The sequence below is a fragment of the Campylobacter sp. CFSAN093227 genome (assembly GCF_012897855.1).
Classification (GTDB): domain Bacteria; phylum Campylobacterota; class Campylobacteria; order Campylobacterales; family Campylobacteraceae; genus Campylobacter_D; species Campylobacter_D jejuni.
The window spans coordinates 1,549,577-1,780,262 of sequence record NZ_CP040610.1; the positions used below are offsets into that span (position 1 = coordinate 1,549,577).

The 230,686-nt window shown below is 30.2% G+C and carries 225 protein-coding genes, 10 tRNA genes, 11 pseudogenes and 1 CRISPR repeat array (2 of these 247 cut by a window edge); of the genes and pseudogenes, 105 read left to right on the forward strand and 141 right to left on the reverse strand.

The features are described from left to right. The 14 genes from FBF06_RS08035 to FBF06_RS08100 all read right to left on the reverse strand — a co-directional run. Positions 1-578 carry the start of a DegT/DnrJ/EryC1/StrS family aminotransferase gene (locus FBF06_RS08035; protein ID WP_002901029.1) on the reverse strand. The gene continues 586 nt to the left of window position 1, outside the view, so only the first 578 of its 1,164 coding nucleotides appear in the window; the start codon lies at positions 576-578; its stop codon lies beyond the left edge, outside the window. Next, positions 579-1,610, reverse strand: a complete 1,032-nt coding sequence (locus FBF06_RS08040) for an NAD-dependent epimerase/dehydratase family protein (RefSeq protein ID WP_043011753.1) — start codon at positions 1,608-1,610, stop codon at positions 579-581. Positions 1,611-1,697: 87 nt separating this feature from the next. Beyond that, entirely contained in the window at positions 1,698-2,789 is a 1,092-nt protein-coding gene (locus FBF06_RS08045) for a GDP-L-fucose synthase (RefSeq protein ID WP_168977624.1), read from the reverse strand. A gap of 76 nt (positions 2,790-2,865) precedes the next feature. After that, positions 2,866-4,734, reverse strand: coding sequence for a hypothetical protein (locus tag FBF06_RS08050; RefSeq protein ID WP_002901023.1), 1,869 nt, complete (start codon positions 4,732-4,734; stop codon positions 2,866-2,868). Continuing rightward, positions 4,718-5,992 (reverse strand): hypothetical protein, encoded by a 1,275-nt coding sequence (locus FBF06_RS08055; RefSeq protein WP_168977625.1) that lies wholly within the window; start codon positions 5,990-5,992, stop codon positions 4,718-4,720. Before FBF06_RS08055 ends, FBF06_RS08050 begins: the two co-directional genes overlap by 17 nt. Beyond that, entirely contained in the window at positions 5,977-10,713 is a 4,737-nt protein-coding gene (locus tag FBF06_RS08060; protein WP_168977626.1) for a CDP-glycerol glycerophosphotransferase family protein, read from the reverse strand. The genes FBF06_RS08055 and FBF06_RS08060 overlap by 16 nt, the downstream gene beginning before the upstream one ends. After that, complete coding sequence (locus tag FBF06_RS08065; RefSeq protein ID WP_228762424.1) at positions 10,710-11,678, reverse strand: LicD family protein; 969 nt, start codon at positions 11,676-11,678, stop codon at positions 10,710-10,712. The genes FBF06_RS08060 and FBF06_RS08065 overlap by 4 nt, the downstream gene beginning before the upstream one ends. 215 nt (positions 11,679-11,893) lie before the next feature. Then, a complete protein-coding gene (locus FBF06_RS08070) occupies positions 11,894-12,283 on the reverse strand; it encodes an adenylyltransferase/cytidyltransferase family protein (RefSeq protein WP_002874993.1) in 390 nt (129 codons plus the stop codon). Continuing rightward, entirely contained in the window at positions 12,283-13,230 is a 948-nt protein-coding gene (locus FBF06_RS08075; RefSeq protein ID WP_052782651.1) for a KpsF/GutQ family sugar-phosphate isomerase, read from the reverse strand. The genes FBF06_RS08070 and FBF06_RS08075 overlap by 1 nt, the downstream gene beginning before the upstream one ends. A 9-nt stretch (positions 13,231-13,239) precedes the next feature. Continuing rightward, complete coding sequence (locus tag FBF06_RS08080) at positions 13,240-14,898, reverse strand: polysaccharide biosynthesis/export family protein (RefSeq protein WP_002889970.1); 1,659 nt, start codon at positions 14,896-14,898, stop codon at positions 13,240-13,242. 1 nt (position 14,899) lies between these two features. Beyond that, positions 14,900-16,018, reverse strand: coding sequence for a capsule polysaccharide transporter (locus FBF06_RS08085; RefSeq protein WP_002858848.1), 1,119 nt, complete (start codon positions 16,016-16,018; stop codon positions 14,900-14,902). Next, complete coding sequence (locus tag FBF06_RS08090; protein WP_002781126.1) at positions 16,018-16,680, reverse strand: ABC transporter ATP-binding protein; 663 nt, start codon at positions 16,678-16,680, stop codon at positions 16,018-16,020. Before FBF06_RS08090 ends, FBF06_RS08085 begins: the two co-directional genes overlap by 1 nt. Further along, positions 16,677-17,459 (reverse strand): capsule polysaccharide transporter KpsM, encoded by a 783-nt coding sequence (gene kpsM, locus FBF06_RS08095; protein ID WP_002884796.1) that lies wholly within the window; start codon positions 17,457-17,459, stop codon positions 16,677-16,679. The genes FBF06_RS08090 and kpsM overlap by 4 nt, the downstream gene beginning before the upstream one ends. 71 nt (positions 17,460-17,530) lie before the next feature. Then, complete coding sequence (locus FBF06_RS08100) at positions 17,531-17,938, reverse strand: hypothetical protein (protein ID WP_002781130.1); 408 nt, start codon at positions 17,936-17,938, stop codon at positions 17,531-17,533. Between the two features lie 75 nt (positions 17,939-18,013). Here FBF06_RS08100 and ciaI point away from each other — a divergent pair, with 75 nt between their 5' ends. Genes ciaI through FBF06_RS08115 form a run of 3 tightly spaced genes read left to right on the forward strand, consistent with a single transcriptional unit; the run spans position 18,014 to position 20,018 of the window. After that, on the forward strand, positions 18,014-18,577 hold the full coding sequence (ciaI, locus tag FBF06_RS08105; RefSeq protein ID WP_002826203.1) for an intracellular survival protein CiaI: 564 nt from the start codon (positions 18,014-18,016) through the stop codon (positions 18,575-18,577). A 36-nt stretch (positions 18,578-18,613) separates the two neighbouring features. After that, entirely contained in the window at positions 18,614-19,303 is a 690-nt protein-coding gene (gene dut, locus FBF06_RS08110) for a dUTPase (protein ID WP_002858851.1), read from the forward strand. A gap of 1 nt (position 19,304) precedes the next feature. Beyond that, the gene (locus FBF06_RS08115) at positions 19,305-20,018 is read left to right on the forward strand and encodes an EI24 domain-containing protein (protein ID WP_002819467.1); all 714 of its coding nucleotides are present in this window, start codon (positions 19,305-19,307) and stop codon (positions 20,016-20,018) included. On the opposite strand, the gene tilS is transcribed toward FBF06_RS08115, so the two are convergent. Further along, positions 20,001-20,966, reverse strand: a complete 966-nt coding sequence (tilS, locus tag FBF06_RS08120) for a tRNA lysidine(34) synthetase TilS (RefSeq protein ID WP_002858852.1) — start codon at positions 20,964-20,966, stop codon at positions 20,001-20,003. The two genes, FBF06_RS08115 and tilS, sit on opposite strands and share 18 nt — an antisense overlap. Beyond that, entirely contained in the window at positions 20,956-22,275 is a 1,320-nt protein-coding gene (gene rimO, locus FBF06_RS08125; RefSeq protein ID WP_038401705.1) for a 30S ribosomal protein S12 methylthiotransferase RimO, read from the reverse strand. Before rimO ends, tilS begins: the two co-directional genes overlap by 11 nt. 73 nt (positions 22,276-22,348) lie before the next feature. Between rimO and prfB the strand changes: the two genes are divergently transcribed. Then, positions 22,349-23,446, forward strand: coding sequence for a peptide chain release factor 2 (prfB, locus tag FBF06_RS08130; RefSeq protein WP_002883032.1), 1,098 nt, complete (start codon positions 22,349-22,351; stop codon positions 23,444-23,446). A 157-nt stretch (positions 23,447-23,603) separates the two neighbouring features. Here the strand turns inward: prfB and FBF06_RS09905 are convergent. From FBF06_RS09905 to FBF06_RS08145, 3 genes and pseudogenes are all read right to left on the reverse strand, one after another. Beyond that, positions 23,604-23,919 (reverse strand): annotated as a pseudogene (locus FBF06_RS09905) (hypothetical protein). Between the two features lie 121 nt (positions 23,920-24,040). Then, positions 24,041-25,159 carry a tRNA pseudouridine(13) synthase TruD gene (gene truD, locus FBF06_RS08140; protein ID WP_002869777.1) on the reverse strand — a complete coding sequence of 373 codons (1,119 nt, stop codon included), beginning with the start codon at positions 25,157-25,159 and terminating at the stop codon, positions 24,041-24,043. After that, on the reverse strand, positions 25,128-25,949 hold the full coding sequence (locus tag FBF06_RS08145) for a thiamine-phosphate kinase (protein WP_002887751.1): 822 nt from the start codon (positions 25,947-25,949) through the stop codon (positions 25,128-25,130). Before FBF06_RS08145 ends, truD begins: the two co-directional genes overlap by 32 nt. 86 nt (positions 25,950-26,035) lie before the next feature. On the opposite strand from FBF06_RS08145, the gene FBF06_RS08150 reads away from it, so the two are divergent. From FBF06_RS08150 to FBF06_RS08195, 10 genes are all read left to right on the forward strand, one after another. Continuing rightward, positions 26,036-27,109: a DUF5644 domain-containing protein gene (locus FBF06_RS08150; RefSeq protein ID WP_002872345.1), complete on the forward strand. Its 1,074-nt coding sequence runs from the start codon at positions 26,036-26,038 to the stop codon at positions 27,107-27,109. Next, positions 27,106-27,489 (forward strand): hypothetical protein, encoded by a 384-nt coding sequence (locus tag FBF06_RS08155; RefSeq protein ID WP_002826012.1) that lies wholly within the window; start codon positions 27,106-27,108, stop codon positions 27,487-27,489. The genes FBF06_RS08150 and FBF06_RS08155 overlap by 4 nt, the downstream gene beginning before the upstream one ends. Further along, the gene (rsmD, locus tag FBF06_RS08160; protein ID WP_002869781.1) at positions 27,482-28,165 is read left to right on the forward strand and encodes a 16S rRNA (guanine(966)-N(2))-methyltransferase RsmD; all 684 of its coding nucleotides are present in this window, start codon (positions 27,482-27,484) and stop codon (positions 28,163-28,165) included. Before FBF06_RS08155 ends, rsmD begins: the two co-directional genes overlap by 8 nt. Before the next feature lie 58 nt (positions 28,166-28,223). Next, a complete protein-coding gene (locus tag FBF06_RS08165) occupies positions 28,224-29,270 on the forward strand; it encodes a flagellar basal body P-ring protein FlgI (RefSeq protein ID WP_002826014.1) in 1,047 nt (348 codons plus the stop codon). Then, positions 29,270-29,611, forward strand: a complete 342-nt coding sequence (locus tag FBF06_RS08170) for a hypothetical protein (RefSeq protein WP_002784057.1) — start codon at positions 29,270-29,272, stop codon at positions 29,609-29,611. The genes FBF06_RS08165 and FBF06_RS08170 overlap by 1 nt, the downstream gene beginning before the upstream one ends. Positions 29,612-29,673: 62 nt before the next feature. Beyond that, the gene (flgM, locus tag FBF06_RS08175; protein WP_002792053.1) at positions 29,674-29,871 is read left to right on the forward strand and encodes a flagellar biosynthesis anti-sigma factor FlgM; all 198 of its coding nucleotides are present in this window, start codon (positions 29,674-29,676) and stop codon (positions 29,869-29,871) included. Between the two features lie 42 nt (positions 29,872-29,913). Beyond that, the gene (locus tag FBF06_RS08180; protein WP_002779263.1) at positions 29,914-30,348 is read left to right on the forward strand and encodes a flagellar protein FlgN; all 435 of its coding nucleotides are present in this window, start codon (positions 29,914-29,916) and stop codon (positions 30,346-30,348) included. Positions 30,349-30,357: 9 nt separating this feature from the next. Further along, complete coding sequence (flgK, locus tag FBF06_RS08185) at positions 30,358-32,184, forward strand: flagellar hook-associated protein FlgK (RefSeq protein WP_002860346.1); 1,827 nt, start codon at positions 30,358-30,360, stop codon at positions 32,182-32,184. Between the two features lie 16 nt (positions 32,185-32,200). After that, positions 32,201-32,965, forward strand: a complete 765-nt coding sequence (locus tag FBF06_RS08190) for a TIGR02757 family protein (RefSeq protein ID WP_002918633.1) — start codon at positions 32,201-32,203, stop codon at positions 32,963-32,965. A 3-nt stretch (positions 32,966-32,968) separates the two neighbouring features. Then, a complete protein-coding gene (locus FBF06_RS08195) occupies positions 32,969-33,739 on the forward strand; it encodes a TSUP family transporter (protein WP_004314270.1) in 771 nt (256 codons plus the stop codon). On the opposite strand, the gene FBF06_RS08200 is transcribed toward FBF06_RS08195, so the two are convergent. The 30 genes from FBF06_RS08200 to FBF06_RS08345 all read right to left on the reverse strand — a co-directional run bounded on the left by FBF06_RS08200 (position 33,726) and on the right by FBF06_RS08345 (position 62,219). After that, positions 33,726-34,907 carry a type II secretion system F family protein gene (locus FBF06_RS08200; protein WP_057041182.1) on the reverse strand — a complete coding sequence of 394 codons (1,182 nt, stop codon included), beginning with the start codon at positions 34,905-34,907 and terminating at the stop codon, positions 33,726-33,728. The two genes, FBF06_RS08195 and FBF06_RS08200, sit on opposite strands and share 14 nt — an antisense overlap. After that, the gene (locus FBF06_RS08205) at positions 34,904-36,463 is read right to left on the reverse strand and encodes a GspE/PulE family protein (RefSeq protein WP_032601517.1); all 1,560 of its coding nucleotides are present in this window, start codon (positions 36,461-36,463) and stop codon (positions 34,904-34,906) included. Before FBF06_RS08205 ends, FBF06_RS08200 begins: the two co-directional genes overlap by 4 nt. Next, positions 36,453-37,040 (reverse strand): membrane protein, encoded by a 588-nt coding sequence (locus FBF06_RS08210; RefSeq protein WP_002851370.1) that lies wholly within the window; start codon positions 37,038-37,040, stop codon positions 36,453-36,455. The genes FBF06_RS08205 and FBF06_RS08210 overlap by 11 nt, the downstream gene beginning before the upstream one ends. Positions 37,041-37,043: 3 nt before the next feature. Beyond that, a complete protein-coding gene (locus FBF06_RS08215; protein ID WP_002851464.1) occupies positions 37,044-37,652 on the reverse strand; it encodes an ATP-binding protein in 609 nt (202 codons plus the stop codon). After that, complete coding sequence (gene mshL / locus FBF06_RS08220) at positions 37,645-39,057, reverse strand: pilus (MSHA type) biogenesis protein MshL (RefSeq protein ID WP_002856543.1); 1,413 nt, start codon at positions 39,055-39,057, stop codon at positions 37,645-37,647. Before mshL ends, FBF06_RS08215 begins: the two co-directional genes overlap by 8 nt. After that, positions 39,035-39,346, reverse strand: a complete 312-nt coding sequence (locus FBF06_RS08225) for a hypothetical protein (RefSeq protein WP_002855438.1) — start codon at positions 39,344-39,346, stop codon at positions 39,035-39,037. Before FBF06_RS08225 ends, mshL begins: the two co-directional genes overlap by 23 nt. Positions 39,347-39,369: 23 nt before the next feature. Further along, complete coding sequence (nifJ, locus tag FBF06_RS08230; protein WP_002851382.1) at positions 39,370-42,930, reverse strand: pyruvate:ferredoxin (flavodoxin) oxidoreductase; 3,561 nt, start codon at positions 42,928-42,930, stop codon at positions 39,370-39,372. 93 nt (positions 42,931-43,023) lie between these two features. Continuing rightward, positions 43,024-43,665 (reverse strand): HAD family hydrolase, encoded by a 642-nt coding sequence (locus FBF06_RS08235; protein WP_002855494.1) that lies wholly within the window; start codon positions 43,663-43,665, stop codon positions 43,024-43,026. Further along, positions 43,665-44,624 carry a fibronectin-binding outer membrane protein CadF gene (gene cadF / locus FBF06_RS08240; RefSeq protein WP_002858867.1) on the reverse strand — a complete coding sequence of 320 codons (960 nt, stop codon included), beginning with the start codon at positions 44,622-44,624 and terminating at the stop codon, positions 43,665-43,667. Before cadF ends, FBF06_RS08235 begins: the two co-directional genes overlap by 1 nt. A 124-nt stretch (positions 44,625-44,748) precedes the next feature. After that, on the reverse strand, positions 44,749-45,138 hold the full coding sequence (gene rpsI / locus FBF06_RS08245) for a 30S ribosomal protein S9 (protein WP_002851459.1): 390 nt from the start codon (positions 45,136-45,138) through the stop codon (positions 44,749-44,751). Positions 45,139-45,140: 2 nt separating this feature from the next. Further along, the gene (gene rplM, locus FBF06_RS08250) at positions 45,141-45,566 is read right to left on the reverse strand and encodes a 50S ribosomal protein L13 (protein WP_002779321.1); all 426 of its coding nucleotides are present in this window, start codon (positions 45,564-45,566) and stop codon (positions 45,141-45,143) included. 83 nt (positions 45,567-45,649) lie between these two features. Then, positions 45,650-48,415: a RecB-like helicase gene (locus FBF06_RS08255; RefSeq protein ID WP_004314265.1), complete on the reverse strand. Its 2,766-nt coding sequence runs from the start codon at positions 48,413-48,415 to the stop codon at positions 45,650-45,652. Further along, the gene (locus FBF06_RS08260; protein WP_002923421.1) at positions 48,412-50,778 is read right to left on the reverse strand and encodes a PD-(D/E)XK nuclease family protein; all 2,367 of its coding nucleotides are present in this window, start codon (positions 50,776-50,778) and stop codon (positions 48,412-48,414) included. The genes FBF06_RS08255 and FBF06_RS08260 overlap by 4 nt, the downstream gene beginning before the upstream one ends. Next, on the reverse strand, positions 50,775-51,296 hold the full coding sequence (locus FBF06_RS08265) for a FixH family protein (protein ID WP_002851150.1): 522 nt from the start codon (positions 51,294-51,296) through the stop codon (positions 50,775-50,777). The genes FBF06_RS08260 and FBF06_RS08265 overlap by 4 nt, the downstream gene beginning before the upstream one ends. Next, positions 51,283-51,885 (reverse strand): hypothetical protein, encoded by a 603-nt coding sequence (locus tag FBF06_RS08270; protein ID WP_002851454.1) that lies wholly within the window; start codon positions 51,883-51,885, stop codon positions 51,283-51,285. The genes FBF06_RS08265 and FBF06_RS08270 overlap by 14 nt, the downstream gene beginning before the upstream one ends. Then, positions 51,882-51,983 (reverse strand): hypothetical protein, encoded by a 102-nt coding sequence (locus tag FBF06_RS08275; protein ID WP_002858872.1) that lies wholly within the window; start codon positions 51,981-51,983, stop codon positions 51,882-51,884. The genes FBF06_RS08270 and FBF06_RS08275 overlap by 4 nt, the downstream gene beginning before the upstream one ends. After that, positions 51,980-52,201: a DUF4006 family protein gene (locus FBF06_RS08280; RefSeq protein WP_002858873.1), complete on the reverse strand. Its 222-nt coding sequence runs from the start codon at positions 52,199-52,201 to the stop codon at positions 51,980-51,982. Before FBF06_RS08280 ends, FBF06_RS08275 begins: the two co-directional genes overlap by 4 nt. Further along, complete coding sequence (locus tag FBF06_RS08285; protein WP_002851306.1) at positions 52,198-53,061, reverse strand: cbb3-type cytochrome c oxidase N-terminal domain-containing protein; 864 nt, start codon at positions 53,059-53,061, stop codon at positions 52,198-52,200. The genes FBF06_RS08280 and FBF06_RS08285 overlap by 4 nt, the downstream gene beginning before the upstream one ends. Continuing rightward, positions 53,061-53,324 (reverse strand): cytochrome c oxidase, cbb3-type, CcoQ subunit, encoded by a 264-nt coding sequence (locus FBF06_RS08290; RefSeq protein ID WP_002804842.1) that lies wholly within the window; start codon positions 53,322-53,324, stop codon positions 53,061-53,063. The genes FBF06_RS08285 and FBF06_RS08290 overlap by 1 nt, the downstream gene beginning before the upstream one ends. A 4-nt stretch (positions 53,325-53,328) precedes the next feature. Next, positions 53,329-53,994 carry a cytochrome-c oxidase, cbb3-type subunit II gene (ccoO, locus tag FBF06_RS08295; protein ID WP_002851187.1) on the reverse strand — a complete coding sequence of 222 codons (666 nt, stop codon included), beginning with the start codon at positions 53,992-53,994 and terminating at the stop codon, positions 53,329-53,331. A 12-nt stretch (positions 53,995-54,006) separates the two neighbouring features. After that, a complete protein-coding gene (ccoN, locus tag FBF06_RS08300; protein WP_002860335.1) occupies positions 54,007-55,473 on the reverse strand; it encodes a cytochrome-c oxidase, cbb3-type subunit I in 1,467 nt (488 codons plus the stop codon). Positions 55,474-55,598: 125 nt separating this feature from the next. After that, positions 55,599-56,279, reverse strand: coding sequence for a butyrate response regulator transcription factor BumR (gene bumR, locus FBF06_RS08305; RefSeq protein ID WP_002858876.1), 681 nt, complete (start codon positions 56,277-56,279; stop codon positions 55,599-55,601). 2 nt (positions 56,280-56,281) lie between these two features. Beyond that, positions 56,282-57,493 carry a butyrate sensor histidiine kinase-like phosphatase BumS gene (gene bumS, locus FBF06_RS08310; protein WP_002851243.1) on the reverse strand — a complete coding sequence of 404 codons (1,212 nt, stop codon included), beginning with the start codon at positions 57,491-57,493 and terminating at the stop codon, positions 56,282-56,284. Next, the gene (locus tag FBF06_RS08315) at positions 57,490-58,149 is read right to left on the reverse strand and encodes a sulfite exporter TauE/SafE family protein (RefSeq protein WP_002867237.1); all 660 of its coding nucleotides are present in this window, start codon (positions 58,147-58,149) and stop codon (positions 57,490-57,492) included. The genes bumS and FBF06_RS08315 overlap by 4 nt, the downstream gene beginning before the upstream one ends. Beyond that, positions 58,146-59,264 (reverse strand): glutamine-hydrolyzing carbamoyl-phosphate synthase small subunit, encoded by a 1,119-nt coding sequence (gene carA, locus FBF06_RS08320; RefSeq protein WP_002851156.1) that lies wholly within the window; start codon positions 59,262-59,264, stop codon positions 58,146-58,148. Before carA ends, FBF06_RS08315 begins: the two co-directional genes overlap by 4 nt. Further along, positions 59,264-59,815: a DUF507 family protein gene (locus FBF06_RS08325; protein WP_002851269.1), complete on the reverse strand. Its 552-nt coding sequence runs from the start codon at positions 59,813-59,815 to the stop codon at positions 59,264-59,266. Before FBF06_RS08325 ends, carA begins: the two co-directional genes overlap by 1 nt. Before the next feature lie 92 nt (positions 59,816-59,907). Next, positions 59,908-60,426 (reverse strand): MotE family protein, encoded by a 519-nt coding sequence (locus FBF06_RS08330; protein ID WP_002851265.1) that lies wholly within the window; start codon positions 60,424-60,426, stop codon positions 59,908-59,910. Then, positions 60,419-60,847, reverse strand: a complete 429-nt coding sequence (locus FBF06_RS08335; RefSeq protein WP_002797496.1) for a flagellar export protein FliJ — start codon at positions 60,845-60,847, stop codon at positions 60,419-60,421. The genes FBF06_RS08330 and FBF06_RS08335 overlap by 8 nt, the downstream gene beginning before the upstream one ends. After that, positions 60,844-62,094, reverse strand: coding sequence for an adenylosuccinate synthase (locus FBF06_RS08340; RefSeq protein ID WP_002855302.1), 1,251 nt, complete (start codon positions 62,092-62,094; stop codon positions 60,844-60,846). Before FBF06_RS08340 ends, FBF06_RS08335 begins: the two co-directional genes overlap by 4 nt. A gap of 27 nt (positions 62,095-62,121) precedes the next feature. Next, a tRNA-Sec gene (locus FBF06_RS08345) sits at positions 62,122-62,219 on the reverse strand. Between the two features lie 139 nt (positions 62,220-62,358). On the opposite strand from FBF06_RS08345, the gene yedE reads away from it, so the two are divergent. Next, positions 62,359-63,567 carry a selenium metabolism membrane protein YedE/FdhT gene (gene yedE, locus FBF06_RS08350; protein WP_002851361.1) on the forward strand — a complete coding sequence of 403 codons (1,209 nt, stop codon included), beginning with the start codon at positions 62,359-62,361 and terminating at the stop codon, positions 63,565-63,567. A 3-nt stretch (positions 63,568-63,570) separates the two neighbouring features. Beyond that, positions 63,571-63,798 carry a sulfurtransferase-like selenium metabolism protein YedF gene (gene yedF / locus FBF06_RS08355; RefSeq protein WP_002851188.1) on the forward strand — a complete coding sequence of 76 codons (228 nt, stop codon included), beginning with the start codon at positions 63,571-63,573 and terminating at the stop codon, positions 63,796-63,798. A 15-nt stretch (positions 63,799-63,813) separates the two neighbouring features. On the opposite strand, the gene putP is transcribed toward yedF (FBF06_RS08355), so the two are convergent. From putP to nspC, 13 genes are all read right to left on the reverse strand, one after another. Beyond that, positions 63,814-65,283, reverse strand: coding sequence for a sodium/proline symporter PutP (gene putP, locus FBF06_RS08360; protein WP_211160158.1), 1,470 nt, complete (start codon positions 65,281-65,283; stop codon positions 63,814-63,816). A gap of 17 nt (positions 65,284-65,300) precedes the next feature. After that, positions 65,301-68,789 carry a proline dehydrogenase family protein gene (locus FBF06_RS08365; protein ID WP_052796064.1) on the reverse strand — a complete coding sequence of 1,163 codons (3,489 nt, stop codon included), beginning with the start codon at positions 68,787-68,789 and terminating at the stop codon, positions 65,301-65,303. 130 nt (positions 68,790-68,919) lie between these two features. Continuing rightward, positions 68,920-69,942 (reverse strand): selenide, water dikinase SelD, encoded by a 1,023-nt coding sequence (gene selD / locus FBF06_RS08370; protein WP_079460391.1) that lies wholly within the window; start codon positions 69,940-69,942, stop codon positions 68,920-68,922. Between the two features lie 9 nt (positions 69,943-69,951). After that, positions 69,952-70,524 carry a sulfurtransferase-like selenium metabolism protein YedF gene (gene yedF, locus FBF06_RS08375; RefSeq protein ID WP_052796063.1) on the reverse strand — a complete coding sequence of 191 codons (573 nt, stop codon included), beginning with the start codon at positions 70,522-70,524 and terminating at the stop codon, positions 69,952-69,954. 110 nt (positions 70,525-70,634) lie between these two features. Beyond that, the gene (gene ccaA, locus FBF06_RS08380) at positions 70,635-72,737 is read right to left on the reverse strand and encodes an aspartate chemotaxis receptor CcaA (protein WP_002860695.1); all 2,103 of its coding nucleotides are present in this window, start codon (positions 72,735-72,737) and stop codon (positions 70,635-70,637) included. Between the two features lie 112 nt (positions 72,738-72,849). Further along, positions 72,850-73,587, reverse strand: coding sequence for a winged helix-turn-helix domain-containing protein (locus FBF06_RS08385; protein ID WP_002822570.1), 738 nt, complete (start codon positions 73,585-73,587; stop codon positions 72,850-72,852). Continuing rightward, positions 73,580-74,362 (reverse strand): formate dehydrogenase accessory sulfurtransferase FdhD, encoded by a 783-nt coding sequence (gene fdhD / locus FBF06_RS08390; protein ID WP_002900981.1) that lies wholly within the window; start codon positions 74,360-74,362, stop codon positions 73,580-73,582. Before fdhD ends, FBF06_RS08385 begins: the two co-directional genes overlap by 8 nt. A 166-nt stretch (positions 74,363-74,528) precedes the next feature. Continuing rightward, complete coding sequence (locus FBF06_RS08395) at positions 74,529-75,461, reverse strand: formate dehydrogenase subunit gamma (protein WP_002876033.1); 933 nt, start codon at positions 75,459-75,461, stop codon at positions 74,529-74,531. Then, positions 75,458-76,099: a formate dehydrogenase FDH3 subunit beta gene (gene fdh3B, locus FBF06_RS08400; RefSeq protein WP_002851264.1), complete on the reverse strand. Its 642-nt coding sequence runs from the start codon at positions 76,097-76,099 to the stop codon at positions 75,458-75,460. Before fdh3B ends, FBF06_RS08395 begins: the two co-directional genes overlap by 4 nt. Then, positions 76,096-78,900: a formate dehydrogenase subunit alpha gene (locus FBF06_RS08405; RefSeq protein ID WP_079460614.1), complete on the reverse strand. Its 2,805-nt coding sequence runs from the start codon at positions 78,898-78,900 to the stop codon at positions 76,096-76,098. Before FBF06_RS08405 ends, fdh3B begins: the two co-directional genes overlap by 4 nt. After that, positions 78,900-79,091: a twin-arginine translocation signal domain-containing protein gene (locus FBF06_RS08410; RefSeq protein WP_002851537.1), complete on the reverse strand. Its 192-nt coding sequence runs from the start codon at positions 79,089-79,091 to the stop codon at positions 78,900-78,902. The genes FBF06_RS08405 and FBF06_RS08410 overlap by 1 nt, the downstream gene beginning before the upstream one ends. Beyond that, the gene (locus FBF06_RS08415) at positions 79,066-79,779 is read right to left on the reverse strand and encodes a molecular chaperone TorD family protein (RefSeq protein WP_024088174.1); all 714 of its coding nucleotides are present in this window, start codon (positions 79,777-79,779) and stop codon (positions 79,066-79,068) included. Before FBF06_RS08415 ends, FBF06_RS08410 begins: the two co-directional genes overlap by 26 nt. A 303-nt stretch (positions 79,780-80,082) precedes the next feature. Then, the gene (gene nspC, locus FBF06_RS08420) at positions 80,083-81,231 is read right to left on the reverse strand and encodes a carboxynorspermidine decarboxylase (RefSeq protein WP_100626671.1); all 1,149 of its coding nucleotides are present in this window, start codon (positions 81,229-81,231) and stop codon (positions 80,083-80,085) included. A 123-nt stretch (positions 81,232-81,354) separates the two neighbouring features. On the opposite strand from nspC, the gene cueO reads away from it, so the two are divergent. The 4 genes from cueO to FBF06_RS08440 are packed head-to-tail and all read left to right on the forward strand — an operon-like array spanning position 81,355 to position 84,760. Then, entirely contained in the window at positions 81,355-82,896 is a 1,542-nt protein-coding gene (gene cueO / locus FBF06_RS08425; RefSeq protein WP_002874968.1) for a multicopper oxidase CueO, read from the forward strand. 1 nt (position 82,897) lies between these two features. Further along, on the forward strand, positions 82,898-83,119 hold the full coding sequence (locus FBF06_RS08430) for a MoaD/ThiS family protein (protein ID WP_168977628.1): 222 nt from the start codon (positions 82,898-82,900) through the stop codon (positions 83,117-83,119). After that, positions 83,120-83,566, forward strand: coding sequence for a molybdenum cofactor biosynthesis protein MoaE (locus FBF06_RS08435; RefSeq protein ID WP_052805633.1), 447 nt, complete (start codon positions 83,120-83,122; stop codon positions 83,564-83,566). It begins immediately after the preceding gene. Between the two features lie 3 nt (positions 83,567-83,569). Next, positions 83,570-84,760, forward strand: coding sequence for a molybdopterin molybdotransferase MoeA (locus FBF06_RS08440; RefSeq protein ID WP_002858890.1), 1,191 nt, complete (start codon positions 83,570-83,572; stop codon positions 84,758-84,760). A gap of 119 nt (positions 84,761-84,879) precedes the next feature. Then, positions 84,880-85,113: direct repeats of the CRISPR family, unit length 36 nt; unit sequence GTTTTAGTCCCTTTTTAAATTTCTTTATGGTAAAAT. Positions 85,114-85,257: 144 nt separating this feature from the next. Here the strand turns inward: FBF06_RS08440 and cas2 are convergent. The 3 genes from cas2 to cas9 are packed head-to-tail and all read right to left on the reverse strand — an operon-like array spanning position 85,258 to position 89,523. After that, on the reverse strand, positions 85,258-85,689 hold the full coding sequence (cas2, locus tag FBF06_RS08445; RefSeq protein ID WP_002797817.1) for a CRISPR-associated endonuclease Cas2: 432 nt from the start codon (positions 85,687-85,689) through the stop codon (positions 85,258-85,260). Then, the gene (gene cas1, locus FBF06_RS08450) at positions 85,682-86,572 is read right to left on the reverse strand and encodes a type II CRISPR-associated endonuclease Cas1 (protein ID WP_070318320.1); all 891 of its coding nucleotides are present in this window, start codon (positions 86,570-86,572) and stop codon (positions 85,682-85,684) included. Before cas1 ends, cas2 begins: the two co-directional genes overlap by 8 nt. Continuing rightward, positions 86,569-89,523, reverse strand: a complete 2,955-nt coding sequence (cas9, locus tag FBF06_RS08455) for a type II CRISPR RNA-guided endonuclease Cas9 (protein WP_168977629.1) — start codon at positions 89,521-89,523, stop codon at positions 86,569-86,571. The genes cas1 and cas9 overlap by 4 nt, the downstream gene beginning before the upstream one ends. Before the next feature lie 247 nt (positions 89,524-89,770). Here cas9 and dcuC point away from each other — a divergent pair. Further along, positions 89,771-90,802, forward strand: a pseudogene (gene dcuC, locus FBF06_RS08460) (C4-dicarboxylate transporter DcuC); the annotation flags it as partial. Between the two features lie 491 nt (positions 90,803-91,293). Here the strand turns inward: dcuC and FBF06_RS08465 are convergent. Then, positions 91,294-92,517, reverse strand: coding sequence for a hypothetical protein (locus tag FBF06_RS08465; RefSeq protein WP_032582225.1), 1,224 nt, complete (start codon positions 92,515-92,517; stop codon positions 91,294-91,296). A 210-nt stretch (positions 92,518-92,727) separates the two neighbouring features. After that, entirely contained in the window at positions 92,728-93,717 is a 990-nt protein-coding gene (gene purM, locus FBF06_RS08470; protein ID WP_002909033.1) for a phosphoribosylformylglycinamidine cyclo-ligase, read from the reverse strand. A gap of 60 nt (positions 93,718-93,777) precedes the next feature. Here purM and coaE point away from each other — a divergent pair, with 60 nt between their 5' ends. The 3 genes from coaE to FBF06_RS08485 are packed head-to-tail and all read left to right on the forward strand — an operon-like array spanning position 93,778 to position 95,835. Continuing rightward, positions 93,778-94,383, forward strand: a complete 606-nt coding sequence (coaE, locus tag FBF06_RS08475) for a dephospho-CoA kinase (protein ID WP_002909035.1) — start codon at positions 93,778-93,780, stop codon at positions 94,381-94,383. After that, positions 94,380-95,129, forward strand: a complete 750-nt coding sequence (dapF, locus tag FBF06_RS08480) for a diaminopimelate epimerase (protein ID WP_002867218.1) — start codon at positions 94,380-94,382, stop codon at positions 95,127-95,129. The genes coaE and dapF overlap by 4 nt, the downstream gene beginning before the upstream one ends. Beyond that, positions 95,104-95,835: a glucosaminidase domain-containing protein gene (locus tag FBF06_RS08485; protein WP_002855377.1), complete on the forward strand. Its 732-nt coding sequence runs from the start codon at positions 95,104-95,106 to the stop codon at positions 95,833-95,835. The genes dapF and FBF06_RS08485 overlap by 26 nt, the downstream gene beginning before the upstream one ends. On the opposite strand, the gene FBF06_RS08490 is transcribed toward FBF06_RS08485, so the two are convergent. From FBF06_RS08490 to tupB, 7 genes are all read right to left on the reverse strand, one after another. Further along, positions 95,832-96,869, reverse strand: a complete 1,038-nt coding sequence (locus FBF06_RS08490) for an ATP-binding protein (RefSeq protein ID WP_002860683.1) — start codon at positions 96,867-96,869, stop codon at positions 95,832-95,834. The genes FBF06_RS08485 and FBF06_RS08490 overlap by 4 nt on opposite strands. 64 nt (positions 96,870-96,933) lie before the next feature. Further along, positions 96,934-97,383: a Dps family protein gene (locus FBF06_RS08495; protein WP_002851546.1), complete on the reverse strand. Its 450-nt coding sequence runs from the start codon at positions 97,381-97,383 to the stop codon at positions 96,934-96,936. A 126-nt stretch (positions 97,384-97,509) separates the two neighbouring features. Next, positions 97,510-98,730 (reverse strand): glucose-6-phosphate isomerase, encoded by a 1,221-nt coding sequence (locus FBF06_RS08500; RefSeq protein ID WP_038816767.1) that lies wholly within the window; start codon positions 98,728-98,730, stop codon positions 97,510-97,512. After that, entirely contained in the window at positions 98,724-99,548 is an 825-nt protein-coding gene (gene galU, locus FBF06_RS08505) for a UTP--glucose-1-phosphate uridylyltransferase GalU (protein WP_168977630.1), read from the reverse strand. The genes FBF06_RS08500 and galU overlap by 7 nt, the downstream gene beginning before the upstream one ends. 81 nt (positions 99,549-99,629) lie before the next feature. After that, positions 99,630-101,603 carry an acetate--CoA ligase gene (gene acs / locus FBF06_RS08510; RefSeq protein ID WP_052796057.1) on the reverse strand — a complete coding sequence of 658 codons (1,974 nt, stop codon included), beginning with the start codon at positions 101,601-101,603 and terminating at the stop codon, positions 99,630-99,632. Between the two features lie 138 nt (positions 101,604-101,741). Then, complete coding sequence (gene tupC / locus FBF06_RS08515; protein WP_002855825.1) at positions 101,742-102,737, reverse strand: tungstate ABC transporter ATP-binding protein TupC; 996 nt, start codon at positions 102,735-102,737, stop codon at positions 101,742-101,744. 1 nt (position 102,738) lies between these two features. Then, positions 102,739-103,425: a tungstate ABC transporter permease TupB gene (gene tupB, locus FBF06_RS08520; RefSeq protein WP_002855945.1), complete on the reverse strand. Its 687-nt coding sequence runs from the start codon at positions 103,423-103,425 to the stop codon at positions 102,739-102,741. A gap of 78 nt (positions 103,426-103,503) precedes the next feature. On the opposite strand from tupB, the gene tupA reads away from it, so the two are divergent. From tupA to FBF06_RS08540, 4 genes are all read left to right on the forward strand, one after another. Beyond that, the gene (gene tupA, locus FBF06_RS08525; protein WP_002851335.1) at positions 103,504-104,313 is read left to right on the forward strand and encodes a tungstate ABC transporter substrate-binding protein TupA; all 810 of its coding nucleotides are present in this window, start codon (positions 103,504-103,506) and stop codon (positions 104,311-104,313) included. A 141-nt stretch (positions 104,314-104,454) separates the two neighbouring features. Next, entirely contained in the window at positions 104,455-105,222 is a 768-nt protein-coding gene (locus FBF06_RS08530) for a LamB/YcsF family protein (protein ID WP_002851457.1), read from the forward strand. 9 nt (positions 105,223-105,231) lie between these two features. Continuing rightward, the gene (gene pxpB / locus FBF06_RS08535) at positions 105,232-105,972 is read left to right on the forward strand and encodes a 5-oxoprolinase subunit PxpB (RefSeq protein ID WP_002851148.1); all 741 of its coding nucleotides are present in this window, start codon (positions 105,232-105,234) and stop codon (positions 105,970-105,972) included. Beyond that, complete coding sequence (locus FBF06_RS08540) at positions 105,953-106,918, forward strand: biotin-dependent carboxyltransferase family protein (protein WP_002858255.1); 966 nt, start codon at positions 105,953-105,955, stop codon at positions 106,916-106,918. The genes pxpB and FBF06_RS08540 overlap by 20 nt, the downstream gene beginning before the upstream one ends. On the opposite strand, the gene FBF06_RS08545 is transcribed toward FBF06_RS08540, so the two are convergent. Then, complete coding sequence (locus FBF06_RS08545; RefSeq protein WP_002869215.1) at positions 106,915-107,811, reverse strand: DMT family transporter; 897 nt, start codon at positions 107,809-107,811, stop codon at positions 106,915-106,917. The two genes, FBF06_RS08540 and FBF06_RS08545, sit on opposite strands and share 4 nt — an antisense overlap. A 32-nt stretch (positions 107,812-107,843) precedes the next feature. Beyond that, positions 107,844-108,422 carry an NAD(P)H-dependent oxidoreductase gene (locus tag FBF06_RS08550; protein WP_002860674.1) on the reverse strand — a complete coding sequence of 193 codons (579 nt, stop codon included), beginning with the start codon at positions 108,420-108,422 and terminating at the stop codon, positions 107,844-107,846. Between the two features lie 99 nt (positions 108,423-108,521). On the opposite strand from FBF06_RS08550, the pseudogene FBF06_RS08555 reads away from it, so the two are divergent. Beyond that, positions 108,522-108,862: pseudogene (locus FBF06_RS08555) on the forward strand (helix-turn-helix domain-containing protein). Beyond that, positions 108,863-109,414 carry a hypothetical protein gene (locus FBF06_RS08560; RefSeq protein WP_002873046.1) on the forward strand — a complete coding sequence of 184 codons (552 nt, stop codon included), beginning with the start codon at positions 108,863-108,865 and terminating at the stop codon, positions 109,412-109,414. A 2-nt stretch (positions 109,415-109,416) separates the two neighbouring features. Here FBF06_RS08560 and FBF06_RS08565 read toward each other — a convergent pair whose 3' ends face one another. Beyond that, positions 109,417-110,493: an NAD(P)-dependent alcohol dehydrogenase gene (locus tag FBF06_RS08565; protein ID WP_052775262.1), complete on the reverse strand. Its 1,077-nt coding sequence runs from the start codon at positions 110,491-110,493 to the stop codon at positions 109,417-109,419. 131 nt (positions 110,494-110,624) lie between these two features. On the opposite strand from FBF06_RS08565, the gene FBF06_RS08570 reads away from it, so the two are divergent. The 5 genes and pseudogenes from FBF06_RS08570 (at position 110,625) to FBF06_RS08590 (ending at position 118,461) form a co-directional block, all read left to right on the forward strand. Beyond that, complete coding sequence (locus FBF06_RS08570) at positions 110,625-112,934, forward strand: type I restriction endonuclease subunit R (RefSeq protein ID WP_168977631.1); 2,310 nt, start codon at positions 110,625-110,627, stop codon at positions 112,932-112,934. 11 nt (positions 112,935-112,945) lie between these two features. After that, on the forward strand, positions 112,946-114,613 hold the full coding sequence (locus FBF06_RS08575) for a DUF262 domain-containing protein (protein WP_002884277.1): 1,668 nt from the start codon (positions 112,946-112,948) through the stop codon (positions 114,611-114,613). Next, entirely contained in the window at positions 114,610-115,785 is a 1,176-nt protein-coding gene (locus tag FBF06_RS08580) for a restriction endonuclease subunit S (protein WP_032593121.1), read from the forward strand. The genes FBF06_RS08575 and FBF06_RS08580 overlap by 4 nt, the downstream gene beginning before the upstream one ends. Positions 115,786-115,904: 119 nt before the next feature. After that, positions 115,905-116,976, forward strand: a pseudogene (locus tag FBF06_RS08585) (Fic family protein). Then, positions 116,977-118,461 carry a type I restriction-modification system subunit M gene (locus tag FBF06_RS08590; protein WP_057044053.1) on the forward strand — a complete coding sequence of 495 codons (1,485 nt, stop codon included), beginning with the start codon at positions 116,977-116,979 and terminating at the stop codon, positions 118,459-118,461. It abuts the pseudogene before it with no gap. A gap of 77 nt (positions 118,462-118,538) precedes the next feature. On the opposite strand, the gene FBF06_RS08595 is transcribed toward FBF06_RS08590, so the two are convergent. The 5 genes and pseudogenes from FBF06_RS08595 to FBF06_RS08610 all read right to left on the reverse strand — a co-directional run. Further along, complete coding sequence (locus tag FBF06_RS08595) at positions 118,539-118,922, reverse strand: carboxymuconolactone decarboxylase family protein (protein WP_002867865.1); 384 nt, start codon at positions 118,920-118,922, stop codon at positions 118,539-118,541. Beyond that, the gene (locus tag FBF06_RS10065) at positions 118,879-119,001 is read right to left on the reverse strand and encodes a hypothetical protein (RefSeq protein WP_002867864.1); all 123 of its coding nucleotides are present in this window, start codon (positions 118,999-119,001) and stop codon (positions 118,879-118,881) included. Before FBF06_RS10065 ends, FBF06_RS08595 begins: the two co-directional genes overlap by 44 nt. Positions 119,002-119,108: 107 nt before the next feature. After that, positions 119,109-119,528 (reverse strand): cupin domain-containing protein, encoded by a 420-nt coding sequence (locus FBF06_RS08600; protein ID WP_002901921.1) that lies wholly within the window; start codon positions 119,526-119,528, stop codon positions 119,109-119,111. A gap of 57 nt (positions 119,529-119,585) precedes the next feature. After that, positions 119,586-120,761: an MFS transporter gene (locus FBF06_RS08605; RefSeq protein WP_002924228.1), complete on the reverse strand. Its 1,176-nt coding sequence runs from the start codon at positions 120,759-120,761 to the stop codon at positions 119,586-119,588. A gap of 175 nt (positions 120,762-120,936) precedes the next feature. After that, positions 120,937-121,506: pseudogene (locus FBF06_RS08610) on the reverse strand (NAD(P)-dependent oxidoreductase); the annotation flags it as partial. Here FBF06_RS08610 and FBF06_RS08615 point away from each other — a divergent pair. The 5 genes and pseudogenes from FBF06_RS08615 to acr3 all read left to right on the forward strand — a co-directional run. Beyond that, positions 121,505-121,609 (forward strand): annotated as a pseudogene (locus FBF06_RS08615) (winged helix-turn-helix transcriptional regulator); the annotation flags it as partial. The pseudogenes FBF06_RS08610 and FBF06_RS08615 overlap by 2 nt on opposite strands. 109 nt (positions 121,610-121,718) lie before the next feature. Beyond that, positions 121,719-122,666 carry an organoarsenical efflux permease ArsP gene (arsP, locus tag FBF06_RS08620; protein ID WP_002867862.1) on the forward strand — a complete coding sequence of 316 codons (948 nt, stop codon included), beginning with the start codon at positions 121,719-121,721 and terminating at the stop codon, positions 122,664-122,666. Positions 122,667-122,675: 9 nt separating this feature from the next. Beyond that, positions 122,676-122,993 (forward strand): metalloregulator ArsR/SmtB family transcription factor, encoded by a 318-nt coding sequence (locus FBF06_RS08625; protein WP_002858914.1) that lies wholly within the window; start codon positions 122,676-122,678, stop codon positions 122,991-122,993. Next, positions 122,990-123,412, forward strand: a complete 423-nt coding sequence (locus FBF06_RS08630) for a low molecular weight phosphatase family protein (protein ID WP_002787630.1) — start codon at positions 122,990-122,992, stop codon at positions 123,410-123,412. Before FBF06_RS08625 ends, FBF06_RS08630 begins: the two co-directional genes overlap by 4 nt. Further along, on the forward strand, positions 123,406-124,449 hold the full coding sequence (gene acr3 / locus FBF06_RS08635; RefSeq protein ID WP_002858915.1) for an arsenite efflux transporter Acr3: 1,044 nt from the start codon (positions 123,406-123,408) through the stop codon (positions 124,447-124,449). The genes FBF06_RS08630 and acr3 overlap by 7 nt, the downstream gene beginning before the upstream one ends. Here acr3 and FBF06_RS08640 read toward each other — a convergent pair. Next, positions 124,444-124,872 (reverse strand): annotated as a pseudogene (locus FBF06_RS08640) (MerR family transcriptional regulator). The gene acr3 and the pseudogene FBF06_RS08640 sit on opposite strands and share 6 nt — an antisense overlap. 78 nt (positions 124,873-124,950) lie before the next feature. On the opposite strand from FBF06_RS08640, the gene FBF06_RS08645 reads away from it, so the two are divergent. After that, on the forward strand, positions 124,951-126,939 hold the full coding sequence (locus FBF06_RS08645) for a methyl-accepting chemotaxis protein (RefSeq protein ID WP_168977650.1): 1,989 nt from the start codon (positions 124,951-124,953) through the stop codon (positions 126,937-126,939). Between the two features lie 41 nt (positions 126,940-126,980). Here FBF06_RS08645 and FBF06_RS08650 read toward each other — a convergent pair whose 3' ends face one another. From FBF06_RS08650 to FBF06_RS08750, 21 genes are all read right to left on the reverse strand, one after another. Further along, on the reverse strand, positions 126,981-129,347 hold the full coding sequence (locus tag FBF06_RS08650) for a paralyzed flagella protein PflA (RefSeq protein WP_002934701.1): 2,367 nt from the start codon (positions 129,345-129,347) through the stop codon (positions 126,981-126,983). A 21-nt stretch (positions 129,348-129,368) separates the two neighbouring features. Next, positions 129,369-130,757, reverse strand: a complete 1,389-nt coding sequence (locus tag FBF06_RS08655) for an NADH-quinone oxidoreductase subunit N (protein WP_032584474.1) — start codon at positions 130,755-130,757, stop codon at positions 129,369-129,371. Beyond that, positions 130,747-132,234, reverse strand: a complete 1,488-nt coding sequence (locus FBF06_RS08660) for an NADH-quinone oxidoreductase subunit M (RefSeq protein ID WP_002882849.1) — start codon at positions 132,232-132,234, stop codon at positions 130,747-130,749. Before FBF06_RS08660 ends, FBF06_RS08655 begins: the two co-directional genes overlap by 11 nt. A gap of 1 nt (position 132,235) precedes the next feature. Then, positions 132,236-134,026, reverse strand: a complete 1,791-nt coding sequence (gene nuoL / locus FBF06_RS08665; RefSeq protein ID WP_002860047.1) for an NADH-quinone oxidoreductase subunit L — start codon at positions 134,024-134,026, stop codon at positions 132,236-132,238. Between the two features lies 1 nt (position 134,027). Next, on the reverse strand, positions 134,028-134,324 hold the full coding sequence (gene nuoK, locus FBF06_RS08670; RefSeq protein WP_002858921.1) for an NADH-quinone oxidoreductase subunit NuoK: 297 nt from the start codon (positions 134,322-134,324) through the stop codon (positions 134,028-134,030). After that, positions 134,321-134,839 (reverse strand): NADH-quinone oxidoreductase subunit J, encoded by a 519-nt coding sequence (locus FBF06_RS08675; protein ID WP_032584477.1) that lies wholly within the window; start codon positions 134,837-134,839, stop codon positions 134,321-134,323. Before FBF06_RS08675 ends, nuoK begins: the two co-directional genes overlap by 4 nt. Then, positions 134,836-135,477: an NADH-quinone oxidoreductase subunit NuoI gene (gene nuoI / locus FBF06_RS08680; RefSeq protein ID WP_002888214.1), complete on the reverse strand. Its 642-nt coding sequence runs from the start codon at positions 135,475-135,477 to the stop codon at positions 134,836-134,838. Before nuoI ends, FBF06_RS08675 begins: the two co-directional genes overlap by 4 nt. 9 nt (positions 135,478-135,486) lie before the next feature. Further along, positions 135,487-136,485, reverse strand: a complete 999-nt coding sequence (gene nuoH / locus FBF06_RS08685) for an NADH-quinone oxidoreductase subunit NuoH (protein ID WP_002934705.1) — start codon at positions 136,483-136,485, stop codon at positions 135,487-135,489. Beyond that, positions 136,478-138,940, reverse strand: a complete 2,463-nt coding sequence (locus tag FBF06_RS08690) for an NADH-quinone oxidoreductase subunit G (protein WP_032584482.1) — start codon at positions 138,938-138,940, stop codon at positions 136,478-136,480. Before FBF06_RS08690 ends, nuoH begins: the two co-directional genes overlap by 8 nt. Continuing rightward, positions 138,937-139,629, reverse strand: a complete 693-nt coding sequence (locus FBF06_RS08695; RefSeq protein ID WP_002870002.1) for a hypothetical protein — start codon at positions 139,627-139,629, stop codon at positions 138,937-138,939. The genes FBF06_RS08690 and FBF06_RS08695 overlap by 4 nt, the downstream gene beginning before the upstream one ends. Then, on the reverse strand, positions 139,626-139,853 hold the full coding sequence (locus FBF06_RS08700; RefSeq protein WP_002824979.1) for an NADH-ubiquinone oxidoreductase subunit E family protein: 228 nt from the start codon (positions 139,851-139,853) through the stop codon (positions 139,626-139,628). The genes FBF06_RS08695 and FBF06_RS08700 overlap by 4 nt, the downstream gene beginning before the upstream one ends. Further along, entirely contained in the window at positions 139,850-141,076 is a 1,227-nt protein-coding gene (gene nuoD, locus FBF06_RS08705) for an NADH dehydrogenase (quinone) subunit D (protein WP_052796108.1), read from the reverse strand. Before nuoD ends, FBF06_RS08700 begins: the two co-directional genes overlap by 4 nt. Position 141,077: 1 nt before the next feature. Further along, entirely contained in the window at positions 141,078-141,872 is a 795-nt protein-coding gene (locus FBF06_RS08710) for an NADH-quinone oxidoreductase subunit C (RefSeq protein ID WP_072227233.1), read from the reverse strand. Next, positions 141,869-142,372, reverse strand: coding sequence for an NADH-quinone oxidoreductase subunit B (locus FBF06_RS08715; RefSeq protein ID WP_002824974.1), 504 nt, complete (start codon positions 142,370-142,372; stop codon positions 141,869-141,871). Before FBF06_RS08715 ends, FBF06_RS08710 begins: the two co-directional genes overlap by 4 nt. Next, positions 142,354-142,743 (reverse strand): NAD(P)H-quinone oxidoreductase subunit 3, encoded by a 390-nt coding sequence (locus FBF06_RS08720; protein WP_002824972.1) that lies wholly within the window; start codon positions 142,741-142,743, stop codon positions 142,354-142,356. The genes FBF06_RS08715 and FBF06_RS08720 overlap by 19 nt, the downstream gene beginning before the upstream one ends. A 112-nt stretch (positions 142,744-142,855) precedes the next feature. Further along, positions 142,856-143,521, reverse strand: a complete 666-nt coding sequence (locus tag FBF06_RS08725; RefSeq protein ID WP_002867588.1) for an ATP-binding cassette domain-containing protein — start codon at positions 143,519-143,521, stop codon at positions 142,856-142,858. Beyond that, complete coding sequence (locus FBF06_RS08730) at positions 143,514-144,224, reverse strand: ATP-binding cassette domain-containing protein (protein ID WP_011050003.1); 711 nt, start codon at positions 144,222-144,224, stop codon at positions 143,514-143,516. The genes FBF06_RS08725 and FBF06_RS08730 overlap by 8 nt, the downstream gene beginning before the upstream one ends. Further along, positions 144,221-145,015 carry an ABC transporter permease gene (locus FBF06_RS08735; RefSeq protein WP_079264987.1) on the reverse strand — a complete coding sequence of 265 codons (795 nt, stop codon included), beginning with the start codon at positions 145,013-145,015 and terminating at the stop codon, positions 144,221-144,223. The genes FBF06_RS08730 and FBF06_RS08735 overlap by 4 nt, the downstream gene beginning before the upstream one ends. Beyond that, positions 145,002-145,946: an ABC transporter permease gene (locus tag FBF06_RS08740; protein WP_052796107.1), complete on the reverse strand. Its 945-nt coding sequence runs from the start codon at positions 145,944-145,946 to the stop codon at positions 145,002-145,004. The genes FBF06_RS08735 and FBF06_RS08740 overlap by 14 nt, the downstream gene beginning before the upstream one ends. Then, positions 145,946-147,481: an ABC transporter substrate-binding protein gene (locus FBF06_RS08745; RefSeq protein ID WP_052796111.1), complete on the reverse strand. Its 1,536-nt coding sequence runs from the start codon at positions 147,479-147,481 to the stop codon at positions 145,946-145,948. Before FBF06_RS08745 ends, FBF06_RS08740 begins: the two co-directional genes overlap by 1 nt. Before the next feature lie 104 nt (positions 147,482-147,585). Then, the gene (locus FBF06_RS08750) at positions 147,586-150,363 is read right to left on the reverse strand and encodes an FAD-binding and (Fe-S)-binding domain-containing protein (RefSeq protein ID WP_052796106.1); all 2,778 of its coding nucleotides are present in this window, start codon (positions 150,361-150,363) and stop codon (positions 147,586-147,588) included. Between the two features lie 151 nt (positions 150,364-150,514). On the opposite strand from FBF06_RS08750, the gene cgb reads away from it, so the two are divergent. Continuing rightward, on the forward strand, positions 150,515-150,937 hold the full coding sequence (cgb, locus tag FBF06_RS08755; RefSeq protein ID WP_002858935.1) for a single-domain globin Cgb: 423 nt from the start codon (positions 150,515-150,517) through the stop codon (positions 150,935-150,937). 19 nt (positions 150,938-150,956) lie between these two features. Here cgb and FBF06_RS08760 read toward each other — a convergent pair whose 3' ends face one another. Further along, on the reverse strand, positions 150,957-152,588 hold the full coding sequence (locus tag FBF06_RS08760) for a multidrug ABC transporter permease/ATP-binding protein (RefSeq protein ID WP_002870082.1): 1,632 nt from the start codon (positions 152,586-152,588) through the stop codon (positions 150,957-150,959). A 49-nt stretch (positions 152,589-152,637) separates the two neighbouring features. Further along, entirely contained in the window at positions 152,638-153,933 is a 1,296-nt protein-coding gene (locus tag FBF06_RS08765; protein WP_052788760.1) for an MFS transporter, read from the reverse strand. 87 nt (positions 153,934-154,020) lie between these two features. Here FBF06_RS08765 and FBF06_RS09910 point away from each other — a divergent pair. The 16 genes and pseudogenes from FBF06_RS09910 (at position 154,021) to hisIE (ending at position 165,266) form a co-directional block, all read left to right on the forward strand. Next, positions 154,021-154,817, forward strand: a pseudogene (locus FBF06_RS09910) (MBL fold metallo-hydrolase). A gap of 87 nt (positions 154,818-154,904) precedes the next feature. After that, on the forward strand, positions 154,905-155,123 hold the full coding sequence (gene infA / locus FBF06_RS08780; protein ID WP_002781436.1) for a translation initiation factor IF-1: 219 nt from the start codon (positions 154,905-154,907) through the stop codon (positions 155,121-155,123). A gap of 171 nt (positions 155,124-155,294) precedes the next feature. After that, positions 155,295-155,408: a 50S ribosomal protein L36 gene (gene rpmJ / locus FBF06_RS08785; protein WP_002781429.1), complete on the forward strand. Its 114-nt coding sequence runs from the start codon at positions 155,295-155,297 to the stop codon at positions 155,406-155,408. A 2-nt stretch (positions 155,409-155,410) separates the two neighbouring features. Continuing rightward, complete coding sequence (gene rpsM, locus FBF06_RS08790; RefSeq protein WP_002800121.1) at positions 155,411-155,776, forward strand: 30S ribosomal protein S13; 366 nt, start codon at positions 155,411-155,413, stop codon at positions 155,774-155,776. 9 nt (positions 155,777-155,785) lie between these two features. Beyond that, positions 155,786-156,178 (forward strand): 30S ribosomal protein S11, encoded by a 393-nt coding sequence (gene rpsK / locus FBF06_RS08795; protein ID WP_002779544.1) that lies wholly within the window; start codon positions 155,786-155,788, stop codon positions 156,176-156,178. A gap of 29 nt (positions 156,179-156,207) precedes the next feature. After that, positions 156,208-156,834, forward strand: coding sequence for a 30S ribosomal protein S4 (rpsD, locus tag FBF06_RS08800; RefSeq protein ID WP_002902849.1), 627 nt, complete (start codon positions 156,208-156,210; stop codon positions 156,832-156,834). A gap of 12 nt (positions 156,835-156,846) precedes the next feature. Then, positions 156,847-157,860: a DNA-directed RNA polymerase subunit alpha gene (locus tag FBF06_RS08805; RefSeq protein WP_002855748.1), complete on the forward strand. Its 1,014-nt coding sequence runs from the start codon at positions 156,847-156,849 to the stop codon at positions 157,858-157,860. Positions 157,861-157,863: 3 nt separating this feature from the next. After that, on the forward strand, positions 157,864-158,217 hold the full coding sequence (rplQ, locus tag FBF06_RS08810; RefSeq protein WP_002851332.1) for a 50S ribosomal protein L17: 354 nt from the start codon (positions 157,864-157,866) through the stop codon (positions 158,215-158,217). A gap of 172 nt (positions 158,218-158,389) precedes the next feature. Beyond that, on the forward strand, positions 158,390-159,289 hold the full coding sequence (hisG, locus tag FBF06_RS08815) for an ATP phosphoribosyltransferase (RefSeq protein ID WP_002858407.1): 900 nt from the start codon (positions 158,390-158,392) through the stop codon (positions 159,287-159,289). A 7-nt stretch (positions 159,290-159,296) separates the two neighbouring features. After that, entirely contained in the window at positions 159,297-160,583 is a 1,287-nt protein-coding gene (gene hisD / locus FBF06_RS08820) for a histidinol dehydrogenase (RefSeq protein WP_002860059.1), read from the forward strand. Then, complete coding sequence (gene hisB / locus FBF06_RS08825; RefSeq protein ID WP_002858024.1) at positions 160,580-161,638, forward strand: bifunctional histidinol-phosphatase/imidazoleglycerol-phosphate dehydratase HisB; 1,059 nt, start codon at positions 160,580-160,582, stop codon at positions 161,636-161,638. The genes hisD and hisB overlap by 4 nt, the downstream gene beginning before the upstream one ends. Beyond that, positions 161,635-162,222, forward strand: a complete 588-nt coding sequence (gene hisH, locus FBF06_RS08830; RefSeq protein WP_002851270.1) for an imidazole glycerol phosphate synthase subunit HisH — start codon at positions 161,635-161,637, stop codon at positions 162,220-162,222. The genes hisB and hisH overlap by 4 nt, the downstream gene beginning before the upstream one ends. Beyond that, positions 162,219-162,950, forward strand: a complete 732-nt coding sequence (hisA, locus tag FBF06_RS08835; protein WP_002860060.1) for a 1-(5-phosphoribosyl)-5-[(5-phosphoribosylamino)methylideneamino]imidazole-4-carboxamide isomerase — start codon at positions 162,219-162,221, stop codon at positions 162,948-162,950. The genes hisH and hisA overlap by 4 nt, the downstream gene beginning before the upstream one ends. Beyond that, positions 162,935-163,873, forward strand: a complete 939-nt coding sequence (locus tag FBF06_RS08840) for an HTH domain-containing protein (protein WP_002860061.1) — start codon at positions 162,935-162,937, stop codon at positions 163,871-163,873. Before hisA ends, FBF06_RS08840 begins: the two co-directional genes overlap by 16 nt. Further along, complete coding sequence (gene hisF / locus FBF06_RS08845; protein WP_002860062.1) at positions 163,874-164,641, forward strand: imidazole glycerol phosphate synthase subunit HisF; 768 nt, start codon at positions 163,874-163,876, stop codon at positions 164,639-164,641. It abuts the gene before it with no gap. A gap of 1 nt (position 164,642) precedes the next feature. Then, a complete protein-coding gene (gene hisIE / locus FBF06_RS08850; protein ID WP_002860063.1) occupies positions 164,643-165,266 on the forward strand; it encodes a bifunctional phosphoribosyl-AMP cyclohydrolase/phosphoribosyl-ATP diphosphatase HisIE in 624 nt (207 codons plus the stop codon). Between the two features lie 24 nt (positions 165,267-165,290). Here hisIE and FBF06_RS08855 read toward each other — a convergent pair whose 3' ends face one another. Both FBF06_RS08855 and FBF06_RS08860 read right to left on the reverse strand, forming a co-directional pair. Then, the gene (locus tag FBF06_RS08855; protein ID WP_002851311.1) at positions 165,291-166,451 is read right to left on the reverse strand and encodes a 2,3,4,5-tetrahydropyridine-2,6-carboxylate N-succinyltransferase; all 1,161 of its coding nucleotides are present in this window, start codon (positions 166,449-166,451) and stop codon (positions 165,291-165,293) included. Between the two features lie 25 nt (positions 166,452-166,476). Continuing rightward, positions 166,477-167,583 (reverse strand): Mrp/NBP35 family ATP-binding protein, encoded by a 1,107-nt coding sequence (locus FBF06_RS08860; protein ID WP_002902843.1) that lies wholly within the window; start codon positions 167,581-167,583, stop codon positions 166,477-166,479. Between the two features lie 123 nt (positions 167,584-167,706). On the opposite strand from FBF06_RS08860, the gene FBF06_RS08865 reads away from it, so the two are divergent. The 6 genes from FBF06_RS08865 to prfA all read left to right on the forward strand — a co-directional run bounded on the left by FBF06_RS08865 (position 167,707) and on the right by prfA (position 172,777). After that, positions 167,707-168,822 carry a bifunctional 2-C-methyl-D-erythritol 4-phosphate cytidylyltransferase/2-C-methyl-D-erythritol 2,4-cyclodiphosphate synthase gene (locus FBF06_RS08865; protein WP_002868302.1) on the forward strand — a complete coding sequence of 372 codons (1,116 nt, stop codon included), beginning with the start codon at positions 167,707-167,709 and terminating at the stop codon, positions 168,820-168,822. Beyond that, a complete protein-coding gene (locus FBF06_RS08870) occupies positions 168,819-169,706 on the forward strand; it encodes a response regulator (protein ID WP_002868301.1) in 888 nt (295 codons plus the stop codon). The genes FBF06_RS08865 and FBF06_RS08870 overlap by 4 nt, the downstream gene beginning before the upstream one ends. Next, positions 169,684-170,844, forward strand: coding sequence for a sulfate adenylyltransferase (locus tag FBF06_RS08875; RefSeq protein ID WP_002868300.1), 1,161 nt, complete (start codon positions 169,684-169,686; stop codon positions 170,842-170,844). Before FBF06_RS08870 ends, FBF06_RS08875 begins: the two co-directional genes overlap by 23 nt. Positions 170,845-170,848: 4 nt before the next feature. After that, positions 170,849-171,349 (forward strand): phosphatidylglycerophosphatase A, encoded by a 501-nt coding sequence (locus FBF06_RS08880; protein WP_002851418.1) that lies wholly within the window; start codon positions 170,849-170,851, stop codon positions 171,347-171,349. A 78-nt stretch (positions 171,350-171,427) separates the two neighbouring features. Beyond that, the gene (gene rpsT, locus FBF06_RS08885; protein WP_002856547.1) at positions 171,428-171,691 is read left to right on the forward strand and encodes a 30S ribosomal protein S20; all 264 of its coding nucleotides are present in this window, start codon (positions 171,428-171,430) and stop codon (positions 171,689-171,691) included. 18 nt (positions 171,692-171,709) lie between these two features. Next, positions 171,710-172,777 (forward strand): peptide chain release factor 1, encoded by a 1,068-nt coding sequence (gene prfA / locus FBF06_RS08890; RefSeq protein WP_002860067.1) that lies wholly within the window; start codon positions 171,710-171,712, stop codon positions 172,775-172,777. 13 nt (positions 172,778-172,790) lie between these two features. Here prfA and FBF06_RS08895 read toward each other — a convergent pair whose 3' ends face one another. After that, positions 172,791-173,546, reverse strand: coding sequence for a HugZ family heme oxygenase (locus FBF06_RS08895; RefSeq protein WP_002860068.1), 756 nt, complete (start codon positions 173,544-173,546; stop codon positions 172,791-172,793). A gap of 193 nt (positions 173,547-173,739) precedes the next feature. Here FBF06_RS08895 and FBF06_RS08900 point away from each other — a divergent pair, with 193 nt between their 5' ends. From FBF06_RS08900 to FBF06_RS08915, 4 genes are read left to right on the forward strand one after another with little or no spacing between them, the layout of a single operon-like run. After that, complete coding sequence (locus FBF06_RS08900; protein ID WP_052796102.1) at positions 173,740-175,872, forward strand: TonB-dependent receptor; 2,133 nt, start codon at positions 173,740-173,742, stop codon at positions 175,870-175,872. Continuing rightward, on the forward strand, positions 175,847-176,833 hold the full coding sequence (locus tag FBF06_RS08905; protein ID WP_002856526.1) for an iron ABC transporter permease: 987 nt from the start codon (positions 175,847-175,849) through the stop codon (positions 176,831-176,833). The genes FBF06_RS08900 and FBF06_RS08905 overlap by 26 nt, the downstream gene beginning before the upstream one ends. After that, positions 176,833-177,609, forward strand: a complete 777-nt coding sequence (locus tag FBF06_RS08910) for an ABC transporter ATP-binding protein (RefSeq protein WP_002882736.1) — start codon at positions 176,833-176,835, stop codon at positions 177,607-177,609. Before FBF06_RS08905 ends, FBF06_RS08910 begins: the two co-directional genes overlap by 1 nt. Continuing rightward, entirely contained in the window at positions 177,606-178,412 is an 807-nt protein-coding gene (locus FBF06_RS08915; RefSeq protein ID WP_002882735.1) for an ABC transporter substrate-binding protein, read from the forward strand. Before FBF06_RS08910 ends, FBF06_RS08915 begins: the two co-directional genes overlap by 4 nt. Here the strand turns inward: FBF06_RS08915 and FBF06_RS08920 are convergent. Further along, the gene (locus FBF06_RS08920) at positions 178,409-179,266 is read right to left on the reverse strand and encodes a radical SAM/SPASM domain-containing protein (RefSeq protein ID WP_002882733.1); all 858 of its coding nucleotides are present in this window, start codon (positions 179,264-179,266) and stop codon (positions 178,409-178,411) included. The two genes, FBF06_RS08915 and FBF06_RS08920, sit on opposite strands and share 4 nt — an antisense overlap. A 165-nt stretch (positions 179,267-179,431) precedes the next feature. Here FBF06_RS08920 and FBF06_RS08925 point away from each other — a divergent pair, with 165 nt between their 5' ends. Next, complete coding sequence (locus FBF06_RS08925; protein WP_168977632.1) at positions 179,432-180,691, forward strand: MFS transporter; 1,260 nt, start codon at positions 179,432-179,434, stop codon at positions 180,689-180,691. Here the strand turns inward: FBF06_RS08925 and mutY are convergent. Next, positions 180,677-181,696 (reverse strand): A/G-specific adenine glycosylase, encoded by a 1,020-nt coding sequence (gene mutY, locus FBF06_RS08930; RefSeq protein ID WP_002858960.1) that lies wholly within the window; start codon positions 181,694-181,696, stop codon positions 180,677-180,679. The two genes, FBF06_RS08925 and mutY, sit on opposite strands and share 15 nt — an antisense overlap. 72 nt (positions 181,697-181,768) lie before the next feature. On the opposite strand from mutY, the gene FBF06_RS08935 reads away from it, so the two are divergent. The 7 genes from FBF06_RS08935 to FBF06_RS08965 all read left to right on the forward strand — a co-directional run bounded on the left by FBF06_RS08935 (position 181,769) and on the right by FBF06_RS08965 (position 184,680). Further along, the gene (locus FBF06_RS08935; RefSeq protein WP_002884723.1) at positions 181,769-182,521 is read left to right on the forward strand and encodes a hypothetical protein; all 753 of its coding nucleotides are present in this window, start codon (positions 181,769-181,771) and stop codon (positions 182,519-182,521) included. A gap of 71 nt (positions 182,522-182,592) precedes the next feature. After that, positions 182,593-182,667, forward strand: a tRNA-Gly gene (locus FBF06_RS08940). 9 nt (positions 182,668-182,676) lie between these two features. Next, a tRNA-Leu gene (locus FBF06_RS08945) sits at positions 182,677-182,765 on the forward strand. A gap of 18 nt (positions 182,766-182,783) precedes the next feature. Next, positions 182,784-182,857: transfer RNA gene (locus tag FBF06_RS08950), tRNA-Cys, on the forward strand. 21 nt (positions 182,858-182,878) lie between these two features. Further along, positions 182,879-182,966: transfer RNA gene (locus FBF06_RS08955), tRNA-Ser, on the forward strand. A gap of 231 nt (positions 182,967-183,197) precedes the next feature. Further along, positions 183,198-184,178: a bifunctional diaminohydroxyphosphoribosylaminopyrimidine deaminase/5-amino-6-(5-phosphoribosylamino)uracil reductase RibD gene (gene ribD, locus FBF06_RS08960; RefSeq protein ID WP_002935060.1), complete on the forward strand. Its 981-nt coding sequence runs from the start codon at positions 183,198-183,200 to the stop codon at positions 184,176-184,178. Continuing rightward, positions 184,159-184,680, forward strand: a complete 522-nt coding sequence (locus tag FBF06_RS08965) for a hypothetical protein (protein ID WP_168977633.1) — start codon at positions 184,159-184,161, stop codon at positions 184,678-184,680. Before ribD ends, FBF06_RS08965 begins: the two co-directional genes overlap by 20 nt. Positions 184,681-184,687: 7 nt before the next feature. On the opposite strand, the gene FBF06_RS08970 is transcribed toward FBF06_RS08965, so the two are convergent. From FBF06_RS08970 to FBF06_RS08985, 4 genes and pseudogenes are all read right to left on the reverse strand, one after another. Then, positions 184,688-186,052, reverse strand: coding sequence for an L-serine ammonia-lyase (locus tag FBF06_RS08970; RefSeq protein WP_002892094.1), 1,365 nt, complete (start codon positions 186,050-186,052; stop codon positions 184,688-184,690). A 14-nt stretch (positions 186,053-186,066) separates the two neighbouring features. Beyond that, complete coding sequence (locus tag FBF06_RS08975) at positions 186,067-187,317, reverse strand: serine/threonine protein kinase (RefSeq protein ID WP_052796101.1); 1,251 nt, start codon at positions 187,315-187,317, stop codon at positions 186,067-186,069. 259 nt (positions 187,318-187,576) lie between these two features. Further along, a complete protein-coding gene (locus FBF06_RS08980) occupies positions 187,577-187,993 on the reverse strand; it encodes a PepSY-like domain-containing protein (protein WP_002860079.1) in 417 nt (138 codons plus the stop codon). Between the two features lie 63 nt (positions 187,994-188,056). Beyond that, positions 188,057-188,799, reverse strand: a pseudogene (locus FBF06_RS08985) (DUF4261 domain-containing protein). A gap of 157 nt (positions 188,800-188,956) precedes the next feature. On the opposite strand from FBF06_RS08985, the gene exbB reads away from it, so the two are divergent. The 3 genes and pseudogenes from exbB to FBF06_RS09000 all read left to right on the forward strand — a co-directional run bounded on the left by exbB (position 188,957) and on the right by FBF06_RS09000 (position 190,305). Then, the gene (exbB, locus tag FBF06_RS08990; RefSeq protein ID WP_002901691.1) at positions 188,957-189,382 is read left to right on the forward strand and encodes a TonB-system energizer ExbB; all 426 of its coding nucleotides are present in this window, start codon (positions 188,957-188,959) and stop codon (positions 189,380-189,382) included. After that, complete coding sequence (gene exbD / locus FBF06_RS08995) at positions 189,375-189,764, forward strand: TonB system transport protein ExbD (RefSeq protein ID WP_002901693.1); 390 nt, start codon at positions 189,375-189,377, stop codon at positions 189,762-189,764. Before exbB ends, exbD begins: the two co-directional genes overlap by 8 nt. Further along, positions 189,761-190,305: pseudogene (locus tag FBF06_RS09000) on the forward strand (energy transducer TonB). Before exbD ends, FBF06_RS09000 begins: the two are co-directional and overlap by 4 nt. Before the next feature lie 12 nt (positions 190,306-190,317). On the opposite strand, the gene FBF06_RS09005 reads toward FBF06_RS09000, so the two are convergent. Together FBF06_RS09005 and FBF06_RS09010 are read right to left on the reverse strand one after the other, a co-directional pair. Next, a complete protein-coding gene (locus FBF06_RS09005; RefSeq protein ID WP_002860082.1) occupies positions 190,318-191,187 on the reverse strand; it encodes a hypothetical protein in 870 nt (289 codons plus the stop codon). A gap of 3 nt (positions 191,188-191,190) precedes the next feature. Beyond that, a complete protein-coding gene (locus tag FBF06_RS09010; RefSeq protein ID WP_002804949.1) occupies positions 191,191-191,352 on the reverse strand; it encodes a hypothetical protein in 162 nt (53 codons plus the stop codon). Between the two features lie 94 nt (positions 191,353-191,446). Here FBF06_RS09010 and FBF06_RS09015 point away from each other — a divergent pair, with 94 nt between their 5' ends. Beyond that, positions 191,447-192,430, forward strand: a complete 984-nt coding sequence (locus FBF06_RS09015) for an MnmA/TRMU family protein (RefSeq protein WP_032591106.1) — start codon at positions 191,447-191,449, stop codon at positions 192,428-192,430. Between the two features lie 85 nt (positions 192,431-192,515). Here the strand turns inward: FBF06_RS09015 and aroC are convergent, their stop codons facing one another. The 4 genes from aroC to FBF06_RS09035 are packed head-to-tail and all read right to left on the reverse strand — an operon-like array spanning position 192,516 to position 195,678. Continuing rightward, a complete protein-coding gene (aroC, locus tag FBF06_RS09020) occupies positions 192,516-193,604 on the reverse strand; it encodes a chorismate synthase (protein WP_002901702.1) in 1,089 nt (362 codons plus the stop codon). After that, a complete protein-coding gene (gene rnc, locus FBF06_RS09025) occupies positions 193,604-194,278 on the reverse strand; it encodes a ribonuclease III (RefSeq protein ID WP_002901704.1) in 675 nt (224 codons plus the stop codon). Before rnc ends, aroC begins: the two co-directional genes overlap by 1 nt. Next, the gene (gene rnhA, locus FBF06_RS09030) at positions 194,265-194,705 is read right to left on the reverse strand and encodes a ribonuclease HI (RefSeq protein ID WP_002851277.1); all 441 of its coding nucleotides are present in this window, start codon (positions 194,703-194,705) and stop codon (positions 194,265-194,267) included. Before rnhA ends, rnc begins: the two co-directional genes overlap by 14 nt. Beyond that, positions 194,692-195,678, reverse strand: coding sequence for a CDC27 family protein (locus tag FBF06_RS09035; protein WP_002858970.1), 987 nt, complete (start codon positions 195,676-195,678; stop codon positions 194,692-194,694). The genes rnhA and FBF06_RS09035 overlap by 14 nt, the downstream gene beginning before the upstream one ends. Before the next feature lie 69 nt (positions 195,679-195,747). Here FBF06_RS09035 and dnaG point away from each other — a divergent pair, with 69 nt between their 5' ends. The 13 genes from dnaG to FBF06_RS09100 all read left to right on the forward strand — a co-directional run bounded on the left by dnaG (position 195,748) and on the right by FBF06_RS09100 (position 207,762). Then, positions 195,748-197,565, forward strand: coding sequence for a DNA primase (gene dnaG, locus FBF06_RS09040; RefSeq protein ID WP_002860087.1), 1,818 nt, complete (start codon positions 195,748-195,750; stop codon positions 197,563-197,565). A gap of 81 nt (positions 197,566-197,646) precedes the next feature. Beyond that, positions 197,647-197,919: a NifU family protein gene (locus tag FBF06_RS09045; RefSeq protein WP_002858971.1), complete on the forward strand. Its 273-nt coding sequence runs from the start codon at positions 197,647-197,649 to the stop codon at positions 197,917-197,919. Beyond that, positions 197,906-198,457, forward strand: a complete 552-nt coding sequence (locus tag FBF06_RS09050; RefSeq protein ID WP_002851410.1) for a hypothetical protein — start codon at positions 197,906-197,908, stop codon at positions 198,455-198,457. The genes FBF06_RS09045 and FBF06_RS09050 overlap by 14 nt, the downstream gene beginning before the upstream one ends. Further along, positions 198,441-199,724: a UDP-N-acetylmuramoyl-L-alanyl-D-glutamate--2,6-diaminopimelate ligase gene (locus FBF06_RS09055; protein ID WP_052796099.1), complete on the forward strand. Its 1,284-nt coding sequence runs from the start codon at positions 198,441-198,443 to the stop codon at positions 199,722-199,724. The genes FBF06_RS09050 and FBF06_RS09055 overlap by 17 nt, the downstream gene beginning before the upstream one ends. 3 nt (positions 199,725-199,727) lie before the next feature. Further along, a complete protein-coding gene (locus tag FBF06_RS09060; protein WP_002851172.1) occupies positions 199,728-200,039 on the forward strand; it encodes a YbaB/EbfC family nucleoid-associated protein in 312 nt (103 codons plus the stop codon). Continuing rightward, positions 200,036-201,130: a PDZ domain-containing protein gene (locus FBF06_RS09065; protein ID WP_002858973.1), complete on the forward strand. Its 1,095-nt coding sequence runs from the start codon at positions 200,036-200,038 to the stop codon at positions 201,128-201,130. The genes FBF06_RS09060 and FBF06_RS09065 overlap by 4 nt, the downstream gene beginning before the upstream one ends. Continuing rightward, complete coding sequence (locus FBF06_RS09070; protein WP_002851379.1) at positions 201,127-201,972, forward strand: polyprenyl synthetase family protein; 846 nt, start codon at positions 201,127-201,129, stop codon at positions 201,970-201,972. The genes FBF06_RS09065 and FBF06_RS09070 overlap by 4 nt, the downstream gene beginning before the upstream one ends. Before the next feature lie 9 nt (positions 201,973-201,981). Then, the gene (gene tkt, locus FBF06_RS09075; protein WP_002858974.1) at positions 201,982-203,880 is read left to right on the forward strand and encodes a transketolase; all 1,899 of its coding nucleotides are present in this window, start codon (positions 201,982-201,984) and stop codon (positions 203,878-203,880) included. 1 nt (position 203,881) lies between these two features. Further along, positions 203,882-204,991 (forward strand): ABC transporter permease, encoded by a 1,110-nt coding sequence (locus tag FBF06_RS09080; protein ID WP_002889058.1) that lies wholly within the window; start codon positions 203,882-203,884, stop codon positions 204,989-204,991. After that, positions 204,992-205,714 carry an ATP-binding cassette domain-containing protein gene (locus FBF06_RS09085; RefSeq protein ID WP_002860093.1) on the forward strand — a complete coding sequence of 241 codons (723 nt, stop codon included), beginning with the start codon at positions 204,992-204,994 and terminating at the stop codon, positions 205,712-205,714. 2 nt (positions 205,715-205,716) lie between these two features. Then, a complete protein-coding gene (locus tag FBF06_RS09090) occupies positions 205,717-206,607 on the forward strand; it encodes an MlaD family protein (protein ID WP_002860094.1) in 891 nt (296 codons plus the stop codon). Continuing rightward, positions 206,607-207,206 carry an ABC-type transport auxiliary lipoprotein family protein gene (locus FBF06_RS09095; RefSeq protein WP_002867543.1) on the forward strand — a complete coding sequence of 200 codons (600 nt, stop codon included), beginning with the start codon at positions 206,607-206,609 and terminating at the stop codon, positions 207,204-207,206. Before FBF06_RS09090 ends, FBF06_RS09095 begins: the two co-directional genes overlap by 1 nt. 55 nt (positions 207,207-207,261) lie before the next feature. Beyond that, positions 207,262-207,762, forward strand: a complete 501-nt coding sequence (locus FBF06_RS09100; protein WP_002851413.1) for a flagellar FLiS export co-chaperone — start codon at positions 207,262-207,264, stop codon at positions 207,760-207,762. A 370-nt stretch (positions 207,763-208,132) separates the two neighbouring features. On the opposite strand, the gene map is transcribed toward FBF06_RS09100, so the two are convergent. The 6 genes from map to FBF06_RS09130 all read right to left on the reverse strand — a co-directional run bounded on the left by map (position 208,133) and on the right by FBF06_RS09130 (position 212,752). After that, complete coding sequence (map, locus tag FBF06_RS09105) at positions 208,133-208,891, reverse strand: type I methionyl aminopeptidase (RefSeq protein ID WP_168977634.1); 759 nt, start codon at positions 208,889-208,891, stop codon at positions 208,133-208,135. A 9-nt stretch (positions 208,892-208,900) separates the two neighbouring features. Further along, positions 208,901-209,644: a glutamate racemase gene (gene murI / locus FBF06_RS09110; protein WP_002868283.1), complete on the reverse strand. Its 744-nt coding sequence runs from the start codon at positions 209,642-209,644 to the stop codon at positions 208,901-208,903. Between the two features lies 1 nt (position 209,645). After that, entirely contained in the window at positions 209,646-210,104 is a 459-nt protein-coding gene (locus tag FBF06_RS09115) for a C40 family peptidase (RefSeq protein ID WP_002826385.1), read from the reverse strand. A gap of 8 nt (positions 210,105-210,112) precedes the next feature. Continuing rightward, positions 210,113-211,282 (reverse strand): Na+/H+ antiporter NhaA, encoded by a 1,170-nt coding sequence (gene nhaA / locus FBF06_RS09120; RefSeq protein ID WP_002868282.1) that lies wholly within the window; start codon positions 211,280-211,282, stop codon positions 210,113-210,115. Beyond that, a complete protein-coding gene (gene nhaA / locus FBF06_RS09125; protein ID WP_025398631.1) occupies positions 211,279-212,427 on the reverse strand; it encodes a Na+/H+ antiporter NhaA in 1,149 nt (382 codons plus the stop codon). The genes nhaA (FBF06_RS09120) and nhaA (FBF06_RS09125) overlap by 4 nt, the downstream gene beginning before the upstream one ends. A 142-nt stretch (positions 212,428-212,569) precedes the next feature. Next, entirely contained in the window at positions 212,570-212,752 is a 183-nt protein-coding gene (locus FBF06_RS09130; protein WP_002856010.1) for a YjfB family protein, read from the reverse strand. Positions 212,753-213,074: 322 nt separating this feature from the next. On the opposite strand from FBF06_RS09130, the pseudogene FBF06_RS09915 reads away from it, so the two are divergent. The 9 genes and pseudogenes from FBF06_RS09915 to traF all read left to right on the forward strand — a co-directional run bounded on the left by FBF06_RS09915 (position 213,075) and on the right by traF (position 221,727). Continuing rightward, positions 213,075-213,277 (forward strand): annotated as a pseudogene (locus tag FBF06_RS09915) (hypothetical protein). A 351-nt stretch (positions 213,278-213,628) separates the two neighbouring features. Next, the gene (locus FBF06_RS09140) at positions 213,629-215,719 is read left to right on the forward strand and encodes an FTR1 family protein (RefSeq protein ID WP_038401918.1); all 2,091 of its coding nucleotides are present in this window, start codon (positions 213,629-213,631) and stop codon (positions 215,717-215,719) included. Next, the gene (locus tag FBF06_RS09145) at positions 215,716-216,255 is read left to right on the forward strand and encodes an iron transporter (RefSeq protein WP_002778842.1); all 540 of its coding nucleotides are present in this window, start codon (positions 215,716-215,718) and stop codon (positions 216,253-216,255) included. Before FBF06_RS09140 ends, FBF06_RS09145 begins: the two co-directional genes overlap by 4 nt. 82 nt (positions 216,256-216,337) lie before the next feature. Next, positions 216,338-217,741: a Fe-S-containing protein gene (locus tag FBF06_RS09150; RefSeq protein ID WP_070317264.1), complete on the forward strand. Its 1,404-nt coding sequence runs from the start codon at positions 216,338-216,340 to the stop codon at positions 217,739-217,741. Further along, positions 217,728-219,020 carry an ABC transporter permease gene (locus FBF06_RS09155; RefSeq protein WP_079862243.1) on the forward strand — a complete coding sequence of 431 codons (1,293 nt, stop codon included), beginning with the start codon at positions 217,728-217,730 and terminating at the stop codon, positions 219,018-219,020. Before FBF06_RS09150 ends, FBF06_RS09155 begins: the two co-directional genes overlap by 14 nt. Next, positions 219,010-220,128 carry an FtsX-like permease family protein gene (locus FBF06_RS09160; protein WP_002858987.1) on the forward strand — a complete coding sequence of 373 codons (1,119 nt, stop codon included), beginning with the start codon at positions 219,010-219,012 and terminating at the stop codon, positions 220,126-220,128. The genes FBF06_RS09155 and FBF06_RS09160 overlap by 11 nt, the downstream gene beginning before the upstream one ends. Further along, positions 220,125-220,778 carry an ABC transporter ATP-binding protein gene (locus FBF06_RS09165; protein ID WP_002858988.1) on the forward strand — a complete coding sequence of 218 codons (654 nt, stop codon included), beginning with the start codon at positions 220,125-220,127 and terminating at the stop codon, positions 220,776-220,778. Before FBF06_RS09160 ends, FBF06_RS09165 begins: the two co-directional genes overlap by 4 nt. Further along, positions 220,775-221,263: a TlpA disulfide reductase family protein gene (locus FBF06_RS09170; RefSeq protein WP_002884226.1), complete on the forward strand. Its 489-nt coding sequence runs from the start codon at positions 220,775-220,777 to the stop codon at positions 221,261-221,263. Before FBF06_RS09165 ends, FBF06_RS09170 begins: the two co-directional genes overlap by 4 nt. Continuing rightward, entirely contained in the window at positions 221,224-221,727 is a 504-nt protein-coding gene (gene traF, locus FBF06_RS09175) for a conjugal transfer protein TraF (protein WP_002851157.1), read from the forward strand. Before FBF06_RS09170 ends, traF begins: the two co-directional genes overlap by 40 nt. Before the next feature lie 9 nt (positions 221,728-221,736). Here traF and FBF06_RS09180 read toward each other — a convergent pair whose 3' ends face one another. From FBF06_RS09180 to recA, 12 genes are all read right to left on the reverse strand, one after another. Continuing rightward, entirely contained in the window at positions 221,737-222,174 is a 438-nt protein-coding gene (locus tag FBF06_RS09180; protein ID WP_002858990.1) for a DUF411 domain-containing protein, read from the reverse strand. A 278-nt stretch (positions 222,175-222,452) separates the two neighbouring features. Continuing rightward, positions 222,453-222,854: a hypothetical protein gene (locus tag FBF06_RS09185; RefSeq protein WP_070317262.1), complete on the reverse strand. Its 402-nt coding sequence runs from the start codon at positions 222,852-222,854 to the stop codon at positions 222,453-222,455. Positions 222,855-223,073: 219 nt separating this feature from the next. Next, positions 223,074-223,158, reverse strand: a tRNA-Leu gene (locus FBF06_RS09190). Between the two features lie 4 nt (positions 223,159-223,162). Then, positions 223,163-223,239: transfer RNA gene (locus FBF06_RS09195), tRNA-Arg, on the reverse strand. 14 nt (positions 223,240-223,253) lie between these two features. After that, positions 223,254-223,330 (reverse strand) — tRNA-Arg (locus tag FBF06_RS09200). Positions 223,331-223,333: 3 nt separating this feature from the next. After that, positions 223,334-223,410, reverse strand: a tRNA-His gene (locus tag FBF06_RS09205). Positions 223,411-223,434: 24 nt separating this feature from the next. Continuing rightward, positions 223,435-223,512 (reverse strand) — tRNA-Pro (locus FBF06_RS09210). A gap of 42 nt (positions 223,513-223,554) precedes the next feature. Continuing rightward, positions 223,555-224,403, reverse strand: a complete 849-nt coding sequence (locus tag FBF06_RS09215; RefSeq protein ID WP_002860115.1) for a DNA ligase — start codon at positions 224,401-224,403, stop codon at positions 223,555-223,557. Continuing rightward, on the reverse strand, positions 224,403-225,065 hold the full coding sequence (gene cgpA / locus FBF06_RS09220) for a glycoprotein CgpA (RefSeq protein WP_002851387.1): 663 nt from the start codon (positions 225,063-225,065) through the stop codon (positions 224,403-224,405). The genes FBF06_RS09215 and cgpA overlap by 1 nt, the downstream gene beginning before the upstream one ends. Continuing rightward, entirely contained in the window at positions 225,055-225,258 is a 204-nt protein-coding gene (locus tag FBF06_RS09225) for a hypothetical protein (RefSeq protein WP_002839177.1), read from the reverse strand. Before FBF06_RS09225 ends, cgpA begins: the two co-directional genes overlap by 11 nt. A gap of 65 nt (positions 225,259-225,323) precedes the next feature. Then, positions 225,324-226,568, reverse strand: a complete 1,245-nt coding sequence (gene eno / locus FBF06_RS09230) for a phosphopyruvate hydratase (RefSeq protein ID WP_168977635.1) — start codon at positions 226,566-226,568, stop codon at positions 225,324-225,326. Beyond that, complete coding sequence (gene recA / locus FBF06_RS09235; RefSeq protein WP_002851424.1) at positions 226,568-227,599, reverse strand: recombinase RecA; 1,032 nt, start codon at positions 227,597-227,599, stop codon at positions 226,568-226,570. Before recA ends, eno begins: the two co-directional genes overlap by 1 nt. Before the next feature lie 106 nt (positions 227,600-227,705). On the opposite strand from recA, the gene FBF06_RS09240 reads away from it, so the two are divergent. The 3 genes from FBF06_RS09240 to FBF06_RS09250 are packed head-to-tail and all read left to right on the forward strand — an operon-like array spanning position 227,706 to position 229,620. Continuing rightward, complete coding sequence (locus FBF06_RS09240; protein WP_002860117.1) at positions 227,706-228,566, forward strand: menaquinone biosynthesis family protein; 861 nt, start codon at positions 227,706-227,708, stop codon at positions 228,564-228,566. Between the two features lie 11 nt (positions 228,567-228,577). Beyond that, positions 228,578-228,847, forward strand: a complete 270-nt coding sequence (gene fliQ, locus FBF06_RS09245) for a flagellar biosynthesis protein FliQ (protein ID WP_002851290.1) — start codon at positions 228,578-228,580, stop codon at positions 228,845-228,847. Continuing rightward, entirely contained in the window at positions 228,844-229,620 is a 777-nt protein-coding gene (locus FBF06_RS09250) for a UDP-N-acetylmuramate dehydrogenase (protein ID WP_002867526.1), read from the forward strand. Before fliQ ends, FBF06_RS09250 begins: the two co-directional genes overlap by 4 nt. 23 nt (positions 229,621-229,643) lie before the next feature. Here the strand turns inward: FBF06_RS09250 and FBF06_RS09255 are convergent, their stop codons facing one another. Further along, positions 229,644-230,414 carry a hypothetical protein gene (locus FBF06_RS09255; protein ID WP_074482806.1) on the reverse strand — a complete coding sequence of 257 codons (771 nt, stop codon included), beginning with the start codon at positions 230,412-230,414 and terminating at the stop codon, positions 229,644-229,646. Between the two features lie 40 nt (positions 230,415-230,454). After that, on the reverse strand, positions 230,455-230,686 hold the end of the coding sequence (locus tag FBF06_RS09260) for a 3'(2'),5'-bisphosphate nucleotidase CysQ (protein ID WP_002868269.1). The gene runs 533 nt beyond the window's last position; the window shows 232 of its 765 coding nt (coding positions 534-765); its start codon lies off the right edge, out of view; the stop codon is at positions 230,455-230,457.

Sequence of the window (230,686 nt, forward strand, 5' to 3'; positions counted from 1 at the left end):
TCCATTGTAGCCATATGATGAGAAAAGAATGTTGAAAAAGTTCCCATAATACCAAAAGTTCCAGCTTGCTTACCTTTATACTCTGCACCCATTGATTCACAATTGTCTTCAAGTAAAATAATATCTTTATCTTTTATCATAACTTTAATTGCATCAAAATCATTAGGATTTCCTAGTAAATTTACAATCATGATTATTTTTGTTTTATTGCTAATAGCACTACTTAAAGCATCTAGATCATAATTTAATGTCTCTAAATCTATATCTACAAATTTTAGCTTTAAGCCATACTGATAAAGTGGATAATAAGTAGTACTCCACGATACCGCAGGAACTATAACCTCATCTCCTCTTTTTAATCTGGGATTTTTTGTATAAAACAAAGCTGCAGTTGCAATTAAATTTGCAGTTGAACCCGAGCTTGTCATAACCGCATACTTAGAACCCACAAATTTAGCAAAATCTTTTTCAAATTCAGCTACCTTTTTGCCCATAGTAAACATATCACTTTTGATAACATCTTGTATTGCTTGTAATTCTTTTTCATTCCAAGTTGATGAAGCTAGTGTGTATTTCATTTACTCTCCTTTATTTAAATACCATTGATGCATCATTTGAATTCCTTCTTCTAAGTCAATTTTATGTTTCCAGCCTAAATTTTGCAATCTTGAACTATCTAACATTCTATCCATTGTAGAATCTGGTTTTGCGTTATTAAACACAATTTCACCATTAAATCCAACAATATTTTTAATCAAAAAAGCAAGTTCTTTTATACTTAAAAATTCCCCACTTCCTACATTAAGATGCGGTTCATCAGATGAAACAATATCTTTAAAATCTATATTTTTCATCACATAAATAGAAGCATCGGCTAAATCTTTTGCATGAATAAATTCCCTAATTACACTACCGCTACCCCAAATTTCTACGCTATCTTTACTTACACCAAATTTTTGTAAATATTCCATTGCTTGCTCTAGGGAATTCATTTGCAAATCCTTTAAAACCTCATCAATTTTATCTTCATCTAAAAGTTTTGCTAAATGAAATTTGCGAAGTAAAGCCGGCAAAACTTTTGCTTTTTGTAAATCAAACTCAGTTGTCTCCCCATATAAGTTTGCAAGATATAAAGTGATAAAATTTGTTCCATATTGCAAGTTGTAACTTTCACACATTTTTGTTCCTATAATTTTTGGCAAACCATATGCAACGGCTTTTAAATCTAACTTTCCATCTAATAAATTCTCTTCTTTAATGGGATTTATAGCTTTTTGAGGGTAAGCCCAAGCAGAACCATAAAAAATTAGCTTTTTAACATTATTTTGATAAGATGAATGAATAATATTTGCTTGAAGTACACTATTTTCATAGATTACATCAGCTGGAGTAAAAAGCCCTAAAGTATCAAGCTTGGCAGCACATAAAAAAACATATTCTGGTTTTTCTTTTGCAAAAAAATCAGCCACAGCTTTTTGATCTACTAAATCTAATTCTTTTCTTGTTTTTACGATAATATTATTAAAACCCTCATCTATAAGTGTATTATAAAGAGTTTTTCCTAAAGTGCCACCATGCCCTGCTATATAAATTTTAGAATCTTTAAGCATTGCAAACCCTTTTTGTAGAATTTGCAAAATCATAAATATTATTTGTATAAAAAGATTGAATGTTTGAAAAGATAAAGTATTCAAAGCTTAATCCCCCCCCCATCTAATCGAGCTGTTATTGTTATTCTGAGTTTCTTGATTATTTTTATACCATTCATACATCATGTGAATTCCCTTTTCTAAATCAATTTTATGTTTCCAACCTAAAGAATGAATTTTTGAGCAATCTGTAAATTTCTGCATTGCACCATCTGGGCGATTTAAATTAAAAACTAAATTTCCCTTAAATCCTACTATATTTTTGATTAATTCTGCTAATTCTTTAATAGTGATATTCTTATGTGGGCCTATATTTAAATGAGTGTTGATAATCTCAGTATTACCACCTTTTAAATCTTTAAAATCTATATTATTCATGATAAATAAACAAGCATTTGCTAAATCTTGACTATGTAAAAATTCTCTTGTCGGTTTTCCACTACCCCAAATTTCAACATTATTCTCATCTACACCAAATTTTTTTAAATAATTCTTAGCTTCTTCAATGGAATCAAATTTTAAATCATTTAATAAGTCCTCATATCGTTTTTCATTTAAAAGCTTCGCTAAATGCATTTTTCTTAAAATTCCAGGCAATACATGAGATTTTTCGAGATCAAATTTATCATTACTGCCATATAAATTTGTAGGAGTGATTGCTATAAAATTTGTATTGTATTGCAAATTGTAACTTTCACAAAGCATCAAGCCTGAAATTTTAGCGATTGCGTAAGGTTTGTTAGTATACTCAAGATCTCCACTTAACATTTGATCTTCACTAGTTGGTAATGTTGCATTTTTAGGATAAACTGTAGTTGAAGCTATGAAAAGTAGCTTTTTTACTTTATGCAAATAAGCATTATGAATAACATTGCACTCTATCATTAAATTTTGATAAATAAAATCAGCACGATAAAAAAGATGTGATGAAATACCTCCTATTCTTGCCGCAGCTAAAATAACATATTCTGGCTTTTCTCTCTCAAAAAAATCAGCCACAGCCTTTTGGTTTGTTAAATCGAGCTCAAAGTGAGTTTTAAAAACAAGATTTTTATAACCTTGTTGCTTAAGTTCATTAAGCATAGCACTGCCCACAAGACCACTATGACCCGCTATATAAATTTTAGAATCTTTTTGCATTACTCATTCCCACTCCCATTGAAAAATCTGGAACTTGTATAATTTTTAATTTTTACTATATTAAATTCTATTGCCATTATTTGCCTTTTTTATTTTTATATTCTTTTTTAAGTTTATATAAATCAAACCAAAATTTAATATATCCACCTTTATACCAATTCCTACTTGCTTGTATAAAAGACTTTCCTAGTCTATAAGTAAAACTTTCTTCTATAGTTTCAGAGTGACAATTATAATAATTTTTCGATATTAAATGTCTAGTGCGATACCGATGATGATGCAAACAAACAAGAATTTTTATAGGTATTCCTAATATACCTATAAAAGTTTTAGAATTATGGATTAATATCACTCCTATTTTATAAGATAAATGACCACATGACTTATTAACCATATTATACAATTGACCTTTTTTAGAGTATTCTTCATATTTTAACAAAAAGTCAATACTGCTAGATAGTTTTTCTTCCAGCTCAATATTATTTTTTATTCTTTTGCAATCTAACTTCAATTCTTTAGTAAAATTTGGAGGTATAAAATCTACAAAATAAAAGTTCTTTATAGTATTAGATTCCAAACATATACAATTTATTTTCATTAAAGAACAAAATTGCTGCAAAAGATTATGAGCTGAATTAAAATTAGGAAAATTTTTAAAAAAATCTATGGATTTATTCAAAAAACCATATTTCCATAGTGATAAATAAATTTCCATTGCTCCTCTTCGTCCAGCAGCAAAATTATCGTTAAGTCCACCATATAAACTTTCATGGTGCTTTATCATAAGATCATTTATATATAATTTTTCAAGTTTATCGATTGAAAAATTTATATTATACTCTACATCAGGCCTAACTTTAATAATAAAATCGTATTGAAAATTATTTTCCGCTTCATACTGAACCAATGATTTTAATAATTGATAATTAGAATACCATATTTTCGAAGCATTAATAAATAAATTGTTTCCATCTAAAGGATATTTTTTTAAAAAATCTTCTTGATTTTCTATAATTACTCGTTTAATGTTATTTATATTTTCCAACCTTTCAGCATCGAGCCGAACGGAATATTCTTGATTTAATTTAGAAAAAACATTTGGAAAATATTGTTTTAAATTATTTTTATGCATAATTTCCTGAGGAATAGATTTTAATAATGTTTCATCTAATAATCTTTTAGCCCAATTTCCTCCTGCTCCATTTAAACCTGGCCACAAAAATTTTGAATCCCAAGTAAATAAAAAAACATCAACATCAAACTGAAAACTTTCTATCACTTTTTTTAAATTTAATTCCCACTCTACTCCTCTCATAGCACCACTTATACATAAAGCGATTTTTTTTGGAGATTTTAAATGTTGAGTATGAAAAGTATTAAAATTATAATTTAATAGAAATTTTTCATAATAAACTCTAGCACCGATAGTCATCTTTGTATGAAAATTTTCTTGTAAAATAGTTAATATATTTCTTACTTCATTGCAAAAAAAATCTTTATTTATACAAGAAAAATAATCAATAACTCGTTTAATAAAAAAAGATTGAAAAATTATAAAAAAACTATTTTTAACTACATAAGGTAATAATATTACAATAGATTCTTTTTTTAAACAAAAATTTAAAATCCATTGAGAAATTATATAATTGATACATAATGGAGTGTATTTTTCTTTTTTAATATAATCAATTATTTTTTCATCGTCAAGTGTTTTTATTTCAACTAAAAAATTATAAAACTCGCAAAAATTACCAAAATACATATCATTCCACCAATTTTGTTGTGGTGTATTTTTAAATAATAAAATTAATTCATCTACATTTCCAATCTGATATAAGAAATCTATATACTCTTTAGACTGTTGCTTAGCTAAATCCTCCTTGTAAATATCTTGAATTATATCAAAATTCCATTCTTCAAGTGCATTTTTAATATTTCCTTGCATTTTGTTTAACCTTATTAATATTACGAATTTGGAAGAAAAATTTAATTAATCCTCCTTTATACCAAGATTTACAAGCTTTTATAAACTTTTCTCCAAGTTGATATGTTGTGCTATTTTTTTCTATTATAGCTTCATCATAATCTGTATAATTTTTTAAAGGTAAAGATTTAAATTTAAAATCAACTGTTTTATGGACAATAAAAACAGCCCATAATATAAAAGGTAATTTAATGTAGCCAAAAAAAGAATTATATTTTATTAAAATCCTTCCTAATTTATAAGACAGATGATTATATATTATAAATTTAGCGGAATTAGAATAAATAATATTATCTTTATGATTTAACCCAATTTTTTTTCGCAATTGATAAAGCTGTAAATCTTTAATTTCAATATCTTGCTCTAAACAAATTAATTCCATATTTTGTTTTTTTATCGGAAGAGAATCTAAACTTTTTTGCAAGGATAATTTTTCTTCATTTAGAATTAAAATTTTTTGATTAAGAGCATCTAAATCTGATTTTTTAATATCAACAAACATATATTGATTGATTTGTTGCATTCCAGAACGCCAAGGCCTAAATTCATACTCCCATCTATACTTGATAAATATGTTATATATACTTTCATCCTCTAAATATGCCTTATGTGGATGCTTAACTAAGCCAAAATTACTAAACCATACTAAATCACCTTCATTTGGCATTCTAGAATCCAATAAGCCAAACCTAAAAGCATTGGATGAACAAAAATTTGTTTTAGGTGGCAAAGGAAACTCTCGAAATACGCCTTCCCAACCATTTTGCGGTTTTCGAACGGGATTATAAACCTTAATATACTCATCCAATCTTAAAGGTTTAAAAAACATAATATCAGGTCTTGTATACAAATGATAGTCGTACTTCACGCCACATTCTTTTTCATAATCCAATTTTAAAGAATTTACCTTTTCCAAAGTAACATACATTCCAGATTTATTGCCATCCGAAATAGGGGATTCTATAAGATATTTTTTTGGTTGATAAATTCCTATAATTTCTTCCAAATCATGAATTCCTATCTTTACACCTGTTAATCCTGGATACTTTAAATGAGAATGAGCACTTCCAGTATCAAATTGATCCCATGTGTGTAAAAATATATCTATTTTCCAACCATCTTGCTCATTTGCATCTATAATATTATCAAAAAAACTTTTATAAGTTTGTTCATAAGTTCTTAAAGCACCAAACAAATGAACTGCTAATTTTTTTTCCATGCAATACCTTTTTTTTGTTTTTTCATAGATCTACTAATTTCATTAATTAAAAATAAAAGATTTGAATATTTTTCACATCTTTTTTTTATTTTCATTAAATCAAAACATATATTTTTGTAAATTTTACCCCTAAACAATAACAAAGTTACCAATAAATCATGTTGTATTTTAACTAAATTTTTATCTAAGTATTTTTCTACAATATCATAATGATCATAACGCAAATTTAAATGAATCCAATGAATTATCCAAGCTGTATTGCTAGCATCTTCAAGCATAGCTTTTTCTATAAACTGCAAGGATATTTTAAAATCTTTTTTTAGATCTAAAGATAATTGGTATAATCTAAAAAATGCCATGGATTTATACATAGAATCTAACTGCAATTTATTAATATTTTCTTCAATGATTTGATACTGCTTTTCTTTGGAAAAAATTTCATGAAATGAAATATCTTTTTTGATACCAGAGAAAAAAGAAGGACATTGAGAAAATGCAGATTTCTGCAAAGAAATTCCTGGAGTATAAATCAATTTTGCATAAGAAAGAAAATTCATTTCAAAAAACGCCCTTTCAGTAACATCTAAAAATTCAGAAGCAAACTGATCAGCTAAAATAATTTTTTCATTATTAAAATAATCAATTAATTTTTTGCTAGCAATAATATCTTGACTAAAAATCACAATTTTATAATCTTTAATTTTATTTTTTATAATTTCTATAGCAATTTCATATGGAAAATATTTATCTCCCACAAAAGCATATAAAGAAGCCTTTTTATATGTTGAAGAATAAACTATATCTGCACCTCTGATATGTATTGCTATAAATTCGCCCAATTTACTAGCAGTTTGTTCAGCATATTTAATTATATTTTGATATTTGTTTGAAAATTTTATTTTCTTGTAAATCTCTGCAAAATCTTTATAACATTGTTCTTCATTATAGCCTTCTATCCAATTACTTAATGCTCCACCTTCTATTCCTGGAGCATACCAACCCCATTTTTGCTCGAAAGGACCATTTTTTATATCATTAAAAGTTTTTTTCTCTTGATGAATTCCAAATCCATGATTGCTTGATATATCTTTACAATCATCAATGTAATATTTTTGTATAAATTCTTCACTAAATATATCACTAACTTTACCTAATGCAAATGGAATATGCTTTATAGAATTGAACATTTCATGTGTATTCCCTATCACATCTTCAATCTTTCCCCATTTAAAATAAAATGGCAAATTAGTTTTTTCGGATAACAATAACCCTGCCATCATCGCAAACAGTCTCATACCAAAGCCATCAGGCTTTGCCATAATGATACATGGAGACAATATACACCTGTCATTTTTATACCCTTCGAAACTAACTCCAAAAAGATAATTAAATTTTTCCAAAATAATATTATTATACTCGACAAAGTCAAAATTACAAGTTTGAATAGATTCTTTTAAATATTTTATCATAGCTTTTGACAAACTATCAATATCAGGATTTACCAATAATCCTCCACGTGAATTTAAAACCGATCTATTGCCTGTTATATTTGTTGCTATTATTGGTTTTTTTAACACCAGTGATTCGAGTAAAACCATAGGCTGCCCTTCATGCAATGAACTCAATATAAAACAATCAGCTTTTCTTAAATAAGGATAAGGATTATTTCTATTTCCAAGAAGATATACATTTTTAATATTATTTTTTAAAATATACAATTTTAAATCTTCTTTTAAAGGTCCATCGCCTAGTATCATTAGCTTAATGTTATTAAATTCTGAGCTAATTTTTTGAAAAGCTTTAATAAGCATTAATTGATTTTTTTCTGGTGATAATCTAGCAATATTAATAAAAACTTTTCCACCATCATTAAAAATACTTTCATCTTCTAGATACTCTAAAACAAAACCACTTTTAAATAATATATTTTTATAATCTATAATATTATTCATAAAATCAAATTTATCACACTCTACTTGATAAGTATCAGATAAATTATCTCTATTTAAATCACTTAATTCTCTTGAAACAGAAAAAATGTGATCAAAATATTTATAAACATTAAAAATTTTTTCAAGATACGGGAATCTTACATCAAATTCGCCTTTCATATCATTGTGAAGATAAATAATCTTTTTTGCATTTGTTTTAGCATATGCAAATCTATAAACCCATAACTCCCCATAACCATCAAAACTAATCAAAGAATTAAATTTCGAATCCCCATATAAACATCTAAAATCACGTTCAAAGCATCTTGCAAAAATATTTTCTTGCTCTTGATTTGCTCGTTTATTTTTATAAACAGGATTACTTAGCAACCAATTTTCTTCTTGAGTTTGACTTAAAATATTAGGATTGCCTAGAATATAAACCTTATCTCTTATTTGATTAATATATTTCATGCAAGTTGGACTTTGTCTAACTTGCCATGAATCAATAGCAACATAGACATTATACTCATTTAAATTTAAATAATTTAAAAAATTTACAAAAGATACACTCATGCCATTATTACCCAAACCTCCAGGGTAAATTAATAAATTTACTTTATTATTAAAATTTTTATATATTTTTTCATCTTTAAAATTATCAAAAAAGAAAAATTCAATAACTCTTTGCGTTGCAGCACCATCTTCATTTAATACAAACATATCTTTAATCTCTTGAGAAATTTTACATTTCTCAAGCATTAATGGATTTTTCAAAATTCCTAAAACTTCTTGAGGAGTTTTACAATAAACAGAATTTAACATTTCAACATCAAAATATAAGCCGTGTTGATTTTTGTATTCCTCATAGTCATAAATATAGTAAATAATTGGTCTATTTAAAACCATAAAATCAAATGCAATTGAAGAATAATCAGTTATTAATACATCAACTATTGATAAAAGCTCATTAGTATCTATATCTCTAGGAACACTTGGAATCCCATTATCTTTAAGTTTGTCTTCTAAATTATAATGACCTCTAAATACAACAACAAATCCAGATTTTTTAAATATTTCAAGATCTTTAATAAGTTTTTCAATATTTAATTCCGCATTTTCAAATGAATTGCGATATGTTGGTGCATACAATATAACCTTATCACCAATTTTAATATTTAGTCTTTCTCGTATTTGTTGTTTTTTAAAATTATTTATTTTTAAAGTAATATCAATTCTAGGATAACCGCTCTCATAAACTTTTCCTTGGAAAATATTTTCAATATCATGTTTTTGCATTAAAACTTCAGATGTATGCTTATTTGGAGATATAATATGGGTTGATTGTAAAAAGTCCTTCTGGGTAACTTCAAATTCCATGAAACCCCGTCTCATATCCTTTCCTAAATATTTCCATGGTGTTCCATGCCAAGTTGCCAAGTATTTTTGTTCAGGTTTTCTTATAAAAAATCTACAAAAAGATCCAGAATTAATCAAGTATTTTGCGCTTGCTAAATATTTAAAATATAATTTAGAAAAATATTTTACAAAAATAATTTTTTTATTTTGTCTAAATTCTAAAGGAATAGATTCGAAATCTTGTAATACCCATATATGGATAAAATTATCAAATCGGGGATCATTTAAAAGATGTAAAAAAATCGCATAGGGATTACATGACATAAACTGTGCAGTATGTGTTTGATATAAGATAGCATTCTGTAAAATATCTTCATTTTCATAATAATCCAAATATATAACTTTTTGTCTAAAAAAATCATCTTTTAAAAAATTTGAATTTTGATCAAAAATATTATTATTAATTCTATTGATTTGAGCAAAGATTTTACATGCCTCTTTGTGATACTCTAGCTTCATTAAACAATTAGCCAATCTATAAAAATACTCTACACGACAATAAGAGTCTCTTTTAAAAGCTTCTGTATAAAATATAGAAGCCTGTTCAATCTTGTTTTGCTTTTCTAAAACTACCCCCAATCTATAATGATACACAGAACAATGATAGTTATTTTCTATAGCCTTATGATAATACTTTTCAGAATTTTTCCAATCATAAAGCATTTCAAAACTAAAAGCTATTTTGTAAAATATTTTATCTAAATATACTATCTCTAGCTCTTGGATTTTGTTTAAATAAGCTACATTAGCTTCACTCCAATAACCCATTTTTTCATGAAAAACGCCTATACCATATATATCAGATTCTAATTCTTCGTCAAATTTTATAGCATATCCATAAAATTTATTTGATAAAACTATATCTTTAATTTTCTCACAACAAAAACCAAGCCTATAATACCATACAGATTCAATTGGTATCTTTTGTTTCTCTTGAATTAAAATGGACTCTTTGTAATATTTTACTGCATCGTTATATCTTTTCATAGCTTCACAAGCAATTGCTAAATCTCTTAAGAGAATGAAATTCTGTTCATTTCCATGATTTAACTCTTGCTTAAGTCTATCAACTTCTTTCCACCATAATTTTTGCTCTAAAAAAAAACCAAATTTTAAATGATTATAAACTTGTTTTAATTGTTTTCTCCAATTTGGAGTTTCTTTTAGAAAACATGCTTGCTCAAAAAAAACTTTAGCATCATTCCATTCTTTTAAATGAAAACAACACATTCCCGTTTTAAAATATGCTTTGGCATTATCTCTAAAATTGTTAGATGCTTTAATAAAATACTTTTTAGATGCTTGATATTTTTTTCTCTTATATAGTATAGAAGCGAATAAAAAATATAACCCAAACATACAATACTTCATTTTTTCTCCCTAATATTTATTTTTATTTTATACTTTTGTATTTTTTTAAAGAACGATCTATAAAGATGTAACTTATATTCTTGCTCATTAAAAATTACCGCATTTGGAGTATCTAGAATATTATCAAAATTTTTTTTGGGAATTCTCCAATCGCCATAATTTTCACTTAAATAACGATCATATTCTTTAAAACCAAAATATTCTTTACCTAAAAAATCATACTTAATTAAATCAAAAGTTGAGTTATACCATTTAACAGCAGATCCTAAATGATAATGCTTGCAACCATCTTTATAGTGAATAAAAATATCAATCAATATACCATTGATATGTTTAAGCTTAATCCCACCTTTCCATTTTGGATCATGAATATAGAAAGTACCATATTGTTCTAAAGCTATTTTTAATTCATTGCTAAAATCTTCTTCCCAAACCCCAACATCAATATCATAATCATTTGATATAAAATTCTTTTCCCTAATACAACCTAAAAAAGTACCACTGACTAAAAAAAACTTTATATTTAATGAATTAAAAACACTAGATAAATCTTCCAAAGCTATCAAGGCATCATATTTTGAAAAGTATTTTTTTTTAGTATTTTTTAAAGAAAATTTTTCATGTAGCTTTAATGAATTTTTTAGATAATGTTCAGCTATATCATAAGCTTCAATGCTAGCTGCAGCACTAGATATATATTTTTGAATTTCAATCTTTGTGCTAATATTTCTTTTTTTTTCTATGTATTTTAAATACAATTTTTCCATATTTTTAAGTTCTATTTTAGTATTAACCAACTTGCTCATTAACATCCATATTTTTAAACGATTAGATTCTTGTTGAATTTTTTCTAATTCATATAAAGCTTTGGTTTTATCGCCCAATAAATATAATAATTGTATTTTAAGTAATTTACCATCTATATTTAAAGGATATTTTTCTAAAAATAAATCAATATAATTCAAAGCTTTTTTATACTTAGCGTAAAAAAAATAAAATTCAGCCTGATAATAAAAAACCGTCTTCATGTTTACTTTGGATAAATAACTGCACAATTTTAAAAAAATATAATGTCTACTTTTTTTCTGCATTAAATATATCAAAACCATATGCAACAGAATTAAATGCAAATACCCCTTTTTGCTTTCACGAAAGCTTTTGCGAAATATACCTTTTAAATTCATAATTTAATTCTCTCAATAATTTCTGTCGTTGAAATACTTGGGGTTCTTTCAAAATAAATTACATCACAAATATCATTAAAACAATCAAATTTACCTTTCCAATCATCTCCCATAACTAAAATATTTGCTTGGTATTTTAAAAGATAATCTCTTTTTAATTCCAATGCTTCTTCTAAAAATACACAAGACACGCATTTTAATGAAGATATTATATTTAATCTCTCTTGCTCGCTGTATATAGGATAACGATGCTTTTTAGCAAAATTTAAAGAATCTGATGATACACCAACAATTAATTTATCTCCAAGAGATGCGGCTCTTTCTAGAATCCTTAAATGACCATAATGAAACAAATCAAAAGTACCAAAAGTTATTACATTTTTCACTATACCCTCCCTATAGCATAAAGCTGGATAATCCCCATAACCCTTTCTTCTTTCCCTACTATAATTTCTTTGATTTTATGTTTTAGCATGATCTCCTCTGCTTCACTTGCCATAGCATCAGCATCGACTACTTTAGGATTTGTACTCATGATTTCTTTGGCTCTAAAATCAAATCTTGGTTTATCGCTTGTCTTTAAAGCACGACGCAAATCCCCATCAGTGATGATACCCACTAATTTTTCATTCTCAAGTACCACACAAAGCCCTAGCTTTCCACTAGTCATCACATCAACAAGATCGTTAAATTCAGTATCAGGATGCACTATAGGAAGGTTACTTGAAACCATAAGATCTTTTACCTTGGTTAAAAGCTTACGCCCCAAACTCCCCCCTGGATGAAAAAGGGCAAAATCATCAGGCTTGAAATTTCTTACCTTCATCAAAGCAGCAGCTAAAGCATCCCCCATAACCAAAGTTGCGGTTGTCGAAGACATAGGAGCAAGCTGCAAAGGACAAGCTTCCTTTTCCACAGCTATATTTAAAAATATATCGCCTTGCTTTACAAGGGTGGAATTTTTTTTACCACACATTACTATAAGTGGAATTTTACGCTTTTTTATAGCTGGAATGATTTTTAAAATTTCTTCAGTTTCTCCTGAATTTGAAATAGCAATTAAAACATCTTCAGGAGTTAGCATTCCAAGATCTCCATGCAAAGCCTCTCCTGGATGGATGAAAAAGCTTGGCGTTCCTGTACTTGCTAAAGTAGCTGCTATCTTAGCACCTATATGACCTGATTTACCCATTCCACTGACTATGCAACGCCCTTTGGTATTTAGCATCAAATTCACAGCTTGATTAAAATTTTCATCTAAATTTTTAGCCAAATCTAAAATAGCTTGTGCTTCTTTTTCAAAGACTTCTTTGGCTATTTCAAGAGTATTCATTTTTAAACCTTAAAGATTAAGCACAACATTGGTTGCAATAGCAATTTGATAAAGAATTTGAGTTAACATTGAAAAAATTTGCAAATTCTCACTATCTACTTTTGGCAATACCAACACAGAATCGCCTGGTTTCATATCTATACCACTATGATATTTTTCAGCTTTTCCATTGCTTCGTATCACCAAAACTTTTGAAGTATCCGCTCTTTCTCCATAACCTCCTGCAAGATTGATATAATATCTTAAATCTTTGCCCTTATCATACACAAAAGCTCCAGGTAAAGAAACCTCACCTTGAACTATGATGAGATTATTCTTACTTGGTACATTAATAGTATCACCATCTTCTAAAATAACCGAATTATAAGACTTTGGATTATCAATGACAATTTGACCCTTAGGCTCTACTTGCTTAGCTCTTTGGATAAATTCTAAAATCGTTTTTGCTTGTTGAGCTCTTATAGCTGCACCTTGAGCTGTAACAGAACCACTAGTTAAAGCTAGAGTTTCAAGCTCTTTAAGCTGAGCATTGATAAGTTCTTTTTGAGTTCTAGCTACACTTTTTCTAAACACTTGTAAAGCTTGCATGTTTGATTGTGGATTGGCTTTAATTAATTTAGAAATATCTTCTAAAGTCGTTCCTTTACCCACAACTAAAGTTTTTAAACCATTATGCTCGCCATTTACACTTATAGTTATATTTTTAGAAACATACTCAGGGTGAAATTCTACCTCATCTCCCGTTCTAAGTAAAACTTTTGAAAATTGCATTTTATTATAAGCACTGACATCAAGTTTATGATCTTCACCATAACTTTTTACGATAGCATTAGTCACGATAGGTTTAGCACCTGATACTCTAGCTAAGTCAGCTAAAGTTTTAATATCATTTGAAAGTTCAAAACGAAAAGGTCTTTGCACATCACCATCAACAAAAGCGTAATTTTGAACATTTCCTACTAAAATAACATCTCCGCTTCTAAAAGGAAAAAGATCCATTTGCCCTTTTAGTAAAAAATCATATAAATCAATATTTTTTATCACGCTGTTATTACGCAAAATTTGAATATCTCTAAAACTTCCATATTCTAAATTTATACCCCCTGCTTTATCAAGATACTGTATCACTGAATCCGAACTAAGTCCTTGATAAAGTCCTGGAGCATTAACACTTCCTGTTACAAAAACACTGACATTTTGATAAGCATTCATATCTGCATAAACAAAAACATTGCTTTTATAGATTTTATTAACACGTGCTTTTATAACACTTACAAGGGCGCTATTTTTCACACCTAGTAAATTTACAGCTCCTACTTTAGGGATAAAAATATTTCCTTGAGAATCCACCACTAAAACTTGCGAAAACTCAACAGCTCCCCAAATTTTAAGACTGATTTGATCACCGACTGCAATCTTATAATCTGGGTTATAAACTCTTTGATTGTAATTTTTAAAATTTCCATTAAAAAGATGAGCACCGAATACTAAAATTTGATGAATTTTTGTAAGATTATTTTCTTTATTTACTATATCATAATTTGAGCTTAAATTTTGATCTATGCTAGTTGTAGTAGAACCTTGATCCTCTGCTGAAATGATTTGTGAAACATCCACAGCTCCAAAACATAAAATACAACTAAAAAGTAAAATTAATATTTTTTTCATTTTAATACTTATGCTCCTCTATTATCATTTTAATAAATTTAACAATCCCAAAAATCAAAGATAATACAATAAATGCTGTTAAAATATCATAAATTCTTTCAGGATATTTTGCGCTTTCTGGAATATCTGGACTTTGAATGATGACAAGTTGTTTTATTTTTCTTAATGCTTCTATTCTAGCACTTTCATAAGCTTTTAAAGCTGCTTCATAAGCTTTTTGCGCAAAAGTAGCTTCTATAGTTAGATCTTGAAATTTAGCAGCCAAATCATTAAGCTTTTGAGAAGAATTGTTAGCTGAAATTTTAGATTTTTCCCTTAAAAGCTGTTTTTTAATCGCTTCAATTTCTGCTTTAAGTGCTACTACTTCAGGTGCTGCATCATTCATATAGCTTTGTAAAGTTAAAAGTTTAGCTTCTTTTTGAGCTAAATTAGTCTCAATTTGCGCAACCAAACTTGCTTTAGCTTCAGCTTGTTTCAAGGGATCAAAAACCCCATATTTATTTTGAAAAGCAATCAAATCATTTTGTGCTTTTTGATATCGTTCTTTGTATTTTTGTACTTCATTTTCAGCAAAAGCCATTTGTTCTCTAGCTGCTTTATGAGAGATTTCGTTGATAAACTTTTCGCTTTCTTGCATAATAGTTTGAGCAATCAAATGAGCTGATTTAGGTGTAAAACCTTCTACTTCTACCTGCAAAAGCTTAGTAGTTTCATCCGTATGCACCTTAACTCTTGCTTGGTAATATTTAAGATAAGATTCTATCGAACTTGAATCCCAAATTTTAAAAGGCAAATCTATATGTTGTTCTTGATAAAGACTTTTAAGTTTAATTTTCTCATCCAAAATTTTTAACATATCACTTGATTCTATATAACCTTTTAGATAATTTAAATCTTCGCTTGCTGTAGAAGTACTACTAAGCAAAGACAAGATTCCACTTGTTTGAGCACTTTCTCCACTTGTTGATCTAACATCTAAAATCATCGTGCTTACATATCTTGGCGCTGCAATCAATGTATAATAAATCACAACAAAAATCATTATAAACCAAACAATTTTAAAAGAATCAAATACACTTAAATCTTTGATTTTTTCTAATAAAGTTTTATTTTCTTCCATTAAGCTTTTCCTTGATATACAGCTATTCCTTCATCTACATCATCATAAACCGTAATTTGTCCATTTTTCATATAAATTATTTTATCACACCATTCTTTAATTTCAGCTACATTATGAGATACCATAATCACCTTTGATTTGCTTAATCTTTCTCTATATAATTTCACGCTTTTTTCCCTAAAAGCAGGATCTCCAACAGCTCCAGCTTCATCGATTAAATAATAATCAAAATCAAAGGCCATACTAAGTCCAAAAGCTATTCTAGCACTCATTCCCGAAGAATAAGTCTTCATAGGCTCATCAAAAAATTTTCCTATTTCAGCAAAATCTTCCACAAATTTTACTTTTTCTTGAAGTTCTTTACCCTTGTATCCATACACCCTAGCTACAAATTTAGCATTATCTCTGGCAGTTAAAGAACCTTGAAAAGCTCCATTTAAACCCAAAGGCCAAGATAATTTTTTATTAGTAATTATCTTGCCACTATCAGGAAGCTCTGCTCCGCTTAAAAGTCTCATGAGAGTGGACTTGCCTGCGCCATTATATCCCATTAAACCTATGCTACAATTTTCAGGAAATTCAAAAGTAAAATTTTTAAAAACATAATGCCTTCCACCACTAAATAAAGGATAAGATTTAGTTAGATTAATTAGCTTTATCATTCTTTTTTTGCCGCCGTTAGAGCTTGTCTATTATAGTAGTAAATAAAAAGCCCTATAAATAAAACAAGTAAAATCCAAAATATAGCATAAAAATAACTATATTCATCTTGCAAAGGATAATTTTCAAAAAAATTAAATCTTAAAAGCTCCATTATGTGAAGCAAAGGATTGTAATAAAATATATCAAGTAAAGGACGAGGAGTTAACCAGGTGGGAAATATAATCCCAGAACTCCAATAAAATACTATACTAAAATAAGCTAATAAAGTTCTTAAAGGTTCTACAAAGTGCCAAACAATAGCAAAACAAATCCCTAAAGCAAAAGCTGAGCATATGAGTAAAAAAATACAAAATAAAACTCCAAGTAAATGAACAGGAAATACATCAAGTCTAAAGAACCACCCTGCAAAAAAAAGCACAGTGATAAAAATCACAAAATAAATACAAAATTCAAGCAAAGTTCTAGCAATAAATACATGTATAGGTTTTACAGGTTTATAGGCAAACAAAGATAAATTTGCCCCTATTCCATTCATAAGCTGAGTTACTATACTTCTAAACATAAAAAAAGGCATAATGCCTGAAATCAAAAACATAAAAATAGAAATTCCTTCAGGCATAATTTGATGATGATATTCCCTAATAACAGTTCCTATAATAGTCACCAAAAGCACAACACTCATAGGCTCTCCAACTACCCATATATATCCAAGATACCTATTTTTTCCAAATCTAGTTTTTAACTCTCTAAAAAATAAAGCGTGAATTACATTTAACATTTATTTTCTATACCTAACAATTTACATAAACCATAATCATAACTCATTTTTTTAAACAAAATCATAAAAATTTATTTTTTACAAAACTCAAGCTTTTTACTAAGTCCTAAAGCATTGTTAGTAAATTTAAGCCAAAAAAGCTCTAAGGCATAAATTTTTGCACTTTTATCAAGTTTAGCAAAGGGAAATTTAGAAAAATAAATTTTCATTTGCTCCTTGCTTGCCATTTTAAACTCGGCCTTAGCTTGCACACCTTTTAAAAAGGCTATTTTACTTTCTTTGGCTATATTAAGTGCTATACTTGAATTTTCACTGGCTAATCTTATATGCTTAGTATCTTCATGAGAAGCGATAATAAAAGCTAAATTCTTCTCATCAAAAGCATAAAAAGCACTAGCTGTATAAACACCTTTTTCATCAATCATAGCCCAAGATAAAAGCTGCTCATTTTTTATAAATTCTAAAATTCTTTCATCCATAATTGTAAAAATTATACTAAAATATTTTTAAAAATAACCGATTTTTAATTTAAACTATAAATATAAGGGGAAGAAATGCAAATTGATGCTAGCAAAAACCAAAGTTTTTCGATGGATTATACAACAAAAAGTGGCAAACATTTAGCCTTATCTATGTATGACAATCAAAGCGTGAGTTATGCAAATAATGAAGAAGGTAAAACTCTTAATCTTAAGCGTCAGTATGGCTTTAGTTTTACTTTTGAAGGCTCTAAGCTCACACAAAATGATCTTGATGAGATTAAAAATGCTATGAAAGAAGTTGAACCTATGATCAAAGACTTTTTAGCAAATTCTAAAGTCGGAGAGTTAAAGCCAAAAGAAATTATAGAATCAGCTATGCAAATGGCAAATGTTCTACCAACACCAAATGATGAAAACCATCAAAATGCTATTATGAATAATTTTACAAATAAACTCAGTGATTTACTAAAACAAAATCAAACAGATGATAAAGATATCAATGCTTCCATGCTTGAAGATAGCAAAAAACTTCTTGATGAAGTTTTAGAACAAATGAAAAAACAACTTGAAAAACAGCAAGAAAAAGCCAAGGAAAATCAAGATAAGACAGATGATAGTTTAAATCTTTACGCTTAAATCATATAATATTAAAAATTATCAAGGAGTTTTTAAATGACAAATATCGAAATTTTAGAAAATATGCTCAAACTCCAACAAAAACTCAACGATGAAACAAACGGCTTAAATTGGGAAAATGGCTACACCAAAGAAGGAAAACTGATCAGTTGGAGACGCTGTATTTATATGGAATGTGCAGAACTTATAGACTCTTTTACATGGAAACATTGGAAAAATATTTCAAGTCCAACAAATTGGGAAAATGTGCGTATAGAGATTGTCGATATTTGGCATTTTATTTTAAGTCTTTTACTTGAAGAGTATCGCGATAAAAACAATAAAGATTTCAAAGCTATAGCCACAGAAGTTAATGCTGTAAGCGTGTTTCAAGATTTTTGCAAAGAAGAAGAATACCCTAATGAGGGTGATATTTATGGCATTTTAAATGATATAGAGCTTATTATCCATAAATGCAGTGGTTTTGGATTTAATCTTGGAGAATTACTTTCAACCTATTTTACCCTAGCTATTAAATGTGGGCTAAATCTTGAAATTCTTTATAAGACCTACATAGGTAAAAATGTTTTAAATATTTTTAGACAAAACAATGGTTACAAAGATGGCAGCTATAAAAAAACTTGGAATGGCAAAGAAGACAATGAAGTTTTAGCTCAAATTTTAGAACAAGAGCTTGATTTTGATACTATTTATAAAAAACTAGAAGAATGCTACAAAAAGGCATAATTTGGATATTTTAAAACTTGCAATCAAAGATTTTTTAAGTCTTAAATTTTTAAAATTTGCCTTAATTCCTTTGATTTTTAGCCTTATACTGATGCTTTTTTTAGGAGTACTTGGCTTTTCGGCCTTGCTTGATTATTTTAATTCTTTATTTAGCGTTGGAGAAGATTCGTTTTGGGCGTGGTTTTATGCTCTTCATTTTGTACAAATTTTAATCACCATCATAAGTTTTTTATTTTCAGGTTTTATTGTTGTTTTTGCTTCGGTTTTTTTAGCCCTTTTTATCACTTCTTTTCTTACTCCTTTTATCGCTAAAGAAATCAACCAAAAATATTACCATTATGATAATACAAACGAAGTTTCAACCTTAAAAACTATCTTTGAAATTTTTAAAATATTTATAAAATTTATAGGGATTTTATTGCTTTGCACCTTGGCTTTATTTTTACCTTTTATAAATATTTTTGTATATTATCTTGCTTTTTATTATCTCTTTCACAAACTTTTAATGATTGATGTTACAAGCACGATTTTAGACAAAGAAAGTTTTAAAAATTTTCATTCTGATTTTTCGCCTTTAGAGTTTAAATTTAGCACTCTTTGTTTTTATCTACTCTCATCAGTACCACTTTTAGGACTTTTTTTGCAAGTATTTTTTGTGATTTTTCTCACACATTTAAGCTATCAAAGAATTTTAAAACTAAAAGCTAAGGCTTGAAATATCGATTTTGTGATTGTATAAATAAGCTCTTAAAAGTCTTGGAATTTTAGCTATTCTACACTCTTCTTTGAAATTTTTAGGTAATTTTTGACAAGTTTCATACTCAAAAACAATAGCTTGTTCGTTTTTATATGCAAGTGCTATTTTACCACCTAAAACACAATCACCCTTTAAAAGCTCTTTTCTTTGTGCCGTGCTTAAAAGCAAACCTTTCATTTTCACCGCTCTAGCAATCAAGCTTTCATTTTTAGGGCAAATAAGAAGTCCTTGAATTTCTTTGATATTTTCAAAATCATAAAGTTTTTTCCTGTCTTCATCAAGATAAGAAAAACTTCTTTTTAAACCCTGATGAAATTCACTCACAAAGGCATTAGAGAAATTTTTTCTTATATAATTTCTAAAATATTTTTCATTTTCATTACTTTCATCATGGAAATAAAAAATATCTTTTTCTTTTAAAAAAGATGAAATTTCATCTTTACTTATAAAGAGTAAAGGGCGTAAAAGTGTATAATTTGAGCGTTTTTCACACTCTTGCATACCTAAAATTTCAGCCAAACCTGCGCCTCGTGAAAGTTGCATCAAAAACCATTCAAATTGATCGTTTAAATGATGGGCTAAGATAAGATGGTCATAACCTTGCTCAAGACAAATTTTTTCAAAAAAATCATAGCGAAAATCTCTGGCTTTTTTTTCAAAGTTACTTTGAAATTTAGGAGCGTGTTTTATGAAAATTTTTTTATGAAATTTTAAAGCAAGTTCTTTGGCTTTTAACTCTTCTAAATCACTATTTTTTCTAGTTTTGTAATTTATCATCACAAGATCAAAGTCGATCTTTTCTTGCATTAAAAGATAAAAAAGCACACTAGAATCACTTCCATAAGAAAAAGCGAGTAAATTTTTACCCCTTTTTAAAAGGGCTAAAATTTCATCTTTAATTTGCATCTACTTTTCTTAAAGCCTTAGCAAGGAGTTTTTTATCAAGGTTTTGTAAAATTTCACATTCATAAATTTGCCCCATTTCCAAATTTCCACATTCGCTTTCATTAATAAGAATTTCCCCATCAATCTCTCTATCCCATCTTAAATCTTTAGCTGCGATAAAAAACTCTCCCTCGCTACTTTCTCCTGTGCAAACTACTAAACGCTTTTGCCCTACTTCTTTTTCAAAACTTTTTTCTATCACTTCATCAACAATTTTTTCTATGATTTTAAGCCTTTTATTGATCACTTTAAAAGGCACTTGCTCCATATCAAAAGCGGCTGTATCTTCTTCCTTAGAATACGCAAAAACACTCACCCTATCAAAACCAAAGTCTTTAACAAACTCACAAAGCTCTTCAAAATCTGCCTCACTTTCACCTGGATGCCCTACGATAAAGCCCGTGCGTAAAAAGCTATTTGGCGCACTTTTCATTAAATTTAGCATTTCTTTAAGTCTTGTGCTATTTGCCCCACGCTTCATGATTTTAAGCATATTATCACTTATGTGCTGCAAAGGCATATCAAAATAATTTACAAAAATTTCAGAAGCTATAATGCGTTTGATCAAAGCTTCACTCGCGCTCGTAGGATAAAGATATAAAATTCTAGCCGCTCTTATGCCTTTGATTTTTTCCACCTCATCGATTAAGCGTATAAGCCCATCTTTTTCACCCTTATCAAACAAATAAGAACTCGTATCTTGTGCAATAAAAGAAAAGTCCTTATAACCTCTAGCTACCAAATCTTTAAGCTCAGCTATAATGCTACTTATCTCGCGAGATTTTAACTTGCCTTTAAAACTTGGGATAGCACAAAAAGAGCATTTTTGATTACAACCTTCGGCGATTTTTATAAAAGCATGGGAATTTGAACCTGTGATAATACGTTTAGAATTTTCACTTTGCAAATAAGTCGAATTTGAAAATAAATTTGTTTTTTTAAGTATCATTTCATCGATTCTTTCATAATCACCCACACCTGTGAAAAGATCAACCTCAGGAAGTTCTTTCATAAGTTCTTCGCGGTAACGCTGCATCAAACAACCCGTAACCACCAAAAGAGAATCTTTTTTTCTTTGTTCGTGCAAATCCAAAATCGCATTAATACTTTCTTTTTTTGCACTATCGATAAAACCACAAGTATTTACGATTATAACATCGGCTTTGCTTGATTCATCGCAAAGTTCATAAGCACTAAGGCGCCCTAGCATGATCTCACTATCGACTAAATTTTTATTACAACCTAAAGACATAAGATAAAGTTTTGACATTTTTTTCCTATATTAAAGTTTTCTTTTGATATAATTTTTGACTTTAAAAATATAATTATAGCAAAGAAATTTTATGGATAATTACGAATTTAGCGAACTTTTAAAAACTTTAAAAAACAAAGTCGGCAACATAGCCTCCATCATCAAGCCTGAAAATATCCAAACAAGGCTTAAAGAAATCGAAGAGCTTGAAAATTCTCCTTCTTTTTGGAGTGATGTTAAACAAGCAGGAATCATAGGTAAAGAAAAAACTAAAATCACCAATCTACTTAAAAACTATGAAAATGCTTTTAATGCGCTAAATGACGCAAACGAACTTTTCGATCTAGCCAATAGCGAAAACGATACAGAAACGCTTGAAGCTTTATTTAATGACGCACCAAAACTTGAAGATACCATCACAAGTCTTGAAATTTCCATGCTTTTAAGTGGGGAAAATGATGGTAAAAATGCCATTGTTTCCATTCATCCAGGTGCGGGCGGAACAGAAAGTAATGACTGGGCAAGCATACTTTATAGAATGTATTTAAGATTTTGTGAAAGAGAAGGTTTTAAAGTCGAAACTCTAGACTTTCAAGAAGGCGAAGAAGCAGGGCTTAAAGATGTGAGCTTTTTAGTTAAAGGCGAAAATGCTTATGGTTATTTAAAGGCTGAAAATGGTATCCATCGTTTGGTAAGAACTTCTCCTTTTGATAGTGCAGGACGCCGCCATACAAGCTTTTCAAGTGTTATGGTAAGCCCTGAACTTGATGATGATATAGAAATTGAAATCGAAGAAAAAGACATAAGAATAGATTATTACAGAGCAAGCGGTGCAGGCGGACAACATGTCAATAAAACAGAATCGGCTGTGAGAATCACGCATTTTCCAACCGGCATAGTCGTACAATGCCAAAATGACAGAAGTCAGCACAAAAACAAAGCCACCGCTTTTAAAATGCTAAAATCTCGCCTTTATGAACTTGAACTCATGAAACAACAAGATAGTGCTAATGCTGGAGAAAAAAGCGAGATAGGCTGGGGGCATCAAATCCGATCTTATGTGCTTTTCCCTTATCAGCAAGTCAAAGACAATCGCAGTGGAGAAGCTTTTTCTCAAGTGGATAATATCCTTGATGGGGATATTAAGAAAATGATAGAAGGCGTTTTAATTGCCTTAAAAGCGGAGTAACAGGCTTAAAAATAAGTAATTTCTGCAAAATGTCGGTATAAAAAAATTAGAAAGATAGCGGGATTTTCCCGCTTGTTTTATTATCTTGCATAAAACCTAAGAGCATCATTCACAGAATAATAAACTCTTTTCTTAAAATCTTTATCGCAATAAACACTCACAACTTTATAGTCTTTTTATCGTTTGGATTTAATAAGAAAACATAGTTTGAGTATGGAGTTTTATCTATTTCTAAATCACGCTTCATTTCTTTAATTTTGCCTTCTGGATTGTTAATATCACTAATTGTTCTGACTGAAGTATAATCATAAAGTTTATAATTTTGGATATTTTTTCATAATCTCTTGATTACCTAAATCAAACATAGCTTGATCGTTGCCATTGTTTTTTAACTCGACTAAATCGCCATCGCCACAATCTACAATCAAAGTCATAGCTCCTAAAGCCAAAGCACTTGTTAAAATCTTTTTCATTATTTTTGCTCCTAGTTTTAAAATTAAATTAATATAACTATACCTAAATTTAAAATTTAAATATCATTTTTGCAATAAATTCTAAAGTAAAAATCACGTAAAAATTTAACTCATAATTATTTCACTCAAACAAATTTTTATGCAAAATTTCTTCTAAAACCACAGTAGCATAAGAGCCTTTTTGCAAGAAAAACTCTATACAAAAATGAGCTTTTTCTTCATCATAACGCCATTTTAACTCTTCTAAATATCCCCACATAAAGCGTCTTGAACCTTGCATTTTAGCCTTAAACTCCAAAGTATCTTTAAAAATTTCATTTTCTAAATTTAAGGCCAAACCTTCTCCTGTTTCATAAGCCTTAGCACCGATTAAAAGCCCCATGGCGCTTATATCTCTTGCCTTAAAACGCCCAAGCTCAGCACTTAAATCCTCGCATAAAAAACACTTTCCAAAAGGATAATGCCCTAAAACCTCACCTTTTAAAAGCTTAAAAAATTGTTCTTGTTTTTTAAGTTCCTTAGCTTCTTCTTTAGAAATTTTATAAATTTGGATCAATTCTTTTTCGCTAAAATCATTTGCAAAATGTGATAACTCCACTCTTTTACTCAAATAGCGATTAAAAAGCTCACTTTGAAAAGCTGAAATTAAAAACTCTTTCATTTTTACATTTTTCATTTTTTTGCCACGCAAAATTTCAAGCCCTTCTTTATAATTATCCCCAAATTTTCCAAAACGCTGATAACCAAAATAATTCGCAAAACCTTGTTTATCCAAATTCATCAAAGCTTGTTCTAGCTTTAAAGCATCGCTTGGCAAAACTTTTTTTAAGCGTATGAAAAAAGAATTTCCTTTTAAATGCCCTATTCTTAGCTTGTTTTCATGGGTAAAAATTTCTAAAATTTTAAGTTTAGAATGAGAAAAATTTGACAAAAAACTCTCAAATTTTTTAGGCATAGAAAGGTATTGAAAGGTTGATCCTTGCTTGTCTTTAAGCCCTGCATAACCAAAATCTCTTATTTTAACCCCGCTTGCTTCACTTAAAATTTTTAAAGCTTCATTTGTGGTTAAATCTTTTTTATTGATATGCAAAATAAGATGTTCACCCTTGCCGCTAAATTCATACAAAGGCTTTTCACGCACTACAAAATCATCGCTATTTTTACTAAAATACGCATTAATAGGACTATGTTTTAAGCTATACAAAGGCTTAAAAATGGTGTTCTCTTCCGCTAAATTCATATTTTCCTTTCACTGCTTTTCCAAAGATATTTAATTTCACGCCGTGTTTTTTGGCTATTGTTTCTATATTTTGCCGTTCTTTTTCATCAAAAGCAAACAAAATTTCATATTCTTCTCCGCTATAAAGCGTATAATCATCAAGTTTTTTAAACCAAGAAATACCGCATTTATTTAAGGCTAAAAGTCTTGATAAATCTTTGCTTAAACCATCTGAAATATCCATAGCACAAGAAATTAAAGGTGCGACTTCATAAAAAAAACTAGCTCTTAATTTTGGCTTTATAAATACATGGTTTGGTTTTAAAGTGCCCCCATTTTGTAAAATTTCAAGCCCTTTTAAACTTCGCCCTAATTTTCCTGTATAAGCAAGTAAATGTCCTTTTTTTAAACCTTTTCTAAAAACAGCTTTATCGTTAATCTTTGAAATGATAGTAAGACTAATGTCTATTTTATCATTGCTTATAGTATCGCCGCCTATGATTTTTATATTAAATTTCCTAGCTGTTTTTAAAAAACCTTTTTGTAAGGCTTTGATCTCATTTTCGCTTAAATTTTTTGGTAAAGCAAGTCCTAAAAGTGCGTATTTTGGCACAGCATTCATTGAAATAGCATCTGAGATATTGACAAGCATTGCTTTTGTAGCGATTTGCTCTAAACTAAGCCACGCTCTTTTAAAATGCACATTTTCAAAAAACAAATCCTTACTAAAACACCAATCATCAATAACAGCTCCATCATCGCCATTTTTTTCATTTAAAAAAGCTTTGATAATAAAATCTTCTTTGTTCATAATGCGTGATTTTATAAAATTTCCTTTTAAATTCTAGTGAATTTTAGAATAATTTTATATAATATAAAAATATTTAAGGAAAAACCATGAAAAAATTAGAATTAAGAATTTTTAGATTTGATAAAACCAAGGATTATGAGGCTTATTATAAACCTTATATTTATGATAATTATGAAAATTTTGCAAGTTTTTATGATTTGCTTTTGCAAGTTCAAGATGATGATATTTATTTTGATTTTGATAAAGATGAAGATACTTACATAGTTGTAAATAAGCAAATCATACCACTTTTTACACCTTTAGAAAAAATAGCAAAAGAATTTGATTTTAGTCTTTGTATCGAGCCTTTAAGCACAAAAAGAGCCATTAAAGATCTTATCATCGATAAAAATGATTTTTTAGACAAATACAAATATCTTGAAAAATTTGGTGATGAAGAGGATAAAAAACTTTATGCAAAATATGATTATTTATATTATGCAAGTGAAATTTTAGACTATCTTCCTGAATATATGGGCGATGGAGTGTTTTATTTGGCTTCAAAAATGATAGAAAAATATCCTGAAAAAAAGATAGAAATTTTAAAAACTCTAGCAGATAAAGAAAAGGGTATTTTTTATCATCTTGAAAGCAAAAATGAAATTTTAGAAACAACGATCAAAAACCTACAAAATGAAATTTTAAATTTAGGGCTTTTTGATAAAAATATTTTACACTTTGATTTACCTAAAACCAATGCTTTTGATAATGAGATCAAAGAACTTAAAGAAATTAAACATAATTTTAAAGATTTCAATATAGCTTTTTATGGTTTTAATGCTTGCGATACTTTAAAATCGAAACTTAAGGCTAAATTTATTTCCTATGAAAACAGTATAAAAAATAATGGCTTTAGCTTGCTTAATCTAAATCCTACGCTAAGCTATAAAATAGCCGCAGATATTGTTTTGGACGCTTATGATAGCGGGGCTGATTTTATGGTAGTAAAAGAAGAAAAAGATTTTTATCTTTTTGATACTTGTGCTAAAAAACTTATGCAAACAAGTGGAAGGGAATTTGAAGACTTTTATATTTTGAGCCGTTTTGAGTTTTTAGCCCTTATCGAAGGCATACAAGCTCCATCATTAAAAAATCACACTTTAAAGGTTAGTTTGATATGAAAATCTCTTTAGAATGCAAAGATCTCATCATAGAAAAAACTTTAGAACTTTTTTTAAAAGATCATTTGGTAATGAAAAAAAATTGTGATTTCATCATTAGCGATGAAAAAATTCATACCGCAAAACCCTTATTTATCATCTCTAAAAACTCTCCATTTTTAAGCATACCATTTAGCAAAGAAGCCTTGTTTGAGTCTTTAAATGAATTTGATAATGCCTTAAAAGCAGCAGCTTTGCAACTTGCACTTGAACAAAAAAGACTGCTTGAAGAAAAAATTGACGCTATTGCTTTGGAATTTAAAAAAGATTATGAAAATAAAATCGATCTTGCCATAAAAGATCTTAAAAACAAACTCGTAAAAGCACTTAATGATGAATGATGAATTTATAAGCGTTAAAGACTTTTTTAATCACAATGAAAAAAGAAAAAAATTTCTTCAAAAACAAGAAATTAAACCTCCTAAAGAAAAAACAAAAAAAACTAAAGAAACAAAGCTTTATACAAATATAGAAAGTGGTAAATACAAAGGGAAAAAACTACTTTTACCTAGTCTTACAACAACAAGAAGTACTAAAAGCATAGTCAAAAGTTGTGTTTTTAATGTAATAAGAGAAGATTTAAGAAGTAAAATTTTCATTGAAGCCTTTGGAGGAAGTGCTTTAATGGCGGCTGAAGCACTAAGTAATCATGCTTTAAAAGCTTATGCTATAGAACTTGATGCAAAAGCTTATAAAATTGCTTTAGAAAATGCTAAAAATATAGATCCAAATTTAGAAGTGATCCATGCAAATACTTTTGAAATTTTACCTAAACTCATAGAAAATTCAAAAAATGAAATCATCTTATATCTTGACCCACCTTTTGATACCAGAGAAGGTTTTAGCGATATTTATGAAAAAATTTATCATTTTTTAGAAAATTTAGATTTAAAGACTTTAAATTTAATCATTTTTGAACACCACTCAACCATAAAAACTCCCGAAAAAATCCAAAATTTTCAAAAAGTCAAAGAAAAGAAATTTGGATCAACTAGCTTAAGCTTTTACGCTTCTTAACTTACTTGGAACACTTCTTGCTTGATCTATCATCAACAATAGATTAAAGGAAGAATCCATGAGAGTTTTAACGATATTTTTACTCTTTATGACAAGCATTTTTGCAGTGCAAATCAAGGATGTAGCAAACACTGTAGGTGTAAGAGATAACCAACTTATAGGTTATGGACTTGTTGTAGGGCTTAATGGAAGTGGCGATGGAACAAGCTCTAAATTTACACTACAATCCATCTCAAACCTTTTGCAAGGTATGAATATCAAAGTAGATCCTAATGATATCAAATCAAAAAATACCGCAGCTGTTATGGTTACAGCCAAACTTCCAGCCTTTGCAAAAAGCGGAGATAAACTTGATATTACCGTTTCATCTATGGGTGATGCAAAATCTTTACAAGGCGGAACACTTTTACTGACTGCACTTCGTGGGATTGATGGTGAAATTTATGCTATAGCACAAGGCTCTATCTCAACAGGAGGTTTAACACCTAGACCAGGAGGAGCAGGTTCTCACTCAACTGCTGCAACCGTAATGGGCGGAGCTAATGTAGAAAGAGAAATTCCACAAAATTTTAGCCAAAACAATGATCTAACCTTAAGCTTAAAAGTAGCAGATTTTAAAACCGCAAATGATATAGAAAGAGTTTTAAATACCGTTTTTGGCGAAGAAGTGGCTAAAGCCATCGACTCTCGCACAGTAAAACTCAAAAAACCTGAAGATCTTTCAAATGTTGATTTTATGGCAAGAGTTTTAGAACAAGATATAGCTTATAAACCACAAAGCAAAGTTATCATCGATGAAAGAACAGGAACAGTGATTGCTGGAGTTGATGTAGAGGTAGAACCTGTTTTAATCACTCATAAAGATATCACTATAAAAATAGATCCAAACAATAACGCAGTAGCTAATCAAAATGAAATCGATATGAAAGATGGTGGTTTTGTAGATCCAAGTTCAAATACCTTAAGAATCAACAATGCAAAAAGCACAGTTGCAAATATAGCTAGAATGCTTAACAAACTTGGAGCAACCCCAAATGACATTATCGCTATTATGGAAAATTTAAAGCGCGCAGGTGCAATTAACGCGGATTTGGAGATCATCTAATGAAAGTGGATAATTTTTTAAATACTTATAGTATGAATAGCGCTTTACTTGATCGTGCAGCCAAAGCAAGAAGTTTAGAATCAAGCATCAAAATAAATGACAATGATATAGTTACAAAGAGCAAAGAAGATGAAGCCTTAAAAGAACAAACGGATGCTTTTGAGGCATTTTTTTTAAAGCAAGTTTTAGATGTATCTTTAAAAAGTCAAAATTCACTCTTTGGAAAAGATGCCAGCGATGAAATATACTCTTCCATGTATAATGATACCATGAGTAAAGCTTTAAGTGGAGGTATGGGTTTTTCAAAATTATTATACGATTTTTTAAAAGAAAGGGGTTAAGTTTTTTAAATTTGGGTCGATATGGTTTGTAGAGGATTATAACTAAGATCAAGGAGGCAGAAATGATCAATCCTATACAACAAAGTTATGTGGCAAATACCACATTAAATACAAATAGAATAGATAAAGAAACTAAAACAAACGATACTCAAAAAACGGAAAATGATAAAGCGAGTAAAATCGCAGAGCAGATTAAAAACGGTACTTATAAAATCGATACAAAAGCTACGGCTGCTGCGATTGCTGACTCTTTAATCTAAAACTTTCATTCTCCTTTTTTTTGAGAGAGAAAAGGAGAAAATATGCTTAAACAAAGACTTGATGAAGTAAATGCTATCTTAGCAAAACTTATTGCTTTAACCGAAGAAGATATAGAAAATATCAAAGTGGCTAAACATGAGAGTGTAACGCCAAGTGTAGAAGAAAAAAACAAACTTATCGCGGAATTTATTACAGCTAAAAAACAACTTGATGTTGCCTTGGTTGAGCTAAATAATAGCTCTACAAAAGGGCTTAGTGAACTCTTAGATGATGAAGATAAACAAAAACTAGATCTACTTAAAAAAAATCTTCAAAACCTTCATAGTAAAAACAAAGAGTATGCTAAATTTGTTCTTATTGTCAAAGATTTTCTTGATGGCTTAGTAAATAAAATGTTTGATATCAATGATGGAACAAATAATGCTTATGGAGATAAAAAGACAAATCCAGAGTCAATTTTCAAGATCAATGTATAAGGATTTATAATGGGTATTTTTGGAACATTATACACAGGTGTTACAGGCTTAAAGGCAAGCGAAGTTCAAATCGCAACAACTGGAAATAATATCTCAAATGCTAATGCAACTTTTTATACACGCCAAAGAGTGGTGCAAACTACAAATGGATATATTACAACAGGTGGAGTTCAAGTAGGCACAGGAACTGCTGTAGAAAGTATAGTGCGTTTGCATGATGAGTATTCTTACTATAAATTAAAAGGTGCATCTACTCAACTAGAATATACTAAATATATGGCTTCCACTTTACAAGAAATTGCGCAGCGTTTTCCCGACTTACAAAATACTGGAATTTTGCAAGATTTAGAAAATTATAACAAAGCTTGGAATGATTTTGCATCTAACCCCAACGAAAATGCCACAAAAATAGCCCTTGTAAAAGCTTCTCAGACCTTAACAGAAAGCGTTAATAACACTTTTGCAACCTTAGATAAAATCCAAAAAAAAGTAAATGATGATATTAAAAATACAGTTGATGAGATTAATAGAATTGGCGAAGAAATTGCTACTATAAATAAACAAATTTATGGACAAGAAGCCTTACCAACAGAACACGCAAATGAACTTAGGGATAGAAGAGATGAACTTGAGCTTACTCTTTCAAAGCTAGTTAGTGCAGTTGCAAGCAAAAATGAAATCAATCAAGACAATCGCCTTGATACAACCATCACTGATCCAGGACATCAATACAATCTAAGTATAGAAGGTTTTAGTATAGTAGATGGAATAAATTTTCATCCTTTAAAGCTTGATTATGATGATAAAAATAAATCTTATAGCATTTATTATGAAACTCCTGATGAAAAAGTTCGCGATCTTACTGCAAAAATTAGCGGTGGACAGCTTGGTGCTCAACTTGACTTACGCGGTAGAAACTATAGCAAAAGCGAAGGAAAATATGAAGATGGAATTATCCAAGGTTATATGGATTCTTTAGATACTTTTGCTAAGACCATGATCAATGAAACTAACAATCTTTATGCAAGTTCTGCGAAAAGTTCTGTTACTTCTGATTATCTATCTGGGCTTAAGGGAGATATTCCTTTAGTTAATTACGATAGAACCATACAACCAGGAAGTTTTGATATAGTCATTTATGATGATAAAGGCGATAAAAAACTCACCAAAACCATCACCATAGATGTAAATACAACCATGAATGATATCATGCGTCAAATCAATGCTAATACAGATGATAATAACAATAAAAATTCAAACGATGATGTTGATGATCATATCAATGCAAGTTTTAGCTACGATGCAAAAACTGGAGATGGTTTATTTCAAATCAATGCAAAATCAGGTTTTAAGGTAGCCATTGAAGATAAGGGCACAAATTTCGCAGGTGCGTTTAGTATAGGTGGTTTTTTCAGCGGAACTGATGCAAGTAATATGAAAGTAAAAGATTCCATCTTAAATGATCCAAGCACAGTAAGAGCAAGTTTAAGTGGGGTTGATAGTGGCAATGACATGGCAAATAAAATCATCCAACTTCAATATGAAAAAGTTAATTTTTATAATGAAGATGGCACTATCGATAATCTTACCATGGAAGAATATTACCGCAAACTTACAGGTAAAATAGCCTCAGATGGTGAAAATAACAATGTCGTCAATTCAAGCAATGAAACTCTTTATAATTCTGTTTATAGCGAGTACCAATCTAAAAGTGGCGTAAATACAAATGAAGAATTAGCCGCCCTTATACAATATCAATCAAGTTACGGTGCAGCAGCAAAAATCGTCTCAACCGTAGATCAAATGCTTGATACCTTACTAGGGCTTAAATCTTAAGCTCTAGTAATATCAAATGAAAAATTTTATCCATCTTAAAGCTAAGCTCGATTTTTTAGCCAATCAAAAAAATACCAATCATTCCCTTTTTGAAACTCCAGATCCTTTGCAAATTGCTAAAATTCACAATGATGAATTTATTGCCTTAATTTGTGCTTTATTTGCCTATGGAAATGCTAAAAATATAGTAAATTTTCTAAAGAAACTTGATTTTTCTTTATTAAACCTTCAAGAAAAACAAATAAAAAAAGAACTTAAAAATTTAAAATACCGCTTCCAAAATGAAAAAGATATACAAGAAATTTTTATCACTCTTTCAAGGCTGAAAAATGAAATTTCACTCTACGAACTTTTTTATCAAGCCTATCAAGAAAGAGAAAATACCACAGATGCCATCTTAGCTTTTATGCAAAAAATCAAAACCTTAAATTCATATTCAAGTTATGGATATAATTTTTTCTTTGGAAAAATTTGGCAAAACACCCCTACTTCACCTCTTAAACGCTATAATATGTATCTAAGATGGATGGTTAGAAAAGATGAACTTGATCTTGGACTTTTTACCAAAATTCACACCAAAGATCTTTTAATTCCACTTGATACACATGCACATAAAATTTCCTTGACTTTAGGACTTCTAAAGCGTAAAATATATGATTATAAAAGTGTTTTAGAACTCACACAAAATTTAAAAAAATTAGATGCAAATGATCCCATAAAATATGACTTTGCACTCTATCGTTTAGGGCAAAGTAAGGAAATTGACAAATTTAAGGAGTGAAGAATGGGTTTTGAACACTTAAATACGATTTATTATTTCATACTTTTTTTTGTAGCTCTTTTTGCTGGTTTTATAGATTCTATTGTAGGTGGAGGAGGGCTTATTACTCTACCAGCACTCATAGCCTGTGGAATTCCTGCGCATTTATCCTTAGCAACAAACAAACTCCAAAGCGTCTTTGGTTCTTTTACGGCTACTTTAACTTATTTTAAATCCACCACTCTACCTCATCTTGCTTGGGGTGTTTTTTTCACAGCCTTAGGAGCAGCTATAGGAAGTTATAGTGTTCTTTTTGTAAAAGATGAGCAATTAAAGCTTATTATCTTAATCTTTTTAACTCTTACCTTCTTATATACAGCCTTACGTCCCAACTTAGGCAAACACAAAAGCGAACCTAAAATAAAAAATATCAAAATTTTTCATTTAATTTGTGGCTTAACTTTAGGATTTTATGATGGATTTTTAGGGCCTGGAACGGGTTCATTTTGGATTTTTGCTTGTGTGATGCTACTAGGTTTTAATATGAGAAAAGCGAGCATTAATACTAAAATTTTAAATTTCACAAGCAACATCATTGCTCTTGCTATATTTTTATGGCAATACGAACTTTTATGGGCTGTAGGTTTGCTTATGGGTGTAGGACAAGTTTTAGGAGCTTATTTAGGCTCAAAACTTGTATTAAAAACTAATGGAAAGTTTATAAAAACTTTATTTTTAATCGTTGTAGGAGCTACTATTATTAAAGTAGCTTGGGATTATTTTAGTCAAAATTGACCCCTGAGCTAAGCTCCCACATAGGTAAAAATATACCTAAAGCCAAAAACAAAACTAAAAGCGCTACAAATAAAGTCATCATAGGCTCTAAAAAAATCAAAAATCTATCCATCAAATTTTCGCTTTTTTGTTGATAATATTTGGCAATTTCTTCACTTAATACTTCAAGTCTTCCACTTTTCATCGCAACACTAAGCATAGAAAACACCAAAGAATCAAAAATATCAATCTTTTTAAAAGCCTGACTTAACTCAAGACCAGAATCTATAAAACTAAAAAGTTTTTTATACTGAAAAATTAAAAATTTATTTTCAAGCCCTATAATAGCTAAATCAAAAGCTTTAGATATTGAAATTCCATTTTTTAAAAGCAAAGAAAAAACCATAAAAAAATAATAATTTTGATTATAAATAATCAAACGAGAAATCAAAGGTACTTTTAAAAATAAAAAATCGCAAGAAAAAGCAAAAGAATGAAAATTTTTATAAGCTAAAATAAGCATAACAATAAAAATAACAAACAAAAATATGCAAAAAATTCCATAGTCATCTAAAAAATTATAAATTTCTAACATTACATGCGTGATAAAAGGCAAACTCGCGCCTAAATTTTCAAATAAATCTTTAAAATTAGGCACTACAAAAAGCATTAAAAACAAAAATGCTCCGATAATACTTAAAAAAACCAAAGTAGGATATCTAAAAGCCTTTTTTAATTGTTTTTGACTCTCTAAGCTTTTTTCTCGAAGTTTAGAAATTTGACTAAACACTTCACTGATTTTTCCTGTCTTTTCAGCCGTTTTTATCAAAGCTAGCTCCGCACGATTTAATCCAAAATTAGCATTTTCAAAAGCTTGATTTAGATTTTGGGCTAAAATTAAATTGTCTAATATTTTTTTCATAATCTTGCAAGAATGCATAAGATATAATTCTTTAATCGCTTCTTGAACACTTAATCCAACTTCACACAATAAAGCCAGCTCTTTAAAAAAGAGTATGAAATTTTCATCCTTTAATCTCTGAAAATTAGATTTTTGAATTTCTTTTATATCAATGATTTTCCAATTCTTTGATAAGGCTTTTGCTTGTGCTATATTTAAATTTTCAGCTTTTATAGTTTTTGTATAATTTTGATTGTTTTTAAGAAATTCTACTTCATAAAATTTCATCTTACAACCCTTAAAAGCTCATCTATACTTGTAAGACCTTCTTTGGCTTTTTTTAAACCTTGTTCAAACATAGTTTGAAAGCCATGTTTTTTTGCAAGCTCCATTAAAATCGTTTTATTTTGATTTTCCCTAATTGCACAAGCCAAATCTTCATTGATCTCTAAGCATTCAGCGATTAATTCTCTGCCAAAAAATCCACTATGATGGCAACGCTCACATCCTTTTGGTTCAAAAAATTCACCTTCAAATTCAATATAATGTTTTTTGCTTTTTTGTTTGCACCAAGGACAAAGTTTTCTAACCAAACGCTGCGCTATAACAAGACTTAAAGCCGATGTTATCAAGTAACTTTTTGCTTGCATATCCAAAAGCCTATCAATGGTGCTAAGAGCATCATTAGTATGCAAGGTGCTTAAAAGCAAATGACCTGTTAAAGAAGCTTTAAGTGCAATATCTAAACTTTCTTCATCCCGGATTTCTCCTATCATGATAATATCAGGATCTTGCCTTAAAATTGCTCTTAAAACACTATTAAACTCGACTCCAACTTTTGAATTGAGCAAAATTTGCTGCACCAAAGGAATTTTATATTCTATAGGATCTTCTGCGGAGATAATCTTTTTTTCAATACTTTTCAACTCATTTAAACACGCGTGTAAAGTTGTGCTTTTACCGCTACCTGTAGGACCGGTTAATAAAATCATTCCATTGGGACGATGTAAAATCTTTTTTAAAATTTCTAAATTTTTATTTCCAAGATTTAGTTTATACAAATCCAAAATTTCTTTATCATGTTTTAAAATTCTTATAACAACACTTTCACCATAAATCAAAGGCAAACATGAAACACGAAAATCATATCTTTCATTTTCAAAATCTAATTCAAAACTTCCATCTTGCGTTTTTCTTGATTCAGCTAAATTCAAACAAGCTAGAAATTTGACATGAAAAACCAAAGCTTCATAAATATCCTTCTCAAAAATAGCAAATTCACGCAAAATTCCATCAACCCTAAACCTAATCAAAGCGTCATCATTCCTTGCTTCTATATGAATATCACTCGCATGAAAAGATAAAATTTCATGTAATAAAAAATCAAAAATTTGACTGATGCAACTTTGATCATCTCTTTTTTGATTTTCTTGCCATTCAAGTCTAAGCTTAATGCTTAATCTTTTAATCTCCTCTTGAATGCGAATTTGATTTAAAATTTTAGCTATCTTTAATTCATCGGCAATTGCAGTGTCGATTTTCTCACAAATCATAAAAGTCTTAACTTGCTCTAAAAGCTCTAAAGAACAAGGTTTGGATCTAATAATCATAAAGCCGTCATTGTTTTTAATAAGTAGAAATTTAAATTTTAAAAGTAAAGAAAAAGGTATACCTTCATAAATAAAATCATTATCTTCATCTAAATCAACAAAATTTAAATTACAAAAATTTGCTAATTTTTTAAAAAAATCCCAAGAAGTGATATTAAATTTAGTGCAAATTTCATCAAGACTTATTTCATTATCAATATAAGCTTGAAAAATTTTATCCATTCTACTTTCCATCTAATTCCATTAAACCATAATAATTTATATAAGCATCTAAAGCACTTTGAGCTTCTTTTTCTTCACCTAAAGCTCTTTTAGCCTGAGCAAAAATCAGCCAAGAATCTTGTTTTTGCTTGTCAAGTTCATTGGCTTTTAAAGCCCAAAATATTGTCTTTTGATAAGCTTTAATATCAAAATACTTCTTAGCTAAATTTAAAGCCTTTTCATAGCTTGGATTTTGATAAAAAGATTTTTTTAAATCAGAAATATTTAAAATTTTAGAATCAATTTCTATCTTGCTAATATGTGTATTTTCCTGCACCGCTTTAACTTCTTCTAGTTCTTTATATAACTTTTCCCTAGAAATCTTATTTTTTTCTTGTAAAATTTGCGCTTGAAGAATCTTTTGCTCCAAATGCTTTTTATGTTCAATAGCTTGCAAATAAATATTTTTTTGCTTATTATATTTTTGCATTAGCACAAAAAAACAAAATGCTATTACTGATATTAGAATAATTAATAATAAATATTTTAAATATTTTTTAAGTAAAAAGTATTTATACCTAAGCTCAAGCTCTTTAATTCTTTCTTGCATATCTTACCTTAATAAGCCATTCTCTAAAGCACTAAGCTTTAAAATATACTCTTGACTTTTGTTTTTATCAAAAAAACTATTTATCTCATAAAAACTTTTTAAAGTTTTATCAATATATCTTAAATTTCCTTGAGAAATTTTTTGTAAAAACTTAAGACATTTATTTGAAAAATTCATTCCGAATTTCAATTTAATATAATCATCAAGTTCTAAAAGACTAATATTTTTCAATTTAAAACAAGCACTTAAACGACTTTTAAAATGCTCTTTTTTAAGTATATTTAACTTTTTATGAGAACTTAAAACAAAACTTATAGAATCACTATAAATCCTGATGCTTTCTAGCATTGCGTAATCATACATTCCCACTTCATCAAGAATGATTAAACTCTGACCTTGTGAAATCAAAAACTCAATTTTTTCTTTTAAGAAACTCTGATCTTTAAAATTTTCATTAATAAAATCAACATTATATTTTTTTGCCAATCTTTGCAACAATACACTTTTACCACTACCACTTTTTCCCCATAAAAAAATAAAAGCTTTTTGGCTTTCTAAAATTTGATTGATTTGATGAAAAATTTCTTCTCTAAATGGAATAATTTTACTCATAATGCTTAAATCCTAGATCTTTAAGACTTGGAGCATTTACACTATCTACTATACTTGGAGTGATAATAAAAACAATTTCAGTTGCTTTAGAATTTAAAACTTCTCCTTTAAACAAAGAACCTAGGATTGGAATTTTTGATAGAAAATTGATAGAATTTTTCTCATTAGATTTATCGTGAGAAATCAATCCACCTAAAATTAAAGTTTGATTATTCTCTACTTGCACAACACTAGAAAGCTTTTTTTGTATGGTATCAGGAGCAATAGTTCTTGGTTCTTTTTGTCGTTTATTATCTTCTGGATACTTAAAATCACTTAAGCTTGGATTAATCCTGAGCATTATTTTTCCATCATCAGAAATTTCAGGCAAGATATTGAGTAAAATGCCTACAAAAATAGAATAATTGTTATAACTTTCACTAACAGTAGTCCCATTTTCAGTGCCTTTAGAACTTTCTTTAACTTGATAATTTATAGTATCACCTACAGAAATAATGGCTTGTTGGTTATTTAAAGCCATAAGCTTTGGATTAGAAAGCACGCTAGTTTTTCCATTTTGAGAAAGAAAGTTAATAATAGAATCAAAATTTAAATTCGCCCTTAAACCCAAATTCTTAACAAAACCTTGCCCATTTTGAAACTGAATAAAAGAATTTTCATTATTTACTTGCGAATTTAAACCTATATTAAAATTTTGCCAATTAATCCCACTAGAATGGTTTTCATTTAAACTCACAGCAAGTATGCTAACATCGATAATAACTTGTTTTTTAAGACGATTTTCTAGTTTTTGCAAATAATTTTTCACACTTTTTAACTGAGAATTTGTTCCAGTTACTATAATAAGACCTGCATTGGGATTTATAATGGGAGTTTTAGCCTCATAATCTTCATGAGAATTTTTTAATAATACAATAATCTCTTTTTCTATATTTTGCCAAAAATCAAATTTTTCCATACTTTTAATCATATTGTCTTCTGCGTCATCAAAACTACCGCTATATTCACTTTGCCTTGGTTTAGCGTCTACAGACGCTTTAGTTATGCTTTGTCCTTCTCTGATAGAAGTGATATAACTTATCTTAAAAATCTTCGTATTAATGCCTGAAATTCTTAAAATTTTACCATCAAAATCATAGCTAAGATCATGCTCTTTGATAAAAAAATTAAAAATTTCGTCTAAACTCATTTGATGAATATTGACAGAGTTTTGCAATATTTCTAATTTTTCTTTGGCAATTTTATCTTTAACAATAATACTAAAAGAACAATATTTTGCAAGCTCATCAAGACTTTCTTGTATGCTTAATTTTTCATTAATACTGATATCAAAAAGACGCTTTTGGCAATCTAAAGCATAAAGATAATGGCAAAAAAGAATGTTAATTAATATTAATCTTATCATTTTTATTTATTTGGATTGCAATTTCTAAATTATCATATTGGAATTTAATCTCTTTAGTATTTATTTCATATATTATAGCATCATCAATCATATCACCTTTTTTATACCATCGATCATAAATTTTTACTTTATCAAGCATAATTGCAGTAATTTTAATATGTCTTAATTTTTCAAAAGTAGGATTCACAAATGGGTTTTGAAGAGTATTAAAATTTATACGATTTTCTTTATCTATAAGTTTAAAATACTCTTCAAAATTATCTTGTGCAAACAAAGTGCTAAAACACAATGTAGCACTAAAAATATATTTTATCAGCTTTCGACCTCATTGCTATAATCAGCCATAGCGATACGCTTAAGCTGTCTATAGCGACGTTGAGCGTCTTTTTTATTGCGTTCAAAAAGCTCAGCAGCGTGTTCAGGATTTGCTTTTTTAAGTGAATTATAACGCACTTCATTCATCAAAAATTGCTCATATAAATCCCAATCAGGTTCTTTTCCTGTTAGAGTTAAAGGATTTTTTCCTTGCTCTTCTAAACGAGGATCAAAGGTATAAAGTGGCCAATAACCACATTTTGTAGCAAGCTCACCTTGCTCTCCTGAGTAACCCAGCCCACCTTTAATACCATGAGCTATACAAGGAGAATAACAAATCACCAAAGATGGTCCATCATAGGCCTCAGCTGCAGTGATAGCTTTGATAAGATGAGTATAATTTGCCGTTGAGTTTACTTGCGCTACAAAAATATAACCATAAGTCATAGCAATTTGACCTAGATCTTTTTTCTGTATAGGTTTGCCTGCTGCTGCAAACTGTGCTACAGCTCCTGTTCTAGAAGATTTTGAACTTTGACCGCCTGTATTAGAATAAACTTCTGTATCAAGCACTAAAATATTTACATTTTCTCCACTTGCTAAAACATGATCAAGTCCGCCATAGCCTATATCATAAGCCCAACCATCACCACCAAAAATCCAGTGAGATTTTTTACTTAAATACTGTTTAAGCTCTAATATATCTTGTACGGCTTTAATATTTTTATTTTGCTCTAAAATAGGGATCATTTTATCTTTAATTTCCACAGACATAGCACCATTGTCTTTATTTGCAATCCAATCTTTAAAAAGAGCTGATAAAGCATTTGGAACTTCTTGCATACTTTCATTCATGATATGTTCAATGCGGTGTCTTGTATTTTCAGTTGCAATTTTCATACCCAAACCAAACTCAGCATTGTCTTCAAAAAGTGAATTTCCCCAAGCAGGACCGTGTCCATTTTTCACACTTTTTCTATAAGGAGTTGATGGAGCTGAACCCCCATAAATAGAACTACAACCTGTCGCATTAGCCACAATCATTCTTTCACCGAACAATCTTGTAATTAAAGTAATATAAGGAGTTTCTCCACATCCAGGACAAGCTCCATGGAATTCAAATAAAGGTTGGGCAAATTGTGCTCCTTTTGTAGTTTCTTTATTTAAAATATCATCTTTGTATGTGATTTCTTTAAATAAATAATCCGCATTTTCTTGCTCACCAAAATCCATCTCTTCTTGAAGTGGTACCATAACCAAAGATTTTTCTTTAGTAGGACACTCATGAACACAAAGCTCACAGCCTGTACAATCAAGTGGAGAAACTTGAATTTTAAAGCTTAATTTTTCTCCTTTGGTTCCTTTAGCTTCTAAAGCATGATCTTTTACACCGCGAGGTGCATTTGCCATTTCTTCATCATTGATCAAAAATGGCCTGATAACAGCATGCGGACAAACTGAAGCACATTGATTACATTGGATACAATTTGCCTCTATCCATCTTGGTACCATAACCCCAACACCGCGTTTTTCGTATTCGGTTGTGCCGTGTTCAAAACTTCCATCTTCATAACCTAAAAAGGCTGAAACAGGTAAATCATCACCCTTAGCCGCATTCATAGGTTTTACGATTTTTTCAACAAATTCAGTACCTTTATAGGCATTGGTTTGTTCTTTTTCTTTAAGCTCTAAATTTTTCCAATTTGGATCCACTTCAACTTTTACAAGTCCATCAGCACCCACATCAATAGCCTTGTAATTCATTTCTACAATAGCATCGCCTTTTTTACTATAAGATTTATACGCAAGCTCTTTCATGTATTTTTGTGCGTCTTCATAAGGAATGATTTTTGCAAGTTTGAAAAAGGCTGATTGCATAATGGTATTTGTACGATTTCCCAAACCTATATCACGAGCTAGTTTGGTTGCATTGATGATATAAAAATTTACTTCTTTTTCAGCTAAAGTTTTCTTTACTGCATCTGGAAGTTGTCTTATGGTTTCTTCAGCATTCCAAATACTATTTAAAAGGAAAGTTCCTCCTTTGCGAATTCCTGCTAAAACATCATAAATTTCCAAATAAGCCGCTACCGAACAAGCGATAAAATGCGGAGTTGAAACAAGATAAGTTGAACGGATAGGTTTTTTAGAAAATCTTAAATGGCTTCTTGTATAACCCCCTGATTTTTTAGAATCATAAGCAAAATAAGCTTGAGCGTAAAAATCCGTTTTATCTCCGATGATTTTAATCGAGTTTTTATTTGCACCCACAGTTCCATCAGCACCAAGTCCGTAAAATAAACATTCGATCGTACTTTCATCTCCAAGTGAAATTTTCTCTCCAGTACTCAGTGAAGTATGAGTTACATCATCAATTATACCTACAGTAAAGCCATCTTTTGGATTATCAAGTTTAAGATTTTCAAATACTGCTATCATTTGAGCAGGATCAACATCCTTTGAAGAAAGTCCGTATCTTCCACCCACTATAACAGGAGCATTTTCTCTTCCATAGAAAGCTGATTTTACATCAAGATAAAGTGGTTCTCCGAGACTTCCTGGTTCTTTGGTTCTATCTAAAACCGCGATTTTTTTCACTGATTTTGGCATAACATCAAAGAAATATTTTAAACTAAATGGGCGATAAAGATAAACTTTTAAAATCCCTACCTTTTCACCCTTGGCATTAAGATAGTCCACCACTTCTTCAAGTGCTTGAGTTACAGAACCCATAGCAACAATCACACACTCTGGCTCTTTGTGACCATAATAAGTAAATGGTTTGTATTCTCTACCTGTAATTTTTGAAATTTCTTGCATATATTCATTAACAACATCAGGTAAAGCATCGTAAAAACGATTGCTTACTTCTCTAGTTTGAAAATAAATATCATCATTTTGTGCTGTTCCACGTGTTTTTGGATTTTCTGGATTTAAAGCATTATTTCTAAATTCAAGCAAAGCTTCTCTATCTAATAATCTATCAAAATGCGCATAATCCATTACTTCAACTTTTTGAATTTCATGGCTTGTTCTAAAACCATCAAAAAAATGTAAAAATGGCACTCTTCCCTTAATTGCAGCTAAATGTGCTACACCAGCTAAGTCCATGGTTTCTTGCACAGAATGCGAACAAAGCATAGCAAAACCAATTTGTCTTGCTGCATAAATATCTTGATGATCACCAAAGATAGACAAAGCTTGAGCAGCCAAAGAACGCGCTGCTACATGGATTACACAGGGGAGTAATTGACCTGCTATTTTATACATATTTGGAATTTTAAGGAGTAATCCTTGAGAAGCCGTATAAGTTGTAGTCAAAGCCCCAGCTTGTAAAGATCCATGCACACTACCTGCAGCTCCTGCTTCACTTTGCATTTCTACGATTTTTACAGGAACTCCAAAAAGATTTTTTTTTCCTGCAGCTGCCCACATATCGGTATAATCAGCCATAGGAGAACTAGGTGTAATAGGATAAATTCCAGCAACTTCAGTAAAAGCATACGCAGCGTATGCAGCAGCCTCATTTCCGTCCATAGTTTTCATAATTTTACCCATTGAGACCTTCCTTATATATTGATAATTTTTATAATTTTTTAGCTATCAATTTACTATAAATTCTCTTAAAAGGCGTTTAACGAAAACTTGAAATTAGTTTAATCTAGCTATATAATTAACAGCCTCATATGCATTTAAAAATACCATAGAATGAGCTTTTAATTCATTTTCATTGCCATAGCCACAAGTTAAGGCCAAAGGAGTGATATTAGCAGAAATTGCAGCTTGAATATCTAATATTGTATCGCCTATCATATAGGCATTTTCTTGAGTTTTATTGAGTCTTTTTAAGGCTAAAATTATAGGTTCGGAACTTGGCTTTGGATTTGTGACATCTTCAAGAGTAATTAAAGTTTTAAAGAATTTTTTAACTCCCAAATAATCAAGCAGAATCGGAGTAAATTTACCTCCTTTTGTTGTAACTATACCAAGATCTGCAATTTCGCTTCCAAGTTCTAATGCTTCTTTTGCTTTAGGCAAAAGAGTGGTTTGTTCTAAATAAATTTGTGCATAAATTTCACGATAAGCTAATACAAATTCTTTACTTAAATTTACTTTATCTGGATAAAGCATTCTAAACATTTGCTCTAAAGGATAACCTATGAGATTTTTGATTTCTTCATTATTTTTAGAAGTTAATCCAAGGGCTTTAAAAGCTCCTTGGAAAGAATTTAAAATAGCATCAGTAGAATCAATTAAAGTGCCATCTAAATCAAATAAAATAGTTTTATTCATTATCTTAAAATAAATTTAGCATCCACTCTTCTATTATCCGCTCTACCTTCTTTAGTGTCATTGCTTGAGCGAGGATTATCTTGACCATAACCTACTGTTTTGATGCGACTTTTTTCTACACCATATTTTTCAAGTTCATTAGCAACACTTTTAGCACGTCTTTCAGAAAGCTTTTGATTATAAGCTCTTGAACCAATATTATCTGTATGTCCTTCAAGAATAGTATCATATCTTTCATTTTCATCTAAAACTTTTGCAATTTCTTTGATTTTTTCTTGAAAAGTTGGATTTATAGTAGTTTTATCAAAACCAAAATGACCTTCCAAAGAAATAGTTTTTTCGCAACCATTTTCATCTAACAAAGCACCTTCTCTTGGTTCAACAGGACATTTTGCTTGTGGAGCTGGACGAGTATCAGCAACTTCTTCTACAGCTTTTTCCTTTTTGCCACCAAAACCAAAACTAATACCTAAAGTTGAAACCCAATTATGGTTTGCATGATTAAAATTAATTTGATCTCTAGTTTCAAGTCTTAAAGCCAAAGAATCACTAAGACGGAATTTTACACCCGCGCCATAATGTCCAAATCCACCGCTTTTATTATCATAAGCAGCATTTGAAAAATCCTCATATCCTCCACCTGCTAAACCATAGAAATAAAATTTCTCACCTACATCAATACCTTTAATAGCACTCAAATAAGTTCTTGTAATATCTGTAGTTTTATTTGTATTTGTATATTTAACATCAGAATAATGCTCTAACCCAAATTCTAATTGATCAAGCCAAAAATCGTCAAAATGATAACCAAGTCTAACACCTGGTGCATAACGATTATCCATATCTAAATTACCTTCAAAGTAATTATAGTTTAAAGTTGGAGTGATTTCAAATTTTACATTGTTATCAGCACCAAATAAAACACTTGCCAAACCTAAACATAAGAATATTTTTTTCATAGAAAAAACCTTTCATTGTGTTATAAAATAAAAATTTAAATTTTGCAATTATAACATAAATGATAGAAAAAAGGATGAGTTTTATAAAAAATTGTAGAAAGGTGGGAAAATCCCACCAAAAATATTAACGTTTAGAGAATTGTGGGCTTCTTCTTGCTTTGCGGCGTCCATATTTTTTACGCTCAACAGTTCTACTATCTCTAGTAAGAAGTCCTTTAGGTTTTAATAAGGCTCTAAAATCAGCATCCATAGCTGCTAAAGCTCTTGAAATTCCATGTCTTAAAGCTTCAGCTTGAGCACTATAGCCCCCGCCTAAAGTGGTTGCTTTAATATCCATTGAAGTTTCTTGTTTAGTCACAAGTAAAGGTTGAACCACTTTAAGCTTAATCGCCTCGTGTCCACCAAGCCAAGTGTTTAAATCAACACCATTAACACTAATTTTACCACTACCTGGTTTTACCCATACCTTTGCGATAGCAGTTTTTCTCTTACCTGTTGCGTATGTTGTTGCCATGATTATTTTCCTTCTTTAGCAATTTGTGCAGTGTGTGGGTGCTCACTACCCGCATAGATTTTTAATTTTTTAAGCATAGCTCTGCCCAAATTTGTTTTAGGAAGCATACCTCTAACTGCTAATTTATATAATTTTGCAGGATTTTTTTCAAGTAAATCACCAAATTTTTCGCTTTTTACACTTCCAAAATATCCTGAATGTCTATGATAAAGCTTATCTTCTGCTTTATTAGCACCTGTAAATACAGCTTTTGAAGCATTGATGATAATTACATAATCACCACAATCAACATTTGGAGTAAAGCAAGGTTTGTTTTTACCTCTCAAAATTGTTGCTACTTCAGTTAAAAGACGACCAAAGCGTTTGCCTTCTGCGTCTAAAACAATCCATTCTCGTTTTACTTCGTTTGGCTTTGTTATCTTTGTCATAATTTTTACCTTTGCCAAAAATTTAAAATGTAATTGTATAAAAAATAATATTAATTTTTACTTAATTTAAGTAAAAATAAAGTTTATATTTCCAAAATTTGAATTTCATTTTCCAAACAATAAACTATAAAAGCACGCACTTTATCTTTTTGCAAAATTTCACTAATGGCGATCTTATAAGTTCCTACCTGCTCTTTATGTTTATCTTGCATAGCAAGACCTGTTTTATAATCAATTATAAAAGCTTCTTCATCTTTTAAAGCAAGCAAGTCTAATTGTTTAATTTCTCCATTAAAACTCAAAGCTTGTTCTTTTAAAAGCTTTCCATCACCAATCAAATTTTGAAATTGAATATTTTTAAGTAAAATTTCAATTCTTTTAAAAAGCTTTTCAAAATCACTCTCATCTAAAAAATGTCTAAATTTACTCTTGCATCTTTGAGTAAGTATTTGAAAATTTTCACCCTTAGGAAGTTTTAAATTTTGCATAAAAAAGTGAAAAGCATTTCCAAAATATAGTTCTTTACTATCAAGCCTTTCTTCGCTTTGAATTTCTTGCAAGGTAATTTTTTCAAATTTTTGCAAAGTTTGAATGCTTTCTTTTTTAACGCTTAAAATTTGTTCTTTGCTTTCTAAAAAACCTCTCTCTTGAGAATGTATATTTAAAAATCCCCCCTTAAAATAACTTGGATAATTTCCATTTACACTTTCTTCATTTCTTTTTATGATGATCAAACTTTCCTTAGCTCTTGTAAAAGCCACATAAAGTTTATTAATATCATCTTCATAATTTGCTCTTGTAATATTTTCTTTAAAAAGAGTATAAATAGGCTCTTTAGTAAGCTCTCGAATTTTATCTTTAATATGGAGTTGCCAACCTTGATTGATATCATATTCAAGCATGATATCTTCATTGTTTGAATTGTTTTTAGATAAACTATCAAGTAAAATCACATGATCAAATTCCAAACCCTTAGATTTATGCACACTCATAATACTAATTCCCATATTTTGTTCGCTTACTATTTTCAAAGCACAAGGCTCAAATAAAAGCTTTAAAAAATTCTCCTTAGTTTTAGCATATTCGATAAATTGTATTAAAGCGATATCATTTAAATCAAGTTTTAATTCTTTTATTAAAAAAAGTACATTTTCCATAGCATTTTTTGAAAAATCAAGGGTAATTTTTCTCGGCTCAAAACCTAAAAGTTCCTTTAAAAATACCAAGTAAAACTCATCACCAAAAATACAATATTTAGCATATTCTAAAACAAGTCTTACACTTGCTTTATTTTCAAGCAAAACATTACTTTGAGTAAATGCGGGAATATTTTGCTCTCTTAAAAAATCCAAAACCATATCTGCATCGCTATTTTTCCAACACAAAATACAAATATCATCATAAGAAATATTTTTAGATCTTAAAAAATTAATTTGCTCAAATAAAGTTTCTAAAGTCTTTTCCTTAATTTCTTGGGCTTGGTTTTTAACCTTTTGTTCCTTAGACTCCACAATACGCACAAAACCGCCTTTTTTACTTTCTAAGGCAAATTGTTCTTTATAATCTTTGATTTTTTCTTTAAAAGTTTCATTAACAAAATCAACCAAAAGCTCTTTAGAACGATAATTAGTATTTAAATTATCACTTTTAATTTGACTAAATTCTTGTTTTAACAAATCAAATAATTCTTTTTTTCCTTTACGAAAGCGATAAATACTTTGTTTTTTATCTCCTACATAAAAAAAAGTGCGATTTTTCTTAACCCCTTCTCCTGAAACAAGCTCAGCGATCAAAGGGCGTAAAATTTGATATTGGATCACGCTTGTATCTTGAAATTCATCAATAAGCAAATGCGAAATAAAACCATCTAAACGAAAATAAATCATATCCTTAAATTCACTGGTTATTAACTCATAAACTTTTTTACTCACATCTTGGAAATTTAAGGTATTTTTATCTTTATGAAATATATTTTTAGCTTCACTATAATGATTTAAAAGATTCATTAAATTAGCAATTTTATAATTTTCAAGCTCTATAGCATAAGTATTTAAAGCATTTATAAGCTCCATTCTTTTTGCACTAAAATGCAAGTTAGTACTTTCTAAATCTTGTAAATATTTTGTACTTTCAAATTTTGTCATAAAACTTGATTGCATAAACACGGATAAATCTAAAACTTCACTTTTGAAATTGTCACACAAATTTTTATAATTTTTTACATGAGTAAGACCCAAACAATAACTTCTTAACTCACTATAAGCTTTATTGATATAAGCTTTAGATGGATTTGGAATTTTAGGACGATTTTGAAAATAAGCATTCTCATAAAATTTTTCAAGCTCGTTAAAAAAATTTTCTTTCTCATCAACTAAATTAATGTAATAAGCCAAATCTTTTAATTCATCTTTTTTAAGAAGTTTTAAAAAAATCTCTCTTACATCAAGCCTCTCTTCACTCATTGTAAAATCACTACTTAAGCCCAAATTTAAAGCAAAAACACGCAAAATTTTTCCGAAAAAAGCATCAAAAGTACTAATTTTTAACTCTGTTCTTAAAAATTCTTCTTTTTTAGCATCTCTTAAAGAAATAAGCTCTTCTTTATCTTTACCTAAAAGCTTGCAAAGTTCATTGCATTCACTGGTTTTATTTTCTTTTTCTAAATTTAAAAAAGTCTCAATAATTCTTTTTTGCATTTCATTAGCAGCTTTTTTGGTAAAAGTTAAAGCTAAAATTTCATTAATCCTAGCTCCTTTTAAAATAAGTGCTACAAAACGCACACTCAAGGCAAAGGTTTTTCCGCTTCCTGCACTCGCTTCTAATGCCAAAAAAGGCTCAAATTGACTCATTTTAATTCCTTTTTATAAATGAGTTTATAAGGACAATACTCATCTTGTTCATTTTCAAACTCTATTTCTTCCTTACTCATAAGAACTAAATCTTTAAGTCTTTCTCTTAGCTCATCTAAACTTTTGGCTTTTTGATGCAATATTTGCATACTATTTAAATCATAAAAACCCACGCTTGCATTTTCATCATATAAAGCTTGGTAAAAAGCAAGTTGATAAGAATTACTTGGCACTTTTCCACTTTTATAATCAATAATCAAATTACCTTCTTTTGAACTATCGATACGATCTATAGTACCCTTAAGTTTTATACTATCTGTTCCGAGCTTTAAAATATTGTTTAACTCAAGCTCTGTATGTGCGACATAAAAGCCTTTTGAAAAATGCTCTTTTTCATTTTTAGCAAATTGTATAAATTTTAATTTAAATACTTCAAGATCAAGTTCACTGATATTGTATTTTTGATATTCTTTATCCAATAAATTTGCAAAAACTTTTATATCAAAATTATTATTTGCATAATTTTTATAATAAATTTCAAGCATTTTATGGATAAAATTTCCTTGATTTTTCGCTTTGCTTTCCTCGCTTAAAACCCTAGGTTCTGCTAAATTTAAAATATAACGATAATAATAAGTTCTTTTTTGATTTTCCAATAAATTAAAACGACTAAAAGAAAGCGGAAACTCGAAAGGATTATGCTTTAAAATAGGAGCTTTTATAGGAGTTAGATTAGGTTTTATGCCTTCATAGTCTAATTTTAAAGCATTAAGATAAGCTTTTTGGTGGATATGAGTTTCATAAAAAAAGTCAAAATCAAGTTCATCTAAAAAACGTGATTTGCTTTTTTCTTCATTTTCCACAAAGCAAATACTTACTTCTAAAGCATTCTTCATCAAGCTTTCATAATAAAATCTTTGTAAATTTTCTCTTCTATCATAGCTAATCAATCCTGCTTTTTTACGCACTTCATTGTTTAAAAAAAGCTCATTAACACTTCTTTTAGGAATAAATTCTTCATTAAAATCAACCAAAATCACTCCATCAAAACAAAGCCCACGACTTTCTAAAAGTCCCATTACCGTAACCTTACCTCCACCTACATCACTAAGGGAAAGTTGTGAAATTTGCATGAAAAAAAGATGGATCAACTCTTTAAGAGTTAAAGACTGATTTTTCAATAAATCTTTAATAAAATAAAGTTCTTTTCGTATCAAATAAATAAGCTCTTGCTTTTCATTTTCTAAAAACAAAGCAAGTAATTTTTCAAAATATTCAAAATCACATTTCTCATCAAAATACTTTTTAAACTCTATAAAATCAAGTTTTAAAGAATGTAAAAGCGTATTGTGATAATCAAAAATCATCTGCGTGTCTTCAAAATAATCCTCTTGATTTTTATAGACAAAAGAAGCACTACTAGCACTTTCATAAAGTGCTTGAAATTTTTGATAAAACAAACTCTCTTTAATACTAATTCCACTTGCAAAGTTAAGCATATTGTCTTTATCAAAAAGTCTTAAAAACTCACAAAAACTTTCATCTGGAGTTATAACTGCAATATTTTCAGGCTTTAAACCTTTGCGTACAAAATGTGAAATTTCATCCATAACAAAAGCACATTGCAAAGCCCTTAATTCAAAAGATTTGAGTTTCATTTTTGAATTTTTTGTTTTAAAAATTTCTTCTTTTAAGATCTCTTGTTTTGAAAGATTGATTTCATAATGAGTGTTTATTTTTAAATCAAATATTTTTAAAAAATCAAGTTTTAAAAGATATTCAAGATTAAATTTACTCGTTTTAAAACTTAAAACCACTTCTTTAATCTGAGAAATTTCACTTAATAAATTTTCTTCAAATTTACTTAAAAAACCTTGCAAATCATAAACTATAGCTTCATACTCATCTAAAAAATCTTTATTAAGAGTGTAATTTTTAGGTAAAGAAAGATCATCATAAAAAGAATTCTTTTCAAGCAAAGCAAGATAATTCTTATATACCTCATCTAAAATTTCCAAATGTTCATTATAGGTGGCATAATAATCATTGTTTTTAAGATCTTCTATGCTTTTTTTTTCCAAACTCAGTTCTTTAAAAAAAGAAAAAAGATATTCGTTATTTTTCAAAAAAGCAAAAAATTCTACCGAAATTCCTAGTTTTTTTTCTAAATCCTTACTTTTTAGACAAGCTTCTTGCATTAAAAGCAAACTTTCATAAGAACTTGCTTTATGAAAATTGCTCAAACAAACTTTATCTAAAAATTCACCTATATGAATAGCACTATCTAATAAAGCATTTTGCTGTTTTTTTTGATTATAATATTCTCTAATTTGCCTTGAAGAGCTAAAAATTCTTAATTTCATTGAGCATTTAATTCGTAGCTAAAAAAACCCACTGTTTCTTGATTTGCATAAAACTTTAGCTTAAGCTCCCATCTACCTTTATCTAATTTAGGTAAAGCGATACTTAAAATTCCATTTTTAACTTGTCCTTCTAACTTTTGATCAAAATTTTTAGTGAATGGTCTTGTAAGAAGAACTTGAACTTTTAAATCATTAGAATTTATATTTTGTAATGCAGAAATTTTAAAATTTGCAACATAGGAATTTTGATCCACTTCATAACTAGGAATTTTTCTTTTACCTATAAAAGTGATTTTATCATTTTGAAAATTTACTTTAAAAAATTTATCAAAATTTACTTGTTGTTTTTGTATTTGATTGTAATTATTTTCAACATTTTGATAAGAGTCAAAATAAAAATCATCCTCATACACAGGATGGTGACTTGCTATAAAAATCGTTACAATACAAGCAATAATTATAGCCAAAAGTGAAAGCAAAATACCATAAGGCCAAAAACTTTTTTTAGTTTCTAACATTTTTTTTCCTCTTTATTCTTCTTTGTGCATAGTATAACAATGCAAAGCAAATAAATCCATAGATAAGTATTCTTAAAATATTGATAGTATCACGATTTGCATTACCTATAGAATGTTCTAATTGTAATCCCAAGGATTTTGCCACACGATCTACAATATCTGCATAACCATTAAGTATAGCAGCATTATAAATATCACCTTTATTTGTAGCTAATATCGGCAAAATAGATCCTGTTCCAGGATAAGGACTAAGCACAGCTTCTTTATCAATCAAAGCTAAAGCACCTTTTGAGCCCACTATATCAACTTTGTGAGAATTTTTTGACAAAAGAAGCAATATATAAGATTGAGGAAGTTCTTTTTGTTTATTTAATAAAGTTTCAATTTCAGTTTTATCACCAACCATAACGCCGATAAAAATATTACTTTTTTGGTAAAGCTCTTTTCCTATAAGATTAATCTCGTTACTTACTTTTTGACTTAAAATATTTTCATTAAAAAGTACAGCATCAAGAGCAAAAACCCTAGAAGGCAATAAAACAAAGAAGAAGATAGCTAAAAAAAAGCCATCTTGTAATATTTTTTTCATCCTATATGAAGATGATTTACGGTCAAAACCGACCAAGCGGTGATTGCAGCAGCAACAACTAAACCAATAACAATTAAATATTCCAAAGCCTTACTCATTGTGCTTCCTTTATACTTCTATGATCTTGTTCTTTTGAACCAAACATCTTTACACTTTGTACATCTTTAAGACTATATGGCTTTTGCATCACTTCTTGCTGAGCTTTAAGACCCCAAATAGTTAAAACTGCTAAGATAGCAAGCAACAAAACCGTAGCAATTAACATACCTGTAACACCTGAAAGAGAAAACACGCATCTATTATTATTTTCCATCATTCACCCCTTGAAAGAGAAATTACATACTCGCCAACAGCTTCTTTTTGAATATCATTAAGTGTTGGAAAACTCGGCATTGTTCCTATAAAACCAGCCTTACCACTATGTAAAACATCTACTACAAAAGCTGCAGAACCGTATTTTGTAAGATCTGGGAACATTCCATCTTGACCTTTTCCATCTTCTCCATGGCATGCTGCACAAGTTGCATAAGCTTCTTTACCTTTTGCTACTAAATTTTCATTTGCAGTTTTCTTAATAGCTGAAAGATCTTTTGCTACATAAGCAGCAATAGCAGGGATATCTTCTTCTGCTACACCTAAATCAGCAGCACCAAGCATTTCTCCACCTGGAAAATTCATACCTTTTGAACCATGTTTAATTACATTGATTATACCTTCTTCACTACCCCAAATATTTAAATTTTGAGCTTTACCATTGATACCATCTCCTGTAATTCCATGACAAGCCGAACACTGAACTAAAAAGATATTTTGACCCATTGCTATTTTATCTTCAGGAGATAAATTTTTAAATTTTTCTTCAAATTTTGTATTATGAGTTGCTACTTCTTCATTATATTGACCTATACTTGAAAAAGAATTTAAAGGATATCCCCATAGAAAATACCAAATAGCCCAAACAATAGTCAGGAAAAATACCACAGCCCAACCAGTAGGAACAGCATTTTTATACTCTCCTATTCCATCCCAACTATGTTCACTAAGCTCTGACTCGCCTTTTTTTTCTTTCATTTGCTTAAACATTCTACCCACAATAACCAGTGTGATTAAAATGATAAGAATAGCTCCAATTAAAGATAAGAGATTAACATTATCTTCTAAATTTAACCATTGCATTAAGCACTCCTTTTACTTTCTAATACACTATCATCAATATCATCTTTTAAGGCAAGGTTTGCATAATTTTCATAATTTCTCTCGCCTTTTTTTTCTGTTCTATATAAATGATACAAATACGCATATAATACTATTGACAAAAACATCACGAGTGCAAAAAAACCATAACCTTGGAAAATCTCCCACTCATGTTTTTGAACTGTTGCTAAATCAAATGTGATTAAATTTTTAATCACATCAAAAACTATTGATAAATGTTCCATCATCTTACTTTAAACTATTTAAATAAGCGATCAAAGCAACTATTTCTTTGATTTCACCTTTAGCAAAAGCATCTTTTACTTCTTGATTTTTCATTTGATCAACTATAGCCTGAGCTTCAGCTTTTACTTCAGCTTGTGCATCCTCCCAAGAACCAAGTTTTGTTCCATTTTCTGCATCATAAGGAACATTGAAAACTTTTTTCACAGTTAAAGCCTCAGCATAAGCAGTTTCAATATCTGCATTATTTTTAAACATATGCTTATATGAAGGCATAATAGAATCTGGAACAACAGAAGTAGGATCCCACATATGATTTTCATGCCAATCAGCCGTTCTATAATTTCCTACACGAGCAAGATCAGGTCCTGTTCTTTTTGAGCCCCAAAGAAAAGGTCTATCATAAGCAAATTCACCACTTACAGAATACATACCATAACGATCTGTTTCTGATTTAAATGGACGAATAAGCTGTGAATGACAAGCATTACAACTATCTTTAATATATACTGCACGCCCTGCAAGTTGTAAAACCGTATAAGGTTTTTTACCTTCAATTGGTCTTGCATTTTCTGCAAAATTTGGTAAAACTTCAACTATGCCTGCATAAGCAATCACTACAAAAACAGCTACAGCAAAAAAGAATGGATTTTTTTCTAACCAACTAAACATATTTTCTCCTTTTTATGCTGCCATAGGCGAAGCGCTTTTTGGTTCTTTATCAAGCACTCTTCCACAAGCAATTGTTTTGTAAATATTATAAGTAAACATAAAGAAACCGATAAGATACAACAATCCACCAATCGCTCTAATCCAATAATAAGGAACAATAGCCACAACAGTATCAATAAAGCTATAAAGCAAGTTACCATACTCATCTGTCGCTCTCCACATCATACCTTGAGTAATACCCGCAATCCACATTGAAGCAAAATAAAGAACTATACCTGTGGTTTGGATCCAAAATTGAGCTTCCATTAAAGATTTGCTATAAAGCTCTCTTTTGAAAACTCTAGGAGTCATATGATAAAGCGCAGCCATAGTCATAAATCCTACCCAACCTAATGTTCCATCATGAACATGTCCTGGAATCCAATCTGTAAAGTGTGCTAAAGCATTAACAGATTTAATTGAAAGAATTGGCCCTTCAAGTGTTGAGAACATATAGAAAGTTGATGCCAAAATCATAAATTTAATCAACGGACTCTCGCGAAGCTGACTCCACTCACCTTTCATAGTAAGCAAGATATTAATCGCTGAACCCCAAGAAGGTAAAATCAATACTACAGAGAAAACCGAACCCATAGTTTGCATCCAATCAGGTACAGTTGAATAAATCAAATGGTGACCACCTGCCCAAAGATAAACAAACATTAAGCCCCAAAATGCAAATAAAGAGAGTTTATAAGAGAAAATCGGCTGACCACTTTCTTTTGGCAAGAAGTAATAAATTTGAGCAATAATACCCACAGTAAATACAAATGCCACAGCATTATGTCCATACCACCATTGTACTAAAGCATCATTTGTTCCTGCATACATTGATACACTATGCCACCATTTACCCATTCCAGTAACAAAATAAGTTGGTACTTCCATGTTGTTAAAAAGATAAAGCATAGCTATACCTAAAAATGTAGCTATATAATACCATAGAGAAATATAAAGGGTTTTTTCACGGCGAATTCCAATAAGTCCAAAAATACTTACACCCCATAAAACCCAAACAAGAACAACAAGAATATCTAAAGGCCACTCAAGCTCTGCATATTCTTTAGATGTAGTCACACCCATAAACAAAGATATAACAGCTAAAACCATAGTAAGCATATAAAGCCAAAAATGAAGCTTACCAACAGCCATTAAAAATCTTGACTCAGCCATACTCACTTTAAGAACACGCTGACCTATATAATACCAAGTTGCCCAAATCCCTGAAAGCATAAAACCAAAAATCACACCCGAAGTATGAAGTGGTCTAAGTCTTGAAAAAGTGGCATATTCTCCTGCTAAATAGTTTAAATTAGGATATGCCATTTGAAAAGCTATAAGAGTTCCTATAGCCATACCAACAATGCCGAACAATATGGTCGCAAACATAAAATATCTTGTAACCGTATAGTCGTAATTTAATACATTACCTGGATGCATCGACTTTCTCCTTAAAATTTTTGATAACAAGAGAATATTATAGAATATTAATTATACATTTTTTCTTAAAAACAACAATTTTGTTAATCATTTGTTATGCTTTATATTTTAAGGTTAAATCAGTCTTATTTATTGATATTTATCTTATAACCTAAACTTGGCACATTTTTTATAAAATCTTCACCCACTTTATCTCTTACTCTTTTTATAAAAGTTCTAACAGCAGTATCGCTCACATGTTCACCTATCCAAACATTTTTCTTAATATCTTCATGCAAAACCAAAGCCCCAGGTTGCTTTAAAAGCAAAGAAATAAAAGCCAATTCTTTTTTAGTTAAAACAATTTCTTCACCACTGTAAATTAAAGTTCGTTTAGTTTTGTTAAATTGATATTCTTCAGAAATTTTTACAAGCATATTTGCTTCAATTTTTTCACCTATCAGATAATCTAAAACTTTAAACAACTCTTCTATATCAACAGGTTTAATCAAATATTTATCTATACCAATATCAATAGAACGCAAAAGTCTCTCTTTCTCTGAATACGCACTAAGAACAACAATTGGAACATCATCTGAAATTTCTTTAATCTCTCTTGCCATATCCAGTCCATCCATAATAGGCATAGCAATATCTGTGATAACTAAATCTGGCTTAAATTTTTTAAATTTTTTAAGCCCCTCATCTCCATTTTGAGCTCCGATTACTTTACTAAAGCGTTCGCTTAATATATTAATCATTGATTCTCTAGCCTTAACCTCATCTTCAACTACTAATATTATCAATTCTTTACATTCTTGTGACATTTCTACTCTACCCTCTCTTTTAGTTTTAAAAATATCTCAAAACAAGCCCCGTCTTTTCCATTTTTAACTTTTATTTTTCCTTGGAAACTTTCGATAATTTGTCTACTTATATAAAGTCCTACTCCTATACCTTGACTAGGATGTTTTGTTGTAAAATAAGGTTGAAAAATTTTATCTAAATTTTCTTTATCAATCCCACCAGCATTATCTTTTATTGTAATTTTCAGATAATTTTTTCCAAATTTTGAAAAATTTATTGTTATGATTTTCCTTTTTTTGTTTTTAAATGCTTCTATTGAATTTAAAATCAAATTAAGAAAAACTCTTATTAAACCATTCTCATATGCCAAAACTTCATAATCACTTTTCGAAACAATATTAATATTTACATGATTTTTTTCTATAGTTTCAAAAGCAATTTCCAAGGCTTTATTTAAAGTCTCTTTTATAAATACACACTGCTCTACTCCTTTGTTAAACAAAGTTCTAAACACATCAATTGTTTCTGACATATTTTTAATCATATCTTTTGATTGTGAGTAAATTTCAGCAAATCCTTTTTCATCTTTAAGATTTTGCTTCATTTGAAACATGGCAATACCGAGCTCATTTAACGGTTGTCTCCATTGATGTGCTATATCGCTAATCATTTGTTCTAATGAAGATTTCAAAATCTCTTCATATGCTATTTTAATATCTTTTTCATTTTTTTCCAAGGCAATTTGCATTTTTTTCTCAAATTTTTTACCTAACTGTATAAATTCTTGTTGGTGATTTTTAACTGTATTTTCAAGATTAATACTTAATTCTCTTAATTTAGCGTGATTTAGAGCAAGCTCTTCATTAAGCTTAAAAGAATTACTAACATCATGAGAGAATGCTACTATTTCTATTAATTCATTATTTTTATCCAATATGGGGATTAATAAAGTTTCAAGATAGAAAGTTTTGCCTAATTTATCAATATTTTTAAAAATAACTTGATAAGGTTTTTTATATGAAAGTTTTTTTAAAAGTTCTTCAATATAACATTCCTCAACATCTGGATGTTTAAATATTGAATGTTTTTTTCCTATAAGCTCTTTTTTACTATATCCACTTATTTGACAAAGTTTATCACTGACAAAAATTAAATTTCCTTGAACATCAGCTCTTGAAAAAATTGTATTTTTTTCAAGAGCTTTAAAAAACTGATCTTTAAAAAAATCTTTCATTGAAAAGCCTTAAAACCTATATAGGCAAGATTTATACCGTAACAAACAATAACGCCATACGATAAATAATTAAATAAATTTTTCAAAAAATCACTAAAAAACTGTGAAATTTTAGAAAAAAATAACATCGCAGGTAAAGTTGATATTCCAAAAATCATCATTACCAAAATACCTTCAAAAATATTTTGCTTACTCATTGCATTGGCTATAAAAAAATACACCAATCCACAAGGAACAAAACCATTTGAAAATCCTAAAAATATGGCTGATTTTAATCCTTTAAAATTTTTAGATTTTTTAATAATTTTCTTTACAAAACTATCAAAAAAAACATTATTTTCAATAAAAGATAACATATTGCCTCTAAAAATAAGAGCAAAACCCAAAATCATCATAAATATACCAAGAATAAAAAATGACAAACTTTGAACCTTAGCATTGATTGCCAAGATATTCCCAAAAGTCCCAAAAATTATCCCTAAAACAATATAAGCAAAAATTCTAAACAAATGATAAATAAAAGTTAATAAAAATAAATTATTGCTTTTTGAATTCAAATTTATAAAAAGTAAATTAAAACCACCACACATAGAATAGCAGTGTCCAAAACTAGATAAAAAAGCAACGCTGATAATAGCTAAAAAATCTATACTCACATCAAATTCATAAATTCTTTAAAAATATACTTACTTTCATGAGGACCTGAAGAACTTTCTGGATGATGTTGCACTGAAATAATAGGATAGTCTTTATATCTTACTCCTTCAACATTATCGCCAAATAAATTTCTATGAGTGATATGAGCCACTTGAGCTAATTCTTCTGGAACATTATAATTATGATTTTGTGCGGTAATTTCTACCGTTTTTGTATCAAGATTGATCACAGGATGATTTGCTCCATGTTGTCCAAATTTCATTTTATAAGTTTCATATCCAAAAGCATTACTTAAAAGCTGGTGACCTAAGCAAATTCCAAGCATAGGAATTTTAGCTTCTGCAAGTTTTTTAATCTCTGCAATCTCTTGTTTTAAAATCCTTGGCTCACCTGGACCATTAGAAAGAAACACGCCTTGAATTTCACCTTTTTTATACAGAGTAATCAACTCATCTGCTTTAACATTATATGGATAAACTTCTACTTCAAAACCTACTTCTACAAGTTCATTTAAGATATTTGTTTTAACACCATAATCTATAACAGCAACTTTTTTCTCACTTCTTTTAGCATCATTAAATTTTTGAAAACTAGCGTTCCAAACGCCTTGTTTATGAGAATAATTTTTCTTAGTGCTAACTTCTTTTACAAAATTTACTTCATCAATTTTTGCTGATTTTTCTAAGGCGATTTTTAAATCTTCTTTATTTGAAATTTCAGTTGAAATTACAGCTCTTAAATTGCCATTATTTCTTATCATTTTTACTAGATATCTCGTATCAAGTTCATAAATTCCTATTTTTCCATGTTTTTCAAGATAATCTTGCAGACTTTCTTTAGCGCGAAAATTTGAAAAACTGGAACTTAATTCACGCATTAAAACACCACTTGCAAAAATTTCCTTGCTTTCATTATCATTTTCATTGGTTCCCACTATACCAATTTCTGGCATGGAAAATACGATAAATTGCCCTGCATAAGAAGGATCTGAAATAATTTCTTGATACCCTGTTAAAGAAGTGTTAAATACAAGCTCTCCAAAAAAAGTACCGCTCTTTCCAAAAGCCTTAGCACTTAAAAAAATATCATTTTCTAAATAAATATAAGCCTTCATTAAAACATACCTTTTTTTCTGAGCTCTTCTTGATAGAGTTTTTCAAAGATAAGATCGTATTCTTCGCTACCTGGAATAGGTTTTGTTTTATAATTGCTAATTTTCTCATAAACCTCATCTTCAAGTTTTTCATAAATTTTAAGATAAGACTCTATGCTTGAAAAGATTAAATTTTTAACTCTATTTTCACTCACTATAAAATTAATATAATCATTCTCTACAAGTTCTTCTAAAATTTGATGCGCTAGATGATTATGTCTATCTTCAGAATCTAAAATCACATTAAATTCAGGAGCTAACTTTTTCTTCACAAGCCAAAACATATTTTTACGATCTACTTGCATAAGCTCCATTTCATCTTCTTGTTGCTCTAAAAGCTCTTTTACTCTTTCATCTAATTTTCTTTCATTTAGAATATCTTTCTCTAAAACTTCTATTATACATACCTTAAGCTTTTCTAATTGATCTTTAATTTCTACAAAAGAAGAATTAGCTATATCTAACATCATTTTATTTGCGATATAAGGAATATGTGGTAATTTTATACGCATCTTAAAAACCTTTTATTTGATAATGTTTGAAATAATAGCTTATTTTTGGTAAAAGAATGTTAAAAATGAAAAATTTTCATTATTTTAATCACCTAATTACTAGCATTATTATCTAAATTTTTCAAAAGCAAAGTAAGCTCGCTAGCTTTTTTTGGATCCATTTTAGATAAAACACCTGAAATTTTACGCGATTCCAAAGAAAGCATTATTTTGCTTGCATCCTCTGCATCCATTTGACTTAAAACATCTGCAATGGCTGCATCTTTCATTTGGGAATAAATTTCTTTAACCCTACCTTGTGTTTTATCATTGATTGAATTTAAAATCTTTTGTTGTTCTTCTACAAGCCTTGCGTTTTCAAGCTTTAATTCTTCAATTTTTGCCAAAGTCGCATTAACCTCAGCCTCTTTTTTTTCTAAATTTTCAAGCCTTTCTTTTTGCAAAGCTTCAAAAGAGGCTTTATAAGCTTCTAAAGATTGTCTTGCTTCATCAAATTCTCTAGTTTGCAATTCAATTTGAGCTTTTCTAGCTTCAAAATACTGCTCACAATCTTGTTCAGCTCCAAAAACTACACTTGAAATAAAAACTAACAATATAAATTTTTTAATCATCTTTTTCTCCTTTGAAAAAACGACTGATTGCAATTTCATCTAAAAATTTTTCTTCAGCCTTAGCAAGTTCTTTTTGCTTTTGTTTAATTTCCTCGGCTTCTAAAACCTTCATTTTTTCATAATCTAAATGTGCTTTTTGATATAAAAACTGATAATGATTCATTTCTTTTTTAGAAAGTTCTACTTTCTCCTTAGCTCTTGCCAAAGCCTCGCGTCCTACTTGTGCCATACTTAAATTCGATCTTAACTCTGCTATAGATCCTGATTTTGGCAATACGCCTAAACTTTCACACTCTTGGCGTGAAAGTTCATAAGCTTTTTCATGTTCAAGCTGTCTTTGTTTGGCTTGATTAAGATTTGATTCTGCTTTATCAAGTTGTTGTTTTCTTACCTTTACAACAGAATTATATTTACTTTTCATAAGATGATAGTATCATCTCTTTCAGGGCTAGTAGAAATATACTTTACCTTAACCCCTGCAAGCTCTTCAAGTCTTGCTATATATTTTTTAGCATTTTCTGGCAATAAATCATAATCTTTTATACCAAAAACTTTATCCCAACCATCCATTTCTTCATAAATAGGTTGAACATTTTCTAAATCACTTGGTATATAGTCGATTTCCATACCCTTATATTCATAAGCACGACAAATTTTTATCTTTTCAAAACCATCTAAAACATCAAGCTTCATCAAAGATAAAGCATCAAGACCATTAAGCCTTGCTGTATATCTTACAGCAACCGCATCAAACCATCCACAGCGTCTTTTGCGTCCCGTGCTTACGCCAATCTCTTTTCCAATTTGCGCAATTTTTTCTCCATCTTCGCCCTTATCCTCAGTAGGAAAAGCTCCATTTCCCACACGCGTTGCATAAGCTTTTACAATACCTATAATATTTCCCGCTTCTTTAGGATTTAACCCAAGTCCTGTTAAAGCGCCTGCTGAAATAGTACTTGAACTTGTAACATAAGGATAAGTTCCATGATCAATATCAAGCATAGAGCCCTGAGCTCCTTCTAAAAGTACTCTTTTATCTTCATCTAAAGCCTTCCAAAGCATTCTTGTAGTATCTGTAATATAAGGAGTTAAAATTTCATTAAAACGTTTTAAATCAGCAAGCAATTCTTCAGCACTTGGAATTTCAATTTCAAGCATTTCAAAAAAAGTTTTATTAGCTTCAAAATCTTTTATCAAAGCCTCGCAAAGTCTTTGTGGTTCTAAAAGCTCTCCAACTCTATGTCCTGTACGATTAATCTTATCTGCATAAGAAGGTCCTATACCCTTACCTGTTGTTCCTATGGCATTTTTGCCTTTGAGCTTTTCTTTTGCAATGTCTATTAAAGAATGATGTTTTAAATTTAAATGAGCTCTATCGCTGATATATAATCTACCTTTTAAATTTTCAAATTGAGCCATTTCAGCAATCAATACTTCAGGAGAAACCACAACTCCATTTCCGATAATATTAATACATCTTGGATGCAAAACTCCACTTGGCATAAGATGAAGCGCATATCTTACACCATTTACCCAAATCGTATGTCCTGCATTGTGTCCACCTGCACTTCTGCAAACAAAATCATAATTTTCACATAATTTATCAACTACCTTACCTTTTCCTTCATCGCCCCATTGAATGCCGACAATAATATCTGCTTTGCTCATAAAAATTTCCTTGATTTTACTTAATATTGGCGAGAAGATGAGAGAATCGAACTCCCCAAAGAATAGTCAACTATCCTTTCATCTGATTTGAAGTCAGTGGCGATCACCAGATACGCTAATCTTCCAAAGTGATAATTATAGCGATTTTTAATGAAAAACAAAATAAATTTATCAATATTCTTTTTGACTTCATATTAAATTTAAGCTATAATCTCACTCTTTTTTAGCATCAAGTTTTGATGATTACATTTTTAGGATCTTTCTTTGAATTCTTTTAAACAAAAATATTTAATCAATTTTTGGGACAATTCCCGTTCTATGATTGCACTTGGAATTTTAAGTGCAGTGTATTTTGGGATTTTTGGTGGCGTTTGGGCTGTTACTGGAGAAATGACACGTTGGGGTGGCGAGTTTTTAGAGCTTTTAGGTATGAATTTAGATGGATATTCTTATTACCAAAAGCAAAATTTAAATGGAACCCCTTTAACAAGAACTGATGGTATTATGCTCATAGGTATGTTTATAGGTTGTTTAGTAGCCGCACTTTTAGCTAACAAAGTCAAATTTCGTCTACCTGCTAGCAATATAAGAATTTTTCAAGCAATAGTAGGTGGAATTCTTTCAGGATATGGAGCAAGACTTGCATTTGGATGCAATTTAGCTAATTTTTTTACAGGTTTACCTTATTTTTCTTTACACACTTGGCTTTTTACTGTTTTTATGGTTTTAGGAATTTATCTAGGAGTGAAAATTTGCAACACTTCCTTTTTTAAACCTAAAGCTAAATTAGAACGTGTAAATAAAGAAAACTTGCCGTTAAACAAGCAAAGTTTGCGTACAAAATTATATTTTAACTTAGGCATATTGCTTTTCATAGCCTTTTTAGTTTGGGTGTTTTATCTTGTTTTTACAAATGGCAATATCAGCACACAAAACAAACAAAGTCTTCTAGCTTTAGCACTGATTTTTGGTTTTGTTTTTGGCTTTGTTATTTCTAGAGGGCAAATTTGTTTTACTTCTTGCTTTAGAGATTTATTTTTATTTGGTAGAGATAATGCTATAAAAGGCGCATTAATCGGTATGATTATCGCCTCTTTAATCGCTTTTGCTTTTATCTTGCAAGGTCATACTAGCAAACTCATAGAACTTTCTCCTGCTGTAGCTGTGGGAGCATTTTTGTTTGGTTTTGGTATAGTTTTTGCCGGAGGTTGCGAGTGTGGTTGGACTTATCGTGCCTTTGAAGGACAAAGTCATTTTATAATAGTAGGAATTGCAAATATAATAGGAACTATGATTTTAGCTTTAAGTTATGACTTTTTACCAAAAGCTTTTAAAGAAGGTATAAAAATCAATCTTTTAACTGAATTTGGCAATTTAAATGGATTTTTTATCAACCTTATTTTATTCATCTTAATGTTTGTTTTTGTAGTATTTTACAAAAAACACTTTTTTAAAAATCAACTTAAAGGATAAACAGTGAAAATTACTTATAGTTTAAATTTACAAGGTGAAGCTTGTCCTTATCCTGCTATAGCAACACTTGATGTCTTACCTAAGCTTAAAAGTGGAGAAATTTTGGAAGTGCTTTGCGATTGCCCACAAAGTATCAATTCCATACCTCAAGATGTAAAAAACCGTGGTTTTAAAGTGCTTGAAATCGATCAAAGTGGACCCACACTAAGATTTTTAATCCAAAAGCCTTAAAAAAGGCTTTTATTCTCAAAGCTCTTTTAACATCTTTTCATAAGCTGCCTTAGTTCCAGATCTTACATTTGTAAACAAACTTGCAATAATAATCACCACCGAAGCTACTAAAAACCCTGGAACTATTTCATAAAGACCTGAATTTGCAAAATTCTTCCAAAGCACCACAGTAGCAGCTCCTGTTATCATACCTAAGATCGCTCCTACTCTTGTCATCCTACTCCAAAATAAAGAAAAAAGCATTACAGAACCAAAAGAAGCTCCAAATCCAGCCCATGCATAAGAAACTATACTCAAAACACTTGAGTTTTTATCAGTAGAAATCAAAAACGCTATTACAGCTACCAATAAAACACCTAATTTACCTAAATTTAATACAATATGACTTGGTGCATCTTCTCTAAAAATCTTTTTATAAAAATCTTCCGCTATAGTAGAACTTGAAACCAGCAATTGTGAACTTGCCGTACTCATAATAGCCGCTAAAATAGCACTGAGTAAAATACCTGCTATCCAAGGATTAAATAAAAGCTGCGACATCACGATGAAAATCTTTTCAGGATCTTGCAAACTTAATTCAAATTTATGCACATAAGCTATACCTAAAATACCTATCATACAAGCACTTAAAAGACAAACCGCCATCCAAGCAATACCTATAAAAGTGGCCATAGGAATATCTTTAGTAGAACGAATCGACATAAAACGCACTAAAATATGTGGTTGACCAAAATAACCCAAACCCCAAGCAAGTGCAGATATAATGCTTACAATTCCTACTCCTTCGCCCATAGATAAAGCTTGTGGCTTTATTTCTCTTGCTATATTCATCGCTTCACCAAAACCACCTAAATGATAAAGCATAACCAAAGGTACAATAATTAAAGCCATCATCATTAAAAGTCCTTGTATCATATCCGTCCAACAAACCGCCTTATATCCACCTAAAAAAGTATAAGCAACAATAATAATCGTTCCAGTAGTTAAAGCATAATCGTATCTGATACCAAAAGTACTTTCAAAAAGTTTTGCTCCGCTTACAAGCCCTGATGAAACATAAAAGGTAAAAAATATCAAAATTACCACCGCACATACAATGCGCAGTATATGTTTATCATCATCAAAACGAGTTTCAAAATAATCAGGAATAGTCAAAGAATTTGCAATCACACTGGTATAAATTCTAAGTCTTTTTGCCACAAAAATCCAATTTAAACTAGCTCCTATAGTAAGCCCAATTGCAATATAAGAATCTATAAAACCACTTACATATAAAGCTCCTGGTAAACCCATTAAAAGCCAACCACTCATATCAGAAGCCCCTGCGCTAAGTGCAGATATCACAGGCCCCATAGTACGCCCACCTAGAAAATAATCCTCTGAATTTTTATTTTGCTTATAAAAATAAAAACCTATATAAAGCATTAATAAGGCATACACTACAAACATCACTGCTATTGGGGTATTAATTTGAACCACTTCCATCAATCTCTCCTTGATCATTAAGATATTGCTCTAATGCCTAAATTTCCATAACGATGAAAAGATATACTTAAAGCTTTTTCATTAAAATAATTTAAAAGTTCAAAACGACCATTTAATAATGGCTTTTCTCTTATAATGATTTTAGCAAGCTTTGCAGCCTCTTTATAAATCTCATCATTTACATCTGGCTTTGCTAAATAACGCACTCTTTCATATTCTTTAATACTCTTGATAAAATTTTCTTTATTTTCTTTTAAAAACAATACTTTTGCTCCTATGCTTTGAACAATTCGTTCTATCATACTAACATCTTGTTCATCATAACTGATACTTAGATCAATATTTGCAATATTTGCACCTAAAACCACACCTAAAACATCTTTTAAGCTTTCATTTCCACAAAGTCTTAAAACCATATTCTTTATTTTAGTATAAGAAAAAAGATTATCTTCTCCACGAATATTGACATAATCTTTTGAAACACTAAACTCGTTTTTATAATGATAAGCATAAGATTGAGACATTTTAATTAAATTGTTTATAAAATCTTGTGCTTCTTTTAAATCTATTTGTGCTAATTTTTTTGAAAATTTATCTTCAATTAAATGATCATCAAAATCTTCTTGCTTAATCTCTAAAAATTGAGTGATATAATTATAAATTCCCACTTTTCTACCCAAACCTATAGCTGATTTTTTAATCCCACCAAAAGGTTGACGCAGCACTATAGCCCCTGTGGTTGGTTTATTGATATAAATATTTCCTGCTTCTATGTGAGTGTGAAAATACTCCCATTCTCTTTCATCTAAGCTTTCAAAACCTGCAGTTAAACCATAACCTGTGGAATTTACTATATCAATAGCTTCTTTTAAGTCTTTAGCCTTCATCACACTTAAAATCGGTACAAAAAGTTCATTCATATGAGTAAAATCACCCTTTTTAGTGCCATATTTTATGCCTGGAGTCATCAAATAAGGATTATCCTCTAAAAACTTAGGTTTTAATGCCCATTCTTCATAAGGTTGTAATTCATCTAAGGCCTTTTGAACTTTAGAACTTGGCTTATCAGCTAAAGTACCTAATTTATTTTTAAATTCAAAAGGATTGCCCACTGCCATAGAACTCGCAGCATCCACTAAAGTCTTTTTAAATTCTTCATCATGATAAACCTCTTCTTCTAAGACTAGCAAAGAAGTAGCTGAACATTTTTGACCGCTATTGCTAAAAGCAGAATGAATGATATTTTTAATCGCACTATCACGATCAGCAAATTTAGAAACTATAGTCGCATTCTTTCCGCCAGTTTCAGCACTTAAAAGCAAGGTTGGATTAGCTTTTAACATGGCATAAGCAGTATCCTCTCCTCCTGTAAGAATTGAAAATTTAATCGCTTCATCAATAAGTAAATATTTAGAAATATCACTTCCTTTTGAAGGTAAGAAAATCAAAGCATCTTTTGGAATACCCGAATCCCAAAAACACTTACAAAGCATATAACCTGTTAGAGTTGAAAGTGAAGAAGGTTTGTAAATCACCACATTACCTGCGGCTAGTGGTGCAGCTATAGTACCTACTGAAATTCCTATAGGAAAATTCCAAGGAGCTATGGTAACCCCTATACCTTTAGGTGTGAATGTAACTTTTGGATTTTGTTTTTTAAGCTCTTCTAAAGAGTGCGGATAAAACTCTATAAAATCAATAGCCTCGCTTACTTCAGGATCGATCTCTAAAAAGGTTTTGCCCACTTCTAAAGCTGCCAAACCTATCAAATCCCCTCTTCTTTCTCTCATCAGTTTTGCACTTTTGGCTAAAATTTGATAAATTTCATCATGACTTTTTTGTGTAAATTTGGAATTTTTAGCTACTTCTAAAGCTTGTTTGATTTCTTTTTCTCCTGCTAAATAAGCCTTTCCTATAACTCTATCTTTGATCTTATCTTTAACTTCTAAAACATTTAAATTTTCTGCTTTAAAATCAAGTTCGCCTATAACAGGATAAACATCATAATCTTTTAAATTTTCATATTTAGTTTTAATTTCTTTAGCCCACGCTCTATTTTGTGCTAAAATAAAATCCGTATCGCTTTCATTGCTAAATTTTTTACTTTCATAAGAACTTATGATATTTGATTCTTTATTTCTATCTTGCTTACGATGTGTAGTATTATCAAGAGTTTTTATGCCTTCTAAAGATTTTAAAAAAAGTTCTTTTTGGATATTCCAGTTCTTATCTCCTACTTTAAGATTGAAAAAATAACGCATAAAATTATCTTCACTTGTATTTTCATCAAGGCGTCTTACAAGATAAGCAATGGCATTGTTAAAATGTGCTTCATCGCAAACTGGGGCATAAAGGATTAGATCATGCATTTTAGATAATTCATAAGAACATTGCAAACTCATACCTTCAAGCATTTCAAAAGTAAAAGAATCCAAAGCACCCACTTCACTTATGCGTGTATAAGCATAAGCAATCTCAAAGATATTATGACTTGCAATTCCTATGTTGATGTATTTATAATTATCTCCTTCAAGAATAAAATCAAGCATTTTATTATAATTACTATCAGTATCTATTTTTTTGTAAAAAGTAGGAAGCTCCCAACCCCTTTGAGACGCAATGGTTTCTTCACTTTCCATATTAGCACCCTTAACAAAACGGATCTTAATAGGCTTCATACCTTTTAAAACCCTCTCTTTTGAAAAAACAAAAAGTTTTTTAAGATACTTATAAGAATCAGGAATATAAGCTTGCAAAACAATCCCTGCTTTAATATCAAATTTAGCCACACTTTCCATAAAAGCTGCAACGGTGAGCTCTAAATCCCTAAATTCTTCCATATCAAGATTGATAAATTTAGATACACCTTGTTTTTTCTCTTCTTCTAAGGCTAAAGCATAAAGATAATCTAGTCTTTTTACGACCTCTTCTTTAGAATAATTAAAATCTATAATATTAATTTGTGAAAAAATAGTAGTAATTTTTATGGAAATATAAGTGATATAGCTTGATTTTAAGGCTTCTTCGTATTTTTGCATACGATATTTACTCTCAGCTTCACCTAAAACCTCTTCGCCGATTAAATTCACATTTAAGGTAATTTTATCTTGCTCTTTTCTTTTCTTAATATGTGGTTCTAAAACACTAGGATTTGCATCTAGAACCATAGCTTTAGTATCTTCTCTTAAATGTTTGACAAAAAAAGGTACACTTAAATTAGGAGCAAATTTGCCAAAATTTAAAAAGCTAAAAAGTAGGAATTTTTCAAAAGTGCTAAAAAAATCCGCTATGCCATATTTACTCAAAGTATATTCTATAAGCTCAAAACTTGCATTTTTATCTTTACATCTAAAAGAACGATCTAAAAGCTCTATAAGCATAACTTTATTTTTGGGATTATTAAGAAGTTTTTGCATTTTAGCATGAAATTCTTTTTCAGAATTTGAAATATTGGCTTCTATTTGTCCTTGTAATTCTTCAGCTAAGGCTAAAGCTTTTTGTATCATTTCATATCTCCTAAGATAAAATAAATTTTAATAAATAATATATAAATAAGATAAAAAATAATATTTTAAATCATAGAAAATGTATAAAAAATGATAAAAAAAATTTTAATGGGTATATAAGTAACAAAAATTAAGAAATGATAATATCATTTTCTTGCTTATTTACAACCTTAGCAATAATTTTAGCTTGAATATTTTCATCTTCTAGTTTTTTTAAACATTCTAAGGAATCTTTTTCACTTATAGAAATTAAAAGTCCTCCTGAAGTTTGTGGATCACAAAGTAATAATTTTTCTTCATTTAAATCAGGGGTAAGTTCTTTTATAAATTCTAAATTTTTATAAGCTCCAGCAGGAATTAAACCCATATTAAAATACTCTTTTACTCCATCTAAAAAAGGAAGTTCACTTTCAAAAATTTCAAAAGAAATATTTTTATTTAGCATTTCTTTTAAATGTCCTAAAAGTCCAAAACCTGTAACATCACTCATGGCACTTGGATGAAATTTAAGAGCAATTTGACTGGCTTTATAATTTAACTCCATCATGTTTTTAAGCATTATATCTAAATGTTTTTGATTTAACATTTGCGCCTTTAAAGCTGTACTTAAAATTCCTGTTCCTAAAGGCTTGGTTAAAATGATACAATCTCCGATTTTAGAAGTATTATTAGCAATAAATTTACTAGGATGTACTTTTCCTGTAACACTAAGTCCAAAAAAAAGCTCGGTGCTTTCTATAGTATGGCCACCCACGACTAAAGCATTACATTCTTTAACTTTATCATTTGCACCTTCTAAAAGCTCTTTTAAGATGTTTAAATCATGATTGCAAGTATCAAAACCTACTATATTTAAGGCATTAATTACCTCTGCACCCATAGCAAAAACATCGCTTAAAGCATTTGCTGCAGCAATAGCACCAAAATGATAAGCACTATCTACTATAGGAGTGATAAAATCAAGCGTTTGCACCAAAGCTAAATCGGGACTGATTTGATATACGCTTGCATCTTCATTATTTCCGATATCACTAAGTAAAGCAGGAGTTTTTTGCATGAAATTTAAAATTGTTTTAAGACCACCCGGGCTTAATTTCGCTGCTCAGCCTGCTGCTTTAACAAAATGCATTAAATTTTGATTTTTATATTGCAGTGTTTTTCCTTATAGAGTAATGATTTTTGCTTTACCAAAAAGCTCGTTTAAAATTTCATAAGCATTGCCTATATTTCCTATTTTAAGTTCTTTGCTTTTATTAAAAAATTCTAGACAAGCTCCACAACTTATGATCTCAATACCTAAATTTTCAAGTTCTTTCATAGCTAAATGTGCTTTATGATTTTCATCAACATTGATTAAAACACTTTCATTTACGCAAAAAATTTTACTTGGAGCATGATCTAAATTTTTTAAGGTACTTAAAAATCCTACAAGTAAATTTTGTCCCAATTCACCCTCACCCACTTTGTCGGTTTTTAAAAATAAAACATTATAATCGTGAATATTTACTTTACTAGAATCAAAATTCTTTTTTTGTACTTTGATGCAAAACTCTTGTGCATTTTCATCTACAACAGGGGTTAAATTTAAAGAGTTAAGAAATTTTACAACATTATTTTTTGAAATAATAGAATTTAAAACAATTTCTAAAATTTCATTTTCTTGAAGTTTTTCAAGAGCGTTTTTTGTTTCAACTATAGGCTGAGGACAAGATAGATTGCGACAATCAATTTTCATTATTTTTCCTTGATATTAGCTTTGAAAAATAATATTATTTTATTACTTGTTTTGTGTTTAAAAATTTTAAATAATATAGAAAAAATTTAAAAGCTCAAAAATGAGCTTTTTTAAAATCTTTTTTTATTCACATCTTCAAGAATTGCCGCAGCAATTTGATTGACTTCATTTGTTATATTATTGGTGACATTTGCAACTTCGACATTTTCCTTAGTTACAGTTTCAAGTTGTGCTATAGCATCGTTAATCTGTGTGATTCCTGCTGTTTGTTCTTTTACAGATTCTGCTACTTCATTTACGCTTTGAACAAGTATATTAATATTTGCCTCGATTTCAGATAAGGATTTTCCTGTTCTTTCCGCAAGCTGTCTTACCTCATCTGCAACAACTGCAAAACCACGCCCATGTTCTCCAGCACGTGCAGCTTCAATAGCTGCATTTAAAGCAAGAAGATTCGTTTGCTCAGCGATATCTTTAATCACATTGACAATATTTTTTATATCATCAGCTTGTGAAGCAACCTCAACTGTTTTTCCACTTACATTTTGCATAGAAGAATTAATCTCCTCCACAGCTGCAGCCGATTGTTCTAAAGAACTCGCTTGTGCATTAGAGCCATCAGCAAGTTTTTGCATAGAATTTTTTAACTCTTTTGACTGATTGGCTAAATCTTTAGCAAAATTTGAAGAAGCCAAAAGCATCTTTTTAATTTCTTTGCCTAAAATATTAGTTGTAATCTCAACTTCACCTTTAGCATTAAATACTTCTGTACTAAAATCAAGAGCCTTATAACTATCAAAAACTCTATTAATTTCATTCATATTAGAACCAATTTTACTTTGTAAAACATCAAGCATCCTATTAAGAACATTTTTAAGTTCTACTAATTGAGGATTTATAGGATTTTTAGTAATTCTTGCAGTTAAATTACCCTTTTCGATTTCTCTAGCAGTTTGCACCGATTCATCTACAGCATTTTGATCTTGTTCTAAAGATATTTGAATCTTTTCAATATTTTCATTTATGATTCTTCCCATTGCTCCTAGCTCATCATTAGCACGAATTTCAATAGCCTTAGGTTCAATTTTTTCATGATTTAAAAAACGGAAAAATGATTCTAAAGAACTAAGAATCACAGGCAATCTAGATGCGACAATTTTTCTTACGCAATAATAAACCACTCCTAAAACAACAAAAATAAAAATAAAAGATGCACCAAGAATAATTAATTGTAATTTTTTTAAGGGTTTAAATACTGAATATTTAGGAGCAGTTACCAAAACCGCCCAAGAACTATCTTGCACTTTAAAACTATTAATCGCAGCATAAGAATCATCACCATCAGAAGCTATATAGTTAAAAACTCCATTTTTTCCTTCACTTATGGCCTTATAAGTTTCTTGTGCACCTTTATTAGGATTGATATCTTTTAAATTTTTTAAAACTAGATTTTTATTTGGATGTATCGCCATAAAACCATCTGAATTTAAAAGAACTCTTAATTCACCATCATATTTTTGACCTTTAGGGTCTAAAAGATAAGTAGCAATATCTGAAAAATCTAAAGTCATGCCTATGACACCTACAACTTGATTTTTTCGATCAAAAATAGGCATAGCAACATTTACAGCATCAAAATCTTGACCTTCTAAATTCATCTTAATAGGACGGCCTATATATACTTTATTTTCCCCATATTTTGCTTTTTTTAATATATCTTGCACAACTTGCAGATTAGCTATTTCATCACTAGCTTGTATTGCTTTTATTCCGCCTTTATTATCCTTTTCTTCATCAGCGTAAAGCATAACAAATTTTCCACTTTGAGTATTAAAAAATTTACTCTCTTCTTTAAAGTATTCTGGCGGATCAATAAGATATAAATAAGTAAAATTAGAATAAGCACTATTATCAAAAGTATTGGTTATAATATTTGTTATATTGTCTATATCTAAATCTTCTTTAGAGGTTGATCTAAACATTTCTGTTAAAGTACCTGAAATACTTTTATTTAAAGCGATCATTTCCCCAAAAATTCCTTGAGTTTGAGTAGCATATTCTTTCGTGATAGAAGCAAGAATATCTTCTGTATTTTTGGTAATATTTTGACTTACTTGTTTTGTGATTAATGAAATTAAAATAACAAGTCCAATAACAACAACAGCTGCCACAGAAAAAATAAGTTTTAAACCTATATTTAAAGATTTAAACATCTTATAACTCCTAAAAAATAAAAAATTTAGATTCTAATTTTAACATATTTTTAAAAAAATAATATTAATTAATTATAAAAAAATTATGTATTAGTATTTTTTGATAGAAGATTTATTTTTTTCCTTTTAAAAACAATTCTTTAAAGCGTTTATTAGCGTATTCTTCTATGTCTTTTTGCAAAATAGAGTAATTTTCCATCAATTCCATAGCTCTAGGAGTAAGTTTTGTTCCTGATTCTTTAGAGCGTCCTTGTCTTGTGCTAACTAAAATTTCTTGAGAATTTTTTTGTAAGGTTTGTAAATGCATCCAAGCTTTTTTATAATTAATCCCCATAAGTTTAGAAGCATGTAATAAACTACCTGTTTGTCCGATAAGTTCTAAAAGTTCTGTTTTTCCTCGACCAAAAAGCAAATCTCCATCCGCATTTTCAATCCAAGTTTTTGTTCTTACTATAAATTGCTTACCTTTTTTTTCTTTAAAACAACCAAGTTGACAATACTTTACATCAACCTTATAAGTTTTTAAAGCTGAACGCATACTTTTAAGTCCACAACCTTCTTTAGCAATATCTCTTGCATCTTTACAAAAAATTCTACGCTTTTCATCTAAACTAGGTTCTATTTTTTTAAGCACTTCAATCTTTGCTTTTTCAAAATCTAAATGTCCAAATTGCCCCAACTCGCAATTATCAATTCTCATGTGATTTTCATCGGCTAATTGTCCGATTTTTTCTATATTTATATTAAATTTCTTTGCAATTTTAAAAGCCGTACCACAATCTAATTTTTCATTGCTATTTAACAATTCTCTCATATATGAGATGATTTCTTTTTCTTGATTTTTATCCATGAATTCTAAATTCTCCACTATAAATATTGATCTTATTTTCTCTAGCAAAACCACAAAGCGTTAAATCAAATTTTCTTGCTATCATAACCCCTAAACAAGTAGGAGCCGTGCGTGAAACAAGCACTGGAATTTTATGCATAACTGCTTTAGCTACCATTTCAGAACTTAGCCTTCCACTAACCATTAAAAAACATTGACTTAAATCAATCCCAGCTAAACGTGCTTTTCCTAAAGCTTTATCTATGGTATTATGTTGAGCTATATCTTCACCTATAAAAAAAGTTTTCTCATCTACAAAAAGCTTAGCCGTATGCACACAGCCTGTTTTCTCGTAAAGCTCGCATTGAGTATAAAAAGTACTCATTTGTTTTAAAATTTCATCTTTGCTAAATTTTGCATCAGAACTAATTTTACTCGCTTCAATAGCTTCTGGATCGATATTGGCAGTATGTGCTCTACCGCAACCACTTATAACTACACCTTCAGCATTAAGCTTTGCTAAATTTTCTTTATCAATCTTTGCTTTAATATGCACACTCATACCATCATCTTTTGTTTCTATGCTCTCAATATCGCTTACTTTCGCAATGATATTTTCACTCATTAAATATCCTATTGCTAATGCCTGTTCATCTACAGGAGTTGCCATTAAAGCACCTACTTTTTCATCATTAATAAAAATTTCAAGCTTAATTTCACGCACTAAAGTATCATTGCATGTAAAAGATTCATCACCTTTATATTTTAAAATTTGAGTTGTAAATAACGGATCCATACCTTATCCTTTAAATATCTTTAAATAATATTATATCAAAAAAACATAAATAACAAATTTATATATGGAAAAATAGATTTTAGATTCAACTTATAAAAGAAAATTCGTTCTATTTATTTCAAAAAAGCTTAAAACTACCGCTATGTAATAACATAGCGGTTAAAGATTAAATTTTTACATTAGGATCATAAGAAAAACTAGGTTCAATTTGCTTTTTATTGCTTAATTCTTTATACCAATAAGAATGTAAAATATAAACCTCTTCTTCTTCTTTATAACCACTAATCATAGAATGGATACTGCCTTTGATTGCAAATACTGCCATATAAATATGCACACCAAAAAACACTGCACACACTATACCCAAGAAATTATGCACTATAGCTGAAATTCTTAAAAGTTCAATTTGAGTTAAACCAAAAAGACCTTGAATTGCCGTGGAATTAAAATCAAGAAAATACATAAATCCACCTGTAATTATCATCAAAAATCCACCAAATACAGCTATATAATACCAAGATTTTTGACCAAAATTAAACTTACCTGCAGGTACAGGACGTTTTACTTTGCTTAAATAACCACCTACTATCATCATCCATCTGATATCATAACTTGCAGGAAGCATTCTTTTAATCCACCATAAAAACATAGGGATTATAGAGATGATAAACAAAATCGTTGCAAAAGCGTGTAAATTTTTACAAACCCTTACAAAAACTCCACCCCCAAAAACTTCTCCAAACATCATCACAAAACCAGTTGGCACTAAAATCACCCAAGAAATTGCCGCGATAAAATGAAAAAGTCTTTCAAATAATGTAAAAGCATAAATTTTCTTTCCATCGTGTGAAAATTGCTTAGGTCCTATAACCATATAATGCAAAGCAAATGCAGATAATACCGCAATAACAGCGATTAAAGCTATAGTAGCTATATATTCACCTTGCAAAGTTGTCCAAAGTTTGCCAAAAGTATCATAATTTGGGATATTTGTAATACGATGAAAATCCCAAATTTGAGTATCTTGTCCCATTCTCTCGCTACCATAAGCAAATAAACTCACTACACTTAATAAAAGCGTTACAAATACTTTTCTCATAAGCGTTCCTTTCCTGTGTAAGCAATCTTCCATTCCAAACTTTCCGAAGGATTTGGAATGCCATAATTTCTATTCATAAGTCTATTATGATAAATCTCTTCTATTTTAGAACTTTCACCTACTAAAAGTGCTTTTGTTGAACACATCGCAGCACATACAGGGACTTTTCCTTCTGCGATACGATTTTGACCATAAAGTTCTCTTTCTTTTTCTGAATTCGTTGCTTCAGGGCCACCTGCACACATAGTACATTTATCCATAATGCCTTTATTTCCAAAAACACTATCTTTTGGAAATTGTGGTGCACCAAAAGGACAAGCATAAAGACAATATCCACAACCTATGCAAATTTCTTTATCATGCAAAACAATACCATCAGCACGGATGTAAAAACAATCCACAGGACAAACGATAGAACAAGGAGCATCATCACAATGCATACAAGAAATAGAAGTTGAAACTTCTTTTCCTTGAATTCCTTCATTTAAAGTAATCACACGGCGGCGGCGAATATGAATAGGAAGCTCATGTGCTTCATCACAAGCTACCGCACAACCATTACAATCAATACAACGCTCATTATCACAAAAGAATTTCAAGCGTTCTTTTTCTAAATTTGCAAAATTTACCTTACTCATTTTCCATCCTTACTGATTCTACAAAGCCCGCCTTTAGTCTCTGGAATCTGACACATAATATCATAACCATAATTTGTTACCGTATTAGCACTTTCTCCGCTTGCATAAGGCTTAGTTCCTTCTGGGAAATTGTGCGTTAAATCCACGCCTTGCATAACTCCTGTAAAATGGAAAGGCAAGAAAATCATATCTTTTGCTACACCTGGATTAACCTTCACTCTTACATGAATTTTAGTGCCTTCTGGAGAATGCACCCAAATCATATCTCCTGCTTTAATGTCTTGCTCTTTTGCTAATTGAGGATTGATCTCACAAAACATTTCAGGTGTTAAACGCGTTAGATACATAGATGCTCTATTTTCCATACCTGCACCATTTAAATTCACAAGTCTTGCAGTAACAAGATTAAGCGGGAATTCTTTAGAATAATCCTTAGCTTGTTGCACAGAAACAAATTTAGTATCCACGCGATAAAGTGCTTTTTGATCTTCAAAACTTGGATATTTTTGTACCAAATCGTTTCTTGGAGAATGTAAAGGCTCACGGTGGAGTGGAATTTTATCTTTAAAAGTCCAAACTACAGCTCTAGCTTTAGCATTTCCATAAGGAACTATGCCTTTTTCTATACATTTAGTTGCTATGATATTGCTATCATCATAAGACCAAGTTGATCCCATTTTTTCTTTTTCTTGAGCACTTAAAGTAATACCTAAAACTTTTTCTATATTATCTTTAGTAATTTGTGGATAACCTGTATTAATAGGCGAATTTAAAGGTGCATTTTTAGCAAGCAAACTCTCTCCTTCATACTCAAGTCCAAAATTATTTCTAAAGCCCATACCACCTTTTGCTACTTCAATGTCGGTATTATAAAGTACAGGAGAACCTGGGTGCTTATCACTCCAGCAAGGCCAAGGAAGCCCATAATACTCGCCCGCAACTTCGTCTTTTCCTTCTAAAGTTACCTCATCAAATTTATCCCAGTATAAAGTATGTTTTTTAAGCCTTTCAGGACTCCAACCATTAAGCCCTATACTTCTAACTGCTTTTGCAATTTCTCTTGTTGCATTTTCAGGCCAAACGATCTCACCTTTTTCATCGCGTAAAGTCTTGGTAAAGTCTTCATAAAAGCCTAATTTTTTAGCAAGCTCAAATAAAATTTCTTGATCTTCCATACTTTCATAAAGTGGATCTACAACTTTAAATCTCCATTGCCCACTACGATTTGTAGCTGTTACGCTTCCACTTGTTTCAAACTGTGTTGCTGCAGGTAAAAGATAAATTCCATCTTTTCTTTCTGCGATAATCCCTGCTTCATTTACAAAAGGATCGGCTAAAACTAAAAGCTCTAAAGCTTCCAAACCTTCTTTAACTTTTACTTGTTGTGCAGTCGAAGTAATACCATTTCCCATAACTACTAAAGCTTTTAAAGGCGTTCCTGCATTATCGATAGCATCATTTCCATCTTTTCCATTTAAAGCCGCTGCCCACCATCTAGCAAGTGAAAGTCCAGTTTTATGCATCCAATCTTTACTTACAAAATTTCCTAAAAGCCACTCATAATCCACACCCCAAATTTTGGCATAGTATCTCCAAGTCGCTTCATTTAAAGGATAATAACCAGGTAAATTTTCACTCAAACAAGCCATATCTGAAGCACCTTGAACATTATCGTGTCCGCGTAAGATATTAACTCCACCACCAAATTTACCTATATTTCCAAGTACCATTTGCACAATAGGTGCTAAACGTGTATTTGAAGTTCCTACAGTATGTTGAGTTAAACCCATAGCCCAAATAAGCGTAGTTGGTTTGTTTTTAGCTACTTCGTGAGTGATTTGCACCAAAAGTTCTTTAGAGATCCCTGTAACATTTTCCACTTCTTCAGCTGTCCATTTTGCTGCTTCTTCACGAATTTTATCAATTCCAAAAACTCTTTCATCAAGATATTTTGTATCTTCCAAGCCTTCATCAAAAATGATTTTTAACATTCCATACATGAAAGCAATGTCAGTTCCTGGACGAATTCTTGCATAAATATCCGCTTTTGCTGCACTTTTTGTAAATCTAGGATCTACAACGATAAGCTTTGCACCTTTTTCTTTTGCTTTTAAGAAATGTCTAAAACCCACAGGGTGATTTACCGCTGGATTTGCTCCAATGATAATGATACATTTACTTCTTTGAATGTCTCCAAGATGGTTTGTCATAGCGCCATAACCAAATGTATTCGCCACACCGGCGACTGTTGCGCTGTGTCAAATTCTAGCTTGATGATCTACATTGTTCGTTCCAAAAAATGCTGCAAATTTTCTTATATAATAAGCTTGTTCATTATTAAGTTTTGCAGAACCTAAAAACATAACACTTTCAGGATTTTCTTTACGATAAGCAGCTAGTTTTTCTCCGATCTCACTTAAAGCTTGCTCATAACTTATGCGTTTCCATTCTCCATTTTCTTTTTTCATAGGATATTTTAAACGCACATGTGAACGCACCATATCGATCATATCAGATCCCTTGCAGCAATGTCCACCTGAACTCACAGGATGATCTTGAGCAATTTCTTGACGCACCCAAACACCATTTTGCACTTCTGCAATAATCCCACAGCCTACAGAACAGGCTGTACAAACTGTTTTTACTTTTTTACTACCTTCATACGCTTCTTTAAGCTCATCAGCACTCGCTTCTCTTAAAGTTTCACTTCTAGCAAGCAACGGTGTTGCTAGGCTTGAAAGTGCTGCCATTTTAAGAAAAGAACGACGCGTAAGCTTGATATTTTCACCTACACTTGACATTACTCAGCCTTTATATAATAATTTTCCCAATTAGCACTTCTTTGAAAAAGCACTTCTTTTTTCTTACTTTTACCTTTAACCAAATCTTTTCTTTCTTCATCTTTAGCTAGAGCTAAAGTTGTGCTACCAAGCACTCCAGCAGCCCCTAAGGCAAAAGCGGATTTTTTAAGAAATTCCCTGCGATTTTTCACGAGTCCTCCTTTGTTTATTTGCTTCTCTTCTTAAAAATTCTGAACGCGATAGATCGTTTTGCACTTTTTTAGAATTTATTTTTGCAGGTTTTTCTACTTCAAAGCAAAGTCTTTCAAATTCCATAAAAGCCAATGCAATACTTGCAATTTCCTTATATAAATTCGCATTTTTATTCATGAAAACATCGCCTAAAAACTCATCAATGCTTTTATTGATCACTTTTTCAAAAAGCTCTTTGGCTAAATCATCTTCATTTTGCCTTAAAAATTCACTCATCAACAATAAACAAAATCCAACACTATCTTCACTTTCTTTAAAAAATTTTTCATTGCGTCTTATTTTACTTTTGACTAAAATTTGACGCACACAAAGTAAAGGATTTGAATTTTCAAAACCTTCTTCTATGTAAGAAAAAGTCGTTGGAATGCTGTTTTTAAGACTTAAAAAAAGCAAATCGTATTCTTTAAAAAATGCTTGTATAGAATTTTCATCATCTAAATGCTTAAGCAAGATATCAAAATTTGATTTTAAATTTTCATCAAATAAACATTCTTGCATTGTCTTTAAATACTCTTGTAATTTTGACAATCTTTCTTCAGAAAATGAAAAAACAAAAAGCTCTCCTAGACATTGATAATAAAGACTTCTAGCTAATCTTAATTTTTCCAAATCCATTAAAGCCCCCATGCATTCAAAATTTTCAAAAATAGCTTTAAATTTTGCTTGAATGAATATTATACAAAATATACCTAATATTCATTTTAAAGCCGATTTTTAAATCGATTTATCTTAATACTATTTGATTTAAAAATCACTGAATTTCAATAAAATTCCACAAGGATTTAAAATATTAAAAAATCATACCAAAGTATTAAAAATTAGATATTTGAGTTGATTTTATATTTGAAAAAATAAAATACTTTGCATAAAATTTATATCTTTGATTCTCTTCCGAGTAAAATTAACATTTTATGCAAATTATAAATAATACTAATTTCTTAAAGAATAATCCTTATAAGAAAATTCTCTTATCATTTGAAGTTCATTTTTACGGTCTAAAAACATGAGATTTGGAAGTCTTATGCCATTAAAAGTTGTGTTTTTCACAATGGTGTAATGAATTTGATCTAAAAAAACAATTTTATCGCCGATTTTAAGCTTTTTATCAAAGGCATATTCTCCCATTACATCACCTGCTAAACAAGTATTTCCAGTAAGTAAATAGGCAAATTCGTTTTCTTTTAAGTCTGAAATTTTTTCATTTTCTCTTGTGGCCAAAATTCTAGCATTTAAAACTTCACTTGTATAAGGCATGATGATAGTATCTGGCATATGTGCTTCGCTTGAAGTATCTAAAATAGCAATTTGTTTTTCATTTTCTATGATATCTACTACACTAGCCACCAAATTTCCTGTTTGCCAACCCACCGCTTCGCCTGGTTCAAGATAAACTTGCACACCGTATTTATCACTGAAATTTTTACACAAAGCAATAAGCTTTTCAACATCATAGCCTTTTTTAGTGATGTGATGTCCTCCTCCAAAATTCACCCATTTCATTTGCCCTATCCATTTGCCAAATTTCTCTTCAAAAACCTTTAAAACAGCTTCTAAAGCACCAGCACTTTCTTCGCAAAGTGCGTGAAAATGAAGTCCTTCTATGGTACTTAAATCCACATTTTCAAAATCTTTAGCACGAATTCCAAGTCTTGAGTATCTTCCACAAGGATTGTAAAGTTCTTTTGGGGCTAGAGAAAATTCAACATTACAACGAAGACCTAAGGAATTTTTTTGTGTTTTAGCTTGAAATTTATGAAATTGAGCTAAAGAGTTAAACACTATATGATGAGATAAACTGGCTATTTCACCTATTTCATCTTCTTTAAAAGCAGGCGAATAAGTATGAATTTCTTTATCCATGTATTCTTTAGCAAATTTTGCTTCCCAAAGTCCGCTACAAGTGCAACCTTTTAGGTATTCTCCGACAATTTTCATAGCTCCTGAAAAAGCAAAACCTTTTAAAGCTAAAAGCACTTTAGCACCACTTTTTTCACCAACACTTGCTAAAAGCTCACAATTTTTTCTTAATTTATCTTCTTCTAAAATATAAGCTGGAGTTTGAATTTTTTCATAAAACATTATTTTTCCTTGATTAAATTGCTAAAATCATAACAAAATTAAACCAAATTTTCAAAATAAATATTTACTAAAACTAAAAAAATAATGACTATAATATAAAAAATCAAGCAAAAGGAAAAACTAATGAATAGAAGAAATTTTTTAAAATTTAATGCACTCACTCTAGCAAGTATGGGTGTAGCCTATGCAAATCCTATGCACGATATGCACTCCATGCATAAAAATCATTCTATAAATCATGACTTAGATACTTCTTTTATCAACTTTGCTCCAAAAAATTTAAAACTTTTAGATCCAAAACAATTCCCCCAAGGAGAAATTTTAAAAGCCTTGCCTTTACTCAAAAATGAAAGTAAAGAAAAAAATATTTTTCGTGCTACCCTAGAAATCAAAGAAAATCATATAGAGCTTATCAAAGGTAAAAAAACCTTATTTTATACTTACAATGGCCTCGTGCCTGCTCCAAAAATAGAAGTTTTTGAAGGAGATAAACTTGAAATTTTAGTCAAAAACAAACTCAAAGAAGCTACAACTATACATTGGCATGGCGTTCCTGTGCCGCCTGATCAAGATGGAAGCCCACATGATCCTATTTTAGCAGGAGAAGAAAGAATATATCGTTTTAAAATTCCTCAAGATAGCGCAGGAACTTACTGGTATCATCCACACCCTCATTATACCGCTTCTAAACAAGTTTTTATGGGTTTAGCAGGGGCTTTTGTGATCAAAGCAAAAAAAGATGCTTTAAGTCATTTAAAAGAAAGAGATTTGATGATTAGCGATTTACGTCTTGATGAAAACGCTCAAATTCCGAACAACAACCTAAATGATTGGCTAAATGGTAGAGAAGGAGAATTTGTACTCATTAATGGACAATTTAAACCTCAAATCAAACTCGCCACAAACGAACGCATACGCATTTATAATGCTACTGCGGCAAGATATTTAAATTTACGCATACAAGGGGCTAAGTTTATACTTGTTGGTACTGATGGTGGACTTATAGAAAAAACTATTTATAAAGAAGAACTTTTCTTAAGTCCTGCTTCTCGTGCAGAAGTTTTAATCGACGCTCCAAAAGATGGGAATTTTAAGCTAGAAAGTGCTTATTATGATAGGGATAAAATGATGGTAAAAGAAGAACCTAATACCCTATTTTTAGCTAATATTAGTCTAAAAAAAGAAAATGTAGAACTTCCAAAAAATTTAAAAATTTTCAAACCTTCAGAAGAACCTAAGGAATTTAAAGAAATAATCATGAGTGAAGATCATATGCAAATGCATGGTATGATGGGAAAAAGTGAAAGCGAATTAAAAATCGCTCTTGCGTCTATGTTTTTAATCAATGGCAAAAGCTATGATTTAAAACGCATTGATTTAAGCTCCAAGCTTGGAGTAGTTGAAGACTGGATAGTGATAAATAAATCTCACATGGATCATCCTTTCCACATACACGGCACGCAATTTGAACTCATCTCATCAAAACTCAATGGCAAAGTTCAAAAAGCCGAATTTAGAGCCTTCAGAGATACTATAAATGTGCGTCCTAATGAAGAATTAAGACTTAGAATGAAACAAGATTTTAAAGGACTTAGAATGTATCATTGCCATATTTTAGAACATGAAGATTTAGGAATGATGGGAAATTTAGAAGTAAAGGAATAAAATGGTAAAAGTGGAATTTTTAGGCCCCATAAATAAAGAAAATTTAGAACTTGAAGTAAAAAATTTAAAAGAATTAAAAGAAATTTTGCAAAAAGATGAGAGTTTAAAAGAATGGCTAGAACTTTGTGCTGTATCTTTAAATGATGAAATCATTTTTGATGAAAACACCAAGTTAAAAGATGGTGATAAAATAGTACTTTTACCGCCAGTTTGTGGAGGCTAAATGAAACATTTTACACTTTATCAAGGCTCTTTAGATATTTCTAAAATTTATAGCCAATGGTATGAATTTTCCAAGGATAAAAACTGCGGTGCTTTACTGACTTTTTGTGGTATTGTGCGTGAAGAAGGAGGTATTGAGGCACTTAGTTTTGATATTTATGAACCGCTTTTAAAAAAATGGTTTGATGAGTGGCAAAAAAGAGTAAATTTTGATGGTATTACCTTGCTTTTTGCTCACTCTATAGGCGATGTGGCGGTTCATGAAAGCTCGTATTTTGCAGGAATTTTAAGCAAACAAAGAAAATTAGGACTTAAACTTCTTAATGAATTTGTTGAAGATTTTAAAGCAAGTGCGCCCATTTGGAAGTATGATGTGATAAACAAAGAAAGAATTTATGCCAAAGAAAGATCAACCAAACTTTGCGGTGCAGGACTTTTAAAAGGATAAAAAATGTTAATGTCTTATGAAGAAAGTTTAAAAATTTTACATTCTCATATTAAAACTTATGAAAAGATTGAAAAAATAGCTCTTACAGAGTGTTTAGGACGCATTTTAGCTCAAGACATAAAAGCCCCTAAAAATCAGCCCGAATTTCCAACTTCGGCTATGGATGGTTATGCGATCAAATTTGAAGATCAAGATAAGCCTTTAAAAATTTTAGGTATCACACCTGCGGGTACTATGCCACAATTTAGCGTGCAAAATGGTACTTGTGTAAAAACCTTTACAGGCTCACTCATGAGCGAAGGAAGCGATACTTTAGCCCCTGTTGAAAATGTACGCGTAGAAAATGATACTCTTTTTATAGAAAAAAAAGTTCCCCAAGCTTTTGCCGTGCGTGCGGTAGGAGAAAACTATAAAAAAGATGAAATTTTACTCAAAAAAGGCACAAAGTTAAATTATAGCGAGATAGCTCTTTTAGCTGAACTTGGATTTTTTCACATTAGTGTGTTTATAAAGCCTATTGTAGGGGTTTTAAGTAGTGGAAGTGAGATCAAAGATCTAGGAGAAGCCTTGGAAAATCCTGCTCAAATCCGCTCTTCAAATCATATCGCCATAGCTAATTTAGCTAAAAATTTAAATTGCGATACAAGGGTTTTTCCTCTTTTAAAAGATGATGAGAAAGCCACTTTTTCCACCCTTGAAAGTGCTTTGCAAAGTTGTGATATTTTGGTTACAACGGGCGGGGTTTCTATGGGAGATTTTGACTTTTTAAAAAAAGCCATCAAAGAATACGAAATCATCATCGATAAAGCCGACATAAAACCAGGTAGACATATCAAAATAGCTAAGGCTAATGAAAAATTCATCATCGCCTTACCAGGTTTTCCTTACTCGGCTATGGTAATGTTTAATCTTTACGCAAGAGAGATTTTAAACTCTTGGTTACTTCAGCCTAAAGACTATATTTGCAAAGCCTTTTTACAAGGAAGTTACAAGAAAAAAACACCTTATTTGGAATTTGTCGCTTGTAACATAAAGTTTGAAAATGGACGCATTTTAGCCAATCTTGAAGGCAAAAAAGAAGGCTCTAGTGCGATTATAAACAATCTTAACAATAAAGCTGCCCTTATGGTGGTGCCAAAAGAATGTGAAATTTTAGAAAATGAAAGTTTAGTGGATATTATCTTTATGCCTTAAAATTATTTAAATAATTTTATTTCGATTTTAATCAACCCTAAATTTCAATAAGTTTCAAATTCGCAACCTCCTTTTAGTGGAGTAATTAGCCCTAGCGGAGTTTCAATCCACTAGGGTTTATTTTAGTCCCTTTTTAAATTTCTTTATGGTAAAATTATCTTTGATAAACTTATTTAAGTTCTCATGTTTTAGTCCCTTTTTAAATTTCTTTATGGTAAAATCTCATAGGAAGTTTTAATCTTGGTAACTCAGTTTTAGTCCCTTTTTAAATTCCTTTATGGTAAAATATTTATGTAATTTTTATAATCAAAGCATTAGTTTTAGTCCCTTTTTAAATTTCTTTATGGTAAAATAGATATTTACCAGATAATGAAAATTTCGGGGTTTTTTCATGAAAAATAGCAAAAATTATGCTATAATCTCATAAGAAATTTAAAAAGGGACTAAAATAAAGAGTTTGCGGGACTCTGCGGGGTTACAATCCCCTAAAACCGCTTTTAAAATTCAAATAAATTTTGCTGATGATATTTTTCTTGTTTTTTGTTTATTTGAATTTCTTCATTATTTGAATTTTTATATTTAAATTCTCCATGACTATCTATATCAAAAAGCGTTAAATTGGTTTCGTTATTAACTTTTTCGTTAAAAACTATGCCACCAAGCAAAAGCTCCATTTTATCAAATTGCTTTTCAGTGATGATTAAAGCCCTTACATTTCCATAAGGTGGCAAAATCTTTTTTACATTTTCAATAGAACTTTTTGCAGAACTTAAACCCTTGCAAATACGCATATAAACACTAAATTGCAGCATAAAATAACCTAATTTTATAAGATTATTTCTAAATTTACTTGCTAGTTTTTGCTCTTTTTTACTTTTAGTAGGTACATCAAACATCAAAAGCACACGCATAAATTTATCTTCAATCATCAAATTTCACTATCTTTAGTTCATCTTCATACAATAAAGCATTTTTAAAATTTGCCACATAATGATTTATCGCTCTGTTTAAAGGATAATTTTGCCCATCAAAATTGATTTTGCTTTGTAAATTGCCAATCAACGCTCTTTTGTCATCTTTGCTTAAAAACTCACTTTCACCCTTAAGCTTTAAAACACAATCATCAACACTAGCCCTAAACACTTCTATCAAATCATCACAAAGCGCAAAAGAATTATAAATATTATCGTGCTTTATGCCAAGCCAAGGCAAAAGCCCACTTATGCAAACTGCTCTAATAATACAAGCCCTAATGATTGCATAGCCATAATTTAAAGCAGAATTTTCAAAGCAAAGCTCATCTCTTGAAAAAGAAGTACCAAACAAAGTTTTAAAATAAAGCGCCGCCGCAACAGCTTCAATATTTTTACTATCATTTAAGCTTACTTTTTTAGCCAAATTTATAAGCTCATTGCTTTGCTCTATTTTATTGTATTTTTTTAAGATAAAGGCTTGATTTAGGATTTTATTTTTAATGATTTTTTGCCATAAAATAGCCTTTTTTTGAGCACTTACATTCATTTGCTCTTTTGCGATTTTTGCACTTTGAAAATGCCCTAAAAAAGGAGTAAAAACACCATTTATACTATGAGTTTCATCGCAGGTTAGCAAGATGATTTTATGCCTTGCAAAAGCGTTAAAAAGTGCGTAACTAATGCTTACTTGTAAGCTTTCTAAAACGATGATATTTATATCTTTTAAAAACAATTTGGCTATATTTTCATCTTGCTTAATCACAAGATGATTTAGCTCTAAATTTAGCTTGGCATTAGAGCTAATAAGCAGTGTTTTAAAAGCTTCATCGTAACTCATTTTTTAAAATCTTCTCTTTGTCTAAACTCAGCCTTTGCAACTTCCCCAAGTGCTGAAACTATGTATTTTTCAAATACTTTTAGATTTTGAATTCCTATGCTTTTTGCGATTACTTCTTTTTCATTTGCATTTTTAAACAATATTTTTTGATTTTTGCTTAGCATTTCAAATTTATTATCGTGTTTTGAAACAATCAAACTAACAGTAGAGCTTGTAAAAGCATTATAATAAACAAATTCTGGCTCTTGCATATCTTTAGTTTGAATTAAAATCAAACTATCTTTGTATAAAGAAAAGCAAAACTCATAATTTTCATCCATTAAAATCCAGTCTTTTATCTCACCTTTTTTACTTCGTGCTACAGCTTTATTTGGTAATACTTTTAAAGCAAAATCCATAGTATAAATTGGCACAGCATAAAATTTATTTGTCTTTTTGTGTTTAAAAATATCCACTCTAAACATATCGCCATTTTTAACTATTTTACCATTTACTTTGCGGATTTTACCAAGCTCTAGGGCTTTTAAAACTCCTTCTTTTCCGCCGTATGATTGATAGAATTCTTCTTCTTTTCTAAATGTTTCTTCATGTAAAGCTCCACTTGGCTTTTTTCTCTCAGGTTTTGAGACAAAAATTTCATCAATTTTATCTAAAACCTTTTGCCTAAAACCACTAAAAGGCTCAAAAAACTTCCTTTTGTTTTTATAATCTAATTCACTAATTTTTTTTGCATAAAGTTCTGCACTGTTGCTTTCTTGCTCTTTTTTAAAATCTGAAAAAGCCTTTACGATAGAGTTGTTTGCATAAGCAATAATTACTGCATCGATGGCGTGATGAAGATGATTATTTCTATCCTTAGTGCTAAAGCCCCAAGTGTGTCTTAAAGCCGATGTTAGCATACCGCTTTTTGCTTCTACATGCACTTTTGAGCCTTTGTGTGTGTCGTTTAACTTTGTATTTTCATCATCGCTTAAAGGTAAAAAATCTAAATAATCTTTAGTATAGTTTAAAACAAGCCTTGCGATGTAGCGAGTATCGTTTAGATTTCTATCTTTAAAGTCTTTTTGCTCTTTGTCTTTGTAATTTTTATCTAAAATTCTTTTTTGCTTTTTAGTAGGTAAATTTTTTGCTAAAACTTCAATTTTCTGCCATTTTGCACTATCATTGCCAAAGGCTTCAAAGGGGGTTTGATTAAGTTTTTCTTGATTTTGCTTGGTAAAAACTAAAACTTTATTCATATAAGAATCATCAAAACTTCTAGAATAAGGGTAAATGTGATCAATTTCAAGCATTTTTTCATCTTGCAAATCACTAATTTTAATCTTTTCTCCACTATAAGCACAAAATTCTTTTTGTTCTTTAAATAATCTTAATTTTAAAATATTTTTGCTATTTATTTTTAAGCCTAGTTTTTCACATTCAAGTTCGGCGTCTTTTTTGGCCTTGTAGTTTTCATTTTGCTCTTTTTCTATTTTAGCTCTTTGGCTATAATTTTTACCTACTTCTCTTGCTAATTCAATGTTTATTTTATGCACTTTGCCGTATTTTTTAAGTAAAGCATTTAAGACCTTTCTGTATTCTTTAATCGCCCTTAAAACCACAGGATTAGTTACCTCATCTTTATAATAAGTTTCATTAAATGCGGGTAAAAAATCTTTTTTATCTTCATTGATTGCTACTTTTAAATTAAGCTCATTACAAGCTTCATCGTATTTTTTACCTTCAAGCATTAAAGGAGTGATAAGTTTTAAGGCTTTAAAACTTATATTTAAATGGTCTTTAAATTCCAATTTGCTTAAACTATCAATTTGATTTTGATTTAAATCATATTTTGCTAAAGCCTTTTTAAGCTTAATCTCATCTTTTATAAGGGTAATATCTTTTGCTATTTCATTTAAATCATCTTGGCTTAAACTATGATCACCTAGGGCTTTTATAAATTCTTTATATTTTTTAAACTCAATAAAATAAGTTCCTTTTTCCCCTTTAAATTCATAATCATCGCTTAAGCCCAAAAGCTTTTTTGTTTGTTTATAAGTTAGAGTGCCGTTTTTTAAAACTTCATTCAAAAGCGTGTTTAAATCATCTTTTGTATATAAAATTCCTTCAGTATTTTTAAGATTGTTTAAAAGATTGATAATTCTTGTAAGTGCTACAAACATAAAAGCTAAGAGAGAATTTTTTGGCGCTCTTTTTTCATCGGTAAAAAAACTACAATTTCCCACCAAATGAGAAAAATCTTTTAAAGCCCTTTTATAAAATGCTACACTAAGCACCTCTTCTTCAAATTTTTTTGAAAAAGAAAAGCCAAATTCTCTTTGTTTTTTAAAAATAAGCTTTAATTCATCTTTTAAAAAACTTTGCGCTATGCAGCGTTCATAACTTTCTTTTTTATTTCTAACATTTGTAAATTCTTTGGAATTTTCTTTGAATTTTTGAAAATACTCTTTATAAAGATACTCGCCCACACTTTGATAATTTGCTAGTTTTTCTTCATTTTGCTTGATAGCTTTTAAAATCGCACCTTTTTCTTTATCATCACTATTTTTAATATCATCATAGCCACGCCTTTTTGCAATATGTAAAATCACTCTTGCAAAATCTTGCTTACTTAAAAGCTCGTTTAAAGCTCTAAATCTTAACTCATAAGGGCTAATTAAAGATCCTTTATAAGCCTTGGCTAAACTTTCATCAAAGCTTTGATAATCTTCGTAATTTAACTTAAATTCATTTGCGATTAAATGTTTTAAGTGATTTAGCCTTGCTTTGCGTCTAGCAAGGTGTTTTCTAGCACTTCTTGCAAGGCGTCTTGGCAAGGCTAAGGATTCTCCTGTTTTGGGATTTTCAGCCTTTGTAAAAATCCTAACTCCACAATCTTTTAACTCATCATTTTCACTAAATGCCCAGCCAATAGAGCTTATTCCTATATCAAATGCCAAAATTCTTGCCACACTAGATCCTTTTTAATATTTATGATTTGTGTATAATTATAATACAAAAATCATTTTTTAAACAAACATAAACTTTTCAGTAACCAAACTATATATGTTAATTTTATAATACAAAAAACAAGTAATTTTTAAATAAAAAATATTTTTTATTTAAAAATTTAGATAAAATCCAATTTATTGTAAATTCAATAGACCCTATGCTAATTTTTATGATATACTCAAAAAAATACGATCCCATTTTTGTATTTTTCTTTCAAATATTATCTTGCTTATTTTTGCTTTTTATATCACAGGAACACCTATACCAAAAGCTCCAAGCAGAGAGTATACAAGCTTTTAAATGTTTTACTTGATAGTTATGCTTTTATCACAGCGACTTTTAAAAGTCAGCTTTCTGGAGTAGGACTTATTATCATGAGTGTGGCAGGTTTTGCTGCTTATATGAAACATATTAATGCTTCAGCAAAACTTGCTTTTTTAGCAAATAAACCCTTAGGAAAAATCAAAAATAAATACTTGATTTTAAGTGGAACTTTTGTTGTTGGAATGGCTTTAAAAATCGTCATTTCTAGCTATGCTGGATTGCTTTTGCTTTTGTTAGCATGTATTTATCCTGTTTTAATCTCACTTAAAATCCGTCCTATTACAACTGTATGTGCGCTTTCTTTAATTGCACTTGATTATGGTCCAAAAGATGGAAATTCAATCAATATGGCAGATATGGTAGGACAAAGTGATAATGTCGTAGGGCTTTTTTTAAATTACCAAATTTATAGTGTGATTGCCTATGTTGTAGTTATTGCCATCTTGATTCCTTTTTATTTTGCTTGGATTGATAAAAGAGATAAAGAAAAAGGTGTTTTAAATGATGAAGTTGAAATTCCGCAAATCATTGATCCTAAATGTCCTACTTTTTACATACTCTTTCCTTGGTTACCTGTTGTATTTTTATTTACAGCGTATTTTTTTACTATCAAGCTCGATGTTGTAACAGCAAATTTTGTAAGCATTTCTTTAGTTTTTCTTGTTGAATTTGCAAGACACAGAAATGCTAGAAAATTAGGCGAAGATATGATGGTGATTTTAAAAGACTATGGCTGAAATTTTTATCTTAGTCGTAAGCATAATCATCGCCGCTGGAGTATGTGCTAAAGGCATTAAAGCACTTGGTGGAGTTAATATCCTTACTAACGCGGTTTCAAATCTTGGAACAGGAAATTTTGCATGGTTTGGAATTCTTTTGAGTATAGCTATTTTAAGCTTTTTAGTTTATTTTGCCAATGCTATATTGAATAGGATTTGCATCAAAATTTAAAAGTATAAATATTGAAGAAAGTTTTTTGCAAGTTCTATCCAAATCTTTTGTGAAAAAATCAAACCCTCTATATTTACTATTAATTTGAAAAAGTATTAATATTTATAATTTTTTCATATTTAATATCAATTTAACTAAAAATTCATCACTTAATTTTGTATCACGAGGCAAAAAGTCTTTAATTTAAGTAAAATCAATCTATTTAAATTTCTTATCAAAATATTTAGTATCAACTGCTCTAACTAACTTTAAAGCAATTTCACTCATATGTTTTCTAGCTCTAAAAAATGAAAAAAGAGATGATCAAATTTTTAGAAGTTAAACTATAAAATGTGGATAAACTATATATTTTTTAATTTTTAAATATTATAATTACTTAACACCCCATAAAGAGCTTTAAGACATACGAATATATCCTAATAAACATCTACGTAAAATAGTATTTTTTCATCATTCTAACATATTTTTACATTTTTTTGTCCTTTAAGCATAAGCCAAACAATTAAAAATGAAACGAAATAAACAACTTGAAAAAGTAATTTATAATTATCTATGAGCATCTTTATAGGACTTTTTGTAAATATATAATAGTTATCAACCATCATAAAAATAAAGAAAATTAATATTATCAAAATTTTTATGCAAACATAAAATGCAAAAATAAGATAAAAAAGTTTTTCCTTTGTAATTTGAATCAAAATTTTAAAAAATAAAAAAGCAAAAATAATATAGCATAGACTTAATATTATGTTTAAACTTCCATATACAATTTCTGGTGGTTGATCTACCATAAAATCAGGAATAAAAAGAAGATGACTACCAAAAACACTTAAACCTTGCCATATGAAAAAATAAATAAAAAGTTTGTAATTTTTTATCTTTTTACAAAACAAAAACACACTAAGCAAAGCTAGGATTATGGCTGTGTAAAATAAAGTTTTTTTTGTGTAGTAAAACCTAAAATCTTCAAAGCTAATAACTTCTAATATAAACGAAAATGTTAAAACGAGCAAGTTTAAAATTATAAATGAAGCCATTGTGATTTTAATCCATTTTAAATCAAAATCAAAAACCTTTTTTTGTGCTTTTGCCAATCTTTCTTCTAAATTTGAAAGTTCTTGCTCATCAAATTCTTTAAATTTGACCCACGCTAAAATCCAGAAAACCAAACTTGCTAGCAAAAACACCAAGCCTATGCCGATAATCAAAGTAAGAAGCCCTAAATAAAAGGTATTAAAAGCATAAGTGAAATACTTTTGCTTTGTTGTTCTAGCAATTTCATAGTAAAAAGCTTTCAAAAAAGGAAAAATTAAAGCCAAAATAGCAAAATGTAATACTAAAAATATAGCAATAGCCATAAAAATATTATCTTGATTAAAATAAAGCCCACCAAAAATGCCAGTTCTAGGCTTTAGCATTGCAAATAAAATACTTGTATTAACAAGAATACCAAAAAATCCAATCCCTACACTAATAAGGAAATTCTTAAACAAATTTTTAGCACCACCATAGATTTTTAAATCATAAAGCACAATAAAAAATAAAATCCAACTCGCAAGAACAAATAAAACTCCAAGATAAGGAATGATACCTAAAAACCCACAAATAATACTCGCTATTGCTTTTAAGCGAATTTCTTTTATCTTTTTTTGAAACAAAGCTTCATTTAAATTGTGCATTTTACCCTTTATTTAATACATTCGAACAAAAATATTTCGTTTTATCATCTTTGGCAATTTTTATCAAAACCGCCCACTTCCACACATTAACTCTAAAAATTTTATCTTTCTTATTTACATAAGAAAGATAAAATTTTAGTTTGTCTTTATGGGCTTTTATGGGCAAAATTACATACATTTTAGCACATAAATAATCATAATAATTTGTTTTCACTCTAAAACAATACCTTCATTAATGCAAATTTCGCCGATAATAAAGGCATCTGAATTTTCTAAAACCTTACTTACATTAGAAGGATCTACAACCATTACTAAACCCACTCCCATGTTAAAGCTTCTATACATTTCGCTTTCTTCTACAGCCTGTCCTATAGTATAAAAAATTTCAGGAGTTTTAAGATGATGTTTGCGTATAGTTGCACCCATACCACGAGGCAAAACGCGTGGTAAATTTTCTACTAAACCACCCCCTGTAATATGTGCTAGAGCACTGATATAAGGCTTTAGTGTAAGAAAATCACGCACATAAATCCTTGTAGGCTCTAATAAAATATCAATTAAATTTTTATCCCCTATCTTGTCATCAAATTTTAATTTTAAACTTTCAAAAAGTACTTTTCTAGCTAAAGAATAACCATTTGAATGAAGTCCTGAACTAGGAAGTGCCAATAAAATATCACCATTTTTAACAAATTTACTTCTATCGATCTCATCTTCTTCAGCCATACCCACTGCAAAACCCGCAAGATCAAAATCATCTTTTGCATACATTCCAGGCATTTCAGCAGTTTCTCCGCCGATTAATGCACAATTTGCCATCTTACATCCCTTGGCAATGCCTGATACAACAGCCTTTGCTACTTCTACTTCAAGCTTAGCTGTAGCATAATAATCTAGGAAAAACAAAGGCGTAGCAAAATTACAAATCAAATCATTCACACACATTGCTACTAAATCTTGCCCTATAGTATCATATTTTTTAGCATCAATTGCCAAGCGAAGCTTGGTACCAACACCATCTGTTGCACCTAAAATCACAGGCTTTTTAAAACCACTTGGCATTCTAAAAGCACCAGCAAAAGAACCAATTCCGCCTACAACATTATCATTAAAAGTTTCTTTAACCAAAGGTTTTATAGCCTCTACAAAGGTATTTCCATTATCTATACTTACGCCTGCATCTTCATATGAAATTTTCATTTATTTTCCTTTAAGAACTAAAAAGGTATTTTAACGAAAAAAGTTTTAATAAGGCATAAGATGAAAAATGCTTTTTTTGTAACCGCTTCAATTGCTTGTGGTAAAAGCACTTTTATAGAAATAGCGAATTCTTTAGGCTTTAAAAGCATTAGCGCAGATAAAATTGCTCATAAAATTTTAGATGAAAATGCTTTAGAACTTGAAAAGATTTTTTCTCCCTTTAACTTAAAAAATTTACTCACAAAAGAAAAGAAAATCGATAGAAAAATCCTTGGAGAAATTGTTTTTAACAACAAAGAAGCTAAAAAAACCTTAGAAAATTTCACTCATCCTAAAATTCGAGCTAAAATTTTAGAACAAATGCAAATTCTAGATAAAGAAAATAAAGCTTTTTTTGTAGAAATTCCTCTTTTTTTTGAAAGCGGTGCTTATGAAAATTTAGGCAAAGTCATTGTAATTTACACACCTAAAGAATTAAGCCTTAAAAGAATCATGCAAAGAGATAAGCTCAGCTTAGAAGCTGCAAAAGCAAGACTTGATTCTCAAATAGATATTGAAGAAAAACTTAAAAAAGCAGATTTTATCATTAAAAATACTAATTCTTATGCCGATTTTAGGCAAGAATGTGTTAAAGTAATACAAGAAATTTCCAAAGGAAAAATGTGAAATTTTATAAATATTGTGCAAGTGGGAATGATTTTGTCATAACAAATGCTGATAGAAAAGAAGATAGAAGTGCTTTAGCTAAAGAACTTTGCAATCGTTATGAGGGCATAGGTGGGGATGGCTTTATCGTGATATTGCCTCATGAAAAATACGACTTTGAATGGGAATTTTATAATAACGATGGCTCAAGGGCTGCTATGTGTGGCAATGGCTCAAGGGCTGCGGCACATTTTGCACATCATATTAACAAAATAAATCCCAACATGAGTTTTTTAACCGGTGCAGGAATAATAAAAGCAAAGGTAAATCAAGATAAAGTTGAAGTATCTTTAGGCAAAATAAAAAGCGTGCAAAATACTTTTGAAGAATTAGGAAAAACTTGGCAACTTTGCGACACTGGAGTTCCACATCTAGTGCATTTTTGTCAAAATTTAGATGAATTTGATACAATACTTTGTCAAAAAATGAGACAAAAATATAATGCCAATGTTAATTTTGTAAAAATTTTAGATGAAAATCATTTAAAAGTTCGTACGTATGAACGCGGAGTTGAAGATGAAACCTTAGCTTGTGGCACAGGAATGGGGGCTTGTTTTTATCTGGCATTTTTAAATAAAAAAGTACAAAATAAAGTTAAAATAACTCCTAAAAGTGGTGAAGAGGTTGGGTTTACATATAAAAATGAAGAATTGTTTTTTGAAGGAAAGGTAAAGTATTGTTTTGAAGCCAATTATAATTTTTCTTAGTCTTTTTCTAATCCCACTTTTTGCTGATGATCTAAAAAATGGCTTTGGAGAGGAATATTACAAACTTGATATAGATCAAAAAAGACAAATTTTTTTTATAAAAATGAATGAAATGTTTGATCAAAGCTTTAAAAAAATTGAACAAGAAAGAGCTTTTATCGAAGCCTTTTTTAAAGATGCTTACAAAACAGGCTTTAGGACTTCAAATCAAACAAATCTTGAAAAACTTATCACGATAAAAAACAAATATCGCATTGAAAATCTTTATGATTTTGCAGAATATAAAAAACGTATTCAAAAAATTCCAAAATCCATGGGTATAGCCCAAGCTTTAGTTGAAAGTGCTACAGGTACAAGTCGCTTCGCAAGAGAAGCAAATAATCTTTTTGGAGAATGGACTTGGGGTGAGAAAGGTTTAATTCCTGATTTAAGACATCCAGATAAAAAACATAAAATTAAGATTTTTGATAGTCTGCAAGATAGTGTTTACTCTTATGTTTTAAATTTAAATCGTCATTTTGCTTATGAAAAGTTTCGCGATGCAAGAGCTAAATTTGCAAGCGAAGGCAAAGAGATAACAGGACTAGAGGCTATTAAAACTTTAGATTCTTATTCTGAACGCAAGGGATATTATATCAATCTTATTACAAAAATCATCAAACGATACAACCTTGAAAAATACGATACAAACTCAAACAACACCTAAAATCCAAGTGAAAATTTATCAAAAGATATGACTTCAAATTTAACCCCTTGCTCAAAAAAACTATCCTCGCTTGAAAGAGTGATAAAAATCACATGAAAAATTCCAAGTTCTAAAGCCTTTGGTAAAATTTTCTTAGCACGTAATTTAATCAAATCAATATCTAAAGTTGGACTTGAAATATAAGCAATTTTAGATATTTGGCTATAAAAGTTAAAGTATTTGTTATAAAAAAAATCTTCTTTAAATTTAAACAACTCGCTTAAAACTAAATTTTCAAATAAATGCGAAAAATCCTTTGAAATACAAAGATTATTTCTTAGGCCAAAATCTTTAAAATAAATCTTTTGAAGTTTTTTTTCATCATGTTTTAAAGTATAGATCACATAAGTATTTTCTAATTTTTTTATAGCTTGATAAACACTATCTTTTGAAGTTTTTAATCTTTTTTTAAGTTCTATAAATATCTTAGAAATACTGATTTGCTGACCCAAATTTAAAGCTAAATACTTTAAAATTTCTAATTCTAAAAGAGTAAAGCTTTGTCTTAGAAGTATGTTTTTTTCTCCAAATTTACTGCGTCCACTTTGTAAAAAAAGACCTACTAAATTATTTATAGGTAAATTTTTCTTACTTACACTAATAAATTCTTCAAAATCAAAATAATCAAGTTCAAGCTCTTCAAACCCATTTATATTTAAATCTTTTATATTTGTACTTAAGATGATGGGAATTTTAATTTTTTCTAAATTAGGGATAAAATCCAAATTATAAAGGCAAAGAATTTTAATTTGTAAATTTTCATTCAGAAAATCAGCAAGTCTTTCTAAACTTTGTTTTTCAAAGCGTGTATCATATAAATCTAAAAACAAAATTTCACTTGCTTTAAATTGAGATAAAAAATTAAAAATAAGTGTTTTTTTACCACAAAATCGTGGGCCTTTTATGATAATATTTGGTTTTGAAATTTGATTTTTTCTTTCATAACTTACTTCAAATTTAGGGTGATTTTCATAAAAAAAATTAAGTACTTTCAATTTTATCCTTTAAAAAAGGATATTATAACCTAGTTTGTATAATTGGGGCATAAAGCCCCTTAAATTACATTTTGCAAGCACCCTGTAAAGTAGCACCTATCATCCAAAGACTTTTTTCATATTTTGCAATATTTTCTTGCGCAAAAGCAGCTGTTGTGGTATCACTTTCTTTTTCTGCTGCTTCATTGAGTTTTTTAAATTCTGCTAAAAGATATTCATAATCTTGTTTGATCAGTTCTATGACTTCAAGCGGAGTAAAGCAATCTTTTGCAACTTTTGGACTTTTTGCATTTTCCATTAAAACTTTTTGGCAAGTGATAGCTTTTTCGCCAAGTTGTAAAACTCTTTCAGCACAACTATCAAAAAGTTCTGCCATTTCTTCATAAGCTTTTTCTGTGTACTCGTGTATAGAAAAAAATTGCAAACCTTTTACATTCCAGTGATAATTATGAAATTTAACCCATAGATGATGAGCATCTGCTTGCATTTGTAATAATTGTTTTGTAACTGACATGATTGACTCCTTTTTTTAATTTTTAAAATTATAACATAAAATTCTTAAATAATAATTATTATTAATTAAAAATTTTTATTATAATTTTAACTTAAAATTATTATACTCTTTTTTAATGAATTTTGATTAAGAATTTAATATATTTTTTAAGATCAACTTTCCAACTTCCACACCAGGTTGATCATAGGTGTTAATCCCTAGCATAACACCGCAAGTTGAAGTAAAAAGTTCATAATAATACATCAAATATCCCGCATGCCAAGCATCAAGTTTTTCAAGTTCTATCACATCAACACTCAAATTTTCAGCGATTAAAGCGTGCATAGTTGCATTACATTGAGCGTTTAAAAGTTCGTGAAGATTGACTTTATTACTTAAAGAATCTAAAAATTTAAAATGAATATCAGGGATAATAGGTGCTTTTTGAGCGTCTTTGATTTTTAAAAAAGTTACAGTTTTATTTTTAGGTCCATCCATAATGAGTTGTAAAAAACTATGCTGATCTCTTGCTCCAATGAGTGCAATAGGAGTTAAACCTATACGTTTATAGCCTTGCTTTTTACCTAAACTTTCAGCAATAAGCTGGATATACCATTCATTAAAGCCTTTAAAAGCATCACTATATGAAAAAAGTACATTGATATTGGCATTTTTGTGTGTGCAATAATGATAGGCTTTTTGTAAAATTTCATCTTTTTTATGAGTAAAAAAATCTTCAAAACAAGCTTTAGCTCCTTCTAAAAGAGCTTTGGCATTATAGCCACAAAAACAAAGCGGAACTATACCTACGGCTGAAAGTATGCTAAAACGACCTCCTACATTTGCAGGGATAAAAAAGCATTTAATATCTAAATTTTCACCTTCTTGATGAAGTTTTGAATCCTTATCGGTAATAAAAACAAAGTATTTTTTTAATTCTTGCATATCAAGTTTAAAATGTTCAATAAGAAGTTTAAAAAGCGATACAACTTCTATAGTACTACCTGTTTTGCTGATGATTAAAAACAAACTTTCCTCAAGCTTGATTTTTTCTAAAGTCTTATTAAAAGAATGTGAACTTGTGTTATCGAGTATAAAAAGTTCTCTTTGATTGCTTTTTTCATTAAAAAGCATATCACGCAAGGCTTTTACACCACAACTTGAACCACCCATTCCCACTAAAACGATATTTTTTATGTGTTCTTTGTCTTTGATAAAAGCCAAACTCTCATCGATTAAATTCAAACTTGTATCAATAAGATGATAATACCCTATATCTCCACTTTTTACCTCATCATTAATACGATTTGCATAAGAACTTATAGTGTGAATTTCACTTTGCTTAAAAAAAAGTGTATTATTTAACATTTACTTTTCTCGTAAAAATAATTTGTCGCTTCTACAAAGCCTTCTACGCTTCCACAATCAAAGCGTTTTCCTTGAAATTTATAAGCTAAAACCATACCATTAGTTGCTTGAGTTAAAAGCGCGTCGGTAAGTTGGACTTCACCATTTTTTCCCGCTTTAGTATTTTCTAAAATTCCAAAAATATCAGGAGTTAAAATATATCTTCCTATGATAGCAAGATTACTTGGAGCTTCATCAGGACTTGGTTTTTCTATCATAGAATTAACCATGATAAGATTTTCTTCTACAAAATTTCCAGAAATTACTCCATAGTTTGAAACTTGCTCTTTTGGTGCTTCCATCACAGCTATGATGGTGCAGCGATATTTTTCATAAATTTTTACCATTTGAGCCATAACATTTAAGCCTTCTTCATTAACACACAAATCATCAGCCAAAATTACGCCAAAAGCTTCATCGCCAACCAAAGGTCTACCTTTTAAAACCGCATCACCTAAGCCTTTCATTTGATTTTGTCTTGTAAAAGTAAAGGTACAACGATTGATCAAAGAGCGAATTTCATCAAGTAAGTATTCTTTTTTTGTACCTGAAATTTGATGTTCAAGTTCATAAGAAATATCAAAATAATCCTCCAAAGCTCTTTTTCCACGCCCTGTGACAAATCCCATATTTTCCATTCCTGCTTCTAAAGCTTCATCAACTCCATAATGGATCAAAGGCTTGGTTAAGATAGGTAACATCTCTTTAGGTAAAGTTTTTGTTGCAGGTAAAAATCTCGTCCCATAACCTGCCGCAGGGAAAATACAAGTTTGAAGCATAAAAATTTCCTTTTATTTTTTTATCATTATAGCTTATTTTTATGAATTTTCATGCAACTAGGCAAAGTTCTTTTTACCTTGTTATTCAAACTCTGCCTTAGCTAATTTAACAATGGTTTCTACTACTTTAGAATCTTCAAGTGTTGAAATATCCTGTTTGATTTCTTCACCTCTTGCTATAGTTCTTAAAATTCTTCTCATTATTTTACCACTTCTAGTTTTTGGCAAACCTGGAGTATAAAGAATTTTTTCTATTTTAGCTATAGGTCCTATTTCTACTCTTAAAATGTCATTAAGTTCTTTTAAAGTTTCTATAGCTCCGCCAAGATCACAACTGGATGCAGGACTTAAAACCACAAAAGCAAACAATGACTCGCCCTTAATCGTATCCAAAATACTCACTACAGCTGATTCTGCTACACTTGGATGTTTAGCAATAGCGCTTTCAATTTCAGCCGTTCCTATACGATGTCCTGCAACATTAACCACATCATCTGTTCTTCCTGTGATGGTAATATAACCATTTTTATCATAAAAAGCACCATCGCCACTAAAATATACAGCTTTTCCATCTTTTTTAGCTTGAGAAAAATAACTTTCTATATAGCGTTCATCATTACCCCAAATTCCACGAATCATCGAAGGCCAAGGTTTGGTTATACAAAGCAATCCATCTTCACCTTCATCTTTTTTATTGCCTTCTTCATCAATAACTTCTGCAAAAATTCCTGGCAAAGGCAAGGTAGCACAACCTGGTTTTAAAGGAGTAGCGCCTGGTAAAGGCGTGATCATATGCCCACCTGTTTCTGTTTGCCACCAAGTATCGACTATAGGACTTTTAGTTCCCCCTATTTCATCATAAAACCACTTCCAAGCACTAGGATTGATAGGCTCTCCAACCGTTCCAAGCACTTCAAGCGTACTTAAATCATATTTTCTTGGCTCATCAGGTGCATCAGCATGAAGCATTCTTATGGCAGTTGGCGAAATGTAGAATTTGCTTATTTGATACTCTTCTATCATTCTCCACCAACGCCCAGAATTTGGATAAGTAGGAGTTCCTTCATGCATTATAGTCGTTGCTCCACATGCTAAAGGCCCATAAACTACATAAGTATGTCCTGTAATCCAACCCACATCAGCACTACACCAATAATTATCATAATCTTTAATATCAAAAACCCATTCCATAGTCATTTGTGCCCAAAGTATATATCCTGCACTTGCATGCATAACTCCTTTTGGCTTACCTGTTGATCCTGAAGTGTAAAGCAAAAACAACAAATCCTCACTATCCATAATTTCGGGTTCACACTTATAAGACTCATTTTTCACAAGTTCGTTATAAACATAGTCCCTTCCTTTAATATATTCTATAGGCTCATTATTGCGTATAACTATAAGTACTTTTTCTACACTTTCACACCCTTCACTTAAAGCCTTATCTACTGCAGGTTTTAACATATAAGGTTTGCCACGACGAAAAGCACCATCAGCTGTTACTACAAGTTTAGCTCCTGCATCTATAATCCTATCTCGCAAAGCTTCTGGAGAAAATCCTCCAAATACCACACTATGAATAGCCCCAATCCTTGCACAAGCTAACATTACTATAGCTGTTTCTGGAATCATAGGCATATAAATTACAACCCTATCGCCTTTTTTTACTCCGAATTTTTTAAGCAAATTGGCTGCCTTGCAAGTTTCATGCAATAATCTTCTATAAGTATAAACTTCATAATCCCCCATTTCACCTTCAAAAATCAAAGCAGCTTTATTGCGTCTTGTTTTCATATGACGATCAAGACATTGATAACTTACATTTAAAGTTCCACCTTCAAACCATTTATAAAATGGAGCTTTATCCTCATTTAGCACTCTTGAAAAAGGCGAAAACCACTCAATCTTCTCAAATGCTTGTCTTTTCCAAAAACCTTCAAAATCTTCCTTGGCTTCATCGCATAAATCATAGTATTCGCATAAATTTTTTATACGAGCATTACAAGAAAATTCTTTACTTGGCTTAAAAAGCTCTTGATTATTTTGATTAAGCATAAAAACTCCTTATATAGTTATTTTTAAACATTATATAAGAGTTTATTTGTATTAAATACAAATTTAAAAAATAATTAAGATAAATTTTATAAAAAATGGGAATATTTGTAATATTTTATTTAAATTTTATAATGTATGTTAATTTAAGAAACATATTGCATCTTCATAAAAATAAAGACTAAGTTCTTCGTATAATTTTAAATCGAATCTTAAAAATTCTTGTTTTTCCAAGGCAAATTCTAAAATTTTATCCATACAACTTACCCTTATAAAAACATCACTTTTCCTACTTCTAAGTGCTATAATATAACATTTTTCTAAAATAAAATCATAATTATTTTTTGGAATATTTTTAGAATTAAAAAAAGAAATTTTATAAGGATCAATAGCAATTTTACTTGGAGGTTTTTTAAAATCTTTATATTTTTTACAATTACTAAAATCTATAAAATTACAAAATTTCACACCTTGATTTTCTAGTTCAAAAACATTAGTATTTTCAAATTCTAAAATTTCTCCACTGTGTAAATAAAGCTTTTTTTGCGCCAAAGAATCTAAAAAATGTTTATCATGACTTGCGATTAAAAAACCTGTATTGAAATTTTCATGCATTTTAAGAATAGCTTTTTTAAATAAAAGTGTAGTATTTTTATCCAAAAAAGCACTTGGTTCATCAAGTAAATAATACTTCGCTCTTACGCTTAAAGCTATAGCAAAAGCTATTTTTTGACTTTGTCCTGATGAAAGTTCATTAGGATGTTTACTTAAAAGACTTTCATCTAAATTTAAAAACATCAAACTTTCTTTTATGCGTTCTTCAATATCTTCTTTAATCCCATAAGTTTTTAAGGTAAATAAAAAATTTGCCCTTACACTACGATTTAACAAAATAGGCTCTGGAAAAAGCAAATAAATTTCACGCTTTTGTTTATTATTAGGTTTAAAATTTCCAAAATAAGAAATATTTTTTGAAAAATCTCCTTCTAAAAATTTTAATATTCTTAAAAATGTAGATTTTCCACTTCCATTCGCTCCCATTAAGATGCTAATTTTACTTGTATCAAGTTTTAAATTTTTGATTTTTAAAACTTCTTTGTTTTGATAGTTGAAAAAAAGATTAGAAATTTCTATCATTTTATGTTCTTTTGAGTTTGTGCGTGATGAAATTTAAACAAAAGGCAATGAGAATTAAAACCAAAGCCAAAGCTATACCGCTAGCAAATTCGCCTTTGTTAGTTTCAAGTGAAATAGCTGTGGTTATGGTTCTAGTGTCGTATTTGATATTTCCACCTACTATCATCGCTACTCCTACTTCTGCTACAATGCGTCCATAAGCTAGTGCAACGACGCTAATCAAAGCAAAGCGTAATTCATAAATCATCGTTAAAACAAGTTTTAAAGGACTTAGGTGAAAAGATTTTATAAGTAAAAAATGTTTTTTATTCATATTTTCTATCAAATTTGAAAAAAGTGCGATCACTATAGGAAGTGCTAAGATAAACTGCCCTAAAATTAAAGCCTTTATAGTAAAAAGTAGTCCAAATTCTCCCAAAGGTCCTCGACTTGAAATCAGTGCATAAAGTATAAGTCCTACTGCAACTGTTGGAAAAGAAAGGCTAGTATCTATGATAAGTTTTATAAAGCATTTGAATTTAAAATCAAAAAAACCTAAGATAAATCCCAAAGGAAAACCTATAAGCAAAGCTAAAACTATAGAAATACTTGAGCTTAAAAGTGTAGTTTTTATAGCTGAAATTACGCTTTCATCAGCATTGAAAAGTAAAAATAAAGCCTGTTTAAAACCATCAAAAATATAATCCAAAAATATCCTTTTTAAAATAAGTAATTTTAGCATAATTATGCTAAAATATTTTTTTATGTAAATTTATAAGGAAAAAAAATGAAAAAAATCATTTCTTTAGCCCTTGCTTTAGCTTTAAGTGCAAGTGCAGCAGAACTTAAAATGGCAACTACAACAAGCACTGACAATACAGGACTTTTAGATGCTCTAAAACCTCTTTATGAAAAAGAAAGTGGCAATACCTTAAAATGGGTTGCCGTAGGAACAGGTGCGGCTTTAAAAATGGGTGAAGATTGCAATGCTGATGTGCTTTTTGTGCATTCTCCAAAGGCTGAAAAAGAATTTATGAAAAAAGGCTTTGGTGTAGATAGAACTCCTGTGATGTATAATGATTTTATCATCATCGCAGATAAATCTTTAGCTTCTAAATTTAAAGGTAAAAATTTAAAAGAAAGCTTAGAACTTATCAAAAATGAAAAGCTTACTTTCATCTCAAGAGGCGATAAATCAGGCACTGACAATAAAGAAAAAAGCCTTTGGAAAAATCTTGGCGGTGTTCCTGAAAAGCAAAGCTGGTATCAACAAAGCGGACAAGGTATGTTAGCAAGCATTAAAATTGCTGAAGAAAAAAAAGGTGTGATTTTAACCGATCGTGGTACTTATATCAAATATGAAGCCAATGAAAAAGGCAAACCAAACTTAGTCATTGTAAATGAAGGCGATGATAGTCTTAAAAATTTTTATTCTGTTATAGCGACAAATCCTAAGCATTGTAAAAATGTAAATTATACAGAAGCTAGTAAATTTATCAAATGGGTAACAAGTGATAAGACTTTAAATTTCATTGCTGATTTTAAACTTCTTAATAAACCTTTATTTGTAATTGATGCAAAAACAAGAAAAGACTAAAAATTAAGCAGGTTTTAACCTGCTTAAAATATCATTTTTTACTTATTGTAACTTTTTTATTTATTTTTCAAAACTTTTAGCTTATTTAAAATTCTTCTTTAGATATAATAAAATCAATAATTAAATATACAAGGTCAAATAATGTTCAAAGTGGATTTAAATAGTGATTTAGGGGAAAGTTTTGGCGCCTATAAAATGGGAATGGATGAAGAAATTTTAAAATTTGTAAGTTCAGTAAATGTCGCTTGTGGCTTTCATGCGGGTGATCCTTGTGTGATGGATGAAACCTTAAATTTAGCCAAGCAAAATGGTGTTTGCATAGGAGCACATCCATCTTATCCTGATCTTTTGGGTTTTGGAAGACGCAATATGCAAATAAGCTTTGAAGAGGCTAAAAACTATGCCTTGTATCAACTAGGAGCTTTATTTGGCTTTGCTAAGGCAAAAGGTATGAAAATACAGCATTTTAAAGCCCATGGGGCGCTTTATAATATGGCAGCTATTGATGAAAATTTAGCCTTAGCACTTTGTGAGGCAGTGGCGAGTTTTGATGAAAATATTATTTTTCTAGGGCTTAGTAATTCTGCTATGAATGAAGCAGCTAAGAAAAAGGGTTTAAGATATGCTAATGAAGTTTTTGCAGATCGTGCCTATAATGATGATGGCACTTTAGTTTCAAGAAAATTAGAAGGGGCGTTAATACACGATGAAAATTTAGCTATCAAACGCGTGATAAAAATGATAAAAGAAAGCAAAGTTACAAGCATAAATGGCAAAGAAATTGATTTAAAAGCCGATAGTATTTGTGTTCATGGGGATAATGCAAAAGCTTTAGAATTTGTTAAAAAAATCAAAGAAAATTTAAAAAAAGAGCAAATTCAAATTTGTGCTTTGGAAAATTTTATATAAGTTTTAGCAATGTTTAGTGTGCATTTTAGTGGAAGTAAAGCTTTGCTTTTGCGTTTTGAGCAAGAAATTTCACCTCAAATCAATGCCTATGTTTTAAGCACAGAACAAAGGATACAAAAAGCCCTAAAAGAAGGTGAAATTTATGGGATTGATGAGTTGGTAAGTGCTTATGCAAGCTTGCTTATATATTTTAATCCTTGCGTGCTTTCTTTAAATTCCTTGCTTGATTTTTTGGAAAAAATTAAAAAGGATATTAAACTTGCAGAACAAAACTCAAGTCTTTGTATAGAAGTTCCACTTTGTTATGATGAAGAATTTGGACTGGATTTAGAATTTGTGTGCAAACACAATCAAATTTCAAAAGAAGAGCTTATATCTCTTCACACTAAACCTTATTATCTTGTTTTTATGCTAGGTTTTATGGCAGGTTTTCCTTATCTTGGAGGTTTAGATGAAAGACTTTTTACCCCACGCCTTTCAAGCCCTAGAGCAAAAATAGAAGCTGGAAGTGTAGGTATAGCCGATAAACAAACAGGAGTTTATCCCATATCAAGTCCAGGGGGTTGGCAAATCATTGCTAGAACACCTTTGGAATTTTTTGATAAAGAAGATGAAAAAAATCCCACTCTTTTAAAAGCGGGTATGTTTTTAAAATTTAAAGCCATTTCAAAAGATGAATTTTTCGATATCCAAGAGCAAGTTGCTAAAAAAGTCTATCAAAAGGAAATTTATGAGTATAAAAATCATTGAAGCATCTATAAATTCAAGTTTGCAAGACTTTGGTAGAAAAAAATTTGCTAAATTTGGCATAGCAAGAAGTGGAGCTATGGATGAAGATGCTTTAAGAATGGCAAATATCTTGCTTGGAAACAAACAAGATGAAGCAGGAATTGAGCTTTGTTTAAAGGGTGGAAAATACGAATTTTTAGATGAGAATTATTTTGTTTTAAGTGGAGCTGAATTTGAGGCAAAGCTTGATAATCAAAAAATCAAAACTTGCAAAGTATATCAAGCAAATAAAGGCGATATTTTAGAACTTGATTTAGCAAAAATAGGTTTTCGTGGGTATTTATGCGTAGCGGGTGGCTTTGAAGTAAAAAGTTTTTTAAACTCTAAATCCAGTGATGCTAAAATGGGAGCTGGAGTTTTTGAAGGAAGAGCTTTGCAAAAAGATGATATTTTAAATACTCATAATACTTTTATACCTTTTAATTTAGAAGCTAGAGAATGTGAAAATCCTCTTTTTAAAAGCCCTAAAGAACCTATTATACGCGTTATTTTAGGAACAAATGAAGATGCTTTTACCCAAAAAGGCATAGAAACCTTTTTAAATACTACTTATAAAGTAGGTTTAAAAAGCGATAGAATGGCAATTTATGCAGAATCTAGTGAAAGTATAGAGCATAAAAACTCAGCAGATATCATCTCAGATCCTGCGGTTTTTGGAAGTATACAAGTGCCAAAAAGTGGTATTCCTATCATTTTAATGGCAGGAAGACAAAGCACAGGAGGCTATACAAAAATAGCCACGGTTATAGAAAATGATCTAAGCTTACTCGCACAAGCTAAGTTAGGTTCTAGCTTTAAATTTCAAAGCATTAGCATGCAAGAAGCCTTAGAACTTTATAAACAAAGAGAAATGAAATTTAAAGCTATGGATCAAAAAATCAATCTTGATTTTGAAAATTTAATCTAAGCTTTTTTACCATAAATATTGATAAAATATATAGCACCTATAGCCAAGGCACAACCTAACAAGGTAAGTGCATTTGGCACCTCGTCTAGTATAAAATAACTGCAAATTAAAGCACTAGCAGGAGTGATTAAAACAAAAGAATTTGCCTTAACGCTTCCTAAAATGTGAATCCCATAATAATAAATACTAGTTCCTATAATAGTTGATAAAAAAGCCACGACAAACATACTGATCCAAAATTTAAATTCAAAATGAAAAATTTCATAACTTTTTACATCAAACAATATCCAAGAAAACATTAAAATAGAAATGAGATTAATATAAAAGTTAATCGCCAAAGGGTGAGCTCCTTTGGCTTTATGATTAAACACTGCCATCAAAGCCCAAATAAAAGAACAAGTTAAAAATAAAATATTAAATTTACCAAATAAATCTTCTAAACTCCCTAAATTTAGCAAACAAAATCCAGATAATAAACCTAAAAATAAGCCTAGAATTTCACTCTTTGTGATCTTGTGAGTTGATTTTTTGTTTTTTTGAAAAAATATCGCTATCATAAATATCAAATAAGAAAAAATAGGAATCATAGTGGTTACTAAAACTCCTCCTTTGCCTGCCAAGCCGTGCTTTATAGCGATAAAAAATACAAAGGCATAAAGCCCATTTAAAACTCCTGCTATCAATACCCATTTTAAGGCAGTTTTTTCGATTTTAAGAGGAATTTTTAAGAAGTTTAAAACAAAAAATGAACCCAATACAACAAAGAAAAAACGCCAAAAGGTAATAATAGAAGTATCCGTATAATTTGCTAAAATCTTAGATGTTGGCCAAGATGAGCCCCATAAAAACATAGCAATAACAAGCAAGATATACAAATACTTTGTTCGAGTCAATGTTACACCTTGAAATTTTTAAGTCAAATTTTTTAAAAAATTTTTTTCAAGTGTAGTTCATACTCGTTTAGATATTTTTCCACTTGAGGATTTTTTACCACATCATTACACATAAAAGTTGGTAAAGCTTTCATACCTATAAATTCATGAGCCTTATGCAAATGCCAATACACCATATCTACACCCTTTCCTTCAAAAAATTCATTTTTATCATTAAAGGCTTCAAGAGGTGCATTCCAAGTGAGAGAAAACATGTATTTTTTACCATGATCTAAACCACCTTTTCCGTAGTTTTTACTAGGATTTTCATGAGTTCTTCCATCATTTTTAAAAAGCACTCCAGCACCCAAACCAAACACTTCATCGATATATTTTTTAACTATCCAAGGCTCCCCCATCCACCAAGCTGGCATTTGATAGATCACAGCATCAGCTTTTATAAATTTTTGCATCTCTTCTTTAGGATCATATCCTTGATCTATGTGAGTTTGATCTACCTCGTATCCTAGTGTTTTTAAAATTTCTAAAGCATGATTATGCAATGTCAAATTAAGTTGTCCTTTTGAATTTCCAAATTCTTTAGCACCATTAAGCAAGAGTATATTTTTCATTTTTATCCTTTTTTAAATTTTATGATACAATTATAACTTAGCATAATATCATTTTCAATACAGAAAATAAAGTAATATACTATACTAAAGGAATGTTAAATGACTAAAGAGAATTCTCCGTGCAATTTCGAAGAATGTGGATTTAACTATACTCTAGCATTAATTAATGGAAAATAAAAATGAGTATTTTATACTGCTTATTTCGCTATGAAATCGTGCGTTATAATGAACTCAAACGCTTTTTAAGCTCCATATCTTTTAAAACTTTAACCAATACCTTAAGAGAACTAGAAAACGATGGTTTAATTATCAGAAAAGAATACGCTCAAATTCCACCCAAGGTAGAATATAGCTTATCCAAACGCGGACAAAGTTTAATTCCTATCTTACAAGCAATGTGCGATTGGGAAGAAGAAAATAAAAAATTACAAGGAAAATAAATGATAAAAACTATAAAAATTTTAGCATTTTTAGCCATTTTTGCATTTGCTTTAAGTATTGCTTTATGCTTTTATTTATTTTTTGATTATTTTATAGAAGAAAGAAATATTATTATTTTGACATTGATTTTTATAAGTATGATTTGTGGAATTTTACTCTATTTTTTAAGTATTATTTTGCTTTCTTTCAAGCTTAAAAGCATAAGCTTTGCTTTAATTTTTTTAGGATTTTTATTTTGTGTTTTAGCAAGTTTTGGTTTTTATCAATGTTATATAGAATATAATAATTTTTTATTTTCACAAACAAAAGGAAAATTAGCATTTTATTTTTGTGCATTTTTTACCACTCTTGCTTTTATTTTAGGCTATTTTCATTTTAAAACAATGGCTAAAATTAGTTCTTGGAACGAGTTTTTATTTGTATATAAATTTTTTATGGTGGCTTTGATTGTAAGTTATTTTAACGCCTTTTTTGGCTTTTTTATGTTGGGCGCTAGTGCGATTTTGCTTTTCATTTCTTGGTATAAATTCAAGACTCTTAAAGAGTCTTGAATTTACTCATCTCTCATATCAATGACGTAGCGAAATTTAGCCTTTCCTGAGGTTAGATTTTCATAAGCTTTATCGATTTCTTGTGGGGTGATAAGCTCGGTTTCTGGATAAATTTCATGTTTTAAAGAAAAATCAAGCATTTCTTGAGTTTCGGCAATACCGCCAATTAGCGAGCCATAAACCTTTTTACCTGCCTTATGTACAAGCTCATTTATGCCTATATTTACCTTATCTTCCACAGGAGGTAAGCCAACTATAGCCATTTCGCCACCAAATTTAAGCAAATCCATATAAGCACTAGGATCATAAGGAGTTGGGATGGTAGAGATGATAAGATCAAAGCGTTCTTTTACAGCATTTTTATCTGTGCTTGTATAAAAAGAACTCACGCCCATAGCCAAAGCATCGGCTTTTTTGTTTTCATTTCTAGCAAAAACGCTAACCTTTGCACCCATTTTAACAGCATATTTTACAGCCATCATACCAAGTCCGCCAAAGCCTGCTATAGCAACGCTTGAACCTTCTTTTATCTTAGAAAATCTTAAAGGCGAGTAAGTGGTAATGCCCGCACAAAGCAAAGGCGCAACCTTATCCATCGGTGCATTTTTTGGCACACAAATGGCAAATTTTTCACTTACAACTATGTTGTTTGAGTAACCCCCATAAGTGTTTTCATTGCCGTGAAATACATCGCAACTATTGTAAGTAAAGATGGTTTTGCCATTTTCGCAAAACTGCTCTTGTGAGCGTTTGCAAGCATCGCACTCACCGCATGAATTTACCATACAACCAACCCCTGCGTAATCTCCTACTTTAAATTTGCTTACATTTTTACCCACAGCGATAACTTCTCCTGCTATCTCATGCCCAGGCACACAAGGATAAGTAGCTTCTCCCCACTCGCTTCTTGCGGTGTGAATATCGCTATGACAAATACCTGCATATAGGATTTTAATCAAAATATCATTATCACCAATAGCGTGGCGGCTAAATTCAAAGGCTGTGAATTTCGCATCCTTGCTAAGCATTGCATAGCCTTTACTTGCGATGCGATTGTTTTCTAAAATTTTGTATTGCATTTTTGCTCCTTTTTTGATTTTTTATAATTATAAAACATTAGAGTAGCTATAAGTCAAGAGTGAAAATAATTTTTTTAAAAAACTAGTATAAATGCTATAATTATAAAATTTAATTTCACTTTGGGGTAAAAATGCAAAATTTGTATTCAGAAGATGATACTAGAGTAAAATTTATAGATGCAAAGCTTTATAATAGTTCTTGGTATGAAGAAAATATAAAAAGAAATTATTATTTTACAGATGGTAGAAAGCTTTTAGGTGGTAAAAGAGCACAAAGAAAATTTGCAGATTATTTGCTTAGATATGAAGGAAACAACCTTGCTATAATAGAAGCTAAAAAATTTAGTAAAGATCCTTTAGATGGTTTATCTCAAGGCATAGAATATGCAAAAATTTTAAATGTGCCTTTTGTATATAGTAGCAATGGAGAAAAAATTTATGAATACGATATAAGAAGTCATAGTGGTAAATATATAGATAAATTCCCAAGTCCTAAAGAGCTTTTTGATAGGATTTATGGCAATGTCAAAGAATGGCAATACAGGCTTTTAACCCAAAATGTTATGTATATTCCGCAAAAAGAATTAAGATATTATCAAAAAATAGCCATAGACAAAGTCATAGAAGCTATTATAAATAACAAAAATAGAATTTTACTCACTCTTGCTACAGGCACAGGAAAAACAACCATAGCTTTTAATTTGTGCTATCGTTTGCTTGAAGCTAGATGGAATAAAGAAAACAAAGATCAAAAGCCTAAAATACTATTTTTATGTGATAGAGTGAGCTTAAGAGATCAAGCCTTAGGAGAATTTAATCCTATAGAAAGTGATTGTAAGGCAATTAGTGCTGAAGAAATAAAGAAAAATGATGGAAAAATCATAACAAATGCAAATATTTTCTTTGGAATTTATCAAAGCTTAGCCGCAAATTCAAAAGAACAAGAAAACATCCAAGAAGAACAAGAGAGCAAATTTTATCTTCAATACCCAAAAGATTTTTTTGATCTTATCATCATAGATGAGTGCCACAGAGGTGGAGCAAACGAAGAAGGAAACTGGAGAGCTGTACTTGAGTATTTTTCTTATGCGACTCAGCTTGGTTTAACCGCTACTCCAAAAAAAGAAGAAAATATAGACACTTATGAGTATTTTGGTGAAAGTGTTTATGATTATAGTCTTAAAAGTGGTATTGAAGATGGATTTTTAACCCCTTATAAAGTCAAACTCATAAAAACAACTTTGAGTGATGGTTATACCTATAATCCTGATGATTTAATACAAGGTGAGCTTGAAAAAGGCTTTTATAAACAAAGTGAATTTGAAAGAAATATTTTTTTACCAAACTATAATGACTTTATCGCTAAGAAAATTTTAGAGCTTATAAATCCTATGGATAAAACCATAATTTTTTGTGCAAATCAAGCTCATGCAAATGAAGTAAAAAGAGCTATAGATAAATATAAAAGTGTTAAAAGAGATGATTATTGTGTAAGAGTTACGAGTGATGAAGGTAAAATAGGGCTTGATTATCTAAAATTGTTTCAAGATAATGATAAAAGCTATCCTGTCATACTTACTAGCTCTAAAATGCTCACAACTGGAGTGGATGCAAAAAATGTGCGAAATATAGTATTGCTAGCAAATATAGGTTCTATGGTTGAATTTAAGCAAATTATCGGGCGTGGCACTAGGGTTTATGAAGGTAAAGACTTTTTTACTATACTTGATTTTGTCGGTGCGACTAAACTTTTTTATGATCCAAAATGGGATGGTGAAAAAATAGAAGAATTAAAAGAGCAAGATGAAAAAGAAAAAATCACTAAAGAGCATATAAAACAAACAAAAGAAGAAAACAAAGAAAAAAAGAGCGTAACCATACACTTAAAAGGCACAAAACTTAAGATTTTAGATATCACAACTACTTATGTAGGAGCACAAGGTAAGCCACTTAGCACTAAAGAATTTTTAGAATTTTTGATAGGAAAGCTTGGTGAGTATTATGATGATGAAGCAAAATTGCGTGAAATTTGGAGTGATCAAAAAAATAGAGAAAGATTTTTAAAAGCCCTTGCAAATGATGGAGTAGATGAAGATGCTTTAAAAGATCTAAGAGAAATTTTTCAAAAAGATTGTGATATATACGATGTTTTAGCGCATTTAAGCTTTAATGCCGAGATAAAAACAAGGCAAGAGCGTGTTTTACAAGTAGAAAATGGTGAGTTTTTGAAACGCTTTCAAAAAGAAAAAGCTATAAAATTTATAGAATTTTTACTAAATAGATATCAAGAATACGGCATAAAAGATTTTGATGATGGTTTAAAACCACTTATAGAGCTTAGTTCTTTAGGCAATGTAAGAGAATTGGCTGATGAATTTGGTAGCTTAGAAATTCTAAAACAAAGTTTTGATGATTTACAAAGGGAGATTTATTTAAACTGAAAGGAGAGAAAATGAGTAATAGTTTTTTAAATACAGAGACTTTAACTCTTAATGATTTATTTGGTAAAGATAGAACTTATAGTGTTCCAAAATATCAAAGAAATTATTCTTGGAGTGAAGATCAATGGGAAGATTTATGGTGTGATATTGAAGATTTAGAAAAATCAAACTATCCACATTTTATGGGTTCTATAGTATTGCAAGAGACTAAAGATGCCAAAAATATAGATATAATTGATGGGCAACAAAGATTAACTACCTTAAGTATTTTTATGTCCGCGATAATATTTTATATAGATAATTTGGTCAAAAAAGATAAAGATAAAACAGATAATGAAAAAAGGAAAGAAATTTTTAATAAAAAATATTTAGGTTATGAAAGTTCTACTACATTAAAAATAGTTCCAAAACTTACTTTAAATAATACTAATAATAATTTTTTTACTCACTATATTATTAATCAGAATATTCCAGATAAACCAACTCTAGCAGATGAGGATAATTCTAATTATTTATTATATAAAGCATTTAATTTTTTTCAAAAAAAAATTAAAGAAAAATTTCAAGAAGAAGATGGGAAAATAATTGCAGAATATGTGGAGATGATAGGAGAACAATTAAAGTTTATTGTGATTATAGTTCAAAATGAATTAGATGCTTATGTTTTATTTCAAACACTAAATGCTAGAGGAGTAGAATTAACAGCCGCTGATTTATTAAAAAATTACTTTTTAAATTTACTTAAAAATGAACCAGAAATTTTAAATCAAGCTAATTTAATGTGGGAAAACATAAATAATAAAATTTCAACAGAAAAAATACCCGATTTTCTAAGAAGTGTTATAAATTCACAAATAGATTTGGTTACAAAAAATAGACTTTTTAAAGAAGTTAAAAAAAATATTAAGACTTCAGAAGAGGCTTTTAATTTTATATCTAAACTTCATAAATTATCTTCTTTGTATCTTGCTTTGCAAAATTCAAATCATAGTTCTTGGAATGATTTTACAGCACAAGATGCAAAATATTATATTGATATTTTAGAGTTATTAAGATTTAAATCATCTTTACCATTACTGCTAATTGCTAAAGAAAAAATAGTAGATGATCAAGATTTTATAAAAATTTTAAAAGCTTGTGCTATATTATCTATTAGATATTCTATTTCAAAAACTAGAACAAATAAATTGGAATCTAGCTATAATAAAATTGCTTGCAATATATTTCATAGCAAATATAAAAATACCAAGGAAATTATAGATGCATTAAAATCAATTGATATTGATGATAATGACTTTAAAAAATCTTTCTCTATATATTCTAAAAAAGCAACCTCAGGAAATGATGCAAAAATAGTCAAATTTTTACTTGTTAATATTGAAAGGCATTTATCTGGAGGCATATGTGATGAACAAATTGCAACAATAGAGCATATACTTCCATCATCTTTAAATAACGAAAAAGTTCATAAATTAGGAAACTATATTTTATTAGAAAAAAAATACAATCAAGAATTAAAAGATAAAAAATTCGAAGAAAAAATTTCTATATATAGCAAGTCTAGCTTTAAACTACCAAGATATATAGCGGATAATTTTAAAACTTGGGACACAAAAAGTATTGATCAATATCAAAATTTTTTAGCTAAACAAGCCTTGGCTCTATGGAAAATAAAATGACAAATTTACCGCAGGGTTGGGAAGTTAAAACGCTTAGCGAGATAGGTGAAATCATTACAGGTTCAACACCTAGTAAGAGTAATGTTGAGTTTTATAGGAAAGATTATCCATTTTTTAAGCCAAGCGATTTCGAGCAAGGATATTTTTTAGAAAATGCTGGAGATAATCTATCAAAACTAGGTTTTGGTAAAGCTAGACAGCTTCCGCCTAAAACAATTCTTGTGGTTTGTATAGGTTCTTTGGGTAAAGTAGCACTAACTAGAGTTATTGGGAGTTGTAACCAACAAATAAACGCAATTATTCCTCACAAAAATATAATTTCCGAGTATATTTATTATTATTGCATATCTTCTAAATTTCAGTCTATATTATTTTCAAAAGCACCACAAACAACTTTAGCTATTTTCAATAAGACTGAATTTTCCAAACTCGAAATTATTTATCCAAAAGACATAAAAGAGCAAGAAAGGATAGTGGGGATTTTGGATTTTGCTTTTAGTAAGATTGATGAAAATATCAAAAAAGCAAAAGAAAATTTAGCAAATATTGATGAGTTAATGCAAAGCGCCTTGCAAAAAGCTTTCAATCCATTAAAAGACAATGCTAAAGAAAACTATAAACTCCCACAATCTTGGGAATGGAAAAGCTTAGAAGAGATTAGCGAAAATATTTCTGCGGGTGGAGATAAGCCAAAAAACTGCACAGAAAGTAAAACTGCCAAAAATCAAATCCCTGTTTATGCAAATGGTGTAAATAATAATGGTTTAGTTGGATATACAGATAAAGCTACCATTATAAAACCTTCTTTAACTATATCTGCTAGAGGAACAATAGGTTTTGTTTGCATTAGAAAAGAACCTTATTTTCCTATTGTAAGGCTTATTTCTTTAATTCCTTGTGAAAATATATTATGCTTACATTATTTATATTTTTGTTTGAATTTTTTTATAGCAAAAGGTGAAGGTTCTAGTATTCCGCAACTTACTATACCAAAATTTAAATCCCTACAAATCCCCCTACCCCCACTCAAAGAGCAAGAGCAAATCGCAGAGCATTTAGATTTTGTCTTTGAAAAGGCAAAGGCTTTAAAAGAACTTTACACCAAAGAGCTAAAAGATTATGAAGAGCTTAAGCAATCCTTGCTTAATAAAGCTTTTAAGGGAGAATTATAATGTTAAAAAATTTGCCAAATTTTAACACATTGGCTTGATATGTTAAAAATTTTTGATTTTTTTAACATATTTTTTTATAATGTTAAAATTTTTAGAAAAAATTAACATATTGGAAAATTATGAAAGAATTTATACCTCAAAAATTGCCTTTAAATATAGAATTAAATGCAAATATTTATAGTCTTATCATTAAAGCTTCTAGAAAATTAGCAGAGTTAAATGGACTTAGTAAAAGCATACCAAATCCAAGTATTTTAATCAATGCTTTGATTTTACAAGAAGCAAAAGATTCGAGTGAGATAGAAAATATCATCACAACACATGATAAACTTTTTTTATCACGAGTTGATGAAAACAAACTCACAAGAGCAGCAAAAGAAGTGAAAGATTATGAAAGTGCTTTGAAAAAAGGATATGAGTTATTAAAAAAAGAACAGTTATTAAGAAATGCACATATTTTAGAAATTCAAAAAAGATTAGAAAGAAATAATGCAGGTTTTAGAAAACAAAGTGGAACTATGCTTAAAAATCCTATTACAGGAGAAATAAAACCACATACCACCCCAAAATCCTAATGATATACAAGAACTTATGGGAAATTTAGAACTATACATTAACGATGATAATTTAGATGAATTTGATTTTTTGGTAAAGATGGCAATTATACATTATCAATTTGAAAGCATTCATCCTTTTTATGATGGCAATGGCAGAACGGGTAGGATTATAAATATACTTTATTTAGTATATAAAGGACTTTTGGATTTTCCTATTTTATATCTTAGTGCTTATATAGTAAAAAATAAAGATGAGTATTATAAGCTTTTGCAAAAAGTGCGTGATGAAGGGGATATTTTAAAGTGGATAGAATACATACTTAAAGGCATAGAGCAAACCGCTGCAAAAACTATTGAAACTATCATTAAGATAGAAAAAATGATGTCTAATGTAGGTGAAATTTTACAAAATAAAACGAATTTTTATAGTAAAGATTTTGTGGAGCTTTTGTTTTCTCATCCTTATACAAAGATAGATTTTTTAATAAAAAAATTAGACATTTCAAGACAAAGTGCTTCAAAATATCTTAAAATTTGTGAAAATTTAGGAATATTAGAGTGTATTAAAATGGGTAGAAGTAATTATTATATAAATATAGAACTTTTAAGACTTTTTAGAAAAGGAATTTTTTAAATGCAAAATAAAATCGATAAAATCACAGATATTCTAAGAAGAGATGATGGCATAAGTGGTGCTATGCACTATACAGAGCAGATTGGCTGGATACTTTTTTTAAAATTTTTAGATGATTGTGAGACAAATTTAAAAGATTTAGCGTTTTTAGATGGCAAAGATTATAAAAGCATTTTAGAAGAAAAATTTAGCTGGAGTGTTTGGGCAGCGCCTAAAAAAGATGGCAAACTTGATGTAAAAAATGCTTTAAGTGGATCGGATTTGCTTGAATTTGTAAATAAAGAGCTTTTTCCTTATCTTAAAAATTTTAAAAATAATGATGATTTTAAAAGTATAGAGTATAAAATCGGTGGAATTTTTGAATTTATAGACAATCGCATAGCAAATGGACATACTTTAAGAGAAGCGATAAATATCATTGATGAGATTAGTTTTAATAAAGAAGATGAAGTATTTGCCTTAGGTGAAGTTTATGAAAAACTGCTTAAAGATATGGGTAGTGATGGTGGAAATAGTGGAGAATTTTACACCCCTCGTCCTTTGATAAAGACTATGGTGGAAGTAATAGATCCTAAACCAAAAGAAAGAATTTATGATCCTTCTTGTGGTAGTTGTGGATTTTTAGTTGAGAGTTTTTTACATATTTTATATAAAGACAGAACCAAAGGCAAAAAAGCAAATTTAAGCGTAGAAGAGCTTGAATTTTTAAAAAATGATGCTCTTTTTGGTAAAGAAAAAACTCCGCTTAGCTACGCAATGGGCGTGATGAATATGATCTTGCACGAGGTAAAATCTCCAAATATCATCAAAACAAACACTCTAAATAAAAAAATCACAGACATAACCCAAAGCGAAAAATACGAAGTGATTTTGGCAAATCCACCCTTTGGAGGTAAAGAAAAAGAACAAATTCAAGAAAATTTTCCTATAAAATCAAACGCTACTGAACTTTTGTTTTTACAACACATTTTAAAATCTTTAAAAAACAACGGAAGATGTGCGATCATCGTGCCTGAAGGCGTGCTTTTTCAAAATTCAAATGCCTTTGTGAGTGTAAAAAAAGATTTACTAGATGATTTTAATTTAGAATGCGTTTTGAGTTTGCCAAGTGGGGTATTTTTGCCTTATAGTGCTGTTAAGACTAATGTGCTTTTTTTCTCTAAAGGTAAAAAATGTATTTGTGAAGGCGATGGAGTTTATTACTACGAACTTATACCGCCTTATAAACTTACTAAAAATAAGCCTTTAGAATACGCACATTTTAAAGAATTTCTAAAATGCTACAAAGAAAGAAAAATCACTGCTAATTCTTGGCTTGTTAGCAAAAAAGAGCTTGAAGAAAGAAACTATGATCTAAGTGCTAAAAATCCAAATGTAAAAGAAGAAAAAATCCTAAGAACTAGCGAAGAGATTTTAAATTCTTTAGAAGAAAATCTAAAAATACAACAAGAATATCTAAATGAGCTTAAAAGCATACTAAAATAATTGCAAGTTTTTTGATAAAAACTAATTTACAAATAACTTCTAAGCTCAATTTACAATAAATATTTATTGCTTGCATTCTACTTTTTAATATCATCAAGCAAATTTAGGGCATTTAAAGCTTTTGGATAACCGATATATGGAATAAGAGCTGCAATGATATTTAGCAAATCTTTTCTACTTTGCCCCATGTTAAGATTGCCTTGTATGTGAGCTTTTACTTGATTGTCTAGCCCACCAAGTGAGATAAGATATACAAGGGTTAAAAGCTCCCTAGTTTTTAGATCAAGCCCCATGCGTGTATAGTAGTCTCCAAAACAATTCGCACTCAAAAAATCATTTATAAAAGCTTTATCTTCTGGGGTAGATTCTATCATTTTAGTGATATTAGCTTCACCAAAAATAGTATTTTGTATTTCCCTACCTTTTATTTTGCGATTTTCTTGCGTAGTAGTGTCTTTCATCACTTGCAAAAAGTTGATCCTTTTTTACTTCTCCTAAGAGTTTTTCAAAATTTTCTCTTGCTTTTTGTCTTAATTGCATGGTTTTATCCTTTGTGATTTTTAAAGTTTATAAAAAAGAGCATTTAAAATACTCCAAAAAAACATAAAAGTTTTTATAAAATTTTTATGTTTTATTTACAAATTTCTTTACTCTCTTGCTTCTTTTAAGGCATTTTCATATTCTTCATCGCTAACAAGCTCAAGCCATTCTACATTTTTACCCTCTTTCTCGCCTGTAAGTGCTATGTGTGCTCCACTACTTGTATTAGTTGCACCATGAAAATGCTTTACTCCTATAGGACAGCTTATGACATCGCCTTTTTTAGCTATAAAGGCTTTTTGGCCTGGAACTTTTGTGATGATTTCACCCTCTGTTACGATTAAGGTTTGTCCTTGAGGATGAGTATGGCATGCACTTCTAGCACTGACTTCAAATTCAACTAAAGCCCCACTAAAATTTCTCCACTCATTTGATTTAAACATCATAGAAACTTTTACATTTTTGCTAAAAAATTTACTATCACCTTTAAAACTTCCATGAATTCCTGCTTTTTCTAATTCTTGCATTTTACCTCATTTTTTAGTATTATAAAACATGAGAGCTACTCTAAGTCAAGTAAAAATTTAAAATCTTAATTTCATTTTTTCTATCCTACTTCTTACAAAAATCATGATAATTCCTAAAATCAACAAAACAATAGTATTTACGATAATATAACGCGTATCGCTCAAAGAAATCACAAGTCCACAAATAGCAGTTCCGGTGCTTAATCCTATATTGGCCACGCTTATAAAAAGTCCATTGCTAAAATTAGCAGCCTTTGGAAAGGGATAACTTATCATAAAATGCGTGCCGTTATTCATCACACCTGCTAAAATTCCTAATATAAAGGCAAATATTATAAGTATAATTTCACTATAAAAACTAAAAAGTAAAATATAAAATCCTATCATAATTAAAGGTGTTAAAATCAAAGTAAAATTTGCGTTTTTAACAAGGGTCTTTCCGGCTATATAATTGCCTATAATATTTGAAAAACCATAAATAGCCAATACAATACTAATTAAAGTAAAATTCATCTTTCCTACACTATGTAAGAAATCAGAAAAATAAGAGTAAAAACCCCAAATTCCAGCATTTATACAAATAACACAAAGTATGCTAATCCATAAAAGTGGGTATCTTAAAATAAGCAATTGTTTGCTTATTTTTACAGAATTTACTTTTTTAAAATCAGGAACAAAAAATAAAGTTGCTATAAAAGATAAGGTATTTAAAAATACAAAAAATAACATTGCCATTTTAAAACTAAAATTTCCACCAAAATAACTAGTCATAGGTACACCCAAAACCATTCCAGCACTAACTGCTGCAAAAATCTTAGCTGTAGCTTTTGGAATTTCTTTCTTATCTTCGACCAAATTTGCAACCATACTTAGAGCAAGAGCTATATAAATAGGATGAAAAAAAGCAGGAATAGCTCTTAAAATAAGCAATTGCCAAAATTCACTCACAAAAGCAGAAGTTAACGAGCTTAAGATAAACACAGCTAAACAAATAAGCATAAGTTTTTTAGGATTGAAATTTGCACAAAGCAGGGGGACAATAGGGGCGCAAAAAGTTATCACGAGTGCAAAAATACTCGCACACCAACCCGCATCTGAAATACTTACACTGAAATTTTGAGAAACAATAGGAATTATACCCATCATCCCTAGTTCTGTGCTCAAAATCCCAAATACCCCTAAACAAAATACTAGAATAATTTGAGTACTTGAAGCTTTATTTAAATTTTTCATTTTATCCTTTCAATTAATATTTTTAAAAGTATAAAAGATGAGAGTAGGTCTAAGTCAATAACCTAAAATAAAAATATTTATCTATATTAAATAAAATCTTTAGAAAAATTTGAAACTTCAAAATAAGCATTTAAAAGAAATAAAAGATGCCTTAAAAGCATAAGGCATCTTTTATTTATAGGCTTATTACTCCAATGCGTGTGTTTTCATAGCAAGAATTAAGCACTATGTCTATCATAGCACTAGCATAATCACTATAGCTGATTTTACTTTCATTGTTGGCATTAATTTCAAATTTTTCACCTATGATTTTATAATGATTGGTTTTTGGAAGTTCTGGTGAAAAATAGCAGATGTGCTCACATATACCCATTTAAAGCCTTTTTCATTACGTAAAAATTTCCAATACTTCTGCACTTGCTTTAGCTATATCCAAATACTCTTTAAGAAAATCAGGTATATCCATAAGTCTTGTAGTATGATTTTCATCCATATACAAACTTCCAATACCCCATATAACAAATAATTTAGCCTTGCTTCCTTGCAAAATTTTACTCAAGCATTCTATGTGCTTTTTATGTAAGCTTAATTTTTCCCATTCTCCAAAAGCGTCGATAATAATATCAAAATCTATCAGATCTTTAAAATCAAGCGCAAAAAGATCTTTTTGCGCTATTTTAGCTTGAGGTAAAAATTCATTCATTTTAGAGTTATTGCGTATAAAACATACTGGTTCTAAATTTCTGATCAAACGCAAAGTTTACGCAGAAATTCCTCCAATAGTTGAATACTTACTTATATCTTTAGGCAATAGTTTAGAATCCATCTTAAAAAGTCTTGAGAATTAGGGAAATAGCTATAAAATATCGTTTAAGAAACAAATTAATATATCAATATATATTGATATATTAATTTATATATGTTATATTTTTGGAAATATTTTTAAAAGGATAAAAAATGCAGTCTTTTTTAAATACTTTCAAAGAGTTTTTATATCTATTTACTGAGCTTTCTGTACTTTTTATAGCTATTTCTTTTTTAGTTTCTATTATCAATCAAAAATACGAAGGAATTTTTAAAAAACAACTTGCTGGTGATAAAATTTCAAGTTATTTTAAAGCTATATTTTTAGGTGCTTTAACGCCATTTTGTTCCTGTTCTACCATACCGCTTTTAAGAGCTTTTTTGGAAGCGAAAGTAAAACTTAGCGTAGCTTTAGCTTATCTTTTTACTTCACCTCTTATTAATCCTATCATTTTTTCCATGCTTTTTATAACTTTTGGTTTAAAGTTAAGTTTGACTTATGTGGTTTTTTTAGTATTTTTGATATTTATTGTTTCTTTTGTTTTTTCCAAATTTAAGGAAGAGAGTTTTTTAAAACATATCCCTAAAAATACAAAATCAAATATTTTTACCCAAACCACTCACAATCCTAGCAATTTTATTTTTAAACAAAAATCATGCTGTGCAAATACTCAAGATAAGCCTAAAAATATAACGATAAACTATAAAGAATTATTCAAAGAAAGTTTGAAAAATTATAAAAAATTATTACCCTATATCGTTGTGGCAGTTTTTATCGGTGCTTTTATTCATGGTTTCATTCCTCAAGAAATTTTACAAAAATACCTAAATGGGAATGAAATTTTAAGCATTGTATTAGCGGCTTTTTTAGGAATTTTCCTTTATTTAAGAGTAGAAACTATTATTCCTATAGGCTTAGCACTTTTGCAAATGGGAATTTCCCAAGGAGTGATTATGAGTTTTTTAATCGCTGGTGCTGGATGTTCTTTACCTGAGCTTATTTTACTCAAACAAATGTTTAAAATAAAATTTTTATTTTTATTTGTTATGATTATTTTAGGCGTGGCTATATCTTTTGGAATTTTTATTAATTTAATTTAAGGAAATAAAATGCAAAAATTTTTAACCATTATTTCAGCAATCAATGATGAAAGTAGGGTTTTGATTTTGCATCATCTTTTAAGATACAAAGAACTTTGTGTTTGTGATCTACAAGAGCTCTTAAACATGGGTCAATCAAGACTTTCAAGACATTTAAAAATTTTAAAAGATGCAGGATTTTTATATGTCAAGCGTAAGGGAACTTGGGCGTATTATGGTATCAACAATGAGCTTTTAAAACTGCATTCTGACCTTTTTGAAAATATTAAAAATCTAGATATTGACAACATAGTTTTAGAACAAAACACTTGCGAGAACGATAAATGAAACTTGCATTTATTTGTATTCACAATAGCTGCCGTTCTCAAATGGCAGAAGCACTAGCTAGGCATAAAGCTGAAAAAATGGGCATAGATATCGAAGTATTTTCCGCAGGAAGCGACACTTCTAAGGGTGTAAATTCACAGGCTATAAGACTTATGCGTGAAATTTATCAAATCGATATGAAAAAGCATTATTCTAAACTCATTGATTCTTTGCCTCAAAATTTAGACATAGTCGTAAGTATGGGTTGTGGCGTGGCTTGTCCTAGCTTAAAATCAAGGTATTATTTTGATTTTGGATTAAAAGATCCTAGCGGAAGTTATGATGATGAATTTAGGAAAATAATTCAAATTTTAGATTATAAAATAACAGCTCTTTTACAAGCCATAAAGACAAATTCTCTTAAGGACTTTACATGTTAGGTTTTATCGATAGATTTCTCACGCTTTGGATATTTTTAGCTATTTTTTTGGGTTTAATTTTAGGTATCATTTTCCCCAATATCGCTTTATTTTGGAATTTATTTGAGTACAAGTCTGTAAATGTAGTATTGACTTTATGTCTTATTTTGATGATGTATCCGCCTTTGGCTAAGGTTGATTATGCAAAGCTTTCAAAGGTATTTGATTCTAAAAAAGTTATCTTGCTTTCTATGATTTTAAATTGGTTTATAGGCCCTTTGCTTATGTTTATCTTAGCTTTTATTTTCTTAAAAGACGAGCCTTTATATATGCAAGGAGTTATCATCATCGGCTTGGCAAGATGTATCGCAATGGTGGTGGTATGGAGCGATTTAGCAAAAGGTGATAGAGAATACACCAGTGCTTTAGTAGCGATGAATAGCATTTTTCAAATTTTATTTTTTTCCACTTTGGCTTATATTTATCTGGATTTTTTACCAAAATTACTAGGTCAAAGCACTTTAGCTACAAGTTTAGATATAGATTTTTCAGCTCTAAGTAAAAATGTTTTGATTTATTTAGGAATTCCTTTTTTAATGGGCTTTATAACAAGAACCCTACTTTTAAAATACAAAAGCAAACGATGGTACGAAAATACCTTTTTACCTAAAATCAGCCCTATAACTCTTATCACCCTGCTAGCAACTATTATCATTATGTGTTCTTACAAAGCAAATGAAGTATTTCACCTGCCTTTAGAAGCTTTAAAAATAGCCTTTGTTTTGACTTTGTATTTTATCTTCATGTTTTTTCTAACTTGGTTTATTTCTAAGAAAAATCATCTTTCTTATCCTAAAACTTGTTCTTTATGCTTTAGTGCTAGTGGAAATAACTTTGAATTAGCTATAATCATTTGTATTGCTACTTTTGGGCTTCACTCAGAACAAGCTTTTGCAAGCATTATAGGCCCCTTAGTAGAAGTTCCTGTACTTATCTTACTTGTAAAATGGGCATTAGGCAAAAGTTTAAATTCTAAAAAAATGAATCAAGCCTCATGATTCTTTACAAAACTTATCGCAAGGTTGATAGTCCTTGCTTTCTGGATTAAACCCATCGACTTCATTTGCAAGCATTTCTTCATAAATTTTTATCTTTTTGCTTAAAACTTTTTCACTTTCTTTTAATGTTTTAATCTGGTTTTGTAATTTTTTCTTTGTTTGCTTTAACATCTCTTGTCTCTCTTTGGCAGTTTTTATACCCAAAGAGCAAAGTTTTATATAATGTTTGATTTGTTCTATTGGCATACCTGAAATTCGAAACCATTCTATCCATTTTGCCCATTCTATATCGCTTTTTGAAAAATATTTCACACTATTTTCATCTTTTTGAACAAAAGGAAACAAACCTTTTTAGCCCAAAATCTTAAAGTATGAGCACTAATTTTTGTTTCTTTTTCTACCTCTTTTCATAGTATAAGCCATATTTTCTCCTTTTTAAAATAAAAATAAAAATTTATTTTTATTTTTTTGTGATAAAATAATAGCCAAATTATTAGTTTTATACTAAAAATAACAAAAATTAAAAGGAAAATAATGAATAGTATTAAAATCAAACTTTCTCTCATTGCAAATTTAATTGCAATTTTTGCCTTAATTGTTCTAGGTATTGTAAGTTTTTATTTTACAAAAACCTCACTATATGAAAGCACTCTTAAAAATCAAACTGATCTACTTAAAGTCACACAATCTACCGTTGAAGATTTCCGTTCCACAAATCAATCTTTTACTAGAGCTTTAGAAAAAGATATCGCGAACTTACCTTATCAATCTTTAATCACTGAAGAAAATATTATTAACAATGTTGGTCCAATATTGAAATATTATCGTCATAGTATAAATGCACTAAATGTTTATTTAGGTTTAAACAATGGAAAAGTTTTACTTAGTCAAAAATCTAATGATGCAAAAATGCCTGAATTACGTGATGATTTAGATATAAAGACAAAAGATTGGTATCAAGAAGCTTTAAAAACAAATGATATTTTTGTTACACCAGCATATTTAGATACAATTTTAAAACAATATGTAATAACGTATTCTAAAGCTATTTATAAAGATGGCAAAATCATAGGAGTACTGGGTGTCGATATACCATCAGAAGATTTGCAAAATTTAGTTGCAAACACTCCTGGAAATACTTTTTTATTTGATCAAAAAAATAAAATATTTGCAGCAACCAATAAAGAATTATTAAATCCATCCATTGATCATTCTCCTGTTCTAAATGCATATAAAGCTCATGGTGATAACAACTTCTTCTCTTATAAGCTAAATAATGAAGAAAGACTTGGAGCTTGTACTAAAGTCTTTGCTTATACAGCTTGTATTACCGAAAGCGCTGATATTATAAATAAACCTATATTTAAAGCTGCATTTATTCAAGCCATTGTTGTCATTATTGTAGTAGTATTTAGCGTCATCCTCCTTTATTTCATCGTATCAAAATACCTCTCCCCACTTGCAGCTATCCAAACAGGTTTAACTTCATTCTTTGATTTTATCAACTATAAAACAAAAAATGTTTCTACTATAGAAGTAAAAAGCAATGATGAATTTGGACAAATCTCAAATGCTATCAATGAAAACATTCTTGCTACTAAAAGAGGCTTAGAACAAGACAATCAAGCCGTTAAAGAATCAGTTCAAACCGTATCAGTTGTAGAAGGTGGTAATTTAACAGCAAGAATTACTGCTAATCCAAGAAACCCACAACTTATTGAACTTAAAAATGTTCTAAATAAACTTCTTGATGTTTTACAAGCTAGAGTAGGTTCTGATATGAATGCTATTCATAAAATTTTTGAAGAATACAAAAGCTTAGACTTTAGAAATAAATTAGAAAATGCTAGCGGTAGTGTAGAATTAACTACTAATGCTTTAGGTGATGAAATAGTTAAAATGCTAAAACAAAGTTCAGACTTTGCTAATGCTTTAGCTAATGAAAGTGGAAAATTACAAACTGCTGTTCAAAGCTTAACCACTTCTTCAAATTCTCAAGCTCAATCTTTAGAAGAAACTGCAGCAGCTTTAGAAGAGATCACTTCTTCTATGCAAAATGTTTCAGTTAAAACTAGTGATGTTATCACTCAATCTGAAGAGATTAAAAATGTTACAGGTATTATAGGTGATATTGCAGATCAAATCAATCTTTTAGCTTTAAATGCAGCTATTGAAGCAGCTCGTGCTGGAGAACATGGTAGAGGCTTTGCAGTGGTAGCTGATGAAGTTAGAAAGTTAGCTGAAAGAACTCAAAAGTCTTTATCAGAAATTGAAGCTAATACTAATTTACTTGTTCAATCTATCAATGATATGGCAGAAAGTATTAAAGAACAAACTGCAGGTATCACTCAAATCAATGATAGCGTAGCTCAAATTGATCAAACTACTAAAGATAATGTTGAAATTGCTAATGAATCAGCTATTATTTCTAGTACAGTAAGTGATATAGCTAATAATATCTTAGAAGATGTTAAGAAGAAGAGGTTTTAATCTTAGATAACTAGCTAAAAAGCTAGTTATCTCTAATTTACTTATTGATTTAAAATTTGATTTTTACTCTTACATAAATTCTGCCAATTTGAAACACCTTTGATTTCAAGACATTGTTTTAAACTTTCTTTTTCAGCTTGTATATTTTGCATTCTTTCATAAGTTAAAGCTTGGATATATAAAGCTCTTGCCTTATCCTCATCTGAAAGTTTTAATTTAAGCAAATCTGTTAAAACAGCTAAACTTTCTTCATTTTTATTGATTTTAGTCAAAGCATCAAGATATATAAATTCTAAATTAGGACTAAAAAGATTTATACCTTTAAAATTTTGATAGTCAATGGCCTTAGGTGCGTAAGTTAAAATAGTTGTTTGCATATTATGATCATTAGCGTAAGAAAGTAAAGCATCATAAGCTTCCACCATACTAAAATTCATTGGAAAACTTTCTAAAATTTGCAAAATTTTAATGGCTTGATTATAGTCATTTAAACGCAATAAAGATAAAAATTGCAAATAATAAGCCTTAAAATTCTCATCATCACTTTTTAAAATTCTAGAATTAGCTATGTCTTTAGAAATTTTAATCACCTGAGGATATTGTTTATTGTCAAAAAGAATAGATGCTTTTTGAAGACCGTAAAATATAGAATCTTCATTATAATTTTTATCTATATAATCAAGTGCTTGTTCAACATTAGAAGTTCTGATAAGACAAGCTAACATTTGTTTTTTATTCTCAATTTTCTGACCTATATCATAAGCACTAAAACGCATAAAAATATTTGCAGCATTGATACAATTATCAGCTTTTATCGCATTTTTTAAATCATTAATGGCTGCTTTCTCTAAAAATTGAGTAGCATTTGGAATTTTTTTACTTTCTATAAGATCTTTATAAGCTAAAATAGCACTAAAATTTCCCTCTTTATAATAAAGTGCAACATCTTCATCTAAAGCTTTATTTGCAATATTCTCATCTTTATTTGCATATTGCTTCATTAAATCTGTATAACGCTGATGCAAAAAGCTTGCATTATTATCACCTAAAGCAAAGAATACCTCATCACTTGCTTTTTTAATTTCATCTAAATACTTACCATCTAAATAATCATCCATATACAAATCAAGGTATTTTTTAGCATCACTAGATCTGTTAGCATGTGATAAAACCAAGGCTAAATCTTTTAAAGTTTCTTCATAACTTGGATCAAGTTTGGACATTTTAGCAAAGGCATCTTCATAAATACTTGCACTTATATCAAATTGTCCCTTTTGATTAAATAATTTAGCAAGTTCTAAAGATCTTGGAATATCTTTTCCAAAATATTCAGGATTGGCTTTTAAAATGGTATTAATATATTCTATAGCTTTATTTACTTGCTCATTTGAAAGCAAATTCTTTGCCAAACTCATAGCTGCTCTTGCAGCTAAATCTAAATTTTTTGTATTAAAATAAGTATTTTCATAAATATTTACAGCTTTTTCTTTTTCATTTAAATTATAAATATAGTCTGCATAATCAAGTTTTGATAACTGAGTAAAATAATTATTAGGTTGTTCATTATCCAAAATCGACATTGTATACTCTACATCAGCACGCTGAGCTAAAGCGATATAAGTTCTTAACATTATATGTAAAACTTCTGAAAAATTTTTATCACTTGTAAAAGTACGCGTCCAATTTTTAGCATCATCAATCATCTTTTCTAAAATTTGTTGATCACGCATGCTTGGATCTTGAGTGTAAAGTTTATTTTGAGCTCTTAATTTATAAAGTATAAATTCACTAGTAAAAATACTGCCACGATATCTATTGATAGCATTTTGTGCATCAATCACCACTTGATTGTAATTAGCCTTATCGTATTCTTTTTTGATGCGTAAATAAGTATTGATATCTGCACTTTGAGGAATAACAACAGGATCAGAATTTAAATCCAAAGCTCCAACATAAGGCAAACTCTCATGTGGAAAATTGATATTAAAATCGAGTCCATCATAGTCTTTAATAGGTGCTAGTTCTGGTGTAAAAATAAAAGTAAAAGCCTTACTTTTATGCGAACTTGATGAACTGAGTTCTTTATCTATATAAATATTTTGAGAAGTGTCAAACATTCTTGCTTGTATTTTTGGCAAAATGATCATTTTAATTTTTTGAGCTTCTTGTATAAATTTTAAATCAAAAGCAGAAAAACTCTGATCTTTTAATTTATTATCAACCATACCTGCAATATCACATTCAAAATGAACTTTTGCTTCGGTAATAAATTTTTGACATGTAAATTCTAAATCATTACTCGCATGTAAAACTGCAAAAGCTTGATTATTTTCGCGACCCGTGTTTAAAACAAGCTCAAAAGCAAAAGCATTTAAAAAACTTAATAAAATTAAAAATAATATTCTCATAAAATAATTATAGCAAAACTCTTATAACATTAACAATATAGCAAAAATGCTTACACAAACACAAAAAGCTAAAATAAAATTTTGTATAAAACTAAACTTAATATTATAAACCCTATCATTTTTCATAAATAAAACATGAATTAAAATCTTTAAATACGCATAAAGCATAATAACAGAAGATAAAGCCACAAAAAGCGCCAAATACCAATATCCATTTAAAATTGCTGTATTTAAAATCATAAATTTACCCCAAAACACTCCAAAAGGCGGGATACCTGCTAAAGAAAGCACACTAATGCTTAAACAAAAAGCAATTAAAGGTTTTTTAACCAAAAGCCCATTTAAACTCTCATAAGAATTATTCTCATAATTACTTAAAATCATAAATACAGCATAATTTGCAAAAGCAAATAAAGTCCAATATCCAAAAATAGCAAGCAAAATTCCATCAAAATTTTGTTCTTTTAATAAAGGAATGCAAGCTATCAAAACCAAAGAAGAATGCACTACAGAACTATAAGCAAACATTTTTTTGATATTGTTTTGACTTAAAGCCGCAAAAGCGCCTATAAGCATAGAAAAAATCGCTAGAACTATTATGATATATTCAAAACCTGTATTATTTAAAAAATCAAACAAACGAATAACCACAACCAACATGGCAACTTTTGGCACAACTGAAATAAAAGCAACCAAATTTGTATGTGCTGCATAATACACATCTTTAAGCCAAAAATGAAAAGGTGCCAAAGAAAGCTTGATTGCACAAAGAACAAAAATCATCACTCCAGCACCCAAAAGCATGGGATCTTTTTGAAACTCATTTTTTAACGCTAAATTAGCAGATAAATCTAAAGTTCCTGTTTTTAAATAAATAAAAGCTACAGCCATAACAAAAAATCCAGCTCCTACAGCCGCTATACTAAAGTATTTTATCGCACTTGAAATAGCATTATCACTTCCACGCATTGCTATTAAAGTATAAAGCGCTAAAGAAGAACTTTCAAGTCCTATAAAAATAAGTACTAAATTTGAGCTTGAAACCATCAAAAGCAAAGATGCAATCATAAATAAAAATAAAGCATAAAATTCACCTTGATTTTCTTCTTTTTGCATTAAAAGATATAAAAATGAAAAACACAAAATCACCAAAGAAGCATAAAATGAAACAATATCATTATTTAAAGTAGCCAAAAAAGCTTTTGCTTCTAAACCTTGAGCATTTGCATTATTTAAAATCAAAAAAGCACTTACAATCAAAGACAAAGAACTTATGCCGATATAAAACGATCGATGAAATTTCCAAAAACCAGAGCAAAGCAAAAGAACTATTGCAGTTGTAATTAAAAATAAAAATGGATAAGATAAGCTTATATTTAAAAGTTCTAAATTTAAAAAATTATTTAACATTTGCCTCTCCTATTTTAGATAAAAAATCTAAAGTATTTTGCTCAACAGCTCTAATATTCATTGTTTTTATAAGATTATCCACATCTTTTTGTATCGGCTTTAAAAGTATATTTGGCATAAGCCCTAGTCCAAAAATCATTACTACAATGCACACAAGCGCTACTATTTCTCTAAAACGTAAAGAAAAACCCTCTATAAAGCTTTGTTTTTGCATGAAAAATATTTTTCTAAATACTGCGAACATATAAATCGCTCCTAAAATAATCACCAAACCTGCCAACAAAGCGTAAAATAAATTAATCTTTGCTATACCTAAAAGAATTAAAAACTCTCCCACAAAAGAAACAGTTAAAGGCAAAGAAACGCTTGCGAGTAAAATTAACATAAAGAAAATTGAAAATAAAGGTGCTTTTTTGGCCAAAGAATGGTAAAAAGAAATATCATAAGTATGATATCTTTGGTATAAAAGTTCAACCATTAAAAATAAAGTTCCTGTTACAATACCGTGTGCAAACATATAAAAAACTGCACCACTAATACCCAAAGCATTTAAAGAAAAAATTCCCAAAATCATCACACCAAGATGTGAAATAGAACTATAAGCAATCAATTCTTTAATATTTTCTGCTCTATAAGCAATTAAAGCATTATAAACGATACTTACTATACATAAAGCTACAATTAAAGGCATAAAATACACACTCGCATCTGGAAAAAGTGGTAAACAAAAAAGTAAAAATCCAAAAGGAGCCATTTTAAAAACTACAAGCATTACAGAAACAAGTATAGGCGAATTTGCATAAACCTTAGGTGCCCAAGTATGAAGTGGAAATAAAGGAGCTTTGATAGCAAAAGCGATAAAAAATGCTCCAAAAAGTAAAAGTTGCTCTGTAAAATTTGCTGCTGAGGCATTATTTTTCCAAATTTCCAAGTCAAAAGTGAAGATATTTAAAAGCTGATAATTTAAATAAGCTTGATAAATCAATGCTACAAGCATTAAAATTGAACCCGCAAAAGCATAGATAAAAAATTTCACCCCTGCTCTAAAATCTTTACCATAAACTCCCATAATATAAAGCAAAGGCAAAAGAGAAAATTCCCAAAAAACATAAAACAACAAACCATCTTTTGCGCTAAAAAGTCCCATAATAGCAAATTCTAAAAAGAATATACAAGATATAAGCGCTTTTTGTTCTAGTTTCAAAAATAAAAAGCTTAAAAATATCATCAAAGAACTTAAAAGCATCAATACAAGTGCAATACTGTCTACTCCTACATGAAAGCTAAAAAATTTCAAAATTTTAAAAGAGAGATTATAATCAAAGCTTACCCCTTGTAAAAAATCCGCAAAAATATCCAAATTTAAAGCCAAAATCATAAAACTTACAACAACGCTAAAAACCTTAACGCCTCCGCGATTTAATAGCAAAACCACAAAAGCAGAAATTAAAGGAAAAAATATCAAATAATTTAGCATTTTACACCATCCATACTAAAATCAACAAAATCACAAAAGCTGCCACCAAAAACCTAAGCATTAAGTTTAAGCTGTTTGGCATAATCATTTTTTGTGAAATATTTTGAGAATACAAAGCAATTTTTTCAACTATTCTATCAAAAATATAAAGATCACAATGCTTTAAAATCGCACATAAGCTTTCATATTTTGAAACGATAAATTGATGATAAAACCTAGGAATAAAATAATCATTACTTAAAAGTTTATGAATTTTATTTTCTTCAATACTTTCCTTAAACCAAGAATTTTTATAAGCAAAAATAGCCAAAATTGCACCCAAAATAGCTGCTACACTCGCACAAATCATTACAATTTGATTTTGCGCATCAATAAAAACTAATTTTGTGCTTAAATATTCAAAAAAACTATGTTCGAAAAATCCTGCAATAATAGCTAAAACCATCAAAGGACTCATAGCCAAAAGTGCGATTTTACTTGCTTCATGTGGATGTTCATCATGTCTTGCAGGGGTAAAAAATACCAACATTAAAAGTCTAAAGCTATAAAATGCTGTTAAAAAAGCTGCGATTAAGAGCACTAAAAAAATACCATGGTGAAAAGAAATGAAAGAATATCCCAAAATCAAATCTTTAGAGAAAAATCCTGCAAAAGGATAAATTCCTGCTAAAGCTAAAGATCCTATACACATTAAAATAGCTGTAATTTTTAAAGGTTTAAAAAGTCCACCCATTTTTTTAATATCTAATTTATCATTCATAGCATGCATTACATTTCCAGCGCCTAAGAAAAGTAAAGATTTAAAAAAAGCATGCGTAGCTAAGTGAAATAAAGCTATACCATAAGCCCCAAGTCCTGCAGCCACAAACATATATCCAAGTTGCGATAAGGTAGAGTAAGCAATAATGCGTTTTAAATCCCTAACCACCAAAGCCATAGAGGCTGCAAAAATCGCTACAAAAGCTCCGAGTAAGGCAATAATATAAGAAACTTCAGGAACTAAATCATAAAGCGTACTCGCACGAATTACCAAATAAACCCCCGCTGTTACCATGGTTGCTGCATGGATTAATGCAGAAACAGGAGTTGGCCCTGCCATAGCATCAGCAAGCCAAGTGTGAAAAGGAAATTGTGCAGATTTTCCCATAGCCCCTATAAATAAACAAGTTGCGATTAAGATCAAAGCATTGTGATCTAGGCTTTGTGCCATGGAAAAAACTTCATCATATTTTAAAGTTCCTGCTTGCAAATAAAGCCAAAAAATTCCTAAAAGCATACCCAAATCCGCAATACGATTCATAATAAAAGCTTCATTAGCCGCAAAAGAATAAGTATCATTTTTATACCAAAAACCTATGAGCAACCAAGAGCAAAGCCCAACGCCTTCCCAACCTACGAAAAGTCCTAAAAAATTATCACTCATGACTAAAAAAAGCATAGAAAAGACAAAAAGCCCCAAATAAGCAAAAAATTTATTAAAACCTTCATCATGAGCCATATAAAAAATACTATAAAAATGCACACAAGTGGCTACAATACCTACAATACTCATCATAGTAAGCGAAATAGCATCTATATCAAAACCAAAATTTACTCCAGCAAACCATTCAAACAAACTCACATTAAAAGCTTCATTGCAAAAAAGCAAATACAAAGAACAAAAAGTACTCAAAGCTACTAGAAGTGAACAAAATATCCCTACGAATTGTTTTTTCTCACTCAAAGCAAAACAACTTGCAAACAAAAAAGCTACAAAGGGACTAAAAAGAGAAATCAAAGCCAAATTTTGCATACTAAGCCTCCACTTCTTTTAAGCTTTTTAATTCTAAAGTGCCTTTTCTTCTATACCAAAGCACACACAAAGCTATACCAACAGCTACTTCACAAGCCGCTACACCCATGATAAAAAGCGCAAAAACCTGTCCATTTAAATCATTGTGCATTTTAGAAGCTGCTACTAAAGCTAAATTAGCACTATTTAATAAAATTTCACTCGAAATAAAAAGCATAATGAGATTTTGTCTTTTTAAAATCCCTACAAGCCCTATGACAAACATTAAAATAGCAACGAAAAAATACTTTTCTATCATTGTTTTTCCTTTTTAAGCTCTTTATGAGTAAGAGTGATAGCACAAACTAAAGCGATCAAAAGCAAAATAGCTATAAACTCAAAAGCTAAAAGATATTTTGAAAAAATCGCTAAAGCCAGTTGTTTATTAAAATCAAACAAAGCAGGATCATTTAAAGGCAAATCCGTGCTGATATTTTGGTATTTAAAACCTATAAGCATAGTCAAAAGTAAAATCGCACTTAAAACCACCAAAGTAAAAAAACTTTTTTTAGCTTTAAGTTGTTCTTTAAATTCTTTAGAAGCATCAAAAAACATCATCGCAAAACTATAAAGTCCAAGTACAGCTCCACTATAAACAATAATTTGTATCACGCCTAAAAACTCTGCATCAAGCAAAAAATAAAATCCCGATAAAAACACCATTCCACCTGCTAAAGCCGAAAGAGAATAAAGCATATTTTTACTTAAAACCGCGATGCCAAAAAAGCCTAAAACCACTACACTAAAAAATAAAAAAGCCAAATTTTCTATCATTTATTTTCTCCTTGCTCTTGTGTGTTTTGATTTTCTAAGGCTCTTTCTTGCATCACATCATAATAATTTGGTGTTTTTTTAACCCACAAATTTGCATCCTTTCTAAGACTTCCTGCTCCTTCAAATTCAACTTGATTTTTAAGCTTATCAATAGGAGTTAAAAAATCTTGCTTATAGCCAAAATAAGACCTTTGCTCGGCTGCATTTTCATACTCTATTCCATGTACTATAGCAAGTTCAGGACAAACCTCAGCACAAAAACCACAATAAATACAACGCCCTAAATTAATACTATAATTTCCTACTTTTTTACGCCCATTTTCATCTAAAGAAGTTTCCATTCTAATACAATTGCTAATGCAAATTTTTTCGCAAAGCCCACAACCTATACATCTTTCATTTTCGCTTTCTATAAAACGCATCAAACGATGAACAGCACGGTAACGATTGTCAAGCTTTACCTTTTCAAAAGGATATTTAATCGTAGCGCTATTATTTCTCTTAAGTAATTCTCTCATCATCACAAAAAGCCCTACAAAAAGCTCTAGTTTAACGCTTCTACGCAAAGCTTGTGAAATTTTCTCCCAAGTGCTAACAGGAGTTTTTCTTTTCTCATCTACTAAATAATAATTTTTCATATCAAACTCCTATAAAAGAACTGTCAAAGCAGTGATTAAAAGGTTTAAAACAGCTAAAGGGATTAAGATCAAATAGCACATTTTCATCACTTGATCTGGACGCAATTGCGGAAAAGCAGCTCTTGCCCAAAAATACCAAAAGAAAATAAAACTTGATTTTACTATCATCATAATCCAACCAGGAATAATCCAAAAGCTATTAAAACCCCCTAAAAACAAAAGAGTGACCAAAATAGCTCCAGCTATCATAGAAGTATATTCACCTATGAAAAACATACCCCATCTTAAACCCGAATACTCCGTTCCATAACCCGCTACAATTTCAGCATCATTTTCCGTCAAACAAAGCGGAGTTCTATTAGTCTCTATAAATAAAGCAATTATAAAAAGCACAAAAGCCAAAGGTTGTTTAAAAATAAGCCAAGAAAAAAATCCATCGCTTTGATAATTGTTAATATCCACCAAAGAAAAAGAACCTACAAGCATTATAATAGCAATCAAAGCTAAAGCTCCTACGCTTTCATAGGAAATAATCGCTACAAGCCCTCTTGCAGCCCCTAAAATCGACCATTTATTATTACTTGCAAGTCCACCCAAAAACACCGCATAAAAGCAAAGTCCTGAAGTACCGATGACAAAAAGCAAAGCTACATTGATATCTGCCACTATAGGCTGAATAACCCTTCCAAATAAAGTAAATTCAGGTAGCATAGGAATAGCTGCTAAAGAAATAAAAGCACAAATAGCAGAAATCAAAGGTGCTATAGCAAAAATAAATTTTTGCGAATTTGAAGGGATTATATCTTCTTTAGTAAAAAGCTTTATCATATCAGCTACAAGTTGAATAAGCCCAAAAGGCCCTACCATATCAGGCCCTATGCGTCTTTGAAAATAAGCTAAAACCTTTCTTTCAGCATAAGTTGCAAGACCTGCTAAACTCGCAAATATTGCAATGATAATAATACATTTAATCAAAGTCTCTAAAGCAAAAAAAGCAAAATCACTCATGGTTTGCTCCTAATTTTTCTAAATTCGCCACAACAAATCTTTCATCAAAAAAGCTTAGCGTGTCAAGTTTTTCATCAAAATACGGCAAGAAAGCTCCATTTTTTATATCCTTATCCACACGCACACTAAGGCTTAATTCTTTATCTTTTATTTTAAGCTTTACAAGATCTTTATCTTTTAAATTTTTCTCTTTAGCTAAATTTTCACTTACACCTAAAAAAATCACCTCATTAATCGCACTAGCACGATTTGAAAATCTACCAAATTGATAGCTAGGATTAGCACTATAAAGCAAAATTTCATCTTCTTTTAGGCTTAAATTTTCAAAATTTGGAGAGATGAATTCTTTTTTAGCAACTTGTTTGAAACATTCTAAATTAAGCTCATATCCCCTTTTACAATCGCCTGCATTGGTATAAAAATTGTCTAAATGATCAAAATCAATCGGAGAAAAACCTTTATTTATAGGGAGTCTCTTAGTATAATTTATAGTATATTCCTCATCAAAACCTAAAGCATTAGCCAAATCATTTAAAAAATATCCCTTAAATTCTAAAGCAGCGTTAGTTGGTACCACTCTTTTATCATAATTTAAAAAAGTTCCTTCTTGCTGATTTAAACTCGCACTAGCTAAATTTGCATGCTCTTCATAAGAAAAACTAAAATCACCTTTTTCATTGTAGCCTAAAGTCTTGCCTTCTTGTGTATTGTTATCCAAATCACAAATCATAGCCACACCTAAGGTATTAGTATGCGTAGGATTTAAAAAGACTTTAAAAGGAGTGGTATTTTGGATCAAAGCAAGTAATTTAGCAAGTTTTTTCGCATTTTTATGAAAATAAAAATCACTCCCTATAACAAGAGTAAAATTTGCTTTTTTAAGCAATAAATCTTCTAATTTATCTTCATCTATGCCTAAATTTTTAGCAAAAACAGAGCGTTGTACTTCTATGTTGCTTTTCACTTTCTTAGGCACGACTTTTTTTACTTCTTTTTGAATTTCATTGCCTTCTTCATCTTTTTCTATGACTTGTTCTACAACTTCTTCGTTGATACTTTCTTCTATTTCTTTATTTTCACTAACAAAAAACTCTGCTAAATGAGTTTTGATACCTTCATCTTGGCTAAATTTTTGAAGTAAAAAATATAAAATTTGCTCTTCATCGCCACTTTTATGAATGTGCGAGATAAAATTTTTAGAATATTTTGCTATACCCATATCTTCCATAGGATGAAAATAAAGCCCTGAGCCTTTATTCATCACTAAAGCATTATTGATTTTATAGCTAAGCGTTGGAGCATCATATCTTAAAAGCATTCCAGCTACAACCAAAAAATCACTTTTTGTTATATCTTGAGTATTAGCGCTATAAAACTCACCAGAATTAGCGATAAATTCTTGTAAAAATTCTTTAAATTTCAAAGCTTCTTCATTGATCAAAGAAAGATTAAATTTCTTTTTTAAATTTTGTAAAATCAAAGCTTCTTCATTGGTAATAAAACTATTAAATTTAATGTTTTTAATTTCATTTTTCTCAAAAAGTTCCACAAGTTCTTTAAAGGCTTTTTCATCTTTATCCGCCTCATTTTGCGTATCAAAAGCAAATCTTGCAGCCTTATTTAAACTTGCAAAGGCAAAATCATTACTCACACGATAAATTTTTTCTTTTTGATTGCTAATGCCGCTTTGCTTAATATCATAATACATCAACTCACAATCGCTTGAATGCGGATTTGAAGCAGGGATTCTTTTAAGTTCCCAAATATTTGAAGTGTATTGAAATTTCGAACCTATTAAAGCTCCTGTTGGGCATACGCTTGTACATTCTCCACAAAATGAACAATCAAGCGTGTCGCCATTTGTAGGGCCTATCAAACTTTTTTGAAATTTAGTCCAAATCGCATAAGCATCTTTTCCCATGCTCTCTTTAAAGCTATTATCCACACTATCTCCGCCACGAGGAACAGTCTTTAAAGCACTTTCTCCGATTTTATCCTTACAAACTGTAATACAACGCTCACACACTATGCAAAGTGCGGGATCGTAATTAATCATTCCCCAATGTTTATGCGGTTTATGCGTGTCTTTAATCCAATATTTTTGAACATTTACACGACTTTTATGAGTGAAATTTTGCAATTCACACTCGCCTGATTTATCACAAACTCCACATTCTAAAGGATGATTGATACAATAAGCTTGCATGATCTCATTTCTTTCATCCCAAAGATTTTGTAAATCACTTTCTACAACCATGCCCTCTTTTGCTTTAGTATTGCAAGAATATACCTTTTTACCATCAGCTTCAACCATACACATACGACAAGCCAAAGTAGGACTACAGCCCGAAAGATAGCAAATCGCTGGGATAAAAATATCATTTCTTCTTGCTATATTTAAAATATATTCGCCTTCTTCAAAGGCGCAATCTATACCATTAATCTTAACTGTCATTTTGCTTCCTTTATGCGAATTGGAGTAAAATCAAAACCATTGTTTTCATAATTTAAAAAAGCTATAGTGCCTTGTAAATTTTCATCTAAACAAAGCTTGGTTTTAAGACTAAAATCTTTAGCCAAAATTTCAACTTCACTTTGATCTTTGCATTTTGCAATTTGTAAAAATTGCTTTGAACAATGTAAATTTTTATCTTGCAAATTTGCTCTAAAAAGCACTAACCCGTCATAATTATCGAGTTCTTTTAGGGTGTTTAATTTTGCCTTTTTAAAATCGCATTCTTCTTCATCGCTATCTAAAATCTTTAATCCATATTTTACACTTAGGAAATTCAAAAAATATTTGATATTTTCACTATCTTTATAAGAATGGATATTTTTATCTATAATTAAATACTTAGTCTCTTTTAAAAAAGCAAGCACTTCGCCTGCTTCTTCCTCTCCAAAACAAGATTCAGCACTTAAATATCCCTCATCTAAATCGCAAAATTGTCCTTCATCGCTTAATTTACAAAGCAAGGCCAAAACAAAACTCAAACTTGCAATTTCGCATTTGTAAAATTTAGCTTTTAAGTTTTTATCTTCCAAACAAGAAATATTAATACTATTTACACCTATTTTTTCACATAAATTTTTGTTTTTAAGGCTTGGCATATCTAAAAAACAAAGAGCATTATCATAAATCATACTCTCTCCTTTTTTATAACAATAGTCCAATCGACTTGATTAAATTTCAAAGAATTTAAAAGCTCACAGCCTTGTTCTTTTACAAAAGAAAAACTTTTTTCAACAGGAGAAAAATCGCCGATTTCAAAAAGCACCACTAAAACCTCACCTTGTTTTGCTTCTTTTATGATTTGTGCTAAATCTTCAAAAAGCTCTTTGCTTTTTCTTAAATCTACCCTTCTCATCGATCTATCTCACCTAAAACTATATTTACATTACCCATAATGGCTACAACATCAGCTAAATAAGTACCTACAAGCATTTCTTCAAAAAACGCACAATGCCAATAACTAGGCGTTCTAGCCTTTAAACGATAAGGTCTTCCTGTACCATCACTATGGATAAAAAAGCCAAGCTCACCTTTTGGACTTTCAGTAGGCACATAAACTTCGCCTTTAGGGGGTTTTAAACCTTGAGTGATTAAAACAAAATGCTGCATTAAAGAATAATTCTGCGTTAAAATTTGTTCCTTTGAAGCACTTACATACTCAGGATGCGTAGCTAAAATTTCAGGTGGAGTATCTTTATAAAGCATGGCACATTGTCTAAGGATTTTCAAACTTTCACGAAATTCTTGCATATAAACTTTATATCTTGCATAAGAATCCCCTTGCGTAGCATAAGGCACGCCAAATTCGACTTCATTATAAAGCAAATAAGGCTCTTCTTTGCGTATATCGTATTTTATGCCACTTCCTCTTAGCATCACACCCGTACAACCCCAGTTTAAAGCTTGTTCTTTAGTAACTACACCTACATTTTCAGTTCTTAAACGCCAAATTCTATTATCATCTAAAAGATCTTCATAATCTTTTAAATCATTTGGAAATTTATCGCAAAATGCAAGCATTTCTTCTAAATAATTTTCAGGTAAATCAAGCATAACCCCGCCTATTCTCATAGAAGAATGTGTAAGCCTTGCACCACAATACTTTTCTATCAAATCCAAAACATATTCTCGTTCTCTAAAGCAGTATAAAAACACACTCATCGCACCAATATCAAGCGCATGAGCAGCAAGCCAAAGCAAATGCGATGTGATACGGTTTAATTCTAAAAGTATCATGCGTATCACTGCGGCACGGCGTGGAATCTCTAAACCACAAAGCTTTTCAACCGCTGCACAATAAGCATAATTATTCGCTGAAGCAGCGATATAGTCCATTCTATCAGTAGTAGGAATAAATTCTTGATAAATCATATTTTCAGCCATTTTTTCCATACCGCGATGCATATAACCTATACAAGGACGCGCTTTTACAACTTGCTCTCCATCGAGTTCTAAAATAAGACGCAAATTTCCATGCGCTGAAGGATGTTGAGGGCCTAAGTTGATAATCATTTTTGAGTCTTCTTGCTCAAAAGCTATATTTTCATAATAAGGTTTTAACTTGCTAGGAATTTGCATTTTAACGCCTTTTCTCTAAAATTTTTGCTTCATCACGTTTTACTTTTTTTACAAAAGCCACACCTTCATCTTCTTGATATTCTTGTTTAAAGGAAATTTCCTTCTTTTGACCACCTTTTGGCACTTCATGATAAAGTCTTGCAAAATTTAGCGTATCTTTATCATCAGCAAAACCAGAATCTCTTTGTTCTTCGCCCACTACTTCACGATATTCTTTGCCAAAAATTTTATCAATCTCATACCATCTTGCAAACTCATCGCCCTTTAAAGGATAAGTTTTCAAAAGCGGATGTCCAAACCAATCATCAGGCATTAAAATGCGTTTTAAATTGGGATGATTTATGATGAAAATTCCAAACATATCATAAATTTCTCTCTCACTCCAATTTGCCCCTTTAAAAACATGAGCCACGCTTTGTAAACGCTCTTTTACGCCTACAAAAGTTTTTATTCTCACTCTTAATTTTTTTTCTAAATTTAAAAGCTGATAAAACACTTCAAAACCATTTTTACTTGCTATAAAATCAATAGCGCTTGCTTCTGTAAAACTTAAATACCCTAAAGTTTTAAGCATTTGCAAAGTTTTAACATTGTCTTCTTTTTTAATTTCTATTACCCAAAAATCAAGTTCTACAAAGGAATTTAAAATTTCTACTTGAGTTTTTAAAACTTCAAAATCCTCTTTAAAAACACTTTCATTAACATCAGATTTTACAGTGTGTGGCGCGTGATAAAATCTATCTTTGTAGTAATTTTGAGTTTGAGCATTTTTTTTATCGCTATACTTTCTCATTATACCAACCTTTTAGGTGCGATTTTACGACTTGCTTTTTCTTTGCGGATCTTTTTTTGCAAAATCATCAAAGCAAACTGAAAACTTTCTGGACGTGGAGCACAGCCTGGCACATAAATATCTACAGGTATAATTCTATCCACTCCTTGAACCGTAGAATAAGTATTAAACATACCGCCTGTATTGGCACAACTTCCCATAGAAATCACCCATTTAGGATCAGGCATTTGATCATAAAGTCTTCTTGTAAATTCAGCATGCTTTTTACATAAAGTTCCTGCAATAATCATTACTTCACTATGGCGTGGCGAAGCTCTAAAAATCGTTCCAAATCTATCAAAATCATATCTTGAACCCCCAGCCGCCATCATCTCAATCGCACAACAGGCAAGTCCATAAGATAAAGCCCATAAAGAATTACTCCTACCCCATTGAACTAGTTTATCAACACTAGTTAAAACTACGGGTAAACCACTTGCATAATTTATTTGATGCTCTGCCATGCAAACGCTCCTTTTTTATAAGCATATAAAAATCCAACTCCTAAAAGTACGATAAAAACAAAAACTTCTAAAAGTCCAAACCAACCTAAATCTTTAAAAATCAATGCCCAAGGAAACAAAAACACAACTTCTATATCCAAAAGTATGAAGATTAAGGCGATGATGAAAAATTGAGAGTTAATCTTGTTAGCTTGTTTAACAGGAATAGGACCACATTCATAAATTCCAAGTCCTAATTTTTTGCGATTTTTTGCGGCAAAATTATTACCGATTTTTGAAGCTAAAAAAACCAGTCCAAAAAAAATAACACTAGCAAGTACTAGCATTAAAAAAATACCAAAATAAGGATGCGAAGCATCTATATGAGACATTTATTCTCCTTTTTTAAAGCACTTTAATCACTCCACAACAAAAATTAAATTTACACTTTTCTTTATTTTACTCTAAACTTTCTATATTGAAACTTATATTAAAAAATATTTTTTAAAGTTTTAATTTTTTATGATTAAATTTATAAAAAAGATCACTTTGATGGCTTATAAATATATAAGAAATATTATTTTTTTGCTGATAGTCATATAAAAAAGTTAAAATTTCTTTAGAAGTTTTAATATCAAGCGCTGAAGTAATTTCATCTAAAATCAACAATTTAGGATTTAAAACCAAAGCACGGATAAGACCTACACGTGTGGCTTCTCCTCCGCTTAACTCATAGGGCTTTTGTTCTAAAATTTGTTTTTTTAGACTAAAAAAATCAAAAAATTCTAAAATCAAGTTATCATTCTTTTGTAAATTAAAATTTTCCAAACCATCTTGTATAAGATTTCTGATTTTTTTATAAGGGTTTAAAGCCATTTTTTGATCTTGAAAGCAATACTGAATTTGCTTTCTTAAAAGTCTTTGTTTGTTTTTATCAAGCTTGTGCAAGTTAAGATTTTCATACCATACCTCACCTTCACTTGGATCTTCTAAAAAACAAAGAATTCTAGCTAATGTGCTTTTACCTGCACCACTTTTACCTAAAATTATTAAATTGTCATTTTCATTTAAAGAAAAATTGACATTATCAAAAATAATATGTCTTTCTTTTTTTAAATACCAATGCTTTTTAAGCTCATAAAACTTACTTAAATTACAAACTTTAAGCATTATAATACCTTAAAAACTCATCTAAGCTATATAAATTTGAACTATTTTTTTCTAGCATAAGAATTTCATCTGCTAAAGAATTTACCAAATTTAAATCATGAGTGATACAAACTAAGGCTGCAGTATTTTTTAATTCTTCTAAAATCGATATGATCTTTGAAGCGTTTTCTTTATCCAAAGAAGCTGTGATTTCATCACAAATTAAAATTTGGGGTTGATTTAATAATGCCAAAGCTAGGCTCACCCTTCTTGCCATACCCAAACTTAATTCATTAGCATAAGAATGCCACAAACGATCAAGATTTTCAAATCCTAATTTTTGAAAATAAGAAAAAGCGTAATCTTTTCTTTCTTTTTGTTTTAATTTTGTATGAGTTTTTAAAACAAGATGACATAAATTTCCAATATCCAAATAAGGATAAAGACTAAGCTCTGCATCTTGCAAAACAAGTGCCACCTTAGAACGAAAATTTCTAAGCTCTTCTTTGTTAAAATTAAAAATACAAGAATTATGAAAACTTAATTCATCAAAACTTATTGTGAAATTAGAATCTAAAAGTCTTACCAAAGCTTTTCCCAACAAACTTTTACCCACTCCACTTTGTCCTAGTATCATTAAAGTTTTGCCTGTTTTTATATCTAAATTAATATCCTTAAGCAATAAATTATTCTTCAAACTGATATTTAAATTTCTTACCTTCAAGATCTTATACCCCAAATTTTTTGTAAAAAATTACCCAACCATAAAAGAGGTAAAAACAACAAAAGCAAGCTTAAAAGTGGAAAAAGTATCATCCACCAAGCGCCTATAAAAACTGCTTTTGAAGACTCACTCAAAAGAGTACCTAAAGTTGGAATTTCAAATCCTAAACCCAGTCCAAAAAAACTCAAAGTAGCTTCTGTGGCTATAGCATGAACGATATTAAATATAAAAAGTGTAAAAATCAGTGTTTTTAAAGCAGGTATTAAATCTTTAAAAAAAGCTCTAAATTTAGTTCTTCCAAGCACTATATTTGCTTTGTAAAAATCTAAATTTTCAAGTCTTTTTAATTCACTTTCTATAATTCTTGCTATGAAACACCAATGAATTAAAGCGATTAAAAAAATCATCAAAAACACATCAGAAGTTATCATACTTTGAAAAAACATCATAAGTAAAAAAGCAGGCAAGGCTAAAAAAAACTCTAAAATACGCATCCAAAAAACATAAAAAAAACATCGCGCTAAAAACAAATAGCACAAAGCAAAGATAATAGACAATAAAGATCCACCAACACCTATAATCAAAGAATTTCTCAAAGCAAAAAGCAAACGAGAAAACAAATCTCTGCCTAAAAAATCAGTCCCTAAAATATAAGTAAAATTAGGAGCTTGATGCAAATTTTCTAAATGAGTGCTTAAAATATCAAAAGGAGCCAAAAAAGGTGCAGACAAGGCGCATAAAAACAAAAAAATTAAAGGCGCAAGAATGATAAGAAATTTAAACAAAATCAAGCCTTCTTAATCTAGGATTTAAAATCCTAGCTACAATATCACTTAAAAATGTAAAAAATGCTGCAAGCAAAACGCTAAAAAATATAAGTGCAAGTACAACAGGATAATCTTTAAAAATAATACTTTTAAAAAGTAAAGACCCAAGTCCCTCGTAAGCAAAGACACTTTCTACCACATAAGTTCCCATCATAAAACTTAAAGCACTTCCCCCAAAATAAGCTACAATAGGACTTAAAGAATATTTCAAAACTAAAAAATAAATATCTTTCTCCCTTAAAGCCCTAGCGTATAAATTTTGAATAAAAATTTGAGAAAAACTTTCATTGATAAAATTTCTAGCAATCCTTAAAAATAACGCCAAATGTGATAAAACGAGCACCAAAACAGGAAAAATCAAATGCTCTAAACGATTTAAAAAATCATCTTCAAAGCCTATATCACTACTTCCCATAACAGGCAAAATTTTCCAAAAAATTCCAAAAATCAAAACAAACAATAAAGCCAAAACAAAAGGAGGTAAAGCAAAAAAATTAAAAGCTAAAAAAGTGATGATTTTATCTATAAAACTTTCTTTATAATAATATCCCAAAAGTGCCAAAAAAACACTGAGTAAAAATAAAAGCATTAAGGCGCTAAAACCCAAAATAAAAGTATTAAAAATTCTTTCTTTTATAAGCTTTAAAACACTTTCTCCGCTTAAAAAAGAAACTCCCAAATCTCCTTTTAAAGCCTTAAAAAGCCAAATTTTATACTGCTCTAGCAAAGGCTTATCAAGCCCTAAATTTTGTTCTATTCTTTGAATAAATTCTTTACTTTGTGAATTAACTCCATTAGCATAAGCTATACTGCCTTTACTAAAATAAAGTAAAACAAAACATAAAAAAGTGCTAAAAAATGCTATGAAAATACTAAAAACTAAGCGTTTTAGCACTATTTACTCCACTCATAAACATTCCAAGTAAAACCCACTCCGTGATGACCTAAAGTCCTTGTTTTGATACCTTTTAAATCTTTATTATAAACCAAAGCAAAATCAAGATAGGTCAAGAAAATAAAAGGTGGATTTTCATACAAAGCATCTATAAAATCTTTATAATATTTTTTTCTCTCTTCTAAATTTGAAGTATTTCTTGCTTTTTGCAAGGCTATATCCACTTTTTTATCATGATAATGTCCAAAATTCCAACCCTCATCATTTAAAGCACTATCTTGCGAACTTTCAAATACCCTAAAAGTGTGAAAATCAGGATCTAAAGGACTTCCCCAGCCTATTAAAAAACTATCTACTTTAGAATAATCAAAACTTCCAGCAGGTTTAGCCACCACCTTGCTTACAACTCCTATTTTTCTAAATTCGCTTTGCAAAATTCCAGCTAAACTTACCCTTAAAGGATCATTACTCATCGCCCAAATTTCAAATTCTAAAATTTTCCCATCTTTTTCAAAATTTCCATCTTTATTTTTCTTAAAACCTGCACTTACAAGCAAGTCCTCGGCTTTTTTAGGATCATATTTGTAAATTTTAAAATTCTTAGAATTTGCCCAAGAACGCTCTAAAGGGTGATTGGCTACAAAAGCATAATCATGTAAAAGATTTTTTACTATACTTTCTTTATCAACTGCGTAATTTAAGGCTTGTCTTACTTTTAAATCTTTTAAAAATTCATTATCAAAATTAAACATTAAAGCCCGATAATCGGCCGATTTTTCACGTAAAATTCCAAAATTTTCATCATTTTTAAAAATATTTAGCAGAGAAACATCGATTAAAGCTGCGTCTATCTTGCCATTTTTAAGCTGAGCACTAGCTATAGAAGGATCAAAAATGTGTTTTATAATAAGTCTTGGAGTTTTTACCTTATCAAGATAAAAATGTTCATTGGCTTTAAATTCAACATATTCACCTTTTTTCCATTTTACAAATTTATAAGGACCTGTGCCTATGGGATTTTGATTAAAAGAAGCAGTATTTAAGTCTTTATCACTAAGTAAATGTTTAGGAAGCATTCCTATACTTAAAGCATCTAAAAATGCAGGAAAAGGTTTAGAAAGCGTGATTTTAAGATGATAAGGATTTAAAATTTCTATACTTTTAATATCTTCAAAATTCACATAAATAGAAGAATTATTTTTAGGATTTTTAAAAGCTTCAAGACTGAATTTCACATCATCGGCACTAAATTTCACTCCATCGTGCCACAAAACATCTTCACGCAAAAAGATATCATAGCTAAGTCCATCCTTGCTAACATTCCACGACGCAGCTAAATCAGGCTTTAAGCTCATATGCTCATCAAAACGCGTAAGTCCTGAAAATACAAGATTAATCACCGCATCATGATCTTCGCTATATGCAGGATTTATCCTTGAAATTTCATTTTCCACAGCTACGATTAAAGTATCTTTTGGAATTTTAGCCTCAACATTGAAAAACAATAAAAATAGTAAAATAAACCATCTAAGCACTTGTAACTCCTCAAATTTAAAATTAAAAAAATTATAAAATAAAAAATAAGAAGCCACAAGCCCTATAGGGGGATAATTTGCTTTAAATTATGGAGTTTTATTTATCAATTAAATTGCTTCTCACTGCATTCATCCAATAAATACGCTATATGCTGCCAAGATATACCCGTAGCATCGCTTAATCCTATCTCGCAAGTGCTTGATGTACTAAACCCGCGCTTAATATTTGTTTTGGCATAAAATTTTTTAAAGCCCTTTGTAGCATTAATATTTAATTGAGGCTTGAAAAAGCCCTTGTATCCAGCAAACCCGCAACAATAGGTATCATTATCTATTAATACTTTTCCATTCGTGCATAGCTTTGCAAGCTTGATTATATTTTCATTTAAACCAAGCTTTCTAGCAGCACACATGATATATAATCCTACATTCTCATTGATTTTATTAATGCGTAACTTAGGAGAAATAAATTTTAATAAATACTCGCTTAAATCATAAATTTCATACTTTAAATGATCGCTAATTAACTTAGCACTACAAGCACTATGATCTAACACTATGGGCGAGTCTATATTGCTTAAAAAATCATTGATTTTTTGTATATTTTTATCTTGGATATCTTGAAAATTCTCATAAGCCTTACCACAACATAAATCATTGGGTGCATAAATAATGCCTATATTTGCTTTTTTACACAAGCTCTCAAATACTTCTTGCAAACTTCTTTTATCATGCATTTTTTCATTTGGTTTAAAGCTTTTATTAAGACAGCTTGTAAAATAAACCACATTGCAAGCTCTTTTACGACTTTTTAACTCATAATCATTCACCTTAGGCAAATACGCCCTAGTTCTTGGTATAATGCTAAGAAAATTGCTTGCTTTTTCGAGCTTATTATCAAGACTTAAATTATCAAATTTATTTGCGATACTTAATGAAAATTTAGCAATTTTTAGAGTTTTTTCATGATTTTTATATGCTAGATTTCCTAAAATTTTAGATATAAATCCTATATTATTTTTTCTATATTTTAATGAAAAATCAGCAAAATTAATCCCCAAAGGACATGAAAAAGAGCACACCCCACAAGCAGCACAAGAGCTGTCTACTAAATGATTGTAATATTTTTTAATATCCTTTAATTTTGCTTTTGACTCATCATCATTTAAGCTTTCAAGGCGTTTGATCTCTCGTAAGATCGCAATTCTTTGTCTTGGAGTAATTGTATATTCATTTGATGGACAAAATCTTTCGCAAAATCCACATTCCATACAGGTATTTAATTTCTCATCAATCCAACTGGCTTGTTTGATATTTTTCTTATAAATATCTTTATCATCGCTAATGATTACATCGGGATTAAATAAATTATCCTTATCAAAGATACTTTTGATTTTTTTATTGATCAAATAAGCTTGCTTACCCCACTCTACCTCCACAAAAGGTGCCACCATACGCCCTGTGCCGTGTTCAGCTTTTATACTTCCACCATAAGAAGCTACTATATTAGACATTTCTTTAACTAGATTTGAAAAATTATCAAATTCAAGCTTATTGTTTAAATCCGGTGTGATAATAAAATGGATATTGCCTGCTAATGCATGGCCAAAAATGATTCCATTATCACCAAAGCCATATTTATAAAACAATTCTTGAATGCTTTTAATTCCATCGGCTAAATCCTCGATATTAAAACACACATCTTCAGTAATTACCGTTGAACCTGCCTTTCTAAGACTAGCTGCTATAGGCAAGAGTGCTTTTCTAATCTTCCACCATAAATCATATTCGGCCTTATTCTTGCTAAAATATGACTTATAAGCCAGTTTGGAAATTTCTTTTATTTTATTTATATTTTCATCAAGCTTAAGCTCATTACTATGCTCACTTTGGATCAATACACAAGTATTGCCCTCTTTAATATCAGCTAAAATATCTCTTAACTCATCATAAGTTGATGCAGCTTTTAAACTTGCATAGTCCATTATTTCAGCAGAACTTACAAAATCAACTTTAGCAAATTCTTTTATAGTGTTTGCAGCATTATTGATATTATCAAAAAACAATAAAGCACAGGCCTTAAATTCCAAATCATCCAAAACAGCAAGCTTAACTTCGCTTACAAATCCCAAAGTCCCTTCAGAGCCAATAAGCAAGTGTGCTAAAATATCTATTTCATCATCATAATCAACAAAGGCATTAAGGCTATAACCTGTGGTGTTTTTGATTTTAAATTTTTTGATTATTAAATCTTTTAATTCTTTATTGGCATTAATCTCTTCTTTGATCTCTCTAAGTTCATTAATTAATTTTTTATTTTCATCTTTAAATCGAGCCACGCTTAAAGCATCGCTGGTATCAAGCATACTACCATTTGCCAAAATCACCCTAATACTTCTTAAGGTTTTATAGCTATTATCCTTAGTTCCACAGCACATTCCGCTTGAATTGTTATTTATAATCCCTCCAATTAAAGCTGAATTTATAGTAGCTGGATCAGGTCCTATTTTTTTCTTCAAAAAAGCAAGACTTTCATTAGCATGAATGCCTACTACACCGCATCCTAAAGTAATTTCGTTAGCGTCTTTGTTAATTTTTATTTTTTTAAAGGCAAATTTAATCACTACAAGTACTCCATCACAAGAGCTTTGTCCACTTAAACTTGTACCTGCTGCTCTAAATGTTATAGGAGTTTTATAAGTATTTGCTAATTGAATAATTTGCTTAATTTCATCTTCATTTTTAGCAATAATCACTATTTTTGGAATATAAAAATAACACGACGCATCAATGCCATAAGCATAGCATCTAGCATAATCATTAAAAATTCTATCCTTAAAAATATACTTAGCCTCATTATAAAAAGCTTTAAAATTTGCCATAGTCCCTCTTTTTAATTTATTATCAATTATATAATTTAATAATTTAAAGATAATTTTAAATTTATATTTTTGAGCATAATTTTAACACAAGTCAATTTTTTTCTCCTTTTTAAGATATAAAATATCTCTTTTACAACAAAAAGGAGAAATTATGACAAAAGAACAAATTCAAATCATCAAAGATTGTGTGCCTATTTTGCAAAAAAATGGAGAAGATTTAACCAATGAGTTTTATAAAATAATGTTTAATGATTATCCTGAGGTAAAACCTATGTTTAATATGGAAAAACAAATTTCAGGAGAACAACCAAAAGCTTTAGCGATGGCGATTTTAATGGCAGCTAAAAATATAGAAAATTTAGAAAATATGAGAAACTTTGTTGATAAAGTTGCCATAACTCATGTTAATTTAGGGGTTAAAGAAGAGCATTATCCTATAGTTGGAGCTTGCCTTTTAAAAGCTATTAAAAATCTTTTAAATCCTGACGAAGCTACTCTTAAAGCTTGGGAAGTTGCTTATGGAAAAATTGCTGAATTTTATATCAATATAGAAAAAAAGCTCTATGATAAATAATATAAGCCCATTTTGGGCTTTAATCAAATTTTTCTACTAAATTTTTAGCTAATTCCTTTATATTCTCACCCTTTAATTCGCTGATTTCACCATTTTGAGCCAAGAAAATTCTATCAGCACTATCAAAATATGCATCATCATGTGTGATAGCAAAGATTGTTTTACCTTGCTCTTTTAGCAAAGGTAAAAGTTTTTTATAAAAAAATCTTCTAAAAACAGGATCTTGATCAGCCGCCCATTCATCAAGCACTAAAATATCCCTTTCTTCAAGCAAGGCTATAAGCATAGCTAAACGCTTTTTTTGCCCTGTAGAAAGTTTGGTTAAGGTCAGTTCATTATCTTTGACACTTGTTTTATCTTTAAGTTCTAAAAACTCCAACCAAAAAGCAATTTTTTCTTCGCTTGCAAAATTTTCTTTATTTAAGGTTTTAGTAAAAAGATGAAAATCGCTAAAAACAGCAGAAATAAGAGATCTATACTCATCTAAATTTTTATCATCTATAAGCGTATCATCAACATAAATTCCGCCTTTGCTTGGCTTAAAAAGTCCTGTCAAAAGCATACAAAAAGTGGATTTACCACTTCCATTTTTACCTATTAAAAATACCAATTCACCTTTTTTAAGTTCTATATTTACAGGATTTAAATGAAAATTTTCTTCATAAGCAAATTGAGTATTTCTAAAAGAAATTTTTTTCCATTCACTGATATAATGTGTTTTTTTAAAACCTTCTATATAATCATCTAATTCCAATTTTGCGATCTTATCCAAAGCGATTTTTGCCAAAAGCAAAGTAGGAAAAGATCCTATCATAGATACTAAAGGGGTTCGTAAAAACAAAATAGAAAGAGCTATAGTTGTAGCATCTGCAACACTTGCCCATTCAAATTTTAAAGCTAAGTAAAACTCTACACCCACTAAAGCCAAAAGAGTTACATTTGTCCAGTTGTTTGAGAGATTGTTAAAAAGATTACCTAAAGTACTATTTTTCTTTTTCAATCTTGCATTATTTTCAAATTCATCTTCATAATAAAGCTTAGCTCTATCACGATTGATCAAAAGTTCTTTATGTCCATCTAGTATATTTTGGTAATTATTTTGCAAAGCATCATCATTTTCCCTTGCCTTTCTAAAATACTGATATACTTTCATCATCAAAAAATTATTAGTAATAAAAATAACCATAATCCATACCACACACAAAGCAAAAATTTGTGGTGAAAGATAACATAAATAAACACTAGTGCATAAAATCAATATACTTGATTGTAAAAAATCAGGCAATCTTAAAAGCCCAAAAGATATATTTCTCACATCACTTCCCAAAGAAGCTAAAATTCTAGCCTTACCTACTTTAGCGACTCTTAACAAAGGGGTGTCTAAGATCTGCTTTACTACGCGCCTTTGCATTTTAAAAATAAAATTTTGTCCAAAAATACTAAGTCCAAGTTCAACTATGGTAGAACTTATAAAAAAAATCAAAAGCAAAACAATAAAATAAAAAATAGGAATGTTTTGTGCATTTTTAAGCAAATAATCATTGATAAAAACAAGAGTTAAAACTCCAACAGCGCTTGTAATAAAAGAAAAAAGCAAAAAAGAAATCAACTTTAATTTATTTTGCTTAAGTAATTCCATAATAAAAGGCATTTATAAACTCCAAAATATAATTTTAATTATAACATTTTAAGAGTGATTATCAAAATTTTATTTTATCTTTTACTATAAAAACAGCACAAATAGCCAATAACGCTAAAAAAATCATATATATACTCATACCATATAAAAATGGATTTTCATTTTTACTCGCAAGTGTATTAAGCCAAAAAACGAGTTGCGGAGTAATACCGCCTGAAATTGCATAAGCAATATTATAAGAAAAAGAAATTCCTGAAAATCTTATTTTAGCTCTAAAAACTTCACTCATTAAAATAGGTGCGAACACATTAATCCCACCTAAAAAACAAACAATCGAATACAAAATACACACCAAAACCAAATTTTTAAGCTCATATAAAGCATAAAAATATAAAAAAGAAAAAAATACAAAAGTTAAAGAAAAGAAAATGCAAATTTTAAATAAACCAAATTTATCTACAAGATAACCCATAAAAGCCCCGCCTAAAGCTATTCCCAAAATTCCTAATATCTGTAAATAACTTCCTTCAACCCCACTTAAATTTAAAATACTAGGCATAAATTTAGGCATTAATAAAACAAGCACAATAACACAACCTGTTAAAACCCAAGTCATCATCATTGATGAAAATAAATTTTTTACAATATCCTTTTCTTTAAATAAATCTTTAAGTGGAAAAGAACTAAGCGATGATTCTTTTTTCATTTGTTTAAAAACAGGAGTTTCTTGCAAAAATCTACGCAAATAAATAGAAATAATCCCAAAAATTCCACCTACAAAAAAAGCAATACGCCATGCATAAGTAGCAATTTCTTCTATACTAAAAAAAGCATTAATGATTAAAAATACTATACTTCCCAACAAAATTCCTAAAGCCATAGCTGAATTTAAACAGCTTAAAAAGAAAGCTTTTTGTTTTTCTTGACAATGTTCTCTTACAAAAACCCAAGCTCCAGGCAATTCTCCACCTATAGCTATGCCTTGAAAAATTCTTATAAGTATCAATAAAACAGGAGCTAAAAACCCAAGAGTTTCATAACCTGGAATAAAAGCCAAGACAAAGGTAGGAAGAACCATTAGTAAAATACTTAGCATAAACATATTTTTACGCCCAAATTTATCTCCAAAATGTGCCATAACTATACCACCTAAAGGACGTGCTAAATATCCAGCTGCAAATGCTCCATAAGTATTTAATAAAGCCCAAAATTCACTCATACCTTTAGGAAAAAATACATTGGCTATATATTCAGCAAAAAAGACAAAAATAATAAAATCATAAAATTCTAAAGTTCCTCCTAGTGAAGAAAGTCCTAAGATCTTAATTTCCTTTGTTCCAAATTTTGATTTTCTCATTGATTAATTACCTTAAATTTTAAAAACATTGTTTTTATTATACTATAATCATTTCCAAAATATTATCTAAAAAATTTAAGGATAAATATGTTTAATTTTATAACCACCCTTTTAAAAACCAATCTTTATTTTTTAGAAGAAAAAACCACAAGCAAAAGTTCAAATCAAACCCATATAATCTCGCTTAAACAATCTGATGATGAATTTTTAAATTTATTATTTTCTTTTTTAGTGCCACAAAACGATGAAGATAAGAATTTTATAGAAAAAACTCGCACAAAAATCAAAAGAAATGAGCATAATATTGCTCTGATAAAAAATCCAAATTTTAATGCTTTAATAGACACAGGGTTTTTAGATACTATTGATACATTAAAGAAAAATTACATATCCACAAAACCGATTTTAAAGATATCACTCATATTATCTTAACACATGCACATCCTGATCATATAGGAGCTTTAATGAGCGAAGAAAATCTTTTTCCAAAAGCTCAAATTTTAATCGATAAAAAAGAATATGATTTTTGGATCAAAAGTGATAGACAAGAAATTAAAAACACCTTGCTTAAACTTAAAAATATAGAATTTATTAACCACTCTAAAGATTTGATCTTTCAAAATTCAGGCATTAAAGCCATACCTGCTTACGGGCATACCCCAGGTCAAAATGCTATCATAATTGATGATAAAATAGTCTTTTGGGGAGATTTACTTCATCTTTATGATATACAAATCCCAAAACCTAAAATCGCTATAAAATTTGATATAGATCAAAATGAGGCTATACAAACAAGGGAAAAACTACTTAAAGAATTTAAAGAAAGAAAACTCAAAGTTATAGGGACTCATGCATCTTTTATCGAACCTGAATTTTTAGATTAATTACTTAAAAATTACTAAAAATTAAGTAAAAATTTTAATAATTTTTGCTAAAATTATAGCCTTTTTATTTCATGAAAGGAGAAAATTTTGGCAAAAGATGATGTAATTGAAATTGATGGCACTGTACTTGAAGCATTGCCTAATGCAAATTTCAAGGTTGAACTTGACAACAAACATGTAATTTTATGTCATATTGCAGGAAAAATGCGTATGCATTATATAAGAATAATGCCAGGTGATAAAGTAAAAGTAGAACTTACACCTTATAGCCTTGATAAAGGGCGTATAACTTTTAGATATAAATAATCTAAGTTATTTAAAAGCTAATTTTAGATAAAATTAGAGTTTTTGCGGCAAATTACATCGAACTATATGAAGAAGTATTTTTAAAATCCACCACTTATTTTGAAAATAGTTGGTTATTCATAAAACCTGATGTAGTCGTAAATCAAGTGGAATTCATTCAAGGAGACGCTCATGAAAGTGAGACCATCGGTTAAAAAGATGTGCGACAAGTGCAAAGTAGTTCGCCGTAAAGGCGTGGTTCGCATTATTTGCGAAAATCCAAAACATAAACAAAGACAAGGATAAACATGGCTCGTATTGCAGGTGTGGATTTACCAAAGAAAAAAAGAATTGAGTATGGACTAACCTATATTTATGGTATAGGACTTTTCACTTCAAGAAAAATTCTAGATAAAGTAGGAATTTCTTATGATAAAAGAGTTCATGAGTTAAGTGAAGATGAAGCAGCAGCTATCCGTAAAGAAATTCAAGAAAACTATATGGTTGAAGGGGATTTGAGAAAACAAGTTGCTATGGATATTAAAGCACTTATGGATTTAGGAAGCTTTAGAGGCTTAAGACACAGAAAAGGCTTACCAGTTCGCGGACAAAAAACAAAAACAAACGCAAGAACTAGAAAAGGTAAGAGAAAAACTGTTGGTGCAAAATCATAAGGATAAATCATGGCAAAAAGAAAAATCGTAAAGAAAAAAGTAGTTAAAAAAAATATAGCAAAAGGTATTGTTTATATCAGTGCGACTTTTAACAATACTATGGTTACAGTGACTGATGAAATGGGAAATGCTATCGCTTGGAGTAGTGCAGGTGGTTTAGGATTTAAAGGTTCTAAAAAATCAACTCCTTATGCAGCACAACAAGCAGTAGAAGACGCTTTAAATAAAGCAAAAGAACACGGAATTAAAGAAGTAGGCATTAAAGTACAAGGACCAGGAAGCGGTAGAGAAACTGCTGTTAAAAGTGTAGGTGCTATGGAAGGAATCAAAGTAACTTTCTTAAAAGATATTACTCCATTAGCTCATAATGGTTGCAGACCGCCTAAGCGTCGTCGTGTCTAAGATATAAGAAAAAATTAGGAGAATTAATTATGGCAAGATATAGAGGACCAGTAGAAAAATTAGAAAGACGCTTTGGTGTTAGCTTAGCATTAAAAGGAGAAAGAAGACTAGCCGGAAAAAGCGCATTAGATAAACGCCCTTATGCACCAGGACAACACGGAGCAAGAAAAGGTAAAATCAGTGAATACGGACTCCAATTAAGAGAAAAACAAAAAGCTAAATTTATGTATGGAGTAAGTGAAAAACAATTCAGAAGACTTTTTGCAGAAGCTGCTAGAAGAGATGGCAATACAGGGGTTTTACTTATCCAACTTTTAGAGCAAAGACTTGACAATGTAGTTTATAGAATGGGCTTTGCTACAACTCGTCGTTTTGCAAGACAACTTGTAACTCATGGACACATTTTAGTAAATGGAAAAAGAGTAGATATCCCTAGCTTTAGAGTAGAAGCAGGAGCAAAAATCGAAGTAATAGAAAAAAGCAAAAATAATCCTCAAATCACAAGGGCGATCGAGCTTACTGCTCAAACAGGTATCGTTGCTTGGGTAGATGTGGAAAAAGATAAAAGATTTGGAATTTTCACTAGAAAACCTGAAAGAGAAGAAGTTGTCATTCCGGTTGAGGAAAGATTTATCGTTGAGCTTTACTCTAAGTAATAGGGGCTAAATATGAGAAATATTACAACATCTGCTTATACGCCAACAGAATTTACAATAGAAAACATTAGTGATACTGTGGCTAAAATCAGTGCTTGGCCTTTTGAGATCGGCTATGGAATCACCCTAGCCCATCCTTTACGCCGTTTGCTTTACACTAGCACCATAGGATATGCTCCAACTGCGATCCATATTGATGGCGTAGCTCATGAATTTGATAGCATGCGTGGTATGCTTGAAGATGTAGCACTTTTTATCATTAATCTAAAAAAACTACGCTTTAAAATTAAAGGCGAATCAAATAAAGAAATAGTAGAATTTAGCTTTAAAGGCTCAAAAGAAATTTACGGCAAAGATCTAAATAATGATCAAGTAGAAGTAGTAAACAAAGACGCCTATCTAGCAACTATCAACGAAGATGCTGAACTCAAATTCACATTGATCGTTGAAAAAGGTATTGGCTATGTACCAAGCGAAGAAATTAAAGAGCTTATAAATGATCCTAAATTTATAGCTTTAGATGCTTTCTTTACACCTGTAAGAGAAGCAACCTATGATATTGAAAAAGTTTTGTTTGAAGATAATCCTGATTATGAAAAAGTGGTTTTAACCGTAACAACTGATGGACAAATCACTCCAAATGAAGCTTTTCAAAATGCTCTAGAAGCTATGTATAAACAATTATCAGTATTTGATAAAATCACCAATGTTAGAAGCGTAATTAAAAATCAAGCAACAAGCAATGAACTAGAAAATACTAAATTATTGCAAAACATTACAGATTTAAATTTAAGTGCTAGAAGTTATAATTGTCTTGAAAAAGCAGGAGTAGTTTACATAGGCGAGCTTGCTTTGATGAGTGTAAGTGAACTTGCAGGGCTTAAAAATTTAGGTAAAAAATCTCTTGATGAAATTAAAAACATCATGGAAAGCATAGGTTTTCCTGTGGGAACTTCTAAGCTTAGCGATAATAAAGAAATACTTAAAAATAAAATCGCAGAATTAAAAGCACAAAACGAAGGATAAAGAATGAGACATAAACATGGATATAGAAAACTTGGCAGAACTTCATCTCATCGTGCTGCCTTATTAAAAAATTTAACTATAGCTTTAGTAAATAGCGGAAAAATCGAAACTACTCTACCAAAAGCTAAAGAATTAAGAGGTTATGTAGAAAGATTGATTACTAGAGCAAGACTTGGAGATTTTAACGCTCATAGAGCAGTTTTTGCTTCATTGCAAGATAAAAACGCTACTAATAAATTAGTGACTGAAATTGCTCCAAAATTCAAAGATCGCAATGGTGGATATACAAGAATCATCAAAACAAGAATTCGCCGTGGTGATGCTGCTGAAATGGCTTTCATCGAATTTGTAGCTTAATCAAATCCTAGCTTTTGCTAGGATTAATACTTCAATTAAATACCTTAAAAATAAAAAGTTTTAAATAATTATTTTAAATAAAATTAAATTTATTTATTTTCTAAAACCCTTGCTAAAAATTCAACTACTTATGCTAATATAAGTTTTTAATTTTTAATTTCAAGGATATGTTATGCAAGAAAACACTCGTTTACGCATTGCGATACAAAAATCAGGTAGACTTTCAAAAGAATCCATAGAGCTTCTTTCAGAATGTGGTGTTAAAATGCATATCCATGAACAAAGCTTGATCGCTTTTTCTACAAATTTACCCATAGATATTTTACGCGTTAGAGATGATGATATCCCTGGGCTTATTTTTGATGGGGTTGTAGATTTAGGCATTATAGGGGAAAATGTTTTAGAAGAAAATGAACTTGAACGCCAGTCTTTAGGAGAAAATCCAAGCTATAAGCTTTTAAAAAAGCTAGATTTTGGATATTGCCGTCTTTCTCTTGCCTTACCTCAAGAAAATAAATTTCAAAATTTGAAAGATTTTGAAGGCTTAAGGATAGCTACTTCTTATCCACAACTTTTAAAGCGTTTTATGAAAGAAAATGGGATTAATTATAAAAATTGTACGCTTACAGGTTCTGTTGAAGTAGCCCCTAGGGCAAATTTAGCCGATGCGATTTGCGATCTTGTTTCAAGCGGGGCAACTTTACAAGCAAACAATCTTAAAGAAGTTAAAGTCATTTATGAATCTCGTGCTTGTTTGATTCAAAAAGAAAATGCTTTAAGTAAAGAAAAACAAGCCTTAGTGGATAAAATTATGTTGCGTGTAGCAGGAGTAATGCAAGCAAGAGAATCTAAATACATTATGCTTCATGCTCCAAAAGAAAAACTTGATAAAATTCAAGCCCTACTTCCAGGAGTTGAAAGACCGACTATCTTACCTTTAGCACACGATGAAAAAAATGTAGCTTTACATATGGTAAGTAAAGAAAATCTTTTTTGGGAAACCATGGAGGCTTTAAAAGAAGAAGGTGCGAGTTCGATTTTAGTTCTGCCTATAGAAAAAATGTTAAAGTGAGTAAAAAATGCAAATTTTAGTATATGATAATTTGGATGAAAAACAAAAAGAAGAAGCGTTAAAACGCCCTGCTATAAGTGCGAAAGATGAAATTTCAAAAATAGTAAGTTCTATCATTAAAGAAGTGCAAGAAAAAGGCGATGAAGCTTTGATAGAACAAGCTTTGAAATTTGATAAGGCTGAAATTTCAAAGATTAAAATCACTCAAGAAGAAATCACTCAAGCAAGCAATCGTTTAGATAAAGATTTACAAGAAGCTATTTTAGTGGCTTATGAAAATATCAAAAAATTTCACGAAGCCCAAATCCCACATGAAATCGCTCTTGAAACTACAAAAGGCGTTAAATGTGAAGTTTTAACACGCCCTATAGAAAAAGTAGGACTTTACATACCAGGGGGTTTGGCACCTTTGTTTTCAACGGTTTTAATGCTAGCTATTCCTGCAAAAATTGCAGGTTGTGAAAAAATCGTTTTAGCAAGTCCTGCAAAAATCAATGATGCTGTGCTTTTTTGTGCTAAGCTTTGTGGCGTGGATGAAATTTATCAAATGGGCGGTGCAGGAGCTATAGCAGCTTTGGCTTACGGTACCCAAAGTGTTTTAAAGGTGGATAAAATTTTTGGCCCAGGAAATGCCTTTGTAACCGAAGCAAAACGCCAAGTAAGTAGTGATATAAACGGAGCAGCTATTGATATGCAAGCAGGACCTAGTGAAGTTTTAGTCATAGCTGATGATTTAGCTAATGAAAAATTTGTAGCTAGTGATTTGCTTTCACAAGCTGAACATGGTGCAGATTCTCAAGTGATTTTAGTGTGTTTAAGTCAAGATTTTACTAAAAAAGCAAGTGATGAAGTCCAAAGTCAATTAGAACTTTTGCCTCGCAAAGAACTTGCAAGCAAAAGCATTGCTAATTCACGCATTATCATAGCTAAAGATTTAAATCAAGCCTTAGAAATTTCAAATCTTTACGCCCCTGAACATTTGATCATACAAACTCAAAATCCACGAGAACTTTTAAAAGGTGTAAAACACGCAGGATCAGTATTTTTAGGAGCTTATTCCCCAGAGTCTATGGGTGATTATGCAAGTGGGACAAATCATGTTTTACCTACTTATGGACTTACTAAAACGCATTCTAGTTTAGGTTTGGCAGATTTTAGTAAAAGAATGACCGTTCAAGAGTTAAGTAAAGAAGGTTTTTTAGCTTTAGGTAAAAGTGTTGAAATTTTAGCACAAAATGAGCATTTAGACGCGCACAAAAATGCAGTAACTTTTCGTTTAGAAAGCTTAAAATGAGTCAAAAAATCCTTTTTATAGATAGAGATGGCACTTTAATAGAGGAGCCAAAAAGCGATTTTCAAATCGATACTCTTGAAAAATTGCGTTTTGAAAAAGATGCTATTCCCACTCTTTTAAAACTAAAAAAATTTGGATTTAAATTTGTTATGGTAAGCAATCAAGACGGTCTTGGAACACCAAGTTTTCCAAAGGAAAATTTTGAAATCGCTCATGAAAAAATGCTTGATATTTTAAAAAGTTGCGGTATAGAATTTCAAGATATTTTTATTTGTCCGCATTTTGAAAATGAAAATTGTGCTTGCAGAAAACCTAAAACCGCTATGTTAGAAGAGTATATCAAACACGAACTTTATGATAAGGAGCAAAGTTTTGTTATAGGAGATCGTGAAAGTGATATGATCTTGGCTTCAAATTTAGGCGTGCGTGGTTTAAAATACGGCGAACTTTCTTGGAAAGAAATAGAAAATGAAATTTTAAGTTCTTTTAGAAGCGCGAGCTATCAAAGAACTACTAAAGAAACAGATATAAAAGTAAAGGTATGCTTAAATGGGGGTAAGGTTAGCATTAAAACAGGTATTGATTTTTTTGATCACATGTTAGAGCAAATCGCTGTACATGGAGGTATAGGGCTTGAAATTTCTTGTAAAGGAGATTTGGAAATCGATGAGCATCATAGCGTTGAAGATGTAGCCTTAGCACTTGGAGCTTGTATCAAAAAAGCTTTAGGGGATAAAATCGGCATTGCAAGATATGGTTTTGCTTTACCTATGGATGAGTGTTTGGCAAGTTGTGCGATGGATTTTTGCAATCGTCCCCATTTAGTCTATAAAGCCAAATTTAAAAAATCTCATTTAGGGGCTTTAAGCACAGAAATGATCGAGCACTTTTTTTATTCTTTAAGCTATGCTATGGGCGTGAGTTTGCATTTAAAAGTTAAAGGCAAAAACGATCATCATAAAGCCGAAGGGCTTTTTAAAGCCTTTGCAAAAGCTTTGAAAATGGCAGTAAAAATAGAAAGTGAAAATTTAGCCAGCTCTAAAGGAGTGATATGAAAATCATCATCATCGATACAGCCTGTGCGAATTTAGCATCTTTGAAATTTTGTCTAGATAGATTAGGTTTTAATGCAACTATCAGTAGGGATTTAAAAGAACTTGAAAGTGCGGATAAGCTTTTTTTACCTGGAGTGGGTACCGCAAAAGAAGCAATGAAAAATTTAGAACAATTTAATCTTATTGATTTTATTCAAAATACCAAAAAACCTTTGCTTGGTATTTGTTTAGGTATGCAAATTTTAGGAAATTTTTCTGAAGAATTAAATCAAGAAACCTTAAAACTCATAGATTTTACAACTCAAAAATTTAAAGCTAAAGAAGGCTTTACTTTTCCACATATGGGATGGAATGAAGTTTATAGCTCTCATGCTTTGTTTAAAGGCTTAGAAGGGGCTTATTTTTATTTTGTGCATAGTTATTGTGTAGGACTTGGGAAATACACTATAGCAGATTGTGAGTATTCGCAAAAATTTAGCGCAAGCGTAATGAAAGATAATTTTTACGGAGTGCAATTTCACCCTGAAAGAAGTAGCGAGGCTGGGGAAATTTTAATTTCAAATTTTATTAAGGATATAGGATGACTCAAATCATACCCGCACTCGATCTTATAGATGGCGAAGTGGTGCGTCTTGTAAAAGGGGATTACGAACAAAAAAAAGTATATAAATACAATCCCTTAAAGAAATTTAAAGAATACGAAAAAGCAGGAGCGAAAGAACTTCATCTTGTAGATCTTACAGGTGCAAAAGATCCTAGCAAAAGACAATTTGCTTTGATAGAAAAATTAGCCAAAGAAGTCAGTGTCAATTTGCAAGTAGGTGGAGGTATACGCTCTAAAGCAGAAGTTAGAGCTTTGCTTGATTGTGGAGTAAAAAGAGTAGTTATAGGATCTATGGCAATTAAAGATGCGACTTTATGTCTTGAAATTTTAAAAGAATTTGGTAGTGAAGCTATAGTTTTAGCCTTAGATACGATTTTAAAAGAAGATTATGTTGTGGCTGTAAATGCTTGGCAAGAAGCAAGCGATAAAAAGCTTATGGAAGTTTTAGATTTTTATAGCAATAAAGGCTTAAAACACATACTTTGCACAGATATTTCAAAAGATGGCACCATGCAAGGAGTAAATGCAAGACTTTATAAACTTATCCATGAAATTTTTCCTCATATTTGCATTCAGGCAAGTGGTGGAGTAGCAAGCTTAAAAGACCTTGAAAACTTAAAAGGAATTTGTAGTGGGGTTATCGTAGGAAAAGCTTTATTAGACGGAGTTTTTAGTGTAGAAGAAGGGATAAGATGTCTGGAAAATTGACCTATAAAGAATTAATTATAGAAGTTTTAAAACAAACTAAAAAGCCTTTAAATGTGAGTGAAATTTGGCAAAAAGCTCTTGAAAAAGGCTTAGATAAAAAGCTTTCTAGTATAGGACAAACACCCACTCAAACAATTTGGAATAGGTTGCTTACAGATAAAATTAACTTTCTTAAAACCTCAATAAAACCTACAACTTTTTGGCTAAAAGAAAGAGAAAATGAACTTTTAAAGCTTGATAATAAAAATGAAATTACCAATGAAAAACAAGAAAAAAATAAATTTCATGAAAGAGATTTACACCCCTTGCTTGTAAAATTTTTATATGAAAATTTAGATTTTAATTTAAATTGCAAAACAATTTATCACGAACAAAGCAAAAAGGGTAAGGGCGGGGAAGATAAGTGGAATTATCCTGATATTGTAGGGGTTTATTTTCCTTATGATGATTATGAAAAAGAGACCATAACACTTTTAGAAAATATCAAACAAAATAGTTATAAGCTTTTTTCTTTTGAACTTAAAATTGCTTTAAATTTTTCAAATTTAAAAGAATGCTATTTTCAAGCTGTAAGCAATTCTAGCTGGGCAAATGAAGGCTATTTGGTTGTTTTACAAGAAATTGATAGCGAAGTTTTAAGTGAGTTAAGACGCTTAAATCAAAGTTTTGGCATAGGAGTGATAAAACTTGAAAAAGATATTTCAAATTCTCAAATTTTAATTAGTGCAAAAGAAAAAGAACTTGATATTCAAACACTAAATATGCTGATCAATAAAAATCCAAATTTTAAAGAATTTATTGATGATATAAACAAACAAATTAAAGTGGGCAAAGAAGCAAAAATTCAAGCTAATTTTGATGAAATTAAAAGCGATGAAGAAATGGAAAAATATCTTAAAGAAAAATGTATTTTGGAGAAATAAATGCTTACAAAACGCATAATTGCATGTTTAGATGTCAAAGATGGCAGAGTAGTAAAAGGAACACAATTTAAAAACCATAAAGATATGGGAGATATCATAGAGCTTGCTAGGTATTATTCTCAAAATGGTATTGATGAGCTTGTTTTTTATGATATTGCTGCAAGTGCTAGAAAAGAACGCATATCAAGAGAATGGGTAAGTGAAGTAGCAAAAAATATCAATATTCCTTTTTGTGTTGCAGGGGGTATTAAAAGCGAAGAAGATGCAGCTGAACTTTTGGCTAATGGGGCAGATAAAATTTCTATCAATTCTCCTGCTTTAAATGATCCAAGCCTAATCACACGCCTTGCTAAAAGCTTTGGCGTGCAATGCGTAGTAGTAGGGATTGATAGTTTTAAAGATGAAAATGGAAATTTAAAAGTATTTCAATACACAGGGGATGAAAAAACAAGTAAACATAGTGGAAAAAGCACTTTAGAATGGGTTAAAAAAGTGCAAGATCTAGGTGCAGGCGAAATTGTTTTAAATATGATGAATCAAGATGGTGTTAAAAATGGCTATGATTTAGAACAATTAGAAGCTGTATATAAAATTTGTAAAGTACCTTTGATCGCAAGTGGGGGAGCGGGAAAAATGGAACATTTTTTAGAAGCTTTTAAACTAGGTATAGATGGGGCTTTAGCTGCTTCTGTTTTTCATCAAAAACTTATAGACATTAAAGAATTAAAAATTTATCTTAAAAATCAAGGCTTAAGTATAAGGATATAATATGCAAAATTTCAAAGAACTTAATGAAAAAATCGCTTGGCAAAAAGTGGATAATCTTTTACCTGTCATCATCCAAGATGCAAAAACTTGCGAAGTTTTAATGCTAGGCTTTATGAATAATGAAGCCTTAGAAAAAAGCTTAGAAAGTGGCAAAGTAGTCTTTTTTTCACGCACAAAACAGCGTCTTTGGATAAAGGGTGAAGAAAGTGGAAATTTCTTAAATATCATAGATTTAAGCTTAGATTGTGATAATGACACGCTTTTAATTTTAGCAAATCCTGTAGGGCCTACTTGTCATACGGGCGATATTTCTTGTTTTGAAAAAATTTCTAAAAATGCAGATTTTGTTTTTCTAGCCAGACTTGAAAAACTTATTAATGCACGCAAAAATGCCGATGAAAATACTTCTTATACAGCAAAACTTTTCAAAAGTGGTACAAAACGCATCGCACAAAAAGTTGGTGAAGAAGGCGTAGAAACAGCTTTAGCAGCGACAGCAAAAGATAAAGAAGAGCTTATTTGTGAAGCAGCGGATTTAATGTATCATTTAAGTGTTTTACTTGCAGATGCAAATCTTAGTTTCTCAGATGTGATTTCAAAATTAAAAGAAAGACATAAAGCTTAAAGCTTTATGTAAAATAAATTTATATCAATGCAAGGCTTCATTAAGTTTGACTGCTTTTTTATTTAAAGCTACTATCATAGCACCACTTATAGAATCTTGACGGAAATGTAGCCCATTTAAACCTTTAAGCTCTAAGCCTTTGTAAATTTCTTTATCAAAATTAAAATAAGGATTAAGTTTAGCAAGTTCTTCGGCATCTTTGAGTAAAAATTTCGTTCCTTCTAGCACTGCAATACCTGCATCAACTATACAATTATCCCCTAAAGGAATTCCTGTCACTGAATTAGCCCCTAAAAGACAAGCCTTGCCTACGCTTATAGCATTGCCACTTGTTCCACTTAAAACACCTAAAATCGAAGCTCCGCCACCTACATCAGAACCTTCTCCTACTATAGCACTTGAACTAATACGCCCTTCAACCATACAAGCTCCTGTTGTACCTGCATTAAAATTCACATAACTTGCCCCTGGCATGATGGTTGTTCCTGCTGCTAAAGACGCACCCATTCTTACTTTAGAACTTTCTAAAATTCTTGTATTATCCTCAGGGATAATATGTGCTAAAAATCTTGGGAATTTATCAACAAAATCGATTTTTGGATATTGATTGCTCATTTTTAAACGCATTTCATTTGCTCTTAAATACTCAAGCTCGATAGGCTTATCATCACTCCAAGCTACATTGCTTAAAAGTCCAAAAGCTCCATTTAAATTGATACTTCTTAAAGGTACTTTTTTAGTAGAAAGCAAATAAAGTTTTAGATAAATACTTTCTACACTTAAAGGTTCTTTATCTTCAAAAAGACAAACAAAAGAAAATTCATCGTCTTTAAATTTATCTTTGATAATCTTTAATAAATCAATATTTTGATGCCCATCTTCTTCTAAAAAAGGTTTAAAACAAGAAAGTGCAAAATCAATATCTTCTAATTTCAAAGTTTGCACAAACTCACTCGCATTAAAATCAATCTCCACGCCCCTTTGCATAAAAGCTTCAAGCATGATTGCCGCTGAGCCAAAATTTTGCTCATAGTTAATCAAAGCAAAACTTGCTTGTAAGATTTTATTTTTATTTAACTGTCCTCTATCAAGCCTTGCTATACCAAAAGCTTTAGGTTTTTTATAGCCACTTTTTTGCTCGATTTGTTTGATTAAAAGTAAAAAATCTTCTTTAGTATTAATCATTTTCTTTTCCTTATCCACTTAATTTTTAATGCGAACACGCACTTTTTCCATTCATCACAGGTTGTATAGCAGAATTATCCGCACCACCTTCATTGTTAATCTTTTCTATAAAACTCCAAATTTTTTCAGCCGCCATTAAATAACGCCTTGAACTCACACTTTCAGGGTGATAAAAACTCACAGGCTTGCCTTCATCTCCACCTTCTCTTACTATCATTTCTATAGGAATTTGTGCTAAAACTTCACTTTTATAGGCTTTTGCCATATCTTCAGCTGTTCCTTTACCAAAAATATCATACTCTTTACCATTATCAGGACATAAAAATCCACTCATATTTTCAATCACACCCGCTATAGGAATATGAAGTTTATTAAACATATCTAAAGCTCTTTTGCTATCGTCTAAAGATACGGTTTGAGGCGTGCTTACACAAACTCCTGCAGTAATAGGAATACTTTGCGCAGAAGTAATTTGTGCATCGCCTGTTCCTGGAGGCATATCTAAAAACAATACATCAAGTTCAGGCCAAATCACATCAGCTAAAAGTTGCTCGATTGCTTTCATAATCATAGCTCCACGCCACATAAGGCCTTGACCCTCTTCGATCAAAACCCCCATACTCATCATATAAACACCATGAGTTAAAATAGGCTTTAATCTCTGCCCTATTACTTCAGGCTGAGTTTTGGTTTCACCTAGCATTCTTGGAATATTTGGCCCATAAATATCCGCGTCTAAAATACCTACTCTTTTTCCCATTTTAGCCATGGAAATTGCTAAATTTACTGTAGTTGTAGATTTACCCACACCACCTTTTCCACTTGAAACCATGATGAAATTTTTTACTTGTGGAGCGATATTTTTTCCACTTCTTGAATTACTTTTTTCTTCAGGAATTTTTGGAGTAATGATATTAAGTTCAATATTTTTTAAAGCCAAACTTGATAAAGCTTCAATAATATTTTTACGAATTTCATTAGCTACTTCAGGATTTGCTGAAACGATTTCTATATCAATGAATACACCATCATCTTGAATTTTAATATCTTTTACAAAGTTAAAACTCACTATATCCTTTTCAAAACCAGGATATTTTACAGTTTTTAATTTCTCTAAAATTTGTTCTTTCATATTTTTTCCTTGTCTTTTAAAAAAATCAATTTTACTAATAAAATGATAAAATTTAGCTTTTTATAAGTGTATAATATGGTAACATTATAAAAACCAACAATGATTAAAAAGAGGAATGAAAAAATGAGTGAAATGAGCCTCATTATGTTAGCAGCTGGAAATTCTACTCGTTTTAATACAAAGGTAAAAAAACAATTTTTACGACTTGGAAATGACCCTCTTTGGCTTTATGCAACAAAAAATTTAAGCTCTTTTTATCCTTTTAAAAAAATAGTTGTTACCTCTAGTAATATCACTTATATGAAAAAATTTACTAAAAACTATGAATTCATAGAAGGTGGTGATACCAGAGCAGAATCCTTAAAAAAAGCCTTAGAGCTCATAGATAGCGAATTTGTTATGGTAAGTGATGTAGCAAGGGTATTGGTGAGTAAAAATTTGTTTGATCGTTTGATTGAAAATTTAGATAAAGCAGATTGTATTACCCCTGCTTTAAAAGTTGCAGATACAACACTTTTTGACAATGAAGCCTTGCAAAGAGAAAAAATCAAACTCATTCAAACCCCGCAAATTTCTAAAACCAAATTGCTTAAAAAAGCCTTGGATCAAAACCTAGAATTTACAGATGATAGCACAGCTATAGCTGCAATGGGTGGAAAAATTTGGTTTGTTGAAGGTGAAGAAAATGCAAGAAAACTAACCTTTAAAGAAGATCTTAAAAAACTTGATTTGCCTACACCTAGCTTTGAAATTTTTACTGGCAATGGTTTTGATGTGCATGAATTTGGAGAGAATCGCCCTTTGCTTTTAGCAGGAGTGCAAATTCATCCTACTATGGGGCTTAAAGCACACAGCGATGGAGATGTTTTAGCTCACTCTTTAACCGATGCGATTTTAGGTGCTGCAGGACTTGGAGATATAGGAGAGCTTTATCCTGATACTGATATGAAATTTAAAAATGCCAACTCCATGGAGCTTTTAAAACAAGCTTATGATAAAGTCAGAGAAATAGGTTTTGAACTCATTAATATAGACATTTGCGTCATGGCACAAAGCCCTAAACTTAAAGACTTTAAACAAGCTATGCAAAGCAATATAGCTCATACTTTAGATTTAGATGAATTTAGAATCAATGTTAAAGCCACAACAACGGAAAAATTGGGTTTTATTGGAAGAAAAGAAGGTATGGCGGTGCTTAGTAATGTAAATTTAAAATATTTTGATTGGACAAGATTATGAAAGTTTTAATTATTGAAAATGAAATTTATCTAGCGCAAAGCATTAGCATTAAACTAAGTGATGCTGGATATAGCTGTGAAATTATTAACTCGTTTGATGAATACAATGGTGAAAAATACTATGACATTATACTGCTTTCTACAAATACTAATAATTTTCTAAAAGCCGTAGGTCAGTTTAAACATAGTATTATTATTTTGCTTATTTCTTATATAAGTACAGATACAGTTTCAAATCCTTTGAAATTAGGTGCTAGTGATTATATTCAAAAACCCTTTATGATAGAAGAGCTGATTAGAAAAATAAAGCATTATCAGGATTTTAGAAAACTTTCAATTCTTAATAAAGCTTATCAAAGCTATATCAAATCAAGATTAGAAACAATCAAAATTCCAGAGTATAATTATAAAAAATTAAAACTTCCATTGATATTAAAATCCAACAAGCAAAGCAGTGCTGATGCTTTTGTTTTTAATTATGCAAATGAATGTGACATTACTCTTTCTTTTATTGATTTAACATCTACAAATTCAGTTGAAAAAGTTATGAAACTTCCCACAGAAAACAATCTCTTATTTTTGAGTAATTTTCAAGCATTAAAAGCAACAGAAAAGGAAAAACTCCTAGATTTTATACAAAACAAAAATGTTATTTTGCATACCAATTCAAATACAGATGATTTAAAAATAAACTGCATTAATTTAAATGATAATGAAAAAAATATCAATAGCAATGAAATTTTAACTATAGATGAGTATGTAAAATATGTTATTATAAATTACCAAAATATATTTCCTGATACTGATCTTTCAAAAAAATTAGGCATTTCACGTAAATCTTTATGGGAAAAAAGGAAGAAATATGAAATCAGCAAGAAAAAATAAAAACATTACCATAGATCAAAATGAATTTGGCATCTTGTCACTTATTAAAGAAGGTTTGCTAGGTACTTGCACTCATTTAATGAATGAAAAAGAAGTCAATGAAATCATTAAATCAGGAAAATTTAAAGGAGAAAGTTTTCCCTATCCCTTAAGCTTTGCACCAAAAAATGCTGAAGAAGCACTAAATGATATAAAATCTGGCGATAGAATCGATCTCATACTAGATGAAAAAGTAGTAGGACATATAGATTTTAAAAGCCAATTTAAAAATAATAAAAATTTTTCTGATATTTTCAGTCCTAACACTTGCTCTTTAGAAGACATGGGAACAACTTGCATAAGTGGAAAAATAGAAATTTATAATTCTCAAATTGAAAAAATAAAAGAAAATTTTCAACAAATCAAAAACAATCTTAATGCACAAAAAATTACTGCTATAGTTTCAAGTTTTGATCCTTTGCATCGTGCCCATGAAAGAATGTTTCGTTGGACTATTGATAAAGCAGATTTAGTTGTAATTTTTCTTGTAGAATCTTTTGATGTAAATGGGTTTGAATTCGAACTTAAAGAAGCATATTTGAAAAAATTTATTCAAAACTATCTTCCACCGGATAGAATTTTCATTTTTCCATTAAAAAATATTAATATTTTTCACGCTCATTTAAATCCTGGCTTAGAAAGTATTATCGCAAAAAGTCTAGGTTGTACCAAACTAGTAGTAGGACAAAATCATACAGGACTTGGAATGTTTTATGACGATAACCAACCAAAAACCATACTTGATGATTTTTCCAAGGACTATGGCATAGAAGTGATCGTTTTGCCTGAATTTGTATTTTGCGATCAATGTCGCATGATTGTTAGCACAAGATCTTGCCCTCATGGTTGTCATCACCATTTGCACTATAATTCTCAGTCTTTAAAAGATTTACTAAGAGCGGGTATCATTCCTCCAGCAATTTTCATGCGCAAGGAAGTATCTAGTGTTATTTTAACTTCTCTTTTTCCAAATAGATTAAAAAATATGCAAAAAATTTATAATGAGCTTTTTCCAACTGATGGAATTTTAGAATACAAAAATGATGAAGAATTTTATCAAAAACTTTTAGAAATTCATCAAATGTCTTATATGGTGTAATAAAATGCAAAAATTATTTTTAACTTTTTTTTATTCAGGTTCTGTAAAAAAGGCAAGTGGGACTTTTGGTACTATCGCTGCTTTAATACCTGCTTTTTTTATACTTAAATATCTCGGGATTAATACTTTGTTTTTACTAAGCATTTTAATTTTTGTTGCAAGTATTCGTGTTATAGATGATTATGAAAAAAAAACAGGAATTCACGATGACAAACACATAGTTATCGATGAGGTTGCTGGAGTTTTTCTTGCTTGTGCTATTGCAGCAAGTGTTGAAAACTCGATAGTCAATTTTATTTTGGCTTTTGTTTTATTCAGACTCTTTGACATTACAAAACCTTCTATTATTGGTAAGATAGATAAAAAAGTCAAAGGCGGACTAGGTGTAATGCTTGATGATATGTTAGCAGGATTGTTTGCTGGACTTTTAAGTGCGGTAATTTATGGATTTTTACTTAAATTTAATTTAGTTTTTTGGGATATAAATTTAAAAGACTTATTTTGAAATTTTGCTTAAATTAATTAAATTTTAAATTTTATTCTTATATAATTTAGTCTTTAATTTCAAAAAAGGAAAATATAAATGGCAAACCATAAATCTGCTGAAAAAAGAGCAAGACAAACTATTAAAAAAACAGAAAGAAATAGATTCTATAGAACAAGACTTAAAAATATAACTAAAGCCGTAAGAGAAGCTGCAGCAAATGGAGATAAAAATGCTGCTAATGAAGCTTTAAAAGTAGCTAATAAAAGCATTCATGCTATGGTAAGTCGCGGTTTCATTAAAAAACAAACTGCTTCTCGCCGTGTAAGCCGCTTAGCCCTTTTAGTAAATAAAATCGCATAATTTTCTATATAGTTTTTAATGTTAGCTAGCAAACTAGATCCTTTTTTAAAACGCTTTGAAGAGTTAAATTCTCTTCTTAGCAGTTCTGATATAATCAACGATATCAGTAAAATGACTACACTCTCTAAAGAACAAAAAAATTTAGAACCTATCGTTTTAAAAGCTAAAGAGTATTTAAAAACTTTAGACAATATAGAAGAAAATAAAGCTTTGCTAAACGATCCAGAACTTGGGGAACTTGCGAAAGAAGAACTAAAAACTTTAGAAGAATTAAAACCAAAGCTTGAAGAAGAGATTAAAATTTTACTTCTTCCTAAGGATCCCAATGATGAAAGAAATATTTTTCTTGAAATTCGTGCAGGCGCAGGTGGCGATGAGGCATCTTTATTTGTAGGAGATCTTGTAAAAGCTTATGCAAGATATGCTGAAAATCGTAGCTATAAACTTGAGATTGTAAGTTCTAGTGAAGGAAGTGTAGGTGGATTTAAAGAAATCATCATGCTTGTTAAAGGAACAGGAGCTTATTCAAGACTTAAATATGAAGGTGGAACGCACCGTGTTCAAAGAGTTCCTCAAACAGAATCCCAAGGACGCGTGCATACTTCTGCTATCACCGTGGCAGTAATGCCAGAAGTTGATGATATAGAAATCGAAATCAATCCAAACGATCTTAAAGTTGATGTTATGCGATCTTCAGGACATGGTGGACAAAGTGTAAATACTACTGATTCAGCTGTTCGTATCACTCATATCCCTACAGGTATAGTTGTAGTCAATCAAGATGGAAAAAGCCAACACAAAAATAAAGAAAGTGCGATGAAAGTCCTAAAAGCAAGGCTTTATGAAATGCAAGAGAGTGAAAGACTGGCAAAAGAAAGTGAAGCAAGAAAATCACAAGTAGGAAGCGGAGATAGAAGTGAACGCATTCGCACTTACAATTTTCCACAAAATCGTATCAGCGATCATAGAATAAATCTTACTTTATATCGCTTAGATGCCATTATGCAAGATGGGCTTTTTGATGAAATCATAGAACCTTTAATCACTCATCATCAAGCCCAAGCTTTACAAGAACAAAATTTATAAGATTTTATATAAATTAATGCTTATGTAGGAATTTATGTGGATTTCCACTAGCACCTACATGTGTAACATTTCCATTTTCTATATCATAAGCTTGACCAAAACCTTTTACAAAGCGTCCTTTTTTAAATTCAAGCTTTACTAGATGAAAATCAAGCATCTTGCGTATAGTTTTAATGCCTCCTTCTCCTCCGGTTTGTTTTTCAAACTCATCATAAATTTGATCAAATCTTTCACCTCTCTCTAAAAAACTTGCATCTACTCTATAGCGCAATCTTTTACGAAGTATAACAGAAGCGGCTTTACTCTCATCCTCTAAAAACATTATTTCTATATTGTTTGGATTTGCTTTGATGTTGTTAAAATGTTCGCTTACTTCACTTATATAAATATAATTTCCCCATTGTGTGCTTACAAAAGGTGCATACGAGCAAACAACTTCTCCATTTGCATTTAAAGTTGCCAAAGCTACAGAATTAAAACTTAGCATAAATTCATTTAATTCTTTTTCTACTCCACTAAAATTTTGCTCGCTCTTTGCACTCATGCAAAGGGATATTATAGTATCTTTAATCGTGTTTTCATCGGCTTTTTTAGGAAATTCCACTCGTAAATTTTCTTTATCATTGTAAACAAGATCCAAGCCATTAAAATCAACACTTTTTAGAAAAACATCTTGCACTTGCTCAATACCACCAAATTTTTTACAAAGATCAACTAAATTTGATTTATGATGATCATTCATATGAGAAATAATGCTTTCAAAATTCATTTTTATCCTTTCTTGATTTTAAAATAAAATATTAAAAAAAATGGTATCAATTATCAAATTAAAAATAACTTAAAATATAAAAATTATCTATTTTATCAAAAATTTATACTAAATTAAGTTAATAAAGGATAAATTTCATCCTAAATTATTATGATATAAATTATCATTATTTATTTTATTTAAGGAGTAAAATTTGCACCCAAATAAAAAAGCTTTTAACTTATCTTTATTTGCATTATTACTAATAACTAATTTAAATGCACAAGAATCAAATGAAGCTATCAATCTACAAAAAGTTGTTGTTAGTGCAACAGGTTTTGAACAAGATGCAGACTCAAATTTACGCAATGTAATCAGCATTGAAGGCAAAGATCTGCAAAATAAAGGTTATGTTTCCTTAGAACAAGCCTTAGAAAGAATTTCAGGCATTAGTTTTGTAAATTTTGGACTTGGACGCAATATAGACATGCGTGGACAAGGAAATAAGTCCAATATAGCTGTAAAAGTTATGATCGATGGGCGTGCTATTAATGTTCTTGATAATTCCCATGGTGTAACCCCGCTAGATAGTATCAATTTAGATAATGTAGAACGCATAGAAATCATACCTGGGGGTGGATCTGTGCTTTATGGAAGTGGTACTAGAGGGGGTGTGATTAATATCATTACAAAAAAAACAAAAATCAGATGCTTTTGCTATAAATTTAAAAGCAGTGCCTATGATCATGGTGGACTAGGTGGAAATTTAGGTATCAATGGCGCCAAACAAATAAATGAAAATTTAGCTTTTAGCTTTGATATACAAAGTTTTAACCTTGATGGATATCAAGAAGGTTATAATGAAAAAGGCTATTTTATCAACACAAAAACCTATATTGACATCAATGATAATAGCGATTTAACTTTGGGTTATAATTATTTTAAAAGCAAAAATACCAGCAGTGGCTATCTAACAAAAGCACAAGCTCAAAGCGATCCAACCCAAAAAGGCAATAGTGACAATATCACACAAATCAATCGCCCTGAAATTTCTTTGGATTATCATTACTATTTTGATGATATATGGGAATTTAACCTAGAAGCTTTTTGGCAAAATCAAAAGATCAATTATCTAAAAGATGAAATTTCTATGATGGGAACTACAGCTTATCAAAATGGAAGTGGTTTTGAAGACACACTTACAGGGATAAGTTTAAAAAACAAGCTAAATTATGCAAATAATTCTTATTTTATTTTTGGTTATGAATTTACAAACCATGATGCAAAAAGAAAGAGTTTGGTGTATTATAGCGTTCCAGGTGTCATAAATTATCACAGGATGACAACTTTAATGGATATGACTAAACAAAGCCATTCTATTTTCGCTCTTGATTCTCATAATTTTAATGAATTTTTCACTTTATCCGGTGGAGCTAGATATGAATTTAGCACTTATAATACCAATAGATCTTATAGAAATGAAATGAGTATGAACGGAAGACCGCCATCATCAAATCCTATAATCACAGACTCAACAACCCTTTTTGATACCGATAAAAACACCAATAATTTTGCTTTTGAAATCACCCCTAACTTTAAATACTCTGACACAGGCAATCTTTATCTTAAATACGAAAGAGGTTTTGTTTCTCCTACACCTGCTCAATTTGTCAATCGCAACAAAACTGGTAATGGAATACCACCCTATTATTCGTCGAACCTAAAAGCTGAGATCTTTGATACCTTTGAACTAGGTATTGATGATTTTTGGTGGGATTTTTACGGCTTTAATCTAACTTTATTTTACACCCTAAGCAAAGATGAAATTTCTTATCTTGGAAACCCTCATTCTACTAGTGGATCTTGGTGGAAATATTATAATATAGATCAAACTCGCCGTTTAGGAGTAGAATTAAGTCTGAGTCAAAATTTCTTAGATGATGATTTAATCTTTAGAGAAAGTCTAACTTATCTTGATGCTAAAATTTCTAAAGGTGTTAATGACGGCATGAGAATTCCTTATGTTTCAAAAATCAAAGCCACAGCTGGGCTTGAATACGCTTGGAATAAAAATTTCTCAAATTTTATTGATTTAACCTATTTTTCTAGAGCAAAAGATGGTGGAACTATAAATGAAAATACAGGAAAAATGTCTAAAAATTCTTGGATAAGGGATTATTTTTTAACAGATATTGGTATGAAATATAATTATAAAAAATTACAAATTTTAGCAGGAATTCGCAATCTTTTCGATAAAAGATACTACACCTATCAAGACAGTATAAATGATCAATACCTAGTTGGGAATGGCAGAAACTACTATGTTGAATTTAAATACGCATTCTAAAATTTTAGTGATTATAGGGCTTTTGGTAGCTTATATAATCGCTTCTTTTACAGCACTTTGCTTAGGAGATGAGAATTTAAACCCAAAAGAACTTTTTTCATATATCTTTAGCCAAGATGAAATTTTAAGACAAATCATCATAGATGGACGCTTACCACGGATTATAATGGCGATTTTAATCGGTATGCTTCTAGCTAGTAGTGGGGCTATCACTCAAAATGTATTTTCAAATCCTATAGCCGATCCTTATATCATAGGTATAGCTTCTGCGGCAACCTTTGGAGCGGTTTTGGCGTATTTGTTAAAATTGAATGATTATTATTATGGAATTTTAGGTTTTGTTTGCTCTGCCTTTTTTGCCCTAGGAGTTTTTAAAATTTCTTCTAAAGCTTCTATAGCGACTTTACTCATTATCGGCATAGCAGCTTCATCTTTTTTAGGAGCTTTTACTTCTTTTTTCACTTATCTTATAGGCGAGGATTCTTTTAAAATAGTCGCTTGGCTTATGGGAAATATAGGCAATGCTTCTTGGTTTCGTGTGGGAATTTTAATCTTGCCTTTAATTTTTTGTTTGTTTTATTTTTACGCTCATAAAAACGAATTAAACATACTTTTAAGCGGAGATGATGAAGCTAGAAATCTAGGGGTAAATGCTCAAAAATTAAAGATAAATTTACTCATCGTCTCATCCTTGGCTGTATCTTTTGCGGTTGCTTTTAGCGGACTTATAGGCTTTGTTGGACTCATCATTCCTCATACTATAAGACTTTTGCTTAAAAATTATGATAATGCCTTAGTTATCCCTTTATGTACAGCATTTGGAGGATTATTTTTACTTATTTGTGATACTTTAGCAAGAACTCTTTTAGCCCCTGTACAAATTCCGATTGGAATTTTAACTGCATTTTTTGGAGCTCCTATTTTTTTATACTTGGCTTTAAGTGCTAGGAGATTTTTATAATGCTAAAAATACAAGATTTAAGCTTTGCTTATCACCAAAAAGATTTACTAAAAAACATTCATTTAGAACTTAAAAATCAGGCTTTTATAGGAATTTTAGGGCCAAATGGCTCAGGCAAAAGCACTCTTTTAAAACTTATACTTAAAAATTTAAGTCCAAATAAAGGAGAAATAAGTCTTTTTAATACAAATATCAAAGATTTTTCTCTTAAGGAATTTGCCAAAATTTGTGGCTTTGTGCCTCAAAAATCAGAATTAAACACCCCTTTAAAAGTCATCGATGTGCTTTTAATGAGTAAATATGCGAATTTAAAACACGCTTTTAGTTCTTATTCTAAAGAAGATATTTTAGAAATTAAAGAATTTGCTAAGGATTTAAGACTTGAAAATTTTCTAGAAAGAAGCATACTTTCTTTAAGTGGGGGTGAATTTCAAAGAATGCTTTTAGCAAGAGCTTTGCTTAAAAAGCCAAAAATTCTTTTTTTAGATGAACCCACTTCAGCCCTTGATTTAAACTATGCTATAGAGCTTTTAAGCCTTTGCGAAAAACGAGTTAAAGAAAAAAATATAGCCGTTGTTGCTATCTTGCATGATTTAAATTTAGCTTCTATGTTTTGCGATAAAATCCTTTTTTTAAAAGAAGGGGAAATAAAGTATTTTGGAACGAGTAAAGAGCTTTTTACTCAAGAAATTTTAAAAGAAATTTATGATTTAAACTGCGAGATTATTTATAAAAATTCTAAACCTTATATTTTAGCTTTAAAGGAGAAAAAATGAAAAAAATTTTAATTATTATGAGTTTGTTTTTAATCACACTAAATGCAAAAGAACGCCTTGTAGTGCTTGATCCTGCAAGCATAGAAACCCTTTTTATGCTTAAGGCTGAAGATCAAATCGTAGGCATTGCCACTTTACAACACTCAAATATCTATCCTAAAGATCAAACCTCAAAACTTACAAGCGTAGGCACTTTTTCAAATCCTTCACTTGAAAAAATAGTAGCATTAAAACCAAGTTTGGTGATTTTAAGCTCTTATTCTTTAAATTTAGAAGAAGGACTTAAAAATTTTGGTATCAAAAGCATCAATTTAAAAGCCGAGCATTTAGAAGATATAACAAAAAATATCACAACCTTAGGTCAAATCACGAAAAAAGAAAAAGAAGCAGAGCTTTTAAAACAAGAATTTAACCAAAAATTTAAAAAATTAAGCGATAAACCCCTAAATAAAAGTGCGATTTATCTTTATTCTAGCAACCCTTTAATGGCCTTTAATGATAATTCTTTAATAGCTGATATTTTAAGACTCATAGGGATTAAAAATTTAAGTCCGCAAAGTCAAATTTCAAGACCTGTTATATCAGCAGAATATATACTGAAACAAAATCCAGACATACTCATTCTTGGAATGAATGCCAAAAACAATCTTTTAGATACAAATGCTTTATTGAAAAATACCAAAGCAGTTAAAACAGGAAGTATTTATTTTAACAAAGATACACCTATATTATTACGCCTTAGTCCTAAGATAATAGATAGAATTCAAGAATTTAAAACAAAGCTAGAAAATAACAATTTTTAATCACCCAATCTTGCTTTAAAAAATTCGCAAGTTTGACAAAGTTTTTCTATGCGTTTATCTTCTTCAAAAGCTTTTTTCATCATCTTTATACGCGATGATTTAAAAAGCTTATCAAAGTTATTTTCAAAAACATTTCCCAAGTTAATATCTGCTTTAGTATCCAAACAGCAAGGCACTAAACTTCCATCACTTAAAATCCCAATTTGCTCTTTTAAAGCATGACATTTTCCTTTTTTATAAAGGGGTTCATCTTTTAAATTTGGCCATTTAAAAAGTTTATTTTGATGAAGCAAAATATGTCTTTGCAAGCGATTTTTACTTAAGTTTGTATCGATCTTAACTTCAAATTCTTTAGCTAAAAACTCATAAATTTTTAAATTTGACTTAGGTGCTTTAAAATTAGCATCTAAATTCCAAAGTCTTAGATTGATAAAAGAAAGGCTTTTTTGCTCTAAATGCTTTTTGCAAAGTTCTAAAATAGGCTTAAAATACTGTTCTAAAGAAATTTTGCTTTGACTTAAAAAAGACATTAAAGAAATATTGATTTGATGGATATTCTCATACCCTAACAATAAAGCTTGATTTTTAGAATTTAGATAAAAGCCACTTGTAGTGATTTCAAGTTTCATAGCTTCATCTTTTGCGATTTTTAGATAATTTTCCAAATTAGGTAAAAGCAAAGGATCGCCCAAAAGATGAAAGGTAAAAAGCTCAGCTTTATTAGAAATTTCATAAGCTAAGTTTTGAAATTTTTCTTCACTCATTACCCCGCGAATTCCTTTTTGAGAAGGACAAAAATCACATTTTAAACCACAAATATCGCTTAATTCTATATATATTTTTTTAAATTTCATTATATTTCCTAGAGTAAACATTTTACCAAAATTTATGAAATTTATTAAAATATGTAACATTTTTATCGATATTTTTATCTTTTTTATTTCTCTTCTTTATTTTTAAATATATTAAACAAAAATCACACTATACTTAAATAAAAATCTAAAATTAAGGAAGGGTTTATGCAAGAGCTTACTCGCACGAAAAAAATTCGCTCTATTATTGCTGCAAGTAGCGGAAATTTAGTAGAGTGGTTTGATTTTTATATCTATGCTTTTACAGCAACTTATTTTGCTCATACTTTTTCAACTTCAGATAATCCTGTTATCCAGCAAATCAATGCCTTTGGGGTTTTTGCAGCAGGATTTTTTATGCGTCCTATAGGCTCTTGGCTTTTTGGCTCTTTAGCTGATAAAGTAGGTCGTAAAAAATCTATGGTTATATCAGTGGTTTTAATGGCTTTAGGCTCTTTTATGATAGCAGCCTTACCAAGCAAAGATACAGTGGGCGATCTTGCTATTATCTTGCTTTTAATAGCAAGACTTATTCAAGGTCTTAGTGTAGGCGGGGAGTATGGCATAGCAGCTACTTATCTTTCAGAACTTGCTACGGAAGGAAAACGCGGTTTTTACTCATCTTTTCAGTATGTAACCCTAATAGGTGGTCAACTTTTGGCCGTTGCAAGCATTAGTATAATGTTTTTATTTTTTAGCATTGATGATATGAAAGATTATGCTTGGAGAATACTTTTTGTAATAGGCGGAATTTTAGCACTAGGCTCGCTTTTTGTAAGAAAAATGATGAATGAAAGTGCTACAAAACTTCACCAGCATGAAGATCGTGGTACTTTAAAAGCATTATGCAAATCTTGGAAACCTTTTTTAATGGTACTTGGGGTTACCTCTGGAGGTTCTTTAGCTTTTTACACCATTACAACTTATACTAAAACTTTTATGGAAAATACGGGTATGGATAAAATGCTTGTTAATAATCTTTTCTTAGGTGCTTTATTTATACTAATGATCATTCAACCTCTTTTTGGATATATAAGAGATAAAATAGGTCACAAACGATCTTTAATTGTATTTTGTATTTTGGCATTGGTAGGAATTTATCCTATTTTTTCACTTATAGCCAATAACGCACAAAATAATCCTTCTTTGACATTTATGTTGGTGGTATTATTGTTTGTTATTTTAAGTTTTTATACTTCAGTTGCTGGGATTTTTAAAGCAAAACTTTTTCCTGAACATGTAAGAGCTTTAGGGACAGGTTTGGGTTATGCTATTTCAAATGCTGTTTTTGGAGGATCTGCTCCTTGGGTTGCTTTACAATTTAAAAATGCAGGTATAGAAAATGGCTTTTTTATCTATATAGCTATTTTTACAATCATCATGCTTATAGCTACTTTGTGTTTGCCTAAAAAATCAGAGCTTAATTAATTTTAACGCTTTTAAAGAAAGTGCCGAAAGTGCGGTACTTTCTAACTCTTTTAAGGTTTGAAATTCATAATTTTTATTTTCATTGTTTAAAATTTGATGATAAACCTTGATATTAAGTTTATACTTAGTATAGCCGTGCTTAAACTCCCCTACAAAACTCATATCTTTAGAAAGTTTATATTCTCCTTCTTTAAAAAAAGGAAAATTATACATACCCTTATAAAGCTTATCTTGGCTTTTCTGTATCGCAAATTTTTTATTAAATTCAAACAAAAAAAGATTTAAATTTAAACTCTCATAAAGTATTTTTTTAGCTCTTGGATAAAACTCTGTATTAAATTTGCCTTGACAAAAATCATACAAAGGACAAATCCCACACTTTGCATTTTTACCCACACAAACCAAAGCCCCTATATCAAGCAAAGCTTGGTTGTGATCAAAGGCATGATTTAAATTTAAAAGCTCTTTAGCTCTTTTTTCAAGTTCTTTCATGCTAGGATTTTCCAAAGCAAAAAGACGAGAAAGCACACGGCGTATATTGCCATCAACAAAAGAAACCTTTTGATCGTAGCCAAAACAAGCTATAGCGCCTGCTGTATAAGCTCCTATACCACTTAATTTTTTTAGATCCTCAACTTCTTTAGGTAATTTAGCCCCAAACTTATCCACGCATTCTAAAGCTGCCTTTTTTAAATTTCTAGCACGAGTGTAATAACCAAGTCCTTGCCAAGCCTTTAAAAGCTCGTCTTCATTAGCATTAGCCAAACTTTCTAAAGTAGGAAATTTTTGCAAAAAGGGGAAATAAAACCTTTCTAAAACTGATTTAACTTGAGTTTGCTGAAGCATAATTTCGCTGATATAAACTCCATAAGCTCTATCAATATGCTTTAAACTTTCATCACAATTTTGACTTTGTAAATTACGCCAAGGCAAAGTTTTGCGTCCATTTTTTTCATACCAAAGAAGTAAATTTTCTTGTAGTTTTTCAAGCTCTTTTTTTTGCATAAATGAGAGTATAACAAAAAATTTTAAAATTTTTTGCTAAAATTAGCTCAAATTAAATTATTAAGGATATCCATGTTAGCTTTTTTTAAAGGTTTAGGTGTAGGTTTTTTATGTTTATTACTTTTTGTTGCAGGAGTAGTTTTTAATGTAGAATTTTTAGGCAAAAAAGACTCTAATCATGATTTATATTTTTCAAGAAATATAGAAGTAAGCAATACACTAAAACCCGATATTTTATATGCAAATATTAATTTTTGGGCAAATGAAAATTTAAGTTCAAAAATTACATTAGACAATAGTGAAAAAGCTGAAATCACAAATATTTTCAATCAAATTTTAGAACGCTCAAAAAAAGAAAATTTTTGTAGCGGAGGAAGTTTTTCTTTAGAACCTAATTTTTCCTATAAAGATGGTATACAAACTCCAAAAGGTCAAAGATTTGATGCGAATTTAGAATGTGAATTTAAAGAAAACCAACTTGCAGATTTTAACAATCTTTTAAATGACATCAATTCTATCATAGCTAAAAATAATTTCATCAGCGTTTCAACACCAGCCATACAAACAAAATTTTCAAAAGATACACTAAACAACAACAAAGAAAATCTCTACAAAGAGCTTTTAAAAACATCATACGAATATGAAAAAACTTACTCTTTAGATCTTAATAAAACTTGTGTATTGAAAAATTTACAAGTAAATGCCAATACCAATATCGCACCTAGAATGCTAAATGCAAAATCTGATAATATAGAACTTTCATCTCCAATTATCAGCGAAAAAGAACAAATTTTAAACGCGAAAGCTTTATTTATTTGCAAATAACTTAAGGCAAAATAAACTCCTTTTAAGTTTATTTTGCTATACTTTTATCTTCAATTCTTTCAGAAATTTATGCGGGAATAGCTCAGGGGTAGAGCACAACCTTGCCAAGGTTGGGGTCGCGAGTTCGAATCTCGTTTCCCGCTCCATAATCACCCGCCCGGGTGGTGGAATTGGTAGACACAAGGGACTTAAAATCCCTCGGAATTTTTCTTCCGTGCCGGTTCAAGTCCGGCCTCGGGCACCACTTTTTCAACATTATCAGGGCGACATAGCCAAGCGGTAAGGCATGGGCCTGCAAAGCCTTGATCTCCGGTTCGAATCCGGATGTCGCCTCCAAAAGGCAAAACTTTACTTTATCGGGAGATGGCTGAGTGGTCGAAAGCGGCGGTCTTGAAAACCGTTGAGGGTCACACCTCCAGGGGTTCGAATCCCTTTCTCCCGGCCACCAAAACTTTCTAGTTTATCAAGCTTATATCATTCCTAATTTAAAGGATACTACAAATGAAAAATAATACTTCAATCTTACTATTTTCGTTATATCCTAAAAAACTTAAAAAAACTATGGCTAATATAATTAAAAATAAGAAATACAAATGGAAAATTTAGAATTTGTTATCTTAAAACAAAAATATAAAATTTTAAAAATATGTCAAATTTTAAAATATAAGGTAGGCAAATGAAAGAATTTTATATGAATTTAGCTTTAAATGAGGCTTGGAAATATCAGTTTTTAACCTATCCAAATCCGGCTGTAGGCTGTGTAATCTTAGATAAAAATGAAAAAATTTTAGCCATAAAAGCTCATGAAAAAGCTGGATTAGCTCATGCAGAACTTAATGCCATAGCTCATGCTTTTAAAAGCTTAAGACCTGAAATTTCATTGCCTAAAGAAGCAAACGCCTTGCATGAGTTTATTTGCAAAAACCATCAAGGTGTATTTAAAGATAGCATAGCTTTTGTCACACTTGAGCCTTGCTCTCATCAAGGAAAAACGCCTCCTTGTGCAAAACTCTTTAGCGAGCTAGGTTTTAAAAAAATTTTCATCAGCGTTAAAGATGGAAATAAAATCGCAAGTGGTGGGGCTGAATTTTTAAAAAAACAAGGCATAGAGGTTGAATTTGACATACTTAAAGAAGAAGGAAAAAAACTTTTAAAACCTTTTTTAAAATGGCAAAAAGGGCAATTTAAACTTTTTAAATTAGCCCTTTCTATGAATGGCTCGCCTTTTGGCAAAATCGTAAGCAATGAGCTAAGTCGCACTTATGCACATGAAATTAGAGCGGTGATTGATTTGCTTGTAGTCGGTGGAGAAACCATAAGAAAAGATTGCCCTATATTAGATGCTAGGCTTTGCAAAGCAAAAGCGCCTAATCTTTGTATCTTAAGCCGTCAAAATATAGATAATTTTGATAAAAATATCCCTTTATTTAAAGTTCCAAACCGCCAAATTTATACCCAAATTCCAAGTGAAGCTAAATTTTTAATGTATGAGGGTGGAGAAAATTTTCTCAAAACCTTTAAAGATGAAATAGATATGTTTTTGATTTTCCAAAGTTCAAGTTTAAATGATGAAAAAAATGTTACAATACCTTTAAATTTCAAGCCACTTTATAGGAATTTTTTAGGGAGTGATACTTATGGCATTTATGAACTTTAGTGGATTTTTTTATGCGAGAAATGATTTAAGATTATTTAAAATAGAAAAGAAAAATGAATTAAAATCCTTTTTTTACAAAGACTACACCTTATCAAGCTACAAAGATGCTTTAAATTTAAATAATGAAATCTTTTTTTATCAAAGTTTAAAAGAAGGCTTATTTAAAGAAAATGATGAAATTTTAGTTTCAAATTTGGGTAAAAAGATCATACTTTTTAGAAATTTCACTCAAAATTGCGATAATTTTAATGAGGCAAAATTAAAACAAATATTGCTTTTATTTTTTTTGTTATTAGCGAGCATATTTTTTGCAAGTTTGGCTATGATTAATGAATTTGGAGCCATAGATCTTGTTTTTTTAATGATTTGCTTATTGCTTTTAGTGATGGGAGCAATCAATCTTGGCTTGCTTTTTAAGCAAATTCGTATTCTTAAAAGTTTTTCCGAAGAAGAAATGAAAGAATTTTTAAGTCTAAGAATGAAAAAATACACTAAAGTGTAAAAACACTTTAGCATACTGTTTTTAAATTTGTAGCAAGACCACCTAAAGAAGTTTCTTTGTATTTATAATTCATATCTTTTCCTGTTTCATACATGGTTTCTATAACCTCATCAAGGCTTACCATAGGAGTGGATTTGCGTGTCATTGCCATTCTAGCAGCACTTATGGCCTTAATGGCTCCAAAGGCATTTCTTTCTATGCAAGGAATTTGCACAAGTCCTGCAACTGGATCGCAAGTTAGACCTAGATGATGTTCCATTGCCATTTCAGCAGCGTTGCATGCTTTAAAAGCATTAGCTCCTAAAACTGTTGCCATAGCTGCAGCTGCCATAGAACTAGCACTACCAATTTCTGCTTGACAACCTGCTTCTGCTCCGCTAATACTTGCATTTTTCTTATAAAAAGAACCTATAAGCATTGCTGTTAATAAAAACTCTATAGCTTTTTCATCACTAAAACCTATAGTATGATTTTTAAGATAAAGCATAACAGCAGGGATAACGGCACATGCTCCATTTGTTGGCGCGGTTACAACTTTTGCTCCGCTAGCATTTTCTTCAGCAATCGCAATAGCATATAAAGAAATAAAATCTATAATGCCCATAGGATCAGCTGTCATCGCCACTCTTTCTTTAAGCCCTTTAGCTCTACGTTTTAAATGAAGTTTTCCGGGCAAATAATCTTCATTTGGATGCGTGCCATTATAATACACTTCTTGCATCACTTCCCAAATTTCAAGACAATAAGCACGAATTTCCTCTTTAGTGTGAAATTGCAATTCATAACGATAGGAAAGCTCTGCTAAATCCCAATCTCTTTTATCGCAAAGCTCTAAAGCTTCTTTAGCGTTATTAAGCTCTATATCTAGTTTTTTCTTTTTATTTTGGTTAGAATTTTTACCTTTTTTTTCTAATTCCGCAGCTGTTAAAACAAAGCCTCCACCTACAGAATAATAAGTTTCCTCATCAACTAACCCACCTTTACAATCATAAGCTTTAATTTTCATACCATTCTCATGTAAAGGTAAAAAATCTTTAGAAAATATCAAATCTTTTTCATAATTAAAACTAAGTTTTTTCTCGCCACAAAAATCAATTTGAGCATTTTCAATAGCATTTTTATTTACTTCATCTTGTATTGCCGCACTTAAATTTTTAGCTTCTAAGCCATTTAACCCCCAAATCACAGCCTTATCACTCAAGTGTCCTTTGCCTGTTAACGACAAAGAACCATAAAGAGTAACCTCAACTCTATCAATTTCATCAAGCTTTTTAGCAACTTTTTTACAAAATAAATTTCCAGCAAGCATAGGCCCTAAAGTATGAGAAGAAGAAGGGCCAACACCTATTTTAAAAATGCTTAAATTACTCATTTTTTATCCTTAATTTATAAAAGATCATGAATTGCAGCAGAAATTGCAACTATCCCCATTACCAAAACAAAAAGATCTAAAAATTTATTACGAAACCTTGCCAAAATATCAAAACGATAAATACAATAAAGCGGCATTAAGAAAAGCAAAATAGCCAAAACAGGACCACCAATAGCCTCGATAATTCCTATAACACTTGGATTTTTATACGCAACAAGCCACGCGATAGCAAAGGTAATGATCGCTGTTAAAGTTTGAGCGAATTTACCTTGAATTCTACCATTACTTGCTTTATATAAAATACCATTTAAGCCTTCTTGAGAACCAAGATAATGCCCTAAGAAACTTTTGCTAATAGCCACAAGTGCAACAATAGGTCCAACATAAGCTAGCAAAGAAACTTCAGGAAATTTATTTGCTATAAAAGTAAGAATATTGATATTTTGATCTTTTGCTGATGCAAAATCTTCTGGTGTAAAGGTTAAAGCACAAGAAAAAACAAAAAACATTACAACAAAAACCATAAGAATAATTGCCAAAGAAATAATTTTTCTAGCGCGAGGTTCAGCATAACCACCATATTCTTTTTTACAATAACAAGCAAGTGAAGAAATGATAGGAGAGTGATTAAAACTAAATACCATCACAGGAATAACAAGCCATAAAGTAACCCAAAAATTACTTGTTGAAATTACGGAAAAATCAACATTTGCAAATAACGATAAATTCCATTGTGGAATTAAAAGCAATGAAAAAATAAATAAAAATATAATAAAAGGAAAAACAAGAAAACTCATTGCTTTTGTTACAACATTTTCACCAAGAATAGAAATCAAAACCAAAACTCCAACAATCAAAAAACTCACCCACCAACGAGCAGCATGAGTAAGATCTGCATTGAAATTGAACTGATTGATTAAGAACTCAAGCAAAGTTGTTGTAAGATTAGCACTATAAACCAATAAAATAGGCAAAATAGCAAAAAAATACAAAAGTGTAATTAAAAATCCACCGCCCTTGCCAAAATAACTTTCTGCAACAAAAGTAATATCATCTTTTGGATTAGAACTTGAAAGCACAAAGCGACATAAATTTCTATGAGCTAAGTAAGTCATAGGAAAAGCTAAAACAAGTATAACTAATAAAGGTATCAATCCACCAAGCCCAGCACTAATAGGTAACAAAAGTACGCCGGCTCCAATAGCTGTTCCAAAAAGAGATAAAACCCACCTTGTATCGTGACTAGTCCATCTAGGAGTATTCATTATTCTTCCTTAAATTTAAGATTACATCTCTTTTATTTTAGCAAAATATTTATAAATAATTATTTTTTAAAAAAAATATTTTAAATCTTATGTAACATTTTGTAAATTTAATTTTATAAAAAAACAATCACTTGTATCAATAAAGTATTATTTTAAAACTAAATATATTTTGGGTTTTGCAATCAAAAAATAAAAATTTGGAAGACTATGCTTCCAAATTTTTGCATCAAATTTTCTAAGGGAGTTAAATTTTCAAAAATTAATCTAATTTTTGACCTAGGATATTTCCTTGCATATCTGTATAAACTTCCATATTGTTATTAAACTTAAATTTATAACCATTAATTTCTTTGTCTACTTCAAGAATTTGAGCATTTGATTGAGTTGCACTCACTTTTTTCATAACATTAGGTAAGATAGTATGTGGCAAAGCCTTATATTTTCCATCAACTTCTTTCCACTCTCCATTGATCATAAAATCAATTTCAGTTCCATCATTTAAAATCACATCATAAGAATCTATATCTTTTTTCACCAAACCAATTTGAGCGGTTTTAAAATTTTTAGAAATAAATTCTTTGGCATTATTTGGAAGTTCGCTAGCAGGAACAACCATATCTTTAGCTAAAAGCACCGTAGTACCCAACAAAGCAAGTAAAGTTAGTTTTGCTTTCATAATTTCTCCTTTTTTTCTTGGTTGGCGAAAGTTTAACTCAAAACTGTGAAGTGAATGTGAAACTTAAAAAATAATTTTCAAGCTTTCATTCTCAACACTTATACCTTGACTTTTTATAAATTTTATTTCTTTTCCATCTTCAAATTTTAAAATATCTTTATCTTTTAGATTAATATCATAAGTTAAAATATGCAAAACAATATCATAAATACAAAAAAAAGTTCTTTTTCTTCTATGTTTAAATCACAAACTTCAAGTTCTAATTTATCAAAATTTCTAAGCCCATAAGTATAAGCATTAACTCCATTTTCACTAGGATAAACACTAACATATATCCAATTATATACCGGCAAGCGATTATCATCTAACATTTTTGCATTTTCTATATAAAAACTGGGCTCTAAAACAACTGCACCTGTATAAAAACCTAAAGCATGTTTATTATCCAAACATAAAGCTGCAATTTTTGTAAACATTTTAGCTTGTTCTAATTTGCTTTGATCTTGACTTAGCACCGCTATAAGAAGATGAGCTTTATGTTTTTTAGTTTGCTCTAAGGCATCTTTCCACATAAAATTAAAATTTGCATAGTATTCTGCTTCGTGATTAGGTATAGGATTTTTAATCAAATTTAGAGTAACCAACATATTTTCATATGAAAAAATCACACCCTCTTTGGTAAAATTTTCATCAGCTATTTTTATATTAAATTTATCTTCTAAAATGCTTTTTAACTCCGAAAAATTAAAATCAACTTCATCAAGAAGAACAAAAGAGGTAAAATTGTGATTTAAATCTATAGTCATGTTAAACCCTATTAAATTTTTATAAATTATAACCTAATAAAAATAAATACTATAAACAAGAATTTCTTAAAAATTATGATAATTGATATTAATTATAAATTTATTTTTTATACAGTATAATCTTTTAAAATTTATAAGTATATTTTTGGAGAAAAATATGGAATTTTTAAAAGATTACATCGATTTAATTATCTTTTTAATTCTAGGAATTATGGCATTTATAGCTTTTTGGTGTGTTGTAGAAAGAATGCTATTTTTTAGAAAAATTAACTTTAAAAATTATGAGAATCAAGAGCAATTTGATGATGCGATTAGTGAAAATTTAACCACTATATATATCATCTATTCCAATGCCCCTTATATAGGACTTTTAGGCACTGTAATAGGCATCATGGTTACATTTTACGAAATGGGCTTGGCGGGCAATATAGATGTCAAATCTATAATCGTGGGACTTTCTTTAGCTCTTAAAGCTACAGCCTTAGGACTTTTGGTTGCTATTCCTGCTTTAATGGCTTATAATGCCTTACTTAGAAGAGTTTCTCTCTTAAGCAATGCTTATAAGGCAAATAAAAATGCTTAAACTACCAAAAAATGAAGGTTTAAATATAGTCCCATTTATAGACATTATGCTTGTTTTGCTTGCTATAGTGCTTAGTATTTCAACCTTTATTGCACATGGAAAAATTCAAATCTCACTTCCTTCAAGTGAAAATGCTACCAATATAAGCAATAATGAAAAAAAACTTCTTATAATCATAGACGAAAAAAATACTTTTTATTTAAATGATAAATTAGCTGATTTAAATGAAGTTCAAAATGCTATTTTTTCACTTGATAAAAAAACCATAGTAGAACTAAAAAGCGATAAAAATGCTAAATTTGAAAGCTTTGTAAAAATTATAGATTTTTTAAAAGCCAAAGAACATGAAAATTTTCAGATTCTTACTGAGAAAAACAAATGAAAACTTTATTTTTAAATCATAAATACCAAGCTTCTTATATAACTTTTATAGTCTTTATACCTTTACTTTTTGTCATTTTTCACTCGAATGACTTTTTTAAAATGGAAATTAAAAATGAAGATTCTTTTTCTTTAGCAATAAAACAATTTACCCAAACTAATCCAACAAATGAGACTAAACCAACAGAATCCATTATAGAACCTATCAAACCAAAACCTCAGCCAAAAGTTATTAAAAAACTCCTGAAAAAATGCAAAAAAAGATAAAAAAACACCTCCACACCCAATACCAAATAAAACCCCAATAGCACCAACTCAAGAAGTTAAAACTTTTGCAAAAACAACTGATACAAATGTCAAACCTAAGATCACTCAATTAACACAACTTTAGCAGATTTAAAAATCATCGAAAGCTCAGGATATGATTTATTAGATAAAAGTGCTTTAGAAAGCATAAGAAAAGCTTCTTTAAATTTTCCACACTATAATGGAGATTTAAGAATTACACTACCTATTATGATTTTAAAACCCTAAGAGGATAAAATTATAATTTGCTACACTCTCTTATCTACAATTTGTGCTTCTTGATTTTCAATTTTATTTTGAAAATCTTTACTTAAATTCTGACTTAATTCTTGCAAAGATTTTTGCTTCAGTTTTTCAAATTCTTCAGGATTGCTAGCCTCAAGCTTTGCCTGCTCATCAGCACTTAAAGCACTTAAACCTTTTTCTTGAGCTTTTTGAAGCAAATCTTCGTCTTCTTTTTCTTTGATATTATTTTCCTTATCATCTTTTTTATTGATTTTTTGCGGATCTATGGTTTTCATAGCATTAGCTCCACCACCTGATGCTTCTTTAATGTCGCTTAAAATTTCTCTCATGCTAGGTTCTTTAACATCACTATCATCAACTTTACCATCTTTATTTACATCTTTATCAATAAAAAAATTTAATTTTTCTTCTATATTTGCATCATCAGATATTTTTTCATCGCTTGTTTTAAAGCCTAAATTTTGCATACTTTGTTGAAGGGTACTTGTATTAAAATTTAATTTTACACTTTGTTGTTTATTATTTAAATTTGAATTTAAAGAACCAAAATTATCTTTTACACTTTCAAACCAATTTGAAACAAATTGATTTGCTTCGCCATTAAGCCTTATACTACCATCATTTCTAGCAACATAATTCGTATAAGAACCGAAATTTTTTTGTAAACTACTATAATTTTCATCGCTTAAATTTAAAGCTATAAGTTCACCTTGCTTATTTTCAAAAACAACCTTAACACCATCGCTATTTAAACTCGAAAGATCTTGCACGGGAATTTTATCTTGATCTTCTTTTTTTAATACGCTAAGCTCTTTTTTATCAACATTATTAGTTAAAAAATGGGTTAAACTAGTAGAAGTATCGATTTTCATTATTTATCCTTTTTTACATTTTGCAAATAAACCTAAACGACATATTTTTCTCTCATGTGAATTTTTTAAAGAATTACACTTTTTAAGTTCCTGCTCGTAGTTAGCACAAGAATTTGCAAAAGCAAAAGAACTCAAAATGCTTAAAACCAAAATTATTTTTAACACTTTCCAATCCTTATTTTAAAGATTTTTTAGTTAAAATTATATCTTTTATAATCGACAAAATCTTAAAAAATTTTATAATCTCAGAAAGGAATCAATGAAAGCATTAGCTCTTTTTAGCGGTGGGCTTGATAGTATGCTTGCAATGAAACTCATCACTGCACAAGGCATAGAAGTTAAAGCTCTAAATATCAACATAGGTTTTGGAAGCACAAGTGATAAAAGCGAAATCATGAAAAAGCGTGCGGCAATGGTAGGTGCAGATTTTGAAATGATAGATGTAAGAAATTCCTATCTTCAAGAAGTGCTTTTTAATCCACAATATGGCTATGGCAAACATTTTAATCCTTGTATAGATTGTCATGCTTTTATGTTTAAAACTGCTCTTGCTATGTTAAAAGAAGAAAATGCAAGTTTTATCATCACAGGAGAAGTTTTAGGACAACGCCCTATGAGTCAAAGAAGTGATGCAATGGCAAAGGTTAAAAAACTTGCTCTTGATGAAGAAGATTTAATCTTGCGTCCTATGTGTGCAAAAAACCTACCTCTAACCAAACCTGAAAGAGAAGGTTGGGTAGATAGAGAAAAACTCGAAGGTATTATTGGAAGAAGTCGTAAAAGACAACTTGAACTTGCAGCTAAATTTGGCTTAGAAGACTTTGAAAGCCCAGGTGGAGGTTGTTTGCTAACTCTTGATAGTTTTGCTAAAAAAATTCGAGATTTCATAGAATTTGACAAAGATATGCAGGTTAATGACGCACAACTTTTAAAATATGGTCGTCATTTAAGATTACCCAATGGAGCTAAAATGATCATAGGTAGAAATGAACTTGAAAATACTCTTTTAAAAGGTTTAAAAACTCCTAAATATGAAGTAATAGAACTTGGAGATTTAATCGGAGCTTACTCTTTGGTAGATGAAAAAATTTCAGAAAAAGACTTAGAACTTGCCTTAAAAATAGCCCTTACCTATACTAAACACGAAGTAGGAAAAAGCTATGAACTTAAATTTAAAAATCAAGCTTATACAAGTATAGCTTTTGAAAATAAGGCTGATATTAATCAATTTTTTATTAGTTAAAGTATAAAGTATTTAGCAAAACAAGCGATATAGTATTTGAATCTTTTCAAAATATTGCAATCAAGCCCATGAAAATGGGCTTTTTTTATTTTAATCCATAAGCATTTTTTAAATTGTTTAAATTCGCACTCGCATTCAAAAGCAAACAATCAGCCAAAACTAAACGCACCATAGCACTAGCTACAACACTTCCTCTAACACCTACACAAGGATCATGCCTACCTTTGAGTTCAAATTCCAAATTATTGCCAAATTTATCTATACTTTCTTGCTTGGCAAAAATAGAAGGAGTAGGTTTAAAATAAGTTTTTAAAATAAGATTTTCTCCATTTGAAATTCCTCCTAAAATTCCTCCACTATGATTGCTTAAAAACTTGCCATCTTTTAAAGCATCATTATTATACGATCCGCGCATTTTGCTTGCATTAATACCTTCGCCTATTTCAACTGCTTTAACAGCATTAATTCCCATTAAAGCATGAGCTAATTTAGAGTCTAACTTATCATAAAGAACTTCTCCAAGTCCCACAAGCATACCACTAACTTTTGTAAAAACAGCAGCGCCTACACTATCTTTTGAATTTCTAGCATTTAAAATTTCATTTTTAAAGTCACTTTCTAGTTTTGGATCAAGGCAAAAAATTTCACTTTTCTTAGCAAATTCAAAATCAAATTCTTCTTCTTTCAAATTTGATACAAAAGTTCCTATTCCAAAAACACCACTTTGAACACAAATGCCAAATTCACACAAAAGCATCGCTGCAACTGCACCACCAGCCACTCTAGCAACACTTTCCCTAGCGCTTGATCTACCCCCACCCCTATGATCTCTTATGCCATATTTATAAAAATAAGTAAAATCCGCATGAGCAGGACGAAATAGATCTTTTAAATTATCATAATCCTTAGAATGAGCATTTTCATTAAAAACTACTATAGCTATGGGATGACCCGTTGTATATCCTTCAAAAACCCCGCTTAAAACCTGAGCTTTATCGCTTTCTTTTCTTGGTGTTGCAAATTTACTTCCGCCTTTGCGTTTATCAAGCTCATTTTGCAAAAATTCTTCATCAAATTTAACCCCAGCAGGCATTCCATCAATAATACATCCAACAGCCACACCATGAGACTCACCAAAACTTGTAAATTTCAATCTCGTACCAAAGGTATTCACTATAAAGCTCCTAATTTCTCAAGTGCAATTTTTGCTGCCATTTGCTGTGCTTCTTTTTTGCTTCCCGCAATAGCTCTTGCAAGTTCTTTACCATCAAGCATTAAAGCGATTTCAAATTGCTTTAAATGATCAGGACCAAAAGCACGCACTGTTTCATACTGCGGAGTTTGTCCGATTTTTCCCTGTGTAATCTCTTGTAATTTTGTTTTATAATCTTTTATAAGAATTTTTGCATCAATTTGAGGGAAATTTTTTTCTATAAGCCTTAAAGCAATAGTTTTTGCAAACTCGAACCCAGCTTCTAAATGTATAGCACCTATAATGGCTTCTAACGTATCTGAAAGTATAGAAGGCTTTTCTTTTCCTCCATTGTTTTCCTCAGCAACACTCATAAGAATAAAATCGCCCAAATTTAAACTATTTGCAATTTTTGCAAAAGACTTTTCATTCACTAAAGCTGCTCTAAGCTTAGATAAATCTCCTTCGGCATCTTTGGCGAATTTATGAAAAAGGTATTCACCTACAACTAAATCAAGCACGGCATCACCTAAAAATTCCAAGCGTTCGTTGTTGTAAGATTTTTTAAAACTTTTATGGGTTAAAGCATGTATAAGAAGATTTTTATCTTTAAATTCATAAGTTAAACTCTGCTCTAGCTTTTCAATGTTTTTCATCATTTTCCCTTGCAATTTTCAAAGCAGCTTCACGCGCCAATGTATCACACCTTTCATTTTCCAAATGTCCATTATGTGCTTTTACCCAAAAAGCCTTAATCTTATGAGATTTTGCCACTTTAATATATTCCTTCCATAAATCTATATTTTTTTTACCTTTAAAATCCTTTTTTATCCATCCTTCTAGCCATTCATTAATACTTTGAACCATTAGGTTAGAATCTGTAAAAAGCGAAATTTCACAAGGCTCTTTTAAAGCCTTCAAAGATTCAATAATTGCCATTAGCTCCATTCTATTGTTAGTGGTATTAGCCTCAGCTCCAAAACCTTCCTTTTGATACTCCTTATAACGCAAAATATAAGCCCATCCGCCAAAACCTGGATTATTAAGACATGAGCCATCTGTATAAATTTCAATGTGTTTCATTGTTTTTCACTTCATAAATAATTTTACAAGTATTAAACTCATAACAAACAGGACAGTGATAAAAAAACAAAGGCATTACATTTTTACACTCAGAACAACGATATGAAAATTCTAACCCCGCATTAAAAGAATTATCTTTTAAAATTTTTAACATTTTAAAGTTAGAATTTTTAAAAACAAACTGGTGCGTATCATCATGCTTTGAAATTTTACCCAAAGCATAAAAGAATTCTAAAAAATCTTGATTTTCTAAATTAAACGCTTCATTTTCTCTATAAAGCAAATCACAAATATCAAAAAAATTTTGCCCTAAAAACATATGATATTTTTCAAAAACTAAACGCCCCAACATAGGATTATCTTCTATTTTAAATTCTAAAAGTTTTTTCTTTTTTTCTTCATCAGTAATATTAAAAGTACAAAGTTCTAAAGCTTTGATAAAATCACTCTCTTTTTGTACATCTTCATTAAGTTCAAAAAGACATTCTAAAAGTTCTAAATTTTCTTTATAAGAACGAAGTTTTAAATAAACAATTTTTAAAAGTTTTAAGGCTTGTATATTTCTTGGACGCAGTTTTAAAGCTTGTAATAAAACTTCTTTTGCACGCTCTAAAAATCCTGCTTTAAAATAAACTTTTGCTAAAGAAAGGAAAATAAATTCTCTTTCTTGTTTATCTTTACATTTTTCAAGAGCAATCAAATAAATTTGAGTTGCTTTTTCAAATTCCCCGCTTTTAGTAAAAATTTCAGCCAAAAAACTTAAATTTCCAAAACTCAAGCTACTATTTCTTAATAACTCTTTATGAGCGTTATCCATTTCAAATTTTTTTATAAATTTTTCAAGCTTTTGTTCTTCATCTTTGCTAGCAAATATTTTCCAAATATAATTTGCAACAGCTACAACAAATACTAAAATGGTTAAAATTATAAGCCCTACTAAAGGGTCTCTGTATTCTACAAAGAAAAAATCCATAGTCTCGCTCTAAAAATTTTATGCCAAATTATAGCCAAATCTTTGTATAATTTTAACAAGGTTTGTAAAATGATAACTAAAGAAAGTATAGAAAATTTATCCCAAAGACTTAATATTGTTGATATTATAGAAAATTATATTGAAGTAAAAAAACAAGGCTCTAGTTTTGTGTGTATCTGTCCTTTCCATGCAGATAAAAACCCGTCTATGCATATCAATCTTACCAAAGGTTTTTATCATTGTTTTGCTTGCAAAGCTGGTGGAGATGCTTTTAAATTTGTAATGGATTATGAAAAATTAAGTTTTGCCGATGCAGTTGAAAAAGTTGCAAGCCTTAGTAATTTTACTTTGAGTTATACAAAAGAAAAACAAGAAAATAAAAAAGAGCTAAAGTCTATACTACCAAGCTTAAATGCGTATTTTAAAGATAATCTCAAACACCACAAAGAAGTTTTAACCTATCTTTACCAGAGAGCTTTAAATGACAAAGATATAGCCAAATTCGAATTAGGTTTTGCAGGAGCAAGTGAAGATAGTATAAGATTATTGCAAAATCAAAAAATTCCTTTAGAAGATGCTATGAGTGTTGGAGCTTTAAAAAAAGATGAAAATAATGAATTTTACGCAAGTTTTATATGGCGTATCACCTTTCCAATCTACGATCATAAAGACTTATTGGTAGGGTTTGGAGGGCGCACTTTAAATCCCAATGTACCGGCAAAGTATGTAAATTCACCCCAAAATATACTTTTTGATAAAAGTAGAATTTTTTATGCTTTTAACATCGCTAAAGAAAATATAGCCAAAAAAAAAGAAATAATAGTATGTGAAGGCTACATGGATGCAATAGCTTTTCACAAAGCAGGGTTTAACAATGCTGTAGCAGTTCTTGGAACAGCATTAACCGAACATCATCTACCCTTAATCCGCCGTTATGATGCAAAAGTGATTTTATGTTTTGACAATGATGAAGCAGGATTAAAAGCTGCGACACGATCTGCATTTTTATTAAGCACAAACAAAATAGACGGTAAAGTGGCAATTTTGCAAGGCGGAAAAGATCCTGCTGAGCTCGTAGCAAAAAATGAAAGCACAAAACTCCATAATATACTCGATGAAGGAATAGAGCTTGGTGAATTTTATATCAGACGCTTAATATCCACTCATTCCATAATTTCTGCTCTTGATAAACAAAAAGCTTTAGAAACTATACAAAAATTCACCTTTAATCTTGAACCTTTAGTGGCAAATTCTTACACTAGTCTAGTTTCAAATTTATTAAAAGTGGATGAAAAATTTATTGTCTTATCACAAAATTCAAAAAAAACCATACAAACCCCTTTAATTTCTCAAAATAAATACAATTTTCCTAAAGAAAAAATTCACATTGCAGAATTAGAACTTATAGCTTTTTTAAAACAGCATCCAGATATATGTAACGATTTCAAGCAAATTAGTGATAGTGTTTGTTTTAAACATAAGATTTTATTGGATAAAATTTTAGAAAAAAAAGGTTATGAAGATAGTGATATTAGAGAATTTGAAAGTAAAAATATTCGAAAAAATTTAAACTATAGCGAATTCTTGTTAGGTATTTGCAAGGTTAATTTAGCTTTTTTAAACAATGTAAAAATTAAAAATTCTACACTCGCATTAAAAAAACAACTTTTTACGCTTATTGATAAAAATTTAAATCTTTTAATTAAAAATTTAAATACCGAAGAATTAAATAATTTTTTAAAAGAATATTTAAGCTTCTTAAAATATGAAAAAAACGAAGAAATTCTGCAACAATCATTTAGAAACTTAAATGGAATTTTTGGTAACAAAAACTTTACAGCTTATGATTTAGGATTTAGCATACAAAATAATGACGAACCTTTTTAATTTATTTAAATTTCAAGCCTTAATTTACCTTTTTTTAAACACAATCACGCTAAAGTATATAAAAATTTTTAAGGATAAATTATGATGCCTTTTAGTGATGAAGAGCTTATAAATCCTGTTAAAGCAAGTTTAGAAAAGAGCTTGCCTATGCTTGAACGTGATGGCGGAGGGCTTGAATTTTTAGGAATTAAAAATGGGATCGTTTATGTCCATTTAATAGGAGCTTGTAAAGGCTGTGCATCGAGTGGAACAACGCTAAAATACGGTCTTGAAAGGCAACTTAAGATTGATATTCATCCGGAAATCACTATAATCAATTTAAACGGCGGAGCAGACGAATTTGCAAAATTATAAAAAACTTGGAATTGAACATTTTTACAAGAAAGATTTTAAAACTGCAAAAATGTATTTTTCTATGGCTTATGAAAAACGCAAAAATAAACGCTTGCTAAATTTTATCTGCCTTTGTGATCTTGCTTTAAAATCTCCTAAAGAAGCTTCTTTACTTTTTGATTTTTATATAGAACATTACAAAATCTCTAGCATTGATAAAGACTTAGAAGAAATTTTAAGTACAATTGAATTTAAAAAACAAGAAAACAAACAAGAAAACGAATTTGAAGATGGGCATGCGTTAAATTATCAAGATTTTTTAAAAAGCGAAGAAGAACTTGGCTTTCAAAAAAGTTTTGAAAATATCATTAACAGCACTAAATTAGTTATTGATAATCGTGATGATTTTTTAGATTTTTTGGAAAAATTACTTGATAATGGCTATAAAGATATGACTTTAAATTACATAGAAAATGTTATGCCTCATTTTTGGGCAAATGATAGATTTATCAAACTCCAAGAAAAACTCATGGGATTTAAAAGTGAAATTAAAACTTGAAAATTCATTCATTACAGATAACACCTTAGAGTGTGAAAAAGAATGCTTTTTTTTGCAAACCACACAAAATGCTAAATTTCACGCTCAAGCCTTAGAAAAAGGTGCAAAAATCATTGATGTAAATGAGTGTAAAAAACTTTTAAAAATCGATGAAAAGATTCAAATCATAGGAATCACAGGAACCAATGGCAAAACCACAACCGCAGCAGCGATTTATTCTATCTTATTGGATTTAGGTTATAAGTGTGGGCTTTGTGGGACAAGAGGAGCTTTTATCAACGATGAACAAATCGATGAAAAATCCTTAACCACCTCCCCTATTCTTAAAACCTTAGAATACCTACAAATAGCCACTCAAAAAAAATGTGATTTTTTCATCATGGAAGTAAGCTCACACGCACTCGTTCAAAACCGCATCGAAGGCTTAAATTTTGCTGCTAAAATTTTTACCAATATCACTCAAGATCATTTAGATTTTCACGGTACTTTTGAAAATTATAAAGAAGCAAAAGAACTTTTTTTTACCGATGAGAGTTTAAAATTTATCAACAAAGATGCTTTGGCTATTAAATTTAATGTGCGTAATGCTTTTACTTATGGCATAGAAAATCCTGCTTTATATCAAATCAAAGCTTATTCTTTAGAAGAAGGCATTAGTGCTATTGTAACAAATAAAAATCAAACTTTTCACATAGACTCGCCCTTGCTAGGACTTTTTAATCTTTACAATCTTCTAGTTGCTAGTGCTTGTGTGAATGAACTCGTAAAGCCTGATTTAAAAGACTTGGAAAAAGCTATCAGTGGATTTGGCGGGGTTTGTGGTAGGGTAGAACAAGTAGCAAAAGGTGTGATTGTAGATTTTGCTCATACGCCCGATGGCATTGAAAAAGTGCTTGACACTCTTAAAAATAAAAAACTCATCGTTGTTTTTGGAGCAGGTGGAGATAGAGATAAAACCAAACGCCCTTTAATGGGAAAAATCGTCGAACATTTTGCAAAAATTGCTATCATGACAAGTGACAATCCACGCAGCGAAGAACCAAAAACCATCATGGAAGAAATTTTATCAGGCTTTACTAAAAAAGAAAAAGTTTTAATGATAGAAGATAGAAAAGAAGCTATAAAAAGAGCTTTAGAACTAAAAGAAAATGACGATTTAGTCGTTATTTTAGGCAAAGGTGATGAAACTACTCAAGAAATTAAAGGGATAAAATATCCTTTTAGTGATAAAGTAGTTGTTAATGAAATTTTAAAAAATCAAGGATAATCAATGTTTGAAAATATGGATTTTTCTAAAATGGGAGAACTTTTAAATCAAGTTCAAGAAAAAGCAAAAAATATAGAACTAGAACTTGCAAATCGTGAATTTAGTGCCAAAAGTGGAGCAGGACTTGTTAAAGTAAGTGCCAATGGAAAGGGTGAAATTATCGATGTTAGCATTGATGATTCTTTACTTGAAGATAAAGAATCCTTGCAAATTTTACTTATTTCTGCAATTAATGATGTTTTGGCTATGGTTGCACAAAATCGTTCAAGTATGGCGAATGATGTTTTAGGCGGTTTTGGAGGTATGAAATTATGAAAAAAATTTTAATTATTTGCATGCTTTTTACTTTGTCTTTTGGCATAGAAAGACCTAAATTTGAAGATTTTTTAGCAGGTTATGAAAGAAATAAGGCAAGCATGCTCAACTATGAAGGAATACCAGCTTTTGCACTCAGTGAAAATTTACTTGCTGTGTTAAAACAGCCTAATGCTAAGCTTAACAAATATGTAAAATACGATCCATTTTTAAATTTATATCTTGTAAGAACTGACTTTAGCCTAATCCCTACTCCTATGGGTGATGAAGAAAAACTTACTCGTAATGATTGGGTTGGAATTTGGGATCCTAATAAACCCTATATAGGGCATATTAAGTATTTAGCTCAAAATATTGATGAAAAAGATCAACTTGATTTTAATTCTAAAATAGGACTTTTAGGGACTCCATGCTGTGAAATGATGGGGATTGCTTTAAATAATAGCTCTTTTATAGGCAATCGCTATTTAAAACATTTTATGAAATATAACGATGTTTATTGGGGGGATATTGGCGTTGATTTTGTTGTTCGAGAAAATAAAATTTATGTTAACAATGTAAGAAAAAATCCACAATTTTTAATCAACGATCAAGTTATAAGTGTTGATGGCTTGCCCGCCAATGATTTAAGAAAACTCAATGAAAAAATTCTTTTTGCAGATCGCGGAAGCACTCTTTATTTTCAAGTGTTGCGTGATAATATGGATTTAAATATTTCTACTGAAGTTTTTGCAAAAGATTTGAGCAAATTTAACCTTCCTGATTCTAAACCAAAACCAAAAATTACAAATTTCACAAGCAATCTTGGTTTAACGGTTAATACTAGTCTTGTTGTAACCAAAATAGATCCAAAATCAAAAGCATCAAATGCAGGATTTATGGTAGGAGATAAAATTTTACGCGTTAATAATATTATTTTAAATAATTTTAAAGAATTACAAAATATTTTAAGTGCTGGTAATGACTTTAGCATCTTAATTGAACGCAAAAGTACTAAATTACCTTTATCAAATTTCAACAATGAACTAGGCGGAAATGCCAACTCAGGTGGCGATGGTAAATTTCAATTTTTCATAAGGCTTACTAAGTGAATTTAAAAGAACTTTTTATCCATCACTTAGAAAAAAATCTACCTAAAGTTGAAAGCTTTCATCCTTTTTTTAATGAAGCTTTAGCACTTATGTTAAAAGCGGGGGGAAAGCATTTTCGCGCACAATTGCTTTTAAGCGTAGTACAAAGCAATAAACCTGAACTTTTAAATCAAGCTTTAGATGTGGCTTTAGCTTTAGAGTTTATCCATACTTATTCACTCATACACGATGATTTACCCGCTATGGATAATGCAGACTTTAGACGAGGAATTCCAACCTTACACAAAAGCTACGATGAAACTACAGCCATCTTAGTGGGTGATGCTTTAAATACTGAAGCTTTTTTAGTTCTAAGTCATGCTCATTTAAAAGATGAAATCAAAATCAAACTCATCAAAACCCTTGCCTTTAATGCAGGACTTAATGGAATGGTCATAGGACAAGCTATTGATTGTTTTTTTGAAGACAAAAGACTGAGTTTAAATGAACTTGAGTTTTTACACACACATAAAACCGCAAGATTAATCGCTGCAGCTTTAAAAATGGGTTGTGAAATTTGCGAACTTAACAACGAAGAAAGCAATCAAATTTACAAACTTGGTTTAAAACTAGGACTGATTTTTCAAATCAATGATGATATTATCGATGTAACCACAAGTCAAGAACAAAGCGGAAAGCCTACTAACAACGATATTCATAAAAATTCTTTTGTCAATTTACTTGGACTTGAACAAGCCATAAAAACAAAAGAAAATCTTCTTAGTGAATGCGAACAAGACTTAGAAAAACTTAATGAAAAACTCGCACAAATGATACAAAATTTAATAATTCAATACTTATAAAGGCAAAAAATGGACATTCAAATTTTACAAGAACAGGCAAATACTCTAAGATTTTTAAGTGCTGATATGGTGCAAAAAGCAAACTCAGGACACCCAGGTGCACCTTTGGGTTTAGCAGATATTTTAAGTGTTTTAAGTTATCATTTAAAACACAATCCTAAAAATCCCACTTGGCTAAACCGCGATAGACTTGTATTTTCAGGCGGACATGCAAGTGCTTTGCTTTATAGTTTTTTACATTTAAGCGGCTATGACTTAAGCTTAGAAGATCTTAAAAATTTCCGCCAACTTCATTCTAAAACCCCTGGACACCCTGAAATTTCAACTCTTGGAGTAGAAATCGCTACAGGCCCTTTAGGACAAGGCGTTGCCAATGCTGTAGGCTTTGCTATGGCAGCAAAAAAAGCACAAAATTTGCTAGGCAGTGATTTAATCGATCATAAAATTTATTGTCTTTGCGGAGATGGGGATTTACAAGAAGGCATTTCTTATGAAGCTTGTTCTTTAGCAGGACTTCACAAACTTGATAACTTCATACTTATTTATGATAGCAACAATATCTCCATAGAAGGCGATGTAGGTTTAGCCTTTAACGAAAATGTAAAAATGCGTTTTGAAGCACAAGGATTTGAAGTTTTAAGTATAAATGGACACGATTATGAAGAAATCAATAAAGCCTTAGAACAAGCTAAAAAATCCACAAAACCTTGTCTTATCATCGCAAAAACAACTATAGCAAAGGGTGCAGGAGAGCTTGAAGGCAGTCATAAAAGCCATGGCGCACCTTTGGGTGAAGAAGTGATTAAAAAAGCCAAAGAACAAGCAGGTTTTGATCCAAATATCAGTTTTCATATCCCACAAGCAAGCAAAATCCGCTTTGAAAGTGCTGTAGAACTTGGGGATTTAGAAGAAGCAAAATGGAAAGATAAGCTTGAAAAAAGTGCTAAAAAAGAACTTTTAGAAAGGCTATTAAATCCTGATTTTAACAAGATAGCTTATCCTGATTTTAAAGGAAAAGATCTTGCTACAAGAGATAGTAATGGTGAAATTTTAAATGTTTTAGCTAAAAATTTAGAAGGATTTTTAGGTGGAAGTGCAGACTTAGGCCCTTCGAATAAAACAGAACTTCACAGTATGGGAGACTTTGTAGAAGGTAAAAATATCCATTTTGGTATCAGAGAACACGCTATGGCAGCGATTAACAATGCTTTTGCAAGATATGGAATTTTCTTACCATTTTCGGCAACTTTTTTCATCTTTAGCGAGTACTTAAAACCTGCCGCAAGAATAGCAGCTCTAATGAAAATCAAACATTTTTTCATTTTCACACACGATAGCATAGGCGTGGGCGAAGATGGACCAACACACCAACCTATAGAACAACTTAGCACTTTTAGAGCTATGCCAAATTTTTTAACCTTTAGACCTGCTGATGGGGTGGAAAATGTCAAAGCTTGGCAAATAGCCCTAAATGCTGATATTCCGAGTGCTTTTCTGCTTTCACGCCAAAAACTCAAAGCTCTAAATGAACCTGTTTTTGGAGATGTAAAAAATGGAGCGTATTTACTCAAAGAAAGCAAAGAGGCTAAATTTACACTTTTAGCAAGTGGAAGTGAAGTTTGGCTTTGTTTAGAAAGTGCAAACGAACTTGAAAAACAAGGTTTTGCTTGTAATGTTGTTTCCATGCCTTGTTTTGAACTTTTTGAAAAACAAGATAAAGCTTATCAAGAAAGATTGTTAAAAGGTGAAGTTATAGGCGTTGAAGCAGCACATTCTAATGAACTTTATAAATTTTGCCATAAAGTGTATGGCATAGAAAGTTTTGGAGAAAGTGGCAAAGACAAAGATGTGTTTGAACACTTTGGATTTAGCGTTTCAAAGCTTGTAAATTTTATCCTTAGCAAATAAAATGAATACAAATTTCAAATTTCAAAATAACACTCTTTTTATCTTTGGAATTTGGGATAAAACAAGCATTTATAAGTTAAAAATAAAAGATTTTTTAGCTTTGATCCAAAGCAAGGAAGTGATTTTTGATTTTAAAGATCTAAAAGCAATCGATACCGCTGGAGTGAGATTTTTCCTTGCTTTGGAAAATGATCTTAAAGATAAAAATATTAAAATCGCCAAAGAAGGCTTAAATTCACGCTTTCAAACCCTTTTTGAACTTTGTGAAAAAAACTACCAAAGACTAAGCAAAACAAAAAAATCACATAAAAATTTCAGTGAATACTTTATCGATCTTGGAAAATTAAGTTTAGAACTTTTAAAAATTTTAAGAAAATTCATCAATTTCACAGGAGCTTTTTTCACAAGTCTTTTTTTATGCCTTAAAAATCCTAAAAATTTTCGCTTTATTGCTTTTTTATATCATATAGAAAATTCTGCTTTTAAAGCCTTACCTATAGTTATTTTAACTGCTCTTTTAGTAGGAGTGGTTTTAGCCTATCAGGCTGCTTATCAACTCGCACAATTTGGAGCCAATATTTTCATAGTGGATTTGATGGGAATTTCAGCCACTAGAGAACTTGCACCTTTAATCGCTGCCATAGTGATCGCAGGAAGAAGTGCAAGTTCTTATACCGCACAAATTGGAGTGATGAAAATTACTGATGAAATTGCAGCTATGAATACTATGGGTTTTCGTTCTTTTGAATTTATTATTATTCCACGTGTCATGGCTTTGATAGTGGCTATGCCTTTAATCGTTGCCATTAGTGATGCGATCAGTATTATAGGTGGAATGATGGTTGCAAAATTAAATCTTGATATTTCTTTTGCCGAATTTTTAAGACGTTTTAGAGAGGCTGTAGATATAAAACATATCTTTATAGGACTTGCAAAAGCACCTATTTTTGGATTTTTAATAGGACTTATTGCTTGTTTTCGTGGTTTTGAGGTAAAAAACACTACACAAAGCATAGGAATTTATACAACAAAAAGCGTTGTAAATGCTATTTTTTGGGTGATAGCTTTTGATGCTTTATTCTCTGTTGTTTTAACTTCTGCAGGAATTTAAATGGTTATTAAAGCGCAAAATATCATTACAAAATTTGGAGAAAAAATTGTCCATGATGGCGTAAGTTTTGAAATCAAAAAAAACGAAATTTTTGGTATTTTAGGAGGTAGTGGAAGTGGAAAATCCGTCCTTTTAAAACAAATGCTTATGCTTGAACATTTTGATGGTGGAGAATATGAAATTTTAGGCTATAAACTTAAAAATATCAACGAAAAAGATGCACTTGCTTTGCGTAAAAAATGGGGTGTGGTTTTTCAGTTTGCTGCACTTTTTAGCTTTTTTAATGTTTATGAAAATATCGCCATTCCTTTAAAAGAATACACTCATTTAGATGAAAATAGCATACAAGAACTGGTTTTAATGAAGCTAAAAATGGTAGGCTTAAACGAAAGTGTTTTAAAACAATTTCCAAGCGAACTTAGTGGCGGTATGCAAAAAAGAGTGGCAATTGCTAGAGCTTTAGCACTTGATAGTAAATTGCTTTTTTTAGATGAACCTACTTCAGGACTTGACCCTCATAGTAGTCGTGAATTTGACGATTTGGTTTTAGAGTTAAAAAAAAGTTTTGATCTAAATATCATTTTGGTTACACATGATAAAGAAAGTATGAAAAATTTACTCGATCGCTTTATCATTTTAGAAAATAAAAAAGTTGGATTTTGCGGCACTTATGAAGAATTACGCTTGCAAAATGAACGACTTTTTAAAAGATTTATGGAGTAAAAGTGGAAAATAGAGCAAATTATTTTTTTGTAGGACTTTTTGTTTTTGGAGTATTTTTTGCAAGCCTTGGTTTCATACTTTGGCTTGGTGGATACTCTAAAGAAGAAAGTTTTAAGTATTATGAAATTCACACACAAGAATCCGTTGCAGGACTTGGCGTAAAAGCACCCGTAAGGCTTTTGGGCGTGGAAGTAGGTAGTGTAGAAGAAATTGGCATTTATAATCAAGATGAACTCGGCGTTAACATACGCATTAAGGTTAAAAATAACACCCCTATAAAAGAAGATACTTTTGCTACTTTGCAACTTCAAGGTATTACAGGACTTAAATTTGTCCAACTTCAAGGCGGAAGTAAAAATAGCAAAGATCTAGTATCTATCCACGGAAAACTTCCGGTCATTCCTTTTAAAGAAAGTTTTTTAGCGACCATAGACAGACAAAGTGAACATATTTTTTCTTTGGTTAAAACGGCCGATGATAAATCAAAAGAACTTTTAAGCGAAAAAAATCTTAAAAATCTAGAAATCCTTTTGCAAAATCTAGCAGAACTAAGTGCAAATTTAAACGCTAATTCTAAAAATTTAAGCCTTAATCTTTCAAACGCAAGTTTAAAAATAGGAAAAATGGCTGATAATATAAGCCTTAGTGCGCAAAATTTCAACTCCAGTCTTAAAGACATAAAAGAAAGCACAATGATTTTAAAAAATTTCATAAAAAAAGCTGATGAAAAATTAAACACTTATGATGATATTAAAGCATCTTTGATTCAAAATTTAGAGCTTTTTAAACGAGTTTTAATTGAAAGCAATATTCTAATAGAAAATTTACAAAACAGCCCTGCTGATTTGATTTTTAAAGAAACCAAACCTAAACTAGGACCAGGAGAAAAATAATGCTAAAGCAATTATTCTATATTTTGACTTTTATTTTTATATTATGCGGATGCTCTTTAAGACACGAAACCATCAACAAAAATGAAAATATCATATTAAAAGATGAAGGAATAGACTCAAATATTTTTTTTAAAAAAACTGGTAAAATTCTTAAAATTCGCAATGCAAATGCACCTTTGTATTTAAACTCGCGGGCTATTATTTATATAGATAATGGTTTTAGCAACAAATACGCACATTATTTCTGGGGAGATTTACCAAGCAATCTTTATTCTTTTTTAATTTTGTCAAAATTTGAACAAAGCAATATTTTTACAACCTTGCTTTCTTCAACAAGCTCTTTAAGTGCGGATTATGCTCTTGAAAGCAGGATTAACTCTTTTGAGCAAATTCTTAATAACAATGAAAACTATGCTCAAATTTCTGTAAGTGTAAATTTCATAAATCTTGAAAACAATCAAATAATAGCTCATAAAATTTTCAATACTAAAGAAAAAATAGAAAAAAAAGATATCCGCTCTACCTATAATGCTTTTCAAAAAGCCTTGAATAAAATTGGCAATGAGATTGTTTTTTGGGTAAATTCTAACTTATCCTAATTTAGGAACACTTTTTGCTTTTTAAATATTTAGCAATATTTTTGAAAGGTAAACAATGAAAAGTGATTTAGATATATTTAAAAAACACTTAGGTGAAATTCAGGGCGTGAATGAATTTAAAGCAAATCAAATTTGCTCTCAAATCAATGATGCAAATGATTTTATAGGAGCACTTCAAGTGCTTGATATGTCTTTAAAAAAAATAGAAAAAAGCATTCTAGAAAGAATAGATGAAAATTCAGATGATATGCAAAAAAGAACTCTTGATGCCACAGCGTCACAACTTATACAAAACTGCTCTTTCATGGGAACAGCTCTTTTTGGAAATATTTTCAATGTTTATGTTGGTAAAAAACTTTTTGAATTTGAAATTGCTAATCCACTTTTAATTCTTCAAACAAGTAATTACGAAGGTGTATTGGCCTATATACAAGATAAAAGAGATGAAATAAAAATCATTCTATCAGAATTATCAACCGCAATTACCATGGGCGAAACTATGGATAATGCTGGAATTTATAACTCTACAATGGATTTTAAAAATTTATTTAAATAAGAATAGTAATCGTTTGTTCTCTTTAAGCAAATATAATATGTTTTAGCTTAAAGAGATTTTCCAAACTCTAAAAGAGAGTTAGGCTACGAATAAAAAGGGGGAGGGAAATAGCCTAACCCAAACGAGATCTTAAAAGATCTCTTTAAACTAAAATAAATATTTAGATAATTTAATAATTTTTATTAAATTATCTAAACCATATTTATGTTTTAGTTTAATAAGATGTGACATTTTATTCTAATAACACTTAAACTGCTATAAAAATATCATTTAGCAACTTAAATTATTAAAGAATATTACTACAATATTATTTAAAAAATTTTAAATTTTTAGGATTTTAAGAAAAAAATATTATTTTTATAATTTAATATCATATCATAGAAAGAATTTCAGCACGCCCATTAATCACAGCAACACAATGTTCATAATGAGCCGCATTCAGCCCATCAATACTTCCAGCATCCCATTTTCCATTATAATGCTTTGGTGTTCCATCTTTTTGGCATATCATAGGCTCTATGCAAAACACCATTCCATTTTTAATTTTAGGGCCACTTTTTGCACTCGCACCTTTTTCTAAATAGTTTAAAATTTCAGGCTCTCCATGGGGCTTTCGTCCTATACCATGCCCGCAATATCCACGAAGCGGGACAAAACCTCTTACATGGATAAATTCGCCTAAAGCAGCTGAAAGTTCCTTAAAACGCATTCCATCACGAATAATATCTATAGCATGATATAACGCGTCTTTAGCACAAGAGATTAAAGCTTTATCAGTGGGTGAAACTTCTCCTATAGCAATAGTTCTTGCTGCATCCCCATAATACCCATCAATCAAACTTCCCACATCAAGACCTAAAATATCACCCTCTTTGATAATTTTATCATCTGGAATTCCATGGATGCAAACTTGATTTAAAGATGTACAAATGGCACCTGGAAAACCATAAAGTCCCTTAAATGATGGCTTGGCGCCAAGGCTTAAAATATAATCTTCTGCCATTTTATCGATTTGTTTTAAGCTCATTCCTATTTTAATTTCATTCTCTAAAAAATTTAAAGTTTTTGCTACAATTTGATTTGCTATTCTTAATTTTTCTATTTCATCTGGTTTTTTCAATTCTATCATTTTATTTCCTTATAAATTTAGCCAAATTTTAGCAGTATTTTTTAAAGATTCAACATCGCTTGAAGCATAAAAATGTAATTTTGCTTTATGATTTTTCAAATCTATATTTTCTCTTTCTTTAAGAAATTCAACTATAGCATCTCCTGAATGAATTAATTTTGTTTTATCACCAAAATACTTACTTAAAGAACGACCTAGTAAAGGGAAATGAGTGCAAGCGAGTATCAAAGCATCTGGAGTTGTGATATTTTTAAAATAATACTCCATAGCACTTTGCAAAAAATCTCCTTCAAAAATACCTTCTTCAACCATAGGCACAAAAAGCCCTGTAGCTAAAGCATTTATATTTGTATATCCTTGGGATAATAAACGCTTTTGGTATTCTTCTGATTTAATGGTTGCTTTTGTTGCAATGACTAAAATTTCTTTATTTTTATCATGCAAAGCTTTTATCGTTGCTTCAACCCCTGCATCAATTACACCATATACTGGAAAATGTGCTTTTGTCCTTAAAGCATCTAAAGTATAAGCACTAGCAGTATTACATGCAATGATAAGCATATCAATTTGAAATTGTTCAAAAAATTCCAATGCTTCAAGACAGAACTTTATAATAGTATCTTTATCTTTTACTCCATAAGGAACTCTTGCGGTATCTCCATAATAGATAATTTCATCAAAAAGTCTAGCTTCATAAAGAGATTTTAAAACGCTAAGCCCCCCTACCCCGCTATCAAATACACCTATTTTCACTTTAATACCTTCTTGCTCCTATATAACGAGCCTTCCAATAAGAACTATTTAGCTCGACTTCTTTTACTCCACCTTTAGTAGATAAATGTATAAATTTTCCCTTGCTCATATAAATACCAACATGCATACCATTTGGCCCTCTACCTGTCTTAAAAAATACCAAATCTCCTGTTTGCAATTTTGATTTAGAAACTTTTCTTCCAGAACCTAATTGAGTTTTTGTAGTGCGAGGTATGCGTATATTAAGCTGAGCTAATGCGCTCTGTGTAAATCCTGAACAATCAGCACCTTTTTTACTAGTTCCACCTAAAACATAAGGGGTTTTTTTCCATTCATTTGCAATAACCTTGAGCCTTGCTTCTTTATTTGTGTTGTAACTAGGACGATAGTTTAGATTCTGATAAAAACTACATCCACTTATAAAAAATATAATCGTAATAATAAAAAAAATATGCCTCATCAATCCCCTTAAGATCGAGTAGTAAAGAATTTAAGATAAATAAAACCCCAAATCCCAGAACAAAATGAGGCTATAAGAATAGCTAAGTTATCTGCATAATTAAAAATATCACTAACTTCATACGCCAATCCATCAATAAACAAACTCATTGTAAAACCAATTCCTGTAAGTATGCAAACCCCATAAAGTTGTTTCAAATTTGAACCTTGGGGCAAAGCTGCAAATTTAAAGCGGATTGCCAAATAAGAAAATAAAAATACACCCACTTGTTTACCCACAAAAAGCCCTAAGAAAATACCTATACTTACACCTGAAAAAATTGCTCCTATATCGATATTGGATAAATTTACTCCAGCGTTAGCAAAAGCAAATAAAGGTAAAATAATAAAAGCAATCCAAAATTTTAAGCTTTCATAAATTTCTTCTAAAAATGCTTCCCCATTTTTAGTTTGCATCGGTATAAAAAATGCTGTTACAATTCCAGCTAAAGTTGCATGTACTCCACTTTTTAAAACACTAATCCAAAGAATAACTGAGCAAATAAAATAAAAAGACTTTCTTGTTATCCCTAAAAGATTTAAAATAAGCATTACCAAAATAGCAAGTCCTGCAACGACAAAAGCAACTATTGATAATTTTGTCGTATAAAAAATAGCTATAATTAAAATAGCACCCACATCATCAAAAATAGCCAAAGAAAGTAAGAAAATTTTTAAACTTGATGGAATGTGCTTGCCACACATCATTAAAATCGCTAAGGCAAACGCTGTATCTGTGGCTGTAGGTATAGCCCAACCTTTTAAAGTATAAGCATCTCCTATATTTACCAAAGCAAACAACATCGCAGGTATAAGTATACCGCCTAAAGCAGCCATAAAAGGTAAAACAATATTTTTAGGATTTTTAAAATCCCCGTGCAAAAATTCCTTCTTAAGCTCAAGCCCTATAGCAAAGAAAAATATAGATATAAGCCCATCATTTATCCAAAGTAAAAAAGGCTTATTAAGCTCAAATTCACCTACGCTAAATCCGACTTTTAAATTTAGAAATTCTCGATAATGTTCGCTAAAAGATCCATTTTGCACAAGCAAAGCAAGCAAAGTACAAACTATAAGTAAAACGCCGCCAAAAGCCTCATTTAAAACTAAAGTTTTTAATTTATGTACTATATTATTCATTTAACAATCTTAAGATAAATAAAACCAACAATGGCACTTAAAAAACTAGCTACTAAAATAGCAAGTTTATCCGCATATTCAAAAATATCACTATTTTTATAAGCCAAACCATCAATAAACAAGCTCATCGTAAAACCGATGCCTGTTAAAATACATATACCATAAAATTTTCCATATTTAATATTTTCAGGTAATTTTGCAAGTTTAAGTTTGATAGCAATAAAACAAAAAGTGAAAACACCTAATTGTTTTCCTAAAAATAGTCCTAAAATAATCCCAAGACTTACAGGAGAAAATACTGAACCAAGATGCATATCTCTAATATCAATTCCAGCATTGGCAAAAGCAAATAAAGGTAAAATAAAATAAACTACCCAAGGATTTAAATCCTTAAGAACTTCATGTAAATAAGGTTTTTTATTTTTTGTATCAAGAGGTATAAACAAAGAAATGATCACACCAGCCAAAGTCGCATGTACTCCACTTTTAAGCATAGCTATCCACAATACAACACCTACTAACACATACAAAGAAAGATGGGTGATGTGATAATAATTTAACAAAAGCAGAGCAAATATACAAAACAAACAAATAATAATCGCCAAAGCTGAAAGCTGATCTGTATAAAATAAAGCAATAATAACAATAGCACCCAAATCATCAAAAATAGCTAAAGAAAGTAAAAAAAGCTTTAAACTTGTAGGAATTTTATTTCCTAAAAGCATCAAAATACCCACTGCAAAAGCTATATCGGTTGCTGTAGGTATTGCCCAACCTTTCATAGCAAAATCATGGGAATAATTAATAGCAGCAAAAATTAAAGCAGGAGTAATCATACCCCCCAAAGCTCCAAATATAGGTAAAGATACAGCTCTTATATTTTTAAGCTGTCCGCGTAAAATTTCATATTTTAACTCAAGCCCTATACATAGAAAAAATATAGCTATCAAACCATCATTTATCCATAAATCCAACGATTTTGAAATTTGAAAATGATCAAATCCTACTGTAAAATTAGCATGAAAAAAATCTGTATAAATAACACTTAAAGAAGAATTTTTACATAATAAAGCTAAAAATGTAAAAAATATAAGCAAAATACCAGGGAAAGTTTCACTTAAAACCATCTTCTTTATCATTTGCATCCTTGCTCCTAAATAAATATTATAAAAAATTTAATACGATAAATAAAATGGCAAAATTATAACGAAAAAATACTAAAGAAATAATTATTTAAAAAAACAAGCCCAAGATACCAAAAAGTTCTTAAGCTTGTTCTTAAGATATTTAAGCGTAAATATCCAAACCACTAGAGCTAGAAACTTGTGGAGCGGAGGCTTGAGAGACACCTTCCATACCTTCGATGAGTTCATTCATCAATGCCTCGTTTGTGTCCATAGATTTTTTCAAAACTGAAGTATTAACAGCAGTCATTAAATTAGCATTACCCATAGAAACATCTGAAACCATATCATCCTCCTTTTAGATTGAGTCTTAAGACTTTATTTAAATCGGATGATATTTTTAAAACTTAATATTTTTTACTAAACTTTTTAAAATTTTTCAAGGAAGCCAATATCTGAAATTAAAAATCATAAATTTTTAAGATAAAATCCTATTTTAAAAATTTTTACACTATGAAACAATAAGCAAAATATAAATGGTTGATACTTTTAGAAGCAAATGAAATAGATAAAATTTTACTTCAATAAATTTAAGTTTTATCTTATTTTATACAATTTTTAATATAATCTAAAATTATAATTTTAAATGAGAAATCAGGAGCTTGCTAATGTTACTTAACACGCCTTGCAGGGGGATAATAGATACAAATTTTGAAAGCAAAAGAATTAGCATAACTTCAACTTTAAAATTTCAAGGAAAAAAGAAAAAGTAGAAGCTAAGGCTGAGAAAGAAGAAGCAAATAAAGACAATAGCAATTCTACAAACACAAATACCAATAAAAAAGATAAACTTTTGGATATATCTGCTTAGTCTAAAATATACTATAGCTATATCTCCTTAAAGAATACGCAATAAATGATTTTTTGATTTTTATTAAGCTTTTAAAACATCGAAAAAAGGAAAAATTAAAAAACACAAAAACAATATCCCAAAGTCCATAGCTTAGAAGAAGACCTTGCGATACTTAAAAACAACCCATATTAAATCACAAAAATAAAATATATTTAAATATTTATTAAAATACATTTTATAATTTAATAAAAAAATATTATCAACATAAAAGCTTATTTTTTAGTTCTATTTAAGATTTTTAGTATTATACTAGCCATTATTTATTTTGATAATAAATATTATTTTTATCAAAAATCAAGGATAATGATAATGAAAATTTTTAAAATTATATTTTTAATTATAAGTATTTTTTTATCAAGCTCAGCTTTTGCTAGGGTAGATGATTATATTAATGAAGCAAATCTTATCAAAGATATGCTAAAACAAAGCATAGAAACTTATAAAAAGGGCGATAATCTAGGCGCCAAAAAGCTTAGCGAAGATGCGTATTTTCAACATTTTGAAAATATGGAAGGCTCAATAGGAAGAAACATAGGAAGAAAAGCTATCACTATGGAGCGTAAATTTGTAAATTTGCGTCGCATGTATAAAGATGAAGCTCCTTTGACACAAATTAATGCTTTAATTGATAGTCTTTATTATGATCTTGATGAAGTAGCTCCGATTTTACAAAATGGATATCGTTTAAAAGCAGAAGCAAGCGATATAAACTATGATAAGGCTAGAGCTGAAAAATCAAGCCTAGAAGCCAATGCCAAACGCGAAGCTGATGCAGAAGCTTTAATCGCACAAATGATGGGTGTAGATAAAAAAGATTTAGCACAAAGCTCTTTAACCACCCAAGCTCCTATACCTGTAAATAATGATACAAGCAAACTTATAGATGATAATGCAAGCACTGATTTACAAGCTGCCGCTGCAATGGACGTAAGATTGCAATTTATACTAGATAATATCTCTACCAAATTTTCACAGGCAGCTAATGCTTTTAAAGAAAAAAACTACCAAACTAGTAAAGATTTTTTAAATGATGCCTTATTTAGTGATTATCGCAATACCAAAGTAGAAATTTTAGTAAATAAATTTACCAAAGCAGGAAACGATCAAAAAATTCAACAAGCCATACGCACCCTTATACGCCAAATCAACGATGCAAAAATAGATGAAAAAGGCTTAAGAGATGGCTTAGATAACATAGAAGAACAAATTTTTGATGTTTTCTTACAAATTCCAAATTCAGAACTTTCAAGTTTGCAAATTTCAGGCTTTAATGATGAAACAAAAGGCAAAGATTATGCCAAAGTTTCTAATGATATCAAACTTGCTTTAGATGAAATTTTAAAAAATTATGATGGCTTTAGCACTTCTATGGTAGATGATTTACAAGGAATTTATCTAGATATTTTTGAAGCAAGCGGTATGGAAAATAAAATCGGTGCTGTAGATAGTGGCTTAAAACTTAAAATAGAAAGTTTATTTTCCAAAGGCATGGCACTGATTAAAGCAAGTGCAGATAAAAAAGAGCTTGAAGCTACTTTTAATGACTTAGAACAACTCATAGCCAGCAGCGTGGATAAAATTCAAGATTCTACTCCTTATTCGCTGTTTATATGGGCTTTAGGTATTATTTTGCGTGAAGGCTTGGAAGCTTTGATTATCATTGTAGCCATTGTTTCTTATCTTGTGCAAAGTGGCAACAAAAATCGTCTAAATATCGCCTATAGTGCTCTTTTTACAGGAGTGATTTTAAGTTTTATTACCGCTTTTGGAGTTTCTTGGCTATTTAAAGAAAATGCAGGTCAAAGTAGAGAGCTTATAGAAGGTATTACCATGCTTATAGCCGTATTACTACTCTTTTATGTGGGCTTTTGGCTACTTTCAAACGCACAAAATAAAAAATGGACAAGCTTTATCAAACAAGGTGCTATAGATGCTATATCAAATAATAGCGCAAAAACCCTTTGGATTACCGTATTTTTAGCTGTTTATAGAGAAGGTGCAGAAACTGTGCTTTTTTATCAAGCCTTGCTTTTTGATGCTAAAACAAGCACTGATTTTGGTGCTGTTTTTGGCGGACTTGGACTTGGAATTTTAATACTTATTGTTTTATATTTTCTTTTAAAAGCAGGAGCCATTCGCATACCTGTAAAACAATTTTTCTATATCACTTCTTACATTATTTTTTACATGGTTTTTGTTTTTACAGGCAAAGGCATAGCCGAACTCATAGAAGGAAAAGTCATCATTCCTAGTCTTATACCTATGAATTTTGAACCGATTTTATGGCTTGGAATTTATCCTTACTATGAAACTTTAATCCCTCAATTTATAGTTTTGATCATGCTAATTATTGGCATTTTAATAACAAAACAAATTTCAAAAAAAGGAGTAAAATCATGATAAAAAAAGTTTTATCAGTAGTTGCTGCAGCTGCGGTTATTAGTACAAATTTATTTGCAGGCGAAGTGCCGATCGGCGATCCAAAAGAACTTAATGGCATGGAAATAGCCGCTGTTTATTTACAACCTATTGAAATGGAGCCAAGAGGTATTGATTTAGCTGCATCTTTAGCAGATATTCACCTAGAAGCTGACATTCACGCACTTAAAAACAATCCAAATGGTTTTCCAGAAGGTTTTTGGATGCCTTATTTAACTATAGCTTATGAACTTAAAAATACCGACACAGGTGCAATTAAACGTGGAACTTTGATGCCTATGGTGGCTGATGATGGTCCTCACTATGGTGCAAATATTGCTATGGAAAAAGATAAAAAAGGTGGCTTTGGCGTAGGAAATTATGAACTTACTTTTTATATCTCAAATCCAGAAAAACAAGGTTTTGGACGCCATGTTGATGAAGAAACAGGTGTGGGTAAGTGGTTTGAACCTTTTAAAGTAGATTATAAATTCAAATACACAGGCACGCCAAAATAATTTTACGCTCGGATTTTCCGAGTGTTTGAATATTTTTATTTTTATTTGAAAAATTAAAATAACAATGTTTAAAGAGTAAATTATGAGTATATATTTTGTGCATTTTCTTATCAGTGTTTTACCGCTAAGTATTTTAATGGCCTTTATCACTCCTAATAAAAAATATATTTTTAAAAGTTTTTTAGTAGTTTTTTTGGGCTTTTTATTTGGATATTTTGCTTTTTTTATCGCAGCACAATTTTTAAAAACCGAAAATTTAATCTTTAATTTTGATTTTGTTTTTATAGGTTTATTGCTAGTAAGCTTTATATTTTATTTTTGGAAAAAAATTGAAATTTTAAATTTTATTTTATTGGGAATTTTAAGTTTTTGCACCGCTTTGCATTATTATTTTTTAAGTCAAGATTTCCCTATTTTTACTAGCTCTTTAATCGATAGCGAAGGTATAAGTTCTTTAGGTTTTATTGCTTTAGCCTTGCTTGTTTGTATTTTGATTTTCTTCTTTTTAAAATGGCAAAAAAATTTTAATCAAAAAACAAGCTTTATGCTGTTTTTACTGCTTATCCTTATAGAAAGCGATAAAGCTCTAGCCAATATCTTGCTTACTTTAATGCGAAATTCCATCATAGAAACTCATGCTTTTTTGGTGAGTTTTGTAGGAAAAAGTAATTATTTTGGTGTTTTTGGAATTTATGTTTATTTAATTTTCATCACTTTTTTAGCATTCTTAAGCTTAAAAATTCGCAAAAAAAATATAAGCAAAAAACAAATTTTAGATATAAATTATCGCAAAAACGAAGCTAAAACAAGTCTTATTAATCGCTATTTTTCCAGTGCTTTTATCTCCTGTGTTATAAGTTTTTGCATTGTTTTATACTTTTTTATGGTAAGCTCTAAGCCTTTAACCATAGATGAGCCTAAAGAAATTTTACCCGATAAGAATGGCAAATTTATCTTTGATATAGCTCTTTTAAGGGACAACAAACTCCACCGCTTTGCTTATATCAGTGCTGAAGGCAAAGTGATAAGGTTTTTTCTTATCAACAAAAGAGAAGATAAGGATTCTCCTGTAGCTGTTTTTGATGCTTGTATGATTTGTGGAGATATGGGCTATATCAAAAAAGATGGACAACTTATTTGCATTTCTTGCAATGTGCGTATTTTCTTGCCAAGTGTAGGTAAAAGCGGGGGTTGCAATCCTATCCCACTCAAATACGAATACGATGGTAAAAAAATCACCATAGATGTTAAAGATGTAATAGCAGGATCTAATTATTTTAGTCAAATCAAAGAAATTGAAGTGCAAGATCCTGTATCAAAAACAAAAGTTATAAACACCCAAGCTCCTTTTTCTTATAGCTATAAAGGGATTACTTATTATTTTTCAAATCAAAACAACTATGAAGAATTTAAAAAAGATCCTACAAAATATGTAGAAGAAAACGAAGCCCAATTTTTAATCCAAAGGAGAAATGATGTTGGCTAAAATGATTTTTAACTCTATATTTAAAAACAAAATTCAAAAATTTTTAGCCTTTCTTACTTGTTTTTTAGCCACGCTTTTGCTCTCTACTATGCTAAATATTACCCTAAGTATAGGTGATGAAGTAACTAAACAACTCAAAAGCTATGGCTCTAATATCCTTGTTTTACCCAAAGGCTCAAGCCTTAGTATAGAAATAGGTAATGAACTTTATGAACCCTTAAAAAACAAAAACTACCTAGAAGAAAAAAATTTATATATGATTAAAGACATTTATTGGCGTAACAACATCACCGCACTTGCTCCTTTTTTGGAAGGTAAAATCACAATTGAAAACTCCCAACAAAAAGCACTTATTTATGGTACTTATTTTCAAAAAGCCATAAAAATTAAAGATGATGATGATTTTATCACAGGTATAAAAAGTCTTTATCCTTATTTAGCAGTGCAAGGAAAATGGGCAAAAGATGATAGCAATGAAATCATGCTAGGCGAAGACTTTGCTAAAAACAATAAATTAAAATTAGGAGATACTATCAAACTCATAGGAGAAAACAATCAAAGCAAAGAAGCAAAAATCGTAGGCATTTTACTTCATGCCAATCCTAAAATGTCAAATAAAATCATCGCTCCTTTAAATTTAGCTCAAGATTTACTCAACAAACAAGGGCTTTACTCAAGTGCAGAAGTAAGAGCTTTTACCATACCTGAATCAGCCCTTTCTGAAAAAGTACGTCGCATGGGAGAAGAAAAATTAGATCAGTTAGAATATGACAAATGGTATTGCTCAGCTTATGTAGGCTCAATCGCTAGTCAAATTAGCGATGGCTTACCAGGTGCTGATGCAAAAGCTCTAAATGCTATAAGCGATGCTCAAAGCTTGGTGGTTAAAAAGATCCAATCCTTAATGGGCATTACTTGCATTATTTGTCTTATTGTTGCAAGCATTGCGATTTCAAGTCTAATGAGTTCTGAAATTCATCGCAGAAAGAAAGAAATAGGACTTTTAAAAGTACTTGGTGCTAATACTTTTCAAATTTATCTCATCTTTGCTAGTGAAAATTTAATCGTAGCTTTATTTGCTGCTTTATTTGGCTTTATTTTTGGCACAGCACTTTCTCAAATCATCAGTCTTAGTATTTTTGGATATTTTATTGATATAGCCTTTATAGCTTTACCTTTAAGCTTTATTTTTGCAGGACTTATTGCCTTACTTGGTTGCTTGCTTCCTATAAAAAATATCACACAACTTTCAGCTGCAGGAGTGCTTTATGGTAGATAAGTTTTTCCTTAATGAGCTTTTTAAAAGCATTAGCTTTTCTTATCAAAGACTTTTTATAATAGTTTTAAGTGTTTTTATAGGAGCACTTACTTGCTCAGCTTTTTTAAATATTTATTTTGATATTGACACCAAACTTTCTAAAGAATTAAAAGCTTATGGAGCAAATGTAATGATAAGCCCTAAACAGGATGAAAATTTTATCTCCAATGCTGAGTATGAAAAAATAAAAGAAAATTTAAAGGCTAGGGCTTTAACTCCTTTTTTGTATGATTTTTTAAATTTAGGCAGTACAAGCGGAGTGGTTTTAGGCACTGATTTTAAGGCTTTAAAAATCACTAAACCTTTTTTAGAAGTTAAAGAAGGAAGCTTTTCTCTAAATGATTTTGATGAAAATTCAGCCTTTTTAGGGGTTAATTTAGCCAAGCAACTAGGCCTAAAAACAGGTAATGAACTTCAAATTTACAATCCAAACAATGGAAAAAGCATAAAACTTACCATAAAAGGCATACTTTCAAGCAATGATGAATTTGATAGCATTGTTTTAGCCCCTTTAAGCGTGGTGCAAAATTTAAGCGATAGAGCCGGTATTAACTATGCTAATGCTGTAGTTTATGGAAATTTTGATGAAGTTAAAGCCAAAACACAAGCAATCAGCAATGAATTCATCGATGCAAAACCTATATCTTCAGTATCCTTAAGTGAAGGTTTAGTGCTTGGAAAAATCAAAGCTTTAATGTTTTTAATCATACTTGTAGTATTGATCATAGTTACTACTAGCGTTAATACAACTTTAAGTTCTATTGTATTTTCTCGCAAAAAAGAAATCGCACTGCGTTTAGCCTTGGGTGCGAAAAAAAGTGAAATTTTTAAACTTTTTGCTAGTGAATGCTTTATAGTAAGTTTTTTTGCTAGTTTAATCGGAGCTTTTTGTGGGATATTTTTAGCCAATGTCTTTGGTTATTTGATTTTTAATTCTGGTATTGATTTTAGATTTATAGCTGTTTTTATAGCCTTAATCATTTCTTTGATTTTTGCCTTTTTGGCTGCATTTTTTCCTATAAAAAGAGCATTAAAAATCAATGTGTGTGAAAATTTGAAAGGTGAATGATGAAAAAAGAACTTATTAAAATCAACAATTTAAATAAAGAATTTGGCAAAGTTAAAGCCTTAAACAATATCAACTTAAGCGTCTATGAAGGAGAATGGCTTGCCATCATGGGTCCATCAGGAAGTGGAAAATCAACGCTTTTAAACATACTATCACTCATGGATACTCCAAGCTCTGGAGAGTATATCTTGGATAATGAAAACCTAGAGCAAATGGATGAAGAGCAAAAAATCACCTTGCGTCGTGAAAAAATAGGGCTTGTCTTTCAACAATTTCATCTTATCCCCTATCTTAACGCCTTAGAAAATGTTATGCTCTCTCAGCATTATCACTCAAGTGTAGATGAAGAAGATGCCAAAATGGTTCTTGAAAAAGTAGGACTTTCGCATAGACTCACTCATTTACCTAGCCAATTAAGTGGCGGAGAACAACAAAGAGTTTGTATAGCAAGAGCTTTAATCAACAACCCAGAGCTTTTACTCGCAGATGAACCCACAGGAAATTTAGATGAAGCCAATGAACAAATCGTTCTTCAAACCTTGCAAAAATTAAAAAATGAAGGTAAAACCATAGTTTTAATCACACACAATCCTGATTTAGCCAAATTCGCAGATCGAACCCTTATCTTACAACATGGGGTGTTAAAATGAAAAAAAGCCTTTTAATCTTAAGCATTTTGTTTTTGCTCAATGCTTGTTCTTTTGAAAATTCAAAAGATACTGGAAAAGTTGGAGAAAAAAGCGCTGAAATTTCAGCTAAAGATACCTTAGGAAAAGCTGTAAAACTTGCTGATGATAATACAAGTTTAAAAGTCTTAGTCTTTTTTCAAAATGGCTGCCCTTCTTGCTTAAAAGAACTCCCTTCTTTAGATGAATTCATACAAAATCACCCCAATAAAATCAGTGTTTATGCTATAAATTCCATCGATAATGCCAATGTGGTTAAGGTTTTAGCCGAACAATTTAACTTTAAAAATGTAAAAGTTTTAAAAGACGATCTTAAAATCACCAATGATCGTTACGCTGTGTTTGCAACCCCTACTACCATCATCATTAAAGATGGGATGATAAAAGATAGAATTTTAGGAGAAAAACCATGGGAATTTTTCGAATCCAAGCTTATTTCTTTGCTTTAATCATAGCTTTATTTTTTGTAGCTTGTGATAGTGGAGAAAATTTTAAAGCTTTAAATAGCGATAAAACCTATAATTTTGCCTACAATGGTTTTGAAAAAAGCCTAAAACTAAATGATAAAGCACAAAATTTTGCCTTAGTATTTTTCACAAAAGATTGCGGAGTTTGTAAAGAACAAATTCCTATTTTGCAGAATTTGGCTAAAAATTATGATTTTAATATCTTTGTGGTTTTAGGCGATGCAAATGATGCAAATGATGCAAAAGCTTGGGCTGATGAAAAAGGTTTATCTAATTTAGCAATGTTTTATGAAAAAAGAGCAGCTAAATACCTTTCAAGTGCCATTGGGGAAATATATGGAGTACCTGTGCTTAGTTTTTTCAAAGAAGGAAAAATGGATGAAAAATTCATAGGCTTAACTCCTTATAGCATACTTGAAAAAGAAATCAAAAAAGTAAAAAGCTAAAAATTTACTTTAAAGCTTTTTATCCCCTATAAAATATCCATAAAGCTCATAGCTTCCATCTTTTTTCATCAAAATTACAGGATATTTTTCACTATAACCTTGTTCCATTCCTGGGCTTCCTTGCGGCATGCCAGGAGCTGAAATTCCTATAACATCTTTAGGTTTGTTTTCAAGCAACCATGCTATGGCACTTTCAGGAACATGCCCTTCAATAGCATAGCCTTCGATCACACCCGTATGGCAACTTTGATACTCATCTTTTATCCCCATTTTTTCTTTGATTTTAAGAAAATCATTGGTTTTGTGAACACTAACCTCATAACCCTTAGCTTTCATATAATCAGCCCAAAGATCACAACAGCCACAAGTAGGACTTTCATAAACTTGTATTTCCTTAGCCTGCGTAAGAGTGAGTAAAAAAAGAATGGTTAAAATTGTTTTTTTCATAATTGCTATCCTAAGTAAAAATATATAATAATACTTTTATAAAGTTAATATCATCACATTTTTAACACTAAAAATAAATTTACAAAAATTTAATCAAGAAAAGATTTTTAATGAGTGCTGATTTTGTCTTTACAGCAAAGATATAAAAGATAAAACGATTTTAAAAAACTAGAATTTTTTAACTTAAAAAGCTTAAAATTTAGATATATTTTATACTATGTTTTTTATAGTTAAAACCTTTATGGCGTGAAAGCTCTAAAATATAGAGCTTTCAAGTATTATTTGAAATTATAGAACTTATCAGCAGCTCCACCATCACAAGAAACCTTATCGCTTGATTTTGTATATTTATCCCCTTTAACACATTCAATATTCCATTCAGCAGCCCAATTTGTTTTTCTATCTACAACTAAGAATTCATTATAATAAACAATCTTTCCTTTTGCTATCTTTTGTTTCATTACTTTAAAAGAACCCCTTTGAATAACATTATAGTGTTCTGGATCATCTTTCTTGATGCTTTCTATAGCGTAAATCTCTAAATTATCAGTGTTAAATTGACTTTTCATTTCTTCTTTAGCATCTTCTAAAGCCATTTTTACATAGGCATCATCTCCCCCTGATACTTTAACTAAATTAGAATCATGTATAGTGATGATCACACCTGCAAATGCTGACACATTTAAAGCAACTAAAACTGCTAAAGCTAAACCTAATTTTTCATTTTAATCTCCTTGAATTGAATTTTGTATATTTTAATTATTTTTCAAATCTTTTGCAAGATAATTTTTAAATTTATCTAAATTAAATTTGCATTTTATCTAACAATCATAAGAAATTTTAAAATGAAATAAAAATTTATGAGAAATCAACTCTTGTTTAAAAATGATAAAAGTAAGTGGTGCGGATGAAAGGACTTGAACCTTCACGCATTGCTGCACCAGATCCTAAGTCTGGCGTGTCTGCCAATTTCACCACATCCGCAAAGTGGTACGCCCAAGAGGATTCGAACCTCTGACCTACGGCTTAGAAGGCCGTTGCTCTATCCAGCTGAGCTATGAACGCATATAAAATCTTGGTGGTGCGCCCGATAGGAATCGAACCCATAACCTACAGATCCGAAGTCTGTCGCTCTATCCAGTTGAGCTACGAGCGCTAGTGGGGTGAGTGATGGGAATTGAACCCACGACCCTCAGGACCACAATCTGATGCTCTAACCGACTGAGCTACACTCACCATTTTGTATAAATTTATAAAAAATGGTCGGGGTGAAAGGATTCGAACCTTCGGCCCCTTGGTCCCAAACCAAGTGCGCTAACCAGACTGCGCTACACCCCGAATAAATAAAAGGAAATATTTTATCACAAAATAATTTTAAAGTCAAGGATTTTCATCTCTTAGTCTTAAAAAAACTGGAAAGCGAGGTAAGGAATTTTTGGTCAATCCATTAAATTTATAAGTCACAATACTACCAATTTTTGGAGGATTTTTTCTATCTTCATCTTTTAAACCACTGCCTATTTTAATGATTTGTCCATTAGGCATTTTACAAAGTAAGGCACCTACTTGATTTTCAAATTTACCCTTGCCCTTGCGAAATCCTACTAACTCACACTCTGCATCATCATAGGGTTTTAATTTCATAGCATTTTTACTTCTGCCTTTTTCATAAGGACTTAAATTTTTGCGTATGACAATACCTTCACCTTGATTTTTTATAATGCTTTCGTAAAATTGATTTAAATTATTTTGATTTTCAACTGGAATTTGAGGAATAATTTTTATATAGGCACTAGGATATTTTTGCAAATACTCTTCTAAAACAGCCAAACGATTTTTAAGAGTACAAGTAGAAATTTGAAATTCTTCGCAAGCATTTGGCACATCAAAAATATTATAAGTTACTTCCTTCCATAAGGTCAAATTACTATCGCCACTACGAATTAAAGCTGAAATTTCATCAAATTTATTTCTTGCTATCCAAAGCTCACCATCAATAGCAAAAGGAGGGAAATTTTTTGTAAAAAAGTCAGGAGTTTTTATTTTGTAATTTTGGCGAGTTTTTAGATATTTCCCATCCCAAATTCCACGCACTCCATCAAGTTTTTCGCTCATCAAATAAGCATTAAAATCTTTAGAGTTAAAATCTTGCTTATCGAATTTGCTAAGAAGTAAAATTTCATTAGCAAAAACTAAACAAGCACAACATATTAAAAAAACAAACCTCATCAAAGCAGATTAATCATATATCCAGTTGCATCTTTTTGAATATTATAATTATAAGTTCCATCAAGATATATTACAAGTCGATAATATCCTTTATGAGATCCAAAGTCTATGCGTTTAAAAATAGAATTGCTAAGGCGTATGTTTTTTGTAGGGCTAATCATTTTAGATCTAAAATCTATAACGATTTTACTTGGATTTCCTACTGAAAAATCTGTAATCATTTCATCACTAGTGTTAAGTTTTATTTTATTTTTATAAACCGCATAAGAAATAAAATCATAAATCTTTGCAACCTGTAAAGGTATTTCAACATTGGCTGTTGAGTTTGATTCTTGTTTGGAGCTATTTTTTTCAGGTATAGTAACTGAAACATCGAGTACTTTTGAAGGATCAGGACTTTTAAATCTTGATATAGTATAAGTATCGTGCCAATCAATACTTTTATTGACATCTAAATCGATCTTATCTTCACTTCCGTCTAAATTGATATAATTAAAAGTGATGCTTTTTAAAATTCTTGCACTAGAATTAAATTTAACTTCCTCTTTTTGAAATTCAGGTGGAGCAACCAAGGTTATATTTTGATCTGTCTTAAAAGGATTTTCATCAGCATATAAAAGAGAGGTAAAAATAAAAAATATTGCCAAAATTCTAGTTTTCATTTGGGTATAATCCTTTTAATTCAAAATAATCTTTTTGTGCTTTAGCATTTTGTTCTTTGAGCAAAATAATCTTTTTATTAAGCTCTTCTTTGGTATTTTCTAAGCTTAATAAAGTATCTAAAGAATACTGCCCAAAAAACATATTGCCAAAATAAATCGCTCCAATTACAACAAGAAAAGCCCAAAAAATCATTTTTATAACATGGGTATAAAAACTTTTTTTTCTTGTGCTTTCGTCGTATTCTTTAAGTAAATCGCTCAGAGCTTTTCTCCTAAGTATTCATCGCTTTCAAGTTCAATTTCAAGCAAGCGATTGTATTTTGCGGTTCTTTCACCTCTTGCTAGGGCTCCTGTTTTGATTTGTCCTGTATTTAAAGCCACAGCAAAATCCGCTATAAAAGCATCTTCACTTTCGCCGCTTCTATGACTCATCACACATTTATAGTTATTTCTTTGCGCTAAACGCACAGTTCTCATAGTTTGGGTAATAGTTCCGATTTGATTTGGTTTAATAAGCACAGCATTTGCCATTTTTTTGATGATACCTTCTCTTAAAATATCTTCATTAGTCACAAACAAATCATCGCCTACAAGCTGAATTTTATTGCCTAATTTTTCAGTCAGCTTGATCCAGCCTTCAAAGTCATTTTCAGCTAAGCCATCTTCGATACTGCAAATTGGATATTTTGCACAAAGTTCTACATAGCGTTCGATCAAAGCCTCGCTTGAAAAAGCCTTGCCTTCCATGTGGTATTTACCATCTTTGAAAAATTCTGTACTTGCCACATCAAGAGCAATTTTTACACGATTTTCATAACCTGCTTTTTTGATACAAGTCATTAAAAGATCGATAGGTTCTGTGTTGTTAGCTAAATTTGGAGCAAAACCGCCTTCATCACCTAAAGCCGTAGAATGTCCAGAATTTGCGAGTTCTTTTTTTAATATCGCATAAATTTCACAAACTGAACGCAAAGCTTCTTTAAAGCTAGTAAAACCAAAAGGCATGATCATAAATTCTTGAAAATCTACATTGTTGTTTGCATGAGCACCGCCATTTATGATATTACACATTGGCACGGGTAAAATGCTCGCATTTGCACCACCTAAGTAGCGATATAAAGGCATTCCCAAAGCAGCTGCAGCCGCACGAGCTGTTGCCATAGATACGCCTAAAGTCGCATTTGCACCTAAATTTGAGTAATTATTTGTTCCATCAAGCTCACGCAAAGTATCATCAAGTTGAGTTTGATTAAAAGCATCTAGTCCTAAAATTTCATCTGCAATGGTCTCATTGACATTTGCAACAGCTTTTAAAACGCCTTTTCCGCCAAATCTTTCATCATTATCACGCAATTCTAAGGCTTCTTTTGAACCTGTACTTGCACCACTTGGAACTATGGCCGCACCTACACTTCCATCGCTTAGCGTAACTTCGGCTTTTACGGTTGGATTTCCTCTACTATCAAGAACTTCATAGGCTCTAACATCTTCAATTGCTAACATTATTCTTCTCCTTCGTCATCTTCGCTACCGCTGATCATACCTTCTATTCCCATAGAATTTTGAATTGCTTTTGTGATTTCATCTGCAATTTCAGGGTTTTCTTTTAAGAAAGCTTTTGAATTTTCTCTACCTTGTCCAAGTTTTTTATCTTTATAAGAAAACCACGCACCACTTTTATCTACGATATCAAGTTTTACACCATAATCGATCAATTCACCTTCACGACTTAAACCCTCTCCAAACATCACATCAAATTCAGCTTGTCTGAATGGAGGAGCAACTTTATTTTTAACTACTTTTACTTTAACGCGGTTTCCTATAGGTTCTTCGTTTTGTTTTAAGGTTGCTACTTTTCTAACATCTAAACGCACAGAAGCATAAAATTTTAATGCATTTCCACCTGTTGTGGTTTCAGGAGTACCATAACCCATAGCACCGATTTTCATACGAATTTGGTTGATAAAAATTACTGTGGTATTCATTTTATGAACTATACCTGTAAGTTTTCTTAGAGCTTGAGACATAAGTCTTGCTTGAAGTCCTACATGTTGATCGCCCATATCGCCTTCAATTTCTGCTTTTGGAGTAAGTGCTGCAACGCTATCTACTACGATAAGATCTACTGCGCCACTTCTTGCTATAGTTTCTACAATTTCTAAGGCTTGTTCTCCAAAATCAGGCTGAGAAACATACAAATCATCTGTATTTACACCCAAATTTTTAGCATATTTTACATCAAGCGCATGTTCTGCATCGATAAAAGCACAAACTCCACCTGCTTTTTGGCATTCTGCGATAATATGTAAAGTTAGAGTGGTTTTACCTGAACTTTCAGGTCCATAAATTTCTATAATTCTTCCTTTTGGAACACCGCCTATACCTAAAGCAAGATCAAGCCCAACTGAACCTGTGCCTATGCTATCGATTTGCTCAACTTCTTTATCCCCTAGTCTTAAAATAGTGCCTTTTCCAAAGGTTTTATCTAAACTTTTTAGGGCAGCGTCTAGAGATTTTCTTTTATTATCATCCATAACTTTCCTTAAAAATTCTAAATTTTTAGTTAGAATTCTAACAAAATAAAATTAAATAATGATTTATTTTGCTAGAATTAAAGCAAAGATTTACAAGGAAGCATAGATGAAAAAAATTACTATTGCACATTCTCCTGATGCTGATGATATTTTTATGTATATGGCTATTAAATTTGGGTGGATAGGGAATGATTTTGCTTATGAAAATACAGCTTTAGATATACAAACTTTAAATGAATTTGCCTTGAAAAATGAATTTGATGCTACGGCTATTTCTTTTGGGCTTTATCCTTTAATCGCTTCTGAGTATGCGCTTTTACGCACAGCAGTGAGTTTTGGTGAAGGTTATGGGCCAAAACTCATCAAGAAAAAAGACACGCATTTAAAAAGAAATTTTAAAGTCGCTTTGAGTGGAGCAAATACCACCAATGCTTTGATTTTTCGTATGAAATACCCTGAAGCAAGAATTATTTATAAGAATTTTTTAGACATTGAAAATGTAGTTTTAAGTGGCGAAGTAGATGCAGGAGTTTTGATCCATGAAAGCATTTTAGAATTTGATCAAAGTCTTTGCGTGGAAGCAGAACTTTGGGATATATGGCTTGAATTTGCTAAAGAAAATTTGCCTTTGCCTTTAGGTGGAATGGCTTTGCGTCGTTCTTTGCCTTTAAGCGATGCGATTAAGATCGAAAGAGATTTAACCAATGCTGTAAAAATTGCCGATGCAAATCGTAAAATTTTAGCCCCTATGCTTATGGAAAGAAAACTTATCCGTGTTGATGAAGAAAAACTTGATACTTATCTTAATTTATATGCCAATAAAAACTCTATTAGCATGAATCAAACTCAACTTTTAGCTGTAGATACGCTTTTTAAACTAGGATATGATTATAAATTTTATGATAAAATCATACATGTAAATGATTATCTTATCCCTAGCGAATACGAAGAAGCTAGAAATTCTTAAAAAGGATAAAAATGGACGAAAGTACCTTAGTTGCTCTTGGAGTGCAAACCTTTAAAATCACACTTTTACTTTCCTTGCCTATGCTTTTGGCAGGACTTATTGCAGGGCTTGTGATCAGTATTTTTCAAGCAACTACACAGATTAATGAAATGACACTTTCTTTTGTTCCTAAAATCATCTTGGTTGTGGTTATTTTAATCTTTTTAATGCCTTGGATGACTACAACTATGATTGATTTTACTGAGAATATACTAAATCAAATTCCAACTTTTATCAAATGATCATTGATTTTAAAAAATACTCTTCTGTGCGTATAGGAAATGAATTTGAAGTTTTAGTTTTGGATCAAATTTGTGATTTTGATGGTTTTTTAATAGGTGGTGCAAATAACCTTTTAATTAGCCCAAAACCTAAAAATATAGGAATTTTAGGAGATGGTTTTGATTTTATGCAAATTTTAGATCAAAATAAAGATTTTATACATCTTCGCATAGGCTGCAAAACAAAATCAAGCAAAATATATCGCTTTGCTAAAGAAAATAATCTTAAGGGTTTTGAGTATTTAAGCAAAATTCCTGGCACACTTGGTGGGCTTTTGAAAATGAATGCAGGGCTTAAAGGAGAGTGTATCAGTCAAAATTTAATCAAAATTGCTACTTCTCAAGGCGAAATTCTAAGAGAAAATATAAATTTTGATTATCGTTTTTGTCCTTTAAATATGCCTTTTTTTTGGGCTGAATTTAAACTAAATTTTGGCTTTGATACCCTTAAAGATGAAGCTTTAAAAAATGCAAGAAGCAACCAACCTAGTGGAGCAAGCTTTGGCTCTATCTTTAAAAATCCAAAAAACGACTTTGCAGGACGTTTAATCGAAGCTGTAGGGCTTAAAGGCTTTAGTAAAGGAGATGCTATGTTAAGCGATAAACACGCAAATTTTTTAATCAATAAAAAAAATGCAAGTTTTGAAGATGCGTTTTTTCTTATCGAATTAGCTAGAAAAAAAGTCTTTGAAGAATTTGGCATAAACTTAGAAAATGAAGTGATTATTATCTAAAAATTTTTCAATATATCTTTAAATTAATTGATAGTTAATTTTAATTTTTTTATTTCATTATCTATAACACTAGCTAACATTTTTGGCATTTGATTTACAATATCTTGATAATTTTGTTTTGCATCTTGATCTTTTAATGTCAAATTTAATTCTGCATTTTTTGCTACAAGAATTTTTCCATTGCTTGTAGAAATAATTTTAAAATTAACATTAGCCACACCCTCTTTACTAGTTGTGATAAAATAATTTGTAATATTTACATAAAAATCTTGCAAATTTACCACCACAACATAATCTGTAAATTTAGCATACATTTTAGCCTTATCTTTTTCTTGTGTTAAAAAAGGACTTACATTTATAAGTTTTGCATCCTTAGGGCTAAAATATGACAAAGTTTTAGGACTTTGATAAATACCATTTGCAGCAGAATTAACCCAATTAAGCTTTAAACTTTGAATCAAATTTTTAGCAAATAATGTAGAAAATTCCTTATCACTCACCCTAAAACCATCTAAAAAATAACCAAAATTTTTCCTAGAAGTTAATACAATAGCAAAATCAATATCCTTATCTTTGGTGATTTGCGATTTTTTTTCAATTAAAGTAGAACTATCAAACAATGCTTTTTGTTGATTTAAATTTGGATTTGCAACATTTTGATTTAGATCTATTACTTCAAAGCTATCTGCGCTTTTTTCAATTTTAATAACCTTTTTCTGAGAAAAATTATTCGCTAAAAGATTAGAACTTAAAACTAAACTTAAAAACAAAATGAAACAATACCTCATCTTCATCCTTATAAACTATTTAAATATAAAAATTATACTCTTTATTTTATAAAAAATCTTGTAAAAAATTCCTAGATGAAACACAAATAAAAGGATTGGATTTATAACTTAAAGGGTTATATAAAATGTATTTTTTAGAAAAATCGCCCATAAATCCTCCATTTTGATTAATCAAAAAATCTCCTGCTACAATATCCCAAATATTAAGCTTTTCAAATCTTTTATAAACTCCTGCCCTAGCCTCTAAAATAGCACAAAATTTCAATCCAGAGCCTATA

Bases quoted from the DNA above. Each gene is read 5' to 3' on its own strand.
- FBF06_RS08040 (WP_043011753.1), bottom strand. From the start codon at position 1,610: ATGCTTAAAGATTCTAAAATTTATATAGCAGGGCATGGTGGCACTTTA.
- FBF06_RS08045 (WP_168977624.1), bottom strand. From the start codon at position 2,789: ATGCAAAAAGATTCTAAAATTTATATAGCGGGTCATAGTGGTCTTGTG.
- FBF06_RS08050 (WP_002901023.1), bottom strand. From the start codon at position 4,734: ATGCAAGGAAATATTAAAAATGCACTTGAAGAATGGAATTTTGATATA.
- FBF06_RS08055 (WP_168977625.1), bottom strand. From the start codon at position 5,992: ATGGAAAAAAAATTAGCAGTTCATTTGTTTGGTGCTTTAAGAACTTAT.
- FBF06_RS08060 (WP_168977626.1), bottom strand. From the start codon at position 10,713: ATGAAGTATTGTATGTTTGGGTTATATTTTTTATTCGCTTCTATACTA.
- FBF06_RS08075 (WP_052782651.1), bottom strand. From the start codon at position 13,230: ATGAATACTCTTGAAATAGCCAAAGAAGTCTTTGAAAAAGAAGCACAA.
- FBF06_RS08080 (WP_002889970.1), bottom strand. From the start codon at position 14,898: ATGAAAAAAATATTAATTTTACTTTTTAGTTGTATTTTATGTTTTGGA.
- FBF06_RS08085 (WP_002858848.1), bottom strand. From the start codon at position 16,018: ATGGAAGAAAATAAAACTTTATTAGAAAAAATCAAAGATTTAAGTGTA.
- FBF06_RS08090 (WP_002781126.1), bottom strand. From the start codon at position 16,680: ATGATAAAGCTAATTAATCTAACTAAATCTTATCCTTTATTTAGTGGT.
- kpsM (WP_002884796.1), bottom strand. From the start codon at position 17,459: ATGTTAAATGTAATTCACGCTTTATTTTTTAGAGAGTTAAAAACTAGA.
- FBF06_RS08100 (WP_002781130.1), bottom strand. From the start codon at position 17,938: ATGGATGAAAGAATTTTAGAATTTATAAAAAATGAGCAGCTTTTATCT.
- ciaI (WP_002826203.1), top strand. From the start codon at position 18,014: ATGCAAATTGATGCTAGCAAAAACCAAAGTTTTTCGATGGATTATACA.
- dut (WP_002858851.1), top strand. From the start codon at position 18,614: ATGACAAATATCGAAATTTTAGAAAATATGCTCAAACTCCAACAAAAA.
- tilS (WP_002858852.1), bottom strand. From the start codon at position 20,966: ATGCAAATTAAAGATGAAATTTTAGCCCTTTTAAAAAGGGGTAAAAAT.
- rimO (WP_038401705.1), bottom strand. From the start codon at position 22,275: ATGTCAAAACTTTATCTTATGTCTTTAGGTTGTAATAAAAATTTAGTC.
- prfB (WP_002883032.1), top strand. From the start codon at position 22,349: ATGGATAATTACGAATTTAGCGAACTTTTAAAAACTTTAAAAAACAAA.
- truD (WP_002869777.1), bottom strand. From the start codon at position 25,159: ATGAATTTAGCGGAAGAGAACACCATTTTTAAGCCTTTGTATAGCTTA.
- FBF06_RS08145 (WP_002887751.1), bottom strand. From the start codon at position 25,949: ATGAACAAAGAAGATTTTATTATCAAAGCTTTTTTAAATGAAAAAAAT.
- FBF06_RS08150 (WP_002872345.1), top strand. From the start codon at position 26,036: ATGAAAAAATTAGAATTAAGAATTTTTAGATTTGATAAAACCAAGGAT.
- FBF06_RS08155 (WP_002826012.1), top strand. From the start codon at position 27,106: ATGAAAATCTCTTTAGAATGCAAAGATCTCATCATAGAAAAAACTTTA.
- rsmD (WP_002869781.1), top strand. From the start codon at position 27,482: ATGAATGATGAATTTATAAGCGTTAAAGACTTTTTTAATCACAATGAA.
- FBF06_RS08165 (WP_002826014.1), top strand. From the start codon at position 28,224: ATGAGAGTTTTAACGATATTTTTACTCTTTATGACAAGCATTTTTGCA.
- FBF06_RS08170 (WP_002784057.1), top strand. From the start codon at position 29,270: ATGAAAGTGGATAATTTTTTAAATACTTATAGTATGAATAGCGCTTTA.
- flgM (WP_002792053.1), top strand. From the start codon at position 29,674: ATGATCAATCCTATACAACAAAGTTATGTGGCAAATACCACATTAAAT.
- FBF06_RS08180 (WP_002779263.1), top strand. From the start codon at position 29,914: ATGCTTAAACAAAGACTTGATGAAGTAAATGCTATCTTAGCAAAACTT.
- flgK (WP_002860346.1), top strand. From the start codon at position 30,358: ATGGGTATTTTTGGAACATTATACACAGGTGTTACAGGCTTAAAGGCA.
- FBF06_RS08190 (WP_002918633.1), top strand. From the start codon at position 32,201: ATGAAAAATTTTATCCATCTTAAAGCTAAGCTCGATTTTTTAGCCAAT.
- FBF06_RS08195 (WP_004314270.1), top strand. From the start codon at position 32,969: ATGGGTTTTGAACACTTAAATACGATTTATTATTTCATACTTTTTTTT.
- FBF06_RS08200 (WP_057041182.1), bottom strand. From the start codon at position 34,907: ATGAAATTTTATGAAGTAGAATTTCTTAAAAACAATCAAAATTATACA.
- FBF06_RS08205 (WP_032601517.1), bottom strand. From the start codon at position 36,463: ATGGAAAGTAGAATGGATAAAATTTTTCAAGCTTATATTGATAATGAA.
- FBF06_RS08210 (WP_002851370.1), bottom strand. From the start codon at position 37,040: ATGCAAGAAAGAATTAAAGAGCTTGAGCTTAGGTATAAATACTTTTTA.
- FBF06_RS08215 (WP_002851464.1), bottom strand. From the start codon at position 37,652: ATGAGTAAAATTATTCCATTTAGAGAAGAAATTTTTCATCAAATCAAT.
- mshL (WP_002856543.1), bottom strand. From the start codon at position 39,057: ATGATAAGATTAATATTAATTAACATTCTTTTTTGCCATTATCTTTAT.
- nifJ (WP_002851382.1), bottom strand. From the start codon at position 42,930: ATGGGTAAAATTATGAAAACTATGGACGGAAATGAGGCTGCTGCATAC.
- FBF06_RS08235 (WP_002855494.1), bottom strand. From the start codon at position 43,665: ATGAATAAAACTATTTTATTTGATTTAGATGGCACTTTAATTGATTCT.
- cadF (WP_002858867.1), bottom strand. From the start codon at position 44,624: ATGAAAAAAATATTCTTATGTTTAGGTTTGGCAAGTGTTTTATTTGGT.
- rpsI (WP_002851459.1), bottom strand. From the start codon at position 45,138: ATGGCAACAACATACGCAACAGGTAAGAGAAAAACTGCTATCGCAAAG.
- rplM (WP_002779321.1), bottom strand. From the start codon at position 45,566: ATGACAAAGATAACAAAGCCAAACGAAGTAAAACGAGAATGGATTGTT.
- FBF06_RS08255 (WP_004314265.1), bottom strand. From the start codon at position 48,415: ATGAGTCAATTTGAGCCTTTTTTGGCATTAGAAGCGAGTGCAGGAAGC.
- FBF06_RS08260 (WP_002923421.1), bottom strand. From the start codon at position 50,778: ATGAAATTAAGAATTTTTAGCTCTTCAAGGCAAATTAGAGAATATTAT.
- FBF06_RS08265 (WP_002851150.1), bottom strand. From the start codon at position 51,296: ATGTTAGAAACTAAAAAAAGTTTTTGGCCTTATGGTATTTTGCTTTCA.
- FBF06_RS08270 (WP_002851454.1), bottom strand. From the start codon at position 51,885: ATGAAAAAAATATTACAAGATGGCTTTTTTTTAGCTATCTTCTTCTTT.
- FBF06_RS08275 (WP_002858872.1), bottom strand. From the start codon at position 51,983: ATGAGTAAGGCTTTGGAATATTTAATTGTTATTGGTTTAGTTGTTGCT.
- FBF06_RS08280 (WP_002858873.1), bottom strand. From the start codon at position 52,201: ATGATGGAAAATAATAATAGATGCGTGTTTTCTCTTTCAGGTGTTACA.
- FBF06_RS08285 (WP_002851306.1), bottom strand. From the start codon at position 53,061: ATGCAATGGTTAAATTTAGAAGATAATGTTAATCTCTTATCTTTAATT.
- FBF06_RS08290 (WP_002804842.1), bottom strand. From the start codon at position 53,324: ATGGAACATTTATCAATAGTTTTTGATGTGATTAAAAATTTAATCACA.
- ccoO (WP_002851187.1), bottom strand. From the start codon at position 53,994: ATGTTTAGTTGGTTAGAAAAAAATCCATTCTTTTTTGCTGTAGCTGTT.
- ccoN (WP_002860335.1), bottom strand. From the start codon at position 55,473: ATGCATCCAGGTAATGTATTAAATTACGACTATACGGTTACAAGATAT.
- bumR (WP_002858876.1), bottom strand. From the start codon at position 56,279: ATGTCACAAGAATGTAAAGAATTGATAATATTAGTAGTTGAAGATGAG.
- bumS (WP_002851243.1), bottom strand. From the start codon at position 57,493: ATGAAAGATTTTTTTAAAGATCAGTTTTTTAAAGCTCTTGAAAAAAAT.
- carA (WP_002851156.1), bottom strand. From the start codon at position 59,264: ATGAAGGCTTATATTTATTTAGAAAATGATATTTTTTTAAGTGCTAAG.
- FBF06_RS08325 (WP_002851269.1), bottom strand. From the start codon at position 59,815: ATGCGTATAAAATTACCACATATTCCTTATATCGCAAATAAAATGATG.
- FBF06_RS08330 (WP_002851265.1), bottom strand. From the start codon at position 60,426: ATGATTAAAAAATTTATATTGTTAGTTTTTATTTCAAGTGTAGTTTTT.
- FBF06_RS08335 (WP_002797496.1), bottom strand. From the start codon at position 60,847: ATGAAAAGTAAATATAATTCTGTTGTAAAGGTAAGAAAACAACAACTT.
- FBF06_RS08340 (WP_002855302.1), bottom strand. From the start codon at position 62,094: ATGAGCAAAGCAGATATTATTGTCGGCATTCAATGGGGCGATGAAGGA.
- putP (WP_211160158.1), bottom strand. From the start codon at position 65,283: ATGGAAGTGGTTCAAATTAATACCCCAATAGCAGTGATGTTTGTAGTG.
- FBF06_RS08365 (WP_052796064.1), bottom strand. From the start codon at position 68,789: ATGATACAAAAAGCTTTAGCCTTAGCTGAAGAATTACAAGGACAAATA.
- yedF (WP_052796063.1), bottom strand. From the start codon at position 70,524: ATGAAAATTGATTGTCGCAATCTATCTTGTCCTCAGCCTATAGTTGAA.
- ccaA (WP_002860695.1), bottom strand. From the start codon at position 72,737: ATGTTTAAATCTTTAAATATAGGTTTAAAACTTATTTTTTCTGTGGCA.
- FBF06_RS08385 (WP_002822570.1), bottom strand. From the start codon at position 73,587: ATGGATAAAAATCAAGAAAAAGAAATCATCTCATATATGAGAGAATTG.
- fdhD (WP_002900981.1), bottom strand. From the start codon at position 74,362: ATGGATCCGTTATTTACAACTCAAATTTTAAAATATAAAGGTGATGAA.
- FBF06_RS08395 (WP_002876033.1), bottom strand. From the start codon at position 75,461: ATGAGAAAAGTATTTGTAACGCTTTTATTAAGTGTAGTGAGTTTATTT.
- fdh3B (WP_002851264.1), bottom strand. From the start codon at position 76,099: ATGAGTAAGGTAAATTTTGCAAATTTAGAAAAAGAACGCTTGAAATTC.
- FBF06_RS08415 (WP_024088174.1), bottom strand. From the start codon at position 79,779: ATGGGGGCTTTAATGGATTTGGAAAAATTAAGATTAGCTAGAAGTCTT.
- nspC (WP_100626671.1), bottom strand. From the start codon at position 81,231: ATGTTTTATGAAAAAATTCAAACTCCAGCTTATATTTTAGAAGAAGAT.
- cueO (WP_002874968.1), top strand. From the start codon at position 81,355: ATGAATAGAAGAAATTTTTTAAAATTTAATGCACTCACTCTAGCAAGT.
- FBF06_RS08430 (WP_168977628.1), top strand. From the start codon at position 82,898: ATGGTAAAAGTGGAATTTTTAGGCCCCATAAATAAAGAAAATTTAGAA.
- FBF06_RS08435 (WP_052805633.1), top strand. From the start codon at position 83,120: ATGAAACATTTTACACTTTATCAAGGCTCTTTAGATATTTCTAAAATT.
- FBF06_RS08440 (WP_002858890.1), top strand. From the start codon at position 83,570: ATGTTAATGTCTTATGAAGAAAGTTTAAAAATTTTACATTCTCATATT.
- cas2 (WP_002797817.1), bottom strand. From the start codon at position 85,689: ATGATTGAAGATAAATTTATGCGTGTGCTTTTGATGTTTGATGTACCT.
- cas1 (WP_070318320.1), bottom strand. From the start codon at position 86,572: ATGAGTTACGATGAAGCTTTTAAAACACTGCTTATTAGCTCTAATGCC.
- FBF06_RS08465 (WP_032582225.1), bottom strand. From the start codon at position 92,517: ATGCACAATTTAAATGAAGCTTTGTTTCAAAAAAAGATAAAAGAAATT.
- purM (WP_002909033.1), bottom strand. From the start codon at position 93,717: ATGAAAATTTCATATGAAGATGCAGGCGTAAGTATAGATAATGGAAAT.
- coaE (WP_002909035.1), top strand. From the start codon at position 93,778: ATGAAAAATGCTTTTTTTGTAACCGCTTCAATTGCTTGTGGTAAAAGC.
- FBF06_RS08495 (WP_002851546.1), bottom strand. From the start codon at position 97,383: ATGTCAGTTACAAAACAATTATTACAAATGCAAGCAGATGCTCATCAT.
- FBF06_RS08500 (WP_038816767.1), bottom strand. From the start codon at position 98,730: ATGTTAAATAATACACTTTTTTTTAAGCAAAGTGAAATTCACACTATA.
- galU (WP_168977630.1), bottom strand. From the start codon at position 99,548: ATGCTTCAAACTTGTATTTTCCCTGCGGCAGGTTATGGGACGAGATTT.
- acs (WP_052796057.1), bottom strand. From the start codon at position 101,603: ATGCTTAATCAAAATAATCAAGAGCTTTTTAAGCCAAGTAAAGAATTT.
- tupC (WP_002855825.1), bottom strand. From the start codon at position 102,737: ATGATAGAAATTTCTAATCTTTTTTTCAACTATCAAAACAAAGAAGTT.
- tupA (WP_002851335.1), top strand. From the start codon at position 103,504: ATGAAAAAAATCATTTCTTTAGCCCTTGCTTTAGCTTTAAGTGCAAGT.
- FBF06_RS08530 (WP_002851457.1), top strand. From the start codon at position 104,455: ATGTTCAAAGTGGATTTAAATAGTGATTTAGGGGAAAGTTTTGGCGCC.
- pxpB (WP_002851148.1), top strand. From the start codon at position 105,232: ATGTTTAGTGTGCATTTTAGTGGAAGTAAAGCTTTGCTTTTGCGTTTT.
- FBF06_RS08540 (WP_002858255.1), top strand. From the start codon at position 105,953: ATGAGTATAAAAATCATTGAAGCATCTATAAATTCAAGTTTGCAAGAC.
- FBF06_RS08550 (WP_002860674.1), bottom strand. From the start codon at position 108,422: ATGAAAAATATACTCTTGCTTAATGGTGCTAAAGAATTTGGAAATTCA.
- FBF06_RS08560 (WP_002873046.1), top strand. From the start codon at position 108,863: ATGATAAAAACTATAAAAATTTTAGCATTTTTAGCCATTTTTGCATTT.
- FBF06_RS08565 (WP_052775262.1), bottom strand. From the start codon at position 110,493: ATGCAATACAAAATTTTAGAAAACAATCGCATCGCAAGTAAAGGCTAT.
- FBF06_RS08570 (WP_168977631.1), top strand. From the start codon at position 110,625: ATGCAAAATTTGTATTCAGAAGATGATACTAGAGTAAAATTTATAGAT.
- FBF06_RS08575 (WP_002884277.1), top strand. From the start codon at position 112,946: ATGAGTAATAGTTTTTTAAATACAGAGACTTTAACTCTTAATGATTTA.
- FBF06_RS08580 (WP_032593121.1), top strand. From the start codon at position 114,610: ATGACAAATTTACCGCAGGGTTGGGAAGTTAAAACGCTTAGCGAGATA.
- FBF06_RS08590 (WP_057044053.1), top strand. From the start codon at position 116,977: ATGCAAAATAAAATCGATAAAATCACAGATATTCTAAGAAGAGATGAT.
- FBF06_RS08595 (WP_002867865.1), bottom strand. From the start codon at position 118,922: ATGAAAGACACTACTACGCAAGAAAATCGCAAAATAAAAGGTAGGGAA.
- FBF06_RS10065 (WP_002867864.1), bottom strand. From the start codon at position 119,001: ATGCAATTAAGACAAAAAGCAAGAGAAAATTTTGAAAAACTCTTAGGA.
- FBF06_RS08600 (WP_002901921.1), bottom strand. From the start codon at position 119,528: ATGCAAGAATTAGAAAAAGCAGGAATTCATGGAAGTTTTAAAGGTGAT.
- FBF06_RS08605 (WP_002924228.1), bottom strand. From the start codon at position 120,761: ATGAAAAATTTAAATAAAGCTTCAAGTACTCAAATTATTCTAGTATTT.
- arsP (WP_002867862.1), top strand. From the start codon at position 121,719: ATGCAGTCTTTTTTAAATACTTTCAAAGAGTTTTTATATCTATTTACT.
- FBF06_RS08625 (WP_002858914.1), top strand. From the start codon at position 122,676: ATGCAAAAATTTTTAACCATTATTTCAGCAATCAATGATGAAAGTAGG.
- FBF06_RS08630 (WP_002787630.1), top strand. From the start codon at position 122,990: ATGAAACTTGCATTTATTTGTATTCACAATAGCTGCCGTTCTCAAATG.
- acr3 (WP_002858915.1), top strand. From the start codon at position 123,406: ATGTTAGGTTTTATCGATAGATTTCTCACGCTTTGGATATTTTTAGCT.
- FBF06_RS08650 (WP_002934701.1), bottom strand. From the start codon at position 129,347: ATGAGAATATTATTTTTAATTTTATTAAGTTTTTTAAATGCTTTTGCT.
- FBF06_RS08655 (WP_032584474.1), bottom strand. From the start codon at position 130,757: ATGTTAAATAATTTTTTAAATTTAGAACTTTTAAATATAAGCTTATCT.
- FBF06_RS08660 (WP_002882849.1), bottom strand. From the start codon at position 132,234: ATGCTAAATTATTTGATATTTTTTCCTTTAATTTCTGCTTTTGTGGTT.
- nuoL (WP_002860047.1), bottom strand. From the start codon at position 134,026: ATGCAAAATTTGGCTTTGATTTCTCTTTTTAGTCCCTTTGTAGCTTTT.
- nuoK (WP_002858921.1), bottom strand. From the start codon at position 134,324: ATGATAGAAAAGTATTTTTTCGTTGCTATTTTAATGTTTGTCATAGGG.
- FBF06_RS08675 (WP_032584477.1), bottom strand. From the start codon at position 134,839: ATGATAGAAAATTTGGCTTTTTTATTTTTTAGTGTAGTGGTTTTAGGC.
- nuoI (WP_002888214.1), bottom strand. From the start codon at position 135,477: ATGAAAAATTATTATTTAGTAGATGAGAAAAGAAAAACTCCTGTTAGC.
- nuoH (WP_002934705.1), bottom strand. From the start codon at position 136,485: ATGAGTGATTTTGCTTTTTTTGCTTTAGAGACTTTGATTAAATGTATT.
- FBF06_RS08690 (WP_032584482.1), bottom strand. From the start codon at position 138,940: ATGACAGTTAAGATTAATGGTATAGATTGCGCCTTTGAAGAAGGCGAA.
- FBF06_RS08695 (WP_002870002.1), bottom strand. From the start codon at position 139,629: ATGATTTATGATAATGCTCTTTGTTTTTTAGATATGCCAAGCCTTAAA.
- FBF06_RS08700 (WP_002824979.1), bottom strand. From the start codon at position 139,853: ATGAGAAGGGTAGATTTAAGAAAAAGCAAAGAGCTTTTTGAAGATTTA.
- nuoD (WP_052796108.1), bottom strand. From the start codon at position 141,076: ATGCAAATTCCTAGCAAGTTAAAACCTTATTATGAAAATATAGCTTTT.
- FBF06_RS08715 (WP_002824974.1), bottom strand. From the start codon at position 142,372: ATGGCAGAGCATCAAATAAATTATGCAAGTGGTTTACCCGTAGTTTTA.
- FBF06_RS08720 (WP_002824972.1), bottom strand. From the start codon at position 142,743: ATGTCTCATATAGATGCTTCGCATCCTTATTTTGGTATTTTTTTAATG.
- FBF06_RS08725 (WP_002867588.1), bottom strand. From the start codon at position 143,521: ATGCTTAAAGTTTGTAATTTAAGTAAGTTTTATGAGCTTAAAAAGCAT.
- FBF06_RS08750 (WP_052796106.1), bottom strand. From the start codon at position 150,363: ATGGCAAATTTTAAAGCTTTTTATAATGAGGCTAAGTATATTTTTAAG.
- cgb (WP_002858935.1), top strand. From the start codon at position 150,515: ATGACAAAAGAACAAATTCAAATCATCAAAGATTGTGTGCCTATTTTG.
- FBF06_RS08760 (WP_002870082.1), bottom strand. From the start codon at position 152,588: ATGCCTTTTATTATGGAATTACTTAAGCAAAATAAATTAAAGTTGATT.
- FBF06_RS08765 (WP_052788760.1), bottom strand. From the start codon at position 153,933: ATGAGAAAATCAAAATTTGGAACAAAGGAAATTAAGATCTTAGGACTT.
- rpmJ (WP_002781429.1), top strand. From the start codon at position 155,295: ATGAAAGTGAGACCATCGGTTAAAAAGATGTGCGACAAGTGCAAAGTA.
- rpsM (WP_002800121.1), top strand. From the start codon at position 155,411: ATGGCTCGTATTGCAGGTGTGGATTTACCAAAGAAAAAAAGAATTGAG.
- rpsK (WP_002779544.1), top strand. From the start codon at position 155,786: ATGGCAAAAAGAAAAATCGTAAAGAAAAAAGTAGTTAAAAAAAATATA.
- rpsD (WP_002902849.1), top strand. From the start codon at position 156,208: ATGGCAAGATATAGAGGACCAGTAGAAAAATTAGAAAGACGCTTTGGT.
- FBF06_RS08805 (WP_002855748.1), top strand. From the start codon at position 156,847: ATGAGAAATATTACAACATCTGCTTATACGCCAACAGAATTTACAATA.
- rplQ (WP_002851332.1), top strand. From the start codon at position 157,864: ATGAGACATAAACATGGATATAGAAAACTTGGCAGAACTTCATCTCAT.
- hisG (WP_002858407.1), top strand. From the start codon at position 158,390: ATGCAAGAAAACACTCGTTTACGCATTGCGATACAAAAATCAGGTAGA.
- hisD (WP_002860059.1), top strand. From the start codon at position 159,297: ATGCAAATTTTAGTATATGATAATTTGGATGAAAAACAAAAAGAAGAA.
- hisB (WP_002858024.1), top strand. From the start codon at position 160,580: ATGAGTCAAAAAATCCTTTTTATAGATAGAGATGGCACTTTAATAGAG.
- hisH (WP_002851270.1), top strand. From the start codon at position 161,635: ATGAAAATCATCATCATCGATACAGCCTGTGCGAATTTAGCATCTTTG.
- hisA (WP_002860060.1), top strand. From the start codon at position 162,219: ATGACTCAAATCATACCCGCACTCGATCTTATAGATGGCGAAGTGGTG.
- FBF06_RS08840 (WP_002860061.1), top strand. From the start codon at position 162,935: ATGTCTGGAAAATTGACCTATAAAGAATTAATTATAGAAGTTTTAAAA.
- hisF (WP_002860062.1), top strand. From the start codon at position 163,874: ATGCTTACAAAACGCATAATTGCATGTTTAGATGTCAAAGATGGCAGA.
- hisIE (WP_002860063.1), top strand. From the start codon at position 164,643: ATGCAAAATTTCAAAGAACTTAATGAAAAAATCGCTTGGCAAAAAGTG.
- FBF06_RS08855 (WP_002851311.1), bottom strand. From the start codon at position 166,451: ATGATTAATACTAAAGAAGATTTTTTACTTTTAATCAAACAAATCGAG.
- FBF06_RS08860 (WP_002902843.1), bottom strand. From the start codon at position 167,583: ATGAAAGAACAAATTTTAGAGAAATTAAAAACTGTAAAATATCCTGGT.
- FBF06_RS08865 (WP_002868302.1), top strand. From the start codon at position 167,707: ATGAGTGAAATGAGCCTCATTATGTTAGCAGCTGGAAATTCTACTCGT.
- FBF06_RS08870 (WP_002868301.1), top strand. From the start codon at position 168,819: ATGAAAGTTTTAATTATTGAAAATGAAATTTATCTAGCGCAAAGCATT.
- FBF06_RS08875 (WP_002868300.1), top strand. From the start codon at position 169,684: ATGAAATCAGCAAGAAAAAATAAAAACATTACCATAGATCAAAATGAA.
- FBF06_RS08880 (WP_002851418.1), top strand. From the start codon at position 170,849: ATGCAAAAATTATTTTTAACTTTTTTTTATTCAGGTTCTGTAAAAAAG.
- rpsT (WP_002856547.1), top strand. From the start codon at position 171,428: ATGGCAAACCATAAATCTGCTGAAAAAAGAGCAAGACAAACTATTAAA.
- prfA (WP_002860067.1), top strand. From the start codon at position 171,710: ATGTTAGCTAGCAAACTAGATCCTTTTTTAAAACGCTTTGAAGAGTTA.
- FBF06_RS08895 (WP_002860068.1), bottom strand. From the start codon at position 173,546: ATGAATTTTGAAAGCATTATTTCTCATATGAATGATCATCATAAATCA.
- FBF06_RS08905 (WP_002856526.1), top strand. From the start codon at position 175,847: ATGTTGAATTTAAATACGCATTCTAAAATTTTAGTGATTATAGGGCTT.
- FBF06_RS08910 (WP_002882736.1), top strand. From the start codon at position 176,833: ATGCTAAAAATACAAGATTTAAGCTTTGCTTATCACCAAAAAGATTTA.
- FBF06_RS08915 (WP_002882735.1), top strand. From the start codon at position 177,606: ATGAAAAAAATTTTAATTATTATGAGTTTGTTTTTAATCACACTAAAT.
- FBF06_RS08920 (WP_002882733.1), bottom strand. From the start codon at position 179,266: ATGAAATTTAAAAAAATATATATAGAATTAAGCGATATTTGTGGTTTA.
- FBF06_RS08925 (WP_168977632.1), top strand. From the start codon at position 179,432: ATGCAAGAGCTTACTCGCACGAAAAAAATTCGCTCTATTATTGCTGCA.
- mutY (WP_002858960.1), bottom strand. From the start codon at position 181,696: ATGCAAAAAAAAGAGCTTGAAAAACTACAAGAAAATTTACTTCTTTGG.
- FBF06_RS08935 (WP_002884723.1), top strand. From the start codon at position 181,769: ATGTTAGCTTTTTTTAAAGGTTTAGGTGTAGGTTTTTTATGTTTATTA.
- ribD (WP_002935060.1), top strand. From the start codon at position 183,198: ATGAAAGAATTTTATATGAATTTAGCTTTAAATGAGGCTTGGAAATAT.
- FBF06_RS08965 (WP_168977633.1), top strand. From the start codon at position 184,159: ATGGCATTTATGAACTTTAGTGGATTTTTTTATGCGAGAAATGATTTA.
- FBF06_RS08970 (WP_002892094.1), bottom strand. From the start codon at position 186,052: ATGAGTAATTTAAGCATTTTTAAAATAGGTGTTGGCCCTTCTTCTTCT.
- FBF06_RS08975 (WP_052796101.1), bottom strand. From the start codon at position 187,317: ATGAATACTCCTAGATGGACTAGTCACGATACAAGGTGGGTTTTATCT.
- FBF06_RS08980 (WP_002860079.1), bottom strand. From the start codon at position 187,993: ATGAAAGCAAAACTAACTTTACTTGCTTTGTTGGGTACTACGGTGCTT.
- exbB (WP_002901691.1), top strand. From the start codon at position 188,957: ATGGAATTTTTAAAAGATTACATCGATTTAATTATCTTTTTAATTCTA.
- exbD (WP_002901693.1), top strand. From the start codon at position 189,375: ATGCTTAAACTACCAAAAAATGAAGGTTTAAATATAGTCCCATTTATA.
- FBF06_RS09005 (WP_002860082.1), bottom strand. From the start codon at position 191,187: ATGAAAATCGATACTTCTACTAGTTTAACCCATTTTTTAACTAATAAT.
- FBF06_RS09015 (WP_032591106.1), top strand. From the start codon at position 191,447: ATGAAAGCATTAGCTCTTTTTAGCGGTGGGCTTGATAGTATGCTTGCA.
- rnc (WP_002901704.1), bottom strand. From the start codon at position 194,278: ATGAAAAACATTGAAAAGCTAGAGCAGAGTTTAACTTATGAATTTAAA.
- rnhA (WP_002851277.1), bottom strand. From the start codon at position 194,705: ATGAAACACATTGAAATTTATACAGATGGCTCATGTCTTAATAATCCA.
- FBF06_RS09035 (WP_002858970.1), bottom strand. From the start codon at position 195,678: ATGGATTTTTTCTTTGTAGAATACAGAGACCCTTTAGTAGGGCTTATA.
- dnaG (WP_002860087.1), top strand. From the start codon at position 195,748: ATGATAACTAAAGAAAGTATAGAAAATTTATCCCAAAGACTTAATATT.
- FBF06_RS09045 (WP_002858971.1), top strand. From the start codon at position 197,647: ATGATGCCTTTTAGTGATGAAGAGCTTATAAATCCTGTTAAAGCAAGT.
- FBF06_RS09060 (WP_002851172.1), top strand. From the start codon at position 199,728: ATGTTTGAAAATATGGATTTTTCTAAAATGGGAGAACTTTTAAATCAA.
- FBF06_RS09065 (WP_002858973.1), top strand. From the start codon at position 200,036: ATGAAAAAAATTTTAATTATTTGCATGCTTTTTACTTTGTCTTTTGGC.
- tkt (WP_002858974.1), top strand. From the start codon at position 201,982: ATGGACATTCAAATTTTACAAGAACAGGCAAATACTCTAAGATTTTTA.
- FBF06_RS09080 (WP_002889058.1), top strand. From the start codon at position 203,882: ATGAATACAAATTTCAAATTTCAAAATAACACTCTTTTTATCTTTGGA.
- FBF06_RS09085 (WP_002860093.1), top strand. From the start codon at position 204,992: ATGGTTATTAAAGCGCAAAATATCATTACAAAATTTGGAGAAAAAATT.
- FBF06_RS09095 (WP_002867543.1), top strand. From the start codon at position 206,607: ATGCTAAAGCAATTATTCTATATTTTGACTTTTATTTTTATATTATGC.
- FBF06_RS09100 (WP_002851413.1), top strand. From the start codon at position 207,262: ATGAAAAGTGATTTAGATATATTTAAAAAACACTTAGGTGAAATTCAG.
- map (WP_168977634.1), bottom strand. From the start codon at position 208,891: ATGATAGAATTGAAAAAACCAGATGAAATAGAAAAATTAAGAATAGCA.
- FBF06_RS09115 (WP_002826385.1), bottom strand. From the start codon at position 210,104: ATGAGGCATATTTTTTTTATTATTACGATTATATTTTTTATAAGTGGA.
- nhaA (WP_002868282.1), bottom strand. From the start codon at position 211,282: ATGAATAATATAGTACATAAATTAAAAACTTTAGTTTTAAATGAGGCT.
- nhaA (WP_025398631.1), bottom strand. From the start codon at position 212,427: ATGCAAATGATAAAGAAGATGGTTTTAAGTGAAACTTTCCCTGGTATT.
- FBF06_RS09130 (WP_002856010.1), bottom strand. From the start codon at position 212,752: ATGGTTTCAGATGTTTCTATGGGTAATGCTAATTTAATGACTGCTGTT.
- FBF06_RS09140 (WP_038401918.1), top strand. From the start codon at position 213,629: ATGAAAATTTTTAAAATTATATTTTTAATTATAAGTATTTTTTTATCA.
- FBF06_RS09145 (WP_002778842.1), top strand. From the start codon at position 215,716: ATGATAAAAAAAGTTTTATCAGTAGTTGCTGCAGCTGCGGTTATTAGT.
- FBF06_RS09150 (WP_070317264.1), top strand. From the start codon at position 216,338: ATGAGTATATATTTTGTGCATTTTCTTATCAGTGTTTTACCGCTAAGT.
- FBF06_RS09155 (WP_079862243.1), top strand. From the start codon at position 217,728: ATGATGTTGGCTAAAATGATTTTTAACTCTATATTTAAAAACAAAATT.
- FBF06_RS09160 (WP_002858987.1), top strand. From the start codon at position 219,010: ATGGTAGATAAGTTTTTCCTTAATGAGCTTTTTAAAAGCATTAGCTTT.
- FBF06_RS09165 (WP_002858988.1), top strand. From the start codon at position 220,125: ATGATGAAAAAAGAACTTATTAAAATCAACAATTTAAATAAAGAATTT.
- FBF06_RS09170 (WP_002884226.1), top strand. From the start codon at position 220,775: ATGAAAAAAAGCCTTTTAATCTTAAGCATTTTGTTTTTGCTCAATGCT.
- traF (WP_002851157.1), top strand. From the start codon at position 221,224: ATGGGAATTTTTCGAATCCAAGCTTATTTCTTTGCTTTAATCATAGCT.
- FBF06_RS09180 (WP_002858990.1), bottom strand. From the start codon at position 222,174: ATGAAAAAAACAATTTTAACCATTCTTTTTTTACTCACTCTTACGCAG.
- FBF06_RS09215 (WP_002860115.1), bottom strand. From the start codon at position 224,403: ATGAGGTTTGTTTTTTTAATATGTTGTGCTTGTTTAGTTTTTGCTAAT.
- cgpA (WP_002851387.1), bottom strand. From the start codon at position 225,065: ATGAAAACTAGAATTTTGGCAATATTTTTTATTTTTACCTCTCTTTTA.
- FBF06_RS09225 (WP_002839177.1), bottom strand. From the start codon at position 225,258: ATGATTTTTTGGGCTTTTCTTGTTGTAATTGGAGCGATTTATTTTGGC.
- eno (WP_168977635.1), bottom strand. From the start codon at position 226,568: ATGTTAGCAATTGAAGATGTTAGAGCCTATGAAGTTCTTGATAGTAGA.
- recA (WP_002851424.1), bottom strand. From the start codon at position 227,599: ATGGATGATAATAAAAGAAAATCTCTAGACGCTGCCCTAAAAAGTTTA.
- FBF06_RS09240 (WP_002860117.1), top strand. From the start codon at position 227,706: ATGAAAAAAATTACTATTGCACATTCTCCTGATGCTGATGATATTTTT.
- fliQ (WP_002851290.1), top strand. From the start codon at position 228,578: ATGGACGAAAGTACCTTAGTTGCTCTTGGAGTGCAAACCTTTAAAATC.
- FBF06_RS09250 (WP_002867526.1), top strand. From the start codon at position 228,844: ATGATCATTGATTTTAAAAAATACTCTTCTGTGCGTATAGGAAATGAA.
- FBF06_RS09255 (WP_074482806.1), bottom strand. From the start codon at position 230,414: ATGAAGATGAGGTATTGTTTCATTTTGTTTTTAAGTTTAGTTTTAAGT.